202 protein-coding genes, 2 tRNA genes and 16 pseudogenes (2 of these 220 only partly in view) are annotated in these 230,686 nt (G+C 58.8%); 91 read left to right on the top strand and 129 right to left on the bottom strand.

Features of this window, described 5'->3' with window-relative positions; all coding sequences use genetic code 11:
- A pseudogene (gene traA / locus AT6N2_RS17660) lies at positions 1-3,001 on the top strand (Ti-type conjugative transfer relaxase TraA) (it extends 1,634 nt beyond the left edge of the window).
- A gap of 197 nt (positions 3,002-3,198) precedes the next feature.
- Here traA and rctB read toward each other — a convergent pair.
- Both rctB and AT6N2_RS17650 read right to left on the bottom strand, forming a co-directional pair.
- Positions 3,199-3,546: an SMa0974 family conjugal transfer regulator gene (gene rctB, locus AT6N2_RS17655; RefSeq protein WP_209090466.1), complete on the bottom strand. Its 348-nt coding sequence runs from the start codon at positions 3,544-3,546 to the stop codon at positions 3,199-3,201.
- A gap of 449 nt (positions 3,547-3,995) precedes the next feature.
- Positions 3,996-4,916, bottom strand: a complete 921-nt coding sequence (locus AT6N2_RS17650; RefSeq protein ID WP_209090464.1) for a LysR family transcriptional regulator — start codon at positions 4,914-4,916, stop codon at positions 3,996-3,998.
- Positions 4,917-5,161: 245 nt separating this feature from the next.
- Between AT6N2_RS17650 and AT6N2_RS17645 the strand changes: the two are divergent.
- Positions 5,162-6,075 (top strand): annotated as a pseudogene (locus AT6N2_RS17645) (nucleotidyltransferase and HEPN domain-containing protein).
- 110 nt (positions 6,076-6,185) lie between these two features.
- Here AT6N2_RS17645 and AT6N2_RS17640 read toward each other — a convergent pair.
- Both AT6N2_RS17640 and AT6N2_RS17635 read right to left on the bottom strand, forming a co-directional pair.
- Positions 6,186-7,284 (bottom strand): annotated as a pseudogene (locus AT6N2_RS17640) (IS3 family transposase).
- Positions 7,285-7,697: 413 nt separating this feature from the next.
- Positions 7,698-8,408 (bottom strand): autoinducer binding domain-containing protein, encoded by a 711-nt coding sequence (locus AT6N2_RS17635; protein ID WP_209090462.1) that lies wholly within the window; start codon positions 8,406-8,408, stop codon positions 7,698-7,700.
- 460 nt (positions 8,409-8,868) lie between these two features.
- Between AT6N2_RS17635 and repC the strand changes: the two are divergent.
- Positions 8,869-9,087: pseudogene (gene repC / locus AT6N2_RS17625) on the top strand (replication initiation protein RepC); the annotation flags it as partial.
- Between the two features lie 187 nt (positions 9,088-9,274).
- Here the strand turns inward: repC and AT6N2_RS24220 are convergent.
- Positions 9,275-9,449, bottom strand: a pseudogene (locus AT6N2_RS24220) (anti-sigma factor); the annotation flags it as partial.
- Between the two features lie 405 nt (positions 9,450-9,854).
- On the opposite strand from AT6N2_RS24220, the gene AT6N2_RS17620 reads away from it, so the two are divergent.
- Entirely contained in the window at positions 9,855-10,901 is a 1,047-nt protein-coding gene (locus tag AT6N2_RS17620; RefSeq protein WP_209090460.1) for an alpha/beta hydrolase family protein, read from the top strand.
- A gap of 25 nt (positions 10,902-10,926) precedes the next feature.
- Here the strand turns inward: AT6N2_RS17620 and AT6N2_RS24215 are convergent, their stop codons facing one another.
- The 11 genes and pseudogenes from AT6N2_RS24215 to AT6N2_RS17580 form a co-directional block, all read right to left on the bottom strand.
- On the bottom strand, positions 10,927-11,505 hold the full coding sequence (locus AT6N2_RS24215) for a glutamate ligase domain-containing protein (protein WP_233282526.1): 579 nt from the start codon (positions 11,503-11,505) through the stop codon (positions 10,927-10,929).
- On the bottom strand, positions 11,502-14,096 hold the full coding sequence (locus AT6N2_RS17615) for a Mur ligase family protein (RefSeq protein ID WP_233282525.1): 2,595 nt from the start codon (positions 14,094-14,096) through the stop codon (positions 11,502-11,504). The genes AT6N2_RS24215 and AT6N2_RS17615 overlap by 4 nt, the downstream gene beginning before the upstream one ends.
- Positions 14,086-15,288 (bottom strand): HlyD family efflux transporter periplasmic adaptor subunit, encoded by a 1,203-nt coding sequence (locus AT6N2_RS17610; RefSeq protein WP_209090459.1) that lies wholly within the window; start codon positions 15,286-15,288, stop codon positions 14,086-14,088. The genes AT6N2_RS17615 and AT6N2_RS17610 overlap by 11 nt, the downstream gene beginning before the upstream one ends.
- Positions 15,289-17,541, bottom strand: a complete 2,253-nt coding sequence (locus AT6N2_RS17605) for a type I secretion system permease/ATPase (protein ID WP_209090458.1) — start codon at positions 17,539-17,541, stop codon at positions 15,289-15,291.
- Positions 17,542-17,598: 57 nt separating this feature from the next.
- Entirely contained in the window at positions 17,599-19,407 is a 1,809-nt protein-coding gene (locus AT6N2_RS17600; protein WP_337926180.1) for a BapA/Bap/LapF family large adhesin, read from the bottom strand.
- A gap of 26 nt (positions 19,408-19,433) precedes the next feature.
- A complete protein-coding gene (locus AT6N2_RS24210; RefSeq protein ID WP_233282604.1) occupies positions 19,434-21,122 on the bottom strand; it encodes a hypothetical protein in 1,689 nt (562 codons plus the stop codon).
- A gap of 46 nt (positions 21,123-21,168) precedes the next feature.
- Positions 21,169-21,456, bottom strand: a pseudogene (locus AT6N2_RS24430) (BapA/Bap/LapF family prefix-like domain-containing protein); the annotation flags it as partial.
- 589 nt (positions 21,457-22,045) lie between these two features.
- A complete protein-coding gene (locus AT6N2_RS17590; protein WP_233282524.1) occupies positions 22,046-23,482 on the bottom strand; it encodes a TolC family outer membrane protein in 1,437 nt (478 codons plus the stop codon).
- A 293-nt stretch (positions 23,483-23,775) separates the two neighbouring features.
- Positions 23,776-23,910: pseudogene (locus AT6N2_RS24425) on the bottom strand (Fic family protein); the annotation flags it as partial.
- Between the two features lie 1,394 nt (positions 23,911-25,304).
- Complete coding sequence (locus AT6N2_RS17585) at positions 25,305-26,741, bottom strand: sensor histidine kinase (RefSeq protein WP_209090457.1); 1,437 nt, start codon at positions 26,739-26,741, stop codon at positions 25,305-25,307.
- Entirely contained in the window at positions 26,742-27,434 is a 693-nt protein-coding gene (locus tag AT6N2_RS17580; RefSeq protein WP_337926171.1) for a response regulator, read from the bottom strand. It abuts the gene before it with no gap.
- Between the two features lie 233 nt (positions 27,435-27,667).
- On the opposite strand from AT6N2_RS17580, the gene AT6N2_RS17575 reads away from it, so the two are divergent.
- A complete protein-coding gene (locus AT6N2_RS17575) occupies positions 27,668-28,966 on the top strand; it encodes an MFS transporter (protein ID WP_209090456.1) in 1,299 nt (432 codons plus the stop codon).
- Positions 28,967-29,065: 99 nt separating this feature from the next.
- Here the strand turns inward: AT6N2_RS17575 and AT6N2_RS17570 are convergent.
- A pseudogene (locus AT6N2_RS17570) lies at positions 29,066-30,215 on the bottom strand (site-specific integrase).
- Between the two features lie 144 nt (positions 30,216-30,359).
- The gene (locus AT6N2_RS17565; protein ID WP_209090454.1) at positions 30,360-30,881 is read right to left on the bottom strand and encodes a DUF6428 family protein; all 522 of its coding nucleotides are present in this window, start codon (positions 30,879-30,881) and stop codon (positions 30,360-30,362) included.
- Positions 30,882-30,922: 41 nt separating this feature from the next.
- Here AT6N2_RS17565 and AT6N2_RS17560 point away from each other — a divergent pair, with 41 nt between their 5' ends.
- The 6 genes from AT6N2_RS17560 to arsK are packed head-to-tail and all read left to right on the top strand — an operon-like array spanning position 30,923 to position 35,085.
- Positions 30,923-31,273, top strand: a complete 351-nt coding sequence (locus tag AT6N2_RS17560) for an ArsR/SmtB family transcription factor (protein ID WP_209090452.1) — start codon at positions 30,923-30,925, stop codon at positions 31,271-31,273.
- Complete coding sequence (gene arsN2 / locus AT6N2_RS17555) at positions 31,270-31,710, top strand: arsenic resistance N-acetyltransferase ArsN2 (RefSeq protein ID WP_209090450.1); 441 nt, start codon at positions 31,270-31,272, stop codon at positions 31,708-31,710. The genes AT6N2_RS17560 and arsN2 overlap by 4 nt, the downstream gene beginning before the upstream one ends.
- Before the next feature lie 3 nt (positions 31,711-31,713).
- The gene (gene arsB, locus AT6N2_RS17550; protein ID WP_209090448.1) at positions 31,714-32,748 is read left to right on the top strand and encodes an ACR3 family arsenite efflux transporter; all 1,035 of its coding nucleotides are present in this window, start codon (positions 31,714-31,716) and stop codon (positions 32,746-32,748) included.
- A 3-nt stretch (positions 32,749-32,751) separates the two neighbouring features.
- Entirely contained in the window at positions 32,752-33,174 is a 423-nt protein-coding gene (gene arsC / locus AT6N2_RS17545) for an arsenate reductase (glutaredoxin) (RefSeq protein WP_209090446.1), read from the top strand.
- Positions 33,149-33,874, top strand: coding sequence for an arsenical resistance protein ArsH (arsH, locus tag AT6N2_RS17540; protein ID WP_209090444.1), 726 nt, complete (start codon positions 33,149-33,151; stop codon positions 33,872-33,874). Before arsC ends, arsH begins: the two co-directional genes overlap by 26 nt.
- Entirely contained in the window at positions 33,871-35,085 is a 1,215-nt protein-coding gene (arsK, locus tag AT6N2_RS17535) for an arsenite efflux MFS transporter ArsK (protein ID WP_209090442.1), read from the top strand. Before arsH ends, arsK begins: the two co-directional genes overlap by 4 nt.
- Here the strand turns inward: arsK and AT6N2_RS17530 are convergent.
- The 8 genes and pseudogenes from AT6N2_RS17530 to AT6N2_RS17505 form a co-directional block, all read right to left on the bottom strand.
- A complete protein-coding gene (locus AT6N2_RS17530; RefSeq protein WP_209090440.1) occupies positions 35,082-36,236 on the bottom strand; it encodes a site-specific integrase in 1,155 nt (384 codons plus the stop codon). The two genes, arsK and AT6N2_RS17530, sit on opposite strands and share 4 nt — an antisense overlap.
- Positions 36,236-36,412, bottom strand: coding sequence for a DUF7673 family protein (locus AT6N2_RS24420; RefSeq protein WP_425292747.1), 177 nt, complete (start codon positions 36,410-36,412; stop codon positions 36,236-36,238). Before AT6N2_RS24420 ends, AT6N2_RS17530 begins: the two co-directional genes overlap by 1 nt.
- 14 nt (positions 36,413-36,426) lie before the next feature.
- A pseudogene (locus tag AT6N2_RS24200) lies at positions 36,427-37,560 on the bottom strand (hypothetical protein); the annotation flags it as partial.
- Positions 37,561-37,709: 149 nt separating this feature from the next.
- Positions 37,710-38,288 carry a PIN domain-containing protein gene (locus tag AT6N2_RS17520; protein WP_209090438.1) on the bottom strand — a complete coding sequence of 193 codons (579 nt, stop codon included), beginning with the start codon at positions 38,286-38,288 and terminating at the stop codon, positions 37,710-37,712.
- Entirely contained in the window at positions 38,278-38,724 is a 447-nt protein-coding gene (locus AT6N2_RS17515) for an excisionase (RefSeq protein ID WP_080830429.1), read from the bottom strand. The genes AT6N2_RS17520 and AT6N2_RS17515 overlap by 11 nt, the downstream gene beginning before the upstream one ends.
- 145 nt (positions 38,725-38,869) lie before the next feature.
- Positions 38,870-39,301 (bottom strand): type II toxin-antitoxin system VapC family toxin, encoded by a 432-nt coding sequence (locus AT6N2_RS17510; protein ID WP_209090436.1) that lies wholly within the window; start codon positions 39,299-39,301, stop codon positions 38,870-38,872.
- Complete coding sequence (locus AT6N2_RS24195; RefSeq protein WP_082055481.1) at positions 39,301-39,600, bottom strand: hypothetical protein; 300 nt, start codon at positions 39,598-39,600, stop codon at positions 39,301-39,303. Before AT6N2_RS24195 ends, AT6N2_RS17510 begins: the two co-directional genes overlap by 1 nt.
- Positions 39,601-39,745: 145 nt before the next feature.
- Positions 39,746-40,759: a LacI family DNA-binding transcriptional regulator gene (locus AT6N2_RS17505; RefSeq protein WP_209090434.1), complete on the bottom strand. Its 1,014-nt coding sequence runs from the start codon at positions 40,757-40,759 to the stop codon at positions 39,746-39,748.
- Between the two features lie 199 nt (positions 40,760-40,958).
- On the opposite strand from AT6N2_RS17505, the gene AT6N2_RS17500 reads away from it, so the two are divergent.
- From AT6N2_RS17500 to AT6N2_RS17445, 12 genes are all read left to right on the top strand, one after another.
- On the top strand, positions 40,959-42,887 hold the full coding sequence (locus tag AT6N2_RS17500; RefSeq protein WP_209090432.1) for an ABC transporter substrate-binding protein: 1,929 nt from the start codon (positions 40,959-40,961) through the stop codon (positions 42,885-42,887).
- Positions 42,888-42,991: 104 nt separating this feature from the next.
- Positions 42,992-45,106: a family 10 glycosylhydrolase gene (locus AT6N2_RS17495; RefSeq protein ID WP_209090430.1), complete on the top strand. Its 2,115-nt coding sequence runs from the start codon at positions 42,992-42,994 to the stop codon at positions 45,104-45,106.
- Between the two features lie 28 nt (positions 45,107-45,134).
- Entirely contained in the window at positions 45,135-46,121 is a 987-nt protein-coding gene (locus tag AT6N2_RS17490) for an ABC transporter permease (RefSeq protein WP_173616190.1), read from the top strand.
- Between the two features lie 10 nt (positions 46,122-46,131).
- Positions 46,132-47,307 (top strand): ABC transporter permease, encoded by a 1,176-nt coding sequence (locus AT6N2_RS17485; RefSeq protein WP_209090428.1) that lies wholly within the window; start codon positions 46,132-46,134, stop codon positions 47,305-47,307.
- 11 nt (positions 47,308-47,318) lie between these two features.
- Entirely contained in the window at positions 47,319-49,031 is a 1,713-nt protein-coding gene (locus tag AT6N2_RS17480; RefSeq protein WP_209090426.1) for an ABC transporter ATP-binding protein, read from the top strand.
- Positions 49,032-49,042: 11 nt separating this feature from the next.
- Positions 49,043-49,828: a 2-oxo-tetronate isomerase gene (otnI, locus tag AT6N2_RS17475; protein ID WP_209090424.1), complete on the top strand. Its 786-nt coding sequence runs from the start codon at positions 49,043-49,045 to the stop codon at positions 49,826-49,828.
- Positions 49,829-49,831: 3 nt separating this feature from the next.
- Positions 49,832-50,683, top strand: coding sequence for a 2-hydroxy-3-oxopropionate reductase (locus AT6N2_RS17470; protein WP_209090422.1), 852 nt, complete (start codon positions 49,832-49,834; stop codon positions 50,681-50,683).
- Positions 50,684-51,032: 349 nt separating this feature from the next.
- Positions 51,033-51,317 carry a YMGG-like glycine zipper-containing protein gene (locus AT6N2_RS17465; RefSeq protein WP_209090420.1) on the top strand — a complete coding sequence of 95 codons (285 nt, stop codon included), beginning with the start codon at positions 51,033-51,035 and terminating at the stop codon, positions 51,315-51,317.
- A gap of 204 nt (positions 51,318-51,521) precedes the next feature.
- Positions 51,522-52,196 (top strand): response regulator, encoded by a 675-nt coding sequence (locus AT6N2_RS17460; RefSeq protein ID WP_209090418.1) that lies wholly within the window; start codon positions 51,522-51,524, stop codon positions 52,194-52,196.
- Position 52,197: 1 nt separating this feature from the next.
- A complete protein-coding gene (locus AT6N2_RS17455) occupies positions 52,198-53,547 on the top strand; it encodes a sensor histidine kinase (RefSeq protein ID WP_209090416.1) in 1,350 nt (449 codons plus the stop codon).
- 247 nt (positions 53,548-53,794) lie between these two features.
- Positions 53,795-54,988 carry an efflux RND transporter periplasmic adaptor subunit gene (locus AT6N2_RS17450; RefSeq protein WP_209090415.1) on the top strand — a complete coding sequence of 398 codons (1,194 nt, stop codon included), beginning with the start codon at positions 53,795-53,797 and terminating at the stop codon, positions 54,986-54,988.
- An 8-nt stretch (positions 54,989-54,996) separates the two neighbouring features.
- Complete coding sequence (locus AT6N2_RS17445; protein ID WP_209090414.1) at positions 54,997-56,946, top strand: MacB family efflux pump subunit; 1,950 nt, start codon at positions 54,997-54,999, stop codon at positions 56,944-56,946.
- A gap of 84 nt (positions 56,947-57,030) precedes the next feature.
- On the opposite strand, the pseudogene AT6N2_RS17440 reads toward AT6N2_RS17445, so the two are convergent.
- Both AT6N2_RS17440 and AT6N2_RS17435 read right to left on the bottom strand, forming a co-directional pair.
- Positions 57,031-57,651, bottom strand: a pseudogene (locus tag AT6N2_RS17440) (extracellular solute-binding protein); the annotation flags it as partial.
- 43 nt (positions 57,652-57,694) lie between these two features.
- Positions 57,695-58,693 (bottom strand): LacI family DNA-binding transcriptional regulator, encoded by a 999-nt coding sequence (locus AT6N2_RS17435; protein ID WP_209090413.1) that lies wholly within the window; start codon positions 58,691-58,693, stop codon positions 57,695-57,697.
- A 177-nt stretch (positions 58,694-58,870) separates the two neighbouring features.
- On the opposite strand from AT6N2_RS17435, the gene AT6N2_RS17430 reads away from it, so the two are divergent.
- Together AT6N2_RS17430 and AT6N2_RS17425 are read left to right on the top strand one after the other, a co-directional pair.
- Entirely contained in the window at positions 58,871-59,233 is a 363-nt protein-coding gene (locus tag AT6N2_RS17430; protein ID WP_209090412.1) for a transposase, read from the top strand.
- Positions 59,230-60,027 carry an IS3 family transposase gene (locus AT6N2_RS17425; RefSeq protein WP_233282523.1) on the top strand — a complete coding sequence of 266 codons (798 nt, stop codon included), beginning with the start codon at positions 59,230-59,232 and terminating at the stop codon, positions 60,025-60,027. The genes AT6N2_RS17430 and AT6N2_RS17425 overlap by 4 nt, the downstream gene beginning before the upstream one ends.
- A gap of 544 nt (positions 60,028-60,571) precedes the next feature.
- Here AT6N2_RS17425 and AT6N2_RS17420 read toward each other — a convergent pair.
- Both AT6N2_RS17420 and dinB read right to left on the bottom strand, forming a co-directional pair.
- Positions 60,572-61,297, bottom strand: a complete 726-nt coding sequence (locus AT6N2_RS17420; protein ID WP_337926179.1) for a DNA polymerase III subunit epsilon — start codon at positions 61,295-61,297, stop codon at positions 60,572-60,574.
- Positions 61,298-61,357: 60 nt separating this feature from the next.
- Complete coding sequence (dinB, locus tag AT6N2_RS17415; RefSeq protein WP_425292746.1) at positions 61,358-62,446, bottom strand: DNA polymerase IV; 1,089 nt, start codon at positions 62,444-62,446, stop codon at positions 61,358-61,360.
- 161 nt (positions 62,447-62,607) lie between these two features.
- Here dinB and AT6N2_RS17410 point away from each other — a divergent pair, with 161 nt between their 5' ends.
- The gene (locus AT6N2_RS17410; protein ID WP_063947527.1) at positions 62,608-62,916 is read left to right on the top strand and encodes a hypothetical protein; all 309 of its coding nucleotides are present in this window, start codon (positions 62,608-62,610) and stop codon (positions 62,914-62,916) included.
- Positions 62,917-63,581: 665 nt separating this feature from the next.
- Here the strand turns inward: AT6N2_RS17410 and AT6N2_RS17405 are convergent.
- Positions 63,582-64,481: an AraC family transcriptional regulator gene (locus AT6N2_RS17405; RefSeq protein WP_209090410.1), complete on the bottom strand. Its 900-nt coding sequence runs from the start codon at positions 64,479-64,481 to the stop codon at positions 63,582-63,584.
- A gap of 98 nt (positions 64,482-64,579) precedes the next feature.
- Here AT6N2_RS17405 and AT6N2_RS17400 point away from each other — a divergent pair, with 98 nt between their 5' ends.
- The 3 genes from AT6N2_RS17400 (at position 64,580) to AT6N2_RS17390 (ending at position 67,309) form a co-directional block, all read left to right on the top strand.
- Positions 64,580-65,338, top strand: coding sequence for an SDR family oxidoreductase (locus tag AT6N2_RS17400; protein ID WP_209090409.1), 759 nt, complete (start codon positions 64,580-64,582; stop codon positions 65,336-65,338).
- Positions 65,339-65,376: 38 nt separating this feature from the next.
- Positions 65,377-66,321: an alpha/beta hydrolase family protein gene (locus AT6N2_RS17395; protein WP_209090407.1), complete on the top strand. Its 945-nt coding sequence runs from the start codon at positions 65,377-65,379 to the stop codon at positions 66,319-66,321.
- 454 nt (positions 66,322-66,775) lie between these two features.
- Positions 66,776-67,309, top strand: coding sequence for a lipocalin family protein (locus tag AT6N2_RS17390; RefSeq protein WP_209090405.1), 534 nt, complete (start codon positions 66,776-66,778; stop codon positions 67,307-67,309).
- 152 nt (positions 67,310-67,461) lie between these two features.
- Here AT6N2_RS17390 and AT6N2_RS17385 read toward each other — a convergent pair whose 3' ends face one another.
- From AT6N2_RS17385 to AT6N2_RS17360, 6 genes and pseudogenes are all read right to left on the bottom strand, one after another.
- A complete protein-coding gene (locus AT6N2_RS17385; RefSeq protein WP_209090404.1) occupies positions 67,462-67,692 on the bottom strand; it encodes a hypothetical protein in 231 nt (76 codons plus the stop codon).
- Between the two features lies 1 nt (position 67,693).
- Entirely contained in the window at positions 67,694-68,329 is a 636-nt protein-coding gene (locus AT6N2_RS17380; protein WP_209090402.1) for an OmpA family protein, read from the bottom strand.
- The gene (locus AT6N2_RS17375) at positions 68,326-68,772 is read right to left on the bottom strand and encodes a hypothetical protein (protein WP_209090401.1); all 447 of its coding nucleotides are present in this window, start codon (positions 68,770-68,772) and stop codon (positions 68,326-68,328) included. The genes AT6N2_RS17380 and AT6N2_RS17375 overlap by 4 nt, the downstream gene beginning before the upstream one ends.
- Positions 68,773-68,943: 171 nt before the next feature.
- A complete protein-coding gene (locus tag AT6N2_RS17370) occupies positions 68,944-69,177 on the bottom strand; it encodes a transposase (RefSeq protein WP_337926170.1) in 234 nt (77 codons plus the stop codon).
- Between the two features lie 130 nt (positions 69,178-69,307).
- A pseudogene (locus AT6N2_RS17365) lies at positions 69,308-69,871 on the bottom strand (DDE-type integrase/transposase/recombinase); the annotation flags it as partial.
- Between the two features lie 28 nt (positions 69,872-69,899).
- Positions 69,900-71,234, bottom strand: a pseudogene (locus AT6N2_RS17360) ((Fe-S)-binding protein); the annotation flags it as partial.
- Between AT6N2_RS17360 and AT6N2_RS17355 the strand changes: the two are divergent.
- A pseudogene (locus AT6N2_RS17355) lies at positions 71,231-71,584 on the top strand (ABC transporter permease subunit); the annotation flags it as partial. The pseudogenes AT6N2_RS17360 and AT6N2_RS17355 sit on opposite strands and share 4 nt — an antisense overlap.
- Before the next feature lie 9 nt (positions 71,585-71,593).
- Complete coding sequence (locus AT6N2_RS17350; RefSeq protein WP_063947513.1) at positions 71,594-72,592, top strand: 4-hydroxyproline epimerase; 999 nt, start codon at positions 71,594-71,596, stop codon at positions 72,590-72,592.
- A 112-nt stretch (positions 72,593-72,704) separates the two neighbouring features.
- On the opposite strand, the gene AT6N2_RS17345 is transcribed toward AT6N2_RS17350, so the two are convergent.
- Positions 72,705-74,033, bottom strand: coding sequence for an NAD(P)/FAD-dependent oxidoreductase (locus AT6N2_RS17345; RefSeq protein WP_063947511.1), 1,329 nt, complete (start codon positions 74,031-74,033; stop codon positions 72,705-72,707).
- A 306-nt stretch (positions 74,034-74,339) separates the two neighbouring features.
- Between AT6N2_RS17345 and AT6N2_RS17340 the strand changes: the two genes are divergently transcribed.
- Complete coding sequence (locus AT6N2_RS17340) at positions 74,340-75,308, top strand: LysR family transcriptional regulator (RefSeq protein WP_209091884.1); 969 nt, start codon at positions 74,340-74,342, stop codon at positions 75,306-75,308.
- 95 nt (positions 75,309-75,403) lie between these two features.
- Here AT6N2_RS17340 and AT6N2_RS17335 read toward each other — a convergent pair whose 3' ends face one another.
- On the bottom strand, positions 75,404-76,918 hold the full coding sequence (locus AT6N2_RS17335; RefSeq protein WP_209090399.1) for an ABC transporter substrate-binding protein: 1,515 nt from the start codon (positions 76,916-76,918) through the stop codon (positions 75,404-75,406).
- 356 nt (positions 76,919-77,274) lie between these two features.
- Between AT6N2_RS17335 and AT6N2_RS17330 the strand changes: the two genes are divergently transcribed.
- From AT6N2_RS17330 to AT6N2_RS17315, 4 genes are all read left to right on the top strand, one after another.
- Entirely contained in the window at positions 77,275-78,162 is an 888-nt protein-coding gene (locus tag AT6N2_RS17330) for a LysR family transcriptional regulator (RefSeq protein WP_273545425.1), read from the top strand.
- Between the two features lie 118 nt (positions 78,163-78,280).
- Positions 78,281-79,396: an NAD(P)/FAD-dependent oxidoreductase gene (locus AT6N2_RS17325; protein ID WP_209090398.1), complete on the top strand. Its 1,116-nt coding sequence runs from the start codon at positions 78,281-78,283 to the stop codon at positions 79,394-79,396.
- Positions 79,377-79,685, top strand: coding sequence for a (2Fe-2S)-binding protein (locus tag AT6N2_RS17320; RefSeq protein WP_063947505.1), 309 nt, complete (start codon positions 79,377-79,379; stop codon positions 79,683-79,685). The genes AT6N2_RS17325 and AT6N2_RS17320 overlap by 20 nt, the downstream gene beginning before the upstream one ends.
- On the top strand, positions 79,682-81,166 hold the full coding sequence (locus tag AT6N2_RS17315) for an NAD(P)/FAD-dependent oxidoreductase (protein ID WP_209090397.1): 1,485 nt from the start codon (positions 79,682-79,684) through the stop codon (positions 81,164-81,166). The genes AT6N2_RS17320 and AT6N2_RS17315 overlap by 4 nt, the downstream gene beginning before the upstream one ends.
- 79 nt (positions 81,167-81,245) lie before the next feature.
- Here AT6N2_RS17315 and AT6N2_RS17310 read toward each other — a convergent pair whose 3' ends face one another.
- From AT6N2_RS17310 to AT6N2_RS17280, 7 genes are all read right to left on the bottom strand, one after another.
- A complete protein-coding gene (locus tag AT6N2_RS17310; RefSeq protein WP_063947501.1) occupies positions 81,246-82,703 on the bottom strand; it encodes an aldehyde dehydrogenase family protein in 1,458 nt (485 codons plus the stop codon).
- Positions 82,700-83,656 carry an ornithine cyclodeaminase family protein gene (locus AT6N2_RS17305; RefSeq protein WP_063947499.1) on the bottom strand — a complete coding sequence of 319 codons (957 nt, stop codon included), beginning with the start codon at positions 83,654-83,656 and terminating at the stop codon, positions 82,700-82,702. The genes AT6N2_RS17310 and AT6N2_RS17305 overlap by 4 nt, the downstream gene beginning before the upstream one ends.
- A gap of 11 nt (positions 83,657-83,667) precedes the next feature.
- Positions 83,668-84,813: a DSD1 family PLP-dependent enzyme gene (locus tag AT6N2_RS17300; protein WP_209090396.1), complete on the bottom strand. Its 1,146-nt coding sequence runs from the start codon at positions 84,811-84,813 to the stop codon at positions 83,668-83,670.
- A gap of 612 nt (positions 84,814-85,425) precedes the next feature.
- Positions 85,426-85,962, bottom strand: a complete 537-nt coding sequence (locus AT6N2_RS17295) for a TetR family transcriptional regulator (protein ID WP_063947495.1) — start codon at positions 85,960-85,962, stop codon at positions 85,426-85,428.
- A gap of 34 nt (positions 85,963-85,996) precedes the next feature.
- Positions 85,997-86,665, bottom strand: a complete 669-nt coding sequence (locus AT6N2_RS17290) for a class I SAM-dependent methyltransferase (protein WP_063947493.1) — start codon at positions 86,663-86,665, stop codon at positions 85,997-85,999.
- Entirely contained in the window at positions 86,662-87,852 is a 1,191-nt protein-coding gene (locus AT6N2_RS17285; RefSeq protein WP_209090394.1) for an MFS transporter, read from the bottom strand. Before AT6N2_RS17285 ends, AT6N2_RS17290 begins: the two co-directional genes overlap by 4 nt.
- Positions 87,852-89,927 (bottom strand): TonB-dependent receptor, encoded by a 2,076-nt coding sequence (locus tag AT6N2_RS17280; protein WP_209090393.1) that lies wholly within the window; start codon positions 89,925-89,927, stop codon positions 87,852-87,854. Before AT6N2_RS17280 ends, AT6N2_RS17285 begins: the two co-directional genes overlap by 1 nt.
- A 245-nt stretch (positions 89,928-90,172) precedes the next feature.
- Here AT6N2_RS17280 and AT6N2_RS24415 point away from each other — a divergent pair, with 245 nt between their 5' ends.
- Positions 90,173-90,388 carry an MGMT family protein gene (locus AT6N2_RS24415; RefSeq protein ID WP_209090391.1) on the top strand — a complete coding sequence of 72 codons (216 nt, stop codon included), beginning with the start codon at positions 90,173-90,175 and terminating at the stop codon, positions 90,386-90,388.
- Positions 90,389-90,394: 6 nt separating this feature from the next.
- Here the strand turns inward: AT6N2_RS24415 and AT6N2_RS17270 are convergent, their stop codons facing one another.
- Positions 90,395-90,868: an RrF2 family transcriptional regulator gene (locus AT6N2_RS17270; protein WP_233282520.1), complete on the bottom strand. Its 474-nt coding sequence runs from the start codon at positions 90,866-90,868 to the stop codon at positions 90,395-90,397.
- Between the two features lie 63 nt (positions 90,869-90,931).
- On the opposite strand from AT6N2_RS17270, the gene AT6N2_RS17265 reads away from it, so the two are divergent.
- On the top strand, positions 90,932-91,462 hold the full coding sequence (locus tag AT6N2_RS17265; RefSeq protein ID WP_233282519.1) for an SDR family oxidoreductase: 531 nt from the start codon (positions 90,932-90,934) through the stop codon (positions 91,460-91,462).
- Between the two features lie 113 nt (positions 91,463-91,575).
- Here the strand turns inward: AT6N2_RS17265 and AT6N2_RS17260 are convergent, their stop codons facing one another.
- Positions 91,576-92,991 carry an aldehyde dehydrogenase family protein gene (locus tag AT6N2_RS17260; protein WP_209090389.1) on the bottom strand — a complete coding sequence of 472 codons (1,416 nt, stop codon included), beginning with the start codon at positions 92,989-92,991 and terminating at the stop codon, positions 91,576-91,578.
- Positions 92,992-93,089: 98 nt separating this feature from the next.
- Here AT6N2_RS17260 and AT6N2_RS17255 point away from each other — a divergent pair, with 98 nt between their 5' ends.
- From AT6N2_RS17255 to AT6N2_RS17215, 9 genes are all read left to right on the top strand, one after another.
- Positions 93,090-94,010: a LysR family transcriptional regulator gene (locus AT6N2_RS17255; RefSeq protein WP_209091880.1), complete on the top strand. Its 921-nt coding sequence runs from the start codon at positions 93,090-93,092 to the stop codon at positions 94,008-94,010.
- 200 nt (positions 94,011-94,210) lie between these two features.
- Positions 94,211-94,822 (top strand): glutathione S-transferase family protein, encoded by a 612-nt coding sequence (locus tag AT6N2_RS17250; protein WP_063947482.1) that lies wholly within the window; start codon positions 94,211-94,213, stop codon positions 94,820-94,822.
- 60 nt (positions 94,823-94,882) lie between these two features.
- Positions 94,883-96,940 carry a pyridoxamine 5'-phosphate oxidase family protein gene (locus AT6N2_RS17245; RefSeq protein WP_209090387.1) on the top strand — a complete coding sequence of 686 codons (2,058 nt, stop codon included), beginning with the start codon at positions 94,883-94,885 and terminating at the stop codon, positions 96,938-96,940.
- A gap of 124 nt (positions 96,941-97,064) precedes the next feature.
- Positions 97,065-97,613 carry a carboxymuconolactone decarboxylase family protein gene (locus AT6N2_RS17240; RefSeq protein ID WP_209090385.1) on the top strand — a complete coding sequence of 183 codons (549 nt, stop codon included), beginning with the start codon at positions 97,065-97,067 and terminating at the stop codon, positions 97,611-97,613.
- Between the two features lie 71 nt (positions 97,614-97,684).
- Positions 97,685-98,149: a DUF1348 family protein gene (locus tag AT6N2_RS17235; protein ID WP_063947477.1), complete on the top strand. Its 465-nt coding sequence runs from the start codon at positions 97,685-97,687 to the stop codon at positions 98,147-98,149.
- Positions 98,150-98,174: 25 nt separating this feature from the next.
- Positions 98,175-98,480, top strand: coding sequence for a hypothetical protein (locus AT6N2_RS17230; RefSeq protein WP_063947474.1), 306 nt, complete (start codon positions 98,175-98,177; stop codon positions 98,478-98,480).
- 72 nt (positions 98,481-98,552) lie between these two features.
- Complete coding sequence (locus tag AT6N2_RS17225) at positions 98,553-99,443, top strand: LysR family transcriptional regulator (RefSeq protein ID WP_063947472.1); 891 nt, start codon at positions 98,553-98,555, stop codon at positions 99,441-99,443.
- Between the two features lie 183 nt (positions 99,444-99,626).
- Positions 99,627-100,598: an alpha/beta fold hydrolase gene (locus tag AT6N2_RS17220; protein WP_209090383.1), complete on the top strand. Its 972-nt coding sequence runs from the start codon at positions 99,627-99,629 to the stop codon at positions 100,596-100,598.
- A 304-nt stretch (positions 100,599-100,902) separates the two neighbouring features.
- A complete protein-coding gene (locus AT6N2_RS17215) occupies positions 100,903-101,397 on the top strand; it encodes a 2'-5' RNA ligase family protein (protein ID WP_077224591.1) in 495 nt (164 codons plus the stop codon).
- Positions 101,398-101,826: 429 nt separating this feature from the next.
- On the opposite strand, the gene AT6N2_RS17210 is transcribed toward AT6N2_RS17215, so the two are convergent.
- On the bottom strand, positions 101,827-102,171 hold the full coding sequence (locus AT6N2_RS17210; protein WP_419188607.1) for a winged helix-turn-helix transcriptional regulator: 345 nt from the start codon (positions 102,169-102,171) through the stop codon (positions 101,827-101,829).
- An 88-nt stretch (positions 102,172-102,259) separates the two neighbouring features.
- Between AT6N2_RS17210 and AT6N2_RS17205 the strand changes: the two genes are divergently transcribed.
- Positions 102,260-103,009 (top strand): SDR family NAD(P)-dependent oxidoreductase, encoded by a 750-nt coding sequence (locus AT6N2_RS17205; protein ID WP_209090381.1) that lies wholly within the window; start codon positions 102,260-102,262, stop codon positions 103,007-103,009.
- Positions 103,010-103,337: 328 nt separating this feature from the next.
- Here AT6N2_RS17205 and AT6N2_RS17200 read toward each other — a convergent pair whose 3' ends face one another.
- From AT6N2_RS17200 to AT6N2_RS17160, 9 genes and pseudogenes are all read right to left on the bottom strand, one after another.
- Complete coding sequence (locus AT6N2_RS17200; RefSeq protein WP_209090379.1) at positions 103,338-105,518, bottom strand: prolyl oligopeptidase family serine peptidase; 2,181 nt, start codon at positions 105,516-105,518, stop codon at positions 103,338-103,340.
- Positions 105,506-105,817, bottom strand: coding sequence for a hypothetical protein (locus AT6N2_RS17195; protein ID WP_144578624.1), 312 nt, complete (start codon positions 105,815-105,817; stop codon positions 105,506-105,508). Before AT6N2_RS17195 ends, AT6N2_RS17200 begins: the two co-directional genes overlap by 13 nt.
- Positions 105,818-106,159: 342 nt before the next feature.
- Positions 106,160-106,489 carry a hypothetical protein gene (locus tag AT6N2_RS17190; protein WP_209090377.1) on the bottom strand — a complete coding sequence of 110 codons (330 nt, stop codon included), beginning with the start codon at positions 106,487-106,489 and terminating at the stop codon, positions 106,160-106,162.
- A 40-nt stretch (positions 106,490-106,529) separates the two neighbouring features.
- Positions 106,530-107,849: a sensor histidine kinase gene (locus AT6N2_RS17185; protein WP_209090375.1), complete on the bottom strand. Its 1,320-nt coding sequence runs from the start codon at positions 107,847-107,849 to the stop codon at positions 106,530-106,532.
- Entirely contained in the window at positions 107,846-108,520 is a 675-nt protein-coding gene (locus tag AT6N2_RS17180) for a response regulator (RefSeq protein ID WP_209090373.1), read from the bottom strand. The genes AT6N2_RS17185 and AT6N2_RS17180 overlap by 4 nt, the downstream gene beginning before the upstream one ends.
- 363 nt (positions 108,521-108,883) lie before the next feature.
- Positions 108,884-109,318, bottom strand: a complete 435-nt coding sequence (locus AT6N2_RS17175) for a hypothetical protein (RefSeq protein WP_063947461.1) — start codon at positions 109,316-109,318, stop codon at positions 108,884-108,886.
- A 10-nt stretch (positions 109,319-109,328) separates the two neighbouring features.
- Positions 109,329-110,045 (bottom strand): annotated as a pseudogene (locus AT6N2_RS17170) (SDR family NAD(P)-dependent oxidoreductase); the annotation flags it as partial.
- An 84-nt stretch (positions 110,046-110,129) separates the two neighbouring features.
- Entirely contained in the window at positions 110,130-110,708 is a 579-nt protein-coding gene (locus AT6N2_RS17165) for a TetR/AcrR family transcriptional regulator (RefSeq protein WP_209090371.1), read from the bottom strand.
- 433 nt (positions 110,709-111,141) lie between these two features.
- Positions 111,142-111,396 (bottom strand): annotated as a pseudogene (locus AT6N2_RS17160) (peroxiredoxin); the annotation flags it as partial.
- On the opposite strand from AT6N2_RS17160, the pseudogene AT6N2_RS24180 reads away from it, so the two are divergent.
- Positions 111,388-111,477 (top strand): annotated as a pseudogene (locus AT6N2_RS24180) (alpha/beta hydrolase); the annotation flags it as partial. The pseudogenes AT6N2_RS17160 and AT6N2_RS24180 sit on opposite strands and share 9 nt — an antisense overlap.
- Positions 111,478-111,901: 424 nt before the next feature.
- On the opposite strand, the gene AT6N2_RS17155 reads toward AT6N2_RS24180, so the two are convergent.
- Together AT6N2_RS17155 and AT6N2_RS17150 are read right to left on the bottom strand one after the other, a co-directional pair.
- A tRNA-Ser gene (locus AT6N2_RS17155) sits at positions 111,902-111,991 on the bottom strand.
- Between the two features lie 573 nt (positions 111,992-112,564).
- Entirely contained in the window at positions 112,565-113,461 is an 897-nt protein-coding gene (locus AT6N2_RS17150) for a LysR family transcriptional regulator (RefSeq protein ID WP_063947056.1), read from the bottom strand.
- A 107-nt stretch (positions 113,462-113,568) separates the two neighbouring features.
- Here AT6N2_RS17150 and AT6N2_RS17145 point away from each other — a divergent pair, with 107 nt between their 5' ends.
- The 5 genes from AT6N2_RS17145 (at position 113,569) to AT6N2_RS17125 (ending at position 118,052) form a co-directional block, all read left to right on the top strand.
- On the top strand, positions 113,569-114,651 hold the full coding sequence (locus tag AT6N2_RS17145) for a 4-oxalomesaconate tautomerase (protein ID WP_063947057.1): 1,083 nt from the start codon (positions 113,569-113,571) through the stop codon (positions 114,649-114,651).
- Positions 114,652-114,696: 45 nt separating this feature from the next.
- Positions 114,697-115,698, top strand: a complete 1,002-nt coding sequence (locus tag AT6N2_RS17140; protein WP_063947058.1) for an ABC transporter substrate-binding protein — start codon at positions 114,697-114,699, stop codon at positions 115,696-115,698.
- A gap of 9 nt (positions 115,699-115,707) precedes the next feature.
- Positions 115,708-116,529: an ABC transporter ATP-binding protein gene (locus AT6N2_RS17135; RefSeq protein WP_209090369.1), complete on the top strand. Its 822-nt coding sequence runs from the start codon at positions 115,708-115,710 to the stop codon at positions 116,527-116,529.
- The gene (locus AT6N2_RS17130) at positions 116,516-117,292 is read left to right on the top strand and encodes an ABC transporter permease (RefSeq protein WP_063947060.1); all 777 of its coding nucleotides are present in this window, start codon (positions 116,516-116,518) and stop codon (positions 117,290-117,292) included. Before AT6N2_RS17135 ends, AT6N2_RS17130 begins: the two co-directional genes overlap by 14 nt.
- A gap of 322 nt (positions 117,293-117,614) precedes the next feature.
- Complete coding sequence (locus AT6N2_RS17125; protein ID WP_209090367.1) at positions 117,615-118,052, top strand: hypothetical protein; 438 nt, start codon at positions 117,615-117,617, stop codon at positions 118,050-118,052.
- 21 nt (positions 118,053-118,073) lie between these two features.
- Here the strand turns inward: AT6N2_RS17125 and AT6N2_RS17120 are convergent, their stop codons facing one another.
- The gene (locus AT6N2_RS17120) at positions 118,074-118,490 is read right to left on the bottom strand and encodes a hypothetical protein (RefSeq protein ID WP_233282518.1); all 417 of its coding nucleotides are present in this window, start codon (positions 118,488-118,490) and stop codon (positions 118,074-118,076) included.
- A 136-nt stretch (positions 118,491-118,626) separates the two neighbouring features.
- Here AT6N2_RS17120 and AT6N2_RS17115 point away from each other — a divergent pair, with 136 nt between their 5' ends.
- Positions 118,627-119,202 (top strand): DUF1349 domain-containing protein, encoded by a 576-nt coding sequence (locus tag AT6N2_RS17115; RefSeq protein WP_063947245.1) that lies wholly within the window; start codon positions 118,627-118,629, stop codon positions 119,200-119,202.
- Positions 119,203-119,217: 15 nt separating this feature from the next.
- Here AT6N2_RS17115 and AT6N2_RS17110 read toward each other — a convergent pair whose 3' ends face one another.
- Complete coding sequence (locus tag AT6N2_RS17110) at positions 119,218-120,042, bottom strand: hypothetical protein (RefSeq protein ID WP_209090365.1); 825 nt, start codon at positions 120,040-120,042, stop codon at positions 119,218-119,220.
- A gap of 514 nt (positions 120,043-120,556) precedes the next feature.
- Entirely contained in the window at positions 120,557-121,456 is a 900-nt protein-coding gene (locus tag AT6N2_RS17105) for a LysR family transcriptional regulator (RefSeq protein WP_063947063.1), read from the bottom strand.
- 119 nt (positions 121,457-121,575) lie between these two features.
- Here AT6N2_RS17105 and AT6N2_RS17100 point away from each other — a divergent pair, with 119 nt between their 5' ends.
- The 6 genes from AT6N2_RS17100 (at position 121,576) to AT6N2_RS17075 (ending at position 127,930) form a co-directional block, all read left to right on the top strand.
- Positions 121,576-122,508, top strand: coding sequence for a ring-cleaving dioxygenase (locus tag AT6N2_RS17100; protein ID WP_063947246.1), 933 nt, complete (start codon positions 121,576-121,578; stop codon positions 122,506-122,508).
- A gap of 140 nt (positions 122,509-122,648) precedes the next feature.
- Positions 122,649-123,341: a hydrolase gene (locus AT6N2_RS17095; RefSeq protein WP_063947064.1), complete on the top strand. Its 693-nt coding sequence runs from the start codon at positions 122,649-122,651 to the stop codon at positions 123,339-123,341.
- A gap of 70 nt (positions 123,342-123,411) precedes the next feature.
- A complete protein-coding gene (locus AT6N2_RS17090) occupies positions 123,412-123,702 on the top strand; it encodes a XapX domain-containing protein (RefSeq protein ID WP_063947065.1) in 291 nt (96 codons plus the stop codon).
- A complete protein-coding gene (locus AT6N2_RS17085; RefSeq protein WP_063947066.1) occupies positions 123,702-125,684 on the top strand; it encodes an amidohydrolase in 1,983 nt (660 codons plus the stop codon). The genes AT6N2_RS17090 and AT6N2_RS17085 overlap by 1 nt, the downstream gene beginning before the upstream one ends.
- Positions 125,685-125,894: 210 nt before the next feature.
- Entirely contained in the window at positions 125,895-126,335 is a 441-nt protein-coding gene (locus tag AT6N2_RS17080; protein WP_209090363.1) for a DoxX family protein, read from the top strand.
- Positions 126,332-127,930, top strand: coding sequence for an MFS transporter (locus tag AT6N2_RS17075; RefSeq protein WP_063947068.1), 1,599 nt, complete (start codon positions 126,332-126,334; stop codon positions 127,928-127,930). The genes AT6N2_RS17080 and AT6N2_RS17075 overlap by 4 nt, the downstream gene beginning before the upstream one ends.
- Before the next feature lie 49 nt (positions 127,931-127,979).
- On the opposite strand, the gene AT6N2_RS17070 is transcribed toward AT6N2_RS17075, so the two are convergent.
- Positions 127,980-128,762, bottom strand: coding sequence for a pyrroline-5-carboxylate reductase (locus AT6N2_RS17070; RefSeq protein ID WP_063947069.1), 783 nt, complete (start codon positions 128,760-128,762; stop codon positions 127,980-127,982).
- Between the two features lie 119 nt (positions 128,763-128,881).
- Positions 128,882-129,733, bottom strand: a complete 852-nt coding sequence (locus tag AT6N2_RS17065; protein WP_063947247.1) for a LysR family transcriptional regulator — start codon at positions 129,731-129,733, stop codon at positions 128,882-128,884.
- A 158-nt stretch (positions 129,734-129,891) separates the two neighbouring features.
- Here AT6N2_RS17065 and AT6N2_RS17060 point away from each other — a divergent pair, with 158 nt between their 5' ends.
- Positions 129,892-131,385, top strand: a complete 1,494-nt coding sequence (locus tag AT6N2_RS17060; protein WP_425292757.1) for an MFS transporter — start codon at positions 129,892-129,894, stop codon at positions 131,383-131,385.
- Between the two features lie 24 nt (positions 131,386-131,409).
- On the opposite strand, the gene AT6N2_RS17055 is transcribed toward AT6N2_RS17060, so the two are convergent.
- The 9 genes from AT6N2_RS17055 to AT6N2_RS17015 all read right to left on the bottom strand — a co-directional run bounded on the left by AT6N2_RS17055 (position 131,410) and on the right by AT6N2_RS17015 (position 141,105).
- Positions 131,410-132,702, bottom strand: coding sequence for a hypothetical protein (locus tag AT6N2_RS17055; protein WP_063947071.1), 1,293 nt, complete (start codon positions 132,700-132,702; stop codon positions 131,410-131,412).
- Between the two features lie 22 nt (positions 132,703-132,724).
- On the bottom strand, positions 132,725-133,456 hold the full coding sequence (gene hutC / locus AT6N2_RS17050; RefSeq protein ID WP_063947072.1) for a histidine utilization repressor: 732 nt from the start codon (positions 133,454-133,456) through the stop codon (positions 132,725-132,727).
- A gap of 58 nt (positions 133,457-133,514) precedes the next feature.
- A complete protein-coding gene (locus AT6N2_RS17045) occupies positions 133,515-134,528 on the bottom strand; it encodes a zinc-dependent alcohol dehydrogenase (protein ID WP_063947073.1) in 1,014 nt (337 codons plus the stop codon).
- A gap of 4 nt (positions 134,529-134,532) precedes the next feature.
- On the bottom strand, positions 134,533-135,861 hold the full coding sequence (gene hisD / locus AT6N2_RS17040; protein ID WP_063947074.1) for a histidinol dehydrogenase: 1,329 nt from the start codon (positions 135,859-135,861) through the stop codon (positions 134,533-134,535).
- A gap of 37 nt (positions 135,862-135,898) precedes the next feature.
- Positions 135,899-136,699, bottom strand: coding sequence for an ABC transporter permease (locus tag AT6N2_RS17035; RefSeq protein WP_063947075.1), 801 nt, complete (start codon positions 136,697-136,699; stop codon positions 135,899-135,901).
- Entirely contained in the window at positions 136,696-137,640 is a 945-nt protein-coding gene (locus AT6N2_RS17030; RefSeq protein WP_063947076.1) for an ABC transporter permease, read from the bottom strand. The genes AT6N2_RS17035 and AT6N2_RS17030 overlap by 4 nt, the downstream gene beginning before the upstream one ends.
- Positions 137,641-137,762: 122 nt before the next feature.
- Positions 137,763-138,878, bottom strand: a complete 1,116-nt coding sequence (locus AT6N2_RS17025) for an ABC transporter substrate-binding protein (RefSeq protein WP_063947077.1) — start codon at positions 138,876-138,878, stop codon at positions 137,763-137,765.
- Between the two features lie 33 nt (positions 138,879-138,911).
- A complete protein-coding gene (locus AT6N2_RS17020) occupies positions 138,912-140,042 on the bottom strand; it encodes an ABC transporter ATP-binding protein (protein ID WP_063947078.1) in 1,131 nt (376 codons plus the stop codon).
- A 295-nt stretch (positions 140,043-140,337) separates the two neighbouring features.
- The gene (locus AT6N2_RS17015) at positions 140,338-141,105 is read right to left on the bottom strand and encodes an SDR family NAD(P)-dependent oxidoreductase (RefSeq protein ID WP_209090359.1); all 768 of its coding nucleotides are present in this window, start codon (positions 141,103-141,105) and stop codon (positions 140,338-140,340) included.
- Positions 141,106-141,227: 122 nt separating this feature from the next.
- On the opposite strand from AT6N2_RS17015, the gene AT6N2_RS17010 reads away from it, so the two are divergent.
- A complete protein-coding gene (locus tag AT6N2_RS17010) occupies positions 141,228-142,337 on the top strand; it encodes a histidinol-phosphate transaminase (protein ID WP_063947080.1) in 1,110 nt (369 codons plus the stop codon).
- A gap of 103 nt (positions 142,338-142,440) precedes the next feature.
- On the opposite strand, the gene AT6N2_RS17005 is transcribed toward AT6N2_RS17010, so the two are convergent.
- The 6 genes from AT6N2_RS17005 to AT6N2_RS16980 form a co-directional block, all read right to left on the bottom strand.
- Positions 142,441-142,725 carry a copper-binding protein gene (locus AT6N2_RS17005; protein WP_063947081.1) on the bottom strand — a complete coding sequence of 95 codons (285 nt, stop codon included), beginning with the start codon at positions 142,723-142,725 and terminating at the stop codon, positions 142,441-142,443.
- 23 nt (positions 142,726-142,748) lie between these two features.
- A complete protein-coding gene (locus tag AT6N2_RS17000; protein ID WP_063947082.1) occupies positions 142,749-143,225 on the bottom strand; it encodes a cupredoxin domain-containing protein in 477 nt (158 codons plus the stop codon).
- 44 nt (positions 143,226-143,269) lie between these two features.
- A complete protein-coding gene (locus AT6N2_RS16995; RefSeq protein WP_063947083.1) occupies positions 143,270-144,619 on the bottom strand; it encodes a multicopper oxidase family protein in 1,350 nt (449 codons plus the stop codon).
- Between the two features lie 15 nt (positions 144,620-144,634).
- Positions 144,635-146,110, bottom strand: a complete 1,476-nt coding sequence (locus AT6N2_RS16990; protein WP_063947084.1) for a TolC family protein — start codon at positions 146,108-146,110, stop codon at positions 144,635-144,637.
- On the bottom strand, positions 146,107-146,337 hold the full coding sequence (locus AT6N2_RS16985; RefSeq protein ID WP_063947085.1) for a hypothetical protein: 231 nt from the start codon (positions 146,335-146,337) through the stop codon (positions 146,107-146,109). Before AT6N2_RS16985 ends, AT6N2_RS16990 begins: the two co-directional genes overlap by 4 nt.
- 87 nt (positions 146,338-146,424) lie before the next feature.
- Positions 146,425-146,835: a hypothetical protein gene (locus AT6N2_RS16980; RefSeq protein WP_063947086.1), complete on the bottom strand. Its 411-nt coding sequence runs from the start codon at positions 146,833-146,835 to the stop codon at positions 146,425-146,427.
- 277 nt (positions 146,836-147,112) lie between these two features.
- Here AT6N2_RS16980 and bioB point away from each other — a divergent pair, with 277 nt between their 5' ends.
- The 5 genes from bioB (at position 147,113) to AT6N2_RS16955 (ending at position 152,255) form a co-directional block, all read left to right on the top strand.
- Positions 147,113-148,147, top strand: a complete 1,035-nt coding sequence (bioB, locus tag AT6N2_RS16975) for a biotin synthase BioB (protein ID WP_155737423.1) — start codon at positions 147,113-147,115, stop codon at positions 148,145-148,147.
- Positions 148,138-149,289, top strand: coding sequence for an 8-amino-7-oxononanoate synthase (locus AT6N2_RS16970; RefSeq protein WP_425292756.1), 1,152 nt, complete (start codon positions 148,138-148,140; stop codon positions 149,287-149,289). The genes bioB and AT6N2_RS16970 overlap by 10 nt, the downstream gene beginning before the upstream one ends.
- Positions 149,286-149,924: a dethiobiotin synthase gene (bioD, locus tag AT6N2_RS16965; RefSeq protein ID WP_209090355.1), complete on the top strand. Its 639-nt coding sequence runs from the start codon at positions 149,286-149,288 to the stop codon at positions 149,922-149,924. The genes AT6N2_RS16970 and bioD overlap by 4 nt, the downstream gene beginning before the upstream one ends.
- Positions 149,921-151,186, top strand: coding sequence for an adenosylmethionine--8-amino-7-oxononanoate transaminase (locus AT6N2_RS16960; RefSeq protein WP_209090354.1), 1,266 nt, complete (start codon positions 149,921-149,923; stop codon positions 151,184-151,186). The genes bioD and AT6N2_RS16960 overlap by 4 nt, the downstream gene beginning before the upstream one ends.
- Positions 151,187-151,268: 82 nt before the next feature.
- Complete coding sequence (locus AT6N2_RS16955) at positions 151,269-152,255, top strand: beta-ketoacyl-ACP synthase III (RefSeq protein WP_209090353.1); 987 nt, start codon at positions 151,269-151,271, stop codon at positions 152,253-152,255.
- 68 nt (positions 152,256-152,323) lie between these two features.
- On the opposite strand, the gene AT6N2_RS16950 is transcribed toward AT6N2_RS16955, so the two are convergent.
- A tRNA-Gln gene (locus AT6N2_RS16950) sits at positions 152,324-152,397 on the bottom strand.
- Positions 152,398-152,517: 120 nt separating this feature from the next.
- Positions 152,518-152,955 (bottom strand): Lrp/AsnC family transcriptional regulator, encoded by a 438-nt coding sequence (locus AT6N2_RS16945; protein WP_063947091.1) that lies wholly within the window; start codon positions 152,953-152,955, stop codon positions 152,518-152,520.
- A 128-nt stretch (positions 152,956-153,083) separates the two neighbouring features.
- Here AT6N2_RS16945 and rocF point away from each other — a divergent pair, with 128 nt between their 5' ends.
- On the top strand, positions 153,084-154,004 hold the full coding sequence (gene rocF, locus AT6N2_RS16940; protein WP_063947092.1) for an arginase: 921 nt from the start codon (positions 153,084-153,086) through the stop codon (positions 154,002-154,004).
- Between the two features lie 13 nt (positions 154,005-154,017).
- On the top strand, positions 154,018-155,073 hold the full coding sequence (locus AT6N2_RS16935; protein WP_209090352.1) for an ornithine cyclodeaminase: 1,056 nt from the start codon (positions 154,018-154,020) through the stop codon (positions 155,071-155,073).
- A 29-nt stretch (positions 155,074-155,102) separates the two neighbouring features.
- Here AT6N2_RS16935 and AT6N2_RS16930 read toward each other — a convergent pair whose 3' ends face one another.
- Positions 155,103-155,984, bottom strand: coding sequence for a DMT family transporter (locus AT6N2_RS16930; protein ID WP_209090351.1), 882 nt, complete (start codon positions 155,982-155,984; stop codon positions 155,103-155,105).
- Positions 155,985-156,028: 44 nt separating this feature from the next.
- On the opposite strand from AT6N2_RS16930, the gene AT6N2_RS16925 reads away from it, so the two are divergent.
- Positions 156,029-156,274 carry a hypothetical protein gene (locus AT6N2_RS16925; protein ID WP_209090350.1) on the top strand — a complete coding sequence of 82 codons (246 nt, stop codon included), beginning with the start codon at positions 156,029-156,031 and terminating at the stop codon, positions 156,272-156,274.
- Between the two features lie 14 nt (positions 156,275-156,288).
- Here AT6N2_RS16925 and iolG read toward each other — a convergent pair whose 3' ends face one another.
- The 4 genes from iolG to AT6N2_RS16905 all read right to left on the bottom strand — a co-directional run bounded on the left by iolG (position 156,289) and on the right by AT6N2_RS16905 (position 160,557).
- The gene (gene iolG, locus AT6N2_RS16920) at positions 156,289-157,281 is read right to left on the bottom strand and encodes an inositol 2-dehydrogenase (protein ID WP_209090349.1); all 993 of its coding nucleotides are present in this window, start codon (positions 157,279-157,281) and stop codon (positions 156,289-156,291) included.
- A gap of 240 nt (positions 157,282-157,521) precedes the next feature.
- Positions 157,522-158,766, bottom strand: coding sequence for an adenylate/guanylate cyclase domain-containing protein (locus AT6N2_RS16915; RefSeq protein WP_209090347.1), 1,245 nt, complete (start codon positions 158,764-158,766; stop codon positions 157,522-157,524).
- Between the two features lie 229 nt (positions 158,767-158,995).
- Entirely contained in the window at positions 158,996-159,226 is a 231-nt protein-coding gene (locus AT6N2_RS16910) for a helix-turn-helix domain-containing protein (protein WP_063947097.1), read from the bottom strand.
- Positions 159,227-159,453: 227 nt separating this feature from the next.
- A complete protein-coding gene (locus AT6N2_RS16905; RefSeq protein ID WP_209090346.1) occupies positions 159,454-160,557 on the bottom strand; it encodes an RHE_PE00001 family protein in 1,104 nt (367 codons plus the stop codon).
- 291 nt (positions 160,558-160,848) lie between these two features.
- On the opposite strand from AT6N2_RS16905, the gene AT6N2_RS16900 reads away from it, so the two are divergent.
- Positions 160,849-162,153, top strand: coding sequence for an MFS transporter (locus AT6N2_RS16900; RefSeq protein WP_186376924.1), 1,305 nt, complete (start codon positions 160,849-160,851; stop codon positions 162,151-162,153).
- 54 nt (positions 162,154-162,207) lie between these two features.
- On the opposite strand, the gene AT6N2_RS16895 is transcribed toward AT6N2_RS16900, so the two are convergent.
- From AT6N2_RS16895 to AT6N2_RS16880, 4 genes are all read right to left on the bottom strand, one after another.
- On the bottom strand, positions 162,208-163,545 hold the full coding sequence (locus AT6N2_RS16895) for a sensor histidine kinase (protein ID WP_209090345.1): 1,338 nt from the start codon (positions 163,543-163,545) through the stop codon (positions 162,208-162,210).
- A gap of 20 nt (positions 163,546-163,565) precedes the next feature.
- Complete coding sequence (locus AT6N2_RS16890) at positions 163,566-164,219, bottom strand: response regulator (RefSeq protein WP_209090344.1); 654 nt, start codon at positions 164,217-164,219, stop codon at positions 163,566-163,568.
- A 65-nt stretch (positions 164,220-164,284) separates the two neighbouring features.
- Positions 164,285-165,952, bottom strand: coding sequence for a phosphoethanolamine transferase (locus AT6N2_RS16885; RefSeq protein ID WP_209090343.1), 1,668 nt, complete (start codon positions 165,950-165,952; stop codon positions 164,285-164,287).
- A gap of 237 nt (positions 165,953-166,189) precedes the next feature.
- Entirely contained in the window at positions 166,190-167,161 is a 972-nt protein-coding gene (locus AT6N2_RS16880; RefSeq protein ID WP_209090342.1) for a LysR family transcriptional regulator, read from the bottom strand.
- Between the two features lie 88 nt (positions 167,162-167,249).
- Here AT6N2_RS16880 and AT6N2_RS16875 point away from each other — a divergent pair, with 88 nt between their 5' ends.
- From AT6N2_RS16875 to AT6N2_RS16850, 6 genes are all read left to right on the top strand, one after another.
- The gene (locus tag AT6N2_RS16875) at positions 167,250-169,418 is read left to right on the top strand and encodes a TonB-dependent siderophore receptor (RefSeq protein ID WP_209090341.1); all 2,169 of its coding nucleotides are present in this window, start codon (positions 167,250-167,252) and stop codon (positions 169,416-169,418) included.
- 29 nt (positions 169,419-169,447) lie between these two features.
- Positions 169,448-170,350 (top strand): iron-siderophore ABC transporter substrate-binding protein, encoded by a 903-nt coding sequence (locus tag AT6N2_RS16870; RefSeq protein WP_209090338.1) that lies wholly within the window; start codon positions 169,448-169,450, stop codon positions 170,348-170,350.
- Positions 170,347-172,311 (top strand): Fe(3+)-hydroxamate ABC transporter permease FhuB, encoded by a 1,965-nt coding sequence (gene fhuB, locus AT6N2_RS16865; protein ID WP_209090337.1) that lies wholly within the window; start codon positions 170,347-170,349, stop codon positions 172,309-172,311. The genes AT6N2_RS16870 and fhuB overlap by 4 nt, the downstream gene beginning before the upstream one ends.
- Positions 172,312-172,341: 30 nt before the next feature.
- The gene (locus AT6N2_RS16860) at positions 172,342-173,148 is read left to right on the top strand and encodes an ATP-binding cassette domain-containing protein (RefSeq protein ID WP_063947107.1); all 807 of its coding nucleotides are present in this window, start codon (positions 172,342-172,344) and stop codon (positions 173,146-173,148) included.
- 247 nt (positions 173,149-173,395) lie between these two features.
- Positions 173,396-173,923: a DUF992 domain-containing protein gene (locus AT6N2_RS16855; RefSeq protein WP_063947108.1), complete on the top strand. Its 528-nt coding sequence runs from the start codon at positions 173,396-173,398 to the stop codon at positions 173,921-173,923.
- A gap of 98 nt (positions 173,924-174,021) precedes the next feature.
- Positions 174,022-174,420: a c-type cytochrome gene (locus AT6N2_RS16850; RefSeq protein WP_209090335.1), complete on the top strand. Its 399-nt coding sequence runs from the start codon at positions 174,022-174,024 to the stop codon at positions 174,418-174,420.
- 2 nt (positions 174,421-174,422) lie between these two features.
- Here the strand turns inward: AT6N2_RS16850 and recX are convergent, their stop codons facing one another.
- From recX to AT6N2_RS16820, 6 genes are all read right to left on the bottom strand, one after another.
- Positions 174,423-175,013 (bottom strand): recombination regulator RecX, encoded by a 591-nt coding sequence (recX, locus tag AT6N2_RS16845; protein WP_209090333.1) that lies wholly within the window; start codon positions 175,011-175,013, stop codon positions 174,423-174,425.
- A gap of 62 nt (positions 175,014-175,075) precedes the next feature.
- Complete coding sequence (locus tag AT6N2_RS16840; protein ID WP_209090331.1) at positions 175,076-175,996, bottom strand: SMP-30/gluconolactonase/LRE family protein; 921 nt, start codon at positions 175,994-175,996, stop codon at positions 175,076-175,078.
- Positions 175,997-176,030: 34 nt separating this feature from the next.
- On the bottom strand, positions 176,031-176,978 hold the full coding sequence (locus AT6N2_RS16835; RefSeq protein WP_209090329.1) for an ABC transporter permease: 948 nt from the start codon (positions 176,976-176,978) through the stop codon (positions 176,031-176,033).
- Positions 176,975-177,916 (bottom strand): ABC transporter permease, encoded by a 942-nt coding sequence (locus AT6N2_RS16830; protein ID WP_063947112.1) that lies wholly within the window; start codon positions 177,914-177,916, stop codon positions 176,975-176,977. Before AT6N2_RS16830 ends, AT6N2_RS16835 begins: the two co-directional genes overlap by 4 nt.
- Positions 177,913-179,376, bottom strand: coding sequence for an ATP-binding cassette domain-containing protein (locus AT6N2_RS16825; RefSeq protein ID WP_209090327.1), 1,464 nt, complete (start codon positions 179,374-179,376; stop codon positions 177,913-177,915). The genes AT6N2_RS16830 and AT6N2_RS16825 overlap by 4 nt, the downstream gene beginning before the upstream one ends.
- A 91-nt stretch (positions 179,377-179,467) precedes the next feature.
- The gene (locus tag AT6N2_RS16820; protein ID WP_209090325.1) at positions 179,468-180,484 is read right to left on the bottom strand and encodes an ABC transporter substrate-binding protein; all 1,017 of its coding nucleotides are present in this window, start codon (positions 180,482-180,484) and stop codon (positions 179,468-179,470) included.
- A gap of 308 nt (positions 180,485-180,792) precedes the next feature.
- Between AT6N2_RS16820 and AT6N2_RS16815 the strand changes: the two genes are divergently transcribed.
- Entirely contained in the window at positions 180,793-182,028 is a 1,236-nt protein-coding gene (locus AT6N2_RS16815) for a GAF domain-containing sensor histidine kinase (protein ID WP_209090323.1), read from the top strand.
- Between the two features lies 1 nt (position 182,029).
- Entirely contained in the window at positions 182,030-182,752 is a 723-nt protein-coding gene (locus AT6N2_RS16810) for a response regulator transcription factor (protein WP_144578568.1), read from the top strand.
- 4 nt (positions 182,753-182,756) lie between these two features.
- On the opposite strand, the gene AT6N2_RS16805 is transcribed toward AT6N2_RS16810, so the two are convergent.
- Together AT6N2_RS16805 and AT6N2_RS16800 are read right to left on the bottom strand one after the other, a co-directional pair.
- The gene (locus AT6N2_RS16805; RefSeq protein WP_209090321.1) at positions 182,757-183,773 is read right to left on the bottom strand and encodes a DNA topoisomerase IB; all 1,017 of its coding nucleotides are present in this window, start codon (positions 183,771-183,773) and stop codon (positions 182,757-182,759) included.
- Between the two features lie 86 nt (positions 183,774-183,859).
- The gene (locus AT6N2_RS16800) at positions 183,860-185,089 is read right to left on the bottom strand and encodes a PQQ-dependent sugar dehydrogenase (protein WP_209090320.1); all 1,230 of its coding nucleotides are present in this window, start codon (positions 185,087-185,089) and stop codon (positions 183,860-183,862) included.
- A 183-nt stretch (positions 185,090-185,272) separates the two neighbouring features.
- On the opposite strand from AT6N2_RS16800, the gene AT6N2_RS16795 reads away from it, so the two are divergent.
- Entirely contained in the window at positions 185,273-185,458 is a 186-nt protein-coding gene (locus tag AT6N2_RS16795) for a hypothetical protein (RefSeq protein ID WP_063947119.1), read from the top strand.
- Here the strand turns inward: AT6N2_RS16795 and AT6N2_RS16790 are convergent, their stop codons facing one another.
- From AT6N2_RS16790 to AT6N2_RS16780, 3 genes are read right to left on the bottom strand one after another with little or no spacing between them, the layout of a single operon-like run.
- Entirely contained in the window at positions 185,459-186,085 is a 627-nt protein-coding gene (locus AT6N2_RS16790) for a class I SAM-dependent methyltransferase (RefSeq protein WP_209090319.1), read from the bottom strand.
- An 8-nt stretch (positions 186,086-186,093) separates the two neighbouring features.
- Positions 186,094-186,762 (bottom strand): pseudouridine synthase, encoded by a 669-nt coding sequence (locus AT6N2_RS16785; protein WP_209090318.1) that lies wholly within the window; start codon positions 186,760-186,762, stop codon positions 186,094-186,096.
- A gap of 39 nt (positions 186,763-186,801) precedes the next feature.
- Positions 186,802-187,389 carry an IMPACT family protein gene (locus AT6N2_RS16780; protein ID WP_209090317.1) on the bottom strand — a complete coding sequence of 196 codons (588 nt, stop codon included), beginning with the start codon at positions 187,387-187,389 and terminating at the stop codon, positions 186,802-186,804.
- A 68-nt stretch (positions 187,390-187,457) separates the two neighbouring features.
- On the opposite strand from AT6N2_RS16780, the gene AT6N2_RS16775 reads away from it, so the two are divergent.
- Positions 187,458-188,687: a TIGR03862 family flavoprotein gene (locus AT6N2_RS16775; RefSeq protein ID WP_209090316.1), complete on the top strand. Its 1,230-nt coding sequence runs from the start codon at positions 187,458-187,460 to the stop codon at positions 188,685-188,687.
- Here AT6N2_RS16775 and AT6N2_RS16770 read toward each other — a convergent pair.
- From AT6N2_RS16770 to AT6N2_RS16760, 3 genes are all read right to left on the bottom strand, one after another.
- Complete coding sequence (locus AT6N2_RS16770) at positions 188,679-189,740, bottom strand: quaternary amine ABC transporter ATP-binding protein (RefSeq protein WP_209090315.1); 1,062 nt, start codon at positions 189,738-189,740, stop codon at positions 188,679-188,681. The two genes, AT6N2_RS16775 and AT6N2_RS16770, sit on opposite strands and share 9 nt — an antisense overlap.
- Positions 189,733-190,620 (bottom strand): ABC transporter permease, encoded by an 888-nt coding sequence (locus AT6N2_RS16765; RefSeq protein WP_063947125.1) that lies wholly within the window; start codon positions 190,618-190,620, stop codon positions 189,733-189,735. The genes AT6N2_RS16770 and AT6N2_RS16765 overlap by 8 nt, the downstream gene beginning before the upstream one ends.
- Positions 190,621-190,832: 212 nt before the next feature.
- Positions 190,833-191,831 carry an ABC transporter substrate-binding protein gene (locus AT6N2_RS16760; RefSeq protein WP_063947126.1) on the bottom strand — a complete coding sequence of 333 codons (999 nt, stop codon included), beginning with the start codon at positions 191,829-191,831 and terminating at the stop codon, positions 190,833-190,835.
- Between the two features lie 364 nt (positions 191,832-192,195).
- On the opposite strand from AT6N2_RS16760, the gene AT6N2_RS16755 reads away from it, so the two are divergent.
- On the top strand, positions 192,196-195,171 hold the full coding sequence (locus tag AT6N2_RS16755) for a PAS domain-containing protein (protein ID WP_209090313.1): 2,976 nt from the start codon (positions 192,196-192,198) through the stop codon (positions 195,169-195,171).
- A gap of 66 nt (positions 195,172-195,237) precedes the next feature.
- Here the strand turns inward: AT6N2_RS16755 and AT6N2_RS16750 are convergent, their stop codons facing one another.
- The 10 genes from AT6N2_RS16750 to AT6N2_RS16705 all read right to left on the bottom strand — a co-directional run bounded on the left by AT6N2_RS16750 (position 195,238) and on the right by AT6N2_RS16705 (position 207,894).
- Entirely contained in the window at positions 195,238-196,182 is a 945-nt protein-coding gene (locus tag AT6N2_RS16750; protein WP_209090311.1) for a 2-hydroxyacid dehydrogenase, read from the bottom strand.
- A 289-nt stretch (positions 196,183-196,471) separates the two neighbouring features.
- Positions 196,472-198,820, bottom strand: a complete 2,349-nt coding sequence (locus AT6N2_RS16745; protein WP_209090309.1) for a polysaccharide biosynthesis tyrosine autokinase — start codon at positions 198,818-198,820, stop codon at positions 196,472-196,474.
- A gap of 107 nt (positions 198,821-198,927) precedes the next feature.
- Positions 198,928-199,833 carry a UTP--glucose-1-phosphate uridylyltransferase gene (locus tag AT6N2_RS16740; protein WP_209090307.1) on the bottom strand — a complete coding sequence of 302 codons (906 nt, stop codon included), beginning with the start codon at positions 199,831-199,833 and terminating at the stop codon, positions 198,928-198,930.
- 67 nt (positions 199,834-199,900) lie between these two features.
- Entirely contained in the window at positions 199,901-200,896 is a 996-nt protein-coding gene (locus tag AT6N2_RS16735; RefSeq protein ID WP_209090305.1) for a glycosyltransferase family 2 protein, read from the bottom strand.
- Complete coding sequence (locus tag AT6N2_RS16730; protein WP_209090303.1) at positions 200,896-201,840, bottom strand: glycosyltransferase; 945 nt, start codon at positions 201,838-201,840, stop codon at positions 200,896-200,898. Before AT6N2_RS16730 ends, AT6N2_RS16735 begins: the two co-directional genes overlap by 1 nt.
- On the bottom strand, positions 201,837-202,835 hold the full coding sequence (locus tag AT6N2_RS16725; RefSeq protein ID WP_209090302.1) for a glycosyltransferase family 2 protein: 999 nt from the start codon (positions 202,833-202,835) through the stop codon (positions 201,837-201,839). Before AT6N2_RS16725 ends, AT6N2_RS16730 begins: the two co-directional genes overlap by 4 nt.
- 17 nt (positions 202,836-202,852) lie before the next feature.
- On the bottom strand, positions 202,853-204,034 hold the full coding sequence (locus AT6N2_RS16720; RefSeq protein ID WP_209090300.1) for a glycosyl transferase family 1: 1,182 nt from the start codon (positions 204,032-204,034) through the stop codon (positions 202,853-202,855).
- A 65-nt stretch (positions 204,035-204,099) separates the two neighbouring features.
- Positions 204,100-204,891: a glycoside hydrolase family 16 protein gene (locus tag AT6N2_RS16715; RefSeq protein WP_209090298.1), complete on the bottom strand. Its 792-nt coding sequence runs from the start codon at positions 204,889-204,891 to the stop codon at positions 204,100-204,102.
- Between the two features lie 4 nt (positions 204,892-204,895).
- Entirely contained in the window at positions 204,896-206,044 is a 1,149-nt protein-coding gene (locus AT6N2_RS16710) for an acyltransferase family protein (protein WP_209090297.1), read from the bottom strand.
- 371 nt (positions 206,045-206,415) lie between these two features.
- The gene (locus tag AT6N2_RS16705; protein ID WP_209090295.1) at positions 206,416-207,894 is read right to left on the bottom strand and encodes a lipopolysaccharide biosynthesis protein; all 1,479 of its coding nucleotides are present in this window, start codon (positions 207,892-207,894) and stop codon (positions 206,416-206,418) included.
- A gap of 117 nt (positions 207,895-208,011) precedes the next feature.
- Here AT6N2_RS16705 and AT6N2_RS16700 point away from each other — a divergent pair, with 117 nt between their 5' ends.
- Both AT6N2_RS16700 and AT6N2_RS16695 read left to right on the top strand, forming a co-directional pair.
- Complete coding sequence (locus AT6N2_RS16700) at positions 208,012-208,977, top strand: glycosyltransferase family A protein (RefSeq protein ID WP_063947136.1); 966 nt, start codon at positions 208,012-208,014, stop codon at positions 208,975-208,977.
- A gap of 51 nt (positions 208,978-209,028) precedes the next feature.
- Positions 209,029-209,997, top strand: a complete 969-nt coding sequence (locus tag AT6N2_RS16695; RefSeq protein ID WP_063947137.1) for a polysaccharide pyruvyl transferase family protein — start codon at positions 209,029-209,031, stop codon at positions 209,995-209,997.
- Between the two features lie 128 nt (positions 209,998-210,125).
- On the opposite strand, the gene AT6N2_RS16690 is transcribed toward AT6N2_RS16695, so the two are convergent.
- The 3 genes from AT6N2_RS16690 to AT6N2_RS16680 form a co-directional block, all read right to left on the bottom strand.
- Entirely contained in the window at positions 210,126-211,118 is a 993-nt protein-coding gene (locus tag AT6N2_RS16690; RefSeq protein ID WP_063947138.1) for a WD40 repeat domain-containing protein, read from the bottom strand.
- A gap of 243 nt (positions 211,119-211,361) precedes the next feature.
- Positions 211,362-212,474 (bottom strand): CobW family GTP-binding protein, encoded by a 1,113-nt coding sequence (locus AT6N2_RS16685; protein WP_209090292.1) that lies wholly within the window; start codon positions 212,472-212,474, stop codon positions 211,362-211,364.
- A 113-nt stretch (positions 212,475-212,587) separates the two neighbouring features.
- Positions 212,588-213,388 (bottom strand): creatininase family protein, encoded by an 801-nt coding sequence (locus tag AT6N2_RS16680; protein WP_209090291.1) that lies wholly within the window; start codon positions 213,386-213,388, stop codon positions 212,588-212,590.
- 79 nt (positions 213,389-213,467) lie between these two features.
- On the opposite strand from AT6N2_RS16680, the gene AT6N2_RS16675 reads away from it, so the two are divergent.
- From AT6N2_RS16675 to AT6N2_RS16665, 3 genes are all read left to right on the top strand, one after another.
- Complete coding sequence (locus AT6N2_RS16675) at positions 213,468-213,962, top strand: MarR family winged helix-turn-helix transcriptional regulator (RefSeq protein WP_063947141.1); 495 nt, start codon at positions 213,468-213,470, stop codon at positions 213,960-213,962.
- 131 nt (positions 213,963-214,093) lie between these two features.
- Entirely contained in the window at positions 214,094-215,116 is a 1,023-nt protein-coding gene (locus AT6N2_RS16670) for a LacI family DNA-binding transcriptional regulator (RefSeq protein ID WP_004433466.1), read from the top strand.
- 451 nt (positions 215,117-215,567) lie between these two features.
- Positions 215,568-216,530, top strand: coding sequence for a 2-hydroxyacid dehydrogenase (locus tag AT6N2_RS16665; RefSeq protein ID WP_209090289.1), 963 nt, complete (start codon positions 215,568-215,570; stop codon positions 216,528-216,530).
- A gap of 120 nt (positions 216,531-216,650) precedes the next feature.
- Here AT6N2_RS16665 and AT6N2_RS16660 read toward each other — a convergent pair whose 3' ends face one another.
- The 7 genes from AT6N2_RS16660 to AT6N2_RS16630 all read right to left on the bottom strand — a co-directional run bounded on the left by AT6N2_RS16660 (position 216,651) and on the right by AT6N2_RS16630 (position 225,092).
- Positions 216,651-218,306 (bottom strand): ABC transporter ATP-binding protein, encoded by a 1,656-nt coding sequence (locus tag AT6N2_RS16660; protein WP_209090287.1) that lies wholly within the window; start codon positions 218,304-218,306, stop codon positions 216,651-216,653.
- On the bottom strand, positions 218,303-219,157 hold the full coding sequence (locus tag AT6N2_RS16655) for an ABC transporter permease (RefSeq protein WP_209090285.1): 855 nt from the start codon (positions 219,155-219,157) through the stop codon (positions 218,303-218,305). The genes AT6N2_RS16660 and AT6N2_RS16655 overlap by 4 nt, the downstream gene beginning before the upstream one ends.
- The gene (locus AT6N2_RS16650; RefSeq protein WP_209090283.1) at positions 219,157-220,107 is read right to left on the bottom strand and encodes an ABC transporter permease; all 951 of its coding nucleotides are present in this window, start codon (positions 220,105-220,107) and stop codon (positions 219,157-219,159) included. Before AT6N2_RS16650 ends, AT6N2_RS16655 begins: the two co-directional genes overlap by 1 nt.
- Positions 220,108-220,199: 92 nt before the next feature.
- Entirely contained in the window at positions 220,200-221,810 is a 1,611-nt protein-coding gene (locus tag AT6N2_RS16645) for an ABC transporter substrate-binding protein (RefSeq protein ID WP_209090281.1), read from the bottom strand.
- A gap of 87 nt (positions 221,811-221,897) precedes the next feature.
- Positions 221,898-222,611 carry an HAD-IA family hydrolase gene (locus AT6N2_RS16640; protein WP_209090279.1) on the bottom strand — a complete coding sequence of 238 codons (714 nt, stop codon included), beginning with the start codon at positions 222,609-222,611 and terminating at the stop codon, positions 221,898-221,900.
- Between the two features lie 256 nt (positions 222,612-222,867).
- Positions 222,868-224,241 (bottom strand): aspartate aminotransferase family protein, encoded by a 1,374-nt coding sequence (locus tag AT6N2_RS16635; RefSeq protein ID WP_209090278.1) that lies wholly within the window; start codon positions 224,239-224,241, stop codon positions 222,868-222,870.
- Between the two features lie 14 nt (positions 224,242-224,255).
- Positions 224,256-225,092, bottom strand: coding sequence for a GNAT family N-acetyltransferase (locus tag AT6N2_RS16630; protein ID WP_209090276.1), 837 nt, complete (start codon positions 225,090-225,092; stop codon positions 224,256-224,258).
- A gap of 322 nt (positions 225,093-225,414) precedes the next feature.
- Here AT6N2_RS16630 and AT6N2_RS16625 point away from each other — a divergent pair, with 322 nt between their 5' ends.
- Positions 225,415-226,083: a haloacid dehalogenase type II gene (locus AT6N2_RS16625; protein WP_209090275.1), complete on the top strand. Its 669-nt coding sequence runs from the start codon at positions 225,415-225,417 to the stop codon at positions 226,081-226,083.
- Between the two features lie 15 nt (positions 226,084-226,098).
- Positions 226,099-227,373: an NAD(P)/FAD-dependent oxidoreductase gene (locus tag AT6N2_RS16620; RefSeq protein ID WP_209090274.1), complete on the top strand. Its 1,275-nt coding sequence runs from the start codon at positions 226,099-226,101 to the stop codon at positions 227,371-227,373.
- Between the two features lie 100 nt (positions 227,374-227,473).
- On the opposite strand, the gene AT6N2_RS16615 is transcribed toward AT6N2_RS16620, so the two are convergent.
- Both AT6N2_RS16615 and AT6N2_RS16610 read right to left on the bottom strand, forming a co-directional pair.
- A complete protein-coding gene (locus AT6N2_RS16615; RefSeq protein WP_209090273.1) occupies positions 227,474-228,463 on the bottom strand; it encodes a glycosyltransferase family 2 protein in 990 nt (329 codons plus the stop codon).
- A gap of 108 nt (positions 228,464-228,571) precedes the next feature.
- Positions 228,572-228,850, bottom strand: a complete 279-nt coding sequence (locus AT6N2_RS16610; RefSeq protein WP_209090272.1) for an exopolysaccharide production repressor protein — start codon at positions 228,848-228,850, stop codon at positions 228,572-228,574.
- A gap of 336 nt (positions 228,851-229,186) precedes the next feature.
- Between AT6N2_RS16610 and AT6N2_RS16605 the strand changes: the two genes are divergently transcribed.
- Entirely contained in the window at positions 229,187-229,453 is a 267-nt protein-coding gene (locus tag AT6N2_RS16605) for a DUF6074 family protein (protein ID WP_063947153.1), read from the top strand.
- 72 nt (positions 229,454-229,525) lie between these two features.
- Here AT6N2_RS16605 and AT6N2_RS16600 read toward each other — a convergent pair whose 3' ends face one another.
- Positions 229,526-230,395 (bottom strand): tetratricopeptide repeat protein, encoded by an 870-nt coding sequence (locus AT6N2_RS16600; RefSeq protein ID WP_425292755.1) that lies wholly within the window; start codon positions 230,393-230,395, stop codon positions 229,526-229,528.
- 151 nt (positions 230,396-230,546) lie between these two features.
- Positions 230,547-230,686: the 3' portion of a 30S ribosomal protein S21 gene (rpsU, locus tag AT6N2_RS16595; protein WP_209090271.1), read on the bottom strand. Its footprint extends 88 nt past the window's final position; 140 of the gene's 228 nt are visible here — the last part of the coding sequence; its start codon lies off the right edge, out of view; its stop codon occupies positions 230,547-230,549.

The raw sequence follows: 230,686 nt of genomic DNA, 5'->3' as shown, positions 1-230,686 counted from the left end.
AGGAGTGGGCGCGCGAGGCCTCGCGGCTCTTCGCACGCGGCAATGTCAGGGATGGCCTTGATGCATACGTACAGCAGGGCTGCCTCGCGGTGGCCGAGACACGCGCGGACGTTATCGACCGCATCGTTGCGGACTGGACCCATGCCAGACGCGGTCTGTTGCGCAACACCGTTGGTGAGGAAAGTGTGTCTCGTCTTCGTGGCGATGAATTGCTCGTGCTGGCGCATACCAACCACGATGTGGGCCGCCTCAACGACTGCCTGCGCAGCGTGATGATGGAAGAGGGGGCGCTAACTGACACACGCGCGTTCCAGACGGCTCGCGGATATCGTGAATTTGCGGTTGGCGATCGAACCATCTTTCTGGAAAACGCCCGTTTCATCGAACCGCGCGCACAGCACTTCGGCCCGCAATATGTCAAGAACGGCATGCTCGGCACGGTCGTCTCGACAGGTGACAAACGTGGGGGACCGTTGCTCAGCGTCCGTCTCGACAGTGGTCGCGACGTCGTGATCAGCGAGGACAGCTATCGCAACATTGATCACGGTTACGCCGCGACCATCCATAAATCGCAGGGCGTGACGGTGGATCGGACCTTCGTGCTTGCCACCGGCATGATGGACCAGCATCTGACCTATGTGGCGATGACAAGACATCGTGAGCATGCCGCGTTCTATGCAGCGCGCGAGGATTTTGAGCCAAAACCGGAATTGGGACGAAGGCTGCATGCCGACCATGCTTCCGGCGTTACCGGCGAACTGGTTGAGGCCGGCCAGGCCAAGTTCCGTCCCGAGGACAGGCAGGGCAGGGAGAGCCCTTATGCCGATGTCAAAACCAACGACGGTGCCGTGCATCGTCTCTGGGGTGTCAGGCTACCGGGGACGTTGGAGGCGGCCGGCGTTTCGAAAGGCAATACGATCAACCTGCGCAAGGACGGCGTTGAAAAGGTGAGGGTCGAGGAGACGGTCATCGACGGGCAGACCGGCCAAAGGCGAACCGAGCAGCGCGAGGTCGAGCGAAACGTTTGGTCTGCGGAACTCAAAGAAACCGCCGAAGCCCGGAGACAACGCATCGCGCGGGAGAGCCACCGGCCGGAATTCTTCAATCAGCTTGTCGAGCGTCTTGGCCGGTCTGGCGCCAAGACCACCACGCTCGATTTCGAAAGCGAGGACGGTTATCGGGCGTATGCGGAAGACTTCGCACGGCGGCGCGGCATTGAACTGGTTTCCGGGATCGCGGCAGGACTAGGAGAGCGCGTTTCGGAAAGGCTGGCGTGGATTGCGGAGAAGCGGGCGCACGTGGCGAAGCTCTGGGCGCGGGCAAGTGTTGCGCTCGGGTTTGCGATCAAGAGGGAGCGGCATGTCTCGTATGGCGACGTCAATACCGAAACCCTGGCAACGGACTTCCCGACAGGTGGCAAATACTTGATCCCGCCCGCTACAAGTTTTGCCCGCAGCGTAGATGAGAATGCACGTCACGCACAGATCGCCTCGGACGGTGGAAGGAGCGGGAAGCAATCCTGCAGCCGGTGCTGGAAAAAATCTACCATGATCCGGACGCGGCACTTGCCCGTTTGACCGCGTTGGCGTCGGACGCGATGACCGAGCCACGGAAGCTCGCTGGTGATCTCGCTATTGCACCCGGCATACTTGGCCGCCTTCGCGGCTGCGGTCTTTTGGTCGACGGCCGTGCCGCGCGAGAGGAGCGAAACACCGCCACGTCGGCGCTGCCGGACCTAGTGCCGCTGGCGCGCGCCCATGCAACGGAATTCCGCCGCCAGGCAGGACGTTACCGTATCCGGGAGGAGCAACGACGCGCGCATATGGCGCTGGCGATCCCGATGTTGTCGAAGCCGGCAATGGCCCGTCTCGCCGAAACAGAGAAGATCCGCGAAATGGGCGGGAACGATGCCTGGAGAACCGCGTTCGCCTATGCCGCAGAAGACCGCCAACTTGTCCAGGAGATCAAGGCGGTCAACGACGCCCTGAGCGCGCGCTTCGGCTTGCGTGCCTTCTCCTCGAAGGCCGATGCGGTTGCCGCGCACAAGATTGTCGAGCGTATGCCGGAAGATCTCGCACCAGACCGGCGCGAGAAACTCCTCCGCCTCTTTGAGGCCGTCAGGCGCTTTTCCGAGGAGCAGCATTTGGCTGAAAAACGGGACCGTTCGAAGATCGTCGCCGGAGCTAGCGCCGAAACCAGACCGGAAGCGATAGCGAGATTGCCCATGCTCGCCGCGGTTACCGAATTCAGGATGCCGGTGGACGAAGAGGCGTGCAGCCGGGCCGGCGCGTCTGCACACTACCGTCACCATCGTGCTGCACTGGCCGAGGTCGCGGCGATTGTCTGGCGCGATCCTGCAGGCGCAGTTGGAAAAATCGAGGCACTTGTCCAGGAGGGCTTTGCCGGTGAGCGGATCGCTTCAGCCGTGAGTAACGATCCAGCGGCATATGGTGCATTGCGTGGTTCAGATCGCTTGATTGATAAATTGCTCGCCTCCGGTCGCGAGAGGAAACAAGCGCTCCTGGCCGTGCCTGACACCACGAGCCGCGTGCGTTCGCTTAGCGCCTCGTGGATGACCGCCTTTGAGACGGAAAGGGGAGCCGTCGCGGACGAGCGGTGGCGCATGGCGGTTGCAGTTCCCGGGCTGTCGCAGAAAGCCGAAGCTGCCCTCGGGACACTGGTGGCAGATGTGAACAGGCAGAGAAGGGGCGAGGACGACAGCAACACGCGTAGCGTTGCTCCGGGTTCACTCACGCCAAGTGTCATCCGGGAGTTTGAAGCGGTGAGCCGGGCGCTCGATGAGCGCTTTGGCAGGAATGCAATCCTGCAGGGTGAGAAGGACGCGGTCAATCTTGTCTCGCCTGCGCAACGCCGCGCATTCGAGGCGATGCGAGAGCGCTTGCAGGTGATCCAGCTGGTGGTGCGGTCAGAAAGCACTCAGCACATTATCGCGGAACGTCAGCGCCGCGCGATCGAAATAGGCCGTTCTGTCACCAGGTAGGAACCGGGTGACGGGGACCCGCGCAGGAAATCTGGAAAAGTCGGTCGAGCGGGTGATGGCATTACGATTGGGAGATCCTTGGCAACGCAGCGGGTGTACCACGGAGCGTAAACTGCTCAGCGCTAGCCCCGTGGGTCGTTCGGCAACTACTCGCCTTGCAAATCGTATGTGTTGATCCCTCGAGCCGATTGACGTTATTATCTCATGTCCATTGTCGTGGCTCTTCGGAACTGCGCGGGTCCGGGCTCAAGTGCTGGCCGCCATGTGACTGAGCTTACGGATCCCGGTGCGAGCTGCCACAGGCGTCCCTCGATCAAAGTTTGAATGCCATAGAACGTGAGCAGGTCGCCGGCCGACACCTGCACGATGAGGCCGTCATTGGCGACCCTGATATTCGCACAGCCGTTCTCGAAGTTCAGTTGCCTCGCGTTGTCCATGTCGATGATCGACAAACAGATATCTGTGCTCTGCGTGCAGAATTTCTTCGCGATGGCTGGCGCGGCCTCCAGCTCAATGAATGCCTCTGAGGCATTTTGATACCTCATTCATCCCCCGTTAGAAGTGTCTCCCTTCCGCAATATGTCCAATGCACGACATACGCGATGACCAGCAGTGGTATGAGTGACAGCATGGAGGCGGGCCTTATGATGGGAAATACCCACAACGGCATTCCCACATATGAGGGATCGCCACAAGGTTGACATGTCGGGGTTTTCACGCTCCGCAGGCAGCATAGGATCTACAAGTATTGCCGGAAACAGCAGGGCCTCCGGCCTCTTCTGAGCGCGTCCTGCCGTCGGTCTCGATGCTTCGCATGCCCTCTGTCCAAGGAATGGTCTTGGCAAGGAACGGAGGCAGGGTTGCAGCGTTGCAGCGTGGCGACAGAGACTTGCTGCTTGGTCGTCGCCTACAACAGTGGGACTTGTTTCGGATCAATTACGACTTTACCCCAAACGAGAAACCGTAGGGTCGCCGCCATGCTGTCTCAGAAGATTCAATTGCGGTGCTGTTTACGAGCAGGCCCTTTGGCGATTGTAGATGCGAGCTGACGACCGATCTCGATGATGTCGTCTCGATTGGCAGTCGGGTCCTGATTGCTCCAGGCAAGTCCAAGGCCGATGCGCAGATCGATCTCCTCCACCACCTTTAAACGGAAGTTTCTGTTCGGCAGGTTTGCCGCCCATTCAGGAACGAACCCGACACCAACACCTGCGGAAACAAGCGCTATCAGTGAAAGCGTGTCGTCGCACGTATAGACGATCCGGTCGGAAAGTTCATGCTCGCGAAATGTCTCCAGAAAGTAGCGCTCGGTGTAGGACAGGTTCGAACGCGAAAAGGAAATGATCTTCTGGCGGCGCAGATCTTCTAGTGTGACGCTTTGGGCTTCGGCGAGAGCATTATTCTTGGCAACGGCGAGTAAATACCGCTCCTCCGTTATCGCCTGCCATCGCAATGCGCCGTTGTTGTCCAGAGGTCGGACGAAACCGATATTGACCTGTCCGCGTTCGATGTCCCGTACGATGGAATCGGTAGTGCCATTGCGGATATGAATGCGGATATCCGGATAGCGTCGGCCAATTCGGGCAAGAAAGTCAGGCAGAACACCGAAGGTTGCCGGATGGATCGTGCCGATGGTGATCTTGCTCGCAGCCTTGCCCGCCACCGCTTGTGTGACGGCACAAGTTTCATCAACATCGCGGAGCAGTTGAACGCAGCGCTCATAGAAAACAGAACCCGCGGGTGTAAGCTGAACACGGCGCGTGGAACGGATGAGAAGGGGAACGCCGAGCTCCTTCTCGATCGCCTGGACCTGGGCCGTGACGGCAGGCTGGGCGAGGTTGAGCCGGATGGAGGCGCGTCCGAAATGCAATTCTTCCGCGACGGCAACGAATGTGCTCATTTGGCGCAAATCCATTTCAGTCCCTTCCGCCCGACGGCACAGTTTGGGTCAAAGCAGGCCCCGAATTTGGAGAAGGATAAAGGGGTAGGTCGCCTAGGTCCATATGCGATATTGATAGGACATCGCGATTAATGCTTGCTGACCGCAGTCGAGCCTCGCATAGTGTCGATACAGGCGGAACGGCATTACAACAATGTGGAGTAGTAATAGCCAGCCGGTAGCGGCTAGCATAAATACCGAGAAGAATCGATGGTGAGGCTATGAAAACGGATATAGGACATCTTCCGCAGACAAAGCAGCGTGAACTGGAAAGGGTCGTTCGGATCATCCATGAAGAGTTCGCCGAAATTGTCGAGCGCTCGAAGTCCGACGCCAAGAAGGACGGGCGGATCTATAAACTCATTTTGTTCGGCTCATATGCGCGTGGCACGTGGGTGGACGACCGCATACATCGAAAGGCTATCGATCGGATTTCGATATTCTCGTCATCGTCAGCAATAAGGAACTGGCTGAACCCAAGTACTGGGACAAGGCGACCGACCGGCTGATGTGGGACAAGGAGATCGAGACGCCGGTCGGCCTTATCGCGCACGGGGCCCGCGAGATCAGCAATTTTCTGCATGATGGCCAAGCCTTCTTCGTCGATATCGCTCGCGAAGGTATCGTCCTCTACGAGTACGACGACCGGCCGCTCGCCGAGGCGAAACCGCTCGGTCCTGGAGATGCGCTCAGAGTGGCAGGGGAGCATTTTCGTCGCGAAATGCTGAGCGCAAGCGAGTTTCTAGAACTCGCCCAAATCGCTTCCGCCAAGGGTATGGATAAGAAAGCGGTTTTCCTGCTCCATCAGGCGGTCGAGACGGCCTACAACTGCTTTCTTCTGACAGTGACAAACTATTCACCAGCGTCACACAACCTTAAGTTCCTGCGCGGGCTTTCGGAGGATCGCGATCGCCGGCTGGTCGATATTTGGCCGCGCGAACATCAGCGTTTCACCGCATGGTACAACATTCTCAACGAGGCCTATGTCAAAGCGCGCTATTCGAAGCATTTTCAAATGTCGGATGAAGCGCTTGAATGGCTTAAGGAGCGCACGGTGAAACTTCACGCCCTGATCAAGGTGCTTTGCGAAGAGCATATCAACATCCTGAAGAAGGCGGCAATAAGTGGTAGCTGAAGCTAAGGGCTGGTTTGATCTTCAGATCGTGGGTGAGCTAGGCATTACAAATGCCTGAGGTGCTCCCCGAATTTGGGCCAGCGGGAGCTGGAATTTTCCGGGGTTAAGACTCAGTGCGACGGTTGTGCCGATGAGCCGTTCATGAGCGAAATCGGCACTTTGTTGCCTATCGCGCTGTGTGGCCGGAACTCGTTATAGTCTCTACGCCAATCCTCCATCTTTGCCCGCGCGTCGTCAAGGGTCATGAACCAGTGAGCGTTCAGGCACTCGGCGCGGAACTTGCCATTGAAACTCTCGATGTAGCTGTTGTCAGTCGGCTTGCCTGGCCGGGAGAAGTCGAGCACGATACCCTTGTGATAGGCCCAAAGATCAAGGTCTCAAGAGATGAACTCGCTGCCGTTATCGACGCGAATGGTCGTCGGATATCCGATCTGCCGGCAGACCCGCTCCAGTTTCTGAACGACATCCTCCCCCTTGTAACTGAAGCGGGCATCGACTGCCGGCGAGAAGCGCGAGTAAGTGTCGACGACCGTCAGAACCCTGATCTTGCGACCAGTGGCCAGTTGGTCATGAACGAAATCCATCGCCCAAACATGGTTGGAATGGGTCGGCTCTGTGCGGTCAGCCCGCAGCTTCGCCTTGACCCGGCGCTTGGGAACCTTGTTGCGGAGCTGGAGGTCCATCTCTTTGTAAAGCGATAGATTCGCTTCGGGTTCACGGCCCAGCCTTCACGCTTGATAAGGATATGCACACGCCTGTAGCCGTAGCGTACCCGCGTCTGGCAGATGTCCTTGATCTTCAGCTTCAACTCGGCCTGCTCGCCACGCCTGGACTTGTAGACATAGAGCGACCGGTCGACTTTCAATACCGAGCATGCACGCCGGATCGAAACCTTCCAGTCCGCCTTGATCGTGTCGACAAGCTTGCGCTTGCGGGCAGGCCTCAAAGCTTTTTTGAAAGCACATCCTGCAGCATGGCCTTGTCCAGTGACAGGTCGGCAACAATCCGCTTCAGCTTGGCATTCTCTTCCTCAAGCTGTCGCAGCCGCTTCATCTCAGAGGGCATCAAGCCCGCATATTTTTTGCGCCAATTGTAAAACGTCGCGTCCGAAATTCCTGCCTTGCGGCAGACCTCGCCGATCGGCGTGCCATCCTCTGCCTGCTTCAACACGAATGCAATTTGCGCTTCCGAAAACTTCGAGGCCTTCATCGAATTCTCATCTTCTTCCCACCAGGGATCATAAGTGGAAAATTCCAGTTCTAAATGGCCCAATTTAACGGGGGCACGTCAGGGACGGTTGTACAGTGCTTGCAGGGGCTGGTGCCGCCGCGATGGTATGATTGCCGGAACGACCAATTCGCAAATCTGCGTCGGTGGCCATTTTCCTGCTTGCAATCAACTGCCATCTGTAATCGACGTTATTGTAATTGACGAAGGTATGCTCGATACAAAATGCAGCGTCTTCGAGTCCGCTATGCGCCCGCCAATGTCTTCATCATGGAAGATGCACGAATTCCTGTCACCCGGCGAATCAGTGAGCAAAAGCTCGCTTTTGACCAACGTTGGCTTCGCGTCCCAACGCTGGTCGTTCCGACGAACGAAATTTCCACGGATTCGTGATTTTAGATCAGTTTCAACTTTGTGGCTAATGCGGTCGTCTGGGGAAGGGTGACGGTCTTAAGTTTCCGCCGAATGTTCTTCATATGAAAATTGACAGTGTGGTGCGTCATGTTCTCAAGCAGCGCTATCTCCTGGGTCGTTTTTCCCTCAGCAGCCCATTTGAGCACCATGGACTGCCGCGCCGTCAATTCGACGGCGGGTGCTCTTGTAGATGCCGCCTCGGTTGCTTCGACGCACTTATGGAGTAAGGCCGCAGCGTTTGCACTCAAGACGGGCTGCAGTAGGTGTTTGCGTGGCAACGTGACATCGCCGGTGAACAGTGAGAGGGCGAACAAATCGCTGAATGGCGCTAGCACCGGCATGCATATGCCAGCTCTGATGCCCGCCTCGCCGGCACTGGAAAAGAATGCCTGAAGCTGTCCGCGTGCGCCTTTTCCCTCATTCTCAATATCAACGACAAATGGCGCCATTATTTCTCGGGCACGGATGAGGATCGGATCGATCCTGTCAAAACGCTCCTGCGCATATCTGTCCAGCCACTCCTCCGGGGCATTGGACAAAATGGCGTTTCCCAATCCGGGGTGACGGACAGTCACCACGTGATAATAGTCAAACCGAAGCTCACGCGTGAGATGATCCAGCAGTTCGGCCGTCGCCTGGCTGGTTTTCATCATGGAGGTCGTATCGATTAATTTGCGCAGCCAGATTTTCATCCCAGGTCTTTTCGCCCCGCCCTTGAGAGACACGACTGGCCGCGAGCTGCATTGCAGGTCCAGTAGTGCCTCGTTCTTCTGAGCGGCTTGACAGGATCCGAGCTTCGAGGCGTTTGCCAGTCCGTCGCTTCCGTCCGGTCGGGCAGAGTGTGCCCGTACAGAGGTTGCGCAACGCGAAGGACTTTTCGCATTTGTTGAAGCGTTTCGGCTGAAACAGTGAATACGCCGCAACACACCGGGAGCCGGCCGTAACCGTCGGCACGGCCAATCTCCTTCACTCTCAATCCCGCTCGCCGGTATACCCTCTCCATTGGTGGCTCGTAATTCGACACGAGTGTTTTGATGCCGTGGGCGAAGGCACATTCGAATAACGCCAGCAAAAGGAGGCCAAACGCCCTTGATGGGCTGAGCGCCGGTTGTGACTTTTTCAGGACGTCGACATCGAGACACATTCGCGTGCCTTAGCCCCTCCGCATATCAGGAGGCCTGCGAGGCAATGGGCCCAGAGAACGCAGCGGTCACGGTTGCATGCATTTTGGAGCGCGGGGGTCACATCAATTCGCCGGGCGGATATCTGAGGGATCTCACCAATCGGGCAAAGCGCGGGGAGTTTTCTCTGGGGCCGGTGCTTATGGCGCTTTTGCGGGCCGCCGGCCATTCGGTGAAGGCAACGGGCTGAGGCGAGGATTGTACTTCTCGCGCAAAAGCCTCGTGGTTGAGGCATGGGAAGGCCATTTCATAGCAAACGAAATGTCTGCAACAGAGCCCTCCCCTGCCAAATTTTCGTCTCAACCATCCACGCTCATCGCTCTGCGGCAATGCAAACGACTTAAATATGCACCACACAGAGATATCTGGCGCGATTGTTATCGCAGCAGCTTCGCCAAGCCCTTAGCCAGTATTGGCCCGGTCGGCGGCGCGGTTGGAGATCCGCCGGCGTCTTCCAAGGTATTCACGTAGAGCTGTCCACCCCCTGGTGGTCGGCAGTTGCGGAACAGCCAAGTGCGTCGATCGTACACCATCGATCAAGCCAAGCGATACTTGCGCTCACAGAAGTCGGCCCGATTACTTGACTAGACAACGAAGTTCGCGATGTTGCCATTCTGCCGGCGATGTAATGCGCTATAGCTGGCGGCACACTCCACATTATGTTTAAAGAAAATGGCCGACACCCTAGGTTCGCCGGCCTTTCTCATGATTTATGGCTTTAGATTACATCTTCGGCACAAAACGGCACATGGCGTCATATCGACAGACTGGCGAAACCATCCAGTCCGGCGAATGCCAAAACCATCTCGAAACTGCCAGATATGGTTCCGTTACATCGCGAAACGCTCTAACATAATTTTTTAATTGTAAACGGCTTCAATAGGAAATCCTTCCTGCCCGTCGCCTACAGGCAAATATCTTCATCGGAGGGACGGACAAGCCGGCGGAGGAGCATCCATGACCAAGGAAGAACCGAGGCTTGCCTGGTGGATCGTGCGCTGGGCGCTGCTCGCGCTGGCAATCCCCGGGGCATCGCAATCGGCGCTGGCCGATGCACCGCGGCTGGGCCCTTTCGAATTGCCGAAGCCGCGCCAGCTGACCGTCTTCCTAAAAGACGAGGCCTTCAACCCATATGAGGCATTAAACGGCTCTTTCACGTCACCGGAAGCCTGTGCCGCCGTTCCCGGCGGACTATGGGTCGAGGCGGAAGGCGAGGGAGAGTGCATTCGTTATTATCCGGAGGCGCTGGTCGATGCGGGGAACCCGACAGTCCTCGTTTATTTCGGCGGCGACGTGATGCTGCGCAATGCGAAGGGCGTACGTTTCATCACCGATTCCTACATCCGCCAGTCCCCCGCCACGATCGCGGCCGAGATGGTGGATTGGGCCAGAATGGCCGGACACCCGGTAATCTTCATGGCACGACCCGGCATCTACGGCTCCTCGGGAGATCACAACAATCGCCGCCATATGCGCGAAATTGCCCTTATGGATGGCGCACTCGACCAGATCAGGCAAAAGCACAACATATCGTCCTTCATCTTGACCGGCCATTCCGCCGGCGGACAGATCGTGGCAAGCCTTATGAACAGGCGTAAGGACGTCTCAGCGGCGGTCATCACTTCCGGTCTGGTCTCGGTAAAGCAGGTTTCCGCCTTCTGGGAACGGCGCCGCAAAATTCCCGGCAAACTGCTTTACAACGCCGCTGGGTTTTATGATCCCATCACGGAGATCGAGCGTATTTCGACCAATCCCAGACCAGACATCTACATCATCTCGGATCCGGAGGATCGGGTCGTGCCGTTTTTCAGCCAGCTTTTTTATGTACGAAGACTGCGTTCCGCCGGTTTCGAACCGCATCACATCTATGCTCAGGCGACAGATCGCCAGCGGCATCTGCTGGCCTATCATGGTCGCCTCGCCGCCGCCCTGATTGCCCAAGGCAGGTCTGAGGTCGAAATCCGCCGTGCAGTCCATGAGATGGACCTTGAACAGTTCAAATAGCACCAGGCTTGCTCAGCCAAACGATTCAGGCGGCGCTGCCATCGGCGCTCTTCTTCAGCCACGCTACCAGCTCATGCATTCCGGTGCTGTGCGAGCCCTTGAAAAGGACGACATCGCCGTCCGCCAGCTGGTCGCGGAGGATTTCCTTCAGCGCCTGCCGTGAGTCCGCATGGAAGCCGCGCCTTGCCGGCGAAAGTGCATCCCAGAAATCGGTGTAAAGCTCGCCCGTAACAAAGACCTGATCGATGGAACTTCCCTGAATAATTGTAGCTAGCTCGGTGTGATAGGCCGCGGCACCAGGACCGAGCTCTGCCATTTCGCCCAAAACTGCAATCCGCCGTTTGCCGCCTTCATGACCGTTTAGGCGCTCCAGCGCTGCGCGCATCGAACCCGGATTGGCATTATAGGCGTCGTCGATCACCTTCAGCCGCCGTCCGCCGAGCGACAGATCAATCTCCTCACCACGTCCGGGCAAAGCGGCAAAACTGTCGAGCTGGGCAACCGCGCGCTCCAGAGGATGACCAAGCGCCGATACGGCAGCAAGGATCGCAAGCCCGTTCAGGGCCATGTGCCGTCCGGCCGCGCCGACGCGATATGAAATCACGTGCTCTTTGATCCTGGCACGGGCCTGCCCGCTGGCCACATCGTAATGCAATAATTGAAACAGACATGTATCCGACGTCCCGTAGGTGAGAATATCGAGGCCCCCCCGCGGGCAGCATCATGCACCGTGTCCCATTCCAGCATATCGCGGTTGAGAACCGCCTTGTCGCCCGGCGCCATGCCGAGAAAGATGGCGCTTTTCGTTCTCGCAATGTCAAAAACCGTGCTGGTTTCTCCCAGATGAGCCGGCAGGACATTGGTGAAAATGGCAACCTTCGGGCGCGCCATGCGCGCGCTTACCGCCATCTTGCCAATCGCCAGTTCCAGAACGACATGTGGTATGTCCCACGGAATCGACGCCAGGTTCCAAGCGACTCCGGCCGGCAGGTTTGCATTGTGATGGCTTTTGCCGACGCCACCCCAGGCGGAAAGCACATGCGTGAGCATCGCGACGACAGTCGTCTTGCCGGCGCTGCCGGTTACGGCCAGCACATTGCCCGTCATCCGGCTGCGGGCGTAGTCTCCCATCGCCAGAACGGCCTGCATGCCATTCGCCACCTGAAGTGCCGGAATATCGCGCTCACTCACCAGCCGTGGGTCGGTGGTAACAAGGCAGGCCGGCTTAGGCAGTCCTTCAAGGGCTTGCACCGGCACGCCCGTGTCGCCTTCGCGGGCGCGCAAAACAACCATGCTTTCCGGCTGCATGGCCGGCGCGAAGATACAAAGTCCCTTTGCCGTCCAGCCTTCGGGTGGGTGGCGAAGCCAGGTTCCGCCCGTTGCGGCCTCGACATCGGCCGCCGTCCATTCCCTCTGCTGCGGTAACGCCACGGGCTTCTCCGTCTGGCGACCAAGGCGATTGCGGGGTGCCGCTTGTTGACGGACGAGTTCGCGAAACGCTTTCCGTTCCCTGAGGTAACTACGATAGGCAACGAAACCGGACAGATAATGTTCGACATCATCGATCCGGACGCGAAATGCGTGGTGGCGGATGAAGAAGGAACCCGCGATACGATCGGGCCTACGGCAATACATGGCCATTTCCGGCCAGAAGTGACCATTGAGCAGGTGGTGCGCCCGCCTTTCAAGGGCACGCTCAAAATGCGCAAGATCGATTTCGTCAAGGAGGCGACGAAATTGGGGATCGGCAGCGATACGCGACAGGGTCTGGCGCGCAGCCATCATGAGTTCCAGCAATGTCGGAAAAGTGGTGATGCGATTTTCGACGAAATCGAGATATCCGGCAATGTTGCGGACAGCGAAACGGAAGTAACGTTCTTCCGGCCGGTGCAGGGTCAGTTCGTTGATGCAGTAACCGAGCCAGTGGTCATGGTGTTTCCAATGATCCTTCGCGATGAAATGCTCGAACGCCTTCTCGACGGTCGCGAGCCAAATGGCGTCACCCGTGAGGCCATAAAGGCGCATGAGCCCGAATGCCGCCTCGCCCTCGTAATAGATGGTTCGATACCTTTGTTTGATGACCAGATCAGGGAAATTAAGGACATGTACGAACGCCCCGGTCCTGCTGTCCTGCATGTGCCGGATGCCGCGCGCGAGCCTTTCCGCCAGCGCCCGCCATTCATCCTTGCCACTGACAGTCATGTATTTTACGAGCGCCAGTATCGCGACGGCATTGCCGCCAAGCTTGATTTCATTGTCGGCTTCTACAAGAAACGCGGCCTCCTCGCCATCCGGAAGGGTGGCCGGCTTTACGAGCGTGCCTGCGAGATATTTCAGGGAACGCTCGATTGCGCCTTTCAGCTTCGGGTCGTGCGTAACCTCCCAGGCCTCGATCATGGCATAGGTGGTACTGGCGTGGCGCAGCGCATTATAGGCCTCTATGCGCCGGTCGAAGCAGGGATGATAACCATAAATAAAGGAGCCGTCCTCATTGACCTGCCGGGCAAGATAAGCGGATGAATCCCGCAGAAGCGACAGCACCACGCCGCCATCGAGCCTCTCAATCCTGCGCCTCCCGGCATCGAGACCTTCCCCGTCGAGCGGATGCAACCGACCGGTCTCGTCGCAGAAAACACCCTTGGTGGTAAAAAGGAAAATCGCTTCCTCATCCGAAAACCGCAATGGCGGCATGTCTTCATGACGGGTTGCGGCATAGAGGCTGAAATTCTTCTCGTTGAGCACGGCGTTGTCGATGGTATTGCCGCCGTAAAGCATAGCATTGGCGTTCAGTTCCTGTTCCGTGAAGGCGAAACGAAACGCCGGGTCAAGCGCGATACCGAAGCGGAAATAATTGCGTTTGACCTTTGCGAGCAACGCACGCAGACGCGGCCATGTAGTTGCTTGCGCAACCTCTACCCAGTCCACCCGAATCCAACGTCCCTTGATACCATCCGCTTTCATAGCTGCGAGAAGCAGGGGGACGCCCTTTTGCCATGCCGATTCCAGCGATGGACCGGAAGCATTCACGACACGCGCTCGTCTGTCACCATCCGAAACGGAGAAGAACAGCGTCACGGCCGGAAACGGCATTTCCAAAGGCTGGACTTTTCCGCGCAGGAACGTCCTTATGGCGGAGAGACGTTCCTTCACGTTCTGGGGTTTCGTGGCAAGAACCCGTCCGGTCTCAACGTTCACGTAAAGCCTCCCGGGCCTTGTTGAAGGGCTTGACGAGATATTCCAGCACCGTTTTTTCGCCGGTATGGATATCGACTGTCGCGACCATGCCCGGCACGATCGGGAATTCCCGTCCCGCGGCATTGACCAGCGCATCCTTCTCCGTCTTGATGAAAACACGATAATAAAAGATTTCCCGGTCAACCTCGTCCTGGATCGTATCGGGCGAGATGGTCGTCACCTGACCGTCCAGACTGCCATAGACCGCATAGTCGTAGGCACTGATCTTCACGCTGGCACGCTGGCCGGGATGGATATAGGCGATATCGCGCGGCGAGATACGCGCTTCAATAAGAAGCTCGTCCCCGAGCGGAATGATGTCCATGAGCTTGCCATTGGGCGGCGCAACACCACCGATCGTCGAAACTTCGATATTCTTGACGATGCCACGCACCGGCGAGCGATGGGTGAGGCGGGCGAGACTGTCCGCACGGCCGGTGACCACGGGCGATAGCGAATTGACCTCGGCATTCACCTTGGTGAGCTCTTCGCGGGCGCGCACCACATATTCGGACTTGATCTCGACCTTCTTCAGTTCCAGTTCCACCATCTGCCTGCGCAGGCGGATGACTTCGACGTTGCTTGCCGCTCCGACGGCTCTAAGTTCCTCGTTGAGCTTCAGTTCGCTGCGCACAAGCGCAAGCGACTCTTCCACCCAATGCAGGGATTCCTCCAACGCCCGTCGACGTGCCGTATAAAGCTCGGTTTCGGCGGCTGTGAGTGCAGAATAGGCACTGAGAGCCGCAGGAAAGGTAAGAGGAGTGCCGTTTACTTCCGCTTCGAGGCGGGAAGCCGCTGCCAGCGCCGCGCGATATTTGGCCGCGCTCTCCTCGACATCGGATTCACTTCTGGTCGGATCAAGCTGGGCAAGAATCTGCCCTGGTTCAACCACCTGGTCTTCCCGCACATGCAGCGCGGCGAGAATGCCACCCTCCAGCGACTGGATGACCTGCTCACGGCTGGTGGGAACCACCCGCCCATCGCCGGAGGACACCTCGTCCAGTCTGGCGAAATAGGCCCAGACCAGCAGGGCCGTCAAAAGGGCGACGAAGAGCCGCACCACGCGGGAGGAACGGGTCAGATTTCGCCCGTCGTCATCACCGAAGGCCCATCCGCCCCGGCCGGAGAAATCGCGATCGCCGATGGCCGCCATTCAAACCTCCTCCGTCGAATTGAACGGGAAGCCGGCCACGTTGCCGGCGGCCTTCTTTTCCGGCATCTTCCGGCGAATGCCGTTCGGTGGTGCCATCTTATTTACACCGCGCAGGGTGTTGAGAACCTCCTCCTTGCTTCCGTCAAGCACGACCTGTCCGCTTTCGACCACGATGATGCGCTGAACCAGCTCGAGAACGCGCATACGGTGGGTGGCGACGACAACCGTTCGCTCCGCGCTCCAGGACTGGAAGCGGCCGATGAACTGGCGCTCGGTCGCCTCGTCCATCGCCGCGGTTGGCTCGTCCAGCAACACGATGGCCGGGTCGCGGATTAGCAGTCGCGCGAGCAGCAATGCCTGCTTCTGCCCGCCGGAAAGGCCCCTGCCCCCCTCGAGAATCGGATGATCCAGCCCACGGGGAAGCCTGCGCACGAAGTCGTCGGCACCAGTCATGGCAAGCGCTTCGAGCAGCAACGGTTCCGGTGCATGCAGCCCGCCCAGCATGACGTTTTCCCGGATCGTTCCGTGAAAAAGGCGTGTGTCCTGCGTCAAAAGGCCGACATTGCGGCGGACATCGGCGGGATCGATCTGGGAAAGTGCGAGATCGTCAAGCAGCACTTCGCCGGCCGCCGGCTCCACCATGCCGGCCATCGCCAGGAGCAGGGTGGACTTTCCAGCGCCATTCTTGCCCAGTATCGCAACCTTTTCCCCGGCGGCTACGGTAAGATCGCCGATCGCGAGCGCGGGTTTTCCGGCCCCGCTGCCGTAATGAAAGGCGGCACCCCTGATCCTGTAGGCGCCGCGTAGGGTTGGCGCGCTGACCCGGGTTTCGGTTTCCGGGTGATCGGACGGCATGCGCAGGATAGAGTCGATGCTGTTGAGCCCGACCCGCGCCTGCTGAAATTTGCCGAGGATCTGCGTCAGCTGCGCCATCGGCGCCATCATCCGTGACCCGAGAATGGAGCAGGCGACGAGCGAGCCGGTCGTCATGTCGCCTTCCATCACGATCGGCGCACCGACGAAAACGACGGCGGCGAAAGTTCCGGTCTGGACGGTGTGGCTCCACGCCGCAAGACCGTTGGTGATGGAGCGCAGGCGAAGCTGCCCATCGGCCGATACCGCGTTATAGTGGTTCCAGCGCTGCTGGAAGTGATCTTCGGCCTGCAACGTCTTGATGTCCTCGATGCCTTGCACGGCTTCCACCAGCATGGCGTTCCGCAGGGAAGATTCCCGCATGGCTTCGTTGGCGGCCGCCCGCAGCCTGCGCTGCACCAGCAGGCCCGGCAAGATCAGAAGCGTCAGTGCCGCGACGGGAATAATCACCAGCGGCCCGCCGATCATCCAGAAGATGAAGAGGAACAGGAAGAAGAACGGCAGGTCGGCAATCGCAGCCACCGTGGTGGAAGTCAGGAGTTCGCGCACCTGCTCCAGATCACGCAGCTGGGCGATGAAGGTGCCGGTGGATGTGGGCCGCGCCTGGTTCTTGACCCGCAGGGCATGACCGAACACGAGATCCGAAATGCGCATGTCGGTTCGCTTGCCCACGATGTCGATGATGCGAGCGCGCAGGCGGCGCATGATGAAATCGAACAGGGCAGACAGAAGTACGCCGATGAACAGCACATAAAGCGTATTAAAGGATTTCGCCGGCACGACCCGGTCATAAACCTGCATGGAAAACATGACACCCGCAAGCGCCAGGACATTGGCTACCAATGAGGCCAGCGTGACATGGCCGTAGGAGCCGATGTCACGGAACGCGATGGTGCGAAACCAGTGTTCGCGGTAAGGCGCGATATAGCTGTCCACACGCTCGTCGACGGTCCCGCGCTGCGGCCGTGCCACGATGACAAAATCGGTCTGGGACAGCAGCATGTCCAGCGGTAGCGTTGTGGCGCAGCCACCATCACCGCTGAAAACAACCGAGGCTTCCTTGTTTGCTGCAAGCGCGGTGACGACACCCACCGCCCCGTCTGAAAGCTGCAGAATCACCGGCAGCCGCCAGCTGGTCAGCAGCCGCGGCGCCGGTGTAGCACGCTTGACCCGCAGACCAAGCTTGTCTGCCATGCGGGTGAGGCAATCGTCAGTGTCGGTGGCCCGCAGCGCCTCGACAAGCTGCCGCGCACCGCCGGGAGAAAACGGCACACCATAGTGACGCGCCACATATTGGAATGCTTCGCTCCAGCCCGAGATATCAAGACCGGCAGCATTGGTATCAGGGCAGGATTCCGCCATCATGTCGGAAACAGGCATCGATGCTCCTCGCGACGGCAGGCGGACCATCATGTCCACCTGACGCCCTCAACTCATTCAGACCACATGCGAAGTGCTGGAGTTCCACTCGTCCTCAGTTGCGAGATGCCCGAGCGGATCGACGGGCAGCTCCAGCGGATCGGGCATGCCTGTCATATCCGCACGCTCTTCCACGGCGGTCAGGTCTGCATCCGCATCGTCCGGCTCGGACAGGGAGGAGAGGCCATCAAGAGGGACAGTCAGTTCGCCGCCATCTTCCTCGATAAGCTGCGACAGATCATCATCGCTGACCCGATCGGAAGCCGATGGATCATCCCCTGCCGCAACATCGATGCTATCGAGCCCGGCGATGTCATCCGCAACGAACATCATCGCCTGATCTGGCACACCTGCACCTGAGGGCTCAACGGTAACCACCAGCTCGGATTGCTCCACCGCGCCGGAGGGATGCACCAGTTGATAGGTGAAGGTGTCCGTCTGCGTCTCGGTGAAATGCGCAAGCGTCGTATCCGGTGCATAGCTGTAATTGCCGTCGGCATCGACGGTGAGTGTCCCATACGTGCCCTGTATGCTCATTGCGCCAGTCACCTTGACGAAGCTCGTGCCGTCAAAGATCTGGAACGCTGTGAAGGTAGACCCCAGTTCGTCGTTGGTGAGCAGGTTACCGTCGTCCCCGGCTATACTCCCAACCTCATACTGATCAGTATATGTGACATCGACATTGGTGGTGACGGTAGCTGAGACGTTGACCAACGTTCCGCTCAATGTCGACCGAATGCGATAGGTCCCCGCGGTGAAGTCGATTGTGGCGAGGTCCAACGACGCCACGACGCCGAGACCGCCAAGGACAATGCTAAAGGAATCGCTCGCCACCGTCTGCCAGGTGCCGGGGGTCGTCTCCCGTTCGAGGTAAAGCACGCCGTTGGATAGCGCCGCAAGCAGCACCGACACGCTGACGCTGCCAGAAACTTCCATGCTGTCGGTGATGACGAAACTATTGCTGACATAGTTGCTGGTCTGCCCAAGGCCGCCCGAAAGCAGGTTGGAGCCGCTGGCATTGAAGAATTCGTCATTGGTCACATTGTCCCACACTACGGACGCGTTTGCGGCGTCGCCGGTGGCTGCGAATTCAAATGTCGCGGGCAGGCTTGGATCGGTGTCGCTCCATGTCATGGTGACACTGTCGCTGCCGATCTGGACGTAGAGCGTAGCGGTCCCGGTATTGCCGGCGGCATCGACCACCGTATATTCGAACCGGTCTACCTGACCGATCCCGGTACCGTTCTCGAAGGGCGTATAGGTGTAGGAGCCATCCTGCAGGATCACGAGCTCACCGAAGTCGCCCTGAATAGTGGTTCCGCCCGGATCGATCGTCTGGCCATCCACGCTCTGGACACTTGTCCCGGCTGGCACATTGTCATTGTCGATGACGTTGCCGCTAACCTCGACGGCCTCATATCCTCCAACTTCGGTGAAGTCGTAATCCGTACCTTCCAGAGTTAGTGTACCGCCAACACCCACGCCAAGGAGGCCGGTGAACCCCATGAAGGCTCTATATTCTCCTGAATCCAGCCCCTGAACGGTTCCGCTCGTTCCGCCAAACAGCGACAGGGAGAGGACCGTGGCGGGGCCTGTGCCATTGATACCGGTCCATTGTTGGGTGGAGGCATCCCATTTCTGCACGACCAGGCTGTAGTCACCAAGAACCCCGGCTCCAAGAATTCCGCTGAAATCGAAGCCCAGATCCTGTTTGTGACCCGTCTCGACATCGAATTCGATCGCATCTGCAAATAGCTGCAGATCAAGACCGGCGAGGCTAACGACGGCTAAATAGGTATCACTGCCGAGCGGCACATCTTCCGTCACCGTCGGCAAAACGTTCACCTGAGCCGTTACGACATCATCGGTTGGCTCGAGATCTGCGTCCGCATCCGCATCTGCATCGGCGTCTGCGTCCGCATCGGCATCGGCATCTGCATCTGCATCTGCATCTGCATCAGCATCGGCATCGGCATCTGCATCGGCATCTGCATCTGCATCTGCATCTGCATCTGCATCAGCATCGGCATCTGCATCTGCATCGGCGTCCGCATCTGCGTCTGCGTCTGCGTCTGCATCTGCGTCCGCATCGGCGTCTGCGTCAGCATCGGCATCTGCGTCGGCATCAGCATCGGCATCGGCATCGGCGTCTGCGTCTGCGTCAGCATCGGCATCTGCGTCGGCATCAGCATCGGCATCGGCGTCCGCATCGGCGTCTGCGTCGGCATCCGCATCCGCGTCCGCATCCGCGTCGGCATCCGCGTCGGCATCAGCATCGGCGTCCGCATCGGCATCGGCGTCTGCGTCCGCATCAGCATCAGCATCAGCATCTGCGTCGGCATCCGCGTCCGCATCTGCGTCTGCGTCAGCATCGGCATCTGCGTCTGCGTCGGCGTCGGCATCAGCATCGGCATCTGCGTCCGCATCGGCATCGGCATCTGCGTCGGCATCCGCATCCGCGTCCGCATCCGCGTCGGCATCCGCGTCGGCATCAGCATCGGCGTCCGCATCGGCATCTGCGTCGGCATCTGCGTCGGCATCAGCATCGGCGTCTGCGTCAGCATCGGCATCTGCGTCGGCATCCGCATCGGCATCGGCGTCTGCGTCCGCATCGGCATCGGCATCGGCGTCTGCGTCCGCATCAGCATCGGCATCGGCGTCGGCATCCGCGTCCGCATCCGCATCCGCATCTGCATCTGCATCGGCGTCCGCATCTGCGTCGGCATCGGCATCGGCGTCTGCGTCCGCATCAGCATCAGCATCAGCATCAGCATCAGCATCTGCGTCGGCATCCGCATCTGCATCTGAATCGGCATCTGCATCGGCATCTGCGTCCGCGTCGGCATCGGCGTCCGCATCGGCGTCTGCGTCGGCATCAGCATCGGCGTCCGCATCAGCATCCGCATCGGCATCAGCATCCGCATCCGCATCGGCGTCGGCATCAGCATCCGCATCGGCATCCGCATCCGCATCAGCATCAGCATCCGCATCTGCGTCGGCATCTGCATCTGCGTCTGCATCGGCGTCGGCATCTGCGTCGGCATCCGCATCCGCGTCCGCATCTGCGTCTGCGTCTGCGTCTGCGTCGGCATCTGCATCTGCGTCGGCATCTGCATCTGCGTCGGCATCCGCGTCCGCATCTGCATCGGCGTCGGCATCTGCATCTGCGTCCGCGTCGGCATCGGCGTCTGCGTCCGCATCCGCATCTGCATCTGCATCTGCATCTGCATCTGCGTCCGCGTCGGCATCTGCGTCGGCATCAGCATCGGCGTCCGCGTCCGCATCCGCATCTGCATCTGCATCCGCATCGGCATCTGCATCTGCGTCCGCGTCGGCATCGGCGTCCGCATCAGCATCAGCATCAGCATCAGCATCAGCATCAGCATCCGCATCTGCGTCCGCGTCGGCATCCGCATCCGCATCAGCGTCTGCATCGGCGTCTGCATCGCCATCATCATCAGAAGACCCGCCACCTCCGACTGCGATAGCGCCGCCGGCAGCCAGCAGGCCCAGCGCAGCAAGGCCGAGAATGGAGCCGTCATTCGTTGACGCTCCAACAATTTGGTCTACGCCTTCAATCTGCGAAAAGCGGAAATCCGCCAAACCGTCACTGTGTTCGCCGAGCCAGAGATTGCCGTCCTCGTCTTCCAGCACCAGCTGGCTGTGGTCGCCATTGACCTCGCGATAGAAATTTCCGATCCGGATTGTCTCACCGGATCGCATGCGAAGCAGGAGATCGTCGCCATCGCGTACAAAGTCGGAGACCTCGTTGCGGCTGGCGCGAATCTGCACAATGCTGGGCTTGTCTATGTTCAAGTTGTCTAGCGGCACGGTCCGAGAACTTCCGGCGGCCTTATCGGTTATTATCGCGACCATGAAACTGTCCTCCTGCAACGCGGCAACATCGGCGACAGAAATCCACTGTCGCCTGGAACACCAAGCAACATTCAAGAAAATGAAGTTTTGCGAACGGCTAACCGCTGCGACGTAAAGAGCCTGTATCAAACGGCTCTCATCTCTTGTCTCAGGGGAACTTCCCTCTCAGGGCCCTCTCCCATCCTCATAATTGCATAAAAACGAAACAGCGCAAGGAAAAAACAACCGGGGAGAGCATTAGAAGATTCTGTTTTATCGATCCCTCCCAAATGACAGGGCTAAAATCCCCTCAAAATCCACGGGGGAACTGAAGGGCGTAGCCGTGGCTAGCCGTCGTCAAAATGCCAGGCTGCAGACCCTGTTTGCTCCCGGAAAACAAGCCGGTATTTTTGCGCTGCACAAGGACGTTTCGGCTTCGACCGGTGCCGTTTGGTCCCGCCCGAGGAAGGCTGAAAAAGAGGGAATATGTGGCAAGAAGGCAAGACGATCCAGAGCCCTCTTCAATCGGAAAAGGAACTTCCTCATCCGTAAAAAATGACAAAGATCAAATAGATGGGTCACTGCCGGCGAGAGTCGCAATAAGTTGCGCCTAGAGCGATATGCCTTGAACAGTCTGGCCCTCGAGCGCGAAGGCTTCGCGCATCCGCCCGGCATTGAACGTGCAGTCGATGCTCAACCTGTGCAGGTCATATTGGATGTTGCTGATATCGAACCTCGCGGCGTGAAGCTCCTGGTCGGCGTTGAGCAGATCGAGCAGGCTGCGTGTACCCAGTTCAACATATTGTGTACGGTAGAGATCGCGGGTTTGTCTCATCGTCGATTGACGCATCGAAAGCGAGCGGCGCAGGCTTTCCTTGCTGGAAATCTGACTGCTGGCTTCCGTGAGGTTTCGCAGGATATCTACCCGCGCACGCGCTTCCGCAGCCTGTGATGCGCCGAGCGCCTGCACGGCCATGTTCCGCCGCGCGCTTGTGGCGCCACCATTGTAAAGGCTGCCCGTAACCCGCAATCCGACGCTATAGTCGGGGTCGAAAGAACTCATCTCAGTAACATCGACGCCAATTCCCGCATCGAGAGAAAGAGTCGGCAGACCCTCGGCCTTGGCGAGATCGATCTGCGCGGCCGCGGCTTCGCGATCCGCCGCTGCCTGCATGACCACAGGCACACGCGACCAGTCCATTTCCCTGGCGCCGCAGGCTTTTGACAGCCAGGCCGGTATCGTATCCGATACCTCGATCCGACCCGCAATGCCGCTCAAATTCGCAAGCACCGATTCCCATCGGGACAATTGCCCTTCGATTTCCAGCAATGTGGCCTCTGCCGCCTGAACACGCGCCTCAGCTTGCAGCAGGTCGGAACGCGTGCTTGCGCCCTTGTCCGTCCGTGATTTCACCAGTTCGAGAATGGCCTTTGTATCCTTAATCTGGTCTCGCGCGACACCCCTCAGGGAACGGTTGCGCTGAATTTCAATGACCGAATAAGCCGCCTCACGGGCAAGGTCATCCACAGCCATCAGAACTTGCGATTTCCGCCCCGCAATCCCGGCCGTGGCAATCTTGACCCGGTTGTCGACCTTGCCGAAATCATAGAGCATCTGGGAGACATTGAAGTTCAGATCCGGACTGTAGCGATCCGATCGATCGGTACTATAGGAGGAATCCAGCCCCCAGCTGAGATTTGGAAGATAACCTGCGCGGGCTTCATTGACGGATTCAGTCTGCTGGCGCAACCGGCCAATCGTTTCCGTCACGGCAGGGTGCCAGTCAACTGCCTTTCTGACCGCGGTCTCAAGGGAAAGAGGTCTCTTGTGCTCGGCGCTTTCGGGCGTCTGGGATGTGGCCGGGCCTGCTGTGGAGCCGGTCACACCTGGCAAATCTCCGCTATGCATCCCACTAGGAGTGCCGCTGGACGCCGCCGTGCTTACGGCACCTGCCTGTTTTCGAGCGTTTGAGCCGTTCGCACAGCCTGTCGCCAGGGCGCTGGCGGCAATAGTGCAAAGGAGAGCTGGAAGCCAACGAGACCGCATTCAACGTTCCACCTTCAAACGAGAAGAATGAGCAAGTTGCCAATACGCGGAACAAAAAGTTGGCCTATATTGCGCCGATACGAAGTCGGCTTAAAAGGCAGAACTAGACCAACATAGTTAACGATGGATTAATTTTGTTTAACGAATATTAATCAACGTGAAATAGAAAATTGGGGATGTGGCAGCAGCGAAGTCGTTTTCCAGGTTGTGAAATCAAGTTCCCGACGTTGATGTTCCGTGATAATGCTCGGCGTGCTTTCTACCGATGCCAGATGCTGCAGAACCACAGCACCCGAGCGGCGGAACTTACCTGGATCCTTGGTGCCTCCCTGCCCACTGTGCAGGAGCCTGGCGTGCATCTCACGGATCGGACGCAACGACATGGGCAACATTTCTAGCCGCTCTAAACCATTCATCATGGCGTCAAGCTGAGCCGCTCTAGCAATGAAAGCACATCAATCGCCGGCTCGGCGGCAATGGTGGCGGACGAACGCACTGTTTCACTGGCAGCAACCGTTTCGACGAAACGACCCGGGTGGTTTCTGGATTGGGAATCAGACGACACTCAATATCAGCCTCACCCGTTAATCAAGCAAGGCGCATTTCGGTTAGTTGAGCGACAGGTGTAGCTAAGCCCGCTCAGTTAACACGCCGACATTGGACTCCTGAGCTTTGGTCTAGGCGGTGTAGGTGGCGGGTACGATATTATGCGCCGTTAGACATTAGAAGTGAAACGCCGGATACATCCTATGTTAAAGCTCGCCCACTATTCCCGCTCGCCCTCGGCATTGGTGTCGAGAGAAACGGAATGAGCATTATCAAACACGACACCTTTCATCACGTTATTTCAGCGAAAAATGTCAGAATTCTTCGACCATCGCATCGCTCCAATCGACTCCAGACGGGTGCTGGAGAATATACCGCTTTCTGGCCAGTTCGATCATCTGCCGGGAATCTCCTCCGCTTCTGGATGGCCATATCGACCGGACGATGATCACTCAGGCCTGTGGGATCGAGACGGAGTTGGCGGCAGAACTGAAAAAGCAGTTCCGGCAAGGCTTGGATTCGCTGGCTCGGCGCACCACCAGTGGCCGAAGAACGCTGGCCGCCAAAGCCGACAGTTCGCTCGGGCGAAGTGCCGCCGCCAAGATTGCAGCTTCCGCAAGCTCAGCCCGATAGCCACAACACGCGGAGATCGGCTGCACCTTTTCCCGCTTTGTGCAAACACCACGGGGCACAGCACCAACACCGATAAGCCCTTTCCCGGAAGCATTATTTGAAGCGCGAGAAGATCCGGTGTGCTTCAGGACGCATTTATAGTGCTGCAATTTTTATTGCCTCGTCGCCTCGCAGCCCGATTGCGGAGCGGGGCCGGGCGCCAATCCGTGAAGAGCGGCAGCCAAGTTTTTGTCCATTGTCTTGATCGCACTGATTGATATCAGAACCCGTCGCTGTTCCGGGGCTCCGCTGCCAGCTCGCGCATCCCCTCCCCTGGGTCGTCTGCTAGCTCGCCCTTTTTTCTGTCTACCGTCGCCACAACACAGGCGTCGAAAGCTGTTGGTCAATGGTTCGAGCGCCTGTCCATGACGAAAAGAGCCGCGCGATATGTCTGTGCGCCCAAGAAACCTTGTCAGCTGACAAGGTTTTGTTCTTATCCCCTCCCCGCCCCTGGAACTTGATCTCAAGCCTGCGCACGGAACTCGCATTTGCATTGGCATGAAGCCGCGGCAACTCAGGCTAAAGGGCGCCTGCAAAAACCTTGTCAGCTGACAAGGTTCCGGATCGCGGCCATTTCAAAGAAGAACTCGACCATCCTGAGATTCTAGGTTGTTCTCTCAGCGCTTCCCGCCGCTGGCAACTGGAAGAGCCGCAGACCGAGCCGCGCGCTGAGACCGCTTCCCGACAAGGTGTCGCTCAGACTGATCGAGCCGCCATGAAGATCGGCGATACGTCGGGCGATCGCAAGACCAAGCCCAGAGCCCGGCTTCGCGCCACTGCGCGGTATCTGATAGAAGCGCTGAAAGACGCGACCGCGTTCTTGCTCTGGAATGCCTGGCCCTTCATCCTCTACCGCGATTGTTCCTGCTGTTGCGTCCTGCATCACGCGCACCGTCACGGCGCTCCCTTCTGCACTGTGTGCAAGCGCGTTATCGACAAGATTGGAAACGATTTCCTGCAGAAGAAGCCGATTGCCGGCAACATAGATGGGGCTGTCCGGCGCATCGAGCACGATATCTATCTTGCGGTGCAAAGCCTTCGGCACGTATCCGGCCAAGACATCGGCCGCGAGGTGGCCAAGATCAATGCGCTGATTGAGGTCGACCCCTCCGCTCCTTGTGTCTACGCGTGCCAGCACGATCAGTTGCTCGAGCACGCGTTGCAAGCGCGTCACGCCGTCTTGCGCTTCGCGAAGTGTTGCCAGAAGAGGAGCCTGCCCTGCCGCCTGCCGCTCCAAAAGCTCAAGATGCAGCTTGATACCACCTAGCGGCGACCGCAATTGATGTGAAGCATCCGCGGTGAAATCGCGTACGCCAGCGATAGTTTCATCCAGCCGCTCCATCAATGTATTGATCGCCGAGACAAGGTCGACAGCCTCTTCCGGCACCCTTGCGGTATCGATCCGCGCAAAGGGGATTGCGCCGGGCGGCGCTCGTCCCAAAAGCTCCTGACTGATCTCGGTAAGAGGGAGAAGCCCTCGCAAAATGGCCAAATAGGAAAGAATGGCGGCAGCGGTCAGGAGGACGGCTTCGAACAGCACGAGTACGACGAGCATCCGCGCTTCCATATTAAGCCGGCTGTTGAGCGTTTCTGCTATCCTGAAAGTGAGCGGCTCAGCGAAGCCTTCTATGGCGCGACTGGTCATGGCGATCCGCACCTGGTTGTCATTCAGTTCAGCCGCTACATGCGTGGTGCTGTCTGATGGCGCTGCGGGCGTACTCAGCGCACAGAGTTTTGGATCGCCTCGCTGGAAGCCAACGCCATCAGATATACAAAAGGTGAAGGTATCGTTTGCGTCGTCACGTAGAATCTCGATGGCGCCTTGTGCCACCGTGTCGCCGAGGTGCGCCGGACCATGCGCCGACGCGCGATCGATGATTGAGATCAGCGCCGCATCAAGCAGTCTGTCCTGCGTGAGGCTCACGACGCTATGAATGAGGAATGCGCCGCCAACGCCGAAGACGACTGCCAGCACAGCGACGGGCAAGACCATATTTCGGAGAAGGCGCCGGCGGATGGACGGCGTGCCGCTGCCGCTCATTCACCCGACCTCAAGGATATAGCCAACACCACGAATGGTGCGAATATTGGGGCCGTCTGGCTGGAGTTTCTTACGCAGACGCCCAAGATGCAGTTCCACGGCGTTGGGCGTAAGCGCGTCATCGAAATTCGAAATCGCCGAGGCGAGTCGCTCTTTTTGAACAACCTGGCCTGCTCGAGCCAGAAGAAGAACGAGGACAGAATACTCCCTTGGCCGCAAAAAGAGGGTGCGCCCGGAAAGTGTGGCTATACCAGCGTTGAGATCGATAGAAAGCGCGCCGCTGGTCAGTATCGGGCTCGCCTGTTTCTGCCCGCGCCGAACGAGAGAGCGCACACGGGCCTCAAATTCTTCCAGCGCGAAAGGTTTGGTCAGATAATCGTCGGCCCCCACATCGAGCCCGGCTACCCGGTCGGGAATAGCATCACGCGCAGTCAGGATCATTACGGGAGTTGTCGAACCTGCCTGACGCAGCGCTCTGAGGACCGCGAGCCCATTCATTTCTGGCAAACCGAGGTCGAGCACGATAAGCGCGTAGTCTTCCTCGAGAGCTGCAGAGAGTCCGTCGCGCCCATTGTCGATATGATCAACCGCGTACCCGCCGCTCACGAGCGCCGTCACTATCCCGCGAGCCAACGACGGGTCATCCTCCACAATGAGGACCCGCATGCCTTCCTCCCTGGTCTTATGTTTCATCTGCTAGTTCAAGCACGGTGGATGAGTTTGTGACAAGCAATTTCGAGCTGCTTAAGGGCGTGACAGGATGGTGACAGGATATTCGATGTAAGCGATTGGAAATGAGTTTGGCAAAGGCGCCTGTCGGGGCCTGCCGTCGACACGCGGCGGCACACTCGACTGCCGCACGACCGTTTGCATTGAGACTGGAGGACCCGAAGCTGGGTACGTCTCGTGCCTTTGGAGGAAAAACAATGATAGCAGCTAGACGCTCATCCCGCGTTGGCACCGTACTGCGCGTAACAAGCGGCAATTTCCTTGAGATGTTCGACTTTTTTCTCGTCGGGATCTACGCCAGCAATATTTCGAAAACCTTCTTCCCGTCAAACAATGAAGCCGCATCGCTGATGCTGACCTTCATGACCTTTGGGGCAGGGTTTCTGATGCGACCGCTCGGAGCAATCTTCCTTGGCGCCTACGTCGATAAGATCGGCCGCCGGCAGGGCCTGATCGTCACCCTCAGCATCATGGCGCTCGGTACAGTTCTCATTGCATTTGTGCCCGGCGTCCAGACGATTGGCATCTTTGCGCCGCTACTTGTCCTGATCGGTCGTCTGCTGCAGGGCTTTTCGGCAGGTGTCGAACTCGGCGGTGTCTCGGTCTATCTGGCCGAGATGTCGACGCCAGGAAAAAAAGGCTTTTATGTATCGTGGCAGTCGGCAAGCCAGCAGGTCGCGATCATGGTTGCCGCTGTCCTGGGCTATGCGTTGAATTCGCTGATGCCACCGAGCATGATGACCGAATGGGGCTGGCGTATACCCTTCTTCATTGGCTGCGGCATCGTGCCCTTCCTCTTTTATGTCCGGCGTTCGTTGGAGGAAACCCAGGAGTTCGCCGCCCGTCAACATCGCCCAACAATGACGCAGATCTATCAGACGCTCGCCAGCAACTGGGGCATCGTCCTGCTCGGCATGTTGATGGTCGTCATGACGACAGTCTCGTTTTACGCTATCACCGTCTATACGCCCACCTTCGGCAAGAGCGTTCTGAAGCTTTCGGAAACCGACAGCCTTCTCGTGACATTCTGCGTTGCCTTGTCGAATTTCTTCTGGCTACCGGTCATGGGCACTGTTTCCGACCGTATTGGCCGCAAGCCTGTCCTCGTTGTTTTCTCGGCGCTCGCTCTCGTGACAGCTTACCCGGTGATCGCGTGGCTCGTCTCCGCACCGAGCTTCGAGCGCATGCTTATAGCTGAACTCTGGCTGAGTTTCCTTTATGCCAGCTATAACGGAGCCATGGTTGTCGCCCTAACGGAAATTGTGCCGCCGATCGTGCGGACAGCAGGGTTCTCGCTCGCCTATTCGTTGGCGACGGCGATATTCGGAGGCTTTACGCCAGCGATCGCCACTTGGCTCATCGAAGAGACCGGTGATAAGGCTGCACCCGGCTATTGGCTTGCTCTTGCTGGCGGTTGCGGTCTCGTAGCGACGCTGTTGGTATATCGCAAGGTGACGGACGGCGCACGATCAGGCGCCATACCCGCCAAAGCATGATAAAGGAGCGGAACGGAGCTAAGCCTCGTTCCGCTTTCTTATCTGGCTTTAATTTCAGGATAAAACGCATCGGACAGCATGACTATCGAGATAAGCTCCTCACACAAATAGTCGTGCCGCACGCCCGCTTCGCCGTGTCGCGTTGTTGTAGTAGCTGGACGCCTGTTGCACTGATCGATGGCGGGATTGCTCCATCGCTTCGGGGAGAGGGATGCCGCGATTGGCCGCCTCGGTCAGATACCCTGACCGCAACCCGTGCGCCGAAAACTCCCTTGGCTCCAACCCGGCCATTTTGGCTCGCTGCTTGAGAATGGCATTGACCGACTGCGGGTCGAGCGCCCGCTTCGAAACGGTATTCCACCTGCCAATCCCCCGAAACACGCTGCCTTTCTCAATGCTTGCGACTGCCATCCAGGCATTGAGCGCCTCCACCGGCTGGCCCGTCAGGTAGACGATCTCATCTTGTTCGCCGGTGGTTGTTTTCGTCCGGCCGAGATGGATGGCGAGAGAGGGGAGGGGAGGGGAGGGCTGTCGGGCAATTCGATCGAAGCCTCGACAGTCAGTTGCTCGACGCGCAATGAGGCAATCTCGTTGCTTCGGCGACCACCCGAGGCAAAGGCGACCATCAGTATCGCCCGATCGCGAACGTCGCGCAGGCTGTCACTTGCGCACGTGGCTAGCAGCATTTGCAGGATGTCCCCTGTGCCGCTTTTGCGCTTTTTCGACGGCGCTTTCGGGGAACAGCGCGAACTGCCAACCGGATCGCCTGTTTGAGGGCAGGGGAGGCGAAAGCGCCATTAAGACCGCGCCATTTGGTGAGTGTCGACCAACTAGCCAGCCTGCGGCGCACCGTATCAGGCGCGTGCGGACCGATGGATTTCAGAAAACCCTGGCGCCTGAGATTCTCGTCAACATCGGCGGGCATGCCGTGGTTGGGGTCGCCTGCGCGCTTTTCCGGATCCCACAGATGATGAGCGACGAATTTGAGCAATAGTGATCCAGGTGCTGGCCATGGCAGGGACTGTCCGGTGGCGGCCAGGCCCCAGGCCTCGAGATAAGTGAGATCGGATGTCAGTGCGCGCAGCGTATTGTCGCCCATGCCCTGGTTGACGAGGTGACGCAGCGTCTCGACGTCTTCATCGGTCAACAGTTCGGCGAGTTCGTCGCGGCGTTCCAGCGGCAACACCGATGCGATGGTGTCGAGTTCCTCGGCGCGGCGCTCGACGGCGGTCAGCGATGTTTTTGGCACGGGCGCTCCAAAAGGCGATCTTCAGGAACGGGATTTGCTACGATTTTCGATTGTCGGTGGTCCTAATCGAGCGGATTCTATCTCGCTGATTCTAAATAACAAGACATTCGCCCAATTCGCCGGACTCACCCAAATTGGGCGGACTCAGGAGCAGCACGAGCCGGTCTGTTGTGTTGGGCCACAGCACGCCGAGGCCTTCTGATTTTCTTCGGCGAGCCACCGATCGCGCGGCTTACAGCTCGCTGGCCGCGGTACCAGGTCGACATGTACCGCGCCGCTGTGCAGGGCAGGGGTCGCCGCACAGTAAAGCTGCATCGGCCTGACGCCGTCACTGACTTCGAAAGTCAGCTTGGCCGATCCATCGAGCCGCAGATGCTTCGATACCTTGCGGATGATTCCGGCGAACTTTCCGGCTGGCATATGGGAGCGGTCGTCTTCGTGGATGTCCCACAGTTGTACGAAGATTTCGGACCATTCTTCGTGCTCGGCGCCGCAGTCGAGTGCAGCAAACTGGCCGGCCTTGACTTCGGTTACATGGTAGCCCGGTTTCACCGGGTGGCCGTCATAGGAAAAGATCAGGGGGAGATTTCGTACGCCATCAATGGTGTCGAGCAGGCGGCCCAGGCTGATGTCGGTTTCAAGAAGGGGCTTGTCGAGCGCGTTCATTTCGGCTACTCCTGTTTCAATATTTCAAGGATTGTAGAAATATGGAAGAACGTCAAGCCCTCATGTCATTCGCGGCCCTGTCGCAGGAAACCCGCCTGCACATTGTGCGCATGCTGGTGGTCGCAGGGCCCAACGGCATGGCTGCCGGCGCCATCGCCGAGAAGGCGGAAGTCTCGCCGTCGAACGTCTCCTTTCATCTCAAGGAGCTGGAGCGCGCCGGGCTCATCAACCAGCAACGCGAATCCCGCTCGATCATTTACACCGCCAACTATGACGGTCTCGGCGCCCTGATCCGTTTCCTCATGGAAGATTGCTGCGCGGGTCATCCAGAGATCTGCGCGCCGGCGACCGAGGTCGCCGCGTGCTGTGCGCCAGCGGGAGTCGGGGCATGAGCGACGTTTCCCTTAAGCCGGTCCCTGGCGTGGACGCAGCCCTGCAGTCGGCCCTCAAGGCCGCCCATCTCCCCACGGATGACCTCGCGGAAGCGAGAAGAGCGTTTTACCAGGCGGAGCATCACGGCCAGCTGGTAGGGTTCGGAGGATTGGAGCTGTATGGTGACTGCGCGCTGCTGAGATCCCTTGTCGTGGTGGCTGACCAGCGCGGCCGGGGGTTCGGTCAGACGATCACAAGAAAGCTCCTCGACCAGGCGCACCGCGACGGCGCAAGTGCGGTCTATCTGCTGACCGATACGGCCGCTCCGTTTTTTCAGAACCTCGGATTTACCCCGATCGATCGTGCGGCTGCGCCGCCCACCATTCTGCACACGCGCCAAGCCGCCAGCCTATGCCCCGCCTCGGCCGCTCTTATGGTCGCGCACCTTCCGGAATAAGCCATGTCTACATTTGAACGCTGTCTGACTGTGTGGGTGTTCGCCTGCATCATCGCCGGGGTTGCCCTTGGCCACCTCATGCCCGGCGTCTTCCAGGCCATCGGTGCGGCCGAAGTCGCCAGGGTCAACCTGCCGGTGGCAGTGCTGATCTGGCTGATGATCATCCCGATGCTGCTGAAGATCGACTTTGCCGCCCTCGGCCAGGTCAGCCGCCACTGGCGGGGCATCGGCGTCACCCTGTTCATCAACTGGGCGATCAAGCCGTTTTCCATGGCGCTGCTGGGGTGGCTATTCGTTGGCTACCTGTTCCGACCGTACCTGCCGGCCGGCCAGATCGACAGCTACATCGCCGGCCTGATCCTACTTGCGGCAGCACCCTGCACCGCCATGGTGTTCGTGTGGTCGAACCTCACCAAAGGCGAGCCGCATTTCACGCTGAGCCAAGTCGCGCTGAACGACGTCATCATGGTTATGGCCTTTGCGCCAATCGTCGGCCTGCTGCTCGGCCTTTCCGCCATCACCGTGCCTTGGGACACCCTGATCCTGTCGGTGGTGCTCTACATCGTCTTGCCGGTGATCGCGGCCCAGTTGCTGCGCCGGGCAACCGATGTCACCCGCCTCGGCGCTCGGCTACAGCCGCTCTCGTTGCTCTCTTTGCTCGCCACCCTGGTGCTGCTGTTTGGCTTCCAGGGCGAACAGATCCCGGCGCAGCCGGGCGTCATCGCCCTGCTTGCCGTGCCGATCCTGATCCAGGTCTATTTCAACTCCGGCCTGGCCTATCTGCTCAACCGCGTGAGCGGGGAGGAGCACTGTGTCGCCGGCCCGTCGGCCCTGATCGGCGCCTCCAACTTCTTCGAACTGGCGGTAGCCGCCGCCATCAGCCTGTTCGGCTTCAACTCGGGCGCGGCGCTGGCCACCGTGGTTGGTGTGCTGATCGAGGTGCCGGTGATGCTGTCGGTGGTCTGGATCGTCAACCGCAGCAAGGGCTGGTACGAGCGCGGCGGCGCCGTGCGCAATCTCTCCACCAAAAGGATCTGAGTCATGAACGTCACAATTTATCACAACCCCGCTTGCGGCACCTCGCGCAACACGCTGGAGATGATTCGCAATGCCGGCATTGAGCCCACGGTGATCGAATACCTGACAAATCCGCCCAGCCGCGACCAGCTGGTGCAGATGATTACGGATGCGGGGCTCACCGTGCGCCAGGCCATCCGCGAGAAGGGCGCGCCCTATGCTGAACTCGGCCTCGGCAATCCAGATCTGGCCGATGACCAGCTCCTCGACGCCATGCTCAAGGATCCGATCCTGATCAACCGGCCGTTCGTCGTGACACCAATGGGCACGCGCCTGTCGCGGCCGTCCGAAGTCGTCCTCGAGATCCTGCCCGACACCCATAAGGGCGCCTTCACAAAAGAGGACGGCGAACAGGTCCTCAATGCGGAGGGCAAGCGCATTGGCTGATTTGCCTGCCGCATCCCTGGCGCACCTGCGCCAGCCGGACCTAGACGCGCTGCGTCCGCCGTCCTCGGCTCACAAGCCGAGGATCCTGATCCTGTACGGCTCTTTGCGTCCGGTATCCTACAGCCGCCTGCTGGCGCACGAATCCGCGCGCCTGCTCGAACATTTTGGCTGCGAAGTTCGGATCTTCCATCCGGCTGGCCTGCCGCTTCCCGACGCGGAACCGGTCAGTCATCCGAAGGTGCAGGAGCTGCGTGATCTGTCGGCCTGGTCGGAAGGCCAGGTCTGGATCAGTCCGGAACGCCACGGCTCCATGACCGGCATCATGAAGGCACAGATCGACTGGATCCCGCTTTCGGTCGGTTCCGTGCGGCCGACGCAGGGCAAGACACTCGCCGTTATGCAGGTCTCCGGCGGCTCGCAGTCGTTCAATGCCGTCAACCAGCTTCGTGTGCTCGGCCGCTGGATGCGGCTGATTACCATCCCGAACCAGTCGTCGGTCGCCAAGGCTTTCCAGGAATTCGACACTGACGGCCGCATGAAGCCGTCGTCCTATTATGATCGCGTCGTCGATGTCTGTGAGGAGTTGGTCAAGTTCACGTTCCTGACCCGGGACGCCTCTACCTACCTCACCGATCGCTACAGCGAGCGAAAGGAAGACGCCGAAAAGCTGGAGCGGCGCGTGAGCCTGAAATCCATATGAGCGAGCGCGTCCCGGTCGCCGCGATTGTCGCGTTGGGCGTCACCCAGAACATCGGCTACGGCACTCTCTATTACAGCTTCAGCATCCTGGCGCCCGACATGGCCGCGCATTTTGCCTGGTCGACCGAATGGATCTTCGGCGCGCTTTCGGCCGCGCTGCTGATCGGCGGCCTGACCGCGCCCTGGCTTGGCGGCCTTTTCGACCGCATCGGGGCCGGGCGAGTGATGACGATCGGCTCGGCTGCGGCAGCCGCCGCTCTCGTTGCCTGCGCCTACGCACCCAGTAAGACCTCCTATGCGGCCGCCCTGATTGCGATCCAGGTGGCGGCCAACCTGGTTCAGTACGGCGCCGCATTCGCGCTCCTGGTTCAGATCAGGCCGCACGTGGCGTCGCGCAGCATTACCTATCTGACGTTGCTCGCAGGCTTCGCTTCGACGATGTTCTGGCCGATCACGACGGCTCTGCATGCGCAGACCTCCTGGCAGAATGTTTATCTGCTCTATGCCGGCCTGAACCTGTTTATATGCCTGCCGATCCACGCCTGGCTTTCGCACGACGTTACCGCGCGTCGGTCGGCGGCCAAATCGACGCCGCAACGGGTCGAAGGGATACTGCCGCCCGAGCAACGCCGCCTCGGCTTCGCGTTGATGGTCACGGCGTTTTCGCTGCTGTCGCTCTCCAGTTCGGCCGTGCTGGTGCATATGGTGCCGCTGCTGTCTGGTCTTGGTCTCGGCACCTCCGCGGCATTGATCGGTACCCTGTTTGGTCCGTCGCAGGTTGCGAGCCGTCTGATCAACATGGTGTTCGGGAAGAACCTGCCGGCGCTGCTATTGGCGATCGTTGCGGCCATCCTGATCCCCGGCGGTGTGCTGATCCTGCAATTTACGGAGCCCTCCATCTTGGGCTCGATGGTCTTCGCCGTTGTCTTTGGGATGGGCAACGGTCTGCTGAGTATCGTTGCCGGCACGCTGCCACTCTACCTATTCGGCAGTGACGGCTATGGTAAGCTGCAGGGAAAAACGATGGCCTCCAAATTAGTTCTCTCGGCCTTGGCGCCTTTTGTCATGGCATTCGCGATGGCGCATATCGGGATTTCTCTATCCCTTACAGCTGCGGCAATGCTTGGTGCCGTCGCCATTGTCACGTTCGGGCTCATTGCTACGATCCAGCGCGCGTACCGCCCTTCGCCTATTTGGGGATGGCCACCCTAAAGGAGCCGTGCTGCCCGGCCGGTCCTCCTCGCAGCATTGTTGTAATAGCTGGAGGCTTGTTGAACGGATCGGTGCCTCGATTGCTCCATCGCCTCAGGCAGCGGAATGCCACGATTGGCGGCCTCGGTCAGGTACCCTGACCGCAGCCCATGCGCCGAAAACTCCCCGGGGTCCAACCCCGCCATTTCCGCACGCTGTTTAAGGATCGCGTTGATCGACTGCGGATCGAGCGCCCGGCTCGAGACCGTTCCCCACCTTCCGATTCCCCGAAACACGCTTCCCTTGTCGATCCTGGCGGCGGTCAGCCAGGCATTCAATGCCTCGACAGGCCGGCCTGTGAGATAGACGACGTCGTCGTCCTCTCCGGTCGTCGTTTTGGTCCGCCCAAGATGAATTGCCAAAGAGGGAAGGGGAGGGCTGTCTGGCACCTCGATCGGTGTTTCCTCGGTCAGTTGCTCCAGGCGGAGGCCGGCGATCTCGCTGCGCCGGCGACCACCTGACGCAAAGGCGACCATCAAAATCGCCCGGTCCCTGATGTCACGCAAGCTGTCACTTGCACACGTGGCGACCAGCATTTGCAGGATGTTCCCCGTGACCGCTTTTGCGCTTTTTCGACGACGCTTTCGTGGAACGGCGCGGACCGCGAGCCGGATCGACTGTTTGAGGGCAGGGGAGGAGAAGGCTCCGGACAAGCCGCGCCATTTTGTCATGGTCGACCAGCTCGCAAGCCGGCGCCGCACCGTATCGGGGGCGTGCGGGCCGATGGATTTCAGGAAGCCTTGGCCTCTGAGGTTCTCGTCAACGTCAGCAGGCATGCCGTGTTGGGGGTCGCTGGCGCGCCTTTCGGGATCCCACAGGTGGTGAGCGACGAATCTGAGCAGTAGCGCCTCTGACGCCGGCCAGGGCAGGGACTGCCCGGTGGACGCAAGACCCCAGGCTTCGAAATAGGCGAGATCGGAGGTCAGCGCCCGCAGCGTGTTGTCGCCCATGCCCTGGTTGACGAGATGTTTTAGCGTTTCGACATCCTGGTCAGTGAGAAGTTCGGCAAGTTCGTCCCTGCGCTCGATTGGCAGGACCGATGCGATCGTGTCGAGCTCGACAGCGCGCCGCTCGATGTTAGACAGGGAAGCTGGCCTGCGCGGCTTCGACATTAATCGATCTCGACGTCCGGCCGCCAGCGGCGAATGATTTGAATGATCTCCGGTTTGTAAGCCTCGGGGTAAACGAGATCCTCTTCGCGGGCGAGAAAAGTGAAAACTGTCACCATGTCTTCGCAGACGTCGCGATCGACATCGGCCAGGTCTGTAAGATCAAAACCGCCATGCACGTCTGCATTCCACTGCGGAAGCCGATCTCGGTGAGAGTCGACGTTTTGAAGCGGATGAGATCTGCCATCTCCATCGCAAGCCGAGGGGGTGCGTCAACGACACCGGAGAGCAGGTCTGGATCCTCGAAAGCCTTGGTCAAACGCCCTTTTTCGTCCTCATCTCGCAGCCAGCTAGAAACCGCTAGTCGAGGAGTAAGTGCACTCCCGCCATATGTGATCCCAGGGAACCGGATTGCGTAGCGCTGCTTCGTTGCTGCCGCCTGGAAACGCCTGTAATCCGTCGACCCCGAGATGATAACGCGCCGGACCCATTCCAGGATCTCTGCGCGCTTTGAAAAAGGCAGGCTGCTGAAGTCGTCGGGAAGATGCCAGGCAAGCCGGCGCCGCTCCGCCGGGCTGATGTCTTCCAGATCGTGGCCATATAAGGACCTGGACTGATGTGGCAGTTTGGCTTTGAAATAGCCTCGCTCCAAGCCATATCTGCGCTCGATCCGGCAAAGGATATCAAAGCTTGCCACCGAGCGCGGCACACGCTGGCCCTCAATCCACGACAGCAAGGTCTTCGCATCAAAGGTTTCGTCTATGCAAACGACCGCCCGGTGGAGTTGCCAGTAACTCTCACCAAAGCGGTGCATTTGATAGGCGAGTGCATCGGCGAATGAACTCGGGTCTTCGTTGGCCTCGAACAAGGGTTCTGGTTTGTCAGAAACTGATCTCGGCTTAGGGCCGGGGCGGCCAGGTGAGGGCGAGCTCTCGATCTCTTCGATTTCGTGATGCTGGCTTGTCGGGGAGGGGGTAAACTTTCCCGTGGCACCGGATATCCGCGCAGCTTGCAGTCTTCTGCCTTTCGGAGCATCGTCTTCTACAAGCGGCTCCTTCAGCCAGCGCATGATCGCATCCAGCGCTGGTCGCAGCTGTTTCTTCAACGTTATCGTCAGCGCTTCATCGATCCCACAATCGTGCGCTATCTGCCGCCAATCATAGCGGTTGTTCGCTAGAGCGGGTGTCTTTCGAAATGTGATTAACGCCAGAAGGTAGGCGCGGACGTTGTCAACTACCCGATCCGGCGCGACAGGAACAATGCGGACATCGCAGTAGGTCGAGATCTTTTTCTGGAAATGGCGTTTGGAAAGGTCTTCGTTTGGCATGTGTCATCCCGTATTCTCTCGGGGCCTCAGGCCGAGGGCGTGCGGAATTAGTGGTAGACGGTTAAGAATCCGTAAAGTCTATAAGGACCACCCGACAACCCAAAGAAGTCGTCGGGCGGTCTCGTCAATTTTTCAAGGATTGCGCGGGCTCACTTCAATCCGGTTATGTTGCAGCGAAGCATCCCTGAAAACTTCTTCAACCCGCCTTGATGAAGCGCGTCGACGAACGCCTCAACCGATGGGATCGACTTTCGCAGATTATGCCTCGCACTTTTGACACTGGAGATTAGCGCTTCCGGAAACGCCGCATGGAGATCGGTGAGGAAATCATCTGGTGACTTGCTCGTCACACCATGGGCGAGAAGGTTGCTTGCGGGGAAGTCCTTCAGGTTCCAGGTGACGATGACGGAGGCTTTGCCTGCGATGGCTGCCGCGAGGACGTGTCGATCATCGGGATCCGGTAGCGTGAGTTCGTGAATCAACGGGCGATAGTCAGCCACGACGGCTTCTGGGAGGACCGCGTTCATCCGGTCGCGCGTGGCTCTCAAACGGTCGATGGACAAACCTGGTGTGTTGGCGGCGAGATTGCGCATCCACTCATCATGTATATCGTCGGTCCAGCACGCCTCGACAAGACCGTCGAAGGCGCACTGGATCAGAATGTTGCGGAGGTGGAAGGGGTAGAGGACGCAGGCATCGTAGACCGCGACGGGCGGATTAGAGGCCATAGGTCTCGATCAGGTCCTCTGTGTCCTCGGCAAGTGCTTCCATTGCCATCTGTCGTTTGTCGAGCTTCGACTTCAACGCGAGCACATCCTTCAGGAGGGCGCGGCGGTGTTTGCCGACGTAGCGGAATGGCAGATCGCCACGGTCCATGCGCAAGACGACGAGCGGACGAGAGATGCCGAGAATGGCTGAAGCGTCACTTGGGCTCACTTCCTGGTCCTCGGCCAGCACTGCAACGCGCTCCCCGCGCAGCATATGCGCCAGAAGGGCTTCGACAGCTGCGGCGGCCGAGGGTGGGATCGGGAGCGTGCGCGCCTTGCCACCTGCATCACGAACGTGGAGTTCCAGCCTGTCACCGGCAACCAGCTTTGGCAACGGCATTGCTGTTTTTCGATCGCGATCTGACAGTCTGGCGAAATGAACAATCTGGCTGGCCATGCGATATCTCCTTAGCAGCCAATATAGCGAGAGAGACCTCTATCTGCAATAACTGAAAGTGTGGATGGGTTGCGATGGCGGTGATGGGGCGGTTCTTCGGAACGCTGGTTCGATTCCGATCAAGAGCTTAACTCTAGCAAACGTTTCAGATAGCGCTTGTACGAAGGGGGTTGATGATCTCAATCCCCTGGAAATCTCGCAAATTGTCGGTGACAACAACACAGTTATTCGATTGAGCGATTGCAGCCACGATCGTGTCCAACGCACTACGCGGGCGGCCCGTTGCCCTTCCTTGCGCCATCATCTCTCCCCACACGAGAGCTGCCTTCTCGTCGAATGGAAGAATGCGACCAGCGAAGAGTGACTGGGGGCCCTCTTTGCCTCGAAACCAGGTTTCGAGCGCAGCTCGCTTCTTCCCCGCCGGCTTCTCGAGTATTCCACGGTGTATCTCGGCGATAGTGAGTGATGCGATGAACAAATCATCGTCCACTTGTTCAGCCATCCACGTCAACAAAGACGCTGAAGGCTCTGGTTTCGTAATATTGCTTAGAATGTTGGTGTCGAGCAAATAGCGCATTAAAAATCTATCTCGCGACCTTCTTCGCGTGATCGGGCTGTATCTAGCTCTGCACCAACCAGTGGCGATCGGCGGAGTGCCGCGAGAATCCCCCCCTTTTTCGGCGGCTCTCCGGCGAGAGTTTCACTAACGAAGGCGCGCAGATTGGCCGCCTCTGGGCCATCTTCGGCCAGTCGGCGGGCAAGCGATCTAATTAAGCTGCGATCACTCTCACGCCCGAGAACCTCAAAACGAGCGAGACCGCGGTCGCCTAGGCGGCTTCGATAATTCTGAATTGCGCGTGTCTGCGAGCTAGCCATGGTACCCTCCGGATATTTCCAGTAATATAGCCAGATGCTGAGGTGTCTGCAAGCCGCCCAAGGAACGGTCGTGGGGTAATTGACGATCTTATTTGGTCAGAATAACTGGGTCTTCGGTGCGTGACCCTTCAAGGGTGGGTTGTTTTCATCGCTCGAAGGGAGTCAACCATTTCGAATGTCTAGGGGCAGGCCCCGATGAGCGTCGCTCGATAAAGGTCGAGGCGATAAGGATGCGTTTTGCGACGACCGGCTGCCCTCTTGTTTCAATGCGTTCCAACAATAGCCGCATCGCTGTAGCACCCATCTCCACCCCTTGCACTCTGATGGTCGTCAGGGGAGGAGATATTTGGGTCGCGGCGGAAAAATCACCGAATCCGACAACGGACATGTCGTCTGGTATACGGTAGCCACGTGCTAGTAGCTCGGAAACAGCGGTCAGCGCCAGCCCATCGTGAGCGCAGAACAGGGCTGTGGGTGCGATTCCGGCAGTGTGAAGAGTTTGCAGCGCTGGGATAAAGCCACCATCTTCGTCAAAGCGCAGGACATGCAGTCTTGCATCGGCATGTTGCTCTAAACTTTCGCGCAGACCGTGATATCGCTCCATACGACCGCGATAGCCTTCCTGCCCCTGCACGAAAGCGATGTCGCGATGCCCGAGTCCAAACAAATAATCGCCGACCGCTATCCCTGCCTCGTGGTCCGTGCCGCCGACATGATCGGCCTGTTCAAGTGGAAACACCCACCCCAGTCGAACAGAAGGCAAACCCGACGCTTTTACAATGTCCAGCGTCTTTTGTTCGTGCGGTCCAACAAGAATGACGCCAGCACTATCTTTCACCATCGCCTCGACCCTGTCGGCGTCATGCGTCCACTGCAACCGTACGGCTTGACCCAGTCGATGCGCCTCCTTCTGCATGCCGTCCTGCAGCATCGTCCGCAACTCATAGCTCACGCTATCGACCTGATCGTGAAAGATCAGAGTGATTTCGCGTTGCTCGTCGGCGGGCTTCGGGCGCTGGTAGCCTAGCATCATGGCAGCGTCCTCGACGCGTTTGCGCGTCGCATCACTGACCCCTGCTTTTCCTGAAAGTGAACATGAGACGGCAAATTTTGACAGGCCGGTGTGATTGGCGATGTCCTGCAATGTTACTTTGCGCATAACGCATCCTCCCGCCGTGGAGCTACGTACCGAAATAAACTCAACATAACGCTTTACCTAACAAATTACATAATACAAGCTAAACAAATACGAGCATGCAAGCTATCTTTTTCTGACGTGGCATCCGTCCGAAAAATCGCGGGATCGATCCTGAGGAGGAGAGATAATTCCGCGATGCGTGACTGGAGGAGGAAAACAAATGCAAGGATTAAATCGCCGCGCGTTTCTCGCTGCGAGCACCGCTGCCGTCATACTACCCGCTTTGCCAGCGTTCGCGCAGACCACGGCCGTCAAAGACCCCGCCATGCTGGATGCCTTGGTCGGGGAGGGTAAGCTGCCCGCCGTTGTGGACCGCCTGCCGCTCAATCCGCTTGTCATCACGCCGCTTGACCGCGTCGGAACACATGGTGGTGACTGGAACAGCGCGATCGTCGGTGGTGGGTCCCTGTCGATGTTGTTTCGATATCAGGCTTACGAGCCGCTGTTGCGATATAAGCCCGACTGGTCGGGTGTGGTACCGAATGTCGCAGAGCACTACGAAAGCAATGCCGACGCCACGGAGTTCACCTTCAGATTGCGCAAGGGCATGAAGTGGTCTGACGGTCAGCCGTTCACTACCGAGGACATCATGTTCTGGTACGAGGACATATTCAATTACGAGGGCCTTAACGACATCGGCCAGAACCATCTGCGTGCGGGCGGAAAAAAGGCCCGCTTCGAGGCGTTGGACGATGTGACGTTCAAGGTGATTTTCGCCGCGCCCAACGGTCTCTTCCCTTTGCGGCTGGCATGGGCGAACGACGATCAGACCACCCGTGCACCGAAACACTACCTCAAGCAGTTCCACATCAAGTACAACCCAGATGCTGAACAGGAAGCCAAGGCCAAGGGCGCGTCTGGCTGGATTCAATTGTTTCAGCGCGAAGCGGGCCTCGTCGTGGACAACGAATTCTTCCAGAACTCCCAACGTCCCGTAATCCACGCCTGGAAGATGGCGGTTGCGCCAGGACAGAGCACCGACCGTGCGATCGCCGAGCGCAACCCGTTCTACTGGAAGGTCGACACCGAGGGAAATCAACTGCCCTACATTGATCGCATCGTCTACCAGATGGTCGCCGATGCACAGGTATTGTTGTTGAAGGCGATGCAGGGCGAAATCGATCTGATGGATCAGTATATCGCCACGCCGGCAAACCGGGCAGTGCTTTACGACTCCCAGGACCAGGGCCAGTTTGGCTTATATACGCTGACCTCGACCGAAACCAATGAGATGGTTTTCCAGCTTAATCTCAATCATCCTGACGAAGCCAAACGCAAGCTTTACGGCAACAGAGATTTCAGGGCTGCGCTGTCGATGGCGCTGGACAGGCAGGCGATTATCGACACTGTTTTCATCGGACAGGGAACGATCTCCCAACCGGCCGTGCGGGCGGAGGATCCTCTCTATAACGAACGTCTGGCCACGCAATTCACCCAATACGACCCCGACGCGGCCAACGCCCTGCTCGACAAGATACTTCCCACCAAGGATGGTGAGGGTTTCCGGCAGGATGAAAACGGCAAGCGTGTGACGGTCACATTCGAGATCGACCAGGCTCGAACCACATTCCTTGACATTTTCCAGCTGGCGCTACCGATGTTTCACGCGGTGGGTGTGGACGTGCAGATGCGAAGCATGGACCGTTCGCTTTGGGAGGTGCGCGTGCGTCAGGGCATCGACTATGACGCCACTGCACACCGCTTCGGCGGCAATGGCGGCATCGCGGCCATTCTCGATCCGCGCTATTTCATTCCCAACACGACCGAGGCGCTCTACGCCAAGGGGTGGCAATTGTGGTACCGCGATCCTGCTTCCAAGGGTGCGGTCGAGCCGCCTCAGCCGGTCAAGGACGCGTTGGCGCGGTATGACCGCGTGCTGGGCTCGCCGGACCCGGACGTGCAGCGCAAGCTGATGTCCGAAATACTGGAGATCGCGGCCGAACAGTTTTACGTCTTCGGCGTTTGCCTGCCCAGCGACAGTTACGGCGTGGTGAAGAACAACATGCAGAACGTTCCAAAATCCATGCCGAATTCGTGGGGATATCCCACACCCGGGCCAGCCAACCCGGAAACCTTTTTCAAGGCCTGATTCCACCGTTCCATCCCGGTATCAACCGAACCCGGATGGAAACATTGAACCTTTTCAATCGCCCCTGAAGGGCGTGATGGCATCCTATTGTAATTGGAGAACACATGTTGCATCAACCAAACGCCATTTCCGGAGCTGCCGTTCGTTCTCCAGACTGGTTTAAATCCGCCACTCGTTGGACCCAATTGACCTTTGCAGAAGACGACCCGGCGAAATATGATCCCGAATTCTGGGTCGACGTCTTCAAGCGCACCAAGTCGAATGCAGTCTGCCTTTCTGCTGGCGGCTATATCGCCTACTACCCAAGCGAAATCCCTCTGCACTATGTGTCCAGCTTTATTGGCGATACCGATCCGTTCGGCACGATCGTGGAAGGGGCGCGCAAATTGGGGATGCACGTCATGGCACGAGTCGACCCGCATGCGATCCACGCGGATGCAGCACGGGCCCATCCCGAATGGGTGGCCATCAATCAGGACGGAAGTCCGCGTGAGCACTGGGCATTTCCCGGTATCTACGTCACCGATGCGCTGGGAAGTTATAACCGCGACTTCACAACCGACGTCATTCGCGAAGTCGTAACCAAATATGACGTCGATGCCGTGTTCGCCAACCGCTGGCAGGGTCATGGCGTGTCCTACAGCGACGAGAATCGCATACGATTCAGGCAGGAAACTGGTTTTGATTTGCCGATGAGACCGGATGCGACGGATCCGGCATGGCAGGCGTGGGCGGCGTGGCGCAGACGCATACTCACCGAGCTTGTGGTCTACTGGGACGAGACGGTCAAATCCATCCGTCCCCATGCCAGCTTCATTCCAAATATGAGCGGTTCGTCACTGATGGAATTCGACCTTTCGCTCATCCAGAAACATTGCCCGATCCTGTTCGTGGACCACCAGGCGCGACAAGGTGTGGAGGTTGGCTGGTCTGCTGGACGGAACGGCAAACGCATTCGTGGAACGTTCCGGGACAGACCCGTTGGCCTCATCACCTCCATCGGACCAGAGGAAGAGTACCGATGGAAGGATTCCGTCCAGAGCGGTGAGGAAATCAAGCTCTGGATTCACGACGGCATTGCGCAGGGCCTTTTCCCATGGTTCACCAAATTCAATGCCTGCGTTCCTGACAATCGCTGGGTGCAGCCCGTTGCAGAAGCCTTTAATCTTCATGCGGACATTGAGCCGTATCTGGAGGGCATGCAGCCAACTGCCGAAATCGCGATCATTGATCCATCCACGACGTTGCGGCACTGGGCACCGGAGCAACGTCATATCGCCGAACATAATGATCTCGGCTTTTATCATGCGCTGGTGGAAGCGCGCATTCCGTTTGAATTTCTATCCGATCAGGTCATGACCCCGGATGCGCTTGATCGCTTCAAGCTCATTATTCTGGCCAATGCGACCTATCTTTCCGACGAACAATGCGCGGCCATCGAACAATATGTACAGCGCGGCGGGTCGGTCGTTGCCGCGCATGAAACCTCGCTCTGTAATGAAGTCGGCGAGCGGCGCGATAACTTCGGACTATCAAATGTCTTCGGTGCCTCGTTGGCATCGGTGCCACGTGGCCCGGTCAAGAACACCTATGTTGCACTGTCCGATCCGCACCCCGTGAACGAGGGCTACGAGGGCGCCGCACGCATTATCGGCGGCACACACCTTATTGCCGTCGATGCCAATCCGGACGTTGAAACGCCGTTCCTTTACGTCCCTGATTTTCCGGATCTGCCCATGGAGGAGGTCTACCCACGCGAAGCCCCGAACGGCGCTGCGGTGATTGTGCGTGATACCGGCCATGGAGGTCGTGTGGTCTACATTCCATGGAACATTGGCGAGGTTTTCTGGAAAGTGCTTGCACCCGATCATGGCAAGCTGATCTCGAACGCCGTGAACTGGGCCCTTGGCAAAGACCATCGTGTGACGGTCGAAGGGAAGGGTATCATAGACATCTCCGTTTACGAAAACGAGGACTCGATGGCGATCTTCCTCGTCAACCTTACCAACCCGATGATGATGAAAGGTCCTTTGCGGGAGGTCTATCCTATCGGTGAGCAGACGCTATCGATCAAGCTGCCGAAGGGTCGCTCGTCTGCCACGGTGAAACTGCTTGTGAAAAACGAGGAAACGTTCTGCAAGATCGTTGGCAACCGTGCGGAAATCACCGTGCCCTCCATCCGGGACCTCGAGACGGTTCATCTGACCTGGCATTCATAAGCCGGATAGCGTGTAGTGGGAGGAACCCATGCTGACATATGTGGCGAAGCGCGTTCTTTACATGATACCGACCCTGTTCGGCATGTCCTTGATCGCATTCATGATCATTCAATTGCCACCAGGCGATTATCTGACCTCGCTTCTCTCCACCATGGCCGATGGTGGGCAGAATCTGGACGAGGCGACGATTACGCGCCTGCGCGCGCAATACGGTCTCGATCAACCTGTCTATGTCCAGTATTTCGTGTGGATCAGCGGAATATTGACCCGGGGCGATTTCGGATACTCCTTCGAGTGGAACCAGCCGGTCTCGACCCTGATCTGGGACCGGATGGGATCGACGCTGTTGATCTCGCTGGCGAGTCTTTTACTTGTTTGGGCAATATCCCTCCCGATAGGGATCTATTCCGCGGTCAGACGCCATTCCTTCGGCGACCACGCCTTTACGCTTCTCGGCTTTATCGGGCTGGCCGTTCCGAATTTCATCATGGCGCTGACCTTGATGTATGCGAGCTACCGGTTTTTGGGACAAAGCGTTGGCGGCATATTTTCTCCCGCTTTCGTCGATGCGCCCTGGAGCATCGCAAAATTCAACGACATGCTCAGCCATATGTGGATACCTGTGATCGTCATCGCCATGTCAGGCACTGCCGCCATGATCAGAATTCTGCGGGCAAATCTGTCGGATGAATTGAGCAAGCCCTATGTCGTCACGGCGCGGGCCAAGGGTTTGCCTGAGCGCAAGGTCATTGTGAAATACCCCGTCCGCATCGCGCTCAACCCTTTCGTCAGCTCGATCGGCTGGGTGCTGCCGGATCTCGTTTCCGGCGTTACCATCACCGCCATCGTGCTGAACCTTCCAACGGCGGGACCGCTTCTGCTGCGGGCGCTGGTCGGTCAGGACATGTATCTGGCTGGAAGTTTCATTCTCTTAATGGGCGTGCTGACACTGGTGGGCATGCTGATTTCAGACATATTGCTGGCGGTGCTCGACCCCCGCATCCGGTTCAATTGAAGGGGTGGCCATGTCGATCAACCAGAACCCCACCATCGCGCTGGAAACCGGCCCCGCCATCAGCCCTCTGAAGTCCGGGCGCAAGGTAGTAAGTCTCGAGGCGGCAGGGCAATGGACGCTCATTCGCCAGCGCTTCTTCCGCCACAAGGTCGCAGCATTTGCTGCGGGCATCATTCTTTTGCTCTATTCCATCGGTGCCTTTGCCGAGTTCCTGGCACCGGGCCTGCCGAACACGTCGCGCCCGCAATACACTTTTGCGCCGCCGCAAAGCATCGCTTTATTCGCGCCGGCTGCCGATGGCGGTTCCCGCTTTCTGCCGCATGTGAAGGGCTACAAGATCGAGATCGAGCCCAAAGCCCTCCGCCGCAGCTTCGTTGTCGATGACACGAAAATCATTCCTATCGGATTGTTCGTCAAAGGGGCGCCTTACAAGCTTTGGGGCATCATCCCGATGGAAAGGCATCTGGTCGGGCCGATTGACGCACGCGATCCAATGTACCTGTTGGGTTCGGACCGGCTCGGACGGGACCTCATGAGCCGCCTCATCTATGGAACCCGCGTCTCCATGTCCATCGGCCTTGTCGGCGTTGCCATTTCGCTGACGCTCGGCGTCGTGATGGGTGCGGTCTCCGGGTATTACGGCGGCTGGGTCGATACCCTCATCCAGCGTATCATCGAGATTGTGAGCGCCATGCCGACCATTCCGCTCTGGTTGGGGCTGGCCGCTGCCATTCCCCTAAGCTGGTCACCGCTTTCGGTTTATTTTGTCGTAACTCTGATTGTTTCCCTTCTGAGCTGGACGGGTTTGGCACGCGAGGTGCGGGGACGATTCTTCGCGCTGCGCGGCGATGACTTCGTGACGGCTGCCCGGCTGGACGGTGCAGGGGAAAGGCGGATCATATTCCGCCACATCCTTCCATCACTTACCAGCCACATTCTGGCGGTGGTGACACTTGCCATTCCGACCATGATCGTCGCTGAAACTTCGCTGTCGTTTCTTGGGGTCGGTCTGAAACCACCGGTCGTCAGCTGGGGTGTGCTGTTGCAGGATGCCCAGAACGTGCGGACAGTTGCCACGGCGCCATGGTTGCTGATCTGGCCGAGCCTTGCAGTGGTCCTGGCGGTTCTGTCCTTCAATTTCTTTGGCGATGGCCTGCGCGATGCAGCCGACCCTTACGATAGCTGAAAGGAAGTGAGATGACGAAGCACGAAACCTTGCTGGCGGTCAAAGACCTGTCCATCGATTTCCATCTCAGAACCCATGTGCTCCATGCCGTTCGCAATGTCAGTTTCAACCTTGAACGCGGAAAGACGCTTGCGCTGGTAGGGGAAAGCGGTTCAGGCAAATCAGTGACCGCCCGCGCCCTGATGCGGATCATCGACAAGCCCGGACAGATGACAGGCGGCCAGATCGTTCTCGATGGGCCCAAGGGACCAGTCGATATCGCGAAATTTGCCGTAAGCAGTCGCGAGGTTCTGGCCATTCGCGGTGGACGGATCGGCCTGATTTTTCAGGAACCGATGAGTTCGCTGTCGCCGGTCCACACCATCGGCTCACAGATCATCGAAGCCGTGCGTTTGCATCGCCGCGTGTCGAAGAGACAGGCTCGGGAGCGATGTATCGAACTGCTGCGCCAGGTGGAGATACCGCAGCCGGAAGTGATGGCCGACAGATACACCTTCGAGTTTTCCGGCGGAATGCGCCAGCGAGCGATGATTGCCATGGCGCTGGCCTGCGACCCGGAAGTTCTGATCGCCGATGAGCCGACGACGGCGCTGGATGTGACGACGCAGGCCGAAATCCTCGATCTCATCAAGCGGCTGCAGGTGGAGCGCGGCATGGCGATGCTCCTCATCACCCACGACATGGGCATCGTTGCCGAAGTAGCGGACGAGGTCGCCGTCATGCGTTTTGGCAAGATCGTCGAAAAAGGGCCGGTGGACGAGATTTTCCACGCCAGTCAGCATCCCTACACACGGCAACTTCTGGAAGCGACGGTCAAGCTCGAGAGCGGCGCAGCAACGCGCACGCTGCCGGCGTCGCTGACGGCCAACGTGGCTCCGATCCTGTCAGTGCGCAATCTTTCCAAAGTCTACGGCGCGCCGTCCGGACTGTTTTCGCGCGGCGGTGGTCGTGGGCTGGTGGCGGTGGACGATGCAAGTCTTGACCTATTTGCCGGCGAAAATCTCGGCATTGTCGGCGAAAGCGGATCGGGCAAAACCACACTAGGGCGAATGATACTGCGGATCGTTGAGCCGAGTTCCGGCAAAATTGCGTATCGCGGACGCCCGGATGCTGCCCCGATGGACGTCACCACACTAAGCAAAGTGGATTTGCGCCGCTACCACCAGGATGTGCGTCTTATCTTTCAGGACCCATTTGCGTCGCTCAACCCCCGTATGACGGTAAAGCAGATCATCGGAGATCCTCTTGTCATCGCCGGTGGCATGCCCGGCAAAGCGGTGGAGACCCGCGTTGCCGAACTTTTGCAAAAGGTCGGGCTCGATCCCTTGGCGATGGAAAGATACCCGCATGCCTTTTCCGGTGGCCAACGCCAGCGGATCGGGATTGCAAGAGCGCTCGCCGTCAACCCGAAGGTCATCGTCGCCGATGAGGCGACTTCGGCTCTCGACGTGTCGATCCGAAGCCAGATCCTCGACTTGCTGCTCGACATTCAAAAGCAGCTCAATCTCAGCTTCATCTTCATTTCGCACGATATCTCGGTGGTGCGCTATTTCTGCGACCGCGTCGCCGTCATGCACAAAGGCAAGATCGTCGAGATCGGAGATGCGGAAACCATCTGCACCACGCCCTCGCAGCCCTATACCAAGCGACTGATCTCTTCTGTTCCGAACCCCGACCCCCGCAACAAGCGCATGCTGCACCGCCTGCGCGCAGACCAAGTTTGAGGTCATTCCCGATGCCGAAATTCGCCGCCAATCTGTCCATGCTTTATACCGAACATCCGTTCATGGAACGGTTTGCCGCTGCCGCTGCCGATGGTTTTGCGGCAGTCGAATATGTCAGCCCCTACGAGGAGGCGGCGGAGACGATTGCAGCGGAGCTCAGGAGGTGCAATCTGACGCAGGCCCTGTTCAACCTGCCGCCCGGCAACTGGGCCGCAGGCGAGCGCGGCGTTGCCTGCCTGCCGGACAGGGTCTCCGAATTTGAGACGTCCGTGGAAACGGCGATCCGCTATGCAAAAATTCTGGGATGCCGAAAGATCAATTGTCTGGCCGGTATTCAACCGCCCGGCGTCGATCCGCAGATTCTGGAAGACACGCTCGTCGGCAATCTCGGGCACGCCGCGCGACGTCTGGCGGATGCCGGAATTGCCCTTGTCTTCGAGCCCATCAACACCCGCGACATACCCGGATATTTCGTCACCAACACCGATCAGGCCGAACGGATCATGGACCGTGTCGGGCATTCCAACCTGCTGATACAGTATGACTTCTACCACATGCAGATCATGCAGGGCGATCTCGTCACGACCTTCGAGCGCCTGCAGGACAGAATCGGCCACGTTCAGATCGCCGATAATCCCGGACGTCATGAGCCGGGGACGGGCGAGATCAACCACGATTTCATCTTCAAGCGCCTGGATGAACTTGGTTACGAAGGATGGGTCGGCTGCGAATATCGACCGGCGTCGACCACCAGCGCAGGTCTTGGCTGGTTGAAAGCATATCAACAGGAGGATTGAGCCATGAAAATAGGATTTATCGGACTGGGCGTCATGGGCCGCCCGATGGCGCAGCATCTGATCGATGCCGGACATGAGCTTTATCTTCACCGGGTCAAACCCGTGTCGAACCACCTCCTGGAAAGCGGTGCGAGGGCCTGCGGTTCAGCTACAGAAGTGGCGCGCAGCGCCGAAATCGTGATTTTGATGCTGCCGGACACGCCCGATGTGGAAGCAGTTTTGTTTGGTGATGATGGCGTCGCGCACGGCCTTGATGCGGGAAAGCTCGTCATCGACATGAGCTCGATTTCACCGATTGCGACGAAGGATTTTGCCGCCCGTATCGAGGCGCTGGGATGCGATTATCTCGACGCGCCGGTGTCGGGCGGTGAAGTTGGCGCCAAAGCGGCGTCGCTGACCATCATGGTCGGCGGTAAACCGGATATTTTCGAGCGCGCAAGGCCGCTGTTTGAGAAGATGGGCAAGAACATCACCTTGATCGGAGACGTGGGAAACGGGCAGGTTGCAAAGGTCGCCAACCAGATTGTTGTCGCCCTGAATATTCAGGCCGTTTCGGAAGCCCTTCGCTTTTCGAATAAAGCCGGAGCGGACCCTTCCATCGTGCGCAAGGCGTTGATGGGTGGCTTTGCCGCGTCCCGCGTACTGGAGGTCCACGGCGAAAGGATGATCAACGAAACATTCGAGCCCGGCTTTCGCATAAGTTTGCATCACAAGGACATATCGCTCGCGCTTGAGTCGGCGCGTCTGCTGGAGCTTATGCTGCCCAACACCGCGATGGTTCAACAGTTGATGAATGGCGCGCTGGAAAAAGGCCTGGGCGACAAAGACCACTCGGCGTTGATCAAAGCCTTGTAGTTCGAACGAGACCTCCTGATTGACGGTCGTCAATCCAGGGTAAAGCGCGCAAATCAGTACATTAGTCCCTCGGTCAGGCCGCAAGAACGTTGGCGAGGGACTGCATATCGTCTTTCGGCCCTCGTCCTGAAACATAGTGAAGAACAGTGACAGTCCAGGGCCCATGAATGGGCGGCGGTCACCCCTGAGAGTGGGTGATCGCCAAGACGCGCGGCCGACAGGGATTTGCTCTTTCGAAAGGTGTCGATGGCGCCGGTTCTGCGTAACTTCCCCGTAATTTTCGGCGGTCATACGTCTCTGCCTCAACGGTCGATGGATGGCCGCAGTGGCGGTGAACGAAAGGACAGACATGAGAAAGATCATTTCGGGCGTACTTGTTTGCGTGGCACTGACCGCCTGCAGCCAGACGGAAAAGGGCGCCGGCATTGGGGCGGCAAGCGGCGCCATCATTGGTGGGTTGGCAAGCGGTACTTGGGAAGGCGCCGCAGTGGGAGCCGCCGCAGGCGGCGCGGGTGGCGCTGTGATAGGCAACATCAGCGAACGGAACGACAGGAACCGCCGCGACCGCTGGGAACGTCGGGATCACCGCGACTACAGCTGCAGATACCGGGATTATTACGGTCGCTGCCGCTAAAGATTGCAGCCGGCTGCCGCCCGTTAAAGGCGAGAGTGATGCCGAGGAACTCCGGCTCTTCTCCCTTAGCGTCCACACCAGGTTTTTGACATCCGGTAATCTGACGGTCAGGACGTCACGAACGTGGAGTTTATCTCGACCACCGGCCGTCGTTTTGCTGTAGAAATATCGGAACGATAGTCCGACTTGACTGAGTAGGCGCCTATGAAACTTCTACTTATCGAAGACGATCCAGAAATGACGGATGCCTTGAGGGTGGCCCTCTCGCAGCATGGCATTGTCCTTGATGCCGTTGGGGATCTGGCAACGGCGCGCGAAGCAATCGCCATGGCGGACTACGATATCGTCCTTATCGACCGGCAACTGCCTGATGGTGATGGCAGTACCTTCCTTGCGGATTTGCGTGGCGCAGGTTCAAACACGCGATCGATCATCATCTCGGCTCTGAGGTCCACCGACGAGCGAATATCCGGGCTGAATGACGGCGCTGATGATTATTTACCGAAGCCCTTCGAAATCCCCGAACTGGTCGCGAGAATGAGCGCTGTGCTGAGGAGGGCTCCGACAACGGGATCGTCCCTCCTGGCTGCCGGCAACGTTACCTACAATCGTGTGTCATGCGATGTACATGTCGATGGCGTCCGGCTTGCGCTCACCCGCAGGGAACTGCTGATCATCGAGACGCTTCTGAGAAACCGTGGTCGGACCGTGTTGCGCTCGTCCCTTGAGGGTCAGGTCTATTCCTTTGACGATGAGATCCAGTCGAACTCACTGGAATCCAACATGTCGCGGCTGCGCCGAAAGCTTGGCGAAGCGGAGGCCAACATCGTTATCAAAAACATTCGAGGCATAGGCTATTATCTTCATGAGCAGCAATAGGATGACCAGCACCTCCCTTCGCTGGCGTTTCACTTTCGGTTTTATTGTCCTGCAGCTCTGTGCGGTCATCGCCTCGCTCAGTCTGGTTTTCTATCTCCTTTCCGGCCTCAAGCCCGATGTGGCGATCACGTCCATCTGGCTGTCTCAGGAAATCGCAGATTCAGTCCGTCTCGAGCCGAATGGCCGAGCAAGTCTGATGCCGACGGCTGAACTTAGAGAGATTATGGAAGACTCGCCTAACCTTTGGTTCGTGGCAGACCTGGGCAAAGATATCGTTTTGGCACATGGCGTGCCTCCCGGGAAAATTGCCGATAACATGCCATTCTTGCGGACGTTCAGAAGTGTCGAACTTCATGGCGATCTGGATGATCCGTTGAGTGTGGGCCGCATGGAGCGTTTCGACACCCAGGCCGGTGAGGCGACGATCTTTGCTGGCGGTGTTCCGATGTCTCAATATGGTGTGACCGTGCTGCTGGGGAACCTTGCCATCGGTATTCCGGCGCTGATCCTCGTCGCCATTTCGCTCATTGGCGCTCCGTTTGTCACACGCTGGGCTTTGCGATCCTTCAGCGACCTGACCACGCGTCTCGACAGGATCGATCTCGACACACGTGGCGCCTTGGTGGAAGAGCGGGGTTTGCCCAATGAAGTGCTTCGCCTGGTGCGCGACATCAACAGGGCGCTGCGTCGTCTCGATAGCGGCTTCGAGGCGACGGAGCGCTTCTTCGTCAACGCGGCGCATGAACTTCGAACGCCGATCGCTGTCCTGCAGGTGAGGATTGATACGCTTTCACCAAGTTCTGACAAGACCCACCTGCAGACGGCCATCAAGCGACTGACAGCGATCGCGAACCAGCTTCTCGACACCGAGAAGTACCGACAGAAGCCCCAGCAGAACGCACCTGTCGATCTCAACAGCGTTGTGTCGAAGGTGGTTGCCGATCTTGCTCCCCTGGCGATCTCTGAAGGCTACGAGATTTCGTTCGACAGCGATGCGGAAGATCTGTTCGTTCCGGGTGATGCCGAAGCTTTGGAGCGTGCATTCGTCAATCTGGTCCGTAATGCAGTCCAGTACGGAGGCGGAAGAGGACAGATATCAGTGAGCATTGAGGCTGACGGTAGCGTGATGGTCGCCGATCAGGGTTGCGGAATTTCCGGCGATAAGCAATCGCGCATATTCGAACCGTTTTACCGGGTCAGCCCTCACGGCTCAGGCGCGGGCCTCGGTCTCAGCATGGTCAATGAGATCGTGACCCGTCACGGCGGCTACGTTGAGCTTTCGTCCGCTCCAGGCAAGGGCAGCACATTTGCCGTGCGCTGGCGCGAGAAGCGCATTTTCCAGCGTCGGTAGCGGCCGGTGCCTGCGCTAAGGGGTCAGGGCATCCGTATCCGTCGGCGTTGGCTGGGCACGGCCGCGATCGCCTGATATGTGGCGGGCAATCTCTGGCACGCCACCCATACTGCAAACACGCTTTGCCGATCGGTTGATTTTACGGTGCATGCCAAACGGAGCAGCCGCGACGACGGCTCCCCGTAATTTTCAGGTAACTCTCGTGACAGAGAAAGCCCGCAAATTTCATAGCATGGGCCACGACTAAATGACACGAAACATCACCCGCAAGCGTCTCATCCTGTCGGCGGTAACCCTTGTCGGTTTGCTGGGCGTCTGGCTTCTGTTTCTGCGTTCGCCGGCGAAGCCTGAACTGGTGACGGCGCAGGCGCGAACGGGTGACATTGAAGAGGTGGTGCTGGCGACCGGGGTTCTCGAACCGCTCGAGCTGGTGCGGGTCGGCGCCCAGGCGTCGGGACGCATTGAGCATCTTGCTGTCAAGATCGGTGACATCGTCGAGGCGGGCCAATTGGTGGCCGAGATCGATTCCCAGACCCGGCGCAACACCTTGCGGGACCGCGAGGCCGCTTTGGCCAACATCCGCGCCGTTCACGCCGCGCGCCGCGCCGGTCTGGTGAAAGCCGAGAAGGATTTCGAGCGTGAGCGTGACCTGCTGGCAGGTGGTTCCACGCCGCGCGCCCAGTATGACGCCGCGGTTGCGACGCGAGACAGCGCGCGGGCTGAGGTTCAATCGCTGGACGCCCAGGTCGCCCAAGCGCAGGTCGCGCTGGAGTCTGCGGGTATAGAACTGGACTATACGCGTATCACTGCTCCAATCGCGGGCACTGTGGTCGCGATCGTCACTGACGAGGGTCAAACCGTGAATGCCCTGCAGACTGCGCCGACCATCGTCATGATCGCGCGATTGGACACAATGACGGTACGCGCGGACATTTCCGAGGCTGACGTCGTGCGTGTGCGACGAGGCCTGCCGGTCTGGTTCAGCATTCTTGGCGATCCGAAGCGCCGGTTCGATGGGGAGTTGCGACAGGTGGAACCGGCCCCGGCTTCCATCGCCAACGAGAGCAACGCCGCTGCGAGCCGGATTGGCTCAACCAACGGTGCGGTATATTACACCGGGCTGATCGACGTGGCGAATGCGGACGGGGTCCTGCGGCCCTCCATGACGGCGCAGGTGTCCATCGTCTTGAGCCGCGTCAGCGGCGCCGTGCTGGTTCCGCTCAGTGCAGTGGAAGGGGCGCCCCGGGCCGGCGATACGGCGCGTGTGCGCATACTGGACGCGATGGGCGAGGTCCAGATCCGGCAGGTCCAGGTCGGCATCGATAACGGCGCGAACATCCAAATCCTTGGCGGTCTTCAGGCCGGCGAGACCATCGTCCTGGGAGCATCCACCGACGAACGCACGGATGGCCAGGCTCAACTGGCCGCGGCGAAGCGGTAGGGCGCGCTATGACGGAACCACTGATCCGCGTACGTGGGGTATCCCGCGCTTTCCCCGCAGGCGACGAGATGGTACGGGTGCTGAAAGACGTTGATCTCGACATCGAGGCCGGCGAGATGATGGCCATTATAGGTGCGTCTGGCTCCGGCAAGTCGACGCTGATGAACATCCTTGGCTGCCTCGATCGTCCGACGGACGGCAGCTACTGGATCGAAGGGCGCGAGACCTCGAGGATGTCCGTGGACGAACTGGCCGCGCTACGCCGTGAGCGTTTTGGTTTCATCTTCCAGCGTTATCATCTGCTTGGCGATCTCAGCGCGGCCAGCAACGTCGAGGTGCCGGCCATCTATGCCGGACGCAGCCGATCCGACCGGCACAAGCGAGCGATCTACTTGTTGACCCGGCTGGGGCTCGCCGAGCGGACGGGCAATATCCCGGGCAAGCTTTCGGGCGGCCAGCAGCAGCGGGTGTCGATCGCCCGCGCGCTGATGAATGGCGGCGAGATAATTCTGGCCGACGAACCGACCGGAGCGCTGGATACGCACAGTGGCGCCGAAGTCATGAAGATCCTGCGCGAGCTTCACGCCGAAGGGCACACCATCATTCTCGTCACTCACGACAAGAAGATCGCCGAGCATGCGGATCGGGTTGTCGAGATCAGCGACGGTGTTATCATTTCCGACGAGCGCAATGTATCCAAATCCGCCGCGACGGCGCGTCCCATCCGCGAGCACGCGCCGGGCGCTGGCTGGCGTGGTGCGATTGACCGGATGACTGAGGCCTTTCGTATGGCGGGCGCAGCAATATGGGCGCACAAGATGCGCTCGCTTCTGACCATGCTCGGCATCATCATCGGTATCGCCTCGGTGGCGGCTATCTCGGCACTGGGAGCCGGCTCGCAGCAACAAATCCTCAGCAGTATCAGTTCGCTCGGCACCAACACGATCGAGGTGCGGGCGGGTAAAGGCTTCGGCGATCTGGAAGCGGGCAAGATACGGACGCTGGTTCCCGCCGATGCAGAAGCGCTGGTGAACCAGCCCTATGTCGACAGCGTGACACCAACCGTAACGACGAGCGTAACTGTCAAGCGCGCCGCCGTGGCCGTCAATGCGTCAGTCACCGGCGTTGGCGCCGACTTTTTCCGTGTACGGGGCCTTGAGCTGGCGCATGGACAACTGTTCGACGCCCAGGACGTTACCGCCTACAGCCAGAATGTGGTGATCGATGCAAACGCTGCGCGAGACCTGTTTCCAGACCGGGTAAACCCGGTGGGGCAGGTCATCCTTCTGGGCACAATGCCGGCGAGGGTCACAGGCGTGACGAAACAGGAAAACTCCTCCGGCCCGGCGGTTGATACGTTGACCGTTTATGCGCCCTACACAACCGTCATGGGCCGCATGCTGGGTCGTCCGAACGTCGTCGGCATTACGGTCCGTATCAGGGACGATGTCGACCCGGGCAATGTCGAGGCCGCAGTTTCGCGCCTTATCGAGCGGCGGCATGGCGCCAAAGACTTCTTCCTCACCAACTCGGCGACCATTCGCGAGACTATCGAGACCACCACGCAAACCCTGACATTGCTGATTTCGTCAGTCGCCGTGATCTCGCTGATCGTCGGCGGCATCGGCGTGATGAATATCATGCTGGTGTCCGTGACCGAGCGCACCAAGGAGATCGGCGTTCGTGTGGCCGTTGGCGCGCGCCGCAGCGATATCCTCTCCCAGTTTCTGATCGAGGCCGTCTTGGTCTGCCTTGTCGGCGGCTTCATGGGAGTGATGCTCGCCCTCGGGATCAGCGCTCTATTCAATTTGCTGAGCCCCGACTTCAAAATGATCTTCTCTTCGGGCTCTATCATTGTGGCCTTTGCCTGCTCCACCCTGATCGGAATTGTCTTCGGCTTCCTTCCTGCCCGCAACGCGGCAAAGCTGGACCCAATAGAAGCCTTGGCACGCGAATGATGGCTGGAAAGCATGCGTGATGGCGCCGTGACGAATAGCAGTGGCCATTGCCGTTTGGAATTCCAATTGGGTCCGCCGCTCTGACGGGCCATAGGCATAGGTGATCCACTCGGTCTTGATGCCGTAGCCGCGGAACGTGTCGATCGGCCATTTGACGCCCTCAAGCTTGGAAAGCTTTTCGAGGTAGCCTTCAAACTCCTCGCGGGTCCAGGCGTCATCGACGGATTTGGGAATACGGGCGCCGATAGCCTCGAGATATTTTTTGTTGCCGTAGAGTACGACGGAAGAGTCCGTCAGGCCGACGGCGTAGAGCTGCTTGTCGATCGGGTAGGTACTCTGTGCAATGTTCGATTCCGTCATGTCATCGAGCAGATCCTGATCGATCAGCGGCTTAATCGGCTGCAAATAGCCAGACCATGCGTAATTGGCGAGGAATGGCGCATCCAGCTCCATGATATCGGGTAACTGTTTGGCCATCACGGCGGCGCTGAATTTTTCGTTGTAGGCGTCATGCGGAGCATAGATAAGTTCGATATCGACGTCTGGATTGGCCTGTTCGAAACGTTTTGCAACGTCACCATAGGCTTTGACCCAGCCCGGGTCGCCCTGATGCATCACATGGATCACGGTCTTCGCTTCAGCAAAGGTCGCAATTGCAAAAACGGTCGCGCCGACAAAAAAAGTGGAAAGTAAACGATTACCCAATGTTGTATGCATTATAGTCTCCTCCTTGATATAACTCAGAATTTCAGACAGATGCGCGTTCTACGAGGTGAAAAGGCAACTCACGCAGATGTGGGGGGGCAGGTTGCTCGGCGAGAAGAATTTCGATCGCCAGACGCCCCATCTCACGGTGCGGCAAAGCCATCGTCGTCAATGGCGGATCAAGCCGCGACGCGAGTTCCGCCTGGTTATCGAAACTGGCGACCGCGATGTCATCAGGAATGCGCAGTTGCGCGCGGCCGAGCGCGGCGTAGACCTCCATCGCCACACGATCGTTGCCACAGAGGATCGCATCCGGACGCACGCCGGAGCGTGCAAAATCCTCGATATGCGTGGAAACGAGACTCGGGACATCGTCGCCGTAGATGGCACCACTGACGGCCGGAAAAACGCCGAAAGGGGCAATGCCGGCTTCGTCATGGACGGCGCGAAATCCCTTTTCGCGCAATGCGCCAGCCAGAATTCCGGGAAGATTGATGAAAGCAATGCGCCGACGGCCAGCGGCGAGCAGGTGTCTGACGATCTCCCGCGCGGCACGCGCTTCATCCGGCACCAGCGATGTGACGCGCCCCGCAGCCTCACGGCAGTTGATCATCACTCGAACCGCGCGCGCTAGCTTTGCGGGGAGGGCGATCTGCTTATGGTACATGGCCGCGTAAGCCACCGCACGCGGCCGAAATTGCAGCACCTCATCGAGCACCGATCCCAACATCTGCCCGCTGCTATGATTGATGGTAAAGACGGCCATGCTGGCATTGCGCGCCGCACCATCAAGGCCAACAACGATTTCCGTTGCGAAAGGAGAGGTGATCAGGCCATCGGAGACAACGCCGATCAAAGGAAGCCAGCCCTGCCTCACCCCGCGAGCGGCAAGATTGGTGACATAGCCCAGTTCCTCGGCAATCGATTTTATCTTCTGCCGCGTATCATCCGACATGCGAGCGGAGCCACCATGCAAAGCGCCTGACACCGTCTTCACGGAGACGCCGGCACGCTGCGCAATATCAGAAAGCGAAACTGTCACGAGTTCACCGCCTCCCACGGGTTATCGATTACCCAGTTATGCGAGGTATCGGAGAAAAGTCAAGTGGGGTGTTGGTTTCCACGCAGAACTGAGCCAATTATGGAGTGAACCCCTCGGGCTGGACCACGGCACACGGAAAAACTGATACACTCTGCGGGCCTAAATCGGAGAAGGCTCATGAAGTCCCGAGGTCCATATCGTCGGCATTCCACGCCGTTCAAGTTGCAGCTTTGCCAGGATATCCGCAACGGCGTCATCGGACGCCGTGATGCACAGCGGACATACGGCGTTTCGGCCAACCTCATCCAGTTGTGGCTAACGCAGTTCGATCGCGGCGAACTGAACGATGAGGAGGCTGAGGCGAGCGTTATCGCCGAGTACGAGGCCCACATTGCGGCGCTGGAACGCAAGGTCGGCCAACTCACCATGGAACTGGACCTGGTTAAAAAAACTCCGCGTCAGCCGACCGCCGGCGACAGCGGGAGCTCCTCCATCATCACCGGTCCCCGGCCTGCTCTGTCAGACGGGGGTGCAAAATGATCGATCTTCCAAGAAGCACTTACTATTACCGATCAACGGCAAAAGCTTTAAATCTCGGCGACAGCGAACTCGTTGCAATCATCGAGGACATCCAGGACGAACTGCCTTGTTACGGATATCGACGCATAACACACGAGCTTCAGCGACGAGGCCATCTGGTCAACCACAAGCGTGTCGCTCGGATCATGCGAGCCAATGGCCTCGGGATTAAGCCCCGCAAGCGGTATGTTCGCACGACCGACAGCAACCACGATTCACCGATCTACCCGAACCTATATAGTAATGTGATCCCGGCGCGGCCCGATATGGTCTGGGTGGCCGACTTCACGTATATCCGCATCACCGTTGGCTTCTGCTACCTTGCTGTCATTCTCGACGCCTGCAGTCGCAAGGTTGTGGGTTACGCGCTGTCGAGACGACTGGATACACCGCTGGCATTGGCAGCGTTGCATTCGGCCATTGATAACAGAAAACCTCCTCCTGGCTGCATTCATCACACCGATCGCGGATGCCAATACGCAAGCGAGAGCTATCGCCGCTCACTCAATGCCGCTGGTCTACGGGGCTCCATGAGTGCGGTCGGAAACCCCTATCACAATGCTCAGGCCGAGAGCTTCATGAAGACGCTTAAAGTACAGGATATCTATCCCGCCGGTTACGAGACCTTCGCAGACGTCGCCGAGAGATTGCCCAGGTTCATTGAAGATGTTTACAATGCCAAGCGGCTGCACTCAGCCCTTGGCTATCGATCGCCAGCAGAATTTGAAACCCAACTTGCCCAGCAGGCGGCTTAGTTTGAAGTGCGTCGCTGGTCCAGCCCGAGGGGTTCACTCCCTTAGACGCATAATTTCCATTGGGAATTGAGCCATGTGAACCTTCCCCAAGGCGGAGAGCGACGGGGGCAACGGAGTGATCCACATGAGACTTTTAAACATCACCCGCCGGATGGCAATGCGCGAGAAGCAGTGGAGCCGCGAGATCCAAATTTCAGGTATTAGAGCGATTGCTTTGTCTAACTTATGACCTTTGCGGACAACAGTCGCGGCCCGGTACCGTGCGACTTGTCCTCTCTTCCAATCGTTTTATCGACTCTGGATCGTTGTTGCCAACGATCAGGTGCTTGCGACCCCTAAGGGATCTCAGGAGAGCCGAGCAGTCTCCTGCTTTCGCCCATAGAAGTCTCCCAGGTGCCAGACTTCGTCGTCATCGTTGACAATCGAATTCTAGTTCTGGATAAGCGCTGCACCGTGGGCAGCCACCTCCGGGAAAGGGCGATGATCGATCCGGAGAACGCGCTTGACATGGCGGTCGGTACTGTTGCGCTGACAGATCACCTCGTCACAGGAGCGTCCCCTGGGCAGGCTGGAGCGGCTCCATTTCCTGGCGTTCTCCGCGCCGTGCCAGTTCCGTCTGAGCGCTGAAGCGGATGTCCATGTCCCGATCACGCGCGAAGTCCTCAAGCGCTTGATCAGAGATCCGATCCCACCCTTTGCCGCGGTCGGGGCCGGCGGGAACGCGGGGCAGCAGGCCGGGTTCGCGGCTCCAGACCAGGAGTTGATTCAGAGATGTCGCATTCAACAGGTCACGGAGATGATGGGCAGTGACATAGGCGTCGGGCATGGCGCGGTGGGCCGGGAGGCCGATCTCATGCACAAGACCCTCTGGCATGCGCTGGTAGCGCAGCATCTGGTTGGAAAAACGCGGCAGTTCCGGCCAGACTCGCAAAGCCGATTTCCAGGTGCAGATCCATGGAGTTCCACCGGTGAAGCGCGGAGTGCAGTAGCGCTGTTCGAAGCCTGCCCGGTGCGCCGCCAAGGCATCCAGTCGCCCCGGAGGTCGCAGTATGCTTGCGGCGATCTCCTTCCAGAACGGCGCATCGGCCACCTGGCTGTCCAGGATATGATGAACGGCGATGGTATCCGGTTTCATAGGCCGTCCGGGATTGACCAGTAGTGCTCCACGCTCCTCGATCACCTGCCACAAGCCGTCGTCACCAAGAACGACATCCTGCCAGCCGATCTCGCAGACATCGTTCGGGCCATTGCCGCCCGTCTCGAGATCGATGACGCGAACTCTGGGTAAATGGCTTTCGGAAATCCTGATCGATCCTCTTGTTGAACCCGATCATAAAGCCAGATCGAGCTGCGATTGTTCCTCGTCATGTTCTGTCTGATCGCTAGTCAGCGAGGAGAGCGTCACGCCAAGCAGCCGGACCGGACGCTTGAAAGGATAGACGGTGGCAAGCAGCGTCGATGCCGCCTCCATGATTTCAGCAATGCCAGTGACAGGAGACGTGCCCGTCCTGCTTCGGGTTGCCTGTGTGAAGTCCGAATACTTGATCTTCACGGTCACCGTCTTGCCGCTGATCGATTTTGCCTGACAATGCGACCAGACTTTCTCCGCCAACGGTTTTAGCTCGCTCGTGGCGAGAGCGAGATCGTGGATGTCGTCGACGAACGTATCTTCCGCGCCCACCGATTTCCGAATTCGGTCGGGCCGGACAGGACGCTCGTCTATGCCGCGAGCGATGCCATAAAAGTAGGGGCCGGATTTTCCAAAGTTCTCTGTCAGGAACTGTAGCGATTTCGATTTGAGATCAGCGCCGGTTTCGATGCCAAGGCGGTGCATCTTCTCGGCGGTGGCTGGGCCAACGCCGTGAAATTTCTTGACCGCGAGCCCTTGGACGAAAGACGGCCCGTTCTTCGGCGTGATGACGGCCTGGCCATTCGGCTTGTTGAGGTCCGACGCCATCTTGGCGAGGAACTTGTTGTAGGAAATGCCGGCAGATGCATTGAGCCCGGTGACGGTCTTTATCTTCGCACGGATCTCCAGCGCGATCTCGGTGGCGATCGGCATCTCTCTAAGATTTTCCGTCACGTCGAGATAGGCTTCGTCAAGCGATAACGGTTCGATCAGCGGCGTGTATTCGGCGAAAATCTCGCGGATCTGTTGCGAGACGGAGCGATAGACCTCGAACCGTGGTTTCACGAAAATCAGGTGAGGGCACTTGCGAGTTGCCGTCACCGAAGGCATGGCTGACCGCACACCAAACTCGCGGGCCTCGTAGCTTGCCGCGGCAACCACACCACGAGCAACCGCTCCCCCAACCGCGAGAGGTTTGCCGCGCAGGTCCGGATTGTCTCGTTGTTCGACCGACGCGTAGAAGGCATCCATGTCGACATGGATGATCTTGCGAGCGGATGGTGCGGTCATGACGTTCATGCGGATCGGTCAAGGCAGATGAAAACAAAGAGAGAACATAGCAGCCGCCCGGTACGATTCCAACCCGACCAGATTAAGTTTTCCATTTGGATCGAAACAACCCGACCCCAGCGACGTTTGGTACAGGAGGACCAAAACGCAGGGAGAAACTCATGTCTGACGATAGCACCACGACGATCCGCGCAACCTTCAAGACCCGCGCGGCCGCGGACCTTGCGATTGAACATCTTGTGCAGCAGCATGGAATTTCCCGGCCAGATATTTTCGTGCAGCCGGTCGCGTCCAATAACTCTGCCGGATCTGCTCCATCGGGCGGCGACGTCTTGCGCGATGGCGAGGGGCGAACCGACGCACCGCTAGAGGGCGAAATCGAAGTGTCTGCCGACATCGCAGCTTCGAAGATCGCCGCCGTGCAGCGGAGTTTCGGCGATCTGGACGCAATCCGGGTGTCGGGACGGTGAGCAAGCCGGAGCCGGTCGAACCCGCTCTGGCCGGGAAAGCCCGGGACTAACCAGGAAGAGAGCCCCGCCCGGCTTTATGGCACTCAAGAAGCGTCCAATTGTTGGACCGCCAACGGCATCCATGACCAGTTTGAAATCCTGTCCGACTGTTTCAACGGTCGTCTGTGCGCCGTTTCTCTTGTCGCAGACCGCCACGGGCACGATCGTGACCGGTCTTGCTTTGAAGTATCCGGATGTCTGGCTGAAACCACCACGGAAGATCGGGCCGTCGACAGGATCGAGGAGGGCTATGACCTTGCGATTCGCGTCAACCCGACGCCTGACGAGAGCCTCTCGGGTGTCGAGCTTTTCCGCATGACCGTCTCGTTGACGTGCACGTCCGGATCTCTCCCGCCCCGGTTAGGGTTAGCTCGCTCCGGGCGTCGTCCGGGGAGGAGCAAGTCCGGAGACCTGGAATGTCATGACGTCCGCCGGCCCTGCTAAGATCGGGATCTCGCTGATGGGACCTTCCAGCACTGGGGCGACATCGAAGGGTTCGAGATCGCGCTGTGGAGCGGTGTCTCTTAAGTGCGCGGGCCTCTGCCTTCAGTGATTTCCTGAAGCAGCTTTTCCCTAGACAACACCCGAAGCATTGGCCGCCTATATCGTCGGTGAGGTCGGACGCTTTAAGCCGCAGCAGCAACTGCGCGAGAATAGGCGCCAGGCGGCATTCCCACATGCCGATTGAAGGCGACGCTGAAAGCGCTTGTCGATCCATAGCCGACGCGCTGGGCGATGTCGGCCATGGGCATATCTTTGCGTAGGAATTCCTTCGCAAGCGCCATCCTCCACCCCGTCGCGTACTCCATTGGCGCGACCCCAACTTCCTTGCGGAAGCGATCGAAGAAGGTGGAACGGGACATTGCAGCTTCCCTAGCAAGCGTTTCCACCGTCATGCTTCGACCTGGATCTTGGTGGATCCGGCGCAAGGTCGGCGCCAGCGGATCGGCCATGCCACGCAGGAGACCCGGCGGCGCTTTGGCACTTGCTGCCGAACGTAGTGCATCGATGAAGAGAACCTCCAGCAGCCGGTGAAGGACCATCTCACGCGCGACACGGTCAGCTCGCGTCTCTTCATTGATCATGAGGACCAGAGCCATCAGTCGCTCTTCACCATGAACATGAATGACTTCCGGCAACAGCGATACGAGAAGAGCCTTGTCATCCGAGCCGAAAGCACAATGCCCGACCAGGGCCTTGACCTCCGACCGCGCTTCCGGATCGCCCAGGCGAAAGACGCCGGGGCTGGTCTCCAGACGTTGCGCAAGGGCCCCGCGTGGCGGCGGCTCCATGCTGCTCATCGTAAATGAGAAAATCTTTGGGACCAGGACGAAGTCACCCGCAGTGAGCACCATTGGCTCATGTCCGGCAAACGTCATCAGGCAACGGCCTTCGACGACGGCGCAGTAGAAGGGGCTTCCAAGCTCCGTCCGCTCGACCAGCCACTGGCCACCGCCCGTGACCAGCTTTGAAATGGAAGGGATCGGCTTCAACAGGGACACGACTTCAGCGACAGGATCGGCCATACATTTGGACTTCCGCTAAACACTCTTGGACATGTGCATATAGCAAGTCCGGGAAACCAGGTCCATCTTTAGGCGAGTTAAAAGCCAGGAGACAGAACGTGCCAAAGATACTCATCACCGGTTGCTCGTCCGGTTTCGGCCTCGCCATCGCGCAGAAATTCTTGGACACCGGCTGGGATGTCGTCGCCACCATGCGCAAGCCGCGAAACGACTTGCTTCCTCCTAACGACCGGCTCGAAATCCTGCCGCTCGATGTCACGAGTGCAGACAGCATCGCGAAGGCTATCGAAGCCGCCGGCTCGATCGATGCGCTGGTCAACAATGCCGGCGTCGGCATGCTCAATGTGCTTGAAGGCTCGGAGATGTCTAAGGTCCGCGAACTGTTCGAGACAAACGTCTTCGGCGCAATCGCGATGACCAAAGCGTTGCTTCCGCAGATGCGGGCCCGTTGCTCAGGCGTCATCGTCAACGTCAGTTCCGCCGTCACGCTGAGGCCGCTGCCCGCGCTGTCAGTCTACAGCGCCAGCAAGGCAGCGCTCAACGCATTCACGGAGAGCCTCGCCCTCGAAACGGCGCTGTTCGGCATCCGCGCCAAACTTGTTTTGCCTGGCTCGGCTCCGATGACGGGCTTCGGCAAGAATGCTGTCTCGCGCATGGGCATGGAGATTCCCGAGCCATATACCGCCTTCGTCCATGACTACATGACGAAGCTGCGTTCGGGCAATGAGGTTACGACGGCGGATGCGGTAGCTGAGGCCGTCTGGAGGTCTGTGACCGAGATCGACGCGCCGATGAAGATCCCGGCCGGCGCCGACGCCGAAACCGCGTTCCGCCAAACAGTTCATCTGCTCGCCTGAACATCACAATCCAAACCCACCTTTGAAGGTCCAGACCCATGAACAATCTGATCAATCTCGCCAGACATATTCCGACACCTGAAGCCACTCTCACCGTGGCATACACGCCAATCCGTCTTTCGATGCCGGGCCGCCAGCCGCTGGAACTGCGTCTGACCGCGCCCGCTACAGGAAATAACCTGCCGATCGTGCTGCTGTCGCATGGCTACGGTCCATCCAACTATATCCCGTCAAAGGACGGTTACGCTCCGCTCGTTCAATTCTGGGCGGAAAGGGGATTCGTCGTCATCCAGCCGACACATGCGAGTTCGCGGGTCGGCGGCCTGCCCTCGGATGCAGCTGGCGCACCGTTCTTCTGGCGCGAGCGTGTCGAGGAGATGAAGGCGATACTCGACCAGTTGGCCGAGATTGCACGGCAAGCGCCGGCCGTTGCCGGCCGGATGGATCATTCACGCATCGGCGCGGTCGGTCATTCCTTCGGCGGCCACACCGTAGGGCTCCTGCTCGGCGCGCAGGTGAACGGCGAGAATTTTTTCGATCCTCGTATCTCGACAGGCGTTCTCCTGACAACGCCGGGCCGCGGCGGCAAGGACATGACGCCTGAGAGTGCTGCGCGGTTTCCGTTCTTCGATGTAGACTTCTCGACGCTTTCGACACGCAGCTTGGTCGTTTGCGGTGACATGGACGATCCGCACTTCACAACTCGCGGGCCGCAATGGCACGCGGATGCGTTCCACGACGCGCCGGGTGCTTCTGCAATGGTAATGATGCATGGAGTCGGGCATGGTCTTGGTGGGATCGCAGCGCTCGACGCGAAGGAAACAGAGATCGAAGCACCGGACGTGCTGGAGGCGACACGGCGTCTGACGCTCGCCTGGCTTCACAGTGCGCTCGGCGCGGACGAAGGCGCTTGGCCGAGAGCGCGCCTGGCCCTTGAAAGGGAAGCCGCCCCGCTTGCGACGATCACGGAGAAGCAGCCCTGACCGCTGGGTAGATCTGCCCGATTGAAGCCACGAGATCGATAAATCGTTGAGCGCCTTGCGTCGGCGCTCAATCCAGTCTGCGGCAACCGCATGATGCGCGACACCTTTCTTATTGTTTGGGGCATGCCTAATTCTCGTCCTTCGTCCAGCAGACTTCAGACCTGCGCGCTCTATCCGCAATGACATTTGCTGCCCATAAAGGTTCGCATTGGAGTTTGCTGGCCGCAGCAGACAGAGATCTTTAAGACGCGGGCAAAGCAAATAGTAGGTCGAATGTTCAAACCCCTTCAAGGCGGTGAAAGTCGTTTTCATGCCCCTTGCGAACCTTCGGCGGATGCGGCACTGTTTATTGATCGGCTCCAATAGTACGATTTTACGTCTAGCCGGGGATGGGCGCACCTTTTAAAGCGAGCGAGCGGCCGGAACTTTCGGTCACCCGACGTATTTTGACGGCATGAAACTCAATATCGCAATCATAACGATCTCAGGCGCCGTGTTGGCTGCGTGCAGCCTAGTGGGGCCTTCGGGCAATCCGTCTGTACCTCAGCCAGTCAAATTGGTCGAAATCGACAGATATCTAGGTCACTGGTTCGAGTTGGCGCGCTATGAAAACCAGTTTGAGCGCGATTGCGAGGCGGTTGCTGCTGACTACTCACTTCGCAAAGACGGTATGGTCCGCGTGCTTAACACCTGCCGGGAAGGCGGAATAACGGGTAAGCGCAAAGAATCCGAAGGCAGAGCAAAAACTGTGCCGGGCAGCGGCAACGCCAAGTTAAAGGTGTCTTTCTTCGGCCCGTTCTACGGTGATTACTGGATCCTTGACCACGCCGCGGATTATTCTTGGTCGATAGTTGGCGAACCTTCCGGCCGATACTTGTGGATTTTGACGCGGGCGCCCAAACCCCCCAAAAAAACCCGCAACATGCTCGTCGAGAGGGCCAAGGCGCTCGGGTACGATGTCGACATGTTGCGGTGGACGCAGCATTAGACGCATTATGAATGCTCACCGCTTCGCCGTAGAAACTCCCTGCTGAAACCAGTAATCAGCTCGGCATAATCGGTGACATCCGGAAGTGCCCGATGGTATCTCACGTTCAGTTCAGCCTGTCACAGCACCCAGTCAGCATGGATCTCGCTCGATCAACTGAGTATCGCCGCTATCATGATTGCGGCGAAAGATAAAAACATAAAGCAGCCGACGATGATCGTGATGAGCGCTTGCGCTGAAATATAAGTGCCAGCAACACCTCCGATAACGCCAGGCCACCCGCTTTTGCCACTCTGACTGCGCACTGGATAACCGCATGCAGGGCAGGCAAACGCCTTGTCTGATACCCGGCCCTCGCATTCCGGACAAACAATAAGCGCCATATCAATTCCCTCCGATTACGAATTCAACACGGCGGTTTTTCTGCCGCCCATTAGGATCGTCTGCGCCCGACGCCGTTTGGTTGGGGGCGACGGGGGACCGCTCACCCTTGCCCGCGGTGGTCATCTTCGAGGTGACGCCATTTTTTTCGAGCCAGGTCTTGACCGAATTTGCTCTACGGATTGAAAGCTCGTCGTTGTATTCATCGCTACCTTTTGAATCCGTGTGACCCGTAATTTCGACGCGACTGTCGTGCATTGTGATCAACACCTCCGACAGTTGGGAGAGTGTGGCTTCAGCGTCTGGTCGGATGTTGGATTTGTCAAAGTCGAACAAAACATCGCTCGGCAGGCTCACCAAAATGCGGCCATTCACCTGCTTTGCACCGAGTTCGACAAGCGTGTTCTCCGTCTTCATTCGCGTAGGGTCGTCCATGTCCTTCAAGCCAAAGGATGATGTCTCAGACGAGAAGGAGGCACCGCTTTGCTCGACACGCTCGTTGAAGGTAGAGGCCGCGAAGTCAACCTCGCGGAAAATCGAAAGCTGCTCAGTTGAAGGGGTATTGGTCGCTGTGATGGAATATTGCGATGCGGCAGCCGGACTTGTGAGTAGAATCGACAGGATAATTGCCCGGCTCATTGTCTGAGTTCCAAGGGCACCGTAACGCCAGGTGCACTCGTATCATCACCGGATTTGCCAGGATTGAAGACGAGCGATACCTTCTTCACATCGGGAGGAATAACGCCGGGAAAGACAAGGTCACCTTCCATAGTCTTTCCATTGGAAATGCGCATCCACTTGTTATCGGTAATCTGACGCATATGCAGCCGATCCTGCTCCCCTTCACCCCACGAAAGATAAGCGTTTTCGCCGTCGTTCATGTTGACAGAGAGCGTCTGATGACTGTCGAAACTTGCAAGCAACCGCACCTTCGTTGAGACGTCGCTGACCGTGACGGTTTTGACCTGCACAGTAAGACCAACAGGGACGCTTACCTGTCCACCTGTCACAGTGTAGGTCTGATCTGCGGCGTGGGCGGCCCCTGCAGCAATCAGCGCCGAAACGAAAGCCAGTTTTCTCAACAAAAGTCCCCTCCGAGGTATTAACAGATATCAAAGCGAGCGATGCCTGCGACCATTAAAGGTCGCTGGAAAAGGCATTTCAATCTTTTATCGAAATATTTGTGGCAAAAAGTAAGCGCGCTCGAGAACACCGTTGGCCCAACGGCCGATACGCGGGAGCGATCTCTGAAGCTATCGCCACGACGGCGAGGCCCGTTGTTTGCCACTACTGACGCAACCCTCGCTCAAGAGCCTGCGCCACCGATAAAACAGATTGGTTGCGACGCCCTGCCGGCGAGCGGTTGACGGTACCGTCTCGTCTGGTTCAAAACGCTGCTCAATCATTGCCAGCTGTTGCTCGGTTGAGCAGCGCCTCCGGCGCACATCGCCCATAAGCAAGTTAACGTGTCGATACTCGTTAGACATAAGCCTAAACCCAAGCATTCTGCTTATAACGACTTGCCCGGTCGAAATTGGGGGGCAGTTGAGGTGGAGTCGCCCCGTAAAAAACGGACACGATCAGGTTTCTGTTCGACGGTTTAGAACTCACGAGGCGAGCAATACCGGTGAAGCGTGTTGCAGGGAAGGGCTTAGGGCAAGGCTCCAGGCCGATATCGATGAGCAGCGATCTGGTGTCCTTTGCGATGAAGCAGGAACCGTTGTCCGTCAGCCAATCCATTGGCTTTGGAAGGGTATCAATGAGACCGAAACGGTTCTCGCAGCCGTAATGACAAGGTCTTGGCCGCCCTCCCTCTTGATGCCCTCGGTGGTCGCGACATGGGCGATAGCCTCGCGGTCACAGCAGTCGAGGTAAAGGCAACGCGCACCTTCTCCTTGTTTTCGCAGCCGACTTCAAACCCGTTTGAACACCAACGCAGATTGGATTGCCCGACAGCGACACGGCCGTCGTGGCCACGGATGTCGCTTGTGCCCGTATGGCGCTGAAGAAGCATGCCGCGGACCTTTCTCATCCGGTAGACGCGCTTCGCATTTGGCCATGGACGTTTTTCGCTGCTGGCTTTACGGTGCAGGGCGCGTGGACCCGGCGATATCCGTAGGTAGGTTGGCATGTTTCGATGATCGACTTGATCTCATCCACCAGCGGCGTCGCCTTAAACGGCTGGTCCTTCTGCCAAATGAAGTCGCCGTCATTGACCAAGTAACTCGTTCAGAACTTCAAGTGGATGAGGCGGGCGGATCGCGTCGATCGCCTCGGCTTGCGAGCGGCAAGAATATCCGGTCGCCATGACGACAGTGTCATCCGACGAGGCGGCGATCGGGCCGGCCCAGCTCATCGCATAGAGCTGTTCCGAGACGGCGCGGTTGCGGGTCTCGTGGCCGAAAGTTCCTGCCATGCCGCAGCACCCGGCCTGGATGGTTTCAAGCTTGATTTGGATAGCGTCGAAGACGGTTTTCCATTGCGCTGTCGAGGCCGGAGCGTTGCTGCGTTCCGTGCAATGCGGCAGCAGCTGAAACCGCTTGCCGGAGGGAAGCATGACGCTCTTCGCCAGCCGCTCAAGATTGGAGGCCAGCCATTCCTGCGGCATTAGTACCGGTGCGGATAATGCAGAGCGGGAGAAAGCCTTGTATTCGCTGCGAAAGGCAAGCGTCATGGACGGATCGATGCCGACAAGGGTCACGCCGGTCTCGGTAAGCCGCTGGATAGAGTTCGTCGTTCTGAGGGCAGCCTTCTCGAACCGGCCGATATAGCCGTGAACATGCAACGCCTTGCCGTTGACATGCGATGCGGCAAGCAGCGGCGAAAGCCCCATCTTCTGCGCCAGCTTGATCGCGGCGATCACCACGTCAGGCTCGAAAGACGCCGTGAAGGCATCCGGCACGAAGACGACGATGGCCTGCCGCTCCGCGACGGAGAGCTTGGCAAGGGCCCGGGGATCCGCAGTGGCGATGCCGAGACGGCCTGCCGCCGTCTGCAACGAGGTTTTAGGCAGCAGCGGAAGCGATGTCAGGCCTGCAACCCGCATCAGGCGCTTGCCTAGTGCTGTCCCGGCGACGAGATTGTAGAGCGGCCTTATCCTTCTCATCCACGGCAGAGTGGTCTCGATCGCCGAGACGAGTGGGTCCTTCAGCGGCCGTAGGTAGCGGCCATAGTAGAGCTCAAGGAACTTGGACCGGAACGCCGGGACGCTCACCTTCACGGGACATTGTCCGGCGCAGGCCTTGCAGGCGAGGCAGCTGTCCATCGCCTCGCGCACCTCATGGGAGAAGTCGATGCGGTTTTTAGGATTGAGGCTGTTAAAAAGGCGCGCTGGAAGACGGGCAAACGAGTTGCCGCTCCGCAGACGTTCCGCTTCCTTACGGGGATCAATACGCCGGTCGGCTAGCAGCCGCAGCCATTCCCGCATCAGCATGGCGCGGCCTTTCGGCGAATATCGCCGGTCGCGCGTTGCCTTGTAGGAGGGGCACATCGGGCTCGTCTCGTCGAAATCGAAACAGGCGCCGTTGCCGTTACAATAGGCTGAGGCTGACGACATTGGCCTTCAACCAGGTTCCGAACGAGTTTCGGGAACTTGGAAGCGCAATCGGCGCCGATGCCCGCTCGATTTTGTGGAAAATAGAGATCCCCCTGGCAAAGCAGACGCTTCTCATTGGCCTCAACCAGTGCATCCTTTTGTCGCTTGCCATGGTCGTTCTGGCCGGTCTCGTCGGAGCAGGCGGCCTCGGTGCCGAAGTGACACGCGGTCTCACGCGGATGGAGATGGGGCTCGGCCTCCGCGCCGGCCTCGCCATCGTTGCCGTCGCGGTGCTGCTGGACCGTTTGAGCCGCGGCCTTCTCGACCGCGATGGCCGGCTGACTGGCGTTGCCCACTAGGACAGGCAGATGAGAAACAGCTTCTACTGTATTGACGCACATACTTGTGGCAACCCTGTTCGCCTTGTCGCCAGCGGCGCCCCGCTTCTTCCCCATCTCCTGATCGAAGAAAGGCGGGAAATCTTCGTGCGGGACCATGATTGGGTCCGCCGAGCATTGATGTTCGAGCCGCGTGGCCATGACATCATGTCCGGAGCCATCATCTATCCGGCGTTCCGTGACGATTGCGATTTTGCCGTCCTGTTCATCGAGGTCAGCGGCTGCCTGCCAATGTGCGGCGCTGGGACGATCGGCGTCGTGACATCGGCGGTCGAGGAGGGGCTGATCACGCCGCGCGTCCCTGGCCGGGTTGCGATTGAAACGCCTGCCGGGCGCGTCGATGTTACCTATCAGGAGTGCAACGGCTACGTGGATTCGGTGCGACTGCATAACGTTCCGAGCTATCTCCACGAGGCCGACGTCGTGGTTGACGTCCCCGGTATGGGGAGCCTCAAGGTTGACATCTCCTTTGGCCGAAACTTCTATGCCGTGATCGAGCCACAACAAGGCTGGGCCGGTCTCGACCAGATGAACGCATCCGACATCGTCACCTGCAGTCGGGCCCTGAGGTCGGCACTCGGCAAGGTCTGTGATCCCGTCCACCCAGACAATCCAGGAATTCGCGGCGTCCACCATGCCATCTGGTGCGACCATCCTGTCAACGACCATTCCGATGGCCGCTGCGCCGTCTTTTATGGGGAAAAGGCAATCGACCGCTCGCCGGGAGGGACCGGCACCTCCGCGCGCATGGCTCAACTCTACGGAAAAGGCCGCCTCGCTGCGGGCGCCGCCTACCGGCACGAAAGCCTGATCGGGACGATTTTTGAAGGCCGGGTTGAAGCAGAGGTCGATGTGGGACCTTTCCGAGGCATCCTTCCGAGTATAGGCGGCTGGGCCCGTGTCACCGGTCACAACACTATCCTCGTTGATGATCGCGATCTACTCGCTCACGGATTTCAGCTCGTGTGAAGCCGTGTCTCGTCATAGCCGGTGGCCGCGCATCCATGGGGTGCTACTTTGCCTCGAATAAGAACGTACGATGTCAAAGACTCGGGTCAGCGAAAGCCTAACGGCGTCGACGTCATATCCCTCCGGGAGCCTGAATACGCGATCCGTCGAAAAAGCGCGAATATCGGTAAGGATTGGGATCGGAGATCGGCAAATCGCCCGTGATGATGTCGGCCGCCAAGTGGCCAGCCGCGGGCCCGAGACCGAAACCATGCCCACTCAGACCAGCCGCTATGAAGAAACCAGGCAAGGAGGGCGCTTGAGAAATCACGGGCATCGCATCTGGCATCGTGTCGATCCAGGCTCCCCAAGCCTGCGCGATTTCGACATTCTCAAGAGCTGGATAAATCGACTTTGCTTTTTCAAGGGTCAAACCGACCATCTTTTTGTTGGGGGCAGGGTCCAACACGCGTACACGTTCGAACGGGGAGATTGAATCAAAGCCCCAGCGCATCAGCGCTTCCGGGCCCTCAAAGAATGAACGGCCCAGCCGAACACGAAGGGCTTTCATATGTTTTCGGAACATGGGAACAAACTGCGTTGCATAGCGGAGGCCCTGCGGCGTGATTTCAACCGTTCCGCGTCCGCTGAGCGCCATGGTGTAACTTCCATCCAAGCGGCGTGTCAGGGTGACTTCGGGGTTGTAAAAGCCGCCCTCGACGACGTCCGCGGTGGGTTTGGTTCGAAGCGTCGTCTGGCGGACGCCAGCCTGGGGCAGGTCTATGCCGTGCCGCCGGCAGAACATTGAAGCCCAGGCGCCACCGGCACACAGGACCATGTCGGCGCGGATCAGACCTTTTTCCGTAATAACCCCCGATACCCTCCCGCCGCTGATATCAAGGCCACGTGCGGCGCAGTCTTGAAGGATAACCGCGCCGTTCTTGCGAGCGCCGTGTGCCAGGATCGGGGCGGCGCGGGAGGGCTCCGCTTTGCCATCGGTCGGCGAATAAACGCCGCCAATCCAATCCCTGGTACTGCCGGGGGTCATTTCTTTTGCCTGTTTCGCTGTAAGCATATGGGTTTCGAAGTCGAACTGGCGCGCCACGTTCCTCCATCGCTCCCATTGCTCAACGTCGGCAGATCGGGTTGACGCATAGATCAGCCCGTTGCGCCGAAAGCCCAGATCCTCGCCAATCTCTTCACCAAGACGGTCCCAAAGCTGCATCCCTTTCATCGCAAGCGGAAGCTCACGAGCGTCGCGGTTCTGTTGTCTGCACCAGCCCCAGTTGCGGCCGGACTGTTCACCACCGATCCAGCCTTTTTCGACCAGCGCAACCCTGTAGTTCCGTTTGGACAGGAAGTAGGCGGCTGCACTCCCGACAATACCGCCGCCAATCACGACGATATCGACCTTTTCGGGAAGCTTTTCGTCACTCTGGATCCGATGGACGATGGGGCTCATGGTTGAATTCTCCAACTCATTCTCAGGTCAGGCGACATTGAGGTCTCTAGCCTCGGCACGGGTCTCGGTGGCAGTGGCGCCATTTCATTCTCCGTCTCGCTGTCGCAGCGTCCCCTGACACTCCGTTCCGACAGGACAGGCGAAAGTAGTTCAACAAAGGTGTGAGGCCGGATTGCAGCCACCAGATACTGAAGGAAACAGGGCAGGGATTTGAGCGTCGGTTACGGCTTTCATATGCCTACACTAGCCGGATTGGTGTTCAGATGCTATTTAACGGCTTTGTATATTGCGTTAAGTTGCTACTTCATGATTACATCAACCGACCTCGAATTTTTTAGCATCGTCAGTACCGCACCGTCACTGGCAGCAGCGGCCAGGGCGCTTGACGTGACGCCGTCTGCGGTAACGCAGCGATTACAACAACTCGAACAGCGGCTGGGCGTTCGGCTGCTGGAGCGCACCAGTCGCCGGCTGCACCTCACCGCAGAAGGTCAACTCCTTGCGCGACGCGGCGTTGAAATCCTGACTAACATAGAGATGATGACGGAGGAGCTGCTGGAGCGCCGACAGGTTGTAACGGGGAATTTGCGGGTGGCCGCGCCCTTCGGGTTTGGCAGGCTCTATATTGCACCCGCGATGGCGGCGCTACGGCAGCAGCATCCTGAGGTAAAGCTCACCCTGTCGCTGTTCGAAGATCCGGTAAGCCTGCGCAGCGATGCCTGGAATGTGCTAATTCATGTGGGCCCTCTAACGGACTCCAGCCTTATCGTTCATCGACTTGCCCCGAACCGCCGTATCCTTTGTGCCGCGCCATCCTATCTCGAACGTAATGGAGTGCCCGAGCGGCCTGAAGCATTGAGCAACCATGCATGCGCCGTCATTCGGGAGGACCACGCCGACGTCACCTTGTGGCGCTTCAGCCATCGAGACCAACCGCCCCTGACCCTGCGTATTCAGCCGGCGATGAGCAGTAATGACGGCGCGGTTATCAAGCACTGGGGTCTGGCCGGGCTTGGAATCATCATCCGTTCAGAATGGGACGTCGCCGAAGATTTGCGCGCCGGCCGTCTCGTTCCGCTCCTGACGGACTGGCAGTTGCCCGATGCCGATGTCGTCGCCCTGCTCGATAGCCGTGACGGGCGGGTCGCGCGCACGGCCCGGTTCCTGGAAATTTTGAAGCAGCAGTTTCAACCTGTGCCCTGGCGGACTTCGCATAACGGCGCGCCCGCCAACTTGCCAAGTGAAGAAAAACGACCCGACGCGTCAATGCGCTGAGGCGAAACGTCAGACACCGCGCGGCGGAAGTACCGCGCGGTGTCTGACAGTGATTGACCTGATTTCAAAGGCGTCGGCGCAAATTATGCGGCCAATCAATCAACCGACAGGGTGGGGGTGAGCGTGTAGTAGTTCAGCGGGTGGGTTCTATAGTTTTTAATCTTCGGATTGTAGGCATCGTAGGCGGTCTCGTTGACAAGGAAAACCGTTACGGCCTCGTCTTGAATGGTCTGTGCGACCTCGCGGTAGAGCGCCGCACGCGCAGATGGATCTGCCAATTTGTACATTTCTTTCAATTTGGCATCCGTCGCAGGCGAGCAATAGTGAGACATGTTGTAGCTGCCGTCACAGCTGTAGTCTGCGTTCAGGTAACTCGCCGGTTCCGCTGCATCGACAAGGTAACCGCGGGACAGGAGCATCATATCGTAATTGCCGGAAAGTACATCGCGCTCGACCGCGTTATATTCGGCGGCCTTTATTCTGATCTGAATTCCAAGAGCGCCCAGTTGCTCCTGAATGACTGCCGCGACATCCTTGAACTCGGTACGGCTGGTGTAGGCGATGAGTTCGAGCTTGAGTGTCTCAGGTTTGACGCCGGCCTCTTCAAAAAGCGCCTTGGCTTTTTCCAGGTCGTAAGGAAGACTGGTTTCTTTCAACGCCCAGGGGTCGCTTGGCACGAACGGTCCGATGGCGGGTTTCACAGCACCTTCGTAAATGGCGTCAGCGATGCCCGCCGTATCGATGGCTGCCTGGATTGCCTGACGGACCTTGAGGTTGTCGAAGGGAGCCCTCTTGTTGTTCATCAACATCATGGTAATGCGCGGTGCGTTCAACGCTTCGATCTTGATGCCGGGCGTATCCTTCAGGCTGCCGACAACAAGCGGTGGGACAAGACGGATAAGGTCTGCCTCACCGGTTCTGATTTGTAGTGCGCGACTGTTTGCATCGGGGATGAACTTGATTTCTGCACCATCGAGTTTGGGTTTTCCGCCCCAGTAGTCATCGTTGCGCTTGACGACCATTCCCTGCCTCGGATCGACCTCGGTGATGATAAAGGGACCGGTGCAAGTTCCCATCGGATTTACTTTGCCGTCTTTGTAACCGGCCGGCGAAAGGATCGATGTCGCCGCGCTTGCCATTTGCAAGGGAACCATCACTGACGGTTCGTGCGTTGTCACGCGAACGACATTGTCACTGACCGGTTCTACCGATTTGATCTGCTTGGGCGAAAACGCGCGAGCGGGAACGGAGGCGGTCAAGAGATTGTTGAGAGCGTTGGCCACGTTCGCAGCATTGAGCGGCTGGCCGTCCTGAAATTTCACGTTCGCTCGCAACGTAAAATCCCAGGATGTGGGGGTCGTCTGCGCCCAGGATGTCGAAAGCGATGGCTGCAACTTGTTTTCATAGTCTGTACTGGTCAGCCCCTCAAAGCAACCTGCGCGCGTGCCAAGATTGGAATCGTCGGAGGACATCAGCCAGTCCGTTCGGACATTCCAGTAATCGACGATACGGATTGTATTGGGATCGGCGCTGTTCGCGGTTCCGCCCAATGTTGTCGCTCCAAAAAGGGCGATGGCCAAGATATTGATGTACTTGTTTCGAGTTCTCATTATTTCGTTCCCTTTTTTCATTATGCTGGTGAATTCACGCGTGCGTACGAAAATGGCCGGAGCTGCACTTGCAGATCTCTGATCCGGAATGTCCCTGCGGCAGGGCAGAAAATGGATTGCGTCTGGCAATAATGTCTCGATGAGTAATCGAGAGACTTCAAACTATCTCGTCCGTCATTAAGTCGCTATTTAGCAGGGTTGCACCTTGCATTAAGCCTGATCTGGATGATTGCGCTTCGGTTTGGCTGGAGCTTTTCAATTAAGGTACTTAATGATGGCATCATGAGGCGTGTGCGCGTGCGCGACGGGTTGAAGAGTTGCTGCCGTGACCGAGCGACGGACCGGGAAAATCTGGAATGGCTATACAATCACGACAGGTCGAGGCGTTTCGCGCCGTCATGCTAACGGGCAGCATGACCGCTGCAGCCGAGATGCTCGGCATCACGCAGCCGGCCATAAGCCGCCTGATCCGGGATTTTGAAGTCCAGTTAGCGTTGCGTCTCTTTGAAAGAAAAGGATATCAGTCCGTCCCGACGCCAGATGCCATCACCCTGTTTGAAGAGGTCAAGCGGTCATTTGTCGGTCTAGCGCGCATTTCGGATATGGCCCGGGCCATAAAAGCGAATTTGGCCGGCACTCTACGTATAGCCGCCATGCCCGTGCTGATGAGCGGCGCTCTGCCGCGTTTCGTGGCCGGCTTCATGCGCGACAGGCCAAACCTTCACATTTCGCTTGCAGGTCCGCCGTCACATCTTGTGCTTGAAGCAGTAACTTCCGGACAGGCCGATCTCGGCTATGCAGAGGGTCCGTTTGATCAGCCCGGTTTTGATATCGAAATCATGAAGGTCGGGGCGGTCGTGATTATGCCAGCGCACCACCGGCTGGCCAGCCGGACCGTGGTTGACGCAGTCGATCTTGCCGGCGAGCCCATCGTCGGCACGGGCATGCACACTCTTTATCGGTCATGGGTTGATGCCGCTCTCGCCAATGTCCCGCATCGAATTGTCGTCGAGGCGTCGCTATCCCAGATCGCCTGTCTGCTGGTCAGCGAGGGGGTCGGGCTCAGCGTTGTCAGTCCTTATGCTGCAGAGGAGTTTCTCGGCCGTGGCCTTGTTGCGAAGACGTTTACACCCCGCATTGAGGCCGGCTTCATCTCGGTCCGTTCACGACAACGTCCGATGTCCGCCCTCGCCAGCGCCTTCCATGCGGAGTTTTTAGCACATGCCCGTCGATGGGGCTCCTAAGCCCCGAATTTGGACCGGAGAAATATAATACCTTGTCATAAATGCATGTTGATTCGAGCGTTGACGTTATGACTCTGGAGTGGGAGCTTCCAAGCCTTGTCGTAGCCTGGATCAGAAAATGCGTGAGCCGGATGTCTTAGTCGTTGGGGGCGGTCTTGTGGGGGCATGTATCGCCTGGGGTCTGGCCAGGAAGGGCTTGCGTGTCACGGCTCTGGATGAGGGCGATATTGCCTTTCGCGCAGCACGGGCAAACTTCGGCCACGTCTGGGTTCACGGCAAAGGCATCGGCAAGCCGGAATATTCAAACTGGACCCAAGCCTCAGCTCTACTATGGCCGGAACTCTCTGACGAATTGAAGCGCGAAACGGGCGTGGATCCGGGCTTTACCCGGCCAGGAGGCTTTTACCTTTGCCTGTCGCAAACCGAGTTGCAGCGTCGGGTCGATGCAATGACGATGCTACAGGAACAGCCGGGTATCGAGCTCTATCCCTACGAGATACTGGATCATCGACAAACAGAGGCTCAACTGCCCGGCATCGGGGGCGATGTGGTGGGGTCAAGCTATTGCTCTCTGGACGGCCATACCAATCCACTGCGCCTTTATCGTGCCCTGCACACAGCTTTTCGCAATCTCGGTGGGACGTATCTGCCCAATTGTCACGTTGATCGTATCATCTGCGAGAAAAACGCATTCACAGTCGTCGGGCCCTGGGGATCATTAACCGCAGGGCGCGTCGTTCTTGCTGCCGGCCTTGGCAACACCCGGCTGGCGCCCATGGTCGGCCTTAGCGTCCCGCTTGTACCAAGCCGCGGCCAGATCATTGTGACAGAGAAAACCATTCCTTTTCTCCACTATCCGGTCGCCAATATCCGCCAAACCGATGAAGGCGGTGTGATCATCGGCGAAAGCAAGGAAGCGACGATGGATCATTTACAGCCCCGCACCGCCATCAGCGCCGTGCTGGCGGAAAGAGCGACGAGGATGTTTCCCGTACTCGGCGAACTTGATGTCGTGAGAGTATGGGCAGCATTCAGGGTCATCACGTCCGACGGTTTCCCGATCTATGAACAGTCGAGCCGATATCCCGGCGCCTTTGCGGTGTCATGTCATTCCGGCGTAACACTCGCCGCCGGACACGCCTATACCCTCGCGGGCCACATTGCGCTTGGCGCATTTCCCTCCGCACTCTCCCTTTTTTCCTCGGAGCGCTTCGATGTTTCGGCGACTGCCTGATCAGGAAGGCGAAGCTGTCGCCTTCACCTTCGATGGACGACCGCTGACCGCGCTGCGTGGCGACAGCCTCGCTGCAGCTCTCGTCGCATCCGACATCGCGCACTTTCGGACCACGCCCGTTTCGGGAGTAGAGCGCGGACCGTACTGCATGATGGGCGTTTGCTTCGAATGCCTGGTGAGTATCAATGGCAGAAGCAACCGACAGGCCTGCCTGGTCACGGTTGAGGAAGGCATGCGTGTCGAAACGCAACGGGGAAAAGCTGTGTATCCGGAAAGGAAAGATACATGAGCGTGTGCCATTTGACCCGTGTTGGAAGTTTTGAGGAGGTCTATGATCTCCTGATCGTCGGCGCTGGACCGGCGGGATTGAGCGCAGCAATTACCGCCTCTGAACTCGGTCTCAAAGTGCTGCTATGCGATGAAAATGCCAGCCCTGGCGGTCAGATTTACCGCGGCGTCACGGAAGCAAGTTCGGCACAGAAGGCCCGTCTCGGTCGGGATTATGCTGCAGGCGCAAAACTAGTCGCCCGTTTCCTCGGGTCTTCCTCCTCCTATGCACCGCGGACAGCAGTCTGGAGCGTGCTCCCGCTCGGGGCCGGTGCAAGAGAAGGAAATGGTCTGGAGGTTGGCATATCGCTTGATGGCGCCGCTCGCCTCATCATGGTCCAAAATGTTATTCTGGCGACCGGGGCTCTTGAACGTCCGTTTCCGATTCCGGGCTGGACGCTGCCTGGCGTTATGACAGCGGGCGCGGCTCAGATCGCGCTCAAAACCTCAGGGCTTGTGCCAAACGGACGGACCATCCTCGCCGGAACGGGTCCGCTTCTTTATCTTCTTGCTTCCCAGTTGATCGATGCAGGGGCACCCATTGCCACGTTGATCGATACCACGCCGGCAGGCAATCGCAGACGTGCCCTTTCATATGTCATCGATTTCGCGAGATCACCCTATGGCATGAAGGGCTTGAGGCTTTTCTCAAAGGTTCATCGACATGTTCGTGTCATTCATGGCGCGCATACACTCGCGGCGCGGGGACGCGACCGTCTGGATGAGGTGGTGATCACTCATCCAGGAGGGACGGAACGCCTTGCGGTTGATCTTCTCCTGTTGCACCAAGGCGTTGTTCCCAATCTCAATCTGTCGCTGGCGACAGGCTGCAATTATGGCTGGGATGAAACGCCGGCGACGTTTACCCCGGATATTGACGAATGGCGCATGACATCGATTCCGGGAGTTTTCATTGCCGGGGATGCAGGCGGGATTGTTGGTGCCGTGGCCTCGGCGTCACAGGGTGAAATAGCGGGGCTGTCGGTCGCTACGCGCATGGGCCGCCTCACAGAGGCACAGCGTGATGCACTTGCAGTGCCTGTAAGAGCAAGGCTTAAGAATGCACTTCGCGGCCGTGCGTTCATCGACACGCTTTTCAGGCCCGCCAAAGCTTTTCGCATTCCTGTGCATTCTGACACAATCGTGTGTCGGTGCGAAGAAGTCACGGCCGGCGGTATCCGTGACGCTGCATCTTTGGGCGTGGTAGGCCCCAATCAGATGAAGGCGTTCCTGCGCTGCGGAATGGGACCCTGTCAGGGCCGTCTCTGTGGTTTGACTGTTACGGAAATCCTTGCCGAGGAGCACGGAATTTCTCCGGCCGATGTGGGTTACTACAGGCTGCGGGCTCCTGTTAAGCCTGTAGCTCTGAAGGAACTGGCGGCGCTGCCGAAGACGGACGCCGCGGTGATGGCAGTGACGGGGTTCGTGGAAAAGCAGGGGTGAGCGCCATTGCTGAGTTCAACTGCGCGCACCCGGCGTTCCTGTATGCGATCCCCATCTCTCAGTAAATGACTGAGAGCCTCTACGGATAAAAACCCAGGATCGACTTGATCTCCAGATAATCTTCCATGCCTTCTATGCCATACTCCCGACCGTTCCCGGATTGTTTGTACCCGCCGAACGGCGCGTTGGGATCCCATGCCGGATAGTTGAGGTGCACCTGCCCGGATCGGATTTGGGCCGCCACAGTTCGCACGGTATCGGGATCCGATCCTTGTACATGGGCTCCGAGGCCATAAACGGTGTTGTTCGCAATTTCGATCGCCTCATCAATCGTGTCGTAAGGAATGATGGACAGGACCGGCCCGAAAATTTCCTGTTGGGCTATCTCCATTTCAGGATTCACATCCGAAAAAATCGTGGGTCGGACATAATAGCCGACTTCTAACCCATCGGGCCGCCCAGTCCCTCCTGCCACCAGTTTGGCACCTTCTGCAATGCCGACGGATATCATGTGCTGAACTCGATCAAACTGGGGACGATTGGCGACGGGACCATGTGTGCTCCGTTCCGACATCGGGTCGCCAACAACAACTTCAAGAGCTGCCGTTGATGCTAGTTTTTCGATATGCTCCTGCTGTGACCTCGGCACGATCATGCGTGTGGGCGCGCTGCATGACTGTCCCAGGTTCCTGAAGGCTGCAGCAACTCCAAGTGCGACAGCACGAGGCATCTCGGCGTCCGGGAGGATGATGTTCGGCGATTTCCCACCGAGTTCCTGCGCCACCCGTTTGACTGTCGGCGCAGCCGCCTGCGCAACGAGAACTCCCGCCCGCGTCGATCCCGTGATGGAAATCATGTCGACGTCGCGATGTGCCGACAGACTGGCGCCAACGACGGGGCCAGTGCCGTTGACCAGATTAAAGACGCCAGGCGGGAAACCCGAATCCTCAATCATTTCCGCAAACAGCAGGGCACTCAACGGAGACAGTTCACTTGGCTTCAGAACCACCGTGCATCCCGCTGCCAAGGCCGGGCCGACCTTGGCTGTTATCTGGTACAACGGCCAGTTCCAAGGCGTGATCAGGCCACAGACCCCGATAGGTTCGCGGGCAATCGCCGTGCTTCCCCGCTGAGATGTAAACGGGTAGGTTCTCGCATTTTCGCGGGCCACGCGGATATGTTCAGCGGCAAGCGGCACCTGCGTGTTTCGCGCGTAATTGATCGCGGCGCCCATCTCCATCGTCAACGCATGCGCTATCAAGTCTAATCGCTGATGGATCAGGACGTAGAGGTTGTCCAGAAGCGTCGCCCGGTCTGCCGGGCTGGTCCGCGCCCAACCCGGAAAGGCACGTCTCGCCGCTGACACTGCGTGTTCGACGTCCTCCTCGTTACCAAGTGGGATGTCGGCGAACTCACGTTCTGTCGCGGGATTGACGATGGATGCCCTGTCTCGGCCACGGGGATCGATCCATCTCCCGTCGATGTAGAACTCGTGCAGCCGTCCGGATTGTTTCAGGTGGGCTAGAGGTGAGTTCACGGCGTATTCCTTTCTGGAGACCGGGAGGCATGCGTGTCTCCGCCCCGTTTTGCGAGCAGGTGACGCGCGATGTAGAGGTCCTGCAACGACAAGCCGGAACTGTCGAAAATGGTGATCGCATCTGCCGAAGCGCGCCCTGGGCGTCGGCCGAGGAGGACATCACCCAGCGCCGTGATGTCCAGACCTGGAGCGGCATGCTGAAACTCACCAACGCTCCGAGCCTGTTCCGGCAGATCGCAGAACATGGCGCTACGCGCGAGCAGCGCGGGCGGCAACTCCTGTTTGCCGCGGGCATCCGATCCCATGCTGGAGATATGTGTTCCCGGACGGACCCAATCTGCCTCGAACAGCGGTGTCCGAGACGGGGTCGCGGTGACAATAATATCTGCTGCCTCACAGGCCTTTTGAGGAGAGGCGATCTCGGCGTTCAGGCCCTCTTGACGCAACGTGGTTCGCATATCTTCAGCTTGTTCGTTGTTTCGTGCAGCGATTATGACACGACGGAGCGATCGTACTCGTGCCAATGCCCTGCATTCATAGCGCGCTTGATGGCCCGCGCCGAAGATCGCAAGTGTTTCTGCATTCGGCCGCGCCAGCAAATCGGCAGCAACAGCATCGGCGGCCGCGGTGCGGTAAGCGTTCACTGTGCCTGCCTCCATCGCCACCTCGATCCGTCCGGTGTTCTGGTCGAACAACAGGATGAGCGAATTGTGCCGCGCAAGACCATTGTCTCTGTTGCCGGGCCAGTAAGAGCCGACTTTCAACCCGGCCAATTCGGAGGTTGCCGATGCCTTGACCGAAAATCGGTTCTGGGGCGAAGACCCGTGGCCGAGAACAACCGGAAAAGTCACGGTGCCTTCCTCACAGGCGGCGATAAGGGCTTCTTTTGCGGCATCAAAAGCCAAATCATGTGTGACGAGATTTGCGGATTCCATTTCGGAGACTAGCAGCATGGTTTTCTCCCTCACCATCCGCTGAAGCGCGGCCAATGGGCAAGCGGTGCGGCACTGTCGACCGGCAACACTTCATAGCCCGAGAATTGTGCACCGGTGGCGCAGGCATGATTGGGTAAAATGCGAAGCTGGCTCCCAAGCGCAAGATCGGGCAAACGAGCAAAACTGCCAGGCCTTAAACCCACGATGCCGTGCTCCTGGTTCGCCGCCTTGACGATGAGGTCGTCGAGCACGCGCCCCTGAATATCGCAAACGACACCATATCCCTGATCCACCACTTGGCTCGCAGTGCCCCGGTCACGCGATAGCGCCATCCAGCCGGCATCCACGATGATCCAGCCGCGCTCCTTCTGATGTCCTATCACGGTGGTCAGCACAGAAAGTGCAATGTCGTCCAATGTGCACACCCCGATGCCAGCCATGACGAGATCGAAGAAGGCATAGACACCGGCCCGGACTTCCGTAACGCCCGTCAGGTCACGCGCGAAATGGGCTGTCGGCGTTGACCCAACACTCACCGTTCGGCACGGCAGCCCCGCAGCTCGCAATGCCTCCGCTGCGGTGACGGCAGCCAGTCGTTCAACCTCGGCGAAGGCCGCTAATGCCTCGGCACCCACCGCGCCATAGCTTTCGCCTGCGTGGGTGACGACCCCGCGTAACTCCGCACCACCTTCGTGCAGGATGCGGCCGGTGGTGATCAATGCCGGATCATCGGGCCTTAGGCCAGAGCGATGCCCATCCGCATCGATTTCGATCAGCACTGGGATGACATCGTTGGCCTGTTGGCATGCTTTAACGACGTCCCGTGCCTGTTCGGGCGTATCCAGCACCACGGACAGGTCACAACCACCGGCGCGGATCGCTAGCACCCGATCCATCTTCTGGGCCACAATACCCACGGCGTAGAGAATATCGCTGACGCCTGCAGCCGCGAAGATCTCTGCTTCTTTCAAGGTCGAAACAGTTGCGGGACCGTTTCCCCCCGGCAGAATGCGCCGGGCGGCATCGATGGATTTTACCGTTTTGAGGTGGGGCCGTATCGGGACATCGAGACTGTCAAGATGGCGTCCTAAGCGGGCGACGTTCCGCAACATACGGGCTTCGTCCAGAATAAGGGCCGGGGTGGGAATCGAGCTAATGGGGTCGGTTTTGCTCATGGTCTTCGATCCTTCCAAGTGAAGGCAACGTACCCGATCCACCATTCACTATCTATTTAACGAATTTACATGTTGCATTAAGGCAGATCTTATCATTCGCATCTCAAGCGAGAGCAGGTCGCAGGCTTCGCTCGGAAATCAGGATTTTTGTCTCGAAGCACAGGCCAAGCTGCAAGGGGCGTAAGATGCCTCTCAAAGCAACGTCTTCGAAGCCCACCTCAGTTCACACTCAACGATGGCTTCGCTTCAGAGGTCACCCAGCATGAAGTTCCGCGGCTATGGCCAAAGCATGTTAGCGCAAGCATGCAGTTTAAGGTCACAGGCAGCACGGTCCTCTTTGCTGGCACGTTAAAATCCGTGTTTCTTCGGCCGTGGTTCGGTCAGCAGGTAGACCGGGATCGCGAAGTCGAGCGACATGGCTAGGCCAAGCGAAAACGATGTGTTCTTGATCTGCGTTCTTTTACCCATTCTACAGTCTGAGCGTTGGCGTCTGCGTTGGTACTTTGGGAAAAGTTCGGCGGTCCAGCCGGGTTCAAGGCTCGCACGGGCAAGTGATTCTGCCCACGGTCCGCCGCGTCGTCATCGGAAAAAGCCATACGCGTCTGGCAAGGCCTAATCGAAGGCCAGCGGATCAAGGCCGTGGCGGCGAGCAACATCCGGGATCACGGCCGCCGGCGGCTCGCTTACGCCATGCCCAAGCAAGAAGCGGATGCCCGCGCCGCGCAACTCGTCGATGAAGGCCCCGACGCGTGCGTCGTCTGGAGGCATTCCGAGCCGGGCTGCCACTTCGCGACAGAGGCCGGCTGCATGGGCGGCGACAGCACGCTTCAGGTCACTCTCCTCATCAACCTCCAGCACGATTGATAGGAAGAAGCGCATCCGCTCCGGCGCGAAGAACAGTGAGGACAGCATGGCGCCCAGAGTAGGCTCAGTGCCGCCGTTGCGCTCCGCGGCCCGCGCGTGTGAAGCTTCCAGAAGAGCGACGTAGAGATCAGCCTTTCGCGGGAAATAATAGGTGAGATGCGACTGTCTCAACCCGGCGATCTTTGCGATTCTCGGCTGAGTGAGGGCCTTCATCCCGTCGCTCTCGATGATGTCGAGCGACGTGTTGAGAATGAGTTCTCTTTTGTCTTTGTGAGAAGCGTCCACAATGTCTCTCCGGCCCGGCGGTTCAGCCGTTGTTCTAGTCGTCGCGTCGTCGTTCTGCAACGACACCGGTATAGCTGGCCGCCTGAAAAAACGTTTCGCCACACGTGAAGCCGGTATGGGCAAGTAGGTCGGCCAGCCTCTTGCGAGGAATGCGATGCCATTCCTTGTCCATCCGCTGGCAGATGGCATCCACACCCTCTGAGGCATGTCCGCGGCCCTCCAGCCAGCGGCGCAGTACGCGGTCGTCAGCCTCGGGCGAGGGATCGAGAAGAAGAAGTGGGGCACCGGGGATGAGACGTCGTGCTATTCCGCCAAGAAAGGACGCCTTTGCACCATCATCCGGCAGGAAATGCAGCACCAGAGAGGCCGTGGCTGCGTCATGCCTGACTTGAGGCGCATCCTTAAGGAAGCCATGGATGAATTCGGTACGGTGGTCGATGCCGGCGTGTTGCAGACGCCGGCGTGCCTTCGCCAGCATGGCGGCAGAAGGTTCGACAGCCGTAAAGCAGGCCTGCGGAAAAACGCTTGCCAGCGCCAGGATTTCAGAGCCGGTGCCGCAACCGGGCACAAGGATCGTACCTTGCGGATCGATGCGTCCGAAGAGCGTGCAGCCGAAAAGAGCAAGTGCCAGCGCGTAGCCTGGAACGAGGTTTTCGATGCGTTCGTCGTAGTCGACAGCAGCGTGGTCGGGAAAGACGGTCATGATTTCTCCCTTACTCCGAGGCCGATGATGAGTGCGGCAAGCATAAGGATGACAGACGCTGCACCCGGCGCCAGCGGCGACAATCGATGAAGTGCTGCGCCCGCTACCGGGCCAGCCGCCATGGCGAGTCCCTGCGCGACGGCGTTGACGCCCGCTGCACGACCTTGCGCATTCATACCTGCCTTGATGCTGATGAGGGCTAGATTGCCCGGAAGAAGAATGCCAAGTGCGCCGCCCAGGACGAGCAGCGACGCGAATAGCGCGGCCGGGGTGGTTGCCAACGTTACGCCTGCCAACGACAGAACGCCGGCTGCAGCCCCGATCCGGATCAGATGATGCGGCGGCCGCCTCAACTTGCCAATGCCGAAGGTCTGGGTCAGCGCCATGACGATGGCCGCACCCATAAGGGCTGCGCCGCCACTCGAGATCGCATCTGGCCGCGACAGGTCCATGCTGTCCTCAAGTCTCAGCGCCGTGACGTGCTGCATGATTGCGTAGACGCAAACGCCGATCAAGGTGATGGCAAGGCCAGGAGCGATACGCCGCATATCAAGGTGCGGATACGGCAGTGACTGCGCCATCGCCGACGTGGTTCGGTCGGTAACCTTCGCGAAAACAAGGCCGAACCCGAAGAGAACAAGCGTTGCCAAACTGACGAGCGCCACGAGCGGATGAGTTCCGCCGACAACGAACGCGAGGCCCGCGCCGAGAATGCCACCGATACCGTAGGAAGCGCCGAGCAGGCCCATGCCTTCAGCGCGGTTTTCGGGCGCAGTTCGGTCGGCCATCCACGCCTGCGCCGCGGGTAGCAGGCCGGCCGATAGCATCGACTGGGCTGCCCGCGCAGCAAACAGAAGGATAAGCGCGGGGATGCGGTCAAGCGCTTCGTCTATTCTGAACGAGATAACGATCGCTATAAGGAGCGGGCCGAGCGCCGCACCGGCGAGACCGATCAGCAGAACGGGTTTCCGGCCGGCTCTTTCACTGATCTTTCCCCAGGCTGGGGCGAAGAGGACGAGAAAGAGCGCGGCGCTGCTGAGCAGCAAACCAGTTTCGAGTGCATCGAAGCCGAGATCCCGTCCCAGTGACGGTAGGAGGACGAGCAGAAAGGCTTGCGCCGCGGCATTGGCGGCGAGCGCGGCAAGCAAAGGCAGCACCTCCAGACGGAAACTTTTCTTCGTTCTCATCAAAACTTCACCCGCGCGCTGAGCGAAAGGGTACGCCCTTCGCCCGCGATGCCTGCGAAAACAGGCGAGCCAGTGGTATTTGTGCCGGCCTGAAAGGCGGAGGTCACGTATTTCTCGTCGAAGATGTTTTCGACGGCGGCCGAGATCTGCCAATGCTCGCCCTGCCAGCCGGCGCGCAGATTGGCGATGTCGTAGCTGTCAAGCGCCCGGCTGTTGGCGGGGTCGATCGCGCGGCTGCCCGTGTAGCTCCATTCACTGCGCAGATACACCTCTCCAGACTGCGCGCCCAGGCTCAGCGCACGGCGATACTCCGCGTGCAGCATGGTTGTGAAGGTGGGAGCATAGGGCACATCGTTGCCCCTGATGAGGGCGTTGCCGCCGGTTATCTCGGCATTGAGCAGAGAAACACTTCCGCCGAGACTGACAGCCTCTGTGGGCCGGACTATGGCTTCCAGTTCCGCGCCATAACTGCGCGTGTCGGCGTTCTCCACGGAGAAGCGGCCGAACACGGGGTTGAAGGTGAAGAGCTGTTCGTTCTTCGTGTCGTTATAGAAGACGGAGGTTGATAGATCGAGCCAACCGCCGAGATCGCCAGCCTTGAGGCCCGCTTCATAGGACCATGTTTCGGCACTGTCGAAGGGGCTGAGCGGCAAACCGAGCGACGCGAACTGGTTGTAGAACAGATATCCCCCGGTCTTCTCCCCGCGCGCGATGGTTGCGAAAGCGGTGACTTCGTCCATTACTGCGTAGGTCAGCCCGGTGCGGCCGGTCGGGAAGAGGTAATCCTCTCTGCCGCCTTCGGCGAAACGGGCAAGGGCGCCTTTACGGCCGAGAAAAACTCCGTCAAATGTCTTCTGCTCATAGGTCAGGCGCAGACCGCCGATCCAGTTCATGCGCTCGGTAATGGGTACGGTTACTTCGCCGAAGGCGGCGAGATTGGTTGTGTCGATCTGACTCTGATAGGTGCCATTGTCGATGGCAAGGCTGGTGATGTCCGTGGTGGAATCGAAATGCGAGTAAAGGCCGCTCACTCCGGCGACCCAGCGGGTGCCGCCATCCGTTTCCCCGTCCAGCCGGAATTCTTGGTTGAACTGCCTGCTGCGTTCATCGATACGGCGCACGTTCAGGCCCGGCGTCTGCAGCATGAAGCCCGGAGCACCCGTTTGGGCGCTTCCCAGAAAACCGTCGACGATGTCGGCGTCCAGTTGCGTATCATAATACGAGTACCCTGAGAGAACGGTAAAATGCGCCTCTTCCAGGTCACGCTCATATTTGGCCGAGAAGGTCGCCGTCTGACCTTCCAGTTCGGGAAGCGGGTTGAACGCGTTGCGCGGAAAACCCGGATCATCAAGCCAGACCCCGGTGCTTGGGTTTTGCCGGTCGCGGCTCAAGGTTCCATTAAGCGTGAGTGTTCCCAGATCATCGAAATTGAAGAGAAGCTTACTGGAAAGTGAACCATAGGTTCGGGCGCGCAGGACGTCTTGCGAAGACGACACGATGCCTGGCGCGGACCAGAGGATATTGGCGAGATCTCCGTCGAAATCCCTCAGCCGCCCGGAGAGCCGTCCCGAGATCATGTCGTTGATCGGGCCTTCGACGGTAGCGTCGATTTCCTTACGACCGTTCGATCCGTAAAGGACGCCGGCATTGCCGCCGAAGGTGTCCGCGGGGTCGGCGGTGACGATGTTGACGGCGCCAGCCTGGGAGTTCAGCCCGAAATGAGTGCCTTGTGGTCCGCGCAAAACCTCGATCCGCTCGACGTAGCCGAAAGGCATGTCGAACATGCGAGCAGGCACGGGAACGCCGTCGATGTAGTAATTCACTGAGGGCGAGATCAACGCCGATGATGAGCCAATCCCGCGAATGTTGACGAGATTAGAGAAGGGCAGACCGGTATCAGCATGGTTGAAACCCGGAACGCCGCGCGCCAGCGCCTGCGTGTCGCCGACATCCTGCTCGCGCAGCGCTTCGCCCCGCCGGGCTGACACGGAGAATGGCACGTCCTTGGCCTCTTCTTCGATGTTGCGCGCGGTGACAGTAATAGGTTCCAGAAGAGTTGTGCCTGTTTCCGGCACAGGCTGAGCGTTTGCCCTATCTGCCTGGCTAACGAAGGCGATGCATTGGAGTGCCGCTCCCAGGATGATCCACTGCGCTCGGCTGCGAGATTGATGTTCGTCCCGACTATGCACATTTTTCTCCAAAATTGGTTGGTTACCAGTCAAATCGCATAATCAAGTTCGTTGATATTGGCAATAGGTGAGATCAAGATTCCACTTTATGCCTCGCCATCGAAAAGGCACTCCTTGAGAGACTTAGAGCGGTGAGTCTCCGGATTTCTACCAAGAGTTGGCTTATAGAATTGGGAACAGGAAGGGAGAAAGCGGTCGCCAACGTGTTCGCAAGCAATCCTCTGCCAGTGGCGATCCCCTGCCATCGCGCAACAGAGAGCGACGGCTCCGCCTTCCGCTACACTTGGGGGATTGATCGTGAATATGAGTTCCTAAGGAGGGAACGAGTCGTGGTTGCGGACCGCTAGTCGCTTCTACTGACGGCGGGTCGACAAGCCAGCCGGGGCCGCATCCGTAATAATCGAAAGCAGCGCGGCAAGTTTGGACTTCCTGCGAGCCACGTCGGCCAAAGTGTACCGGTCGAATACGCCTACAAACGCCGCCGTCGCCTCTTTGAGAACGACGGGAAGGCCGCACGCAGGCGCGATGATGCATCCATCGCAGACGAAGAGGTCTGTCAGCTTCTCGGTGTGGCGGAGGATCGATCCGAGGTTGATCTGGTCAGCGGGCCGCGCTAGTCGAATGCCGCCCTTTCGACCTCGGACCGCCTCGATGAAGCCCGCGCTGGCAAGATCCTGGACGACTTTCATCAGGTGATTCTGGGATATGTCGTAGATGGCTGCAACCTGCCTGATTGACGTCAGGTCATCATCTTTGGCCGCAAGATGAATCATCACGCGCATCGCGTAGTCGCTGTAGAGCGAGAGCTTCAAAAAAGATTTCGTCACGGTCGATCCGTGCACCCCATTCGATTAGTGCAGAAGCGCAAGCGGCGCTGTCTCGCCTGTTGGATGACGACGGCAACCCTATTAACGCACGCCCACTTCGGCGGCCGTGATATTATGGTCAATAATGCTGGCGTCCTTTTCGCAAGTGATTTCTCCACGCAGCCACTGGAGGAGATCGATCTGCAGCTGAGGGTCAATGTTCGGGGTTTCTTTCTGATCACCCATGCAGCGCTGAAATATATCCCTAACGGAGGTCGCATCATCAGTAGCGGCAGCAATGCGGGTCTGGTTGTGCCGTTCGCGGGGATCGCGGTCTATGCCGCCACCAAGTTTGCGCTGGAAAGCTTCACGCGCGGTCTCGCACGTGAAATGGGCTCTCGTGAACTTACCGACAATCTGGTTCGACCAGGTCCGCTTGATGCTGACATGAACCCTGCCGGTGGCCCGCTCGCAGCCGCTAGTCTGCCAAACCTGTCGATTGCTCGATATGGTAAAACCGGAGAAGTCGCAGAGGCCGTCGCCTTTCTCGCGGACCCCGGTGCAGCCTACATCACCGGTTCAGGCATTCTCGTCTACGACGGCATCAGTGCCTGAGCATCGATACGGGCGGTGTCTCGCCGCTCAATCCTGTAGGTGATAAAGCGAAATTTGGGCGCGTATGGGCTGCGGAGTTCCCTCCGTGATGCGGTCCGCTCAATCTCAGCTTATCAAACGATAACGGCTTTCGGCTCCAGAAACGCCTCAAGACCGAACACGCCGTATTCTCGACCGATCCCTGACTGCTTGAATCCGCCAAAGGGCGCGAGCGGCTCATGCGGCGCGCCGTTGATGACCACCCGCCCGCTGTCCAGTCGATCCGCAAGCGCCTGCATGTGCCCGAGATCGTTACCATGCAGATAGGCCTGGAGGCCGTACGGGGTGTCATTGGCGATGGACACGGCTTCGTCTTCGTCACGGTAGGCGATGACCGAGAGGACCGGACCAAAGATCTCCTCGCGTGCGATCCTCATGTGGTTGTCCACGTCGAAAAAGATCGTCGGCCTCGCAAACCAGCCACGATCCAGACCGGCGGGTCGCCCAATACCACCGGTCAGGACACGGGCGCCTTCTTGCGTTCCCAGTTCGATGTAGGACTGGACGCGATCGTACTGCTTGCGGCTCACCATCGGCCCGATCATCGCGTCGGGATCATTGGGAGCGCCGACCTTGAGCGTCTCGATCTCCTGCTTCAGCCGGACCAGGACGTCATCGAGCAGCTGGCTCGGAACCAGAATGCGAGTGCCGGCGATGCAGGCCTGACCGCTGTTGATGAAGCCCATCCGCAGTACGGCAGGAATGACAACGTCAAGATCGGCATCGTCGAGGATGATGTTCGGCCCCTTGCCGCCAAGTTCCAACGTGACGCGCTTGAAGCTCTCGGCCGCGTTTCGCATGATTTCCCTACCAACGGCGCTTGAGCCCGTGAAGGTCACCTTTGCTATGTCTGGATGCCGGCTGAGTTCCGCGCCAACGACATTGCCATACCCGTTGACGATGTTGAAGACACCCTTCGGCAGACCCGCTTCATGCAGGCATTCCGTCAGGATCTGCGTCTGGATTGCACTCATCTCGCTCGGCTTGATGACGATGGTCGAACCGGCGGCGATCGCGGTTGCGAGCTTCGAGGCGATGAAACCGATATTACTGTTCCAGGGGGTGATGGCCGCGGCGACACCAGACGGCTGCATGACCACGCGGGCGCGGCCAATCTGGCGCTCGAATTCGTAGTCCTCCAGAACGGACGCCATGGTAAGAAAGCTAGAGGCAGCATGGGGAATGGCGAACCGTGTGAAGGTCTGCGGAGCGCCATATTCGAGCGACATCGCTTCGGTGAGATCGGTAACACGCGCGCCGACCACGGCGTTCAAGCGCTTCAGCATCTCGATGCGCTCGGCCTTCGACGTGCGTGAGAACGAGGGAAAGGCGCGCTTCGCAGCGGCAATGGCTTCTTGTGCATCTTCTACGCCGGCGAGCCGGACCGTGCCGATCTTCTCCTCCGTGGACGGATTATGGAGATCGCTCGTTTCGGTGCCCTTTGGCGTGATGAACCGACCCTCGATGTAGATCTTGTCGATGTTGCGCATTTGAAACTCCTTTCGACTGTCAGGCTTATCTGGCATTTCTCCATTGTCCTGATAAGCTCGCGAAAATCGCTCAGCCTGATAAGGGATTACGGACAATGATGCGTGGCTCCCTCGCCGAACTCGAAGCTGTTCTCGCTGTGTCTTCCAGAGGCGGGTTTCGGGTTGCAGCGCGCGAGCTTGGGATCTCGTCGTCCTCGCTCAGCCAGCAGATCGCTACGCTGGAGGCGCGCATGGGCGTCAGACTGTTCAACCGCTCTACGCGGAGTGTGGTCCTCTCCGCCGCAGGCGAGCAATTCGTGGCGAGCGTCGGTCCTGCGCTGGAGGCAATTCGCAACGCCGTTGAGAATGTCGACGAGCATCGTGCGGAAGCCACCGGTACCCTGCGCATCAACACATCGGTGGGTGCGACCCGGATGATCCTGGCGCCGCTGATCCTGGAATACATGCGGAGAAACCCGCAGATGTCGGTGGAGATAGTAACCGAAGGCGCGCTGGTCGATGTCAATGCCAAAGGTTTCGATGCCGGGATCAGGATTCGGGAAGCCGTTCCGCCCGACATGGTCGTGGTCCCAATCGGCGACAGCGTCCGCCCGGCCATCGTTGGTTCGGTCGAATATTTCCGTCAGCATGGAAAGCCGCAGGTCCCGGCAGATCTTCAGAACCACGAGTGCATTCGGGCGAGAATGGCGAGCGGCACGCTCTATCGCTGGGAGTTCGAAAAGCGAGGAAAGAGCTTCATGCTCGACGTTCCTGGCAAGCTCACGCTCGACGACAGCGACCTGATGCTCCGGGCGGCTCGGGAAGGAGCCGGACTTGCCTATCTGAATGAATGGCAGGTATTGGAGGACGTCGTTGCTGGAAGGCTGGAGCAGGTTCTTGCCGACTGGACCCCACCCTATCCGGGGCTCTGCCTCTATTATCCCGGAAGACGAAATATCCCCGCCAAACTGCGGCGGTTCGTCGATCTCATCAGGGACGTTCGGCGAGGCAGCCACATTGAGACCTTGCCTGAGGGCTGAGGCATCTCTCGCCAACTCTCCGGTAACCAGGAGGCTTTAAGGCCCATCCGTCACGCTCACCACGCGGACCGGCTCCAGACACTGTTGCGTCCAGCGTAACGGTGCACTGTCAAAGATGAGTATTCAGCACGCTGATCGCCCGTTGCATCCTTTGCGCATGGGATCGGGAACGGACCCGACCTTCAATCAGGAGCGATCACATGAAACTTTATCACCATCCGCTGTCAGGCCACGCGCACCGTGCCCGGCTTTTCCTCTCGCTGATCGGGCTCCCCCACGAGCTGGTCGAGGTTGATCTGAAGGCTGGCGCCCACAAGCAGCCCGACTTCCTCAAAATGAATCCCTTCGGGCAAGTACCGGTGCTTGCGGATGGCGATGTCTTCATTTCCGACTCCAACGCGATCCTGGTCTACCTCGCCAAGAAGGCAGGCCGGACGGAATGGCTTCCGGAAGACGCAAAAGGGGCGGCTGAGGTCCAGCGCTGGCTTTCGGTTGCGGCAGGCGAGATCGCTTACGGACCGGCTGCTGCCCGCCTGGTGACTGTCTTCGGCGCCAAGTTTAATCCGGAAGAGGTCATTGGCCGTGCACACACCATCCTTGGCCGGATCGAGAGCCAGCTAGAAGGGCGGAAATGGCTGGTGGGCAATCACCCGACGATCGCCGATGTCGCGATCTACAGCTACGTCGCGCGCGCCCCGGAAGGCAATGTCGACCTCAGCGCCTATCCGTCCGTGAACGCTCTCTTGCGTCGGGTCGAACAACTTCCGGGCTTCGTCGACTTCGTCAAAACGCCGGTCGGCCTTGCCGCCTGAACCTCGACAGGGTGTGCGATACGTCGCGCGCCCTTCGCCTCTTTCCCCTGGAGAACGCAGATGTCCATGACCCTCACAAAACTGCCGACGTGGCATGAAGGCGAGACCTTTATCCAGGAAAAGCTCGGCGTAAAGGAACGCATGGCCTCAGTCGGTCAGCGTGTAATTCGCGATTTCATGCCGGACCAGCACCGGGATTTTTATACGCAACTGCCGTTCATCGTCCTTGGCAGTGTCGACCGGGCCGGAGACGCCTGGGCCACGTTCGTGGAAGGTGAGCCGGGGTTCATGTCGTCACCTTCGCCCGTCGTGCTCGACATTGCTTCCCACCGCGATCCGAGCGACCCGGCAAGCGAAGGATTGGCGGACGGCTTGCCGATCGGTCTCCTCGGCATCGAGATGCACACACGTCGTCGCAACCGCATGAATGGTTTTGTCTCGACGATCGACGGCGGCTTCCGCGTCGATGTCGACCAGAGCTTCGGAAACTGTCCGCGCTACATTCAGCTGCGCGACTTCGCGTTTGAGCGTCAGCCGGGAGCACCGTTCCAGGGTGAGGTGGAAGAACTGGCTGGGCTCGATGATCAAGCACGCGCGATCATCCAGGAAGCCGATGCTTTTTTCGTTGCGTCCTATGTGGATCGCGAAGATCGACGTCAGGTGGATGTTTCCCATCGCGGCGGCAATGCCGGGTTTGTCCGCATCGGCGACGATGGCGTCCTGACGATCCCCGACTTCGATGGAAACCTCTTCTTCGCAACGCTCGGCAACATCCTGCTAAACGGGAAAGCAGGACTTCTGTTCGTGGACTTCAACTCGGGCGACATGTTGCAGATGACCGGGACAGCCGAAGTCATTTTCGACTCGCCGGAGATCGCCGCTTTCCAGGGCGCCGAGCGGTTCTGGACGTTCAAGCCGACGCGCATTGTTCGCCGCCGCAACGCATTGGCTTTGAGATGGGTTTTCCAGAAGGACGGCTGGTCGCCGAGCTCCCTTATGACAGGGAGCTGGAGCCAAGCGGCCGACCGAATTCGTGCCGCGGAGCTTGCCACGAGCTGGCGGCCAATGACCGTTACTGCGATCGTCGATGAAAGCTCGACGATCAAGTCTTTCCATCTGCTGCCTGGCGACGGCGCCGGGCTCCTCCCTCACGTGGCCGGTCAGCATCTGCCAATTCGTATCAACTTGCCCGGCGACGATAAGGCGGTCATCCGCACCTACACGCTTTCTGTTGCGCCTTCCGATGGGATCTACCGCATCAGCGTGAAGCGCGATGGTCGGGTATCTCAGTTCCTCCATGATCGCATCGCCGTTGGCGATGTCTTCGAGGTGCGCGCGCCGGCCGGAGACTTCAGCATCGACGCCCGGTCGACCCGTCCGGCGGTTCTTCTCGCAGGCGGCGTCGGCATCACGCCGCTGCTCGCGATGCTCCGTCATATCGTTTATGAGGGGCTCCGCAAGCAGCGTGTCCGCCCGGTCACCTTGTTCTACGCGGCGCGCTCCAAGGCAGATCGACCTTTCGACAAGGAGATAGCGGACCTTATCGGTGCGACAAAGGGGGGCGTGCGTTTGGTCAGGGTGCTCAGCGACACCACGGATGCTAAAGAGGGCAGGGATTACGACGCTGCGGGGCGGATCGATATGGCGATGCTGACGCGGTTTCTCCCCTTCAACGACTATGATTTCTATCTCTGCGGACCTGCCCAGTTCACGCAGGAGCTCTATGACGGGTTGCGGGCTTTCAACATCGCTGACGATCGTATCCAGGCGGAAGCCTTCGGTCCGTCGTCGCTCATCCGCACGGGGCTTGCTGCACCAGCCATGATATCTCCCGCCGCGCAGCCGTCGGATAAACCGGTGCCGGTCATATTCACCATCTCCCTGAAAGAAGCACGGTGGACACTTGGTTCCGGCACTCTCCTGGAGTTCGCCGAGGCGCGAGGCCTCGAGCCAGAATTCAGTTGCCGCGAGGGCAATTGCGGGACGTGCCGGACGAAGCTCGAAAAGGGTGCCGTCGCTTATGTCAAGCAGCCCACCGCGAAGATCGGCGCCGACGAAGTGCTGCTCTGCTGCGCCGTTCCAGCCGAACAGGAAGGCGGCCTGCAGCTCGCTGTCTAGGGGGGTGATTGCTGCGTTCAGCGTAACAGTCCCTTGTCCCCTTTCGATCTTCAGCGATCAGTTCCGCTGGATCATATTCAATCTGAAGAGAGCAACGTCTCTCTCAACCGAAAAGGAGAATACAATGTCACGCATTCCTACCCCGGTCACCATCGTAGACGCTCCGGAAGCCTCTCGCCCGATCCTCGAGACCATCCAGAAGCAGATCGGATCCGTTCCGAACATTTTTCGGCTGGTTTCCAACAGTCCTGCCGCATTGACGGGCTTGACCTCGCTTCAGGGCGCACTCGGTAAGGGCAAGCTCCAGCCTGCCACGCGCGAACGCATCGCGCTTGCGATGGCTGAAGCCAACGGCTGTGACTACTGCCTGTCCGCCCACACCTTCACCGGCACGAAACTCGCCAAGCTCGACGCAAGCGAGATTGCCGCCAACCGCCGCGGCACCTCGAACGATCCCAAGGCAGCCGCCGCAGTGGAATTTACCCGGGCACTGACGGTGGCTCGTGGTTCCGTCGCGCCAGCGGAAATCGCCAAGGTTCGCGATGCCGGCAACAGCGACGCGGAAATCGTCGAGATCATCGCCCATGTCGCACTCAACACCTTCACGAACTATGTGAATGAGGCCCTCGACACAGAGATCGACTTTCCCCGCATCGATCGCGCAGCTGCGTAATGCTTGGCCTGGAGGCGGTGCTGGACGTACCGCCTCTCGCCCCACGACCATCAACCTCAGAGGAACTTTTCATGTCCCGTCCCCCGCTTCCCCCATTCACCAGAGAGAGCGCCATCGAAAAGGTCCGCCTTGCCGAAGATGGCTGGAATAGTCGCGATGCTGCAAAGGTAGCACTTGCCTACACGCTCGATACGCGCTGGCGCAACCGCGCCGAGTTCGCAAAGAACCGCGCCGAGGCGGAGGCCTTCCTGACCCGCAAGTGGAACAAGGAGCTCGACTATCGCCTCATCAAGGAACTCTGGGCTTTCACCGGCAATCGTATCGCCGTCCGGTATGCCTATGAATATCGCGATGACAGCGGCCAGTGGTTCCGCGCCTATGGCAACGAGAACTGGGAATTTGCCGAGGATGGCCTGATGCGGGAACGTCATGCCAGCATCAACGAACACCCGATTGCCGAAGCAGACCGAAAGTTTCGTTGGCCGCTGGGCCGTCGGCCCGACGACCATCCGGGCCTCAGCGACTTCGGCTTCTAAGACCTTAACCCGAGGAGATGAAACAATGGGTGGGTCGCCAATCGATCCTCGCGTAAGGCTTTCGATAGAGCTGGCCCACACGGGGTACAATGCGAGCAGGCCTCTGCTCGCAAAACAGGAAGAAGCCGGCCGTGCCCTTGGCATGACCGGCGCCGAGATGGACGTGGCAAGGCGCGGTTCAAGCTTCGACTTCCATACGTCGATCGCTGTGTCACTTGCTCTGGATGCCTGTCGCGAAACGCGCCAGCGCGCAATACGCGCTGGCATTTCCGAGGAAACCTGCGAGGAAATAGAATGCCTCGCACTTTCTCTTCGTGCGCAGACCGCCTGAACCTCAGTTGCCTCTTGAGGCTTCGGTCCCGAGCACTTAAGGTGCTGGAAACAAACGTGATTGGGGACGCGGATGGATCGGTGGCAGGCAATGAGGATCTTTGTAAAGGTCGCCGAAACCGAAAGTTTCGCGGATACCGCACGCCAGATGTTCATGAGCGCACCGGCTGTCACACGTGCCGTTGCCTCGCTCGAAGACCTGATTGGCGCGCGCCTCCTGGTGCGAACCACCCGCTCGGTGAAGATGACCGAAGCTGGCGTTCGTTATTTTGAAGACTGCCGCCGGATCCTTGCCGATATCGCCGAAGCAGAGGCGGCTGCTGGCGGTTCCTACGCGACGCCGGCAGGAACTCTATTTATAACCGCGTCAGCGCTCTTCGGACAAATGTTCGTCCTTCCGATCGTGACGGAGTACCTCGACACCTATTCGACGATGAAAGCAAAGACGCTGTTCATCGATCGACCGGTCAACATCGTGGAGGAAGGGATCGATGTCGCTGTGCGTATCGGCCATCTCCCGGATTCAAATCTCTCTGCCGTCAAGGTAGGCAGTGTGCGTCGCGTCATGTGCGGTTCGCCGAAATATTTCGAGCGCTACGGCGTTCCGAAATCGCCAGACGATCTCAAAGACCACCGCATCGCTGCATCAACCGCCGCCTGGGCCTCACCGGAATGGAAGTTTGGCAACGATCTGCGCGTATCCGTGGATGCGGCTCTGCAATGCAATACCAACGAAGCAGCGATACAGTCCGCGCGTGAGGGATGGGGTCTGACCAGGGTTCTCAACTATCAGATCGGTCCAGCCCTCGTCGCTGGAGAACTGCAGATCGTTCTCAGCGAGTTCGAGGAACCCGCTTTGCCAATTCATATACTCCATCCTGAAGGACGGCATGCTCCAGCAAAGGTCCGCGCCTTCGTCGATATGGCTGCAAACAGACTACGCGAGAACCGGCTTTTGAATTGATATTTGGCTTTCAAGGCTCAAATAGTGGGCAATCAAGTCGCTCTTGGCACGATCATTCCGTCACACTCATATCGTCAGATGCAATAATCCCTTGTCTAATATGGACATTCTCCCTCCAGGCAGAAAGAGCGATGGTGGTCGCAGGCAAGAAGCCGCCCGCAACCACTCCTGAGGAGAACCGAAATGTCTCGTACTCTCGCCGTACTGCTTCTCGCATCCGCCAGCATCTTTGCTTCCGCTCCAGCCACGATAGCCTTCGTCGAAACACCCGCCGCCACGCACCAGGCGCCTGCAACGATCCATAATCGCTCCATGAAGATCGATGGCGTCAACGTTTTCTATCGCGAAGCCGGCCCCGCAGACGGCCCCGTCGTCGTTCTGCTTCACGGCTTTCCGACATCGTCCCACATGTTTCGCAACCTGATCCCGTTGCTCGCAGATCGCTACCGCGTAATCGCCCCTGACTATCCGGGCTTCGGCCAGAGCGATGCGCCTGATCACACAAAATTCGAATATTCCTTCGGCCACTATGCCGATATCGTCGATACGCTGCTGACCAAGCTCGGTGCTACCAAATATTCGATGTATGTGATGGATTACGGTGCACCTGTCGGCTACCGGCTGGCGCTCAAGTATCCCGACCGCGTCACCGGCCTGATCGTCCAGAACGGCAATGCCTATGATGAAGGCATTCGTGATTTCTGGAACCCGATCCGCGCCTACTGGACGTCGGGCGCGAAGAAGGATCGCGAAGCGCTCGACGTGCTTGTCGCGCCTGCAACGACCAAGTTCCAGTATACCGATGGCGTCAGGGACCTGACCCGCATCAGCCCCGACAACTGGGTCCACGACCAGGCTTTGCTCGATCGGCCTGGCAACAAGGATATACAGCTCGACCTGTTCTACGACTACCGCACCAACCTGACTCTTTATCCGCAGATTCAGGCCTTCTTCCGCGACCGCAAGCCGCCGACGCTGGTCGTCTGGGGCAAGAACGACCAGATCTTCCCGGAAGAAGGCGCGCATCCCTATCTGCGCGATCTTCCCGAGGCTGAGTTCCATCTGATCGACACGGGACATTTTGCGCTTGAAGACAAACTGGATGAGATGGCGCCATTGATCCGGAGCTTCCTCGACCGCAATATCGCCAAGTGAAACGCCGCTTGCTTCCCGCAACTGCCAAAGTGGTTGCGGGAAGCCTCACCCGTCAGTAGCCTTCGATGTCGCAGTGGCGACGTCACGTTGTTTCATCAACGCCCGGAAAGGGGGGTGTCTGTGAACGCAGGCGGTTGCGCCGAGCGACCGCGACGCGGATATTTGCTTCAGCGTCCAGACGGAGCTTTGCGGAGAGGAGAAACTGAGCAATCCACTACAGCCGTCCCCACCCAGCAGATGCCTTTCTGACAGATTCCGCTTTTCCTGACGAGGCCGGGCCGCCGATATGAAGACATGCCATCCAATGATACTCACAGCCCGGATTGCGGAGCATGACCTTGTTCCATTCGATCTGCTTCGCCAGAAACATTTTCCGCCAGAGAGGAATTTTTTACGGGCGCATCTGACGATGTTTCATCGGCTGCCGGGCGAACATGTCGAGACGATCGTAGAAAGCCTTCAGTCCGTTGCGAAGAAGACGCGCGCGATTTCCGCCCGCATTAGCGGCATCCGTCATCTAGGGGCCGGTGTTGCTTTCGCGATTGACAGTCCTGACCTGAACGCGATTCGCAATGCCCTGCGCGCTGATTTTGTTCATTGGTTGGGGTTGCAGGACATGCGGACCTGGCGGCCGCATATTACGGTTCAAAACAAAGCCCCCGTTGCCCAAGCAAACAGGCTTCATCGTGAACTTACCGACAGTTTTTGTCCGCACGACATCAAGATCGTGGGGCTCGATCTTTGGCGGTATCTTGGCGGCCCTTGGGCAAGCCAAGCTACCGTGCCGCTCGTCGAGTAGGTCACTATAACTGTCAGGGCTCTTAAGCTGCCTTGGATCGAACCGGGAATATTTGGCTTAGAGGAATTCCGGATTGCTGCGCATTCCATTGCGAACAGGAGCCACAAAGAAAAACCTGCCACGGAACCGCTTGCGTGGGAGAAAATTCGGCTGGCAGCTAAGGGATTGTCCGCCTCGATAAAGGCGAAGACGGCCTCTCGATCAATCTGACAACGCAAACGCTGATCAGGTAAGCTTTACGACTTTCGAGTCAACATCTGACGCCGATGGGCACATTGGATTTTCAACGTTGGCGGCAGACGCGTCTCCCAATCCTCTGCCTCTAAGCCTTGAGTTGCCATGTAGATCGATTCCACGTTTGATCTGTTCCACGACCAGATCAACCATTAAGCGCAAACTGCGCCGCATCGGTCGCCGAGCTCCAACACCTCAGGTTCGACGCCACATCAGTGCCTCAACCTCCGTCATGTGCTGCGTTCCCCAGGCACAAAGTGGCTTCAGCGCCTCGGCGAGCGTCTCGCCGAACGGTGTAAGTGAGTATTCCACTTTCGGGGGGATTTCCTTGAAGTTGTGCCGATCAACAATCCCGTCGGCCTCTAGTTCTTTAAGCTGCTGGATGAGCATCTTGTCGCTGACGTTACCGACAGCGCGCCTGAGGTCGCCGTAACGTCGAGCTTCGTGAGCGAGGTGAAACAGGATCAACGGCTTCCATTTTCCGCCGATGACAGCGAGTGAGGCGTCGAGCCCGCAGACGAAATTGGACGTAACCATCATGAAATTCCCTACTTACCAAAAGGTGCATACTCGCAACATTGAAAGCGGATGTCTATCTTGTTTTCATACGACATTATGAAAGGTAACTTTGATGGGCAGACTTCAAGGCAATATTGCCGTCATCACAGGCGGAAACAGTGGGATCGGTCTGGCGACAGCGAAGCGGTTCGTTGCAGAGGGCGCCGAAGTATTCATCACCGGCCGCCGTCAAGAGGAACTCGACAGGGCGGTTGAAGCTATTGGTGGTGGAGTGACGGCTGTACAGGGCGATGTGTCGCGGCTGGACGATCTCGATCGGTTGTTCGAAACGGTGCGGGAGAAGAGCGGGCGAATTGACATCCTCTTCGCGAATGCAGGTTTAGGCACATTCGCCCCGCTCGGAGCGATCGACGAGGCGTCTTTCGATCAGACATTCAACGTCAACGTCAAAGGGACGTTGTTCACCGTGCAGAAAGCACTTCCGCTTATGCAGAGGGGCGGATCGATCATCTTAACCGGATCGACAACCGGCTCTATGGGAACTGCAGCGTTCAGCGTCTACAGCGCCACAAAGGCAGCAATCCGCAACTTTGCCCGCAGCTGGGCCTTAGATCTTAAGGGGTCGGGTATCCGGGTTAATGTGCTATCGCCCGGCGCCACGGAGACACCTGGTCTGAAGGGTCTGGTAACACCTGCAGAGGAGTCTGCGCTGCTTCAAGGTCTAGCGGCACAGATTCCGCTCGGCCGGGTTGCAAATCCCGAAGAGATTGCGGCTGTCGCCCTCTTTCTTGCTTCAGAAGATAGCAGCTTCATGACCGGCGGCGAAGTCTTTGCTGACGGTGGCGCAGCGCAGATTTAGGATCTGGAAGCCCCCAAGCGTGATTGCCTGGGGGCGCTTCGGGGCAAGAATCGGATAGCCAAAATCCCGTCCTTTGAAATTGCATGTCCGCAAGCGGCGGAAGCAGTTGAGGGCACGTAGACTTCGCACTTTTGATGCTAGCCGTATCGGACCCTCAGCGGACATTTGTCAGCCGCCGTGTTCCCGAAGCAAATGTCGAGGGACCGCAGATCTCTGATCAGCTTGCACAGGATGCAGGAAAGAACAACTACCTCGTGCTGCCGTAGCTGATTGCTCTACCCCGGGGCGTGGAAGCGCGGACACATCAATGCTGTCTTAGGGCCAGTCCTTACCTTCTTATTTCGAGACCCGTCCAATGAGCTGCAAACGCCAGCATGTCGGCTGCCTCCTCGATTACCTTGGTCGTCGGCTTGCCCATGCCGTGGCCCGCCCCGGTGTCGACCCGCAGTAGCCGTGGGCGCGGCCCGAGATCAAGGGCCTGCAGCGCGGCGATATATTTGAAGCTATGGGTCGGCACCACGCGATTATCTGCTTCACCCGTCGTTACCAGGATCGCCGGATAGTGCCTGCCCGGCTTGACGTTGTGATACGGCGAGTACGACAGCAGATTGCGGAAGTCCTCCTCGCGGGCAGGATTGCCGTATTCGCCGAGCCATAACGCGCCGCCGGTGAACCTGTCGAAGCGCAGCATATCCATGACGCCGACGCTTGGCAGAGCCGCCCCAAACAGGTCCGGACGCTGGTTGACGACCGCACCGACCATCAAGCCGCCGGCGGAATCGCCGTAGATCGCAATCCCATTTGGCGGCGCAATCTTGCTCGCGTGCAGATATTCGGCTGCGGCGATCATATCATCAAAGCCGTTTTGTTTCTTCAGGCCGCGTCCTGCCTCGTGCCACGTCGTGCCGTATTCGCCGCCGCCACGTATGTTGGGGAAAGCGACCGCGCCGCCCTGCAATATCCATGGCGTCAGCATCGCGGAATAAGCCGGTGGCATCATGAGCCCAAATGCGCCGTAGCCGGTCAGAAGGTTCGGGACCGGGCCGACCGTGTCCTTCCGGCGCGCGATGAACATCGGCACGCGCGTGCCATCCTTTGAATGGAAGAAGCGCTGTTCGACAGTGACCGACGCCAGATCCGCGCCGATCGCGGGCTCTACCCAGGCAACCAGCTGTCCGGTCTCGACGTCGTATTTGTAGACGGTCTCGGCCTGGTTGAAGCTCCCATAGAGGATGAAGGCTTCTCGATTGCCCGGTTCGCCAGAAACAGCGTGCACGCTACCCATGCCGGGCAGTTTCACAACACCGTCGGGACTTCCATCGAGCCGGAGCCGACGCATCTCGAATTTTACATCGACGAAATAGATCGCCAGTATGCGATCTCCAACGATGTATGCGCCGGTCAAGTGCGCGTCCTGCTCGGGCACGACGTCGATGAAGACGGGCTCCGAACTGGCGAGATCAACGCTGACGATCTTCGATCTCTCTGGTCCCTTGGTGGCCTTCAGCAGAAGTTTTGTCCCGACATTGCCGATGACAGACCACCGATCAGGCGAATTTTCAATCAAAGTCCGAGGTGATTGGTCCCTCTGGTCCAGGTCGACCACCGAGACATCTGCATGGACCAGGTCGTCGGTCGAATAGATGATCATGTAACGGCCGTCGGGGGTGAGCCCAGCGGAATTGACCCTCGCGGGTTTCGACGGCGTTGCGAAGAACAGCGTATCGTCCGCCTGGGGCGTACCGATCCGATGGAAGTAGATCGCATGGTTGATAAGGCCGGTGGTGTCCGAAACTTCGGGCTTTGGCTCCGGGTATCGCGAGTAATAAAATCCCGATCCGTCATTTGCCCATGCGATCTGCGTCATGCGAGCCCATTGCACAACGTCGCTCGTCTCCTTGCCGGTTGCCACATCGAGGACGCGGATGGTGCGCCAGTCGCTGCCACCGTCCTGAACGGCATAAGCTACGCGTTTCCCGTCCCGCGATGCTCTCCATTCCGCGAACGCGACGGTGCCATCCGTCGACCATGTCGCGGGATCAAGCAGAATGCGCTCTTGGCCGGCAGCATCACGCATGACCAGCAGGGGCTGGTTCTGGCCCCCGGCTCTCCGCGTAAAGAAATAGCGGCCCCCGCTCCTCTGCGGGATGCCGACGCGTTCATAGTCAAAGGTCGAGACGAGCGAACGGCGGAACACGTCGCGTGCAGGAAGGTGGGAAAGATGCTGCGTCGTGAAGCGCCGCTGCGTGTCGATCCAGGAAGCGACATCCGCGTCGGTGCGAGGCTCGCCCTCGAGCCACCGATAAGGATCAGGCACCGACACACCGAACTGCGTCTCGACGACCGTATCGCGCTTTGTCTGGGGATAAACGATCGGTTTGGCATCAGGATGCGGCGAAGGAACGCTCGCCTTGTCTTCTGCCGCCGAACCAGTTCTCTGCGTGCCCGCCATAACAGCGAGCGCGCAGATTGCTTTGCCGAAGCGTCGCCGGGAGATCAACGGCACCATTGTGGCCGCTCCCCGCGTTGGCGCGCCCGCTCTGCTTCACGGTTGCAGCGCATCCTGCGGACGGTCTCCACATTGTTGCGCGCAGCTTCGGCGTTGTTGCGCTGCTGCTCGGAAGCATTGAGTAAGGCATCGTCGCGGCGGCGCTGCTGTTCAATCATACATCTTGTGTATTCCCTGCCGTGAACCGCGCCGAAACTTTCGCAGGTTCTACTATCCTCCCGGTGCGCTTCGCGTCCCCAATCGATAGCGGATGCGGTGTCCGTGATCCCAGCGCTCAGAAGCGTGGCGAGTGCGATCAAGATAGCTCTATGCCGACTGCTCGGGCTGTGTCTTATCATGTCCTTGGTCTCCTTTCGGCGCCGTCATTGGCGACGGCGGTAGAAAAACAGGGCAAGATTGCGAGAACATGGGACCGGGAAATAAAATGCTTGCTGGAAAGCTTCCCACCGTACGATCCTGCAGCGATCAGCCGCACTGGCGGCCGAGCGTGGCTGTCGCGCGCTAAATGATCCAATTCCGAAACCTCTAAATCCAGGATCGTTGGGGTGGGCAGGAGGAATTAGACGCGCCAGAGAAGCTCATGTCAGCGCAAAGACATGCAAATCTGCCAGTGTTAAAGTGTCCGCAACCGGCTGAGGACTCTAGTCCTTGCCGCTTCGCCAGTAGTGGTCGATGATATGCTGGCCATTGTTGACGATCCGTTGCCCCAGCTCCGGATCACCGCCTTGCATCGTACGCGGATCGCCGCCGCAGAGGCGGATGAAGGCAACTTGCTGAACCGTGAACAGGAAATAGTCTTTGCTGGTTGGCTCGAATTGAAGACCCGACTGTTCGAGTCTTTTCGAAACTTCGGCCGCCGCCTCATCGATTGCTTTGAAAACGGTCTCCAGCATCGTTTGCTCTGCAGCTTCGCGGATTTCGAGAAATTCCCGTTGCTCGGGCGTTGGCAAGGTGCAAGTCTTCTCGTCCATAGGTTCTCCATAACGTCTGGTATGCAGCGTTGAAAATGTGTCACTGCAAGCCGAATTCGGCACGCATAATGGTTCCGCCGCCGGGCGCGCTCAGGATCGAAACTCTGCCATCGTGTCGCTCAATGATTTGCTGCACCAGGTTCAGGCCGAGGCCGCTTCCCGTCGACCGTGGTCTCAGGCGGTGGAAGGGTTCGAAGACGCGATCGCGCTCCTCAGGGGGTATGCCCGGACCGTCGTCCTGAACCTCGAAGCCGGAACCTGTCACGCGCAAAATGACATGGTGCCCGCCGTGCTCGATCGCGTTCTGGACAAGGTTCGTCATTACCCGCTCGATCGCACCCGCGTCACCACGAAGCACTGACGCGCCTTCGATCTGCACCTCTATCGTGCGCACCGAGGCAATAAATAGCGGTGCCAGATCCGCGGCGACGCGACGGGCGAGATCTCCTAGATCGACGCGTTCGTCGGCCCGTTCGGCATCCAAGCGCTGTATGTCAAGCATTTGCTCGGCAAGATTGCTCAGGCGTGCCACATCGGCGCTTAGCTTGCGTGTCGCTGGCTCGGTCGCCGTATCAATTTTCAAGCGCAGGATGGCGATGGGCGTGCGCAATTCGTGCGCGGCGGAGGCGATGAAACGCCGCTGCCGTTCATAGCCCTCGTCAAGCCGTCGAAGGGCGTCATTCACCGCGCGCACCAATGGCGCGATCTCACTCGGCACGTGCTCCTCGCTCAGGCGTCGCCCACGCCGGTTTGCATCGATCTGCTCAGCTTCCCTGGCGATCCTGGATACGCCTGCAAGTGCTTGCCGCACGATCCAGGGCGTCACGTACAGCGAGATCAGCGCGAGTGCGAGGAAGATGGGAATGACAATGACATTCGACGCGAGCAGAACGATAAGACTGACGCCTGTCAGCTTGCCATGTCCCAGGATCGTCAGCGTTCCTGCCGGAGCGATCTCGCGCCGGATGACTGCTGACAATCGATACGGGGGATTGCGATCGCGCAGATGCGCATAGGACAGATCCTTCAATTGGCCCAGAAGCGATGAATATTGCGAAGGGATGTCGCCGAACGTCACGTTCCCGCCGACATCGTCCTCGGCAACGAACCAGAGGTCGGGAGATTTATCACGAAGCTCGGCGAGCTCGGCTGTTTCGCGGATCGAGAGCCCACCACCCTGATCCCGGACGATTGCGCGCGCGATCACCGGGGTGATCGCCTCGTCGGTATAGAGCCCGCCGCTGTCCATGCGAAGCGCCAGAGCCATGAAGAATGTGCAAGCGATGAGCAGTGTCGCAAGCTGGAAGATCAGCGGCTTGACGATCAGGGGGCGCTTTAGCGACGGCTGACCTCGCTTCATGTCAGATCCTTCAACAGGTAGCCGACACCCTTGATCGCATGGATTTCGATCCCCGCGTTCGCTTCAGCGAGCTTGCGGCGGAGACGGGAGATGTGGGAGTCCAGCGTATTCGACTGCACCTCGTCGTCGAAACCGAAAACGGCCTGTTCCAAGGCCTCTCTCAATACCGTTCTACCACGACGTCTTACGAGCGAAGCTAAAACGCGCAACTCCCGGCGGGTAAGATCCAGCCTCACACCCCCGACGCTGGCCTCATCGTTCGTGACGTCGAAAACAAGCGCTCCGACATGGATTTCCTCGCTCGCAAGATCCGCGGGACGCCTTCGAACCGCGCGAATGCGGGCAAACATCTCGTCTACATCGAACGGCTTGATAAGATAATCATCAGCGCCGTTGTCGAGGCCGGCAATGCGGTCTGTCACCTCGCCGCGTGCGCTTAACACGATCACCGGAAGGCCGGGGTGGGTTTCCCGCAGTACTGGCAGGAGCGACAACCCATCCCCGTCCGGGAGAGTACGATCAAGCAAGACAAGATCATAGGATCCGGACATGGCTGCCTCCTGCGCCATCGAGATGCAGTCCGCCTGATCGACAACGAAGCGCTCTCGCTCAAGCGCAACCCGCAAGGCATTTGCGAATTCTGTTTCGTCTTCGACAATTAATACTCTCAACGATCAAACCTCGCATCGCCTTCGGTGAGGGGATTGGATTCTGCCAATTTCTGCCATGAACCGTTTGCCCTACCTTGTTCTTATTGGCGCAACATTGCAAAATCCTGGCGTGACGCAATTGATGATCGTGAACGACATCTTTGCACAGATTCCTCGGTGTTTTAGGTTTACGCCGTTAAGCAGTCCGCCGAGTTAGGTTCTCCTTAGAAGCGTCAATCCTGTGACGCGGTCCCCTGCGAGGATCCCTCTTTCTTAGGTAGGTAAGCCCCGGACCATGAGCGCCACGCCTGACAATTCAGCAAACAGCTTCGGCGATATCAGTGGCCGTGATTTGGATGCTCTGGCAAATTCACGTGTCCAAACTCACGGTCGCGTTGCAGACAGGTTCTTGTCCTGCGGCCACGTTCGCATTGCCTGGACAAGTTCCCGCTTGCGCTCCAGCGGCAGCCAATGTGCTCCAAGCAGGTTTACAATCGTCAGGTCCGTGTAGGCCGCGCACATCGGGTCGCCATAGCGATTGCCATTGATGGTGTTGATCTGGTCGTACTCGCCATTCAACAACATCACGGGCTTCAAGATCTGACCGCCGCTCGGCGCGCGGCGGGCATAGGCGATATTGGCCGCGTCGTTCAAATACCACGCACAGAGTGGGCGAAAGCCATCGGCGTCGAAGTCGGCCGGGGGCCAAAGCGCCGGATCGGGCTTCATCGGGTGCACCGCCGCTTTTGCCGATGGCTTGCCCTGCAACCGCCAAACGATGACGGCTGCGTTAAAAAAATGCGTGTCGAACTCGTCCACATGAGAAGGATTAAAGCACCCATCCTCCATCGATCGTCAGGCTTGACCCGGTCATGTAGGAAGATCCCGGACCGGCGAGATATGACACAAGTTCGGCGATCTCTGCGGGATCGGCGACTCTTTTCAACGGACTGCGGTCGGTGAGAAATTCGATCGACCCGGTGTTCATATCCGTATTCGTCGGTCCGGGCTGAACGTTGTTGACGGTGATCCGTCTCGGAGCGAGATCGAGCGCCAGTCCCTTTACCATGGCCGCGACCGCGGCCTTCGTGAACTGATAGACGCTGCTGCCCTGAAAGCCAGTTCTCTCAGCCGTATTGGAACCGATCGTGACCACTCGGCCGCCATCCTTCATCTGTGCAACCGCGGCTTGGATCGCAAGGAAGACACCGCGGATGTTGACGTCGATCATGAGGTCGAGTTCTTCGAGAGCAGCCGCGTCCACCGTATTGATGCGCAGGATGCCGGCGTTCACAACGACGACATCAAGTGGGCCGAGTTCATCCACCGCGGTGCGGACGGCCTCGCTGATCGCGTCGGGATTAGCACTGTCAGCTTGAATTGCGATGACCTTGCGTCCTGGCGCCTGGATCGACGAAGCCAGCTCGGAGGCACTGTCGGCTCGCGACACGTAGGTGAACGCAACGTCGAAGCCGTCCTTGGCTAACCTACGTACAGACGCCGCGCCAATGCCGCGCGCGCCGCCGAATACAAGTGCGGTCTTTCGTTAATTTATCGTCATGTTTATCTCCATTTTTGACAGATTAGTCCATAATTAGAAAAGCAAAATCCCGCCCTGTGGGGCAGGCTTTTAGTTCTTGAGCCGCTCCGTCGCGAAGCGGGCCATCGCTTTGAGGTGCGTGCTCGATGCTCCGCCGCGTGCTGCAACTTGGAGACCGTTCATCGTCATCAGCACGAATGCTGCGGCCTCGCCTGGATCGAGTTTCGGGGCTATACTTCCCTGTTGCTGCCCTTCCCGAATTCTCGCCGTGATTTCTCGGGAAAGCAGCTCGCCAAAGACATTTCTGCGTTCATTGAGCTCGGCATCCGTCACGCCAAACTCGCCAACCGATCCAACGCCCATGCATCCAAGCGCTCGCTCTTCATCTTCTTCGGCGACAAGACCTGACAGCAAGTTCTTGATTCCTTCTATCGGGTTACCGGCGGACAGCCGCTTGAGATGTGCGGAGGTCGTTCTCTGCTGGTACGCATCCAGCGCCTCAAGATATAGCTTTCGCTTGTCGCCAAACGCGCCGTAGAGACTCTGGCGGCCTATTCCCATCGCTTCTCGCAGATCATCCGTGGACGTCGCCGCGAAACCTTTCGCCCAGAACACCCTCAACGCTTTTTCGAGTGCCGCATCGCGGTCGAATTCTCTCGGTCTTGCCATGCAAGCGATCCATCAATTATGGACAGGTCAGTCAATAAAATTTAGAACCCGCGGTAGAGACGCCGGGGCCTGCGGTTGCAGGAACTTGAGTTCGAAGGCGTCGATAATCATCAAGCGGGTTCGACGGGACACTGCAAATTAACACGGCGATCAATAGCTACGCGGATAGGCGCCAGCGACTCCGATCCTTCAATAATTGAGCGACCAAAACGTCTCTGCCGACAAGCGCTTCCAACCGCTCGCTATAAGAGCCATGCAAGAGTGAGGTGGAACGGCCAGCAGACCGTTCCTTACTATCGTTCAGCCCTTGGTCATCACGCCGACAAGCCCGGCGAGAGCCGAAGATTCACTCGATGTCGGGTCATAAACGCATGGGGCTGCAAATAGCGACGCGCTCGTGAGCAGAACGAAGAGAAACCGCATGTCGATGCTCCTAGATCACGCGGAGTTCGACATTGATATTCCCCCGCGTCGCCTTCGAAAAGGAGCAGATCTGACGTGGGTCATGGATGATAGCTCGCGCGGTTTCCCGGTCCATGCCCGGCAGGCTGACTTCCAGACGGGCCTGAAGGAAGAATTCGCCCTCTGTCGTTCCGAGATCCACTTCTGCATCGACGGTGGTGTCCGCGGGAAGACGCAACTGCCGCTTTGCAGCAGCTCGGGTCATGGCGCCGATAAACAGATTGCTGCAAGCCACGCCGTTTTCGCCTCTCAGCCGGAGAAGGTCGCCAACGTCATAGATGAGGCTGCAAAGTCTCTCTCGCGATAGAGCGTTTCAACCGTTGATTTCACAGACGGCCGCGTTTGAAAAAGCGCGGCCATTCTCATGTCCGGCTTTGTTCGCGCAGATCAAACTGCCGGCTGATACCGACCCCTCCGGAAAGACACGGTCATGGCCGACGGCGATCATTGAGCCGTCGTAGGCTCTCGGGCCGGCCTCTACGATCTCTTGATGATATTCGAACCCAAGAACCCCGGCAGACTAATCCAAATCCAATTGCTTTCCTTCGTCAAATTGGAGATTTATTTTCTTATTAGTCGTTCTTTTTCCGTAATACGACTCGGGACTTTGCTATTTTGTCAGGCAGTTGAATGCCGAACGTGCGATGGACTGAAGGTTGATAATGCCTTTGGACGGCATCAACGCCCGTCGCCCAAAAATTCTAACATTTTAATAATGGATCAGTGCATTATGGCGGAGAGGGTGGGATTCGAACCCACGATACCCTTGCAGGTATGCCGCATTTCGAGTGCGGTGCATTCGACCACTCTGCCACCTCTCCGCATGCGCGAACGCTTGCGTTGCGCGCTCCTCATAAACATCAATGGCGGGGCTGACAAGGGGAATTTCGTCTTTGTGTCACAATTTGTTGCTTATGACTGAGGCGAGGAAATTGAAAGTCATCGTTAGGCATTTTGAGGCGACTAACGCGGTTGAGCTAGCCTTGGGTCATCCCGTTCTTAGCCGTTTCAGAGCTACTGAAGTTGAGGCAAGAGCTTCACATTTGCGTCGTCCAGCGTCTTCCCACCGAATTGCTGCTGTCCATCACCTTGATCGCCAAGCTATAGTTCGTTGAACGAGAGAGCAGCGATGCGTTTACCGCCGGAAGCTGTTCGGCGGTTCATGACGGAATTTTAACGGGAGCGGCGTCGCCCTCTCGGCGATATCAGCGTCCGTGTTTTGCCTGATAGGGACGGGGAGTTAGGGGCTGCCGGCTTTGCCGCCTGCCGATATCGTGTTTTTCTCCAGGGCGGGGACACCGGCACATGCATCGGCGATCAAGGCGTCGGTCGCGGCGGTATCGGGCGTCGGTGCCCAGTCAGATTAGTATGGTTTCCGTCCGGATATCTGCTCATCACTGCGTTTTCCAGGTTTCCAGCAGCATCGTTACGAATTTTTCGGCGGCGGGCGAAAGGGCACCGCTTCGTCTTTGGACGATACCGATCGTGCGCGAGACTACTGGGTTGACGATCGGTCGCGTGATCAAAAAAGGGTGATCGTCCTGTGGCGTTGCCAGTCGCGGCAGGACCGAAATCCCGAGCCCGGCTTCGACGAGCCCGAGCGACGTGTTCAGGTGCGTGACTTCGTAGAACCAGTTCAGCTTTAGATTGTGTCTCGCAAGGGCTCCGTCGAGCAGCGTCCTGTTGCCGCTGGAGCGGTCGACGACGACCAGCGGGTGAGGCTCGAGTTGGCTCCACTCAATGGTCTCAAAAGCCGCCAACGGATGATCTTTCCGCATCGCAAGGACGAAAGGATCATCGATCAGCGGTTCGAATGATAGCTCCGGGTCGGAGTTGCCCATCAGGTTGATGCCAAATTCCACCTCGCCTCTTGCGACCGCCTGAAGGCCCTCATTCGCCGTCAAGTCTCTGATCCGCAGCCTGATATGCGGATATTGCTGGCTGAACGTCTTGATAACCGTTGGCAAAAAATAGAAGGCGGCCGTAGGAACGCAGGCCATGGTGATAAGGCCGCGCCGTTGCGCACCATCCTTCATCGCAAAAAGCGATCCGTCAAATTCCTCGAGCATACGCCGAACGAGCGGCATGACTTCCTGTCCCATGGCAGTGGGGGCTACATGTCGGGTCGTACGTTCCAGAAGCGGTGCCCCGATTGCCTGCTCAAGTTTTTGAATGCGGCGCGTCAGCGCCGGCTGCGAAATATGCAAGGCGTCGGCCGCCCGGTGAAAGCTTTCGAGCTCAACCACCGCTTGAAAAGCCCGTAAATCGAGAATTTCGCAATTAATGCTCATTTTGCAATAATACCTCCGAACATTGCATTTAACAGATTACACTTCTTTCCCCATATTGCAACAACTCGGCGCATTGATCCGCCTAACGCAATACTGAGGCTACCCTTATGAACGATCTGCTCAAGATACCCTGTGTGCTGATGCGCGGCGGAACATCGCGTGGACCGTTCTTTCTCGCTTCCGATCTGCCCCGTGATCAAGCTCAACGGGACGCGGCCCTGCTCTCCATCATGGGTTCAGGCCACCCCCTGCAGATCGACGGCATTGGCGGTGGAAATCCGGTAACGTCGAAAGTGGCCATCATCGGTCCCTCCACGGTCAAAGGCGCCGATATTGATTATCTTTTTGCGCAGGTTCGCACCGATCGGCAATATGTCGATTACTCGCCAAATTGCGGAAACATGCTGGCAGCTGTCGGCCCCTTCGCAATCGAGGCGGGACTTGTCGAGGCCAAGGGCAACGACACGCTGGTGCGCATTCACAACGTGAACACCGGTAAGCTGATCGAGGCGAAAGTCCCGACGCGCGGCCGCGAGGTGATTTATCTCGGTGACGCTTCGATCGATGGCGTACCGGGGCTTGCCGCGCCGATCGCGCTGACCTTCATGGATGCTGCCGGTGCGAAAACCGGTAAGTTGCTGCCGACGGGCAATGCTGTCGACATGATCGACGGCGTGGCGGTGACGGCAATCGATTGCGCCATTCCGATGGTGCTTATGCGCGCCGCCGATCTTGGCGTCACCGGTTATGAGCAACCACAGGCACTTACCGACAACCGCGATCTTATCGAGCGGATGAGCCGCATTCGTGTCGAAGCCGGTAAGCTGATGGGCATGGGCGACGTGACGGACATGGTGATTCCAAAGCCGGTGCTGATCGCGCCTGCGCGCAAAGGCGGCACGCTTTCGGTCCGATATTTCATGCCGAATGATTGCCATCCCGCGCTTGCGACGACAGGCGCTGTCGGCATCGCGACCGCCGCGGTGACGCCAGGGTCTGTTGCCTATGATGTGGCTGGAGGACTGTCCGTGCCCGCACTCGTCCGTATCGAACATCCGGCCGGCCGGCTCGATGTTCAGCTGGAAATGCGCAATGGCACAATAACGGCTGGCCTCGTCAGAACCGCCCGCAGACTTTTTGAAGGCTTTGCCTTTGCCAAACCCATCGCTGCAATTGAAGACGCAGCTTAAATACAGCCATATTGAGACAAAACATGAAACAGGGAGGAGACCCTCATGCGTAAATTTTTGCTTGCAACAGCAGCGCTCTGTGCGCTGGCAGCATCTGCCAATGCCGAATCCGTCAGGATGAGCGTAGGTTCCTATAACCTCAATAACCTGCCTTTCCCGGTGGCGGCGAGCCTCGGCTTCTACAAGGAAGAGGGGCTGGATGTCACCACCGAGAACTTCGCCCAGGGCGGCTCCAAGGTGCTTCAGGCACTCGTGGCCGGCTCCACCGACGTCGCCGTCGGGTTCTATGACCATACGATCCAGATGCAGTCGCAGAACAAGCACGTTGTTGGCTTCGTGCAGCTGGCGCGCAATTCCGGTCTGGTTCTCGCCGGTAAGAACGACACCGATTTCGACCCGGCCAAGCCTGAAACGATCAAGGGCAAGAAAGTGGGCATCACTTCGCCCGGTTCTTCGTCGGACTTCTTCATTCGCTACTACATGAAGCAGCACAATCTCAGCGACAACGATATCTCCATCATCGGTGTCGGCTCGGGCGCTGCGGCCGTGGCGGCACTGCAGCAGGGCAAGATTGATCTGCTCGTCAACTACGACCCTGCCGCGACCATCGTTGTGGAGCGCGGACTTGGCAAGATCCTCATCGATGCCCGCAGCGATCAGGGCGCGAAGGACGTCTATGGCGGCATCTATCCAACGTCGGTCCTCTACGCGACACAAGAATATATCGATGCCAATCCCGAGGTGATCCAAAAGGTCACCAACGCGACGGTTCGCGCGCTGCACTGGATGAAGCAGCATTCGGCGGAAGAAATCGTCGCGAAGCTCCCCGATGATTTCGTGTCCGGCGACAAGCAGACCTACATCAAGGCCGTCGAAGCGGCGAAAGCGATCTTCTCCGAAGACGGAAAGTTCGAGCCTGCCGACCTCGAAACGCCGCTTGCGGTTCTGAAAAGCTTCAACGACGCGGTTGCCAAGGCGACCATCGATCTCAACACCACCTACACCAACAAGTTCGTCGAGGCCGCGGCTTCGAAGGGCGGAAACTGAGGATCTGCGATGTCTTCGCCAGCGAGAAAGCTAGAGCCCGTGCCGGAACTCAAACCCCAGCCAATGGTCGCAATCGATGACGTGACGATGGCATTTGGTGCCTTCGTTGCCGTCCAGAATGTCAATCTCAAGGTTGGCGATGGGGAGTTTCTCTCCATCGTCGGTCCAACGGGTTGCGGAAAATCCACCATCCTCAACGCCATCGCCGGCCTGCTGAAGCCCGCACAGGGCAAGGTTTCTATCGATGGCGCCGCCGTTCAGGGCGTGCAGAATAATATCGGCTACCTGTTCCAGCAGGATGCCCTTCTTCCCTGGAAGACGGCATATCAGAACGTGGAACTGGGGCTGCTATTCCGGGGCGTCGCCGAAGAGGAACGTCGCGCCAAGGTAACGGCCTGGCTCGAAAAGGTTGGACTGAAAGGTTTTGGCGACCGTTTCCCGCACCAGCTCTCAGGCGGCCAGCGCAAACGCGTGCAGATGGCGCAGGCGCTGATCACCGAGCCAAAGGTTATCCTCATGGATGAGCCCTTCTCGGCCCTGGACATTCACACGCGCCACCTGATGCAGAACGAATTGCTGCGGCTCTGGCAGGAAGACCGGCGCGCGGTGGTGATGATCACCCACGATCTGGAAGAGGCAATTGCTCTCGGCGATCGCGTCGTCGTCCTCGCCGCCGGCCCGAAGAGCCGCGTTATCGAGAGTTTCCCCGTCGATCTCGAACGGCCCCGCAACGTCGCCGAAATCAAACTCGATCCTAAATTCATGACGCTCTACCGCGATATCTGGGCGTCCCTGCGTGGCGAAGTGGAGAAAAGCTATGCAAGCCGTTAATGTTCGTATCATCCAGGTTGTTCTCCTGGTCGTTCTCTTGGGCGGATGGCAGCTCGGTGTTTCGTCAGGCGCCATCGATCGCTTCTTCTTCCCGGCGCCCTATGATATCGTCAAACAGGTCATCGCCTGGGTCGCCGACACAGGGTTTTATAAACACGTCGGCATCACGCTCAGCGAGACGGTGCTTGGCTATGTCATCGGCACCGGTCTCGGCGTCGGTGCTGGCGTCTGGCTCGGCCTCAGCCCCTTCGTCGCCCGTGTGCTTGATCCGTTCATCAAGGCCGTGAACGCTATTCCCCGTGTCGTTCTAGCCCCGATCTTCGTGCTCTGGCTCGGGCTTGGCCTTTGGTCGAAAGTTGCCCTTGCCGTCACGCTGGTTTTCTTCGTCACCTTCTTCAACGCCATGCAGGGTGTGCGCGAAGTGAACCCGGTCGTGCTTTCGAATACGCGTATTCTGGGTGCCAAGCGCTCGGATCTGCTGCGCCACGTCTATTTCCCGGCAGCGGCCAGCTGGATCCTGTCATCGCTTCGCACATCCGTCGGCTTTGCGGTGGTTGGCGCGATCATCGGTGAATATCTCGGCGCATCCGCCGGCCTCGGCTACCTGATTGCCCGCTCGGAAGGCAACTTCGATGCCGTCGGCGTCTTCGCCGGCATCATCATCCTCGCGGTCTTCGTTCTCATCATCGACCTCATTCTCGATGTGGCAGAGAAGAAGTTGATTACGTGGAGACCGAATGCGGGGGAGGAGCGGCCCGCCTGATCGGACCGGACCGGACCAGGATAAAGATGCTTCAATTAAGGGGGGGCGGTCTTTGACCGGCTCCTTTTTTATGCGGGTTTCGCCGGCTGATAGGAAGTCTTCGGATCAACCGGATTGAAGATCGGGCGAGTGTTGAACATCTTTTCGGAAAGGCTTCCCTCGGTTTCCGCCTCGCGGTAGAACCAAGTCTTAAGCCAAGGCCGTGCGTCTTTCTTTTCTGTCTCACACCCATTTTCGCCGTAAATCGTCGGGCATCCACCCTCATGGCAAATCGTATAACTTATGAAGCGAGACCAGATTTACCGGATGTCCGGATGTCCGGATGTCCAATGGCCTTGCCGCGGTCTTCATCGACGTCCTTGTTCTCGCGGGGTCGTCTCTGGCTCAGACGGTTCGGGAGCAGGCGCTGACGGCCTGGATAGCCTCGAGAGATCAAACGATTCTCGGTATAGGCGCGGCGGGCTTCGATATCGCTCAAATCCCATGGAGTATCGCTGATTATGCCGCGGATCGGACGTTCTTTTTCCGCATGATCAAGGCGGCGAAATCGAAGACGGGGTGGGAAAAGCTTGACTATCTGCCAAATGAACAATTGCTGATGCCTTGCCTGCACTGCTTTCAGACATTGCTGGCCGCATTCACACCGGAAGATATTCCCGCCAACGAGACGATTTCATCGTTCACCGTCGACTTCGAACGCTGCCAGAAACACGGCATCATCAAGCACGCCAATGGATGCGTTCTCTGCAATCGGCAATGACTGGACGATCTAACCGCGCCATCACCCTTGGCGAAGGTGATGCGGCACGATGACATAACGACCGCCGTGGTCTAGCTGATCCGGATCGACGAGGGCCTTTTCGTTCGTACCCGAGCCACCGGCGAGAACGAATGAATACGGGTCCGCCGTGTCGTCGTCCGGCAACAGCATCGCTGTCTTTGTGAATGCAGCGATCAAGGAGCCGCCTTTCAAAAGGCTGGGTGGCGCCAGACGTTGGTCGAGATAGACCGATATCGTCTGCGAGAAGTCCGACCCGTCACCTTCGTGGATTATGCACAGCACCGCCTTACCCTGTGCCTGCGAAATATCATACACCACTTCGATAGCGTTCGTATCTACATGAAGCACCGCGGCGAGTGCGTCTTTGATGAGGGAAGCGGCGAGAGGTCGTTCGGTCGCTGCATTCATCCAGATCATGCTTGATCTCCAAAAGGGCCTTGTCAAACCGGCAGTTTGATCCGCGCGCTGTAAAATAACGCATATATCTGTCCGCTGGTAAGGACCTTACAGGTCACATATAACGTCCGTCCCTTCGAATGAGAATAGGATGCCCATGTTCAAGAGTTGTGTCTGGCACAATGAACCGCAGCAATGGTCGCTTGACGATCATGCCCTCAACGTTACGACCAACAAGGGCTCTGATTTCTGGCGCGAGACCTATTACGGTTTCACGCGCGACAGCGGCCATTTCTTCGGCATGCAATGTCAGGGCGATTTTACGGCGTCGTTGCGGATAGAGGCGCGTTATGAGGAACTCTATGATCAGGCGGGCATCATGGTTCGCATTGATGAGCGGCACTGGATCAAAGCGGGTATCGAGCTGTCGGACGGTGCCGCCTGCATCGGCAATGTCCTGACGCTTGGTCGTTCCGACTGGTCGACCACGACCTATGCCGGGGACCCATCCGATCTCTATCTCCGCGTCACTGTTGCTGACGGCGTGCTGCGTATCCAGACATCCGCGGACGGGCTCCGGTGGCCGCTTCTGAAACTTTGCCCCTTCCCGAAAGCGCAGTCCTATCAGGTCGGCCCCATGTGTTGCACACCGGAACGCGAGGGGCTTGAGGTCCAATTTTCTGAGTTCCGTGTCGAGCCTCCACTCGGCAAGGCCCTTCATGACCTCACCTGAGCGACGTTGCAACGCTCAGACGTTGAGGTAGGCCAGGATGGTCGCAGCAACGTCTGCCGACGTCTGCCTCTCGCTGGAAGCCATCGGTGATGCGGAAGCACCCGATGTGGTGGGCTGGGCCGCTGATGTCTGCGCCGCCGTCGAGATGAAGGAGGCGATATCCTGCACCGAACTGTTCGTGGTTTTGGCGCTGTTCAGCGCGGAAACCCGCGCGGTCGTCATGCCTCCGACCTGGCCCGGTGTGAAGGCTGACGCTTGAGATGCCTTCAGGGCTGCGAGCGTGCCGGTGCTCAAGCCGGAGACGGCACTCGAACTCAAGCTGATGATCTGCTCTTTGGAAAACGCCATGAGATCGTCTCCGTCAAGCGCCGCTGCGTGCACGGCGTTGAGCGCACTGATCTGAGGCAGCGATAATGCGCCGAGCCCCGCGACCTGTGACGAGGTGAGCGCCTTGATCTGGTCGGTCGACATCGCATCAATCTGGCTGGCATAAAGTGCCATTACCTGAGAAGAGGACAGGTTGCTGACCTGAGTGGTGCTAAGTTTTGCGATCTGGGTGAGTGTCAGTCCCTTGAACGCGCTTGCCGAAATGGCCCGGATGCCTTCGGAGCTGAAAAGAGCAAGATTGTCCGTGCTCAAAGAGGCGATCTGAGACGCTGAAAGGGCTTTGATCTTGGTGCTATCAAGGGCTTGCACGTCTGCTGAGCTCAGGCTCGCAATTGTCGATGTGGATAGCTTTGAAATCTGCGCAGCAGACAAAGATGAGAGAATAGACGTCATGAACGTGTCCTTTACCGGATGGCGACTGGTCACGCCTATCTGCCGCCAGACATTGCCCACGACGGCAATCGTCCGGCACCCGCAAATAAAGCGAAGTTAGGGAGAACATGGCTCATGCGAACCTGTGCTGGAAAGGCATCATGCAATTCGAGCCGGAAATGTGGCCCGGATTTTCCACGCTAGTTTGTGCGAATGCCGCTCAATAATTTTCGCCGCTCATTATTCCCGCGGCAACAGTTTCATATCAGCTTAATATTTAAGTCCCAGTTAATATTTAAATGGAAGCGAGTTATTCTTAAGATAGCGTATATATTGAGTTCGTCTACGCGTATGATATATGTAAGGTTGTGCGGATATAGCAAGAATGTTATTTAATGTTATTTATAAATAATATGAGATAAGAATAATATATTGATGTTGGTGCGAACTAAATTGCGTATCGCCTTTTTAACGCGTCGAACAGTGCTGTGGTTGACAGCTCCGGCTAATGGATGCGCCACCTCAAAGCGCGCCCGGCACGCTTCGAGCGTTCCAGGAGGCGCGTTCCTACGGAAAAGCAGGCTGTTCCTGGGTGTTAACCCAGCGTCACCATGTGGGACGGCAATTGCTCTTCGAAAAATTTCGAGAATGTTGCAATGCGGGGCGGCAGGGCCTGATAGGGCGGATAATAAAGGGTCAGCCAGAGTTCCGGCGGCGTCCAGCCGGGCAGCACATGGACGAGGCGGCCACTGTGGATATGCTGTGCGATGTTGAAGCCCGGCAGCAAGGCGACACCTGCGCCATCCGCGGCCATGTCGGCCAGGACTTCGCCGCTATTGGCGCTGAAGGCACGACCCGCCGTGATCGTAATGCTCGATCCACCGTCCGACAGAACCCAGTTCTCCCGCCGACTCTCCCCACTATAGGCAAGGCAATCGTCCGGCGTCAGTTCGGCCGGATGCCTCATCTGTTCGAACCGGCTTCCCGGGGCCGCCACCAGGATGCGCGGCACCGCCCTGATCTTGCGCCAGATGGTGAATTTGTCCGATGGGGCGGACGAGATACGGATCGCCAGATCGTAGTCATCGTCCACAATGTTGACGAGGCCATCCGACAGCGAGATTTCAAAACACATTTTTGGATAGAGTTCCCGGAAACCCGACAGGATCGGCGGCAGCACCGTCTTGCCGAGCCATGTAGGCGCGCTGATCCGCAGGCGTCCTTCGTCGGCCTTGTGGGCGTTGCGAACATCGCGCCGGGCATTCTCCAAAGCCTCGACCGCGGGCTGGATTTGTGCGGCGAAGATGGCGCCGTCCGTCGTGAGAGATACCTGACGGGTGGTGCGGACGAATAATTGTACGCCAAGATCATCTTCAAGCGCTGCAATCGCGCGTGTGACGGCCGCTGCTGTCATGCCCAGCTCACGGGCGACCTGCGCAAAGTTGCGTTTTTCGGCCGCCATCAGGAAGGTTTTCAGTGCCTTATAATCGTTCATCGCCATTATTTCAAAAATCGCAATTCATTCGACAGAAATATTGCAATTCCGCGATGCAATCAAGTGGGTTACATCTCTCTCCATCGAAACAAACACAGCGACCACGAAAGGCGCCGATGATGATCAAGGATATCAAGGGCCTGCACCACGTTACCTCGATGGCGTCGGATGCGCGGCAGAACAACAGCTTTTTCACCGATACGCTCGGCCTGCGCAGGGTCAAGAAAACCGTCAACTTCGATGAGCCGAGCGTCTATCACCTTTATTACGGTGACGAAACGGGAACCCCCGGCACGGTGATGACCTACTTTCCCTTCGCCAACATGATGGCCGGCCGTCCGGGCGTTGGCGAAGTGGGCGAGACCCAGTTTTCCGTTCCCAAGGGTTCGCTCGGCTTCTGGAAAGATCGACTGATTGCCAAGGGCACTGCCGGCCTCCAGGCTGACACGGTCTTCGGTGCGCAGCGTCTGCGCTTCACTGGTCCGGATGGCGACGGCCTCGCGCTGATCGAGACGGACAATGATGCCCGCGCTCCATGGCTTGCCGAGGGCATCTCTGAAGACCACGCCATACGCGGCTTCACCGGCGCAAGGTTTAATCTCAACGACACGGCCGCAACCGAGGAACTGCTTCGCTTCATGGGATATGAGCGCGCCGATGCAGAAGGCGATGTGACGCGCTTTGTCATTCCCGGCGGCAACGGGGCCGATACGATCGATCTTGCAGCTCTGCCGAAGACGCCGTTTGCGCGGCCCGGTGCCGGTTCAGTCCACCACATCGCTTTTGCGGTCGAAAACCGTGAAAAGCAGCTGGAGGTGCGCAAGGCGCTGATGGATACGGGCTATCACGTAACCCCAGTCATAGACCGCGACTACTTCTGGGCGATCTACTTCCGCACACCGGGCGGCATCCTGTTCGAAATCGCTACGAATGAACCGGGTTTCGACCGCGACGAGGATACCGCGCATCTGGGCGAAGCGCTGAAGCTGCCGACCCAGTACGAGCCTTTCCGCAACCAGATCGAGGCGAACCTCACGCCTCTTGCGGCATAAAGCGGGTCTCTGATCCGCCTCCACTGACCAACTTGGCTCCAAGTTTTTGAAGCGTCTGCCCCTGCCGGGCAGTCGACCGGCGAAGCCCTGTCAATTTCACCGCCGTCGATCGGCAATCACCACCTGAACGGAGAACCACCATGTCCAAACTCGAAGTCCTTACTCCCGCCAACAGCCAGCTCATCTTCATCGACCAGCAGCCACAAATGGCTTTCGGCGTGCAGTCGATCGATCGCCAGACCCTGAAGAACAATGTCGTAGGTCTCGCCAAGGCGGCAAAAATCTTCAACATCCCGACGACAATCACCACGGTGGAAACGGAAAGCTTCTCCGGCAACACGTTCCCTGAACTACTGGCTGTCTACCCGGAGAACGACATCCTTGAGCGCACCTCCATGAACTCCTGGGACGACCAGAACGTCCGCGATGCGCTGGCGAAGAATGCCGCCAATGGCCGCAAGAAGATCGTCGTCTCCGGTCTTTGGACGGAAGTGTGCAACACGACCTTTGCGCTCTCGGCCCTGCATGATGTTCCAGATTATGAGATCTACATGGTCGCCGATGCTTCCGGCGGCACTTCGTCCGACGCCCACAAATATGCGATGGACCGCATGGTTCAGGCCGGTGTCATTCCCGTCACTTGGCAGCAGGTGCTGCTCGAATGGCAGCGCGACTGGGCACACAAGGAAACCTACGACGCCGTGACGTCGCTGGTGAAGGAACATTCCGGCGCGTACGGCATGGGCATCGATTATGCCGTCACCCATGTCCATGGCGGTGCAGAGCGTGTCAAACACGGCAAGCGCATCGGCCCGAACCCGGCCAAGAAATAAGCTTTCAACCGACCGCGCCGGCAGGATCATCATCCAGCCGGTGCGGCTTCAACCTGTCGAGGAGGTTTCCATGAAAGTCTATCTTCTGTCACTTGGCGCCGGCCTGTTGGTCGGCATTGTTTACAGCTTGCTCAACGTGCGCTCCCCCGCGCCGCCCGTCATCGCGCTCGTCGGTCTGCTCGGCATTCTGGTTGGAGAGCAGATCATACCTTTCGCGAAGACGATTGTCGGCAAAGAACCGTCTGCAGTCTCCTGGATCAACCAGATCAAACCGCATATGTTCGGCCATATGCCCAGAGGTGGCGCTGAAGCATCCGACCTTGCCGAAGTCAAACAGACCATCAACCGGGAGAAAAGCTGATGCCGACACGACGCACTTTCCTCGGCGCGGCATCCAGTCTCGCCTTTTCGAATCTGTTTTCACCGGCTAAGGCCGCTGATCCCATCAAGAGCGGAGCTTCGTCCATGCATCCAGATACCATCCTTCACAATGGCCGCGTCACGACACTTGATCGTGGCAATCCGAATGCAACGGCAGTCGCGATCAAGGATGGCCTGTTTCTCGAGGTGGGAAGCGATGCCGAGGTCATGGCCCTTGCCGGGCCGGAAACGCAGATCATCGATCTCAAGGGCAAGCGCGTGCTGCCCGGTCTGATCGACAACCACACTCACGTCGTGCGTGGGGGGCTGAACTTCAATATGGAACTGCGCTGGGACGGCGTGCGCTCGCTTGCAGATGCCATGGACATGCTGAAACGCCAGGTCGCGATAACGCCAGCTCCGCAATGGGTGCGCGTCGTTGGCGGTTTTACCGAGCACCAATTCGTCGAAAAGCGTCTGCCGACCATCGAAGAGATCAATGCGGTGGCGCCGGATACGCCGGTGTTCCTTCTGCATCTCTATGACCGGGCGCTGCTGAACGGTGCCGCCCTTCGCGCTGTTGGCTACACCAGGGATACGCCGAACCCGCCCGGCGGCGAGATCACCCGCGATGCCAACGGCAATCCCACAGGCCTGCTGCTCGCCAAGCCGAATGCCGGCATTCTCTATTCGACGCTTGCCAAAGGGCCGAAGCTGCCGCTCGACTATCAGGTCAATTCCACCCGCCATTTCATGCGCGAGCTGAACCGGCTGGGTGTGACCGGCGTGATCGACGCCGGCGGCGGCTTCCAGAACTATCCTGATGATTACGAGGTAATCCAGAAGCTGTCGGATGAGAACCAGATGACAGTTCGGCTGGCCTACAACCTCTTCACGCAGAAGCCGAAACAGGAAAAGGAAGACTTCCTCAACTGGACGCAGTCGGTCAAATACAAGCAGGGCAACGATTATTTCCGGCATAATGGTGCGGGTGAAATGCTCGTCTTTTCCGCGGCCGATTTCGAGGATTTTCGTCAGCCGCGGCCCGATATGCCGCCGGAGATGGAAGGCGAGCTTGAAGATGTTGTCCGGATACTCGCGGAAAACCGCTGGCCCTGGCGTCTGCATGCCACCTATGACGAGACCATTTCGCGGGCGCTGGATGTCTTTGAAAAGGTCAATCGTGATATCCCGCTCGCAGGGCTTAACTGGTTCTTCGACCATGCTGAAACCATCTCCGATCGCTCCATCGACCGTATTTCTGCGCTTGGCGGCGGCATCGCCACCCAGCACCGCATGGCCTATCAGGGCGAATATTTCGTCGAGCGTTATGGCCAGGGGGTAGCTGAAGCCACACCACCGATCCGGCGCATGCTCGACAAGGGTGTGAACGTTTCGGCCGGAACGGACGCAACGCGGGTCGCCTCCTATAATCCGTGGGTGTCGCTGTTCTGGATGGTAACCGGCAAGACAGTCGGCGGCATGCAGCTTTATCCGCGCGCCAATTGTCTCGACCGCGAAACGGCGCTGCGCATGTGGACGGAAAACGTCACCTGGTTCTCCAACGAAGAAGGCAAGAAGGGGCGCATCGAGAAGGGCCAGTTCGCCGATCTCGTGGTGCCGGACAAGGACTTCTTCTCCTGCGCGGAAGACGAAATCTCCTTCCTCACCTCGGAACTGACCATGGTGGGTGGCAAGATCGTCTATGGCGCCGGCGACTTCAAGGCACTGGACGAAAGCAATATTCCGCCGGCCATGCCCGATTGGTCGCCAGTGCGCAAGTTCGGCGGCTATGCAGCCTGGGGTGAACCGGATGGCGCGGGCGCCCGCTCGCTGCGCCGCACGGCCATCTCCACCTGCGGCTGCGCCAGCGATTGCGGTGTCCATGGTCATGACCATGCCGGTGCCTGGACATCGAAACTGCCGATTGCCGATCTCAAAGGTTTCTTCGGTGCCTTGGGCTGCTCCTGCTGGGCAGTATAAGCCTGATCCACAAAGGAAACCCACTCATGGGCGGCACATGTGCCGCCCATGGGAAAAGACTAATAGCCAAACAAAGAGAATATTTCAGAATACGCAATTATATCGAAACTATTGATGCAATTGTTGTCGATAATCCATTGCGCTAATATCGCTCCATCAGATGAACGCAAACGCCGCTCGAACCGACCGGCCAGATCGCAGGAGCACTTTATGACCGAGCCATCTTCAACCCTTCGCCTTCGGAGCTTCCTTGCGGATATCGTTGCCGCACCCGCCACAATAACCCTTGCGCTTCTTGCGCTTTGCTCGGCCTATATTCAGGGGCCGCTGACGAAGATTTTCGACTTTCCGGGGGCGATTGCCGAGATGAACCATTTTGGGCTCCAGCCGGCATTCGCATTCGCCGTCGTCGTCATCCTGTTCGAACTCACTGCCTCCGCTCTGGTCGTGTCGGGCTTCCTGCGCTGGGCCGGAGCCTTGGCACTCGCAGGCTTCACTCTTCTCGCCACCTTCATCGCTCTCCGCTTCTGGGAAATGGCGCCCGGCATGGATCGCATGATGGCCACCAATGCTTTCTTTGAACATCTTGGCCTTGCTGGCGCCTTCATCATTGTCGCTGCAATCGATCTCACGAAAGGAACCGGCAAATGAGCGCCGCAAAATCCTCGGCGAGCAGTTTTGCTCCGCTTGCGCAACCCGTCTTCGCGGTCCTCTGGGCCGCCACGGTACTCGGCAATACCGGCAGCTTTATGCGCGATGTCGCCAGTTCCTGGCTGATGACCGATCTATCTGCCTCTCCGGCTGCCGTCGCCATGGTGCAGGCAGCCGGAACCCTGCCGATCTTTCTTCTGGCGATCCCGGCCGGCGTGCTGACCGATATTCTCGACCGCCGCAAGTTCCTGATCGCAGTTCAGCTGTTGCTGGCCTCCGTCAGCGTCACCCTTATGGTCCTTGCGCACACCGGCCTGTTATCCGTCAGCGCCCTGATCGGTCTCACCTTCCTCGGCGGTATCGGTGCCGCCCTGATGGGGCCGACCTGGCAGGCCATCGTGCCGGAACTGGTGAAGCGCGAGGATATCAAGAGCGCCGTGGCTCTGAACTCGCTCGGCATCAATATCGCCCGTTCTATCGGTCCGGCTGCCGGCGGCATCCTGCTTGCGGCCTTCGGCGCGGCCTTTACCTATGGCGCCGATGTCGCCAGTTACTTTGTCGTCATCGCCGCCCTTCTGTGGTGGCCGCGGGTAAAGAACGCTGATGATGCCCTGGCCGAAGGTTTCCTCGGCGCATTCCGGGCCGGCCTTCGGTACACCCGTGCCAGCAAGCCATTGCATGTCGTGCTGCTGCGGGCGGCGATCTTCTTTGCTTTTGCCAGCGCCGTCTGGGCGCTGCTTCCCCTTGTTGCCCGGCAATTGCTCGGCGGAGACGCGAGCTTTTATGGCATCCTGCTCGGTGCTGTCGGCGCTGGCGCCATCGGCGGCGCGCTGGTCATGCCGAAGCTGCGCGAACGTTTCGATGCAGATGCCCTGCTTCTCGGTGCTGCCGTCATTACCGCCCTGGTCATGGCCGCGCTTTCACTCGCTCCGCCAAAGTGGCTTGCGATCATCGTCCTGCTGTTCCTCGGCGGCGCATGGATCACGGCCCTGACGACGCTGAATGGGGCAGCCCAGTCAGTTCTGCCGAACTGGGTGCGTGGCCGTGGCCTTGCTGTCTATCTGACCGTCTTCAATGGCGCAATGACAGCCGGTAGCCTTGGCTGGGGTACTGTTGGTGAAGCCACGGGCGTGCCGGGAGCATTGCTGATCGGCGCTGCGGGACTGCTGGTTGCGGGCCTTATCATGCACCGCCTCAAACTGCCTGCGGGCGATGCGGATATGGTGCCTTCCAACCACTGGCCGGAACCGCTCGTCGCCGAGCCGGTGGCCCATGATCGCGGCCCGGTTCTGATCCTGATCGAATATAATGTTGAAAAGCATCACCGCTCCGCTTTCCTGCATGCACTCGACGAACTCTCCCAGGAACGTCGCCGCGATGGCGCCTATGGGTGGGGTGTGACGGAAGACTCCGCCGATCCACAGAAGATCGTCGAATGGTTCATGGTGGAATCCTGGGCGGAACATCTTCGCCAGCACAAGCGGGTCTCCAATGCCGACGCAGATTTGCAGGGCAAGGTGCTGGCTTATCATTCCGGGCTGGAAAAACCTGTCGTGCGCCACTTCCTGACGATCAACCGTCCGGGCAAGGCGTAAGCAGAAGGGGCCGAAAGGCCCCTTCCTGTTCCTGCGGTTGTAACGATTGCTATCGCGTAATCCGCTGGAGCACGCGGCTCAATGCCTCTTTCAAGGCCTTTGAACCGCCTTTCCCGTCGAAGTCGTTGAGCACTTGTTCGTTGAGGCCGCCTTTGGTGGCGAATTCACGGCTGATCTCGTGAAAGTCCGCCTTGCTTCCGGCCAACACCGCAACCTCCGAGAGGCCGGCAAAGAGGGGGGCAAGATAGGCACGCGCCTTTTCTTCCGGCAGTCCGTTTTCGGACAACCATTCCGTTGCTGTCTGCATGATGCCGAAATAAGTAGCCATCAGAGCACTGCCGGCGGCCAGAAGGTCGTATTCGGCCTTGGTTTCACATTCCACAGCACCGCCGAGGACGTTGAAAATTGCGGCCGTATCCCTATCGACGGGATAAATGGCGGTAACGCCTTTACGGCGGGCAACGAAGGGCAGCGGGATCGCCTGGGTTAGATGCACATCCGCATCGATCCAGTCGAGAAGGGCTTCCCTGCTGGTTGCAGCCACGACGCTGATGACTTTCTGTCCGTCCCTGAACCGTAACGGCCGGACGACCTCTTCGGCGATCTGGGGACGGATTGCCAGCATGACGGTGTCGCAGCCATCGACGATAGCCTGATTGTCGCTTGAGACGATTACCTGCGAAAAATCGGCGGCCAATTCAGCCGAAACATCTGCGCTGCGCTGGGAAACCATGACATGTGGTACGGCGGCGGGTCTGGCAAGCAGGCCGCGGACCATCGCGTCGGTGATGGCGCCTGTTCCGATAAAACCGATTTTTTGGGGAAGGGGCATGAATACTCCGCTGTGGCGATTGGAACGTGAGATGATCGGTTTTTCCGGTTTCGCGCGATGCTAGATTTTCCACCGGTAAATGTCGACAGGCGGGTGGGCTATCTGTAACGCCAAGGCAGTCAGGTCGGTCGATGCTCGCGAAAAGCGGCAGCGAGTGTTCGCAACGCCTCACGCGACCTGCTGTCCGTCAGGGTCGAGAACATGATGATTTCGGTGGAAGGCAGGGAAGGCAGCCCAAAACGCTGGCTCACCTCCACGGTGCCGGGTGGGGCAAGGCGGCAGGAGAAGGCGGAAATCGCAAGTCCGGCCGAAACGGCGGCGGTTACCATGGACGATGTGCCGCCCAGGAAAACCTCCGTCCAGGCTATGCCAGCCCCGTCCAGGGCGCGGCTGGCAATATCACGCACGCCACACGCGGGAGACAGTGCCGCAAGACGCAATGGTTCACCTTGGCGATGCACGAATTGTGGAGCGGCGTACCAGCCGAAATGCTCCGGCCCGAGCACTTCGCCATCCCGCCGATCATCCTCCCGCCTGATGATGGCTGCGTCAATTTCTCCCCTGTCAAAGGCATCGAGCAGGGAACGGGAGTTATCCATCCGCACTTCAATCGTCAGGCCGGGATCGTGGTCATTGAGACGCGCAAGCAGGGCCGGAACCTCAGGTCCCGCCACATGTGCTGCAATGCCGAGGCCAAAGCGCCTGCGTGGGGCGGAAAGTCCTGCCAGCGCCCTGTCGTGCGCAGCCAGAAACTCACGGGCGGGCGCTAGAAAGACCGCCCCTTGGGCGGAGAGACGCACAGAACGCGGCGTGCGTTCGAGCAACCGATGGCCGACCCTGTCTTCCAATCGCTTGAGCTTGACGCTGATCGCGCCCTGGGTCGTACCCAGCGCTTCGGCCGCACGGGTGAAACTTTGCATCTCGGCGATCGTGACGAAGGCCTCGACCGCCTCCACATCCAGCGCGATCATATCGATCATTCCTATTTGTTGTCTCTGAAATAGCCAATCATCCAATTCAGTTATGGTCAAGCTTTGTCTAGCCTGTGGCCCTCCGCAGTTGCGGGCCCACCAAGAAAGGCTGACATATGACCATTACTATCAGCGAACGAACGACGAGCCGGAGCGCCATGGCGCTCACTGCCGTTTGTCTTTCCGCTCTGATGTTCGGACTGGAGATCTCCAGCGTTCCGGCCATCCTGCCTACACTTGAAGAGGTGTTAAAGGCGGATTTTCGTCAGCTTCAATGGATCATGAACGCCTATACGATCGGCGTGACCATGGTGCTGATGGCGACGGGCGCACTAGCCGACCGCTTCGGTCGCAAACGAGTCTTTATTTCAAGTATTGCCGCTTTTGCGCTTTCCTCCCTCGCCTGTGGAATGACAAGTAACGTATCAGTTCTGATCGGCGCCCGTTTCCTGCAGGGTTTGAGCGGCGGAGCGATGCTGGTGTGTCAGATCGCCATCCTGTCGCATCAGTTCCGTACCGCGCGGGAGCGCGGCATGGCTTTCGGCTGGTGGGGCATCATCTCAGGCGTGGGGCTGGGTTTCGGCCCAATCATCGGCGGGGCCATGGTTGCCCTTTGGAGCTGGGAATGGGTGTTCCTCGTCCATGTGGCACTCGGCATTCTAACGTGGCTGCTCGCTGCGGGCGGTGTCCGAGAATCGCGCGATCCGGAGGCGGCGCGCCTTGATCTTGCCGGAATGGCCACGCTTTCGCTCGCCGTTTTTTGTCTTGCCTTCTTCATCACGCAGGGGCCCGAGCTCGGTTTTTCGAGCCCGATGGCGCTTCTCATCCTTGGAGTCTCGGTTGCAAGCTTCATTGCCTTCGTGTTTGCTGAAAAGCGCACGCAGAGGCCGATGTTCGATTTCTCCGTGTTCCGCATCCGGTCTTTTTCCGGGGCGATCATTGGTTCTGCGGCGATGAATATCAGCTTTTGGCCGTTCATGATCTATCTGCCGATCTGGTTTCAGGCGGGTCTCGGTTATGACAGCGTCACCGCCGGCCTCGGCCTGCTTGCCTATACGCTGCCGGCGCTGGTGGTGCCACCCTTGGCGGAACGTCTGTCGTTGCGTTATCAGCCGCGCCTCGTCATTCCGGCAGGACTGTTCACCATCGGCCTGGGTTTTATGCTGATGAAATTTGGGAGCGGCATCGAACGTGCGAGCTGGCTTACAATGCTGCCCGGCTGCATCCTCGCCGGCATCGGGCTCGGCCTGACCAATACGCCGGTAACCAACACCACCACAGGCGCGGTTTCTCCCGCCCGCTCCGGCATGGCGTCCGGCATGGACATGAGCGCGCGCATGATCTCGCTTGCAATCAACATCCCCATCATGGGCTTCATTCTGGTGGAAGGCGTCCGTGCCTCGCTGCGGATCAATCTGCCCGCCGGTCTCGATACCAAAACGCTTCAGGCGGTTGCGGAACGGATCGCCGCGGGCACTGCCGGCGCCTCGGCGCAGGGCATTTCGGAGGAAGTCGTCCATCAGGCGCTTGCGGACGGTTTTGGTCTGGTCATGCTTTACGCATGCATCAGCGTCTGGATACTCGCCGCCATCAGTTACATAATCTTTGGTCCAGCGCGGAAGGATACTGCTCGTCTTGCGAGTTGGCGATAGTCGGAGACATTTGCCTGGCTTCATTCAGCCTCGATCCGGATCGATTGCGTCGAAGAAGCGGGTCAGGGCGTCCTCGCCTTCGACCGGTTCGCTCCCTGCCATGACGGCACTCGACAGGCCGATCAGGGATGACACCGGGTTATGGCTCGTTGCGCCCGCGCGAAGGTTCATCACCAATGCCGGGCACAGGAAAAGGCCGAGACGGACAACACGGCGCCAGTCAGCGGGCAGCATGTTACGCGCCTTCAGCTCGGCAAGGAGCGGCCGCCACATCGCCTCGCCCTTCACGGTAAGCAGGTCGCGCCGAACTGCACTGGGCTCGTAGCTGGTGGTGATCCGCAGCATGTTGCCGTCGAGCGTGGCGCTCGCCGAATAGCTTCTGGCTGCAAGGGCTGGATCGTAGAGCCAGAACGGATGGGCGAGGATGTTGTGGAAGGTCGTCTTCACTTCCGCGAGGAGCGTCGGAATATTCTCACCGGCGAAAGCGGGGTCAAAGAAGGACAGGCGGGCGTCGCTGCCATCATCCTCATACCAGACATTGGCATTATGGGCATCGCCATGGGCGGTGACGCCGCCGGCATCGGCGAGCTTCGCTGGCTTCAGCCGTTCATGCGCCTCGTCGAAAAGCGCCGCAAGACTGTCGCGATATGCAATGCCGTTGACGCAGAAGCGAAGCCCGGAGAGGGTTTGCCAATCCAGCGTCATGTCCGGCAGATCGAACGTCTTGTCGACGTAGAAATTTGCCAGCCTGCCACCGGGATAGATGCCTGTGGGGGGATCGATCAGGCGCTCATAGAACAATCGATGAACCGGCTCGGCGGCCACTTGCGTGGGCGTGACGCCGTGCAGCGTTTCCAGATACACTTTCAGAACCGCCTCATTCAGCCTGCACTCGGCTTCCACCGCCTTTGCGCGAGCTGCCGGATCGTCCTTGAGGTCCAGCGTACGCAACACATCGGAAAAACGCGGGTCGCTGCGGCGGCGATAGACGAGGATCTGTTCACCAGGCAGCACGGACATGAGCAAAGGCTGGTCGACCGGCAAACCGGCGCGGGCAAGAATGTCAGCACGGTAATATTCACCGCTCATGGCCTCTTCGCCTTCCTCCTGATGGAACTTGAAGAAGAACTCACCCTCGCCGGTATCGAAGAAGCCATTGAGGGAATTGAGGCTGTACTGATCCTGATTGATCGCCACATTCCTTGCTTCGATGCTGAAAAGGTCACGCAGCAGGTCGGCAAGCATCTTTTCCGCTCTGCCATCGGCGGCCTTGGCGATTTTTCGGATTTCCGCGGTGCGGCTGGCGGGCTGGGTCATGGCAATTGTTCCGGATGTTGTCTTATTTGCCGCCGTGCAGATAGCGGCTTCCAAGCGAGTAGCGGCTGCCGACATAGGTCAGCGTGTTGACGGTCGCGACGATCGGACCCGTCCAGGTCTTGCGGTGCAGAACGAGGCAGCTGTCGCCGACCCGGATCTGCAACAGACGCGCATGGGCCTCGCTGGCCGGCAGGGCGCTGATCAGGTGCTCCACTTCGGTGAGCGGTGTTGCGTTCTGGAGGTAGTCGTAGGTTGCCGCCATGGTGAAGTCCTGCTCGACATAACCCGAAACGAGGCCGGGATTGACATAGCGTTCCTCGAGCTGCACCGGCAGGTCGTTTTCAAAATGAATGACGACCGAATGGTCCACGGGCCGGCTGGTCTCAAACTCGAAGGCAAGCAGGAGTTCGGGTTCTGGCCGGGCGATGCGTTCCAGCACCACAACCTCGGCGCGGTGGCGACCACCACGGGCTCTGATTTCGGTCATGATGTTGCTGATCTCGATCAGCGTCGACTGCGGTTTTGGCGGCGCGACAAAAGTGCCTACGCCCTGGATGCGGCGCAGATGCCCTTCCGACGTGAGCTCCCGAAGCGCCCGGTTGACGGTCATGCGCGAAACGCCGAGCGTCGAAACCAGCTCGTGCTCCGAAGGCAAGCGGCTGTTGCGCGCCCATTTGCCGCTGCCGATGTTGCCGAGAACGAAGTCCTTCACCTTCTCGTAGAGTGGTGAGGCGGAATCTGAAAGTGCAGTCATGGCCACTGTCTCCGCCTCCGCGTCGTCGCGCCGGCATTGTTGAAGTCAGGTGTCAGGTCTATTCCGACACGTCAATTATCGTCTTCAAAACGTTGCTTTCACCCCTCAGCAATCGGTCATAGGCGGCGGGGACATCATCGAGTGAGGGCAGCACCTCGATAAAGCGGTGAAGAGCCGGCGCGAGTTCGGTCAGAAGCGCCGTCGCCTCCGGCAGTTCGTCACAAAAGGCGTGGCAGCCGATCAGCGAAACTTCGCGCTCGACAAGAACATTGGGATCGAAATCAAGCTTGCCGTGGCTGATGCCGACAAGCGCCAGACCGCCACCACCGGAGAGCAATTCGATGGCCCGGCTTATCGCCTGAATGCTGCCGGTGGCGTCAAGCGCATAACGAAGGCGGCCACCCGAAAGCGTGGCGTCTATCGCAGCCGTGTCGAGTGTCACGAGCTTGCCGCCTGTCACGTCACTGACACGTCGGGCTCGTTCCGCATTCAGGTCGGCGAGCAGAAGCGGGCCGTTGTGCAGGCGGGAGAGGATGAGAGCGCAAAGCCCGCCGATTGTGCCGCAGCCGATGACGAGCACCGGCTCCCCTCTAGGAACAGAAAGGCGACGCACCGCATGCAGTGCCACAGCGAGCGGTTCTGCCATGGCAGCGATATGTGGCGAGAGGTGCGGATCATGGCGAACCAGGAGCTTCGCCGGCACCTGCACCTCATCGGCGAAACCGCCATCGCACACCTCGCCGACAAAGCCCAAGCTTTCACACACATTGCTGCGGCCACTCAAGCAGGCAGGGCAGAGGCCGCACCACATGCGGGAGTCCGATGAAACAACATCGCCTATGGCAAAATCAGTCACACCGTCGCCGATTGCCGTAATGCGTCCGCAGAACTCATGACCGGCGGTGGAGGGACGACGGGAGATCCATTGTCCGGTGCGGTAATTGTGCAGGTCGGAACCGCAAATGCCCGCTGCCCTGACTTGCAGATTGACAAAGCCTGCCGGCGGCGAAGATGGGGAGGCCATCTCCTCCACACGCAGGTCGTTCGCATCGTAAAGCCGCACCGCCTTCATGGAATCAGGAACCTTTTTTCAGATAGGCGTCGCGCACCGGAGAAACCGCCAGGGCATGCGAGGAAAAGCCTTCGTAAAGAGCGAGGTTACGGGAATGTCTGGCGAATTCCGGATAGGCTGGCGGCGTGACATAGCCGATCGAACTGCGCTTCACGAAGTCGGTCACCGAAAGCGGCCCGAAGGTGCGTGCCCAGCGGCTGGTCGGCAGAACGGCGTTCGGCCCGAGCGAAAAATTGGCAATGCTGACCGGCGTGTGGGTGCCCATCAGAATTTCGGAGGCTTCGGTGATATGCCCAAGGTGTATGAACGGCTCTTCCGAGAGTAATTCAAGATGTTCCGGCGCATAGGCGTTGACGAAAGCGTAGCTCTCTTCAATCGAGGACGTCAGGACGATGCCGCCGGTCTTGCCGGTGAGAACGGTCTTGGAGAAAGCGACGCGCTGCTCCGACATTTTGGCCCAGTGTTCGGGCAGGGCTGCAATCGCCTCTTCAACGACGCGCCGGCTATGGGTGACGAGATAGGCCGAAGAATCGGGGCCGTGTTCTGCTTCAATCAGCAGGTCAAGCGCGGCAAGGCCGCCATGGACCGTATCATCGGCAAGGATCATGACTTCCGAGGGACCGGCCGGCAGGCCGGTATCGATGACGCCCGACAGCGAACGCTTGGCGGCGACGACCCATGGGCTTCCCGGACCCACGATCTTGAGCGCTGGCTTGACGGTCTGCGTACCGTAGGCGACGGCGGCCACCGCTTGGGCGCCACCGACCTTGTAGACCGTATCGACGCCGGCGAGGCGCGCGGCGACGAGCGTAGCCGCATCGACCGAGCCATCGGGCGCAGGCGGTGTGACGATGGCGAGGTTCGGAACGCCGGCAACCACCGCAGGCACAGAGGTCATCATGGTAACTGACGGAAAGGAGCCCTTGCCGCGCGGAACGTAGAGCGCCACAGACTGGATTGGCGTGAAGCGGTCACCCGCAAAGGCGCCGGGACGAATTTCCTTCAGCCACATGGCTTCCGGCTTCTGCTCCTCATGGAAATGGCGGATATTGTCGATGCCGAACTGGATGGATTCGATGACACTTGCATCGACAAGCTTGAAGGCCGCATCGAATTCGGCTTCGGTAACTTTGAGATTGGCTTCGGTCACGTCGGCCTTGTCGAGTTCGCGACCGAAGCGAGCCAGTGCACTGTCGCCTTCGGTGCGAACGGCTTCGAGGATGGGGGCAACCTTTTCGATGAAGCTCGAGATGTCGCTTTCCGAACGGCGCAGCAGGGCGGCCTTCTCATCGGCATCGAGCTTGGAATAGTCATAGAAAGACACTGATGTCATCGTCTTGTCCTTGATGGCTGGCCAAACGGCCGATTGGTCACTTCGATTTCAGGAAGATGTCGAGGCCGACGAGGCGGTCGAGCAGCGCGATCGCGATCCCGGCGCAGGCGATGAAGACCACGGAAATGGCGGCCAGGTCCGGCGTGATGATCGAGCGGATGGAGTTATAGATCTGCACCGGCAGCGTGACGCTTCGCGCGTCGACCAGAAGCAGACTCACCAGGAATTCGTTCAGCGCCAGAATGAACATTAAGAGCGAACCCGTGATCACGCCCGGCAGGACGGCGGGAAGCGTGATGTAAAGGAAACGCTGCAGGGGTGGCGCGCCGCAATTTGCAGCGGCGAGCTCCAGATCCGGCGACAGGTTACTCGCGCTTGCCGTCACTGCCCAGATCATGAAGGGCAGGTTGATCACCGAGCAGGCGATGCCGACTGGCCATAGTTTGCCGAGCACACCCATCTCTCCAAAGGCGAGCATCATGCCGATGCCAGAACCGATCAGCGGAATCGTGAAGGGAAGCAGCAGATAGATCTGGATGGAGCGGGCAAACCGCACCCGATATTTGGCGAGCGCGATACCGGCGAGCGTGCCGACGGGAATGGATACCAGGGTGCAGATCGCCGCGACGATCAGTGAGCGGAAGAAGGCTTGCCGCAGATCGGTGGCGTGGGCGATCTTGCTGTACCATTGCAAGGAAAACCCATCTGGCGGAAAGGTGATGATGTTGCCTGAGGTGAACGAGGCACCGAGAACCACGATGGTGGGTGCCGACAACATGACCAGCGCGGTCGCGACGAAGGCCCAGATGACGATGGATTTGCTGCGGCTGCCCGTCATTTGCGGTCGCCCCCCATGGCAAGCGTGCCTGCACCGAAGACCATGAAAACCACACCGACGAGAATGGAGCCGACGGCGACGAGCAGCAGCGAGAGCGTCGCGCCGAGGCCTTGGTCGGAGGTGCGGAAAAACTGGTCGTAGATCGCGTTGGCGATGAAATCCTGTGTCCCCCCGCCAAGGATGGCGGGAATGGCAAAGTCCGTGAGGGAGAGCGTGACCACGACGAGACCGGCTCCGACGAGGCCGGGGCGGGAAAGCGGCAGGACGACATGACGGAAGGTGCGAAGCCAGCTGGCGCCGAGGGAGGCGGCGGCGGCCTCGAGTTCCGCCGGAATGGCGGTCAGGGCAGGTGCCAGCATCAAAACAGCGAAGGGCAGCATATATTGAACAAGGCCGAACAGGACGGCCGGGTAGTTATAGAGAAGGCGTATCGGTGGGACACCGACCAAGCCGAGAGCCTCATTCACCATGCCCTGGTTGCCGAGGATTATCAGCCAGCCATAGGCGCGCACCACCTGACCGATGAAGAAAGGCAAGAACAGCGCAACGAGCAGGAATTTGCGCAGTGCCGAGGAGGACGTGCGCACCATGAGATAGGCGTAAGGGAAGGCGAATATCAGCGTGATGACGGTGACGATCAGCGAGCCTATCAGGCTGCGGCCGGCGACGGTGGCAAAGAATTTTTCCGTCAGCGCCCGCTGGTAATTTGCGAGCGTATAGGTCTCGGACATCAGAAACGTATTCGTGTCCAGCGTCCGAAGGCTCGTATCGCCGATCTGGATGAGGCCGAGGACCAGAAGGCCAACCAGCACGATGGCCGGCAGCAGCATCAGATAGGGCAGACCCTTCTTGAAGCTGGAAGGCCAGAAAATGGCCGCAAGTCGTTCGAGCATATCCATGACGCGCCACGCCAGGGGATATGCGACACGGGAAGCGCGCATGAATACCGATCCTCGAGCGGTCCCGGCAAAAGCTAGGGCGCATTTGCCAAAGCGACCGCGTTATCTCTTATCCTCAGGTGGAATGCCCGCCACCTGAACGAAGCGGCGGGCGTGGCAAGGTTTCAACCCTGCATGATCTCCTTGAACTTGGCGAACCACTGGCTCTCGTTTTCGACCTGGATCTTGGACGAAACCCGGATCAGGTGTTTGAACTCTTCTTCCGTCGTCGGATAGGAAGGATCGCCCACGAGGTCGGCCGGCGGTTTGACGCCCGGAATGACGCCGGGAAGGCCAAGGCCATCAAGCCAGACCTGCTGGGCTTCCTGGGTCAGGGCATGGTTGATGTACTGCTTCGCCCAGTAGAGTTCGTTCTCCGGCAGGCCCTTCGGGATCCAGAGGCCATCGGTATCGAATTTCGCGCCTTCCTCCGGAACCACCCATGCGATCTCGATGCCGTTCTTCTTGGCTTCACGCGCATTGGTTGAAATGGTGCAGGCAGCGTCAATCTCGCCTTTCTGAAACCAGGTGGTGAAATCGGGGTCTTCGCCCAGCAGCGGCTGCTGCGCCTTGATCTTCGAAATGAAGTCCCAGGCGGGCTGCATGTTCCCGGGAATGTCCTCGAGCTTGCCGCCACCTGCGACCTGCGCCGGGAAATGGAAGCCAATGCCGTCATTATAGAGCGCGATACGGCCCTTCAGCTTCGGGTCGAGAAGGTCCTTCCAGGACTTCGGCGCTCCGTTCGGGAATGCCGAAGGGCGATAGGCCAGCACATAGACATACCCATAGGTATTGACGATCGGATAGCCATCGAGACCGACGGGCTTGGCAAGATCGGTGGCGTTCTTGAGATTGGGCAGGTCCGAGAGGTCTTCGGTGACGCCACGCAGGGCCGACTTGGTGGCATTCGTCGTCGTGTCCCAGTTGATATGGATCGGCGGAACGCGCTTCTGGGCGACGGCGGCCCAGACCTTCGGCTGGATTTCGTTATCCTCGGTCAGATCGTGGCGCACCGCGATGCCGGTTGCCTTGGTGAAGCTGTCGGAGACGCCCGCTTTCAGCGCATCGACCCAACTGCCACCCCAGGCGCGAACGATGATTTCCGCTGGTTTTTCCGGCTCCTGCGCAAAGGCGCGGCTGACGCCGAGCGTGGACAGGCCGGCATAAGCGCCGGCTGCGGAGAACGACGCCAGCAACGTGCGACGGCGAAGCTGGGCTGTCAGAAATTTATCATGCGACATTGAACATTCTCCTCTGGTCCGACCTTCTGAGGGTCATTTTTGAAAGATATGCATATCCCGTGCATTCCAGCCCAGGCGAACGTCGTCGCCCGGAGCGAATTGCAGGTGTGATTCCGGATCATGATCGAACACGCGCATCACAACGCCGCCGAGAGCCTGGACCCGAATTTCATAAACCACGCGCTCGCCTTCGAAAATGCAGTCTTCGACCTTGCCGTCTACGACGGTTGACAGTCCTTCGAGGCGACCATTGGTAGGGGCGATGCGAATTTGCTCTGCGCGAACCGCCCCGGCACAGGCCGCGCCGACCGCGACATTCTCATCCGAAGCGACACCGACAAGATTGATGCCTGCCGCCGTGATAGTGACATTGGTTGGTGCGACTTCGGCAACGCTTCCTTCGATGAAGTTGGTGACGCCGATGAAGTTTGCAACAAAGGCATTCGACGGCGCGCGATAGGCTTCCACCGGCCGTGCCTTCTGCTGTATTTCGCCGTCGTTCATCACGATAACCTCGTCGGACACAACCAGTGCCTCGCGCTGGTCGTGAGTAACGTTGATAGTGGTGACGCCGAGTTCCTTCTGAATACGGCGGAACTCCAGCTGCATTTCCTCGCGCAGCTTGCGATCAAGTGCCGCGAGCGGCTCGTCGAGCAAAAGCAGATCCGGTTCGAACACCAGGGCGCGGGCAATGGCGACACGCTGTTGCTGGCCGCCCGAGAGTTCGTTGATGCGGCGATCACCGTAACCGCCGAGGCGAACGAGGTCGAGATACCGCTCGACCTTCTCAGGGATGGTGCGGGCATCATGTCGGCGCATTTTCAGGGGAAAGGCGACGTTTTCGGCGGCGGTCATGTGCGGAAAAAGCGCGAGCTTCTGGAACACCATACCGATGGCGCGCTGGTGTGGCGGCACGGCGCTGACCGGCTGTCCATTGATGAAGATTTCGCCGCTGGTCGGGCGATCAAAGCCGGCAATCATCCGCAGCAGCGTCGTCTTGCCTGAACCGGAAGGACCCAGGATGGTCAGGAAGCGGCCCTTGGGAAGATCAAAAGAGGCGTGCTTGACGGCATGAACATTGCCGAAGGACATTCCCACGTCCTTAACGGATACTGCGATGGGGTCAGCGGAAGGATCGACCGGACGAAGTGCTGCTGCCTCCATGACATTTCCCCCTGTCGCGCGTTGATGGCCGCTAATCGCCTCAAAGCTGTCTGTACGCCTTCGGCGATGTGTTGTCGCCGGGTTATATGTACTTGTATATACATATATGTACAACCTGCGTCAATTGGATTTGCGTAATTTTTCGCCTGAAATCGTGTTGCGCAATATTTGTGCAGGTGCGGAAAAGTTTATCGGTCAATTCAGCGACTTTGTTTCTCATCGCGCCGAATGGCAAGCGCCGAAGACCTCTATCCGGTACTATTTCACAGTCGTTCCAACGGGAGGTTTGTCCGCATCAGATCGAGGCCAGATAGCCGCCGTCCACCGGAATGCAATGACCTGTAATGTAGGCGGCCGCATCGCTGCAGAGAAAAACGGCAACGCCGCCAATGTCGCTCTCCTTGCCGAAGCGTCGTTGCGGGATCTTCTCCAGCATCCGCGATTGCCAATCGTCATTTTCGTAGAAAACCTTCGTCATGGCTGTGCGGAAGTAGCCCGGGGCAATCGCGTTTACCCTGATGTCATGCGCCGCCCATTCACTGGCAAGGGCGCGGGTTATGCCCAGCAGCCCGGATTTCGAAGCGCCGTAAGGAGCGGCGGTTGGAATGCCGACATAGGATGTCAGCGAGCAGAGGTTAACGATGGCGCCCCCGCCGCTTTCGGCCATGATGCGGCCGGCTGCCTGCGCGCAGAAAAATGCGCCCTTCAGGTTTGTTGAAAGGATCGACTCCCAAAGTGCTTCGTCAACATCGAACGACGCGCGAACGTTTTCGAAGCCGGCGTTGTTGATGAGGATGTCGAGGCCACCAAGTTTTTCCGCGGCTTCTGTCGTCACGCGGGTGCATGCTTCAACGTCGCGAACGTCCTGCGCGAGCGTCACGCAGTGTCGGCCAAGGTTGCTGATGCGCGCATGCGTTTCCGAGAGCGCCTCGACCGTGCGTGCGGTGATGGCGATATCGGCGCCAGCCTGCGCCAGGGCGACGGCAATGGCCTGGCCGATGCCGCGGCTTGCGCCGGTCACAAGCGCACGGCGGCCGGAGAGATCGAAGTTCGGCTGAGTCATGGCGGCCCCTTTGTTTGTTCACCCAGGATGACATCATTTTCGTCTTAAAATGTCTATACATATTTACGAATGTGATTTGCGGGCTTATGACTGGTTCATCCGCATCTCATGGAGACTGCAAAATGGAAAAGCCTTCAAGCCCCATTCGCGACGAAATCCGCGCCATTGCCCCCTACAATGCAGGTCTGACGATTGAAGAGGTGCGGGCGAAATATGGCGTTGGCACCATCGCGAAGCTGGGCTCCAACGAGAATCCGCTTGGGCCATCGCCTGCGCTACGTCACCTTTTTCCCGATATCGGCGAACTGGCGCGCCTCTATCCCGATCCGCAGGGGCGGGCCTTGTGCGGTCAGCTTGCTGCGCGGTTCGAGGTGGATGACAGCCAGATGATCCTCGGTAACGGCTCGGAGGATCTGATTGCAGTTATCTGCCGATCAATCGTTCGCCAGGGCGATATGGTCGCGACGCTTTATCCCTCTTTCCCGCTGCACGAAGACTACACCACGCTGATGGGCGGCGTGATCGACCGTGTGCCTGTGAAGTCCGATTTGACGATCGACGTCGATGCATTGCTCGCGGCCATCGCACGCAAACCGCGCATGCTGATCTTCTCGAATCCGATGAACCCCGTTGGTTCATGGCTGACGCCGGCTGAACTCGGTACGATCATCGCTGCGCTCGACAAGGACACAATAGTCGTCATCGACGAGGCCTATGCCGAATATGCGGCTGGCGAGAACTATCCATCCGCTGTCGAGATGCTGCGGGATGCGAATGTGAACTGGGTGGTCCTTCGCACTTTCTCCAAAGCCTTCGGCCTTGCGGGTCTCCGCATCGGTTATGGCATCGTCAGTAGCGGGGAGCTCTGCGATTTTCTCAACCGCGCCCGCACGCCCTTTAACACCAACGCCATCGCCCAGACTTCGGCCATTGCCGCTCTCAACGATGAAGCGCACTTGCGGAAATCCGTCGAACTGGCTCTTACGGAGCGCGGGCGTGTCGCAGGCGCACTGAAGGGGCTGGGTTACCGCATGGCGCCGTCGAAATGCAATTTCCTCTTCATCGATGTCGGGGTCAGCGCCGTGCATGTGGCGGAAAATCTGCTCCGCCTTGGCGTCATCGTGAAGCCATGGAAACAACCGGGCTTCGACACCTTCATTCGTGTCAGCATTGGCTCCCGCGAGGAGAATGATCACTTCCTCGACGCTTTCAGGCAAATCGCGGCTGGATAGGGCGCTGGAACCAGACCCTTCTGGAAGCGCATTCACCAAGTAACAAAAGGGGCAGAGATTTCCCGCTGCCCCTTCCGTTCACTCTGCGGCGATGACGACTGTCTTATTTCACCTGTGCGACGACAAGCTTGCCGTCGGCGCGTTCGGCGATGAACTCGATGTTGGCGCCTTCCTTGAGCTTGGCGAAGATGGCATCGTCCTTCACGCGGAACACCATGGTCATACCCGGCATGTCGAGGTTTTTCAGGTCTTCATGGGTGATGGTGACCTTCTTGCCGGCAACATCCACCTTCTTTACCGTACCTTTGGTGAACTCCTGGGCAAAAGCGGCGAGGGGTGCGGTGAGCAGAAGTGCTGCGGCCAGGGTGATGTTAACGATGGTTTTCATAGTCGTTATCCTTTTTGAATGGGTTACTTTGCCGAAACTTTAAGGTCGCCGCGCATGCCGGCTTCGTAATGCCCCGGTTTCAGGCAAGCGAATTCGAACATGCCGTCATTGGTGAATTTCCAGACGAGTTCGCCGCTTTCACCAGGCGCGAGGCTGATGGCGTTTGGGTTGTCGTGCTCCATCTCCGGCGCCTTTGCCATGACGGCCTTATGCTCTAGATTGGCCTTTTGCTCGTCCATGATGAATTCATGGTCCAACTCGCCGACATTTTTCACGGCAAAACGCACTGTCTTGCCCTTCTTGAATTCGAATTTGGCGGGCGTGAACATCATCTTGCCATCAGGCGTTTCCTTCATCGTCACCTGAATGGTCTGGGTCACCTTGGACTTGTCGCCGGGTTCGCCAACCGCCATCGCGTTGTCGCCGCCGGAGTGGGCGCCGCCTGCGAAAACAGGGGTGGCGAGCGCGGCGAGAAGCAGTGCAATTTTCAGTCTGGTCATTTTATGGTTTCCTTGGTTCTGGTGGGGGTGTGTAATCTGGACGATCAGCCGTGTTTCATCGGTTGCGGCGTGATCTGCGTTTTTGGGTCGGTGTTTTTTTGGCTGTCCGGCAGCTCGCCGGTCCATTCCCACGCCTGGGTGCCGGGCGGGTTTTCGTACCAGCCGGGATCGGTGTAATCGCCCGCCGAGATGCCTTCGCGAACCTTCACGACGGAGAACATGCCGCCCATTTCGATGGGGCCGTGCGGCCCCCAGCCGTTCATCATCGGAACGGTGTTCTCAGGGATTTCCATTTCCATCGCGCCCATATCGGCCATGCCGGCGGTGCCCATCGGCATATAGTCCGGCCGGACCTTGCGGATCTTTTCGGTGACGGTTTTCTTGTCGACGCCGATGAAGGTGGGAACGTCATGTCCCATGGCATTCATCGTATGGTGCGACTTGTGGCAATGGATCGCCCAGTCGCCGACATATTTGGCGTCGAATTCATAGGCCCGCATGGCGCCGACGGGGATATCGATGCTGACCTCCGGCCAGCGCGCCTCGGGTCGCACCCATCCGCCATCCGTGCAGGTCACTTCGAAATCGTAACCGTGCATATGGATCGGGTGGTTGGTCATGGTCAGGTTACCGACGCGGACACGCACCCGGTCATCCTTGGAAACCACCAGCGGATCGATGCCCGGAAACACCCGGCTGTTCCATGACCACAGATTGAAGTCCGTCATGGTCATGATCTTCGGCACATAGGAGCCGGGATTGATATCATAGGCGTTGATCAGGAACACGAAATCGCGGTCCACAGGCATGAAGGCCGGGTCTTTCGGATGGATCACGAAGAAGCCCATCATGCCCATCGCCATCTGCACCATCTCGTCCGAATGCGGGTGGTACATGAAGGTGCCCGACTTCACGAGGTCGAACTCATAGACGAAGGTCTTTCCGACGGGGATATGCGGCTGCGACAGTCCACCCACGCCGTCCATGCCCGATGGCAGGATCATGCCATGCCAGTGGATCGTCGTATGTTCCGGCAGCTTGTTGGTGACGAAAATGCGCACTCGGTCGCCTTCGACGGCCTCGATGGTCGGGCCGGGCGACTGGCCGTTGTAACCCCAGAGGCGAGCCGTCATGCCCTCGGCCATTTCGCGCTCCACCGGCTCGGCAACGAGGTGGAATTCCTTGACGCCGTTGTTCATCCGGAAGGGCAGGGTCCAGCCGTTCAAGGTGACGACCGGATTATAATCGGGACCGGTTGTGGGCTTCACCGGCGCCTGCGTTGCCGCGGTTTCCATCACTGCCGCTTCCGGCAGGCTGCTGTTGGAGGTTTTCGCCCAGGCCGCCGTGGAGACCATCGCGGCGCTGACGCCCAGAAGTTGTCTTCTATTGAACATGATGGTTCTCCTTTCTCAATGTCCACCGCCGCCGCCGGAGGCGGCGGCAACCTCGGTCTCTCCGCCAGCTGCACCCGAACCGCCCCCATAAATGGCCGGAACGAGCCCTGCTTCGGCGAGCCAGAAGTCGCGTTTGGCATCGATGGCGAGTAGATTCGAATTGACCTTTTCGCGGCTGTCGGCCAGCAACTCGAAAGTGTTGGTCAGCATGCCATTATAGGTCCGCATCGATTCTTCCTCGATCCGGTTGCGCAGCGGAACCACGCTGTTGCGGTAGTGCCGGGCGATGTCGTAGGTGGACCGATACGCCTGATAAGCGGAGCGGGCTTCCGAGCGGACATTGACCGCCTTTTCCGCCAGCAGGTTGGCGGCGCGCATATAGGCGAGTTCGGATTCCCGCATGCGGGCCTGACCGGAATCGAAGATCGGAATGACGAATTCCAGTTCGGCGCGGCCGGTCGTTTGTTTGTTTATGCGGTCTTCATCTTTTTCACGCTCGGTCTCGAAACCCGATCTGAGTGCGAGATCGCTGACGTACCGGGTCGCTTCGGTGAGCTTGAAGGAGCGGGCGGTCGCCTCCAGGTCGAGCTTGGCCATCTGCAAGTCCACCCGACGCTGCAGCGCCTCGGCCTCGATCATGTCACGCTGGGCGAGTGCCTTGGGAAGTGACGGCAGACGGGTGGGGATGCTGTATTCGATATCTGATCCCCAAAGTCCCATCAGTCGCGTCAGTTCCTCCCGGGCAAGACGGGCTTCCAGTCTTGCCTTGGCGATCTGGCCCGTCAGTTCGGCATAAAACACCTGCTCACGGGCTTGGCCTTCCTTGTTCATCGCGCCGGACTCACCGAGTTTGGTGGCGAGTTCCGAAGCGGCGGCCGCAGCGGTCTGCGCCTGAGCCAATTGGCCGACGTTTTCCGAAGCCGCCACGGCGGAAATCCATGCGCGACGTGTATCCGCAGCCAGTTGCAGCGTTCTCAACGCCGCGCCCAATTGCGCCTTGCGAAAGCCGGTATCGGCGATTTCGACATTCTTTTTGAGCGTGGCGAGTGCCAGAATATTAGTGGTGAGGACGCCTTCGATTGTCTTGTAGGCCCTGAGGCCTGGCGTGCCGATACCCGTCAGCCCCAGGCCGATGCTTGGGTTGACCAACAGAGTCGATTGCCATGCGGTGGCAGCTGATTCGCCCAGATCGGCGTAAGCCGCCTGCAGGCCCTTATTGTTCAGCAGCGCGACCTGCACCGCCGTTTCGACGTCGAGCGTCTTGCTGGCCGCCATCAGCGATTTGACACGGGCCTCTGTTGCCTGTGCCTCGGCCCGGTTCTGAACCCATGCGGTCTGTTTCCCTGTCGCCTCTGTTGTCTTCGCCGAGACAGTCGTGAAACCGGCCTCCCGGGAGGCATATTGTGCGGCAGATACGCAGCCGCTGAGAAAAAGCGGCAACGACAGGATTGCCGCGAGTTTTGATGCGAGTGGGAGTGAGCGTGGCATCATGATGCACCTCCTTTCGGAGCCTGCGCATCGTTCTGGTTACGCCACGGCTTCGGATCCGCCGGCATGCGGGCGGTGTAGCCCGAGACCGGCGTCTGATAACGAAGCGGAGGGGCGCCAAGCGTCGGGTTCGCCGCGTCGTCATAGGAGGCGGCGTCGTTCATCATCGATGTGGCAGTGCAGCCGCCCAGTAACAGGGGCGCTGCAACCACGATATAAATCGGGTTCATAGGTATTGTCCGAACAGGAGATATAACGGCGCGAGGGCGCTAAAGCCGCTCACGCACGGTCATTGCCCAAAGGCGGGCTTTGCCTGTTCAGATATTTGGGGGGCGTTGAAGCAGTGGGGTTTGGCCCAGGGCTTTGTCGTCGTCAGGGAAGGTCCTGATGGTGCTGGCCACTCGCGTACCGATGGCTGAATGGCTCAACAGCACCGCCATGCCGAGGCAGAAATCGCCGCAGCATTGCGGTTTTTCGGTCTTTTTGACGTCGCCATCAGTGTCGGCCATGTTTTGGTGGTCGTGACTGGCCTTCTTCATCTCAGAGCCGCCATGATCCATCAGCTTGCCATGATCCATCATGCCGGATTGATCATGCCGCATTCCCCCTCTGTCGGGACCATGCATGGCAGCATTGACGGTGGAAACGCTGTAGCCGGCCAGTGAAAGGATCATCACCAACCTGAACAATAGAGCCAGCAATTTCGATGCTCGCAACGTTCCACGCATGTGATTAGAAAAGCTGGTGTCTGCTGATTTGTCAATGGATATACATCATAACCATTGTCGAAAGCTTCTGGTGAGCCCGTCGGCACCCTCTTGCTTGCGTGACCGCTGGCGAATGGGTCGTGCGGAATGGGCAGGTCTTCCTGTGCGAAACGCCAGGTCATCGCCCCCCTCTTTCTCTTCCTGACGTACAACTTCCAAAAAAGTGCTTGCAAAAGGGCGCGATAAAAAAATAGATAAAAATAACTTCTATCTATTTTTATTCCGGGAAAGTCATCCGATGCACTCATTCGCCCCGCAAATTTCGGAACCTATAGCGCCAAATGGAATCTCTCCATTGATTTGGTCAGTCGAAGACGCTAAAATTATCTATAATTTATCGTTCAATGATCTCTTGTTCCGCGCGCAGCAAGTTCACCGCTGTCATTTCGACGCCAATGCAATCCAGATAAGTCGTCTGTTGTCGATCAAGACCGGCGGTTGCCCTGAAGATTGCGGCTATTGCAGCCAGTCAGCCCGAAGCCCGACTGGCCTCAAGGCTTCCAAACTGATGGAGGTGGAGCGTGTGCTGGCAGAGGCGCGCAAGGCAAAGGAAGGCGGGGCGACGCGTTATTGCATGGGCGCGGCGTGGCGTAATCCCAAGGAGCGAGATATGGAGGCTGTTGTCGCCATGGTGGAAGGCGTTAAGGCGCTTGGCATGGAAACCTGCATGACACTCGGCATGCTGACCACCGAACAGTCCGAACGGCTGGCGGATGCCGGGCTCGATTATTACAATCACAACATCGACACGTCAGAGCGGTTCTATTCAGAGATCATCACCACCCGCACTTTCGAGGACCGGCTCGAAACGCTCGCCAATGTTCGCGATGCCGGCATCAAGGTCTGCGCCGGCGGCATTCTCGGGATGGGGGAAACGGTGGAAGACCGTATTTCGATGCTGGTGACACTGGCCAATCTGCCGGCCCCGCCGGAGAGCGTGCCGATCAACATGCTGATCCCGATCCCCGGCTCGAAACTGGCCAATGCCGATCCTGTCGATCCCATTGATTTCGTGCGTACCATTGCTCTTGCCCGCATTCTCATGCCGCGTTCGCACGTGCGGCTCTCGGCCGGGCGCTCGGATATGAGCGACGAGACGCAGGCGCTTTGTTTCCTCGCTGGCGCTAATTCCATCTTCATTGGCGAAACCCTGTTGACGGCGGATAATCCGGGTGAAGACCACGATGCGGCGCTTTTCCGCCGGCTGGGCCTGAAGCCAATGGAGTTACCACCCGGGGAATCGAAACCCATGGAGGTGGGAGGCTGCCGGTGAACCTCACAGTGTTTTCCCAGTACGAGGCGAAGCTCGCTGGGTTGGAGCGGAAATCGCGGCTGCGCGCACTCGCTCCCCGGCAAGGGGTCGATTTCACCTCAAACGACTATCTTGGCCTTGCATCCGCACCACGGCTGAAGGCCGCTTTTGCCGACGCGATGGAGATGGGCGTACCGGCGGGGGCCGGTGGCTCGCGGTTGCTGCGCGGAAACCACTGCGAACATGAAGCCCTTGAGCTGGAAGCAGCTGCTTTCTTTGGCGGCGAAAAAGCGATCTATTTCAACAGCGGTTTTGCCGCCAACCTTGCGCTGTTCGCCACATTGCCGCTGCGGCAGGACCTCGTCCTTTACGACGCCCTGATCCATGCCAGCGTCCATGATGGCATTACGGCCGGCAAGGCGCAGGCGATTGCCGTTCCGCATCATCAGGTTGAGGCATTCGAACGGGAAATCATCCGCTGGCGGGGGCAAGGTGGCAGGGGCCGCCCATGGATCGCCGTTGAAAGCCTGTATTCCATGGATGGGGATCGCGCGCCCCTTGTGGCGCTTGCCGATCTTGCCGAAAGACACGATGGTTTTCTCGTTGTCGATGAGGCCCACGCCACCGGCGTCTTCGGACCCGACGGACGTGGTCTGGCCGCGGAACTGGAAGGACGCCGTAATGTGCTGGCGTTGCACACCTGTGGAAAGGCGCTCGGTCTTTCCGGCGCGCTGTTAAGTCTTCCAGCGGTTTTCGCCGATTATCTCATCAATCGCGCCCGCGGTTTCATCTACTCCACCGCGCCTTCGCCTTTGATGGCAGCGGCGGTGCGCGAATCCTTGCGCATGATCGCCGATGAACCCTGGAGACGCCTGCGGCTGGCGGAACTCGTAAGTTTTGCTGGCGAGGAATTGCGGCGGCGGCTCGGCATAACGCCCAGCGGCTCGCAGATACTGCCGGTTATGATCGGCGACAATGCCCGCTCGCTCAGGATCGCCGCATGCCTGCAGCAGGGCGGTTTCGACGTGCGGGCGATCCGCCCGCCCACGGTGCCAGAGGGAACGGCGCGCCTGCGCATTGCCGTCACGCTAAACGTCGATGAAAGTGAGATCGCCGCTATGGCTGAACTGCTTGCTCTGGCGTTACGGGAGGAAGCGGCATGAGCCCTCGCTTTGTTGTTTCCGGCACCGATACTGGTATCGGCAAGACGGTTTTTGCAGCAGCGCTAACCCACGCCCTTCGAGCCCATTACTGGAAGCCCGTGCAATCCGGGCTGGAGGAGGAGACGGACAGCGAGACGGTGCAGCGGCTGGCTGGTGTACCGCAGGCACGCATCCTGCCGGAGGCTTACCGTTTGAAATTACCAGCCTCGCCCCATCTGTCTGCCCGCCTTGAGAACATCATGATCAATCCGGCTCTGCTGTTGCCCCCACAGACGGACCGACCGCTGGTTATCGAAGGGGCGGGCGGGCTTCTGGTACCGCTGACGGAACGGGTGGTCTTTGCCGATATCTTCGCGCGCTGGCAAATTCCGCTTATCCTGTGCGCAAGGACGTCGCTCGGCACCATCAACCACACACTCCTCTCCCTTGATGCGTTGCGGCACCGCGCCATTCCCGTGCACGGCGTGGTTTTTATCGGCGACGAGAACAGGGAAAGCCAGGAAATCATCGTCAGTCTCGGCGCTGTTCGGCAACTCGGTCGGTTGCCGCATCTGGAAAAGATGACTTCTCAGGCGCTGCATCAGGCATTCGCCGACCAGTTCAATCTTTCGGATTTTCGGGAGGTGCCGGCATGAGCCGTTCTCCCGTATGGCACCCTTTCACCCAGCATGGTCTGGAACCGCCGATGAAACGTCTCGTATCAGCGGAAGGGGCCTTCTTGACCGATGAGGACGGCAACCGGCTGTTCGATGCCATCTCGTCCTGGTGGGTCATCACCCACGGTCACCGGCACCCGGCAATCATGGCGGCGATCCGCGCCGCCACCGAAACCTTTGATCAGGTCATTTTTGCCGAATTCTCCCACGAACCCGCCGAAACTCTGGCGCGCGGGCTGATCGAGCTTGCGCCTGCCGGACTGAGCCACGTGTTCTATTCCGATAGCGGCTCGACGGCCGTCGAGGTGGCGCTTAAAATGGCGCTTGGCTACTTCCACAATTGCGGCGAAAAGCGTGACCGTATCGTGGTTATGGAGGACGGCTATCACGGCGACACCATCGGCACCATGTCCACGGGCGAGCGTGGCGTGTTCAATGCTGCTTATGAACCGCTCCTCTTCGGTGTCGACCGGGTGGCTTTTCCGGAAGCGGGCAATAGGCAACATACGCTCGACTTGTTCGAGAGCTTCTGTCGTTCAGGTCGTATTGCCGCGCTGCTGATAGAGCCGCTGGTGCTCGGGGCGGGCGGCATGAAGATGTACAATCCGCATGTTCTCGCGGGGCTGAGAGAGATCGCCAGACGCCACGGCTGCCTCCTCATCGCCGACGAGGTGATGACGGGTTGGGGAAGAACCGGCAGCCTGTTTGCCTGCGAGCAGGCAGGCATTTCGCCGGATATCCTCTGCACCTCCAAGGGCCTGACCGGCGGTTCCCTACCGCTTGCGGCGACACTCTGCAGCGCGGCAATCTTCGATGCGCATTTTTCGACCGATCGGCGCAAGACCTTTTTTCATTCCAGTTCCTATACGGCTAACCCGATCGCCTGCGCTGCCGCGGTCGCTAATCTTGACGTCTGGCGGGATGAGCCGGTGATGCAGCGTATCGGTCAGTTGCAGCAGGCTCTCAGCGTAAATCTCAAGCGATTTGCCCATGACCGGCGTTTCACCGATGTGAGGCAAATGGGGACTATCGCTGTCCTTGACCTCGCGGTTCCTGCGGGGGGGTATCTTGCAGAGGCGGGGCCACGCATGCGGTATTTGTTCCGAGACCACGGGTTCGTCATCCGCCCGCTCGGCAATGTTCTTTATCTGATGCCGCCTTATTGTTCGACGCTGGAAGACATTGCGCACGCTTTTGACGCCATCGATGAGGTGACCGGGATCGTTACCGAAACCGCATGAAATCGCGCTCGCTCGGCACCGCGTGAAAACAGGGTGCGTCGATGTTTAGCCTGTTCCAGAACCGTCTCCGAAAGTCCTGACAATGCAGACCCGCTCTTCCCGCATGGCCGGTTTTGGTCATGCCGTTCCGTCTCGATGTGTCGACAATGCCGAGATAGAGGCGAGTCTCGGGCTGGAAGCCGGCTGGATCGAGCGGCGCACCGGCATCCGTACGCGTTATTGGGCGCAAGAGGGCGACAGTCTTAGCGGCCTTGCGGCGGGAGCCGGCCGCATGGCGCTGGAAGATGCGGAAATCGCCTCCGACGACATCGCATTGACGCTGCTTGCGACTTCCACGCCGGATCATCTTCTGCCACCCTCGGCACCGCTGCTTGCCCACGGGCTGGGCCTTGCCCGATCCGGCGCGATCGATCTCGCCGGGGCCTGTTCCGGCTTTCTTTATGCGCTCACCCTTGCTGATGGCATTGTCCGCACTCACGGCCGCTCTGTCCTCATCGTTGCTGCCAATATATTGAGCCGCCGCATCAATCCGGCGGAAAGGGCGAGCGCCGTCCTGTTCGCCGATGCCGCCGGTGCGGTCGTACTCAAGCCCTCCAGCGAGCCGCAACGCGGGCTTTTGTCGGCCGATCTCGTTGCGGATGGTGGCGGTTACGATCTAATCCAGATAGCGGCGGGAGGAAGCAGCCAGCCCTTTTCTGGCGACACATCCGCAGAAGACGCGTTGATGACGATGCGTGACGGCCGTGAGGTTTTCTCCCGCGCTGTGGCACTGATGACGCAGACCTCGCAAAAGGTGCTGCACGACGCCGCAATGGCCGCAGCCGATATCGACCGGTTTGTGCCACATCAGGCCAATGCCCGCATGTTCGACGCCGTCTGCGGCAATCTCGGCATCGACAGAAAAAAAACGGTCCACACAATCGAAACCTTTGGCAACTCTTCCGCCGCAACCATCCCGCTCTCCCTCTCCGTCACAAATGCGGAACGCGCCTTCGCAGAAGGCGAAACCCTGCTTTTGACGGCGGCTGGTGCGGGCATGACCGGGGGAGCGGCTGTCTATCGTGTTTGATCGAAAGTCATTACGATTTCATGCTGAAAAGCGTCAAATCATAAGAAGCAGATTTTGTTTGAAGAGATTGGCTGGGGAACCTGGATTCGAACCAAGATCGACGGAGTCAGAGTCCGCTGTTCTACCATTGAACTATTCCCCAAAAGCTTGAAGCGCGGGGCGCGTTCGCTTTGGTGGGTCGTCATATAGATGATTTATTCCGGGGCGCAAGCCGAAAAAATTGAAAAATGCGTTTTATCCCGGTTTTGCCTCAATCAAGCGGTTAGAGGCGGGCACGGGTGGAGCGCGGGGTGGAGAGGAGGAGACTGGTTTCGCTGCCGGTGATGCCCGGCACAAGGCGAATGCGGCGGAGGACCGCGTCGAATTCGCTGAGCGTCGCGGCATTGAGTTCCACGATCAGGTCCCAGCGGCCGTTGGTGCTGTGGATCTCGGAAATCTCGGGAAAACCACCGAGCGTCCGGATGACACGGTCTGTCACATGGCCTTCAATCTCGATCATCATGATTCCGCGTATCGCCGCCTCCACCGCGTCGGCGCGCAGGATGACAGTGTACCCGATAATCGTCCCTTCGTTTTCCATCTTTTCGATACGCGAGCGCACCGTCGCACGCGAGGTTTGCGTCTCGATGGCCAGATCGGAAATGCTGCGCCTGCCATTGTGGCGCAAAAGCGTGATGAGCCTTTCGTCGAGATTGTCCATGATAACCAGTTTGGGAAACAGAATTCATCAGATTGGTAGCTTATTTCGATAATGTTGCCAATATTTGATATTCGTTTCGCCAGAACACTGTGGTGAATTTGACCTCAAAGCAAGATAGCGAGGACGGGATGGAAATCAGGTTGGTCGGGGCCCCACTGCAGATCGGGGCAGGGCAATTGGGCTGCGAGATGGGACCGAGCGCCTATCGCGTCGCTGGGCTTGCCAGGGCTCTCGAAGAGCTTGGGCACAAGGTCGTCGATACCGGCAATGTGACGCCCACGCCGCTGCGAGACTTTGCCCATCCAAACCCGGCTGTGCATCATCTGGCCGAAACCGTGGCCTGGACGGAAGCGCTGACGGAGGCTGCCTATCGTGAAAGTGCCGGCGCCGTGCCGATCTTTCTCGGCGGGGATCACGCGATTTCTGCGGGAACGGTCGCCGGCATGGCGCGGCGGGTGGCCGAGAGTGGTCGGCCGTTTTTCGTCCTCTGGCTCGACGCCCATACCGACTATCACACGCTTGAAACGACACGCAGCGGCAATCTGCACGGTACACCCGTGGCTTATTTCAGTGGGCGAGATGGTTTTGCGGGCTATTTTCCGCCGCTCTCCCACGCGGTACCGGAAGGCAATATCGGCATGATCGGTATTCGCAGTGTGGATCCCGCCGAAAGAGCGGCGCTGGAGCAGAGCGGTATTACCGTTCACGACATGCGCTCGATCGATGAACATGGCGTCGCCGTGCTGCTGCGCGCGTTTCTCGCGCAGGTTCAGGCGGCAAACGGGCTTTTGCATGTCAGCCTCGACGTCGATTTTCTTGAGCCGTCCATCGCACCGGCTGTCGGGACGACGGTGCCGGGCGGCGCAACATTTCGCGAAGCGCATCTGGTGATGGAGATGCTGCATGATAGCGGGCTGGTCTGCAGCCTCGATCTGGTGGAACTAAACCCGTTTCTCGACGAGCGCGGCCGGACTGCAACCTTGATGGTGGACCTTGCGGCCAGCCTGATGGGCAAGCGCGTCATGGACCGCCCGACGCGCGCGGGTTGAGAGGGAGAATGGAATGACAGTCATACCGAACCTCAATATTGTGCCCTTCGTCAGCGTTGATCACATGATGAAGCTTGTTCTGCGCGTGGGCATCGACACGTTCCTGCGTGAGCTTGCCGAGGTGGTGGAGGAGGATTTTCAGCGCTGGGAAAGCTTCGACAAGACCCCGCGCATCGCTTCGCATTCGAAGGAAGGCGTCATTGAGTTGATGCCGACCAGCGACGGCACGCTCTATGGTTTCAAATATGTCAACGGCCATCCGAAAAACATGAAAGAAGGTCGCCAGACGGTCACGGCTTTTGGCGTGCTCTCCGATGTCGGAAACGGTTATCCGCTGCTTCTGACCGAGATGACGATCCTGACGGCACTGCGTACTGCGGCAACCTCCGCCGTCGCAGCAAAGTATCTCGCGCGTAAAAACGCCCGCTCCATGGCAATCATCGGCAATGGCGCCCAGAGCGAATTTCAGGCGCGTGCATTCAAGGCAATTCTCGGCATAGATACGTTGCGGCTATACGACATCGACCCGTTCGCCAGCGAAAAATGTGCCCGCAACCTCGCTGGTCAGGGTTTTGTCATCAAAATCTGCGACAGCGCGCAGGAGGCGGTGGAAGGGGCTGATATCATCACGACGGTCACGGCCGATAAGCAATATGCGACGATCCTGACCGACAACATGGTCGGGCCCGGCGTTCACGTCAATGCCGTTGGCGGCGACTGCCCCGGCAAGACGGAGTTGCACCGCGACATTCTGCTGCGATCGGATATCTTTGTTGAGTATCCGCCGCAGACGCGCATTGAAGGAGAAATCCAGCAACTGCCGGCCGACTACCCCGTCACCGAACTCTGGCAGGTTATTGCCGGCACGACGGAAGGACGGACAACGGACCGACAGATTACGCTGTTTGATAGCGTTGGTTTCGCGACGGAGGATTTTTCCGCGCTACGTTACGTGCGCTCCAAACTGCCAAACACTGGGCTCTACACGGAGCTCGATCTTCTGGCCGACCCCGATGAGCCGCGTGATCTCTACGGCATGCTTCTGCGGTGCGAGGCGGCTCTCGTCTGATCAGGACGTGATTGAGAGAGCCGAGACACTCAAGCTTTCCGGCGGGCTTTCCTGCCGGTCACGTGCTCACGCCAGATGGTGAAAAGGCCGGCGGCGATGACGATTGCCGCTCCAATGACCATGTTCGGCGTTACGACCTCTCCATAAACAGCGACTCCGATGATGGAGACTAGCACGAGCTGATAATAAGAAAAGGGCTGCACGGAGGCGGCGTCTGCAAGTTCGAATGCTCTGATGAGGCAATAATGGCCGCTCATGCCGGTGAGGCAGAGCGCCAGCATCCAGATCCAGTCATAGGGCGCGAGATTGACCCAATAAAAGGGTCCAACCAGCGTCAGCGCTGCAGCGCCAGCCACGCCCGTATAGAAGAAACTTGTCATGGCCGTATCGCTGCGGCTGCCGAGGCGCGTCAGAACGCCATAAAGCGCAAGCATGAAGGCCGCGACGAAAGTGATGAGGAGAGTTTTGTCGAAACCTTCGCCATCCGGTTTCAGAATGACGAGAACGCCGATGAAGCCGACAAAAATTGCGCACCATCGCCGCCACCCCACCTTTTCACCGAGCAGCGGCACGGAAAGCGCTGCAACGATGAGCGGTGCTGAAGCAATGATAGAATGGCTGTGAGCAAGGCCCACAATCGCAAATGAAAAGATCGAAAAAACGATCTGGACGGCAAGAAGCACGCCGCGGCTGATCTGAAGCCACGGGCGGTTGGCCATGACAGCTCCGCGGATGCCGCCTGCCGATCTTGCGGCGATCAGAAGAACGAACAGGGCGAAGGCCCAATATCGCAGCATGGCGATAAAAACGGGAGGATAGGCCGTTCCTAGATGTTTCGATATGCCGTCCTGTGCTGCAAATATCGTAAATGCAGCGAGCGCGTAGAGAAAACCGGTCCTGGCTGATGGCATCAGAAAATCGCTATCCGGCGATTGCCGGCAAAAGAGAATAAGGCATGGGTGAGGCTGGCTCCCGCCATATGAAGTGGCTCCAGCTTGTCAGACAACCTTATTTTTCAAATGGCAGCCATGCAAGGGCGGGCGTCGGCTTTTTAGAAGCCGATCTGCGGGCTTGGGCTGATGCTGTACGCGTCATCTGCGCATTTTCGCCTGCTTTAAGAGCGACGACGAATTCGGCGGACGACCTGGGGAAGGATATTGTGTTTGTCCCGCTCAATAATCGCGGGACAAAACCGGGCTGAAGATGAGAACGGTCTCAGCTAATCGTCACGGCTGCCTTCGAGGCCACCGATTTCAGGGCGGCATCGGCGAGTTTCAATGCGGTCAGGCCGTCCCCAATGGAGGGCGAGGGCGCGACGTTGTTTTCGATGCTGTCGATGAAGGCGGTGATTTCGGCGGCATAAGCAGCCGTATAGCGTGTCATAAAGAAATCATGCAGCGGTGGACGGGTGTATCCGTCCGCGTTGGCGATCTCGATGGAAACCGGGCGCTGGTTTTCGGCCGCTGCCGAACCGAGCGAGCCGTGCACTTCGATGCGCTGGTCGTAACCATAGGTCGCGCGACGAGAGTTAGAGATGATTGCCTGTCTGCCGCTTTTCGTCGTCAGAATGATGCTGGCGCTATCGAAATCGCCGAGTGCGCCGATCTCCGGATTAACGAGAACGGAGCCGGTGGCGAACACGCTTTCCACTTCTTCGCCCAGCAGGAAACGGGCCATGTCGAAATCGTGGATCGTCATGTCGCGAAATATACCGCCGGAAACCTTGATATATTCGGCTGGCGGCGGGCCGGGGTCGCGGCTGGTAATGGTGACCATCTCCACCTTGCCGATGCGGCCGTCTTCGATGGCCTTGTGAACGGCCTGAAAATGCGGGTCGAAGCGGCGGTTGAAGCCAAGCATCACTTTCGCGCCGGTTTCTTCGACCACCTTGGCGCAGGCTTCCGCGCGGGCGACATCGAGATCGACGGGCTTTTCGCAGAAGATTGCCTTGCCGGCGCGCGCAAAGCGCTCGATCAGGTCAGCGTGGGTATTGGTGGGCGTGCAGATGATGACCGCGTCGATCGTCTTATCGGCCAGAACCTCATCAATCGTGCTGACCTTGCACTGCGCTTCCTTGGCGATCGCTTCCGCAGCGCCGGGCATGGCGTCAACCACGGCCACCAGTTGCGCCCGGCTATCGGTCGTGATCGCCTTGGCGTGGACCTTGCCTATCCGTCCAGCGCCGAGCAGTGCCAATTTCGTAACCATCTTTCCTCCGGTTTCTCATACCCGTCCCTCACTCCCGGAAAGACAGAATATGAATGCAAGCGACATTTCAATATGGAATATATGTTCTATTTTGCTAGTTCGACATCGCAGATGTGTCAAGCGTTTTGACAGTGGGGCACACCGGACAGACGAGGCACGTTCACGCGCTGATAGCCACGCAGCGTCTTCGCCTCAGATCGGGCGAGCACGGGTTTCCTCAGGTCAATGGCGGGCAAGGGTTCAGTCGGATGTCGCGTCGGCGTGCGGTGAAAGAGCATAGACTTCGACGGGTGTCTCGAGGCCTCGCAGCAGCCACGGGCCAAGGCTTTCAAGCCTTTCCTTATGGCCGGCCATGCGGGCGAATTCCTCGGAAAAGAGCACGTTGCGCCCTGTCTCCTTGGTCAGTGTTTCAAGCCGCGATGCGATATTGACGGCTGGGCCGATGACCGTGAAATCAAGACGTGTCTTGGAGCCGATATTGCCGTACATGACGTCGCCGACATGCACGCCGATGCCATAACCGAGGTGGTCGTGGCCTTTCCGCCGATTGATTTCATTAAGCGCGGCGAGGCTCTTCTGCGCGCTGGCGATGGCTTTCAGGAGGTTCGCGCAGGCATTGGGGTCACTGAGCGGGAAGATGGCAAGCAACCCGTCGCCCATGAATTTCAGGATTTCGCCGCCAAATTCCTCGATAGGGTCGCACATGGCGTCGAAATAGCCGTTCAGCAGTTCGATGACGTCATCGCGTGGCCAGAGGTCAGAAATATGGGTGAAGTTGCGCAGGTCGCAGATCAGGATGGCGGCGCCGACCGTCATGCCGCTGCCGCGTGTCGTTGCGCCATTGAGGATTTTTTCGCCCGCATGCGGACCTACGTAGGTCTCCAGCAGAGTGCGCGTCATGCGGTTTTTCAAGCGTATTTCGCTGACGAGCGCGAGCGCCGGAAGCAGGTTTTTCAAAGCGAGGATTTCGCTGTCCAAAAAACCGCCCGGCCTGTCACTGGAAAATGTTGCAACGTGGCGCTTGCCGAAAGTGTGCTCGATGGGCCAGGCGCAATAATCCGTCAGGCCTTCCGCACGCAGGTCCTCATAGATGGAGTAGCCGGCATCGTCGCCGTGTCCTTCATTCAAGCGGTGGCGTACTTCGGCTGCACCCTGATGAATGTCGTTGATGGGGCTATTGAGATATTCGGGTGTGTTTTCAGCACCGTAACCGTAGGTAACGATCTCGGCGGAAGCCACGCCCGCTTTCCACAGGATGCGCGCACCAAGCCATTGGGGATGACGAATGCGGAAAATCAGCGCGGCCCGCGCCACCGATATGCCATCTGCGCGCAGCCGGTCGCAGAGTTCAACGAAAATTTCATCGATAAAACGCTCGCCCTTGGTTCCGGTGACGAGCCAGTCGAGGATTTCCGTTTTCTCCGCAGGCCACAGTCGATCCAGCGCTGAAGAAACCGGTTCTTCGGTATCGAGAATGAGTGCCATGGCGGGGTTCCGGAGGTTGTTGCTGCTCTCGCACAAGCGCGGGCCATGCAGCCCTTCGGCAGCCACGGTCGCTCGTGGAACCCATGTGGTGGCGGATAACGAAAATGTTAAGAGACGAACGCGGAAAAACTTTCCGGAAAGGTGACACTCATCAGGTCACGTGCGCCGCCCGGATGCTGGAAAGAGCATTTTCCCTGGCGGCGCTGATGGTGAGAAGACCGCGAATGGATTAGATAACGGTTTCGACAGGGATCTGCAAAGCCGCGGCAACGCGGCGGATGCGCAGCGGATCGCTGTCTGTGCCATCTTCAAGCGCATGGATTTCGCTGGTGGTCAGGCCACAGGTGATGGCAAGCTGTTCGACCGTATAGCCGGCAAGATGACGTGCCGCGAGAACTTTCTTTGCAAAAGGAGCGTCGGTTTCTTGATCGGAATCGGGGTGTGAGATTGAAATAGTCATTATTGCATCTCCCTCAGAATGGACACTTAAATGCGGGCGGCGGAAAAAAGTTGCCGGGACCGAATGCGACCGCGTTGCCGGAGAAAAAACAGTGCTGCAACGCAGCGAGGAACATAGCGGCTTCACCCACCTACGCAATAGTTAAATTTTGTTAAGTTTCGTGATCGCCGCATTTTCGCGACGCTGGATTTCGGAAAAAGACTGAAAATAAATGTTTTAGACGCCGCTTATAGCATGCCCCAGGCACGAAATCGTCCGCGCCCGGTTACTTCCCTTAGTTCGAGCTGGTTGGCGAGGCCGATTGCACCCTGCGGCGTGGTACCAAGTTCCTTGACGATCATGGCAGCCGAAACCACGGGCCGTGAAACGACGAGATCGACGAGATCAGGCAACCGTGAGGAGGACCGGCGGCCCGCGAGCTTGCGCATCATCCGTTCGCGAGCGTGGGCCAGCCGGTCGTGCTCCTTCAATCCTACCTGCGCTGCTTCATAGAAGCTATCGAGTAGAGCGACGAGACGCTGCGTCTGGTTTCGGACGTGACGGCGCTCCCGTGGAACCGCGCGCAGTCCGGCGCTGAGGGCAGGGAGGTGATCGGGCGTCACCGCGCTGTCCCGCAGGAAAGCGGCGGCGAGAAGCCGCCCGAGCCAAGGACTGCGTTGCAGAACCTCGATCATGTTCCAGGCGTCGAGCAATATGGCGGTGCGAAGAATAGGCGGGAGTTCTTCCGAGTGGGCATGCACGCCCCACCATTCTTTCAGCCGTTCGTCCTCATCCCAGTCGGGTTCGTTGATGATCGCATGGCTTTCCCCCCTGTGCATCATGGGAGGCCTGTTGGTAGTGGTCATCGCATCGAGTGTCGCCGCGGTGCGGGCGAGCAGCGCGTCGAGCTCTGAGAAGGCGCCCTCCAAGGATGTATCGCGATCTGCATCGGCAGCATCTGCTTGGTCATGTGTCTGCCTGGGAGGTGCCGCCTCTTCAACGATACTTGTTCTGCCGCGCAATTTTGAAAGACCCGCAGCGCTGAAGGCCCACCCGCCTGCATTGGCGAAGATTAGCCGCCGCGCGCGAAGAATCCGGTGCGCTGCCGTCATTTCATGGGTCGGCGCGCGCACATCCATATGCGCGTCATGAAGTACCAGGTCTTCCATATGCACGAGCTCGCCATCCACCCACATGGATGAGACGGCATCCGCGAAATCCTGCCTTTCGATGAAACCGTGTTTCATCGGCGACCGGTCAATCCGCTCATCCAGCCGTGCCAGAGCCTCGCCCGCGCGGGCGGCAACAATGAGCAGCTTTTCGATCTGGATATCCGATATATCGTAAATCATTGATATTTTTTAGTTTAAGCGCGCATGCCTTACAAGGCGGTCCAGAATGGCGCCGTGTGGTTATTTACGCTAACATGACGCGTGCTTCGCCGTAGAAGCCTCGTTCTGAGGGTGGAAAAGGTGGAGACGTGGCGCATCATGACCAGACAAACGTCACGTTGCATTGCACCGTAAACTTGCGCATTGCAGCATGGCGGGTATATACCCCGGCCAAGAGCGACAAATTATCACACCTTCCGTTCGCCCTTCCTTCTCCAGACGAAGATGAATTGGAGTTTACACGTGAATATTATGGCAAATGGTCCCGCCGCCGCGCCGGATCAGAAAACCCGTTTGAAATCGATCATCGGCGGTTCGGCGGGCAACCTTGTCGAATGGTATGACTGGTACGTCTATTCGGCCTTCACCCTTTATTTTGCGCCGGTCTTCTTTCCCTCCGGCAATCAGACGGCAGAATTGCTGAGCGCTGCCGCCGTTTTCGCCGTCGGTTTTCTGATGCGGCCAATCGGTGCCTGGTTCATGGGGACCTATGCGGACCGCAAGGGCCGCAAGGCGGGCCTCACGCTCTCTGTCACGCTGATGTGCCTCGGCTCGCTGCTGATCGCCATCACCCCCGGTCATGATACCATCGGCATCGCGGCACCGGCCATCCTGGTTTTCGCCCGTCTTCTGCAAGGTATCAGCGTCGGCGGTGAATATGGTGCAAGCGCTACCTATCTTAGCGAGATGGCCGGCAAAAATCGCCGTGGTTTCTTCTCCAGTTTCCAATATGTCACGCTTATCTCCGGTCAGCTTCTCGCGCTCGCCGTTCTTCTGGTTTTGCAGCGCGTGTTGACCCCGGAGCAACTCAGCTCCTGGGGGTGGCGCATCCCCTTCTTCATCGGCGGCCTCCTGGCTATCGCGGTATTTTATATCAGACGCGGCCTTGCCGAGACGCAGTCCTTCGAAAATGCCAAGACCGGCGCTGCCGACAAGCCGAAATCCAGCGGATGGGCGCTATTCAAGCATTATCCGAAGGAGGCGCTTATGGTCATGGCGCTAACGTCAGGCGGCACGCTCGCCTTCTACGCCTATACGACCTATCTGCAGAAGTTCCTCGTCAACACCTCAGGCTTCAGCAAGGAAAGCGCCACGGAAATCACCACGGCGGCACTTTTCGTCTTCATGCTGTGCCAGCCGCTTGCCGGCGCACTGTCGGACAAGATCGGCCGCAAGCCGCTGATGGTGGGCTTCGGCATTCTCGGTACCCTGTTTACCTACGTGATCTTCAGCACGCTGGCGGCGACAACCGATCCGATCATGGCCTTCGTTCTTGTTCTGGTCGGGCTTTTGATCGTCACGGGCTACACCTCCATCAATGCTGTCGTGAAGGCCGAAATGTTCCCGGCCCATATACGTGCGCTCGGCGTGGCGCTGCCCTACGCACTGGCAAACACCATCTTTGGCGGAACGGCCGAGTTTGTAGCCCTCAAGTTCAAGCAGATCGGCCATGAAAACTGGTTCTTCTGGTACGTGACGATCATGATCGCGCTGTCGCTCGTCGTTTACGTGAAGATGCGCGATACGCGCGACCACAGCCACATCCACGAGGATTGAGTTGTCGAAATCTCGTCAAAGCCCTGCCTTACCGGCGGGGCTTTTTTTCGACAGTCAGGTGGCCTCGACGGGGATGGCAACCCTCGCCTCAAAACCGTCTTGCTGGCCGGTGGCTGGTGACGACAGCGTCAGCGTCCCGCCGGTCTGTTCGACAAGGCTTTTGACGATGGCAAGGCCAAGCCCGGTGCCGTCTGCCGCGGTCTGGCCTCTGGTGAAACGTGTCGTCAGTTTGGGTAAGAGGACGGGGTCGACGGCCGCTCCGGCATTGACGACTCGGACCGTGCCGTCTGCCTCCGCGAAGACCTGAACGGGGCTTTTCGTCGGGCTGTGGATCAGCGCATTTTCGAGAAGATTGCGGATGATGATGCCGAAGGCGTCCGGGCCGATCCTGCCGCACAGGCCGCCCTCACAGCGATTGACGAAGCGGATGCGCGACACCCCGATCGCCGTTCTGCTCATATCGTCAATGATCAGTTCGAGGACGGGAATGAGATCGCTTGTCTTGTCGGTTAGGCCGATTCTGGCTTCCGCCCGCGACATCTGAAGCAGCTTTTCAGCGAGATGGGCAAGATGCTGAAGGGATTTCTCGATGTTTTCGACACGTGGCGCAAGCGCCGGGGGAATATCGGCACGAAGCCGCTGCGCCTGCGCCAGAGCGCCCGCAATCGGCGTGCGCAGTTCGTGGGCGCTATTGGCAGTGAATTCCCGCTCCGCGTCGATCGTGGAACGCAACCGCCCAAGCAGCAGGTTGACCGAGCGTGCAATCGGATGCAGTTCCGGTGGGAAAGGTTGCGTTGCAAGCGGCGCAAGATTGCCGCCGTCCTTCTTGCCGATCTCATCTCGCAACGTCTGCACCGGCTGCAGGGCGCGCCGCACCACGACGATAACAGCAATAATGCTGGCAGGAATGAGAATGAGCACGGGCAATACCAATGCGCTGCCCGCCTCCACGATCGCTTCGCGGCGATTGGCAAAGGCATCGGCGACCTGAAGGAAATAATTTCCATCAGGCGAAACGACGGTGAAAATGCGCTGCGAGGACGTTTCCGAAAAACCGGCATCAAGGGAGACCTCGAAAGGCTCGGTCGAACTGTCGTGCGAGTGCAGCACGACCTGACCTTCGCGGTCGCGAACCTGATAGGTCAGATATTCGGCGCCTTCCGCCGACTGGTTCAGTTTTTGCGCAGCTGGCGCCGTATTGTTTTCACGCAGGTCGTCGAGCAAAAGCGGCAGCAACCTTTCCGCCGTCTCTTCAAGGCCCGCATCGAAAATCTCGGCAAACTCGTCCTGCATTACCATGATGCCTAGGCCGCAGGCGATCAGCCAGGATATGGCAACAACACTTGTCAGCGCCGTCACAAGTCTGCGCGTCATGCTGGTCGGTCTGGCCATGTGTTTCTGCCTGGGTTCGTCTACTTGATGGTGTAGCCGACGCCGCGCACGGTCTCCACGCGGTCATGGCCGATTTTCTTGCGCAGCCGGCTGATATAGACCTCGACCGTGTTGCTTTCTATTTCCGCGCCAAATTCGTAAAGCGTATCGTGGAGTTGCGCCTTCGAAACAACGGCGCCCGGATGCTCTACCAATTTTTCCAGCACGGCCCATTCGCGGGCGCTGAGCGTCTGAGCCGTTCCATCGACCGTGATATTGCGTGCCACCTGGTTGATCTCAATGCCGGGCAGACGGATGACAGGTGCGGAGCGTCCTTCGTAACGGCGGGACACGGCTAGCATGCGCGCTGAAAGTTCATTGAGATCGAAGGGCTTGACGAGATAGTCGTCCGCCCCGGCATTCAGGCCGGCAATGCGGTCAGACACCTGGTCGTGAGCTGTCAGAATGATCACAGGCGTCGCGTCGTTGCGCTGACGCAGTGTTTGCAAGAGGGTGATCCCTTCGCCATCCGGCAGGCGCATATCGAGCAGGATGAGCCCGTAATCCATCGTCAGCGTCGCAGCCGTGGCATCGCCGAGTGTTTTGAACCAGTCGACAGCGTGGCCCGCCGCCGCGACATGGTCCCGCAGCGCTTCTCCCAGCACATGATCGTCTTCAACCAGCAGAACCCGCAAGACAGCTCCCTCTATCGCTTCGTCTTGCGTATCTCTTTCCCCGGATAAGCGTCAAGCACAGTATTTTAGCTGTTCTGACGCTGGGTGCAGCCGCCGAAGACATCGAGCGAGGCATCGTAGACCGATGTGGAGACGTTCATCATGCCAAGGATGCTGTGGAAGTAATTATCGTGCGAGCGTCCGCCTTCTGCGGCACTCTTTGCCAGACAGGCCTTGTCGAGACCCATCGATTTGGCGAAATCGTCATCGAACCAGACCAGAAACGGCACATGGGTCTGCTGGTCTGGCGCCAGAAGGTAAGGTGCGCCATGCAGGTAAACGCCATTTTCGCCCAGGGATTCGCCGTGGTCGGAGGCGTAAATCATGCCTGTCGCCAGCTTGTCCGACCGGGCCTTCAGCTTGTCGATCACGGTTGACAGGAAGTGGTCGGTGTAAAGAAGGGTGTTGTCGTAAGAGTTCACGATTTCCGTGTCAGAGCAGTTCCCGAGTTCGGCGGTGCGGCAATCGGGTGTGAATTTCCGGAATTCATCGGTGTAGCGCAGGTAATAGGTGGGGCCGTGGCTGCCCATCTGGTGAAGCACGATCACGCTGTCCTTGGTGACGTTGTTGAGCCAGGCATCGAGCTTGTCGAAGAAGATGTCGTCGCGGCACTCGCCACCGGTGCAGAAGCGGCTGTCATTGGTCGAAGGCAGGTCGAAATAAGGGATGCGGTCGGCGACGTTCTTGCTGCCGGTATTGTTGTCAAGCCACGTCGCCCCGATGCCGGCGTGGACGAGAACATCCATGACGTTCTCATTGGCGAGCGCCTTGCTGTGGCTATATTGCGACCTTGGGAATTTTGAGAACATGCAGGGAATGGAAATTGCCGTGGCGGTGCCGCAGCTGGTGGTGTTCGGGAAATAGACCACGTTCCGTTTGGCAAGCTCCGGATTGGTTTCACGCCCGTACCCGTTGAGCGAGAAATTTGCAGCACGCGCCGTCTCACCGGCCACGATGACGGTGACACGCGGTTTATGAATGCCGCCGAGAGCAGGGAGGACCCTGGCGTCTTGGCCCAGCGGGCTCACCTGAATATCGACCTCCTTACCGGCCTGCGTGAAATAATGGACAGTCGACATGATCGGCGACAGGGGATTGACGCTTTTGACGATGTCCTTGTGCTGGCGGATTGCGGTGGTAAAGGTCTTGGAATTGGCGAAGCTGATGATGCCGGCGATGGTGAGACAGACCAGGATACTGATCGTGTTCCACAGAAGCTTTTCGAGGATTGGCCGATGCCTGACGCGGACGATGATCACGACGAGTGACGGCACCAATCCGAAAATCGCCATATGCCAGAGAAAACCGGGCGTGATCAGGTTGCCGGCCTCTGCCTGCGTCGTTTCCATGGCGTTGCGGATCATATCGCTGTCGATAACGATGCCATAACGATCCATGAACCAGGACGCCGCGGCCGAGGCGAAAATCAGGACGATTAGAAAGGGCTTGATGATATATTTTGCCGAAAAAATGATGATCAGCGCGCCAAAAAGCGCGAACATCGCGCCATAAAGCGCGACGATGGCCACCGGATAGGCGGAGAGATAGGTATCGACCTTCGACCAGAACGTCCGGTTCGCAAAAAACAGCAGATAGGCCGCCGTCAGCAGGCTGAGTGATACGCTGCCGATTTCGGGACGATATGTCGTTGTTCCCGTCGCTTTCGCCGTAAAGAGTGCCAATGCAAGATCCACCAGATTTCAGAGTGGGCGGGCGGCGATGGGACATGGCGAAAATGCCATCGTCCATGCATCCGCACCGGCCGATCAATGGCGGATGCATGATTTTGCTGACATCAACCTGAAAGCTTGTCATGAAAGCGTCACAAGGCCAGATCGGCACGAAGCTGCACGTCGCGGATCCGAGCGACTTCTATCGGGTACGATTAAAGTGAGACGCGAATGTCCAGCCGATGGCTGGGCGCTCTCGCCTCAACTGCGGGTATGGAGAATGAACGCCCTGACAGCGGGAGAGGCTTCAGTTTTGCGGTGGGCGATGGCGAGATCCGAAGTGATTGCGCTTGCTGCAAGCGGAACGTAGCGCACACCGGGCAACCGCAGACACTCCAGCGAGCGCGGCACCAGTGCCACGCCAAGGCCGATGGCCACAAGGCTGGCGATGGTCGTGTAGTCCCGTCCTTCTGCGCTGATACGTGGCTGGAAGCCTGCTTCGTGGCAGGCTTCGATCGTGTTGTGATGAAAGCCGACATCTGGTGGCTGTCTGGGAGTTATGAACGTTTCGTTGGCGAGGGACTTGAGATCGAGTTGTCGCGCATGGGCCGCGGGGTGGCTTTCGGGAAGTGCTGCCATCAGCGATTCGCGCAGAATGACATGTGTCGTGACACCTTCCGGAACGGGTGCGGGCGGGCGGATGAAGGCAACGTCCAGATTGCCATCCGCGATATTGGCGAGCTGCAAACGCATTTCCATCTCCGTCAGTTGAAGCTCTACATCGGGATGGGAGGCACGAAAACTGGTAATGGCCTGTATCATCATGCCGGAATAGGCCGCAGAGGCGACATAACCGATGGAAATGCGACCGGTTTCGCCCCGGTCGACACGCTTTAGCGCCGCAAGCGTTGCCTCGGCACTGCTAAGAATTTTACGTGCATCCTCATAGAGAAGCTGACCCGGTGTCGTCAGCTTCACCGAACGGCGTGTACGGTCCAGCAACGGCATCCCGACGATTTGCTCCAGCGCCATGATCTGCTGGCTTAGACCCGGTTGAGCGATACCCAGACGGGCGGCCGCCCGTTCGAAATTCCGCTCATCCACCAGCGTGGTGAAGTAGCGCAGATGTCGCAGCTCAAACGACTCCGTCCTGCTTGCCGGTTTCCTGCCCACGGTGTGGCCTTCCAAGTGCCGTTTGAATAATTCCAGACTATTATCGCGGCCAAATTTCATAATCAATAATGATAAAAAAATCTTGTTTCACTTATTGGATCACGCTCGACAGCTTGCGTAATAAGATGACTGAAATTCTCCAGAAAGGATGCCGCTTGGGCAGCAGCGGATGATGAAGGGTCTTGGCGTGCAAAAAAAAACGAAACACAGCTCCATTTTGATGGGCGGGTGCGCCGCCATTGCCTGCGCGGCATTCGTCAATCAGGCCGCGCTTGCGCAGGAAGCCGCATCGACAGTTTTGCAGACTATAACCGTCGATGGTTCGAGCGTTCAGGATCCCAAGGCGCCGCTCAAAGGTTATGTGGCGAAGTCAAGCGCCAGTGCCACCAAAACGGGACGATCGCTGATCGAAACGCCGCAATCGGTATCCGTCATCACCAGAGACCAGATGGATGCGCAGAATGTCCGTAATCTCAGCGAAGCGCTGAATTATGTGCCGGGTGTCGTCGCGCAGCCGTTTGGCGCTGATCCGCGTTTCGACGCACCTCGCATTCGTGGTTTCCAGGGCAATCAGCTGCAGTTTCTGAATAGCCTGCGGCTGATGCGCACGGCTGGCGCGCCGTCTTACGAAGTCTACGGGCTTGAGCGGGTGGAGGTCATCCGCGGGCCGGCTTCAGTCCTTTATGGCCAGGGCAATCCCGGCGGTCTCATCAATCTCATCAGCAAGCGGCCTACATTCGAGCGCTTTGGCGAAGTTGGCGCGCAGGTCGGCAGCTATGATCAATATCAGTCGATGTTCGACCTCGGCGGTCCGGTTGGGGAGAGTGACACTTTTGCCTATCGCCTGACGGGCGTTGCCCGAAATGCCCATCTTCAGACGGACGGGCTGGAAAACGACCGTTATTTCATCGCCCCGGCGCTGACATGGCAGCCGGACGAGGATACGAAGCTCACAGTGCTCGCCTCCTATCAGCACGATAATCCAAGTTCTCCCTCCGGTCTTCCGGCCGCTCTCACCTACTTCAGGCCCGGCAACATGCTGGATCGCAGCTTTTCCGTTGGCGATCCGTCCTTCGATACGTCAAACCGCAAGTTCGCGACGATTGGTTACGAACTCGAGCACCGTTTCGACGACACCTTCACGTTCCGCCAGAATGTCCGTTACTCGAATTTCGACTGGTCTTACCGGGCGCTCGGCACGTCTTCGACGGGCGGCGGAATGATCGGCAGCCTCATTCGCCGTAACGCGACCTTTCAGGACGAGCTGTTGAACACCTTCAACATCGACAACAGCCTGCAGGCCGATTTTGCCACAGGACCGATCGATCATACGTTGCTCGTCGGTCTGGACTACCGCTATTTCGATAATAACGTCAAAACAGAATTCTGGGCCGCAACGCCGCTCAATCCAGTCAACCCAACCTATGGCGGGCCGATCAGCCTCACCGCGCGCACGCTTTATGCCGATGTGAAAACGGATATTTCCCAGATCGGTCTTTACGCGCAGGATGAGATGGCGATCGAAAACTGGCGGATCACCGCCGGTCTGCGACAGGATTGGGCAAGCACCAGCGGCACGACGTTCAACGGCACCACCTACCGCTCGCTCGACAAGGATGATCACAAACTGACAGGCCGCGTCGGCGTGAGCTACCTCTTCGCTGGCGGCATCGCCCCCTATGTCAGTTACGCGACCTCCTTCGAGCCCGTGCCGCAGCCGGCTGTCGGTGATGCGCCGAAACCGACTACTGGCGAACAATGGGAAGCGGGCATTAAATATCAACCTGATGGGTTTGACGGGTTCTTTTCGGCCGCGATCTACGATTTGAAGCAGAAGAATGTGACCACGACCGTTGGCGGCGTGACGCAGCAGATGGACGAGGCACATGTGAGGGGCCTCGAGCTCGAAGGCGTGGCAAGCCTTACTGACGGGCTCGACCTGCGGGCGGCCTACACCTACATGGACAGCGAGGTTTCAGGCCGTGTGAATGACGGCAAGGAGCTTGATAGCACCCCCCGGCATGCGGCGAGCCTCTGGCTGGATTACACTTTTGCAGAAGATACGGCGCTTGAGGGTTTCGGCATCGGCGGCGGTGTCCGTTATGTCGGGAAGCGCTATGGCGATGCCGCAAACACCTTTGAGATGAAGGGCATCGCTCTTCTCGATCTCGGTGTGCATTATGAGAAGAGTGGTTACCGTGCTTCGCTTCTCGTGCAAAACTTGACTGATAAAGAATATATTTCTAATTGCTCCACTTTCGGATGCTACTACGGTGACGGCAGGACCATCATGGGCAAGCTGACCTATCGTTGGTAACGCCATATCGAAAGTGAAACAGCACGGGCATGGGACGCAGGGATCGATGGATGTCCCCTTTGTGGGGACGGCGGGAGTTTTTAGGTCTGCTCGCCGCGTCGGCTTTTGTGAGGACGGCGGGGGCGGCTGCGACGCCGCGTATCGCGGCCATTGACTGGGCGATGCTCGAGACATCTGTGGCCCTCGGCGTCATGCCCGTCGCGGCGACGGAGCTGATTCAGTTCAGGGCCGGCGCGGTCGAGCCGACACTTCCTCGCAGCGTCGCGGATCTTGGCCTTCGGGGTGCCCCGAACTTCGAGCTTTTGCAACTCTCCAGACCCGACCTCATCCTGATATCGCCCTTCTACACCCGCTATACCAGCAGGCTGGAGACGATTGCGCCCGTCTTCTCCCTGCCGTTTTATGTGAAAGGCGAGCCGCCCTTCGGCAAGGCGCTCGCGGCGGTAACGGCTCTTGGTCAGAGACTCGACCGGAAGGAGGAGGCGCAACGGGTTCTCGCAGAGACGGAAAAGGCGCTGCAAACCATGCGCGCCCGGCTCGCGGCTTTTTCCGGGCGGCCGACCTACGTCATCAATATCGGTGACGCCAGGCATTTTCGTGCTTTTGGTTCGGACAGCATGTTCGGGGACATTCTCGGCCGGCTGGGGCTGGCCAATGCCTGGGTCGATCGTTCGCAGTTTACCTTCGCGGCGCCCGTGCCGATCGAAAATCTCGCAGCGTCGCCGGAAGCGCGCATCGTCATCGTCTCCGACATTCCGGTCGAGGCGCGTGAAAGCCTGCGAAATAGCGCCATCTGGCGGGCCTTGCCAGCCGTGCGGGACGGTCGGGTCGTCGAACTTGCCAATGTCGCGCCTTATGGCGGTATCACTGCCGGCATGCGTTTCGCGCGGCTTTTGACGGAAGCCATGCTTGCCAGGGGAGACAGCCTTTGACGGCGCGGCCACTGCAGATTTTTTTGGGGTTCATCTTCATTCTGGCCTCGGCTCTTTCGCTGCATGCCGGGTTGCAACGGCTGCCTTTCGATGCATGGCCAAGACTGCCCTTCGACGCCGCTTCCATGTCGATGGATCAGGTCATTCTTGCCTTCAGCCTGATGCCACGTATGGCGGTCGCCATTCTGGCGGGCGCGATGCTGGGTCTTTCGGGTGCGCTTTTCCAGCAGTTGCTGCGCAATCCGATCGCCGATCCTTCCACGCTCGGGATCTCGGCTGGGGCCCAGCTCGCCATCGTGATCTCCACCCTGTTCTTTCCTTCTGTTCTCGACGGTAACCGAGTGTGGGTGGCGCTCGCCGGAGCTTCGGTGGCGGCGAGCATCGTATTCCTTCTCGGCTGGCGGCGCTCCTTCGAGCCTGTGACGATGGTGGTCTCTGGCCTGCTGGTCGGCATCACCGCCGCCTCCCTTGCCGCGGCGCTCACACTTGCGCAGGGCGAATATCTCATGTCGTTGGTCGTCTGGAACGGCGGCTCGCTTAGCCAGCAGGACTGGTCCAACGTTATCCTGCTGGGCCTCCAGCTTTTGGCGGGACTTGTGCTGACCGCACTGTTGATCCGACCGTTGACGGTTCTCGGGCTCGGCGATTCCGGCGCGCAGTCCCTTGGTCTATCGCTTTTTTCCGTCAGGCTTGCGGTCGCGGCAGTTGCCGTCATGCTGGCGGCCTTTGTTGCTGCGGCAGTCGGCCTCGTCAGCTTCATAGGCCTTGCAGCGCCCGCACTCACCCGGGCGTTTGGCGTTCGCCGCTCGTCCTCCGTGCTTTTCCTGTCGCCGCTTCTGGGCGGCTTGCTGCTCTGGTTCTGCGATGGTCTCGTTCAGCTCGTGGCGAGCACGACGGCGGAGGTTTTCCCAACGGGTGCAGTCACGGCGCTGATCGGCGGTCCATTGCTTCTCTGGCTGCTTCCAAAAATCCGGCCGACGGATGTCACCAGCGGCGAGGGGGCGGAGCCGGCAAAAAGGCGGCAGCTTGCGGCGCTCTTGCCGGTACTTGTCTTGATGGGTGTGCTGGTTTTCGCAGGGCTTGTTATCGGCAGGGGACCTGAAGGCTGGACAATGCTGACGACGGGGGACCTTGAAAGCCTCTTGCCGTTTCGCTGGCCGCGTTTGGCGGCCGCCATGGCCGCGGGCGGTCTTCTGGCGATGGCAGGTGCACTTCTTCAACGCCTCACCGGCAACCCCATGGCGAGCCCGGAGGTGATCGGCGTTAGTGGGGGCGCGGGCCTCGGCTTCGCTGCCGCCATAACGATTTTTCCGGCAGCCGGATTGTTCGAACTGTTCAGCGGCGCCGGCATAGGCGCCGCACTGGTCATGATCCTTGTGCTGTTCTTCGCCGTGCGCCGCCACCTTGCACCGGAAAAAATCCTGCTCGCCGGCATCGCCGTCAGTTCGCTCTGCTCGGCTGTCCTTTCAGCCTTGCTTGCCATAGGCGACCAGCGTGCCTGGCAAATTCTCGCCTGGCTGAGCGGGTCCGGCTCGACGGCGACCCCGGCATCGGCGGTCTTTCTCGCGATCATGTCCGCCGTACTTCTGGCCGCGTCTCTGTCATTGACGCGATGGCTGACGATCCTTCCCCTCGGCCGTGACGTACCAGTCTCGTTGGGCCTTCCGCTGAGTGGTGCACGCATTGCGGTGATCGCCGTTGCCGGCATTGCCACAGGTGCTGCCTCGCTGCTCGTCGGCCCCCTGAGCTTCGTCGGATTAATGGCGCCGCATATTGCGCTGCGCGCCGGGTTCACGATGCCACGCGGCCACCTGCTTGCTTCCTTCCTGTTCGGCGCGGTGCTCATGGCGCTTTCCGATCTTGGTGCGCGAACGGTGACGTTCCCCTATGAACTGCCGCTTGGGCTTTTTGCAGCGCTCGCCGGTGCCCCCTATCTGATCTGGCTGTCGGGCAGGCGATGAATTTTTGAACGATATATAGAGGTGAGAAACATGGGTCAGGCAGCACTGGCAGTCGATCAAGATACACCGCTTTTTTCTCTTGATGGCGTCACCATGGCGGTGCCGGGCAGGACGTTGTTGCAGCCGTTGACGACATGTTTTTCAACCGGCAAGACTATCGGCCTGATAGGACATAACGGTTCTGGAAAATCGACGCTGCTCAAGATCCTGGCGCGCATCCAGGCGCCAACGGCCGGCCGGGTTTCGTTCGAGGGTATGTCCTTAAATGCCTGGGGCAACCGCGAATTCGCGCGCAAGCTTGCGTATCTGCCGCAATATACACCGGCCGCCTCCGGCATGCTGGCCAAGGAACTGGTAGCGCTTGGCCGTTATCCCTGGCACGGAGCGCTCGGGCAATTCACCCGCGCAGATCAGGACAAGGTGGATGAAGCGATCGAGCTCACCGATACCGTTGCCTTCCGTGACCGGCTGGTGGATACGCTTTCCGGCGGCGAGCGCCAACGTGTGTGGCTCGCCATGCTGGTGGCGCAGAATGCCGAAAGCCTGCTTCTCGACGAGCCCATCTCCGCGCTTGATATGGCGCACCAGATCGAAGTGCTGTCACTTGTTCAGAGGCTATCCCGCGAAAAGGGCCTCGGCATTATCGTTGTGCTGCATGATGTCAACATGGCGGCAAGGTTCTGCGACGAGATCGTTGCGCTCCATTCCGGCAATCTCATCGCCAGGGGAACGCCCAAAGAGATCATGACGCCGGAGACGCTTGAGCTAATCTACGGCGTCCGCATGGATGTCATGATCCACCCAGCCACGGGCTTTCCTGTCGCATTGCCGCTCTGAGTTGTTGCAGCAAAACAACGGGTGATAACGACGGGTGTTAAACGGCAAATCCCCGCTCATTTGCCGCCCTAACAATGTCTTAATGGCCGCCTAGCCCGATCAGACATTGTTAACCGCGCCGCTTTCATCGCCTCCAATTAAGTTGTTTTGGATCGATTTTTCGGAACAAACGTTAACAGTGCGGAATTCAATATCCGGAGAGGGCAAGAAGGGCTGCTGCGGGTAGAATAAAACAGGAGAAGATCAAATGAAAAAGGCTGTTGCCGTAACTTTTGCCGCATTGACCATGGGCCTCGGTGGAGTAGCCTCCGCTGTTGCTGCTGACCTTGCAGGATATGAACCCGCTCCTCGCGAGCAGGACGACCGTAATGGCGTGAAGATCGGCTACCTCACCTGCGATATCGGCGGCGGCGTCGGTTATGTTCTCGGCTCTGCCAAGGAACTGGACTGCACCTTCCAGTCCACGATCGGCGCGCGTCGCACCGACCACTATACCGGCGCCATCCGCAAGATGGGCGTTGACCTCGGTTTCACCACCCAGGGCCGTCTCGTCTGGGCTGTATTCGCTCCCACCGCCGGTTACCATCGCGGCTCGCTCGGCGGCCTCTATCAGGGCGCAACGGCTGAAGTCACCGTCGGTCTTGGCGTCGGCACGAACGTTCTCGTGGGCGGCACTTCCGGCTCCATCCAGCTGCAGACGGTCAGCGTGACCGGCCAGGTTGGTCTGAACCTCGCAGCGACCGGTACGTCTGTGACGCTGACCGCCATGAACTAATCGGCAAATTGCCCGCTACTCTCACCGGGCATTCTGTCGCATGTCAAAAACACGCCCTCTTCGTTGTCAGACGGAGAGGGCGTTGTAGGATCAGGGCCATGATTTCAATGTCCAGACAAGCTGCGGCCGCAGCCGCGTTTTTCCTGTTGCTTGCGGCGAGCGCCTTTGCAGATGGCGATGCCGCGCATGGCGAGAAGGTTTTCAGCCGCTGTTCCACCTGCCATAGCATCGACGCACCGCGCACACGCATGGGGCCGCATCTGATGGGTGTGGTCGGCAGACCGATCGCATCAGTCAATGACTACGGCCATTATTCGCAGGCGCTGAAGGATGCTGGAGCGGCCGGTCGCATCTGGTCTGAGGAAGAGCTTCAGAAGTTTCTCTCCAGTCCAAAGAAGGCGATACCTGGAAATGCAATGCGGTTTTTCGGACTTTGGAGCGACACCGATATCGCCGACCTGATCGCGTATCTGAAGACCCATCCGCTGCCGCAATAATGTCAGAGCGGTGCTTCGGATAAAATGTTTTCTGCTTCTTCCGTCGTCATCGACATAACGTTCGACCCGATTTCGAAGCTGAAACCGTTTCTCGCGAAGGCCGAAAATTCTTTTGCCTTGCGCTTCTCATCAAATTCGACCCGACGAAAGGGACCAAATGCGCGTTTTCTCGCAAAATTGATGGCAGCGATAAGATCGTCAGTCTCCTGGAGTGCGACGGCAGCGGTCTCCCGGTCTACCCCCTTTAACTGGAGTTTTTGCGCCAGCCCCCGTTTCGATTTGCCACTGCGCTGGCCGCTTCTCACCGTGATTTCAGCAAAGGCGGTATCGTCAAGCGCCTTGATGTCGTAAGCGAAACGGACCGCAAAATCGCCGAGCGCCCTTACCTGGGCGGCGCTTATAGTCTCGAATTTCACTCGCGCCTTGCGCATGATGGCGTCGCGTAGTTGCTTCTCCGTCATCATGCGTTGTTCCAGCCGGTAGAGCGCGGAATTGCGTGCCCAGGACAGCATGCGGCTGGTAGGTTCAACGGCGGATTTGTCGCCGTCGAACTCCATGTCATCAGTCAGGAACAGGTCTGAATCGTCGCTCATGGCGCAATTATAGCGCCCTGAAGTGACCTTGCCACGCCCTTCCAGACCGGTCTTTACCGATCTCAGGGCGTTTGTGCACCGGTTGCGGCGACATAGACCGAATACAGTGATTTCGTTGCGGTGATGAACAGGCGGTTCTTCTTCGGGCCGCCGAAGGTGAGGTTCGCCACTGTCTGCGGTACCTTGATCTTGCCGATGAGCGTACCGTCAGGCGCAAAGCAGTGCACGCCATCACCCGCGCTTGTCCACAGATTGCCGGCCGTGTCGAGGCGAAAGCCATCCGGCAGGCCGTTGTCGAGATTGCAGAACTCCCGGCCGTTGGCGAGTTTGATGCCATCCACGACGTCGAAGACGCGGATATGGCGGGGGCGGGAGACATCGTGGCTGTAGGAACTGTCGGCGACATAAAGCTTTGTCTCGTCGGGCGAAAAGGCAAGGCCGTTCGGCTGCGCGAAGTCATCGACGGCGATGTCGATCTTTCCGGTGGCGGGATCGAGCCGGTAGACATTGCGGGTCTTCTGCTCCGGCTCGGCCTTATAGCCCTCGTAGTCGGAAAGAATGCCGTAGGTCGGGTCGGTGAACCAGACGCTGCCATCGGATTTGACCACCACGTCATTGGGGGAGTTCAGCCGCTTGCCGTCGTAGCTGTCGGCGAGAACGGTGATCGAGCCGTCGACCTCGGTGCGGGTGACGCGGCGACCGCCATGTTCGCAGGAGACGAGCCGCCCCTGCCGGTCGCGAGTATTGCCGTTAGTGAAGTTGGAGGGCTGGCGAAAAACCGAAATCCCGCCGTCCGGCACCCAGCGCAGCATGCGCTCATTGGGAATATCGCTGAACAGCAGGCAGTTGAGATCGGCAAACCACACCGGGCCTTCGGCCCAGCGGCAGCCGGAATAAAGCTCTTCCAGCTCTGCATTGCCGACAATCAGATGGCGGAAGCGGTCATCGTGGATTTCGTAAGGGGATGTCTTGTCTGTGGTCATGAGCGTGGTCCGCTTGTGGGCTTGTCGTTTGGGTTCAGCGCATGGCCTTGCGGCCGCTTGCCAGAAGAATGACGGAGATGATGATGAGGCCGGTGAGGATGAGGCGGATCCCGGCGCCGAAACCATAGGTATTCAGCATCGAAACCACCAGGAACATGAAGAGCGAAGCGCCCCAGATGCCTGGAACATTGGAATCGCCGCCCGCGACCGCCGTGCCGCCAATGACAACGACGGCGATGGACATCAGCAGATATTCCGATCCCATGTTAAGCGCCGCACCTCCGGAGAAGCTGGCGAGCAGATAACCGGCAATTGCCGCCAGCACCGCGCAGAGCACATAGGTGACAAAGCGTGCGCCATCCACGGGAATTCCGGTCATGCGGGCAGCAAAGGGGCTTTGGCCGATGGCGGCAATCCAGCGTCCGTAAAATGTGCGGTCGAGCAGGAGCCAGGCGACGACCGAGAGGAACAGTGCGACGAGCGCGACGTTCGGAATACCGAAAGAGCTTGAAATCGCGAATGTCGCCAATGTTTCCGGCGGCTTGATGCGCAGACCACGGTTTGACCAGATGGCGATGGATTGCACGATGAAGCTCATCGACAGCGTCGCGATGATCGGCGGGATGCGCAGGAGTTTGATCAGCGCATAATTACCGATGCCGATGGCGACGCCGATCAGAATGGCGATCAGCAGTCCGGGCAGGATGAGACTGTCCGACACATCCATGAATTTCAGGGCAAGCGTGCCGGATAGCGTCATCGTCGCGGGAACGCAGAGATCGATGTTCCCTGGCCCAAGCGTGATGACGAACATCTGGCCGATGCCGACGATGACGGAGAACGCCGCGAAGGTGAGGGCGGCATGCGACAGGCCGAAGGAGCTTGCGCCGCCGGTGAAGAGCACGGTGACGATCCACACCGCAACGGTTGCGGCAAAAGACCAGATCCATGGTTTTCTGGTGATGGAAGCGAGCCCATTCATTGGTTTTTCTCCCGCTTTTCGAGACGGTTGAGCAGGATGCGCAGTGCAAGCACGATGATAAGGATCGCCCCTTGGGCACCGATCTGCCAGTCCGGCGAAATGCGCATGAAGGACAGGAAGGAGCCTGCGAGCGTCAGCGTCAAAGCGCCGATGACGGCACCGATGGGCGATACTCTTCCGCCGACAAATTCGCCGCCGCCGAGGATGACGCCGGCGATCGACAGCAGCGTGTAGCGCAGGGCGATATTGGCGTCGGCCGATGTCGTCAGGCCCACAAGGGCGATACCGGACAGCACCGCGAATAAACCGGCCAGCGCAAAGGTGGCGGCGCGGATGCCGATGACCGACCAGCCGGAACGCTCGACAGAGCGGAAATTTCCGCCGACGCCGCGCATCAGCACGCCGAACGAGGAGCGCATGACGATATAATGGGCGATGACCGCAATCAGGATGCTGGCGACGATCGCGATCGGCACGAAAGGCGGTTTCGCCGTCATCAGGGTGCGGATGAAGGCTGGCGCCTGGCCGCCCGGCGAAGGCAGAATAAGAACGGCGAGGCCGCCCCAGACGAAGCTCATGCCGAGCGTGACAACGATGGAGGGCAGGGCGCGGATATGGATGACGGCCCCAAGCACAGCATAAACCGCTATCGCTCCGGCAAAGATCGCAATACCGAGCAGGGGCGTCGTTTGCAGGAAGGTGGCGGTGACGCAGGCGCAGAAGCTGACGAAGGTGCCCATCGACAGGTCGAGATCATTGACCGACATGATCAGCATCTGCGCAATGGTGGCGAGCGCGATCGGCACAGCCAGATTGAACAGCAGGTTCATGCCGGTGTAGCTCATGGCACGCGGCTGCATGTAGAAGACCGCGGCGAGCAGGAAAGCGAGCGAGGCGGCGGGAATGACGAGGCGGAGGGCGTTTGCCGAGAGTTTCATGCGTGGTCTTCTCCGGCAAAGGAGGCGGCCAATACATTCTGCTCGGTAATGTCATCGCCGACGAGCTCGGCCTGGATGGCGCCATCGCGGAAGACGTAGACCCGGTCACAAAGGCGGATTTCATCCATTTCGGTGGAGTACCAGATGAAGGTGCGGCCGTGAGAGGCTTCAGTTCTCAAGATATCGTAGACCTCCTGTTTCGTGCCGATATCAACGCCGCGCATCGGGTCGTCCATCAAGACGGTGCTGGCGGTGGTGGCGAGCGCACGGGCGAAAAGCACCTTCTGCTGGTTGCCGCCGGAGAGGGACAGGATCTTGTTGCCCATATCAGGCGTGCGGATTTCGATGCGCTTTTTCCACTGATCGCCGCGTTCGGTCTCCTTCGCCCTGTCCACCACGCCTGCGGATGAAATATCCCTGAGTGACGCGATGGACAGGTTCTTGAGGATGCTCCACAGCGGGAAGGTGCCGTTGAGGCTGCGGTCACCTGCGACAAAGGCGATATCGGTCTTGCGCGCCAGCAGCCAGCTGCTGTTGCGGGCAAGGTAAAGCTCGAGAAGCGCTTCGGTCTGGCCATGGCCGCCAAGACCGGCAAGGCCGATGATCTCACCGCGAAAGGCCTCGAAGGCAAGGCCTTCGCCCCGGCGCGCCGGCATGGACAGCACCTTTTCGCCCGCCTTGCGGTTTTCGAGTTTCTGCCTGTCCTGCGGCTTGACGACGCTGCCCATGGCTTCCACCAGCGTGCGCGTGGTGAATTCGCCGGCCGGCCGGTTGGCCACCACGCGGCCATCCTTCATCACCACGATCCGGGTGGCGGTCGAAAGAATCTCGCCGAGAATATGCGAGATCAGCAGAACGGAACCGCCCGTGCGCACGAAACGACGGACATAGTCCATCAATTGTTCGGCCAAGCCGGCGTCGAGCGAGGAGGTGGGTTCATCGAGGATCACCAGCCTCGGGGCCTCAGGTGTGCGGCAGAAATTGATGGCGATTTCCACCATTTGCCGCTCGGCAATGGAAAGCTCGGCAATCGTCAGTTCGCAATCGATGCTATGCCCGGGAAAAATCTCGTCCAGCGTCTGGCGGATCATGGCAAGAGCGCGCCCGCGCCAGTTTCGTCCGCTGATAGTGGCATGCATGATGCGTACATTTTCGCTGATCGTCAGGTTCGGGCAGAGCGAGAATTCCTGAAACACGCAGCGCACGCCGCTCGCACGCGCGGCGGCGATGCCGTGGCGGTTATGGTCACTGCCGTAGGAAATGGAGCCTTCATGCGGCGTCAGCCCGCCATTGATGACGTTGACGATCGTGGATTTTCCCGCGCCATTATGGCCGACGAGGCCGAGGCATTCCCCGGCACGGATGACGAGATCGGCCCCATCCAGCGCCTTGACCGCGCCAAACGCGACCTTCACGCCGCGTGCGGCGACGACTTCTTCCGCCTCGATGATGTCATTCATGAGCAATTGCGCCAGTGATCTGAAATTGAATATGTGGGGCACTGCGGCGCCTCTTTCGAAAGCGCCGCAGGGTCAGGCATCGAACCGTAGACTACTTCGCCGAGGAAATGACCTTCTGGGCATCCTCAAGCGAGTATTCGACATTCGCAACGCCACCCTTCTGGGTGTTCTTGAGGTTCTCCTCAAGGTTCGCCTGGTCGATGCGCAGGAAAGGAACCGTCAGGTCCTTCTTCACTTCCTTTCCATCGAGAATCTGCTGCGCCACCCAGAATGCGAGCGTCGAAACGCCCGGAGCGATGGAGACGGACATGGTCTCGTAACCGCTGGCATCCTTCTGCTGTTTCCACCATTGCAGCTCGTCTTCGCGGTTGCCCATCACGATCGTCGGTGTCGGGCGCTTGGCAGCGGCGAAAGCCTGTGCCGCACCATAACCGTCACCGCCCTGGGTTACGACGGCCGCGACTTCAGGAAGGCTCGGCAGAATACCGGCGACGGCGCGCTGGGCGACATCCTGTGCCCAGTCGCCATTGACCGAACCGACGATCTTGAACTGCGGGTTCTTGGCAACGGCATCGACGATACCGGCATGGATTTCGTCATCCACGGAAACACCGGCGAGACCGCGGATTTCGAGCAGGTTGCCGCCCTTCGGCATGGCCTTGGCGAGGTAGTCGATCTGGCTTGCACCCATCGCCTTGAAATCCACCGCGATGCGCCAGGCGCAGGGCTCGGTGACGATGCCATCGAAAGACACGACGGTGATGCCGGCATCACAGGCTTCCTTCACCGCGCCGTTAAGCGCGGTCGGCGAAGCGGCGTTGATGACGATGGCGTCATAACCCTGCAGGATGAGGTTCTGGATTTGGGCTGCCTGTTCGGTCGCCTGGTTTTCCGCTGTCGTGAAGGCGTCGGCTGCGGCCACCTGCTTGTCGGCGACGGCTTGCTTGGTGATCTTGTCCCAGCTGGTCAGCATCGCCTGACGCCAGGAATTGCCTGCGTAATTGTTTGAAAGCGCAATTTTTTTGGCCGACGTATCGGCATGTGCGGTGATCGGCAGAGCTGCGCATGCGACAGCGGCCGATGCCAGAAGCATCTTTCTGAAAGCCATTGATTTCCTCCCTGGTGGCTTGCCCTTTCGGGGTCCCGGAATCCTCCTCTGCCACAAATCTCCTCGGCGGCAGACGAAATCCCGTTGCACTGGAGCTCCGTTCCCCAGTACAAGCAAGAATGACCAATAAGATTTGGCTTGTATAGGCGGATCACGGCAATCTTACTGCGGGTTTCCGCAGAAAGCATGCGGGAACCCGCAGGACGAAACGGCATTCCGGGCGCAGAATGGATGATGCGGCGCTCTAGTGTGCTTAAACCTGCGCCGCCCGATGTCGATTCGGCAGGCGCTTGGGAGGGCGTCGGCAAATGTTGGATACGCCGAAAAGCGCGCTTTTTCATCACTACATGGGCATTTCGCGCCTGCTGGCCGGGCAGCTGGAATTCAACGCCATTATTCAGGCGGTTGCGACCGAGATCAGTCATATCATCCCGCATGACCACATGGATGTTTGCATCAAACAGCTGGATGACAAGTACCACATCGCCTATGAGAGCGGGCTTGTCAGCGCCTGGAGCAAACACCCGCCTGCACTTTTGACCGGAAGTCCCATCCGCTCCCTCCTGTCCGGAGAGGTCGAGCATCTTCTGAGCAGCGATGCCTGCGCCGATCCCCGATTTCACTTCAAGGGCGCCTTTTCCAGTCCCATCCATGAACTCGACCTGCATAGCCGTCTGCATGTTCCGATGAAGGTGCACGGCGATATCATTGGTGCGCTCAGCTGCTCATGCCATCGAGCCAATGCCTATACGATGGAGGACGTGGCCAATGCGCGCGCAGTGGCGGATCTGCTGGCACCCTATTTCTATGCCATCCGCGCCGCCGAGCAGGCGAAACGTTCAGCCATCGAGGAGGCGCGTGCCAATGCTCGCGAAGAAGGACTTCGCCTCGGCGCCCTGCAATTGACGGAGGCTCTCGAGGCCGAACGTCAGCGGATCGGCATGGACCTGCATGACCAGACTCTGGCCGATCTGACGAGGCTGGCGCGACGTATCGAGCGCATGAGCCATTCGGCGGATATGTCGGGCGATATGCTGGAACCGGTTGTCCGGAGCCTTCAACATTGCATGCAGGACCTGCGCGAGATCATCGAGGAAGCAAAACCCTCGATCCTGCAGTTGTTCGGGGTCGTTGAGGCAATCGAGACCTATGTCGACCGCTCCGTGCGCGATAGCGGCTCGGTTATAAAGTGGTCTGTCACCGATGAGACCGACGGCCTGGTGGAGAGGCTCGACAAGACGGTGGCGATCTCGCTGTTCCGCATCGTACAGGAGGCGGTCAACAACGCCATCAGGCATGCCCAGCCGGATACGATTGCCGTGACGCTCTCCGCGGTTGATGGCGGGTTGAGGGTGACCGTGAGCGATGACGGCAATGGCGGCGGTGACAATGCTGCCTCCGGCGGTCTCGGCATTGGCAATATGAAGACAAGGGCACGGCTGATTTCGGCCCGTTTTGATATTTCCGGCAATGAAGCCGGAGCGGGCACCCGCATCACTGTTACGCTGCCGCGAGGTGCTTTCGATGCCCGGGAGGATGTTTGACATGGACGTGCTGATCGTTGAGGACGATGTGCTGCACCGCGCCTATCTGAGTGAGGCCGTGAGGGCGGCGCTGCCGGAATGCGACAATGTTCTGGAGGCCGCAAATGGCAGGGCGGGCGAGAAGCTCGCGCGCGAAAATCGGGCGGCTCACATCGTCATGGATTTGCAGATGAACGAGCGCAACGGCATCGAGGCGGCGCGTACCATCTGGAAGGAGCGGCCTGATACGCGCATTCTTTTCTGGTCGAACTATTCGGATGAAGCCTATGTACGCGGCGTTTCCCGCATTGTGCCCGAAGGTGCCGCCTATGGCTATGTGCTGAAATCTGCTTCCGACGATCGCCTGCGGCTAGCGCTCAGGAGCATCTTCATCGAGGCGCAATGCGTGATCGACCGGGAAGTGCGCGGGTTGCAGGAGAAGAGCCTCGGCAAGGCCCACGGTTTCACCGATTCCGAATATGAAATCCTCATCGATGTCGCGCTGGGCCTCACCGACAAGGCGATTGCGCGCCGCCGAAACCTGTCGCTGCGCAGCGTGCAGAACCGGCTGCAAAGCCTCTACGAAAAGCTGAACGTGCATCAGGCGGCCGGTGATGAGGAGGCGGAAGGCCGATTTAATCTTCGAACGCGCGCCGTTACCGTGGCATTCCTGCGCAAGCTTTTGAATTACAGCGCGCTGGAACGGGCTGAGCGAGACCTGTCGGAATGGGCGGGGAGCCGTTGAGTTATCAGGGGAGGAAGGCCAGCAGCCGTCTTTCATCCGCCCTGAGGCCCGAGACGGGTTTTGCCCCGACCTTCAAGATGCGGCTGAGCTTTTTCTGGGCCTTTTCTTCCGTCGCGATGTCGAGGACGGCGGGATGCACATAGCTCTTGCGGCAGATCGCCGGTGTGTTTGAAAGCTCCGCCGCCGCTGCCTGGCACATGCCCTTGATGCTCGGCTTTTCGCCCGCCGCCACATGTTCCATCGCATTGCAGAAGGCAGCGAGTGTTCCACCCCAGGTGCGGAAGGTCTTGGCTGAAATGCCCTGGCCGCCAATGCGCGCGAGGTAGGCGTTGAGGTCGCTGGAATCGACGGAATGCACCCGGTTTTCGCTATCCTGCCAGACGAAAAGCTCCTTGCCGGGAAGATCGGCGATCTCCTCGAGGATTTTCTGAAGGCGCGGATGACGCAGCTGCCGTTTCACCTTCTGCCCGCCCTTGGCAGCAAAGCGCAACTCGATTGTCTCACCAAAGGACACGTGGCGCTTGAGCAGGGTCGTCGCGCCATAGGTGCCGTTGGTTTCGAGATAGGAGCGGTTGCCGACGCGCAAATAGGCGGCGTCGAGCAGCAGTGTGAGCGCGGCAAGCGTCATCTCCTGCCCGTGGTCCTGTTTTCCGACGTCCGCCAGCGCGCGACGGCGGATGGTGGGCAATGCCTTGCCGAAGCTTTTCAGCTGAAAGAATTTGGTTTCTCCGCGTAGCGCATGCCAGTCGGGATGATAACGATATTGCTTGCGTCCCCGGGCGTCGAAACCGGTTGCCTGAAGATGCCCGGCCGGATCAATGCAGATCCAGACATCCCTGTAAGCGGGTGGCACGCCCAGCGACTTGATGCGTTTCAGTTCGACGCTGTCGGAAAGAAGTTCGCCGCCCGGAAGGCGATAGCAGAAGCCACGCCCGCGCTTTTCGCGAGCGATACCCGGTTCCTGATCGTTGACATAGGCAAGGCCGAGTTTGGCAAGAAGACGGGTAGGCGGCTGTGGCATGGTTGTTTCCGGCACGTTTGAGGTTGCGGGAAACGAAAAACAGGCCACCTTCGTTCCGGCAGCCTGTCTTCCTGTTGTGGGTTTAATCAGCCGGCCCTGGCGATCCGCAAAATCTGTGAGTTGCCGCCGCCGCGCTCTTCGGTCACCGCATAGACGGCGCCGTCCGGGCCAACTTTCACATCGCGAATGCGCGCCTCCAGCGGCAGTCGGCTTTCAGTCGCAACCTTGTCGCCATCGATGTGCAGGATGACCAGACCCTGGCTGACCAGGCCGCCAACGATGAAGGCGCCCTTCCATTCGGGTATCTGGTCACCGTCATAAAAGGCCATGCCGGAGGGGCCGATAACGGGGTCCCAATAGTATACGGGCTGCTCCATGCCTTCCTTGGCGGTGATACCTTCACCCACTTCGCCGCCGCTATATTCTATGCCATAGGTGATGACTGGCCAGCCATAGTTCAGCCCTGCCTTTGGAAGGTTCAACTCATCGCCGCCCTTCGGTCCATGCTCGACGGTCCAGAGTCGGCCTTGGCCGTCGAGGGCCGCCGATTGCAGGTTGCGATGGCCATAGCTCCAAATTTCCGGCAGAGCGTCCTGCTGGCCGGCGAAGGGATTGCCCTCAAATGCCTTGCCGTTGGCATCGATGCGGAAAACCTTGCCGAGACCACTCGACAAATCCTGCGCCTGAACGCGGGGCGTTGCGTCCGACCGCTCGCCAACAGTGACGTAAAGCTCGTTGTTGGGGCCGAAGACGAGGCGGGAGCCGAAATGTTTGTCGCCGTCATAGGTCGGCATCTGGCGGAAGATTACCGAGACATCCTCCAGTTTTGCCGCACCGCCCTCTTCACTCAATCTCGCAGAGGCAACGGACGTACCGTTGCCGCCCTCGCGTGGTTCGGAAAAGGAGAAGAAGATCTTACGGGATGTCTCGAAGTCGGGCGCCAGCGCGATATCGAGAAGACCGCCCTGTCCGTCGGACGCAACCTCAGGCACACCTTCCAGCGCCGGGCCCGTCTTGCCATCTGCGACGATATGCATGGCGCCTTCCTTGGCAGCAACGATCATACGACCGTCTGGCAGAAATTCCATGGACCAGAGATGCGGCAGACCCTCTGCAACGACGGTTTTTTCCACGTTTGGCTGGTTTGCGGCTTGGGGAGCGCGTGTCTGTCCCTCAAAGGCCGGTTTCTGATCCGGCGCATTCGGCCGTTTCGTTTCGGCAGCCGGAGCGGTCTGGGCGTGGGCGATCCCGGAAAGCGGCAAGGCAAAGAAGGCACACAGGATCGTTGAGCTCAGAAATCGGGTCTTATGGAACATGGGTCTCCCTTCCTTCGTTAAGGTCTTGCGAAAAACCATCTGGGAAGGGATTCGTTTCGTTCGATAGTTTCAAGAAAACTTGATCATCGCGTGTGCAGCCCTCGCACTTTTTCTAACCCGTAGGAATTCATACGGAACCCTATTCCTTTGGCCGCGTTTGGCATCGGTTAGACGGAGGGTGACATGCAGATCATTGACAACAAGACGATAGATGGGAACCAGACCAAACCGATCCTGAACGTTGCGGAATTCTGCCGCCGTTACAGGCTCGATAAGGCTGAAGAATCGCGGCTGAGGAAGTTATTCGGTGACTTCGCGTCGCGCCATGAATTGCTGATGAATGCTCAGCGTAAGCCGAACTTTCGCTGATCAGCAATCGTCCTCAACGGATTTTCCAAAGATCATGAAGACGTCGTAACGGGTGTTTTTACCCGTTATCTGGTGAGAGGGCTTGCGAATGCCCGGCATCGGATCTGCGCGCAACGGCCATTTCAGGACGACGCGTTTTGTGGCATTCTCCAGCGCAGCCTCCATAAGTTCCACCTGATCCTGATCTGCCCCGACGAGCTCCCTCAACACCCGCATTTCTTTTTTCACCAGCGCCGTATTGTGGCGGGGAGGATGCATGGGGTCGACGATGACCACTTCGGGTGAAAGTTCCTTCAGTAGATACCGCGAATCCCCATGGACCAATGTCATGCGGGCTGCCGCCTCAGCGTAGGCGCCGCCCGCCTCCGTTGCGCGCCGGATACCATCGGTGAGATGCGCATGCATGTCTGGCGAGCGTTCGATAAGGGTGACCTCCGCTCCGAGCGATGCGAGCAGGAAGGCATCCCGCCCCAGCCCGGCCGTGGCATCCACGATCTTTGGGGTGCGGCCTTTGGTGAAACCGGCGGCCTTGGGCAAGGCTTGCCCGCGCCCCTCGCCGGAGCGGAAGCGGTGTCCGACCGCGCCGCCGACGAAATCCACCACGAAGCTTTCGTTCGGTTCTTTCATCTCGGGCCTCAGAACGGACAGGCCACGGTGTAGGTGACGCCACGACCATCGGGATGACGGAAGCCGACTTCCTGTGCATGCAACATGAGGCGCGGCGCGGCAATGCGTGCATCCCCCTCGGCATAGAAGTCGTCGCCGAGAATGGGGTGGCCAAGTGCCTTCATGTGGACCCGCAATTGATGCGTGCGGCCGGTGAGAGGCGTCAGCGCCAGTCGGGTTGCCGGAAGCGGCAAACGCTCGAGCACCCGCCAGAGGCTTTGCGCCGGCTTGCCATTTTCATGGTCGACCCGGTGGCGCGGTTTGTTCTCGGGATCGATGGCAAGTGGCAGGTCCACTTCACCCTCCTCGCCCTTCACCTCGCCCCAGACAATTGCCACGTAGGATTTTCGCGTCTGGCGGTTTTCAAACTGTGACGCAATTGCCGCATGGGCCTTGCGGTTTAGGGACATCAGCACGATTCCAGATGTGTCCTTGTCCAGGCGGTTGATCATCAGCGCTTTCGGGAACTCTTTTTGGACGCGCGTCATCAGGCTGTCGGAAAGCGCAGGATCGCGCCCCGGCACTGAGAGGAGTCCGCTCTGCTTATCCAGCACCAGCAGATCGTTGTCTCGGTGCACGATGGTGAGCCATGGATCGAGCGGCGGGTTGTAAACGGGGTTCGATAGCTCTGAAGACATGCGCTTCCATAACATGAATTTCGGGCTCGGACAGGCGCTCTAATCTGGAATTTGCAGGTTGACGCGGCCGCTCGTAAGGTCGCTGAGAAGCCGGGTGAGCCTTTCAGCGTCCTCGGCTGGAACCGAGAGCAGCATATCCGCGCCCGTGCCGGTAAAGTCTTCTTTTTCCAGCCGCAGGTTCGGCGCCGCGGAAAGCCGCGATTTTACCAGCGCCAGATCGGAAAATGGGCAGGTTAACGTGGCGCTGACATAGGCAATGACAGGGGAGGTTTCGCCAAGCCGCAGGCACGCTGCCGCGGTGCCGCCATAGGCGCGCATCAATCCGCCGCTGCCAAGCAGGATGCCGCCGAACCAGCGGATGACCAAGACTGCGACATTGTCGAGCGCCTGACCGTCGATGGCCTGAAGGATCGGCTTGCCTGCCGTGCCCGACGGCTCGCCGTCGTCGCTGAAGCGATAGGTCTGGCCGCTTCGCCACGCCCAGCAATTATGGTTCGCATCGGGATCGGAATGCGCTGCCAGAAAGGTCTTCGCGTCGTCTTCGCTCGTGACGGGTGCAGCAAAGGCGAGGAAGCGGCTTTTCTTGATATCCTGCGAAAAGGTGACGGGGCGGTCGAGCGTGAACATGCACGTTTCATTATCGCATATATTCGCACGCGGAAATCGGTATAAGGCACGGAACAGTGAAACTAAGCATGGAGAGGGTTTTGGGCGAGGCAAGGCAGGTCGCCATCGTCGGCGGCGGCCCGGCAGGCTTGATGGCGGCGGAAGTGCTTTCAGCCGCCGGCCATGCCGTGACCGTGTTCGAGGCGATGCCGACCGTGGCGCGCAAATTGCTCATGGCCGGGAAATCTGGCCTCAACATTACCCATGCCGAAGGCTATGACAGTTTCCGCCAGCGCTTTGGTGATGCGGAACCACGCCTGCGCGCCGCTCTTAATGATTTTACGCCTGATATGCTGCGCAACTGGGTTGAGCGTCTGGGGCAGGACACCTTTGTCGGCACCTCCGGTCGGGTCTTTCCCAAAGCGATGAAGGCTTCGCCGCTGCTGCGCGCCTGGCTTGCCCGGCTGGAGGCGCAAGGCGTCACCATCAGGACGCGGCACCGCTGGACGGGTTTTTCCCGCGAGCAGCTGGTTTTCGCGACACCGGAGGGCGAGATTGCCGTCAAGGCCGATGTCACTCTTTTGGCACTTGGCGGCGCAAGCTGGCCGCGTCTGGGCTCCGATGCCGCATGGGTTCCGGTGCTTGCGGTCAGGGGTGTAGAGCTCGCTCCATTCCGCCCGGCCAATTGCGGTTTTGACGTTGATTGGAGCGATGTCTTCCGTGAGCGTTTTGCCGGTGAAGCGGTTAAATCCACGGTCACCATTTCGCCGGCGGGGGCCTTTCAGGGCGAATTCGTGATCACGAAGCACGGCATTGAGGGCAGCGTGATCTATGCCCATTCCGCCGCCCTGCGAGACCGGTTGAAAGAAGCAGGCAAAGCGTCGCTGACGATTGATCTTGCGCCCGGACGTACGGTGGAACGACTTAGCCGTGATCTGGGCAGGCTCGTCAGGAAGGAAAGTTTCGCAAACCGCATGCGTAAGGCGGCTGGCCTGTCTGCCGTGAAGGTCGGGCTTCTGCGGGAAATCTTTCCCGACATCGCCGCCATGCCGGACGAGTTTGTCGCCGCGAGAATAAAGCATGCAGAGATACCGCTTTTGGAGACGAGACCGATTGCCGAGGCAATCTCGTCGGCTGGCGGTATCGCATGGAGCGGCCTTGATCAGAACTATATGCTGGAGAAGCTCCCCGGCATTTTTGCTGCCGGGGAAATGCTAGACTGGGAAGCGCCGACAGGGGGGTATCTCTTGACCGCCTGCTTCGCCACCGGCAAGGCCGCTGCAAAGGGCATGGCCGCGTGGCTTGAGGGTTCAGCCTGACAGACGTTCAGCCGTGCCGGCCTCCTCGCCATGTGCGGTTCTGACGAGGCAGCGCATGATGGCGTCGGTGGTGACGGCGCCAAGCGTCTTGCCGTTTTCCCCGACGACCGTGGCGCTGCTGACATTTTCCCGGACGAGGGCGCGCAGGCCTTCTTCCACCGTCATGTCCGCATCGAGCTGAAGGCGGGACTGGCCGGCAAATTCCGGCTGTACGACGGCGCCGAGGCGAATAACGCGGCCGCGATTGACCTCTTCCACGAAGGCTTCGATATAGCTGTCGGCGGGCGACATGACGATTTCGGCCGCGGTGCCCTGCTGGATGATCTCGCCATCGCGCAGGATGGCGATTTTGTCACCGAGCCGCAGCGCTTCGTCGAGATCGTGGGTGATGAAGACGACAGTCTTCTTCAGTTCCTTCTGCAGTTCCAGCAGCACCGTCTGCATATCCACGCGGATAAGTGGATCGAGGGCCGAGTATGCTTCGTCCATGAGAAGGATTTCGGCGTTGTTGGTCAGCGCGCGGGCGAGCCCGACGCGCTGCTGCATGCCGCCGGAGAGCTGGTTGGGATAATGGTTCGAAAAACCTTCGAGGCCCACACGCCTGATCCAGACCTCTGCCCTTTCTTCGCGCTCACGCTTGTCGACGCCCTGCACCTCAAGGCCATAGACAACGTTTTGCAGCACGTTTCGGTGAGGCAGGAGGCCGAATTTCTGGAAGACCATCGCCGTCTTGTGTCGGCGAAACTCCAGAAGATCCGCTTCATTCAGACGGCAGACATCGCTGCCGCCGTAGAGGATTTCACCGGCCGTCGGGTCGATCAGCCGGTTGACGTGGCGGATCAGCGTCGATTTGCCGGAGCCGGAAAGGCCCATGATGACAGTGATCTGCCCGCCCGGCATGGTGATGTTGATATCACGCAGGCCGAGCACATGACCATGTTTGGCGTTGAGATCGGACTTGGACATGCCGGCTTTGACGGGTTCGACATAGTCCCCCGCCTTGGGGCCGAAGATCTTGTAGAGGCTGCGAATTTCGATCGATTGACTAGCCATGCGCCACTTCCCGGTGTTTTTGCAGGCGAAGGCCATAGGCCTGGCTGATGCGGTCGAAGATGATTGCGATGCCGACAATGGCAAGCCCGTTGAAGACGCCGAGCGTGAAATACTGGTTGGCGATGGCTTTCAGCACCGGCTGGCCAAGACCCTGGACGCCGATCATGGAGGCGATGACGACCATGGCGAGCGCCATCATGATGGTCTGGTTGATGCCGGCCATGATCGTAGGGAGAGCGAGCGGCAGCTGCACCTTGAAGAGCTTCTGGCGATTGGAAGAACCAAAGGCGTCGGCCGCTTCCAGGACATCGCGGTCAACCATGCGGATACCGAGATTGGTAAGACGGATCATCGGCGGAATGGCGTAAATGACGACGGCGATAACGCCGGGCACGCGGCCGATGCCAAGCAGCATCACGACGGGGATGAGATAGACGAAACTCGGCATCGTCTGCATGACGTCGAGAACGGGATTGATCACGTTCTGCAGGCGGTTGGAACGCGCCATGGCAATGCCGATCGGCAACCCGACGACGATGGACAGCACCGCGCAGACGAAGATCATCGAGACCGTCTTCATCGTGTCTTCCCACATGCCGAACCAGCCGATGGCGAAGAGAATGCCGCAACAGAGCGAAACAATGGTGGCACTGCGGCTGCCGAACCAGGCAAGAGCGCCGACAATAAGAATAACGACCGGCCAGGGCGCGCCGATCAAAAGCCTTTCCGCCCAGATGAGGAAGCTCTGAAGGGGTGTAAACAGCCCCTCGATTGCGCCGCCATAGGTTCGGGTAAAAGCCCGGAAACCTTCGTCGATGACTTTTTTCAGCGCGCGCAGAGAATCGTCATTCATGGTCGGAAATTTGAAAAGCCATTCCATATCCTGTTCTCCATGACGAACCGGAGGCGGGGACCAACGTCCTCCGCGCTTCGGGAGTAAAATCGCCAGAGCGTCGGGTGCCGGCTAGTCGCGGGCAGAACACTCTGTTGAACCCGCTGTATCGGCGATCCCGCCAGAGCCGGGATAGCCGATACGGCTCGGCGCCGCCGTTGACAGGCGCCGATACCGGGCAGATATGTAAGGACGCGCTCTTAGAGGGCGGCCTTGACCTTTTCAGCGACTTCGGGAGAAACCCAGCCCTTCCAGAGGTCTTCGTTCTCTTTCAGGAAATGCTTTGCGCCGTCCTCGCCGGTTGCCTGATTATCCGTCATCCAGGCGATCAGCTTGTTGACGGTGGCGTTGGTCCAGGCGCGCTTGTTGAGGTAATCCATGGCAGGGCCGGAACGATCGGCAAAGGATTTGCTGACCAGTGTCTGCACGTCGTCGATCGGCCAGGCGTTCGGCTTTGGATCGGCGCAATCGGCAACCGAAGTACAGCGCTTCCATTCGGCCGCGTCATATTCGGTTCCGAACCCGAGCTTTACCATTTCATATTTGCCGAGCAGTGAGGTTGGAGCCCAGTAGTAGCCGACCCACGGCTGCTTTGCTTCATAGGCCTTGGCGACAGAGCCATCGAGGCCGGCGGCAGAGCCGGTGTCGACAAGCGTAAAGCCGGCCTTTTCGCCGCCAAACGCCTTGAAAAGCTGCGCAGTAACCACGGTGCCGCCCCAGCCCTGCGGGCCGTTGAAAACAGCGCCCTTGGATTTGTCTTCCGGCGACGGGAAAAGTTCAGGATGTTTGAAGAGGTCAGGAATGGTTTTCAGATCCGGATTGGCCTCGGCAACATATTTCGGGATCCACCAGCCCTGGACAGCGCCGTCCGAAAGGATTTTAGCGGCCGCGACCACCTTGCCACCTTCGAGACCCTGCTTGACGATTTCCGGCTGCAGGCTGACCCAAGCCTCAGGGGCGATATCAGGCTGGCCTTTCTCGGCCATGGAGGTCAATGTCGGAACGGTGTCGCCGGTGACGATTTCGGCAGAGCAGCCGTAGCCCTTCTCAAGGATGAACTTGTCCAGATTGGCGGCAACTTCAGCCGACTGCCAGTTCATGCTGGCGATTGTAACGCTTCCGCAATCGGCAGCATAAGCTGCGCCGCCTGAAAAGGCGAAGCCTGCGGAAAGAATTGTGGCACCCAAAAGTATTTTCATTGTTGTTCCCTCTGGTCGCGGTGTGGCGAAGACCCGGGCGCTGACGGCACCGCGACCGCCAGCGCCCTTATTGAGGCTTAATAATTCGTTTGTCGCCATTCCGTTTGCGGCAATTTCTGGCGTATTGAGGATGCTCACCCTGAGGAGAAGGCGCCATTGCAGGGGTATTCGAGAAAAAATTCTGGCGTGAAGGCTTTGAAATAAATGGTTGATTAGCAGCAGCGCCAAGAAATTTTCAAACCGATGGAACTTTTTCATTTTTTTGAAAAAGCAGGGAACAAACCAACGAAGTTTCTGTTCTCTTGGACTTTTCTCCTATTCTGTATTACGGGAGATTTCCTCTCGATTTTTGTGGTGATGTTGAATGACCAATCTTCGTGCTGCCCCGGTATGGCCCATCGGCGGCGGTGAAACGGGTGAGCTTGTGCGCCGCTTCGACTGGTCGAAGACCTCGCTCGGTCCGATCTGTGACTGGCCACAAAATCTGAGACAAAAAGCCAACTCCGTCGTCAATTCACCCATTCCGCAGGTGCTGATGTGGGGCCGCGATCATGTGATGATCTACAATGACGGCTATGCGGAGATCGCCGGTAATTATCATCCGCAGGCGCTGGGCGGCACGGTGCCTGGCATCTGGCCGGAAATCTGGGACTGGAACAGCCGTATTCTCGAAGCCGGTTTTCGCGGTGAGGTCATGGCCTACCGCGACCAGCCGATGACGCTGATGCGACATGGCGCACCGGAAGAGGTGATCTTCGATCTGTTCTACACGCCGATCTACAATGAAGGCGGCACAGTCGACGGCGTTCTGTGCACCGTGCTTGAAAACACTGACAAGGTGCGGGCGCTGGAAGCGCTGGAGCAGAGCCGCCTGGAGCTTAGCCGGCTGACCAATGCACTGCCCATTCTGGTCGGGTATGTGGACTGCAATTACGTCTATAAATTCGCCAATGATGGCTATCTGGAGTGGTTTGGCCGTAGCGCCGATGAGGTGATTGGCCACAGTGTTCCCGATATCGTCGGCGAAGAGTTTTTTGCCGCGCGCAAACCCTATCTCGATCGGGCGCTCAACGGTGAGAGCATCGTCTCCGACACGGTCATCCGCCGGCCGGATGGCACAACACGCGCCGCCGAAATCCGCTATATGCCGCGTTACGTCGCCGATGGTTCCGTCAACGGGATCTATGTTCTGATCATCGATATCGAAGACCGCAAGCGGTCCGAGCAGGAAATCCTCATCAGCAATAACCGTTTCCGGGCGGCGGTGGAGGCGGTGCACGGGGTGCTTTGGACCAACAGTGCCGATGGCAGAATGCTGGGGGAACAGCCTGCCTGGGCGGCGTTGACAGGTCAGACGGCTGAAGAATACCAGGGTTTTGGCTGGGCCGATGCCGTGCATCCGGACGACCGGCAGGGGTCGGTGGATAGCTGGAACAAGGCTGTCGCCGAGAAGTCGACCTATATCTGGGAACACCGCGTGCGCCGTCACGATGGCGTCTATCGGACGTTTGCAATCCGTGGGGTTCCGATCTTTGATAAGAATGGTGCGATTGCCGAATGGGTGGGGGTCCACACGGACATCACCGAACAGCGTCAGGCTGAGGATACGCTCAAGGAACATGCCAGCAACCTCGAGCGCGAGATTCGCCACCGAATCAGGGCGGAAGAGCAGCTTCGGCAATTGAATGAAGGTCTTGAGGCCAGGGTCGAGGCGGAAATGGCGGAGCGACGCCAGGCGGAAAAAGCCCTGCTGCAGTCGCAGAAGATGGAATCCATCGGTCAGCTGACCGGCGGTGTGGCGCATGATTTCAACAATCTTCTTCAGGTGATTGCCGGAAATCTGCAACTGCTGTCGAAGGACGTGATCGGCAATGAGCGCGCCGAACGGCGGCTGGAGAACGCGCTGGCGGGCGTCCATCGGGGCGCGAAGCTCGCCAGCCAGCTTTTGGCCTTCGGCCGCCGTCAGGCGCTGGAACCGCGGGTCATCAACATTTCCCGTTTCGTCACGGGCATGGACGATCTGCTGCGCCGGTCGCTCGGCGAGGCGATCGAGGTGGAAGTCATCACCTCTGGTGGTCTCTGGAATACCTATGCCGACCCCAACCAGGTGGAGAACGCCCTTCTCAATCTCGCGATCAATGCGCGCGACGCCATGGAAGGTCACGGAAAACTGACAATCGAAGTCGGAAATGCGGTTCTCGACCGCGATTATGCCCGCAAGCATTCGGACGTTTCGCCGGGACAATATGTGATGCTCGCCGTCACCGATACCGGCTCCGGCATGTCGCCGGAGGTTCTCGAAAAGGTGTTTGAACCGTTCTTTTCGACAAAACCGGAGGGCAAGGGGACGGGCCTTGGCCTTTCGATGGTTTATGGTTTTGCGAAACAGTCCAGCGGCCACGTCAACATCTACAGCGAGGTAGGGCAGGGCACGACGGTGAAGATGTATCTGCCGCGCTCCGCTGCCGATGAGGACAGGGAAGTGGTCATGCCGACCGGTCCCATCGAGGGTGGAACAGAGACCATCCTGGTGGTCGAGGATGACGAGGAGGTGCGCAACACTGTCGTCGAGACGCTTGGCGACCTTGGCTACCGGGTGCTGACGGCGCGCGATGCGCAGGCGGGTTTGACCGTGGTGGAAAGCGGTATTCCGATCGACGTGATTTTCACCGACGTGGTCATGCCGGGGCCTCTGAAAAGCAGGGAAATGGCCCGCCGCGCACAGGAACGGCTGCCCAATCTCGCCGTTCTCTTCACCTCGGGTTACACCGAAAACTCCATCGTCCACGGCGGCAAGCTGGATGCCGGGGTCGAGCTTCTCTCCAAGCCGTATACGCGCGAAGCGCTGGCACGGCGCATTCGCCATGTCATCGCCAACCGCAAGCAGGTTTCCCTGGCAAGAGCGCGGCCGGCCGCCGCGCCGGGTCACGCGAAATCGTCGGGACTCCCCGGCGCAGCGGAGAAGGAAAACCGGTCAGTACGGGTTCTTCTGGTCGAGGATGATGAACTGATCCGGATGAACTCGACGGAGATGCTGTCGGATAGCGGCTTTGCCGTCATCGAAGCCGGAAATGCCGCTGAGGCGCTTCAGGTGATCGAGGCGGACCGCGTTGACGTTCTCGTTACCGATCTTGGCCTGCCCGACATGATGGGGGGTGAGCTGGCAGTGGAGGCCCTGCGCCGCAGACCGGGGCTAGCCGTCGTGTTTGCGACCGGCGACAGCAACCTGCCTGAGGGTGCGCCCGAAAATGCCGTGCTCCTGACAAAGCCCTACGACGAACAACAAATCGTTTCGGCAGTCCGACAGGCACACAGCACAAAAAGCGAGCTGGCGGAGTAAGCCGCCAGCCGTCGCGGCCCGGCTCGGATCGCAGAAGCGGGACGCCCCCTGCGTGCGGGGCGTGCCCTAGTAACCGCGAGCCATATCGACGGTTTCTGGAAGTTTGCCGCTTTCCCGCCAGGCGCGGACATTGCCCGCAACGATCCGTGCCGAACTTTCACGGCTTGTCGGCGCAGAGATATGCGGCAGGGCGGTGACTTTCGGGTGATGCCAGAATGGTGAGTCCACGGGCAGCGGTTCCTGCTCGAATACATCGAGTACCGCGTGGGACAGTCTGCCGGAATCGAGCGCTGCAATCAGGTCATCCGCGACGATCACCGCGCCGCGGGCGAAATTGATCACGGCTGCTCGCGGTTTCATTGCTGCCAGACGGTCGGCGTTGAGAAGGCCGCGCGTTGCGTCCGTAAGCGGGACGAGGCAGACGAGAATATCGCTTTTTTCCAACAATGCCTGAAGGCCATCGTCTCCATTCAGGGTTTCCACACCTGGGATCGCCTTTTCCGATCGGCTCCAGCCGGAAACATTAAAACCGGCATGGATGAGACGGTCCGCAGCCGCCATGCCAAGCGCACCGAGACCGAGGAGCCCAACTGTCGTCTCGGCGGGATGGCGGTAGTCCAGCTCCTGCCACAATGCTTTTTGCTGGTTCTCGCGGTAGGCGGGCATGTCGCGCTGTAGATAATAGGTCCATGCAAGCACTGCTTCGGCCATGACGCGGGAAAGCTCCGGGTCTTTAAGCCGGACGATAGGCGGCGCCTTTTCTCCCAATTCCAGCACCAGCCGCTCGACGCCCGCCCAGAGGCTATGAATCCAGGTCAGGCCGGGAAGGGCCGCGATATCGGCCGGATCTGGATTGGCGACGATGGCAAAATCCACGACCCGCCTTTGCTCGTCCGTTAATTCTGAAAAGGAGAGGATCACCTCCTGCGGCATTGCGGCGCGCAGCGCCTGTTTCCACACGGTTTCCGTTTCCGCATTCATCCGTGAAACAAAGGCGATAGGTGATGGCATGGCATTGGTCCTGCTTGCGATTTTGATGGCACGCCATCAATGCGCAATTTTGGAAGAAATGCATAGGCCACAGGCGGGATTTTACGTTTCTCCCGTCACCCCGGACGCGATCGGCGTCCAGCCGACGCGCGCCTGCCAGACGTACAGGTTCTCCTCAGCCAACGACTTGGATGGCTGTTCCCCGGCTCGAAGGCCGGGGTGACGGCGTGGGATGGTAAGTTTGCTGGATCGCCCAGTTCCCGAGTTGCCTTCGTGTCGACAGCCCGCTCTTCACCGGGCCGTTTCATGATCAGGCATCTTCCTTAACCGGCGGTTTTGCGTCGCCGTAATAGGCCGAGAATTTCTCGTGATAATGCTCCGAACCACCGGGGCCGGCGTAGCGCTGAAGTTCCGTCATGTCCGTCTTGTTGAGCACGATGCCGAGCGTTTTGTTGGCGATCTGCGGCTCGTTGGCCATCAGGTTCTGCACCATCTGGATTGGCGTCTTGCCCCATTCGGTGACGAAGACAAAGCCATCCACCTGCGGCGCAAAGGCCTTGGCATCGATGACGGGAACCACGGGGGCAAGGTCAACGATGATGTAATCGCAGGCCTCGCGGGCGGAGTCGATGAATTTGCGCATGCCGGACGAGGAGAGCAACTCGCTCGAATGGGCGAACTGGTTGCTGGTCGAAACCGGCAGGATGCCCATTTTCGTGCGGGTATCCACCTTTACCGCCTGCGTCCACGGAACTTCATCGAGCACCACTTCCACCAGTCCGGCGGATTGGCGTGTCGTCAGCATGCGGCTAAGGCCGGGGTTGCGGATATCGGCATCCACGACAAGCGTGCGCTTACCGGTCGAGGCGATCAGGCCGGCGAGATTGAGCGCCACGACCGACTTGCCCTCGTTTGGCAGGCAGGAAATGACGCCGATGACCCGGCACTGGCGTTCCTGAATGACGACATCGGCCGTGAGCTTCACGTTGCGCAGCGTCTCCGCGAAGCTGGAGCGCGGGCTGTCGACCGCAAGGCGCAGCATTTTCTGGAACGAGACCTGACCGCTTTCGTCAAGTGTTGCGTTTTCTCCGCCAGGAGTGGCGGCGCTATTGCCTGTTTTGGCATTTTCGACGCCGCGTTCACCAATGAAGGGAAGGTAACCCAGAAAGCGCATGCGCAGATTGTCACGCACGTCGTTGCCAGTGTGGAAGAAGCGGTCCCGGAACTCCAGAAGTGCGGCAATGCCGCCACCGAGCATCAGGCCCAGAACCACTGAAAGCGCCATGGTCATGGTCTTTTTCGGGCTGGAAGGGGATGTCGGCAGGCCGGCTTCGGAGATGATGCGGGCCTTGGCGATCGGTAGCGACTGCTTCTGCGAAGCCTCTTCGAAGCGTCCGAGATAGGACTGATAGAGGGTGCGCAGTGCCGTCGCCCGCTGCTCAAGCTCGCGCAGCTGCACCATGGTGATATTGGCTGCCGAATTTCGGCCAGCCACCTTATCGATGCTGTCGCGCAATGACTGAACGCGCGAATTGGCGACGTCATATTCGTTCTTGAAGCTGCCGGTCAGCTGCTGCAACTCCTGGAAAATCTGCTGCGATACTTCCTTCTTTTCCGCTTCGAGCGCGGTCGCCTGCGGATGATCGGCGCCGAACTGCTGGACGATGCCGCGCTGCCGGTCGGAAATGGTAATGTAACGCTTGCGAAGATCCTGAATGACCGAATTGTCGGTGTCGCGGGCCGAGACAACGGCGTTGTCGACGGCTGTTTCCGGTCCACGGTCGATGATCGATTTATATTGATTGTAACGGGCAGATGCCGTGGCTGCATCCGCCTGCGCAGAAATCAGCTGGCCATTGAGATCGGCAAGCTGGCTTTCCGACATCAGTTCGCCGCGTGACGATACGATATTGTTGTCGGACCGGAATTTCTGAACCGCGAGTTCCGCTGCCTGGGCGCGCTGATTGAGGTCGGTCAGACGTTCCTGCAGCCAGACAGAAGCACGTTCACTGGCGTCGAAATTGGCGTTCAGCTGTTCGGTGAGATAGGCCTGCGCATAGGTCTTGGCGATCTGCGCGGCCAGCTGACGATCTGTCGAACGCGTGGAAATGGCGATGACCGAGCTGCGGCCGACACGTTCCACCGTCAGCGACTGCTGCAGCACGGCGGCGGCTTTTTCCCGCCGTCCGGCGCGGATTGCGGCTTCGGAGACTGGCGGGTCGCCCGGCAGCACGAGGTCGAGGATGCCCCGAACGGAGGATTTGACGAGTTCGACCGGGGACATCGCTGGATTGACGATCGTGTCGTTCTCGTCAAGCTTGGCCTTGTCGACGACGGTCAGCGCCATTTCCTTGGATTTCAGGATTTCCACGGCGCTGGCGATGCGGTTGTCGACGATCTGGGCGGCGGGCACCGGCGATTCCTCTTCGGCGTAACGCGAGAGGCTTTCATCGAGCAGCACCTGCGTCATCGCGGTGTAAACAGGGGTCGCGAATACCAGATAGAGGCCGGCGAGGACCACAGCGGCAATGACGGAGGCGGCAATGACATTGGCGCGGCGCACCACGGCGGCCCACAGGCGGTCGAGGTCGATAAACGTATCGGAATCCTTGCCGGATTCCGGAAAACCAATATTGGATTTAAAGGTCTTGTGGTGCATGGACCTACCTTGTGAATTAAAAATGGTACGCGGGAAGCCGAGCAACACTCGCCTTCCCGCCTCCCGTTATTGGTGCGCCGGCCGCCTCCCCGGCGGCGCGATTAAAGTCAGGCCGCCTGTACGCGGCTTTCGTGGTTCGCCACCAGTTCCTTCACCGAAGCGAGAACCTGTGCTTCCATGTCCGCCCGCATCAGCGAAAAGGCGACGTTGGCGGCAATGAACCCCTGCTTGCTGCCGCAATCAAAGGTGCGGCCCGAATATTTCTGCGCGTGGAACGGCTGTTTTTCCGCAAGATGTTTCATGCCATCGGTCAACTGAATTTCATTGCCCGCGCCACGCTCCTGCTTGGCGAGAATATCGAAGATTTCCGGCTGCAGAATATAGCGGCCATTCAGGTAATAATTCGACGGCGCCTTGGATGGTTCCGGCTTCTCGACCATTTCGGTGACGGCAAAGCCGTGGTTGACCTTCTGGCCGACGCCGACGACGCCATAGGAAGAGACTTCTTCCGGCAGGCATTCCTCCACACCGAGAATATTGCCACCGACTTCGTCATAAAGCTCCATCAGACCGGCAATGCAGCCGCGCGCGCCATAGGAGACCATGTCAGGCAGCAGCAGGGCAAATGGCTCCTTGCCCACCAGTTCGCGCGCGCACCAGACGGCGTGGCCGAGACCGAGCGGAACTTGCTGGCGGGTGTAGCTGACCGTCCCTGCAACGGGCAGCATCTTTTCCAGCTGCAACACCTGCACGGTCTTGCCGGAGCGGGTCAGCGTATTGATGAGTTCCGGCGCGCTGTCGAAATAGTCTTCGATGGCGGTCTTGTTGCGGCTCGTGACGAAAATAATGTGCTCGATGCCGGCCTGCATGGCTTCATCGACAGCATATTGCACGACCGGACGATCCACGATCGTCAGCATTTCCTTCGGCATCGCCTTGGTGGCGGGCAAAAACCGCGTGCCGTTGCCGGCTACCGGAATGACGGCTTTTCTGACAGTTTTGTTCAGGTCCATCGCGTTCTCCTTCATCAAGGTTTCATCTGTCCCCAGTCCCCGCGCAGACATGGTCCGCGCGCAAATTTTATGAAATCTGCCTTTTCACCCCTGTATTCGCCGCGGGCGCAAATATCGCGTCCCGCAGCCTCCTCAGCCGCACTGCAATGGGCATTCGCAAATGCCCCAATACGGCGGGATCTTTGATCGTGGTCTTCAAAGCGCCAAGTACCGAGCGGCGCTTGATGTTTTCCACCAAAGTCAGAAAATTATGCGCAAGCTGAAGGCTGCGGGTCCTCGCTTGCTGCGCGTCCATGGCGGTGGGCAGAAGAGTATAGTGGCTCAGGAAATCCTCATCGGCCCGCATCATCGCCTCAACGTGGTGCAGTTCAAGCACGCGCGAAATCGAGCCCTCGCGGATATTGTAGATATAGCCCGGCTTCGGTTCGATGACGCAGAGGCCGCCGGCGGCGAGCGCCGAGGCGAGCAGGATATAATCCTCGCCGATGCGGATGTCCTCGCGGAAGCGCAGCCCCTCGCTATTGAGGAAATCGCGCCGGAACATCGGTTTCATGTAGCCGAAATTGAAAGTGGAGCGGAACAGGATGTTGGAGGAAATGAAGTCCTCAAGCGTCAGGACCGGCCTTTCCTCAAGAAACTCTTCCGAAAACATCGTCTCCATCGGCCGCCCATCGGTGTAGACAACATCGAGATTATCGACAACGATCGCTGCACCCGCGGCTTGTGCCCTGCACAACATGCAGGCGGAACGCTCCGGGCGGATGACATCGTCGGAATCGAGCACGGCGATCCAGCGGCCGGTCGCGGCTTCGATACCGGCATTGCGTGCACCGCCCGGACCCCGGTTTTCTTCGAGCGCAAGCAGCCGCACGCGCGGATCGATGGCGGCGATCGCTTCAACGAAGGGAATGGTATCGTCGGCGGACCGGTCATCGACGACGATCACTTCCAGAGTCACGCCCTGCTGGTCGAGTGCGCTTTGAATGGCGGCTTCAATCGTATCGGCGGCATTATAGGCGGCGATGACGAAGCTGATATCGGGCGGCGAGGTAAGGTTTTCCATCAGGTCGCCTCCACCGCACCATATTGGCGGATTTCACGCACACCGAAGGCGCCGCTCATTGAACCCATATGCAGTGCGCCACGCAACGCATAACGGTTGCGGCGCACGGCGTTGAAGCTGGTCAGGGCAGCAAAGAGGGCGCAATAAACTACTTTCGAGCCGGCTTTCACCACTTGAACCGCACGGCGAGCACCGGGCTTCTTTTCAGCCAGCACACGGCCGTGGGTCTGGCCGGAGCGGAAGCGGCGTTTGGCAAGCCACATGAAGCTTGCGCGATTTTCCGGCACGGGTTCGGACAGCATGGCATCTTCCGCAAAAACGATGCGGCCGCCGGCGGCGTGAAGGTGCGAGAAGAAATGGGTGTCCTCACCGCCGCTCTGGCCGAGCGCCAGCGCGAAGCGCCGGCCCTTCACCGATGGCGCATCCATCTTGAGCAGCGTGTTGCAGGTATAGCCGGTGATGATTTCGCCATTCACCCAGACCGGAAGCGTTGAATGGAAATCGCCGCGTTTCATCCAGCCCGGCGCGTTGTCCCGATAGACGGCCGTGACGGGGCCGAGGACCGCTTCCGCGCCGGTCTCGTCCGCCTTTTTCAGAAGGGCATTGAGCCATTGCGGCGGGGCGGTTTCGTCATCATCGATGAAGGCAAGATAATCCGCCTTGCATTCCGACAGGCAGGCATTGCGGGCAATCGAAATATTGGATTTCGGGCAATGCACATAGGTGATCTCGAAGGGCGCGGTTTCGCGCAGGCGATCGACGCTTGCCTTGGCGCTGGGCTCCTCGTCATTATCGGCGACAATCAGCCGAACTTTCACGCCTTCCGGCACCTCCAGTTCGAAGAGTGACAGAAGTGTGGCGACAAGCGCCGGGCGTCTGTAGGTGCAGATACCGATATCGACGGTTTTCGAAAAATGCGGGCGGGTGACGGTGTTGTCGGTCATGAGACAGCCTTTCTTCCCCGGAATTTCAGGAGTTCCAGCCAGAAGCCGGTGGACCAGGCCAGATGCATCACCATCGCCGAAAAGGCGGCGAGTGGGCCGTATGGATTTTTCTGACCTATTGCCATCCACAAGCCATAACCCACACATGCGGCAATCCAGAGGCCGAGCGGAATAAGTGCCGCCCAGTGCACAAGCGACAGCAGCGCAAGCACGAAGACCGGCAGCACGGCGAGCGGAATCATCTGGCGGATTTTCGGGATCGAGCGATGTTTCAACAGGTTCTTGGCCCGGCCGCGGCCATAGGCGAGATATTGCTTGAAGAGCGGCATGACGCTGGCCCGCGGATAATAGGTCATGCGGGTCTTGTCGGTCATCCAGATGCGGAACCCGGATTTGCGCAGCCGGAAATCCAGCTCCGCATCCTCATTGTGGCTGAAGCTCTCGTCATAACCGCCGACCGCATCGAAAGCGGCAATCCGCATCAGCGCGTGGTGGCCGTGATCGATCCAATGGCCTTTCGCGCCTTCGCGGTGCTTCGAGCCACCATTGCCGAGCTTGGAATTCTGGGCGATGGCCGTGGCCTTCTGGAACAGGCCGTTGCCGACCGTATCCATGGCGACGACGACGGAGTCCGCACCCGTCCGCTCGGCGTCCTCGATCAGCCGCTGGCAATAATCATCGGGATAATCGCCATGGGCGTCGATGCGGATGAGGTAATCGAAATCCTCGCCGAAGGTGGCGACGGCAAGATTGATGCCTGCGCTCTGGATACGCTTCGGGTTGGCAAGAAGCGTGACGCGTTCGTCCTTTGCCGCAAAGGCGGCAACGATGTCGCGCGTTCCATCCGTGCTGCCGCCATCGGCAACGACGATGCGGAACAGGCGACCCTGCATCGCGCCGGTGAATTTGACAAGCAGCCCCTCGATCGTCTTCGCCTCATTGAGGCAGGGTATGACGATCAGCGTTCTGATGCCGGAATGACCGAAACCTTCCATGATTTGCCCCCTACGCACTACACGGGTGAAAACTGCGCTTTACGGGCGTGGCCGGAAGCGGATTTGGCGGGTGAGGACAATTGCTGCACCAGCAGACGGCAATCGTCGCGGTCGGTCAGCCATTGTTTCCTGTCTGTTGCCGATAGGGTGTGGAAGGCATCCGCATAGGTCTGCGGGGTCATCTGGTTGAAGAGGGCGGCAAGATCGTCAGCGCCCGCCTGTTGCAGGACGAAGCCGATATTGCGTTTTTCGATGAAGCGGGCTGTTTCCGTGCCGGAAAACGCAATCGGCAAGGTGCCATAAAGGCAGCCTTCATATAGCCGGTTGGGCAGCAGCCAGCTGGAATTCTGGCCTTCCTCGAAAAAGTCGATGGCCCAGGTGAATTGCACCTCGTTATAGATGTCGGCGAGATCCTCGGGGTTCTTGTATGGCCCATGGAAATGCACATGCGGGGCTGCGGCCACGAAGCCATCGAAATCAGGAAATTCCGAATAGGCCGGCCGGCCGCGCAGGATGATTTCGACCTTGCCTTCCATTCGATGGGCAAATTCGGCGAGGATTACCAGCGACTTGCGGCAGCGAAGCGCGCCGAACCACCCGATTTTCCACGGCTCTCCTGGCGCAGGCGCGCGTGGTCGTGGCGTGGCGGCAAAGGTGCTATCGAGCGCCAGCACCTTGTTTTCCTGCAAGAGGACAGGAAGATCGAGGCCGGAAACGGGCTTGAAATAATGCTCCACGAAGGCCGGAGAGCTGGTGATCAGCAGTTTGGCGTCGCGTGCAAAATAGCGCTGGGCGGCATTCAGCAGCTGTCCGGGCTTGCCCTTGTTGAGAAGAAGGCGGTGAATATCGAGACATTCGTAAACCAGTGCCGGCTCGCCGCCATAGATCGACATGGCGCGCTTTGCCAGAGCCAGCATCTCCAGATTTCTGGCAAGAATGACCTCGGGTGTCGGGATGCCGCTCAATAGCTTGCCCAGCGAAAGGCTGGCTTTCCCCACCGCGGCTAGGCGTTGCATGAACTTCCCGTCGGCGGTCTCCCCGAGCACGACGGGCACGACGCCCTCGATTTCCGCCAGCCGGTTCTGCCCGCGCCGGAAACCTGCCAGCGTGACCCGCGCCCCGCCTGCAAGCAAGGTCAGCACCCGCCGGCGAATGGCGGGGTCTGAAAGATCATGCGCGAGGTAGAGAATATGGGTCATGCAGGGTTCCGGGTGGTTCGCGTGTCAAAGACGCCGCAGCACGGGATTTGGTTCAAAACATCCGGTCAATTCAGAGCGCAGGCGATGCTTTCCGGGAACTGACATTTGTCGCCCAGCGCGGTGAAGGCGAAGCGGTCAACGACCATCTGCGATGGCCCGGCATAAGCAAACTTGCCCATCCAGTCCTTCAGCGTATCGGTGCCCCACAGGCTGAAGAAGATTTTCTGAGCGTTCTGCGGAATTTTCGTCGCGTCCGTCACCTCATGGACGAGCTTGCCGTTGACGTAATAACGCAGGCGCTGTGGTTCCCAGACGAAGGCGTAGTCGTTGAAACCGGCATCGGCTCCACCTGCCACCGGCACCAGCTTTTCATTGCCGCCCTTGGCGGACACATATTGATTGAGCTGTACCTGATTGGTGTTCTTGCCAAGAACCTCGAAGTCGATTTCGTCATGCGGCTTCTTGTCGGTCGGGCCGATATAGGTGAAAAAGGCGGAGTTCAGGCCTGTCCCTGTTGCGGCCTTCATCCGCGCTTCATAGGTGCCGTAACGGTAACGGCCCTTGGTCTGTATTTCACCGCAGGCAAAGTTGCGTTCGCCGAGTTTTTGCTGATCGAAACCAAGCGTCAGTTGGCCGTTTTCGACCGTCGCCAGTTTCTTCGACCAGGTGCAGTTCTGGTGGGAACCATTGTTCCAGCCGTCGGAAACGTACCAGAAAGACCGGTCCATAGAATCGAAGTTCTCGATGAAGGACGTGCCGTTGCCTTCCTGGGCGTTGACGGGCGCTGTGAAGGCCGTGGCCGAGAGGGCGGCGGCAAGAAGAATGCGTGTCTGAACGCGGGTGACAAATGTTGTCATTGGTTCACCTCTGTCGTTGCGAATAAAGCGTTTCGGATGTGGGCGGGCCGATCATGGAGGCCCGTTTTGTCACGGCGGCGACGGTCGCCTTGCGTTTGCCGCTGCGGCTTCCGGTGAGCACAGAATAGAGGGTGGGCAGATATTTACGCGTCTGCGCGTTGCTGATGATCAGAATGACGAAGGCAGACAACGTCGCAGCGATATAGAAAGCCGGATAAAAGTCCGGCCCGCCTTTGTTCCAGATCATCCACATGATGACCAGCAACGGGTAATGGGCGCAGAATATCCAGAAGCTCAGACTGCCGGTCTCGGCAAGCCGCTGGCCAAGCCGGCTGCGGATCAGGATGGATGAAGACACCCAGAAGCCGAGCGCGCCGAAGACAGCGAGCAGATTGCGCGACATGTTTAGCCAGAACGTGAACTCCGGACCGGTGAAATATAGACCGGTGGCCAGAATGGCAGAGGCGATGAAGGTCAGCACCATGATCGGCAGGGCGTAAGGATCGAGCGCCTTGACGTCGACACGGTGCAACGCAAGCGCAATACCGAGCGAGAAGCTGAAGAGGATCGATTTTTTCTGGACGATGTAGATCGTGAGATCAGGCATGGCCGTCACGACCAGCAAAATGGCAAGGGTCGGCAGCGCGAAGCGGCGCATCAGAAATGCGAGGACAGGAGACAGCAGAATGCAGACGAAAAGGTCGCGCAGAAAATAAAGCGGTACATTGACCGGCAACTGTTCCAGCGCCGCCCCGTGGCTCAGGATTTCACGCGGGCCGGCGTTCCAGAGATCCGGGAAATATCCCACGCCGACTTCGAAAAACTGAATCAGCAACACGGCGGCAAACAGCGCGCCATTCCACAGCAGGAAGGGCAGGAGCACGGTTTTCGATTTGGAGCGGATCGTTGCCGGATAATTGAATTCACTCATGCCGCGACGAAACAGCAGGTAACCGGAAATGGCGCTGAGACAGGGCACACCAATGCGAAACAGGGCGTCGCCCAGAAAAACCCGCAGCCAGTCGAAAAAGCCGTAAAGGCCGAGAAACGGGCTGGTTTCAGCATTGTGCGGAACATGCACGAACACGATTCCTGAAATCAATAATATGCGCATCAAATTGATACGGGAGGATAGGTTCTGATCGACAGTCACATCAGTCACCCCTATTGGGCGGCGTCTCCCCACGCCGCGTTGCAACCAGAGCGAACTTAAGCCCGCACTGGAAAGTCTGGTTTCGACTTTGGGATAAAATGTGGCGACGCGGGAAAAACACAAGATTAGATTTTGCGGGTGAATGTCTGGCTTGAGTTCAAATTCTGTCGCACGAAAAAATTAAATTATTGAAATAAAATAATTTTGTTGGAAATCACGTTTCCTTAAAAATCTTCGAAGCGTGTGAATTTGTCATTTGCCGTGATGTTGCGCTGCAAAAAGAGCGCCCAATCCTCCATGCCACGACGATAAAAATCGCCGTGGCATGGCCGCTTAACGGCAGAAATGAGGCGCATTTTTCTGCGGTATTTCTAACCCTGGGTTGCGGTATTCGGCGCACGCCGTGATTTGACCATGCCCAGGATTTTCCCCAGCAGGGCACGTTCGGTCAGCAGGATCAGTATTGCATAGATGGCGCTGCCCACGGCAGCGCCGATAAGAACCTGAAGGGTGGCGTTGGGAACGCGATCGGCGAGAAGGTGAAGCAAATAGCGCACCGCAACGGCCATTACGAAAGCGGCGATCATCGGCCGGCTACTGACGTAAAGTCCCTGGAAGAATGGCGTGTCGCTCGCTTTGAACACGGCCCAGGAGTAAGCGACGAGCGTGACCGCGTTGACGATACAGAGCCAGATCATGGCGTCTATCAACGTTCCATAAAGCGCCGCGAACCAGACCGCGACCGTGGTGACGACGGCACGGAGTGTCGCCGACCAGAACAGGACACGCCCGTAACCAGCGCCCTTGAGGTAAGGGATGAAGGTGCTGCAGGGCGTGAGAATGGCTTTCGATAGGGCAAGAAGACCAAGGACCGGCCAGGCATAAGCCCAGTTCTGCCCGAAGATGACAAGCATGGCCGGCTCGGCCACGGCCCAGAGACCGAACATCATGGGCGCGAGCAGAACGGTCAGCACCTGCGTGCTAAACATCAACGCATCGCGCCGGCGCTGCGGGTCGTCCATCATGCGGCTGAAAGCGGGAAACAGAACCCCCATGACGGCGGATAAAACCACCTGGTTGGGAATGCTGGCGAAACGGTTGGAAGCGGAATAGGCGCCGGCATCCGCCAGACCCAAGTGCCGGGCAATTACCACCATCGGCGACTGGAAGGTGACAAAATTGGCGATTTCCGAGCCCATCAGCCCCGAACTGAAGCCGAGAAGCGGCACCAGCCGGCGTGGCTTCATGACAAAACGCGGGCAATAACGCGAAACGGCGTAAAGTCCGACGAGGCGGATCAAAGCCGCGGCAAAAAGCTGGATGATAAGCGCCCAGACGCCGAACCCCATGAAGGCGAGCGCGACCGCGGCAATCGCCGCGATGCTCTCCGAGGCCATGCTCCAGAGCGCATCCTTGCTGAAGTTCATCCGCCTCGCCAAGAGCGAATAAGCAACGTCGCCAGCAAGCTGCAACGGAATGAGGAAGGCCATGATGCGCAGCAGGTATGCGCTTTCCACCGCACCCAGCAATCCGCCGAAAAATTCGGCGAAGATGTAGAGGACGGCTGCCATGGTGCAGGAGATCGCCAGATTGGCCCAGAAGACGGTATGGATCGTTTCCATATCCTCATCCTTCTCGACGATGAGGGCGGAGGTGAGCCCCGCCCCGGCGATCATGGTCAGGAACTGTACAACCGTAAGTCCTACTGCCACCACCCCGAATTCTTCCGGCGTGAGGAGACGAGCGAGAATGGGGACCGTGACAAATTTAAGCCCGAATGTCCCTGTTTTTGATAAAACGCTCCAGCCCACATTCGTGGTGATGGTCTTTACATTTGGTGCTGGGGGCATACAAGCATCCTGTTTCTGGAGGCCGGCGGGAGGAAGCCGGTTGGGAGTTGCCGATACCATCGGGGCCGCTTTTAGGATCGGGCCCGACACTTCTTGATCAACGCAAGGGGCGAAACAATGGCAAGATTTACTGTCGTCATTCCCTACTACCAAAAGCAGCACGGCGTCCTGGGACGTGCACTCGCATCGGTTTTTGCGCAGACTTACCAGGACTTCGATCTTGTCATCGTCGATGACGAATCGCCATACCCGATCGATCGGGAACTTGCGGAAATTTCGCAGGAACAGAAAGACCGGATTATTGTCATTAAGCAGGCGAATGCCGGCCCCGGCGGTGCACGCAACACCGGTCTGGACAACGTGCCCGATGGCACCGACTACGTGGCCTTCCTGGATTCCGACGATATCTGGACGCCTGATCATCTCAAGAATGCAGCCTTTGCGCTCACGACCTTCGGTGGCGAGTGCTATTGGGCTTCGATGCAGGCAAGTGACGAATTTTATTACCATTTCGCCATTTCCGAGCTTGAGAAAAACGAGGGCGCGGCCCGCGTTTCCGAGACGCCGCTGGTGATCGAACTGCCGGATCTGGCGAGTGTCATGCTGCGCAACTGGAGCTTCCTGCATCTCTCCTGCATGGTGATCGGCCGTCCGCTTTTTGAAAAAATCCGCTTTGATCCGGCGCTTAGACTGGCGGCGGAAGATGTGCTGTTTTTCTGCGATTCCATCCTCGCTTCGAAGCGGACGCTGCTCTGTGACGACGCCGGTGCGATGCGCGGAATGGGCGTCAATATCTTCCACAGCATCGACAATAGCTCGCCGGAATTCCTGCGCCAGCAGTTCAACACCTGGGTGGCGCTCGATACGCTGGAGGGGCGTTTTTCACGCCGGCCGGCCGATGTCGCCTCCATTGCATCCTATAAAAACACGGCACGCAAACAGGCGCTGTGGAGCCAGGCGGGCAATCTGAAACGGCGCAAGGCGCCCGAATTCGGACTGCTGTTGAAGTGGGTGATGCGTGATCCGGCACTGCTGCGTGCCGCTTTCGAACTCGGCGCCGGCAAAATCGTGCGCTCCAGATGAGCGAATTCTCGCCCGCAAGAATCTATATGTTTTTCACCGAGGAGTGACCTCATGAAACCTTATCACTGGGAATCTCATCACGGAAATTTCGGTGACGATCTCAACCTCTGGCTGTGGGACTTCCTGCTCCCGGGTCTGCGCGACGTGCATGACGATGTCATGCTCGTCGGTGTCGGCACCGTGCTCAACGACGTTCTTTTGCCTGGAAAACAGCGCAAGCTGGTGATCGGTAGCGGTTATGGTTATGGCGCGGTGCCGGATACCAGCACCGAGTTCTGGGATATTCGTTGCGTGCGCGGCGAAAAAACCGCCGCCAAGTTGGGACTCGCGCCTGAAAAGGGCATTGTCGACCCCGCCGTCATGGTCACGGAGATGCCTGACTTCAAAAACCTGCCCAAACTTTACAAGAAGACCTTCGTTCCCCATTGGGAATCGGCGGAGTTCGGCATGTGGGAAACGGTCTGTGAGCCAGCAGGCCTCACCTATCTTGACCCGCGCGGCGAAGCGAAAGCGGTCATCCGCGCCATTGCCCAGTCTGAATTCATCGTGGCTGAATCCATGCATGGTGCAATTCTGGCGGATGCCTTTCGCGTGCCGTGGGTTGCCGTCAGCACCTCGCCTTCGATCAACAGCTTCAAATGGAGCGACTGGGCCGGCAGCGTCGGCGTGGAGTATCAGCCGCGTTATGTGCCCGTTTCGACCCGCGCAGAGGCGGCGAAAAAAGGCTCGCGTTTCTGGGGCATGAGCTTCCCGCCACCACCGCCACCTGTCGTCGCCGAGCCTGGTTCGGTTTCTCCGCATGAGGGCGCCGCGCATGAAGGCGAAGTGCTGGTACGCCCACAGGAAACGCAATCTCGCTCGCTGCGAAAACTCGCCAAGCAGGTGCTGGCGGCCCCTTCCACGCTGGCGCTTTGGCAGGCCAGCCGCGCAGAACCCCGCCTCAGCCCGGACGGCCGACTGGAGGAGCGGAAGGAACGTTTCTCGGCGGTTCTAGACACTGTGAAGCGGGATTATTTTTAAGCATGTATCCGGAAAATGCGGCAGCATTGTTCAGGCCGCATTTGCTGGATATCCGACGCCGGAAAGGCAATCGGCGCCTTCGGCGCCGACGGTGGTTATCAGGCAGCCTTCTTCATTGAAGTTGGCCGTCACGCTGAAATGTCGATGATCCCGCAGTCTCCCGCCTCGGAGGCAAAGGCGAGCAGTTTGCCGGTGGCGCTCCAGTCCATGCTGGTGATCGCGCCTTTCCCGGGGCGGCGCAGCAGGGCTTCCTTGCCGTCGGCGAGGCGCACGCCGAGAATCATGCCGTCGATGAAGCCAATGGCGAGAACGTCTTCCACCGGGTGGAAGGCGACGTTGGTGGCGAGGATGTTGGCGCGGCTGCCGAGTTCTTCCGGGGCCTTACCCATCGGGCCGTCCTTGCCGGAGAAGGGCCAGACGATCGCGGCTGGCGCGCCTGATGAGGCGAGCCATTTGCCCTTTGCCGACCATGATACGGATTTAACCTTGGCGGGATAACCGGTCATGCGCATATGGCGCGCTTCCATGCCGCCTTTCGTGGCTTCCATCTTCCAGCCATGCAGGGCATTTTCCTGCATGGTGGTGACGAGGAACTTGCCGTCTGGCGAAAAGGTGACGCCGGTGTGCGCACCCTTCCATTCGAGATCGACGGGATCGCCCGCGGTTGCCACCCAGTGGAGCGTCACGCCGTTATAACGGGCAACGGCAATCCGTAGGCCCTTGGGTGCGAAGGCGATCGCCTCCACTGTGCGCTCTTCCTTGAATTCCTTGACCGTGCCGTCCGAGAGACGCACGAAGCTGGACTTGCCGACGCCATAAGCGACCGCTTTCTGCGGACCGCCGGCGACGACGCCAACCCATTTGCGCGGCACGTTGGCGATCTCGCTGATGCTGCCATCATGGCCGATGCGCAGCACGCGCCCATCTTCACCGCCAGAAAGCAGCGTGGCGCTGTAAGGGTCACGAATGCAGGTCAGAAGCCCGTCATGTGCCTCCGTTACCTTCTCGCCGCCATCCAGCCGGTGAATGGTGCCGGCGGCGGTGGCAAACAGCGGAATGTCGCCGAGAAAATGGGTCGAGACCACGTGGCCTTCGATATCAAGCGGGGCAACAGTCGGCATGGGGCATTGGTCTTTCGTATCTGTGTTTTCTGCGGTGGGTTCGGTCTCAAACCAAAGTCACGAAGATCCGCTAACGCGGCTCCGCACCCTGGCGTCGAGGTCGGCATTCGGGGCGAACCCCGGAGCCTCCGACCGTCTCCATGCTGTCGGCATCGGGTCCTCGGGTCAAGCCCGAGGACGACGCCGGAGGTCGCTAGGGGTGCCGAGAAACCGGTAAAGCATCTCGGTGCCGCCCTTGAAACCCTATGCCGTGGCGAGGCAGGCGTTAAAGCTTTTCTCCAGCTTCTCGCGGTCCAGTTCACGGCCGATGAAGACGAGGCGGCTTTCGCGCTTTTCATCTTCCTTCCAAGGACGCTGGTGGTCGCCCTCGATGATCATGTGCACGCCCTGCACCACGTAACGCTCCGCGTCGCCTTTGAAAGCAATAATGCCCTTCAGGCGCAGGATGTTGGGCCCATCGACCTGCGTCACCTTTTGAATCCACGGGAAGAAGCGCTCAGGATTCATCTCGCCGCCGCGCAGCGAAACCGACTGCACCGTGACGTCATGGATTGGCGAAACTGCGCCATGGTGGTGATCGTGGCCATGGTCGTGATCATGGTGATGATGCGCGTGGTCGTGGTCATGATCGTAGTGGTGATGGTCATGATCATGGTGGTGGTCGCAATCGGGGCCGCAGACGTGGTCGTCATGGCCATGCTCGAGGAAATGCGGATCGTTCTCGAGCGCGCGCTCGAGATTGAATGCGCCCTGGTCGAGAACGCGGGCAAGATCGACGCCGGAGCGCGTGGTCTTGTAGATGCGGGCGGAAGGATTGATGGCGCGCACGATATCTTCGATGCGGGCGACTTCCTCGGGCGAAACGAGATCGGTCTTGTTGACGATGACGACGTCGGCGAAGGCGATCTGGTCTTCAGCCTCGCGACTGTCCTTCAGCCGCAGCGGCAGGTGCTTGGCGTCAACGAGGGCAACGACGGCATCGAGCTCGGTCTTGGCGCGCACATCGTCATCCATGAAGAAGGTCTGGGCGACGGGCACCGGGTCGGCGAGCCCCGTCGTTTCCACAATGATGCCGTCGAAACGGCCGGGCCGGCGCATCAGGCCTTCCACGACGCGGATGAGGTCACCACGCACCGTGCAGCACACGCAGCCATTGTTCATTTCATAGATTTCTTCATCGGATTCGACGATCAGATCGTTGTCGATGCCGATCTCACCGAATTCATTGACGATGACAGCGTATTTCTTTCCGTGGTTCTCGGAGAGAATGCGGTTGAGAAGCGTCGTCTTGCCTGCACCGAGATATCCCGTCAGGACGGTGACTGGAATGGGCTTGGCTGCTGCTGTTTCGGTCATGGAAAACCCCGTGTGGAGAGAGGCCTGATCGCCTCAGGAAGATGTGTTGACGTCCATATAGGCGCGACGCCGCGGCAGTTCAAAGAGATTTTGGTCGAATTCGGCCGTGCCACTCAAGTTTTGTTATGAAATAACGTTATGTCAAAAGCCTGGATATCTTCAAGCAGTTCGAGAAGGCCGTTGACCGCATGGGAAATGAGCCTCTCGCCCTTTTGCGCGGTCGCGGCGGCGGCATTTCCGGCAACGCCATCCGGGTTGAGGTCGCTCATCAGCCAGCCGAAGGCGTGGGGACCGTAGGCGCGCAGATGCTTGAAACGTTGGGTGAAATCACTCTGCCGCGACGGGAAATTGGCGGCCTTTTTCATCGCCACACGCTCGGGGTGAAGCGCCAGCATGACGGAGGTCTCGATATCGCCGCCATGGATATCGATTGCCTTGTCTTCGGGGGTGATGACATTTGCGGGCACGCCGAAGCGCGTCCAGCTCGTCGCCACGGCGAGCATGCCGAAACGGACGCGGGCCTCGGTGGCGACGATGGTCATCAGTGGTGAATTGCCGCCATGAGCGTTCAGCATCACAAATTTGCGCACGCCCTTTTTATATTCCGCCTCCGCAATGCCGAGCCAGCGTTCGACGGCTTCAGCGTAACCCAGCGTCTTCGTGCCGGGCACATTCATGTGCTCGATGGAATAACCGACGGGCTCTGCCGGCAGGAAAGAAACAGGAAGATGGCGGGGCAGCGCGGCAGCGAGCCGGGTGACGATTCCTTCTGCAATCAGTGTGTCGGTCTCGAAGGGCAGGTGCGGCCCGTGTTGCTCATGGGCGCCGAGCGGCAGCACGGAAATTGCCCCTGTTGCGCGAAGATCGGGCTCTGTTACGTTTTCGTCGTGATAATGCGTGTATGAGTTTGGCATCTGGCAGTCCGCGCATGCATTCGATAAGGATTTCCAGCAGCATATATCGGTTCCGCCACAGGGTAAAAGGCACTCGCATATGAGCAAGGACAAAAGCGCCAAGAAGGACAAGGGCAGCAAGAAGGCCAAGGAAGGGAAGAAAAACAGGGAAGAGAATTTCAACCCGGAGGAACTGGCGCAGTCCATTACCCAGGCTGCCCGCTCCATGCGCACGGCGCTCAGCCATAGCCTTGCCGAAAGCGGCCTTTATGCCGGACAGGACGGCGTCATTCTCGCTCTGGCGCAGGAAGGCAGCCTGACACCGGGACAGATCGCCCAGAAACTGGGCGTCAAGGCACCCACCATGACGCGCACCATCGGTCGCATGGAAGCCCAGGGGTTCGTGGAGCGTAGCGGCGATGAAGAAGACGGCCGCGTTACGCTGGTGAAGCTGACGGAAGCGGGTTTGAAGAGCGTCGACCATATCAACAACTCAATCGCCACTTGCAGCGAGCGCGCGATATCGGGTTTTTCTGCCAAAGACATTCGTAACGTCGTCAGGCTTCTCAAAGCTATCGACGCAAATCTTCAATGAATTTATTTGATTTTTAAATCTGTCCTGAATTTTTGTAAGCGTTCCTTAAACGGGTTGCGGATTTCATTTAAATTGTTTAATTGCAGTTTAAATGGACATGCGCCGTTGACATGCGTTTAGGGAGGAATGCCATGGCACAAAAGGTTAAACTGTCGACGATTGCCGAGAGTCTCGGTCTTTCGACTGCCACCATTTCTCTGGCATTGCGCGACAGTCCACTGGTAGCATCCGATACGCGCGACAAGATCAAGGAACAGGCGCGGGCACTGGGTTATATCTATAACCGTCGCGCCGCCAGCCTGCGCACGTCGCGCTCGGGTATTGTCGGGGTTGTCTTCCATGATGTGATGAACCCCTTTTACGGCGAAATCCTGAAAGCCATCGAAAGCGAACTCGATCGCAGTCGCCAAACCTTCATCCTGTCCAACCATTATGATTCGGTGGAAAAGCAGCGCACCTTCATCGAGACGCTGCTGCAGCTCGGGTCTGACGGCATCATCATGTCCCCGGCGATCGGTACGCCGATCGAGGACATGACGCTCGCCGAAGAGAACGGCATGCCCGCCATTCTCGTGGCCCGCTCCATGGACGGCGTCGATATGCCGACCTATCGTGGTGACGACAGCTACGGCATTTCGCTCGCCACCAATCACCTGATCAGCCTCGGCCACCGCACTATCGCCATGGTTGGCGGCACTGACCAGACCTCGACCGGCCGTGATCGTTACCAGGGTTATGTCAACGCGCTACGCAAGGCGGGCATCGAGGTTGATCCGAACCTGCGCATCCCCGGCCCGCGCTCCAAGCAGGGCGGCTTCGAGGCAGCTGTTCATTTCCTGTCGCTGCCGCAGAAGCCGACGGCTGCCGTTTGCTGGAACGATCTCGTCGCCATCGGGCTGATGAACGGCATCTCCCGCGCCGGTCTGGTGCCAGGTGTCGATATATCGGTCACCGGTTACGACGATCTGGAGGAAGCTGCCATCGCCACCCCGGCGCTGACCACCGTTTCCAACGGCCAGGCCGAGGTTGGGCGCCTGGCAGCTCGGGCGCTGCTGGACCGGCTCGCGGGCAGCCATGAACCTGACGGCATTCATCTCATCAAGCCGGAAATGCGAATCCGGCAATCGACCGGCCCGGTGCGGCCGCGGGTGTGAGCTCGGTATCGCTTTTATCAGTTATTCCGACCCTGAGCCGGCTGACTGCGCGTTGCCCATAGTCGCCGGCGACGTTTCCTTCCTCCGTCATACCGGCCTTGAGCCGGTATCCAGCAAGCCCAAGTCATTGGGCTGAAAAGACTCTTCTCGCCGCGCGGACGCGCTGCGGCTCAATTCCGGCTCAGGGCCGGAATGACGGAAGCTATATGTTTACGTCCTCCCCATAGCTTTTTCGATTTGAACCGGACAGTCGTGGATCCGGTCCGTTTGCCGGTGGCGGACGCCACAAAAAATCGGCATGAAACCTCTGTCTGCCCCATAACATCCCCTAATTGGCCTTTTCACGGCAGCCGTTGTTTGAAAAGATCGCGGCCGGAAGGGGCGGGGTGGCGAGTAGTTTGACTGCAACCCGCTCCGGCTATTGGAATGTTATCAGGAGGAATATCCGCTCATGTCTGACAAAAAGGCCGTCGTTCTCGTTCCCGGCAAGATCAATCCGCGCGTTCTCGAACGCCTCGAAGGCAAGGTCGAGATCGTTGCTGCGCCTGCGGGCGCCGAGCCGGTTCTGCCTGAGGGTGCGGCCGAGCGCGTCAACGCCATTGCTGTTTCCGGCGCCGTCAACGCCAATTGGATCGATGCCCTGCCGAAGCTCGAGATTATCGCCAATTTCGGCGTGGGCTACGACGGTGTCGACGCCAAGCATGCGGCGACGCGCGGCATCGTGGTGACAAATACGCCTGATGTGCTGAATGACGAAGTGGCGGATACGACGATTGCTCTGCTTATCAACACGGTGCGCCGTCTTTATCAGGCCGAAACCTGGCTGCGGGAGGGCAAATGGGCTGGGGAAGGTCCGTTCGCACTGTCGCCGTTCTCGCTGCGCGGCCGCAAGGTGGGGCTGTTCGGAATGGGCCGCATCGGCCAGGAAATCGCCAAGCGCCTGGAGCCGTTCAAGGTGGAGATCAGTTACCACACGCGTAGCAAGCGGGATGAACTCTCCTACACCTATTATGGCTCACTGAAACAAATGGCTGAGGCCGTCGATACGCTGATCTGTATCGTGCCGGGCACGCCGCAAACACACAAGGCGATCAATACCGAAATCCTGACGGCGCTCGGACCTGAAGGTATATTCATCAATGTCGGCCGCGGCTCCAGCGTTGATGAGGACGCGCTTCTTGAGGCGTTGCAGAGTGGCGCCTTGGGAGCTGCCGGGCTCGACGTTTTTTACGCCGAACCGAAGGTGCCGGAAACCTTCCTGTCGCTTCCAAATGTGTCCCTGCTGCCGCATGTTGCCTCCGCCTCGGTTCCGACGCGCAATGCCATGGCCGATCTGGTGGCCGATAATATTCTCGGCTGGTTCAGGGACGGCAAGGTGCTGACGCCGGTGCCGGAAACGCCCGTCAAGGAATGATACTTCCTGCGTCGGCTCCTGGCCCATGAAAAGGCGATCCACGCCCTTGAGGGCCATCTCACTGCCGCCGGGCCAAACCTCGTGGCAGCGAGACTTGCTGGATCACCCGGGGAAACGCGCCTATCTCTTCGAAAAGGCCCTGACCAACTCCGCGTCCTGCTGGAGATTATCGAGCCACGTTGGATCGAGCTTGGGCACCGAGGAGAACAGCAGCTTGGAGTAGGGGTGGGTGGGCGATTTGATCGCTTCCGTCTCCAGATGCTCGACCTTCTGCCCGCCATACATCACAACGATCTCGTCGCAGATGGTTTCGACGACCGAGAGATCGTGGCTGATGAAGATGTAGGAAAGGTTCAGTTCCCGCTGCAACTCGCCGAGAAGATCGATGATGGCAGCTGCAACAACGGTATCCAGTGCCGAGGTGATTTCATCGCAGATGATCAGTGAAGGATCGGCAGCAAGGGCGCGGGCGAAGTTGATGCGCTGCTTTTGCCCACCGGAAAGGCCGGATGGGTGGCGATGGCGCACCGATCGCGGCAGCTTCACCATATCAAGAAGCTGGTCGATCCGCACATCGCGCACCTTGCCTTTCATGCCGTGGTAAAAGGTCAGTGGCCGGCCGAGGATGTCTTCGATCGATTTTGATGGATTGAGTGCCGTATCCGCATATTGAAAGACGATCTGCATGCGACGCAGCTGGTCGCTGGTTCGACGCCGAGCGTCAGGGTGCAGTTCGCGACCTTCGAAGATGACATGGCCGCTCGCCGCCGGCAGAATGCCGGCGATGGCGCGAGCAAGCGTGGATTTTCCGCAGCCAGATTCCCCGATGATGCCGAGGTTGCGGCCGGGATAGACCGCGAGACTGACCGTATCCACCGCCCGGACCAGCGGCATCTTGTCGTCACCCCTATTGCCATAACCGGCGATCAGATTTTCAATATCCAGCAGCGGTTTTGCCCGTTCCTGCGTGGACGGCGCAACCGCGCGAACCTTGTCATGGAATGCCGTCAGCAATTCTCTCGTGTAAGGGTGCTGCGCATTTTCAAGAATTTCCGTCGTGGTGCCCGTTTCCTTGATCTCGCCGCCCTTCAGCACGACGATGCGGTCGGCGATCTGGGCGACGACGGCGAGATCGTGCGACACGTAAACGCCGCTAATGCCACCCTTGCGCATGGCCGATTTGAAGGCGCGCAGCACTTCGATCTGGGTCGTCACGTCAAGGGCGGTCGTCGGTTCGTCAAAAATCACCAGCTTCGGGTTGCCGATCAACGCCATGGCGGCGGAGAGGCGTTGCAACTGACCGCCCGAAACCTGATGCGGGTAACGCTCCCCGATGGTTTCAGGGTTTGGCAAGGACAGTGCCTTGAAAAGGTCGACGGCGCGGATGCGCGCCTCCTGCGGGGGCATCAGATGGTGGATACGGGTGACTTCTATCACCTGTTCGATGATCTTCTGCGCCGGGTTGAAGGCGGCGGCGGCGCTTTGCGGTACGTAGGTCACATTTGTGCCACGCACCTTGGCGCGCTCTGCTTCGGAGAGCTGCACCATGTCCCGCCCGGCAACGGTGACACTGCCGCCTGAAATGCGGCAGCCGGGTCGGGCATAACCCATCAGGGTCAGGGCGATGGTCGTCTTACCAGAACCGCTTTCGCCGATCAGCGCGACGATCTCGCCATCGGCGATGTCGATGTCGACGCCCTTGATGATCTCGATCCGGCGACCGGAATCGGTGGTCGCTTCGACCTTCAGTCCGCGAATTTCAACCAGATTGCTCATGCTTCCCTCCTGTCGCGGATTTTCTGCGGCAAGTTGTCGATCAGAAGGTTGACGCTGATCGTCAGGCTGGCAATGGCGATCGAGGGGAATATGACGGCTGGTGCCGCAAAGGGCAGACCACCGATGTTTTCGCGCACCAGCGCGCCCCAATCCGCATTTGGCGGCTGCAGGCCGAGGCCGAGGAAGGAAAGCCCGGACAAGAGCAGAACGATGAAAACGAACCGCACGCCGAGATCGGCAAGTACGGGACGGATGATGTTCGGCAGTATTTCTGCGCCGATAAGGTAGAGAAGGTTTTCGCCGCGAACGCGAGCAACGGTGACAAAGTCCATGGTGTTGACGTTGACAGCGAGTGCCCGGGCGAAACGATAGGCGCCCGGCGTGTATATGACGGACAGCGTGATGATCAGCACCGGAATGGACGACCCCACCGCGGCGACGACGACGAGGCCGAAAAGCTTGCTCGGAATGGAGTTCACCGCATCCAGAAATCGGCTCAGCGCCGCATCGAACCAGCCGCCGATGACGGCGGCGCACATGCCGAGTACGACGCCGCAGGTGCAGGCGATGGTGACAGCCGCGAGCGAAATGCCGACTGTGAAGCGCGCACCCATCAAGATGCGGGAGAAGACGTCACGGCCGAGATAATCGGAACCGAGCCAGAGATCTGACGTCATCGGCCCGAAGTAATCGAAATCGACGATTTCACCGACCGGATGCGGAATGAGATAGGGGGCGAAAATCGCAACCATCGCCCAGAGGAAAATGACGAGAAAGCCGAAAACGCCGACTGCGTTGATCTTGTAACCCAAACGCGAAGTTCCCTGATATGTCTTGATATGATCGGTCATCAGCGCAGCCTTGGATTGGACATGATGGCGATGATGTCAGCTGTCGTGATGAGGAGGAGATAACCGACGCAGAAGATCATCGCGCAGGTCTGGATCAGCGGCAGGTCACGGGTTGCCACACCATCGACCATCAGTTTGGCGATGCCGGGATAGTTGAAGATCGTCTCGACGATGATAACGCCGCCCACGAGATAGGAGAGCGACAGCGCGACCGCATTGACGATGGGGCCCAGCGCGTTGGGCAGCGCATGACGCAGCACGATGCGCATGCGTGGAGCGCCCTTCAGAAGTGCCATTTCCACATAAGGAGTATCCAGGGTCTCGATCACCGCGGCACGGCTCATCCGGATCATCTGCGCCGAAACGACGAAGGTAAGCGCGATGACCGGCATGGCATAAACGCGCAGCACATCGAATAGCGTATGAACCTCGCTAACCAGTGACAATGCCGGTAGCCATTTCAGATAAACGGCAAACAGGAGGACGGCGAGCGTGGCGATCATGAATTCCGGCACGGAGATGACGCCAATTGTGAGAATTGTGACAACCCGATCATAAAGCGTTCCGCGCAGCATGGCGGAGCTGATGCCGAGCGTGAGCGCCAGCGGCACGGCAATGATGGTGGTGATGCCGGCAAGTTTCATGGAATTGACGAAACGGGGGCCGATGAGATCGGCGATCGCCATGTTGTTGGCGTAGGACGTGCCAAGTTCGCCGTGCAGCAGGCCGACAAGCCAGCGCACGAAACGTAGAAGGGCCGGATCATCAAGATGCATCGCGGTCCGCAGACCCGCCACCGCCTCCGGCGTGGCAGCCTGGCCGAGGAGGATCGTCGCGGTATCGCCGGGCAGCAGGCTGGTGGCGGAAAAGACGATAAACGACACAATCAGCAGCGTCGTCAGCATGACGACCAGCCGCCTGGCGATAAGAGACAATATTCGGCTGTTCATTCAAGATGCTCCTGCGACCGGCCCTTATTGTGGAGGCTTCCCGCATCGGCGGAAAGGTCGCCGGGCACTTGAATGCCCGGCTCCATGGTCTATCAGGCTTCGAGCCAGACGTATTCCGCAAACGCGTACCCCATCATGCCGCCAAGCGGATTTGCTTCCAAACCCTTCAGCTTGGAGGAGATCGCGTCGACATTCGAAATATAGGCCGGAATGATGGTGCCGGCTTCATCGGCAATCATCGCCTGCATTTCGAAATAGATTTGCTTGCGCTTTTCCATGTCGAGCAGGCCGCGGGCCTCTAGCATCATCTTGTCGAACTTTTCCGACTTGTACTGGCTTTCGTTCCAGGGTGCATCGGAGGCGTAGAGCAGGGAGAAGAGGATGTCCGGTGTCGGGCGCGGGTTGATGTTGCCGAAGTGTATCGGTGCCTTCAGCCAGTAATTGCTCCAGTAGCCATCCGATGGCACCCGTTGTACGTCGAGCTTGACGCCGATTTGTGCGGCCGAAGCCTGCATGATCATTGCCATGTCGATGGATGATCCTGCCGCATCCGATGCGATGACCGGAATGGACTGACCGATGACGCCGGCTTTTTCGAAATGAAACTTTGCCTTGTCCAGATCGAAGGCCTTCGGTTTGAGGTCCGGGTTGTGATAGGGGCTCATGGGCGGAACGGGCTGGTCGTTGCCAACTTCACCGAGGCCGCGCAGCGCCGCCTTGACGATCTGCTCGCGATTGATCAGCGATTTCATGCCCGCAACGAAGTCGATTTTGTTGCCGGGTGCCTGATCAAGCCGAATGTTGAGGTTGGTATAATTTCCGGACGTCGTCTTGGACATGACGACGCCGTCCTGTTTGTCGAGCAGGCGAAGCGCACGTGGATTGATGGCGGCAGCAAGCTGGATGTCGCCGGAAAGAAGGGCGTTGACGCGTGCATTGTCGTCGGAAATCGCCATGAACTCAAAACTGTCGAGATGCGGACCGCCGGACTTCCAGTAATTCGCATTCTTTGCCATGACGGAGCGAACGCCGGGCTCGAATTTCTCGAGCTTGAACGCACCGGTGCCATTGCCTTTGGAGAAGTCCGTAGCGCCATCGGCAACGATCATGAAGTGATGCAGCGCAAGGATGGATGGCAGGTCGGCGTTCGGGTTTGCCAGCGTAATTTCGACGGTGTTTTTGTCGACCGCCTTGAAACCGGTCATTTGAGCCGCGATCTTGGCGACCTTGGAGCCGACAGCGGGATCGAGGTGACGCTTAAGCGAATAGACCACGTCATCGGCCGTCAAAGACTTGCCGTCATGGAAGGTGACGCCGGAACGCAATTTGACCGTCCACGTTTTGGCATCTTTCGTTTCGATGGATTCGGCCAGCTCCATCTGCGGTGTGCCGGAAACGTCGAGAAAGGTAAGCCGGCTATAAAGGGCGCAGCAACGGACATAATCCGTCGAAAGCGAGGCCTTTGCGGGGTCGAGCGTATCGGCGGTGGAGGAGGACCATCCGGCCGCCTTTAACGAGCCACCGGAAACCGGTGTTGCCGCCACGGCCTTCGAGGCGCGGCCGAGGATGGCCGAACCGGCCGAAAGGGCCACGCCACCCGCCAGCATCATGTGAAGCAGCTCACGCCGCGTCGCGCCGCGGCGGATCGCCTGTTCAACGGCGGCATCGTCAGAGCGGGTCCAGTTTGTAATCCTGTCACTCATGGTATTCCCCTTTTGTATTTGTTGAAATCCGATTGAAAAATACTCGACACCGCAGGGCGGTTCGCGCTGCGTCTTCTGGAGTATGGCTTAACCGGCTGCTTGTCTCGTCGCTTCGGCAAGGCCAGCCATCGACGTGAAGTGATAGTCCGGCTCCGTAAAATTCTCCGGCTCTATCGTGCCGCCATAGCCCTTCTGGGCGTGGCGACGCTCGATCCAACAATTCGTCATGCCCAGTTTCCGGGAAATGCCGATATCGTGGTACTGGCTTTGCGCGACGTGCAGAATGTCGTCCTTCGATGCGCCCTCGCTTTCGACGAAAGCAAATACCTTTTCGAAGAAGGCCGGATCGGGTTTTTCCGTGCCCGTGTCATCCGCCGTGAAGGCGGCATGAAAGGGATTGCCAAGCTCCTTCGAAAAATAGTCGAAGGCCCAGCGCTGGGCATTGGTCATGGCGATGAGGCGATGTGTCTTTGCCAGTTCTGCCATTGCGGCGCGGCTGTCTTCAAAGCCTTTCCAGTCTTTTGCCGCATCACGCAGGCGCTCGCCGAACGCCCGCTCTGCCGGCAGGCCAAGTTCGGGGGCAATGATCAGGTAGACACGGACGAGATCGTCCGGAAACAGATCGGTCGCATCGGAATACCGGGCAGCGCGGTAGAGCGCGAGCGCTTTTTCGCCACCGACCTCCACGCCGTTTTCCGTACCGATCGCTGCCAGGGTCGATTTCAGGCCACCTTCGAAATCGATGAGGGTGCCCACCACGTCGAAGCTCATATATTTGAAGTCGCTCAGTTTCTTGGGCAATGTGGGTCTCCACTTTGCTGCCTCGGCCTCTTGGGACGGCTGCGGCAGATTATTCTGTTCCCGGACGAGATCCTTGTCCCGTTCCCATTTTGTCGTTACGCCCTTTTTTATGGCGTTTGTTGCGGTCTACAGTGCTAGTTTGGCACCTTCGGCGCGCGGGATACGCCGAATTGGATCAGCTGTTCGGCAGAATATTGCGAATAAGTGGGGCGTTGCGACATTTCCAGAGGGCGCCGCAACGCAGTTTACTTTCGCCTCAGGCCATGGCTGCGCGTACGGCCGGGTCTCCAAGCGTCTGGTCCAGTGTCTTGCGCGTCCGCTCAATGATGGCGTCAATATCGCTATCGGTGCAGCAAAGCGGCGGCGCATAGCCGAGGATGCCATTCGCGAAGGCCCGCACGATGAGGCCGTTTTCCCACGCGCGGTCGAAAACTTTTCGCGCGGGGGCAGCCGCGGCCGGCAAAGGAGTCTTCCTGTCCTTGTCGGTCACGAGTTCGATGGCGGCAAGCATGCCACGGCCGCGCACGTCGCCCACCAGCGGGTGGCTTCTCAAGCCCTCAAGTCCGGCCATCAATCGCGCACCGGCGCGACGGCCATTCTCCAGCAGTCCGCCTTCGTAAAGTTTCAGCACTTCCAGACCGACAGCCGCGCTGACGGGGTGGGCGGAATAAGTATATCCGTGCCCGATGGCAGCCTCGCCAGCAAAGTCGGCTATTGTATCATAAACGTGGTCGGCCATGAAGACGGCGCCCATAGGCACATAGCCTGACGTGAGGCCTTTGGCTGTCGTGATGAAATCAGGCACGATGTCCTCGTCGGCACACGCAAAAAGCGGTCCTGTACGACCGAAGCCGGTGATGACTTCATCGGCGACGAAAAGAATGCCATAGGAGCGGCAGAGTTCGCGCATAGCCTTGATCCATCCCGGCGGTGGCACCAGAACGCCGCCCGAGCCCTGAATGGGTTCTGCGTAAAAGGCGGCGACACGATCCGGGCCGATGGACTCGATCTTTTCTTTCAGGATTTGCAGGGAGGAGGCGATGATGGCCGCCGGATCGCTGCCAACAGGGTTGCGGTAGGCATAGTGCGACGGAATTTTGTGCTGCCAGTCGTATGGCACGCCGAAGCCGGCGTGGAACGCGGGCAGGGCCGTCAAGCCTGAGCCGGCCGTGGCGGAGCCGTGATACCCCTGTTCGATGGAAATGAACTGGTCGCGCTGCGGCTCCCCTTTCGCGTGCCAGTAATAACGGATGAATCTGATGGTGCTGTCCACCGCGTCGGACCCGCCAAGCGTGAAGTAGATGTGGTTGAGATCACCGGGTGCGCGGTCGGCAAGCTCAGAGGCCAGCCGGATTGCGGGTTCGCTTCCGATATCGAAATAGGCCGTCGCATAGGGCAATTCCCGCATCTGCCTTGCCGCCGCCTCAACGATGCTGTCGTGTCCGTAACCGGCATTGACACACCATAGCCCTGCAAAGCCATCGATCAGCTGATGACCTGTCATGTCGGTGACGGTGGCGCCTTTCGCCGATTGGAGCACCCGCACGCCAAGCTTTTCATGGCCGCGGAAGGACGAGACCGGATGCACCAGATGGGCGCGGTCCAGTTCGATCAGTGAATTGCTTAGCATGTGTTTCTCCCGGTTCAGCCCAGCGCCTGGCTGGTCAATGCGAATGTTTTCAATCTCTTTTCAGAAGGTAGTTCGGTCGTTGACCGGCGCATGGCAATGCCGCCGCCGACATGGGCAAGGCCCTGTTCCGCAAGCCACGAACCGAGCCCAGCCTTGACGGTTGTATCCACACGCAGGAATGCGCCAGGGCGTTCCGACATCGCGAATGCAATCAAATCTTTTGCAATTTCAATGTCTTCGGCCACGACCGGACCGATGACTTCGCCGCGACCGAAGGTACGCATTGCCGCAAATCCCTGAATGACGCCTTCGCTCCTCACCGTCGCGAAACGTGCCCTTTGCGCAAGTGCCGCAAAAAGCGGTGTCCGATCTGCGCCGAAAGCCTCTGCATCAAGTGTCGCAAGTTCGGCCGCGTCGATGTTTGGCGCCCAGGCTACATTTTCCGGTTTGGTGGGGGTCTTCGGAATTCCCTGATGCTGAACCACCTGACCCCAGGCGACGAATCCCAGTTTTTCATAAAGCGGCAGCCCATCGGCAGTGGCGACCAGACGGCATTCACGATCGTCGGCGGCGTCGAGCGCCGCATCCATCAATTTGCGTCCAAGGCCCCGGCCGCGCATGCTTTCATCCACGATCACCATGTTGACGGTGGCGCAGCGTTCTCCGAGCAGCGTTGCCATCGCCGTTCCGACGACGCGCCCGTCGTCAACGGCAACGAAACCTTTGCTGATGGAAAGGACCATCGCCCAGTCCTCTTTCCGGTGCGGCCATCCGGCCTGGCGGGAAAGTTCAACGGCCGCATCAAGATGGTCCGCTTGAAAAGGTTGGATATCGATCAGGCTCGCCTGCATGTCGGAACTCCGTTTTTCTGCTCATTCATTGATAGACTGGTGCCGGAAGAAGATTGTCCTGACAAATGGGAAGGTTCGATATGTTTCGCTGTTGCTTTTATCCGCCGCCGCATCTTATGCCGCGTCCACGTCGCGCCGGCCGGGAAGGTAGAAAGTGGAGAAAGCAGCTGGCCCGCCCCCGCGCAACTCTCTGCCAAACCGGCGGCCGCATACGCAACAATCTGCTTCCATGAGCGTCAATTGCGGTGCGCCGATCAGCCAAAGGCCTCTATGATCTGGTTATTGCAGCCACCACCAATCCCCAAGCAAGGATGACGACGAGATGACCACCTTCCGCCCGAAATACATCACATTCGATTGCCACGGCACGCTCATTCATTTCCAGATGGCAGAGGCTGCCCGCGATCTCTATGGTGATCGTCTGGGAGAGGCGGAGATGGAAGAGTTCATCAGGAATTTTTCCGCCTATCGACTGGACGAGGTCATGCATGACTGGAAACCCTATGCAGACGTCGTTCACAACGCCCTGTGGCGCACCTGCAAGCGCAATGGTGTAGCCTTCAAGGATGAAGATGCAGCAATGGTCTATGAGCGGGTTCCGACGTGGGGGCCGCATGCGGACGTTCCGGCGGGTCTTTCCAAGGTCGCCAAGGAAATCCCACTCGTCATTCTGTCCAACGCCATGAACTCGCAGATCATGTCGAATGTCGCCAAACTCGGAGCACCGTTTCATGCGGTCTATACGGCCGAGCAGGCGCAGGCCTATAAGCCGCATTTCAAGGCTTTCGAATATATGTTCGACATGCTCGGTTGCGGTCCGGAGGAAATCCTGCACGTTTCGTCCTCGTTCCGTTACGATCTGATGTCCGCGCATGATCTCGGCATTAAGAACAAGGTCTGGGTCAACCGTGGCCATGAACCTGCAAATCCCTATTACGGTTATACGGAAATTTCAGACATTTCCGGTCTTGCGGCCGTTGTCGGACTGTAAGAGAGGACATTGATCATGAAGCTCGTCTCCTATTGGCACGACACGGCGCCGCTGTTTGCTGGAGCGGCGCAAGGTCCTGTCGAAGGCCATTATGATGTGGCCGTCATTGGCGGCGGCTTCACGGGTCTCGGTGCTGCGCGCCAGCTTGCAAAAGCCGGTGCGCGCGTCGTCGTTCTGGAAGGGCAGCGCGTCGGCTGGGGTGCTTCGGGTCGCAACGGTGGCCATCTGAACAATGGCCTTGCCCATTCCTACCTCTCTGCCAAGGCAGAACTCGGCAAGGAGCGCGCCATCGCGCTCTATCAGGCGCTCGATGCCTCCATCGATACGCTGGAAAGCCTCATCGCCGAGGAAAATATCGACTGCAATTTCCGCCGGGCCGGCAAGCTCAAGATGGCATCGAAGCCCCAGCATTTCGAAGGCCTTGCCCGGAATTTCGAAGCGGTTCACGCCGAGGTGGATCCCGATACGGCGCTGTTGTCAGAGGCGGAACTGAAGGCGGAAATCGGCTCGCCTTTTTATGGCGCCATGCTTTCGAAAAAGAGCGCCATGATGCATATGGGCCGTTATGTCGCTGGCCTTGCGCAAGCCGCCAGCCGTCATGGCGCGGTAATTTTTGAAAACGCAGCCGTGACGAAACATGTCCAGAACGGCGGGATGCATGAACTGGAGACCGCGCGTGGCAAGCTGACGGCAGACAATGTTTTGGTCGCCACCGGCGCCTATACGCCCTCCGGCTTCGGTTACTTCCGCCGGCGCATCATCGCCGTTGGCAGCTTCATCATCGCCACGCGGCCGCTGACGGATGCCGAAATCAAAGCCTCGGTTCCCGGCAACCGCACCTATGTCAACACTATGAATATCGGCAATTATTTCCGTCTTGCGCCGGACAATCGTTTGATTTTCGGCGGCCGCGCCCGTTTTTCCGCGACATCCGATCAGCGTTCCGATGCCAAGAGCGGCGCAATCCTGCAGGACAGCCTGCACCGCATCTTCCCGCAACTCGCCCATGTACCAATCGATTATTGCTGGGGCGGACTGGTGGACATGACCAAGGACCGTTACCCGCGCGCCGGTTTCCATGACGGCGTCTGGTACGCCATGGGCTATTCCGGCCATGGCGCGCAACTCTCGACGCATCTCGGCATGATCATGGCCGACGCCATTCTCGGACGTCCGGACAACAATCCGCTGAAGGGTCTGGACTGGCCAGCGGTGCCCGGGCACTTCGGAAAACCGTGGTTTTTGCCGCTGGTGGGCTTTTATTACAAGATGCTGGACAAGTTTCAGTAAAACCCGGCAATTGGGACCTGAGCCCCATCGGGCCCGCGCTGAATTTGGCGGAGAGTTTGAGCGGAGCAGGTCGGGCCGGCGGCAGTACCTAAATCGTTCTTTAGGAAACCGGCGTGCCTTGCAGCAGGTAACGCACGTCGCGAACCGGCGGCGATTTGCGGAAGCGGGCGGTTTTGTCGCTCCAGATGCCGCGCGCAATGGCGGGCAGGGCTGGTAGTCGTGAAAGGGCGTGGCTCAGCGCGCCGCCCATGCCGCTTTCTTTCTTTGCATCCAGAAAATGACGAAGCTCGAATTTGGCGCGGATATGTTTTTCATGCTCGCGCAGGATCGCCGTTTCCTCTGGAGACAAGCGGCAGCTGCCGAGAATGGCCCTGTCGGCTTCATAGAGAAGGCGAAGATCTTCGGTGCGGTGTTTGCCGCTTAGCGAGTTGCCCCGCACGATTGCGCCGTAACCACAATGGCGGATGACCTTGTATCGCGCACCGGCCGCAAGCGCGCGGACATAAAGTTCGTAATCCTCGCCAAGCCGAAGGGCCTCGTCATAACGCAGCGCATGTTTGTCGAGAAAGGCGCGGCGGATCACGGGTTTCAGAAAGCCGGTCTCCCCGCGCTCCACACCGGGTCTTGAGATATTGCCTTCGACGAATTCAACGAGCGACAGAAATCCGGCCTGCGGCTCGAACCGGGCCGGTTGCATGGAAGATGCGCCTGGAAAGGATTGTTGGATAAAGGCGATGTTATCGGCCACCAGATCCCAGTCGTCATCGGCCAGCATGGCGGCGAAGCGACCTCGGAAAAAGAAGTCATCCGCGTCGAGAATGCTGATCAGCGGTGCAGATGAAATTGAAATCGCGTGATTGCGCGCGGCCGAAGGGCCACGATTGACGTCGAAACGTACGACCCGAAGACGGCCCGTAGCGTCGTCCGCTCTGTGAGCCACATCGCTTGTCTTATCCGTGGAGCCATCGTCGATCACCACGACTTCTCCGACCTCCGGTTCCGCAAGCGCGGAGCGGATGGCGATATCGATCGTGTCAGACGCATTTTTCGCAGCGATGATGACGCAAATGGGCTGTGAACCGCTCACCATGTGTTGTCCTTCTGCCTTGAACACCGTCAGGATATGGCCAGCAGAAAGTGTCAGGCGTATGGATGCAAGCGATTTTTTGCGGCGCAACAAAATAAGCGCCGCATAGGGTCACATATCGGAGAGTTTGGCTCCATGCGGCGGCGCGCTCTTGGCCGTGTCAACCGCAATGATATCGGCATTGCGGTCGCGCAAAAAGGTCTCACGCATTCTGCGCTTTTCGCGGGCAACGAGAACCAGAATCCCGATAAAATAGCCAATCTGGAGGATAACGGCGCAGACGAGGGTCTGAATGAGAGCCGTGTAGAACGACCCGTGGATGAAATATGTCGCGATGGCAAAGGCAAGCAAGGCACCAATCATGCTGAAAAAGACACGAGGTGCATACATGTTGCTCTCCTCCCGAGAACGATTTCTCCGCTCTTGACTGCTCTGCTGCATTTTTCTTCTTTGAAGGAAATATACGATGAGACCGGTGCTGTTTCAACACACATATACTTCTTCTAGGGGTTGCAGCATGAAATTTCGGTAATCTTGATTGGTAAATTCCTTGGTAATCGTGGAATTTTTCGATCAAGCCCGTTTCCACCGGCCGTCCTTGCGTCTGAGACAGCTAAAATACGTCTTAAGCGGCCAATTGCAGGGGGCCTTCGCGTTCTGCAGACTTCGTTAACCATCTCGCCTTTAAAAAGTCGGTATTGATTCCTCGAAGACCAGGGTGACCGCGTGACAACGAGTTCAGAAGTAATCGCTTTCCCGGCAAAAAACCGTATTGCCGACGTCAAACGCTGCGCGACGATGCTCGATCGGCTGCATGGCGCGGAGGCAAACGACTTCTGGCGCACGGAGTGCCGCAGCCTGGCCGCCCGCCTGACTGCCCTTGGCTATGACGATGCTGCTATGCGGCGGGAGGTCATGGAGTTTCAAAATGCCGTTCAGGCAGAATTGTGGTCGAGCGATGCTGCGCCGGAGGCGCGCCGCGACAGCCACTAAAGGCTTTCAATCCGTGATGCATAAAGCCGACGGGTAATGCACCTGCCGGCTTTTTGCTGGTCTCTTAAAAACTCAGGAAGCGCCGGCAGCGCCGCGTGTGCGGGCAACGCCATCAAGTGCGGGTTTGTACTTCGGATCAAGCCTTGCCGCATGCGCGTAGGACTTGGCAGCCTTGGCCATTTCACCACGTCGCTCGTAGACTAGCGCCTGGTTTGCCCAGGATTCCGCAACATTGCCATCAAGCGAGATCGCGTGGTTGAAGTCGGCAAACGCGTTTTCGTCGTCGTTAAGCGCGACGTAGGAAAGTCCGCGGCCGTTATAGGGCTCAGGCGACGTCGATGACAGCGAGATGGCCTTGGAGAAATCTTCAATGGCCTGCGCATGCTGGTTGCGCAGCTGGTAGATCAGGCCCCGATTGTGCCAAGCGCGGCCGTCAGTGGTTTCCAGCTCGATGGCGCGGGAAAAGTCATTGAAAGCTTCGTTCACACGGCCCGACTGACGATAGAGATTACCGCGGCCGATCAGCGCCACATCATAGCTCGGGTTGATCTGCAGCGCGGCATTGTAATCCTGCAGGGCCTGCTGTTGCTGGCCGCTGTTGCGATACACCAGTGCGCGGTTGGCATAGGCCTGGTAAAAGCGAGGGTTCAGCTGCAGCGCCCTGTTGAAATCTTCAATGGCGCGGCGCGAATCGCCAGCCCGGCCATAAGCCGAACCACGCACATTGTAGCCCTCCGGATCCTGCGGATTGGCGTTGATGACCGACGTGAGAGATGCGATATTTTCCTGCGAGCCCTGCGCGCGGTCGATCCGGAACACATCGTCAGTCTGGTTGGATGTCGCGCAGCCGGAAAGACCCGCAAGCACGGTGCAGACCACAAGAGAAGCGCGAAACCCTCTGTTGCTCATTAACGGTATCCGGCGCTTGGAGGCATCGGACATTTTCACAACACAGGCGTCGACAGCGATCATTCGATGTGGGTTCCCTCGCAGGCCGGTCTCATGAACATTCTCCGACCACAAACACAAAGAGCGGTGACGAACTGATCGCCCCCGCCCAACAAGCATTCAAAAACGTCCAAAAGACGGCCTGTTAACGACCTGAGCGGGCGCCAGCGACCAAACCTTCGCGCTGTGCACGCTTGCGCGCAAGCTTACGGACGCGGCGAACGGCTTCGGCCTTTTCGCGGACGCGCTTCTCGGAGGGCTTTTCGAAGAAATCGCGCATCTTCA

It is taken from the genome of Agrobacterium tumefaciens (assembly GCF_017726655.1).
Classification (GTDB): Bacteria; Pseudomonadota; Alphaproteobacteria; order Rhizobiales; family Rhizobiaceae; genus Agrobacterium; species Agrobacterium tumefaciens_B.
Note: the sequence above shows the minus strand (reverse complement) of the source record. Positions and strands in the feature narration are given on the sequence as shown.

Coding starts and splice junctions, on each gene's coding strand:
- rctB (WP_209090466.1), bottom strand. CDS start 3,546: ATGAGGTATCAAAATGCCTCAGAGGCATTCATTGAGCTGGAGGCCGCG.
- AT6N2_RS17650 (WP_209090464.1), bottom strand. CDS start 4,916: ATGGATTTGCGCCAAATGAGCACATTCGTTGCCGTCGCGGAAGAATTG.
- AT6N2_RS17635 (WP_209090462.1), bottom strand. CDS start 8,408: ATGAAAATCTGGCTGCGCAAATTAATCGATACGACCTCCATGATGAAA.
- AT6N2_RS17620 (WP_209090460.1), top strand. CDS start 9,855: ATGACCAAGGAAGAACCGAGGCTTGCCTGGTGGATCGTGCGCTGGGCG.
- AT6N2_RS17610 (WP_209090459.1), bottom strand. CDS start 15,288: ATGGCGGCCATCGGCGATCGCGATTTCTCCGGCCGGGGCGGATGGGCC.
- AT6N2_RS17605 (WP_209090458.1), bottom strand. CDS start 17,541: ATGCCTGTTTCCGACATGATGGCGGAATCCTGCCCTGATACCAATGCT.
- AT6N2_RS24210 (WP_233282604.1), bottom strand. CDS start 21,122: ATGACGGCTCCATTCTCGGCCTTGCTGCGCTGGGCCTGCTGGCTGCCG.
- AT6N2_RS17590 (WP_233282524.1), bottom strand. CDS start 23,482: ATGCGGTCTCGTTGGCTTCCAGCTCTCCTTTGCACTATTGCCGCCAGC.
- AT6N2_RS17585 (WP_209090457.1), bottom strand. CDS start 26,741: ATGAGCGGCAGCGGCACGCCGTCCATCCGCCGGCGCCTTCTCCGAAAT.
- AT6N2_RS17580 (WP_337926171.1), bottom strand. CDS start 27,434: ATGAAACATAAGACCAGGGAGGAAGGCATGCGGGTCCTCATTGTGGAG.
- AT6N2_RS17575 (WP_209090456.1), top strand. CDS start 27,668: ATGATAGCAGCTAGACGCTCATCCCGCGTTGGCACCGTACTGCGCGTA.
- AT6N2_RS17565 (WP_209090454.1), bottom strand. CDS start 30,881: ATGAACGCGCTCGACAAGCCCCTTCTTGAAACCGACATCAGCCTGGGC.
- AT6N2_RS17560 (WP_209090452.1), top strand. CDS start 30,923: ATGGAAGAACGTCAAGCCCTCATGTCATTCGCGGCCCTGTCGCAGGAA.
- arsN2 (WP_209090450.1), top strand. CDS start 31,270: ATGAGCGACGTTTCCCTTAAGCCGGTCCCTGGCGTGGACGCAGCCCTG.
- arsB (WP_209090448.1), top strand. CDS start 31,714: ATGTCTACATTTGAACGCTGTCTGACTGTGTGGGTGTTCGCCTGCATC.
- arsC (WP_209090446.1), top strand. CDS start 32,752: ATGAACGTCACAATTTATCACAACCCCGCTTGCGGCACCTCGCGCAAC.
- arsH (WP_209090444.1), top strand. CDS start 33,149: ATGCGGAGGGCAAGCGCATTGGCTGATTTGCCTGCCGCATCCCTGGCG.
- arsK (WP_209090442.1), top strand. CDS start 33,871: ATGAGCGAGCGCGTCCCGGTCGCCGCGATTGTCGCGTTGGGCGTCACC.
- AT6N2_RS17530 (WP_209090440.1), bottom strand. CDS start 36,236: ATGTCGAAGCCGCGCAGGCCAGCTTCCCTGTCTAACATCGAGCGGCGC.
- AT6N2_RS17520 (WP_209090438.1), bottom strand. CDS start 38,288: ATGGCCTCTAATCCGCCCGTCGCGGTCTACGATGCCTGCGTCCTCTAC.
- AT6N2_RS17515 (WP_080830429.1), bottom strand. CDS start 38,724: ATGGCCAGCCAGATTGTTCATTTCGCCAGACTGTCAGATCGCGATCGA.
- AT6N2_RS17510 (WP_209090436.1), bottom strand. CDS start 39,301: ATGCGCTATTTGCTCGACACCAACATTCTAAGCAATATTACGAAACCA.
- AT6N2_RS24195 (WP_082055481.1), bottom strand. CDS start 39,600: ATGGCTAGCTCGCAGACACGCGCAATTCAGAATTATCGAAGCCGCCTA.
- AT6N2_RS17505 (WP_209090434.1), bottom strand. CDS start 40,759: ATGCGCAAAGTAACATTGCAGGACATCGCCAATCACACCGGCCTGTCA.
- AT6N2_RS17500 (WP_209090432.1), top strand. CDS start 40,959: ATGCAAGGATTAAATCGCCGCGCGTTTCTCGCTGCGAGCACCGCTGCC.
- AT6N2_RS17495 (WP_209090430.1), top strand. CDS start 42,992: ATGTTGCATCAACCAAACGCCATTTCCGGAGCTGCCGTTCGTTCTCCA.
- AT6N2_RS17490 (WP_173616190.1), top strand. CDS start 45,135: ATGCTGACATATGTGGCGAAGCGCGTTCTTTACATGATACCGACCCTG.
- AT6N2_RS17485 (WP_209090428.1), top strand. CDS start 46,132: ATGTCGATCAACCAGAACCCCACCATCGCGCTGGAAACCGGCCCCGCC.
- AT6N2_RS17480 (WP_209090426.1), top strand. CDS start 47,319: ATGACGAAGCACGAAACCTTGCTGGCGGTCAAAGACCTGTCCATCGAT.
- otnI (WP_209090424.1), top strand. CDS start 49,043: ATGCCGAAATTCGCCGCCAATCTGTCCATGCTTTATACCGAACATCCG.
- AT6N2_RS17470 (WP_209090422.1), top strand. CDS start 49,832: ATGAAAATAGGATTTATCGGACTGGGCGTCATGGGCCGCCCGATGGCG.
- AT6N2_RS17465 (WP_209090420.1), top strand. CDS start 51,033: ATGAGAAAGATCATTTCGGGCGTACTTGTTTGCGTGGCACTGACCGCC.
- AT6N2_RS17460 (WP_209090418.1), top strand. CDS start 51,522: ATGAAACTTCTACTTATCGAAGACGATCCAGAAATGACGGATGCCTTG.
- AT6N2_RS17455 (WP_209090416.1), top strand. CDS start 52,198: ATGACCAGCACCTCCCTTCGCTGGCGTTTCACTTTCGGTTTTATTGTC.
- AT6N2_RS17450 (WP_209090415.1), top strand. CDS start 53,795: ATGACACGAAACATCACCCGCAAGCGTCTCATCCTGTCGGCGGTAACC.
- AT6N2_RS17445 (WP_209090414.1), top strand. CDS start 54,997: ATGACGGAACCACTGATCCGCGTACGTGGGGTATCCCGCGCTTTCCCC.
- AT6N2_RS17430 (WP_209090412.1), top strand. CDS start 58,871: ATGAAGTCCCGAGGTCCATATCGTCGGCATTCCACGCCGTTCAAGTTG.
- AT6N2_RS17425 (WP_233282523.1), top strand. CDS start 59,230: ATGATCGATCTTCCAAGAAGCACTTACTATTACCGATCAACGGCAAAA.
- dinB (WP_425292746.1), bottom strand. CDS start 62,446: ATGACCGCACCATCCGCTCGCAAGATCATCCATGTCGACATGGATGCC.
- AT6N2_RS17410 (WP_063947527.1), top strand. CDS start 62,608: ATGTCTGACGATAGCACCACGACGATCCGCGCAACCTTCAAGACCCGC.
- AT6N2_RS17405 (WP_209090410.1), bottom strand. CDS start 64,481: ATGGCCGATCCTGTCGCTGAAGTCGTGTCCCTGTTGAAGCCGATCCCT.
- AT6N2_RS17395 (WP_209090407.1), top strand. CDS start 65,377: ATGAACAATCTGATCAATCTCGCCAGACATATTCCGACACCTGAAGCC.
- AT6N2_RS17390 (WP_209090405.1), top strand. CDS start 66,776: ATGAAACTCAATATCGCAATCATAACGATCTCAGGCGCCGTGTTGGCT.
- AT6N2_RS17385 (WP_209090404.1), bottom strand. CDS start 67,692: ATGGCGCTTATTGTTTGTCCGGAATGCGAGGGCCGGGTATCAGACAAG.
- AT6N2_RS17380 (WP_209090402.1), bottom strand. CDS start 68,329: ATGAGCCGGGCAATTATCCTGTCGATTCTACTCACAAGTCCGGCTGCC.
- AT6N2_RS17370 (WP_337926170.1), bottom strand. CDS start 69,177: ATGTCTAACGAGTATCGACACGTTAACTTGCTTATGGGCGATGTGCGC.
- AT6N2_RS17350 (WP_063947513.1), top strand. CDS start 71,594: ATGAGAAACAGCTTCTACTGTATTGACGCACATACTTGTGGCAACCCT.
- AT6N2_RS17345 (WP_063947511.1), bottom strand. CDS start 74,033: ATGAGCCCCATCGTCCATCGGATCCAGAGTGACGAAAAGCTTCCCGAA.
- AT6N2_RS17340 (WP_209091884.1), top strand. CDS start 74,340: ATGATTACATCAACCGACCTCGAATTTTTTAGCATCGTCAGTACCGCA.
- AT6N2_RS17335 (WP_209090399.1), bottom strand. CDS start 76,918: ATGAGAACTCGAAACAAGTACATCAATATCTTGGCCATCGCCCTTTTT.
- AT6N2_RS17330 (WP_273545425.1), top strand. CDS start 77,275: ATGGCTATACAATCACGACAGGTCGAGGCGTTTCGCGCCGTCATGCTA.
- AT6N2_RS17325 (WP_209090398.1), top strand. CDS start 78,281: ATGCGTGAGCCGGATGTCTTAGTCGTTGGGGGCGGTCTTGTGGGGGCA.
- AT6N2_RS17320 (WP_063947505.1), top strand. CDS start 79,377: ATGTTTCGGCGACTGCCTGATCAGGAAGGCGAAGCTGTCGCCTTCACC.
- AT6N2_RS17315 (WP_209090397.1), top strand. CDS start 79,682: ATGAGCGTGTGCCATTTGACCCGTGTTGGAAGTTTTGAGGAGGTCTAT.
- AT6N2_RS17305 (WP_063947499.1), bottom strand. CDS start 83,656: ATGCTGCTAGTCTCCGAAATGGAATCCGCAAATCTCGTCACACATGAT.
- AT6N2_RS17300 (WP_209090396.1), bottom strand. CDS start 84,813: ATGAGCAAAACCGACCCCATTAGCTCGATTCCCACCCCGGCCCTTATT.
- AT6N2_RS17290 (WP_063947493.1), bottom strand. CDS start 86,665: ATGACCGTCTTTCCCGACCACGCTGCTGTCGACTACGACGAACGCATC.
- AT6N2_RS17285 (WP_209090394.1), bottom strand. CDS start 87,852: ATGAGAACGAAGAAAAGTTTCCGTCTGGAGGTGCTGCCTTTGCTTGCC.
- AT6N2_RS17265 (WP_233282519.1), top strand. CDS start 90,932: ATGACGACGGCAACCCTATTAACGCACGCCCACTTCGGCGGCCGTGAT.
- AT6N2_RS17260 (WP_209090389.1), bottom strand. CDS start 92,991: ATGCGCAACATCGACAAGATCTACATCGAGGGTCGGTTCATCACGCCA.
- AT6N2_RS17255 (WP_209091880.1), top strand. CDS start 93,090: ATGCGTGGCTCCCTCGCCGAACTCGAAGCTGTTCTCGCTGTGTCTTCC.
- AT6N2_RS17250 (WP_063947482.1), top strand. CDS start 94,211: ATGAAACTTTATCACCATCCGCTGTCAGGCCACGCGCACCGTGCCCGG.
- AT6N2_RS17245 (WP_209090387.1), top strand. CDS start 94,883: ATGTCCATGACCCTCACAAAACTGCCGACGTGGCATGAAGGCGAGACC.
- AT6N2_RS17240 (WP_209090385.1), top strand. CDS start 97,065: ATGTCACGCATTCCTACCCCGGTCACCATCGTAGACGCTCCGGAAGCC.
- AT6N2_RS17235 (WP_063947477.1), top strand. CDS start 97,685: ATGTCCCGTCCCCCGCTTCCCCCATTCACCAGAGAGAGCGCCATCGAA.
- AT6N2_RS17230 (WP_063947474.1), top strand. CDS start 98,175: ATGGGTGGGTCGCCAATCGATCCTCGCGTAAGGCTTTCGATAGAGCTG.
- AT6N2_RS17225 (WP_063947472.1), top strand. CDS start 98,553: ATGGATCGGTGGCAGGCAATGAGGATCTTTGTAAAGGTCGCCGAAACC.
- AT6N2_RS17220 (WP_209090383.1), top strand. CDS start 99,627: ATGTCTCGTACTCTCGCCGTACTGCTTCTCGCATCCGCCAGCATCTTT.
- AT6N2_RS17215 (WP_077224591.1), top strand. CDS start 100,903: ATGATACTCACAGCCCGGATTGCGGAGCATGACCTTGTTCCATTCGAT.
- AT6N2_RS17210 (WP_419188607.1), bottom strand. CDS start 102,171: ATGATGGTTACGTCCAATTTCGTCTGCGGGCTCGACGCCTCACTCGCT.
- AT6N2_RS17200 (WP_209090379.1), bottom strand. CDS start 105,518: ATGGTGCCGTTGATCTCCCGGCGACGCTTCGGCAAAGCAATCTGCGCG.
- AT6N2_RS17190 (WP_209090377.1), bottom strand. CDS start 106,489: ATGGACGAGAAGACTTGCACCTTGCCAACGCCCGAGCAACGGGAATTT.
- AT6N2_RS17185 (WP_209090375.1), bottom strand. CDS start 107,849: ATGAAGCGAGGTCAGCCGTCGCTAAAGCGCCCCCTGATCGTCAAGCCG.
- AT6N2_RS17165 (WP_209090371.1), bottom strand. CDS start 110,708: ATGGCAAGACCGAGAGAATTCGACCGCGATGCGGCACTCGAAAAAGCG.
- AT6N2_RS17150 (WP_063947056.1), bottom strand. CDS start 113,461: ATGAGCATTAATTGCGAAATTCTCGATTTACGGGCTTTTCAAGCGGTG.
- AT6N2_RS17145 (WP_063947057.1), top strand. CDS start 113,569: ATGAACGATCTGCTCAAGATACCCTGTGTGCTGATGCGCGGCGGAACA.
- AT6N2_RS17140 (WP_063947058.1), top strand. CDS start 114,697: ATGCGTAAATTTTTGCTTGCAACAGCAGCGCTCTGTGCGCTGGCAGCA.
- AT6N2_RS17135 (WP_209090369.1), top strand. CDS start 115,708: ATGTCTTCGCCAGCGAGAAAGCTAGAGCCCGTGCCGGAACTCAAACCC.
- AT6N2_RS17130 (WP_063947060.1), top strand. CDS start 116,516: ATGCAAGCCGTTAATGTTCGTATCATCCAGGTTGTTCTCCTGGTCGTT.
- AT6N2_RS17125 (WP_209090367.1), top strand. CDS start 117,615: ATGTCCAATGGCCTTGCCGCGGTCTTCATCGACGTCCTTGTTCTCGCG.
- AT6N2_RS17120 (WP_233282518.1), bottom strand. CDS start 118,490: ATGATCTGGATGAATGCAGCGACCGAACGACCTCTCGCCGCTTCCCTC.
- AT6N2_RS17115 (WP_063947245.1), top strand. CDS start 118,627: ATGTTCAAGAGTTGTGTCTGGCACAATGAACCGCAGCAATGGTCGCTT.
- AT6N2_RS17105 (WP_063947063.1), bottom strand. CDS start 121,456: ATGAACGATTATAAGGCACTGAAAACCTTCCTGATGGCGGCCGAAAAA.
- AT6N2_RS17100 (WP_063947246.1), top strand. CDS start 121,576: ATGATCAAGGATATCAAGGGCCTGCACCACGTTACCTCGATGGCGTCG.
- AT6N2_RS17095 (WP_063947064.1), top strand. CDS start 122,649: ATGTCCAAACTCGAAGTCCTTACTCCCGCCAACAGCCAGCTCATCTTC.
- AT6N2_RS17090 (WP_063947065.1), top strand. CDS start 123,412: ATGAAAGTCTATCTTCTGTCACTTGGCGCCGGCCTGTTGGTCGGCATT.
- AT6N2_RS17085 (WP_063947066.1), top strand. CDS start 123,702: ATGCCGACACGACGCACTTTCCTCGGCGCGGCATCCAGTCTCGCCTTT.
- AT6N2_RS17080 (WP_209090363.1), top strand. CDS start 125,895: ATGACCGAGCCATCTTCAACCCTTCGCCTTCGGAGCTTCCTTGCGGAT.
- AT6N2_RS17075 (WP_063947068.1), top strand. CDS start 126,332: ATGAGCGCCGCAAAATCCTCGGCGAGCAGTTTTGCTCCGCTTGCGCAA.
- AT6N2_RS17070 (WP_063947069.1), bottom strand. CDS start 128,762: ATGCCCCTTCCCCAAAAAATCGGTTTTATCGGAACAGGCGCCATCACC.
- AT6N2_RS17065 (WP_063947247.1), bottom strand. CDS start 129,733: ATGATCGCGCTGGATGTGGAGGCGGTCGAGGCCTTCGTCACGATCGCC.
- AT6N2_RS17060 (WP_425292757.1), top strand. CDS start 129,892: ATGGCGCTCACTGCCGTTTGTCTTTCCGCTCTGATGTTCGGACTGGAG.
- AT6N2_RS17055 (WP_063947071.1), bottom strand. CDS start 132,702: ATGACCCAGCCCGCCAGCCGCACCGCGGAAATCCGAAAAATCGCCAAG.
- hutC (WP_063947072.1), bottom strand. CDS start 133,456: ATGACTGCACTTTCAGATTCCGCCTCACCACTCTACGAGAAGGTGAAG.
- AT6N2_RS17045 (WP_063947073.1), bottom strand. CDS start 134,528: ATGAAGGCGGTGCGGCTTTACGATGCGAACGACCTGCGTGTGGAGGAG.
- hisD (WP_063947074.1), bottom strand. CDS start 135,861: ATGACATCAGTGTCTTTCTATGACTATTCCAAGCTCGATGCCGATGAG.
- AT6N2_RS17035 (WP_063947075.1), bottom strand. CDS start 136,699: ATGACGGGCAGCCGCAGCAAATCCATCGTCATCTGGGCCTTCGTCGCG.
- AT6N2_RS17030 (WP_063947076.1), bottom strand. CDS start 137,640: ATGCGCGCTTCCCGTGTCGCATATCCCCTGGCGTGGCGCGTCATGGAT.
- AT6N2_RS17025 (WP_063947077.1), bottom strand. CDS start 138,878: ATGTCGCATGATAAATTTCTGACAGCCCAGCTTCGCCGTCGCACGTTG.
- AT6N2_RS17020 (WP_063947078.1), bottom strand. CDS start 140,042: ATGGAGGCAGCAGCACTTCGTCCGGTCGATCCTTCCGCTGACCCCATC.
- AT6N2_RS17015 (WP_209090359.1), bottom strand. CDS start 141,105: ATGACTCAGCCGAACTTCGATCTCTCCGGCCGCCGTGCGCTTGTGACC.
- AT6N2_RS17010 (WP_063947080.1), top strand. CDS start 141,228: ATGGAAAAGCCTTCAAGCCCCATTCGCGACGAAATCCGCGCCATTGCC.
- AT6N2_RS17005 (WP_063947081.1), bottom strand. CDS start 142,725: ATGAAAACCATCGTTAACATCACCCTGGCCGCAGCACTTCTGCTCACC.
- AT6N2_RS17000 (WP_063947082.1), bottom strand. CDS start 143,225: ATGACCAGACTGAAAATTGCACTGCTTCTCGCCGCGCTCGCCACCCCT.
- AT6N2_RS16995 (WP_063947083.1), bottom strand. CDS start 144,619: ATGTTCAATAGAAGACAACTTCTGGGCGTCAGCGCCGCGATGGTCTCC.
- AT6N2_RS16990 (WP_063947084.1), bottom strand. CDS start 146,110: ATGATGCCACGCTCACTCCCACTCGCATCAAAACTCGCGGCAATCCTG.
- AT6N2_RS16985 (WP_063947085.1), bottom strand. CDS start 146,337: ATGAACCCGATTTATATCGTGGTTGCAGCGCCCCTGTTACTGGGCGGC.
- AT6N2_RS16980 (WP_063947086.1), bottom strand. CDS start 146,835: ATGCGTGGAACGTTGCGAGCATCGAAATTGCTGGCTCTATTGTTCAGG.
- bioB (WP_155737423.1), top strand. CDS start 147,113: ATGCACTCATTCGCCCCGCAAATTTCGGAACCTATAGCGCCAAATGGA.
- bioD (WP_209090355.1), top strand. CDS start 149,286: ATGAGCCCTCGCTTTGTTGTTTCCGGCACCGATACTGGTATCGGCAAG.
- AT6N2_RS16960 (WP_209090354.1), top strand. CDS start 149,921: ATGAGCCGTTCTCCCGTATGGCACCCTTTCACCCAGCATGGTCTGGAA.
- AT6N2_RS16955 (WP_209090353.1), top strand. CDS start 151,269: ATGCAGACCCGCTCTTCCCGCATGGCCGGTTTTGGTCATGCCGTTCCG.
- AT6N2_RS16945 (WP_063947091.1), bottom strand. CDS start 152,955: ATGGACAATCTCGACGAAAGGCTCATCACGCTTTTGCGCCACAATGGC.
- rocF (WP_063947092.1), top strand. CDS start 153,084: ATGGAAATCAGGTTGGTCGGGGCCCCACTGCAGATCGGGGCAGGGCAA.
- AT6N2_RS16935 (WP_209090352.1), top strand. CDS start 154,018: ATGACAGTCATACCGAACCTCAATATTGTGCCCTTCGTCAGCGTTGAT.
- AT6N2_RS16930 (WP_209090351.1), bottom strand. CDS start 155,984: ATGCCATCAGCCAGGACCGGTTTTCTCTACGCGCTCGCTGCATTTACG.
- AT6N2_RS16925 (WP_209090350.1), top strand. CDS start 156,029: ATGGGTGAGGCTGGCTCCCGCCATATGAAGTGGCTCCAGCTTGTCAGA.
- iolG (WP_209090349.1), bottom strand. CDS start 157,281: ATGGTTACGAAATTGGCACTGCTCGGCGCTGGACGGATAGGCAAGGTC.
- AT6N2_RS16915 (WP_209090347.1), bottom strand. CDS start 158,766: ATGGCACTCATTCTCGATACCGAAGAACCGGTTTCTTCAGCGCTGGAT.
- AT6N2_RS16910 (WP_063947097.1), bottom strand. CDS start 159,226: ATGACTATTTCAATCTCACACCCCGATTCCGATCAAGAAACCGACGCT.
- AT6N2_RS16905 (WP_209090346.1), bottom strand. CDS start 160,557: ATGATTTACGATATATCGGATATCCAGATCGAAAAGCTGCTCATTGTT.
- AT6N2_RS16900 (WP_186376924.1), top strand. CDS start 160,849: ATGGCAAATGGTCCCGCCGCCGCGCCGGATCAGAAAACCCGTTTGAAA.
- AT6N2_RS16895 (WP_209090345.1), bottom strand. CDS start 163,545: ATGGCCAGACCGACCAGCATGACGCGCAGACTTGTGACGGCGCTGACA.
- AT6N2_RS16880 (WP_209090342.1), bottom strand. CDS start 167,161: ATGAAATTTGGCCGCGATAATAGTCTGGAATTATTCAAACGGCACTTG.
- AT6N2_RS16875 (WP_209090341.1), top strand. CDS start 167,250: ATGCCGCTTGGGCAGCAGCGGATGATGAAGGGTCTTGGCGTGCAAAAA.
- AT6N2_RS16870 (WP_209090338.1), top strand. CDS start 169,448: ATGGGACGCAGGGATCGATGGATGTCCCCTTTGTGGGGACGGCGGGAG.
- AT6N2_RS16860 (WP_063947107.1), top strand. CDS start 172,342: ATGGGTCAGGCAGCACTGGCAGTCGATCAAGATACACCGCTTTTTTCT.
- AT6N2_RS16855 (WP_063947108.1), top strand. CDS start 173,396: ATGAAAAAGGCTGTTGCCGTAACTTTTGCCGCATTGACCATGGGCCTC.
- AT6N2_RS16850 (WP_209090335.1), top strand. CDS start 174,022: ATGATTTCAATGTCCAGACAAGCTGCGGCCGCAGCCGCGTTTTTCCTG.
- recX (WP_209090333.1), bottom strand. CDS start 175,013: ATGAGCGACGATTCAGACCTGTTCCTGACTGATGACATGGAGTTCGAC.
- AT6N2_RS16840 (WP_209090331.1), bottom strand. CDS start 175,996: ATGACCACAGACAAGACATCCCCTTACGAAATCCACGATGACCGCTTC.
- AT6N2_RS16835 (WP_209090329.1), bottom strand. CDS start 176,978: ATGAATGGGCTCGCTTCCATCACCAGAAAACCATGGATCTGGTCTTTT.
- AT6N2_RS16830 (WP_063947112.1), bottom strand. CDS start 177,916: ATGAAACTCTCGGCAAACGCCCTCCGCCTCGTCATTCCCGCCGCCTCG.
- AT6N2_RS16825 (WP_209090327.1), bottom strand. CDS start 179,376: ATGAATGACATCATCGAGGCGGAAGAAGTCGTCGCCGCACGCGGCGTG.
- AT6N2_RS16820 (WP_209090325.1), bottom strand. CDS start 180,484: ATGGCTTTCAGAAAGATGCTTCTGGCATCGGCCGCTGTCGCATGCGCA.
- AT6N2_RS16815 (WP_209090323.1), top strand. CDS start 180,793: ATGTTGGATACGCCGAAAAGCGCGCTTTTTCATCACTACATGGGCATT.
- AT6N2_RS16810 (WP_144578568.1), top strand. CDS start 182,030: ATGGACGTGCTGATCGTTGAGGACGATGTGCTGCACCGCGCCTATCTG.
- AT6N2_RS16805 (WP_209090321.1), bottom strand. CDS start 183,773: ATGCCACAGCCGCCTACCCGTCTTCTTGCCAAACTCGGCCTTGCCTAT.
- AT6N2_RS16800 (WP_209090320.1), bottom strand. CDS start 185,089: ATGTTCCATAAGACCCGATTTCTGAGCTCAACGATCCTGTGTGCCTTC.
- AT6N2_RS16795 (WP_063947119.1), top strand. CDS start 185,273: ATGCAGATCATTGACAACAAGACGATAGATGGGAACCAGACCAAACCG.
- AT6N2_RS16790 (WP_209090319.1), bottom strand. CDS start 186,085: ATGAAAGAACCGAACGAAAGCTTCGTGGTGGATTTCGTCGGCGGCGCG.
- AT6N2_RS16785 (WP_209090318.1), bottom strand. CDS start 186,762: ATGTCTTCAGAGCTATCGAACCCCGTTTACAACCCGCCGCTCGATCCA.
- AT6N2_RS16780 (WP_209090317.1), bottom strand. CDS start 187,389: ATGTTCACGCTCGACCGCCCCGTCACCTTTTCGCAGGATATCAAGAAA.
- AT6N2_RS16775 (WP_209090316.1), top strand. CDS start 187,458: ATGGAGAGGGTTTTGGGCGAGGCAAGGCAGGTCGCCATCGTCGGCGGC.
- AT6N2_RS16770 (WP_209090315.1), bottom strand. CDS start 189,740: ATGGCTAGTCAATCGATCGAAATTCGCAGCCTCTACAAGATCTTCGGC.
- AT6N2_RS16765 (WP_063947125.1), bottom strand. CDS start 190,620: ATGGAATGGCTTTTCAAATTTCCGACCATGAATGACGATTCTCTGCGC.
- AT6N2_RS16760 (WP_063947126.1), bottom strand. CDS start 191,831: ATGAAAATACTTTTGGGTGCCACAATTCTTTCCGCAGGCTTCGCCTTT.
- AT6N2_RS16755 (WP_209090313.1), top strand. CDS start 192,196: ATGACCAATCTTCGTGCTGCCCCGGTATGGCCCATCGGCGGCGGTGAA.
- AT6N2_RS16750 (WP_209090311.1), bottom strand. CDS start 196,182: ATGCCATCACCTATCGCCTTTGTTTCACGGATGAATGCGGAAACGGAA.
- AT6N2_RS16745 (WP_209090309.1), bottom strand. CDS start 198,820: ATGCACCACAAGACCTTTAAATCCAATATTGGTTTTCCGGAATCCGGC.
- AT6N2_RS16740 (WP_209090307.1), bottom strand. CDS start 199,833: ATGGACCTGAACAAAACTGTCAGAAAAGCCGTCATTCCGGTAGCCGGC.
- AT6N2_RS16735 (WP_209090305.1), bottom strand. CDS start 200,896: ATGGAAAACCTTACCTCGCCGCCCGATATCAGCTTCGTCATCGCCGCC.
- AT6N2_RS16730 (WP_209090303.1), bottom strand. CDS start 201,840: ATGACCGACAACACCGTCACCCGCCCGCATTTTTCGAAAACCGTCGAT.
- AT6N2_RS16725 (WP_209090302.1), bottom strand. CDS start 202,835: ATGGAAGGTTTCGGTCATTCCGGCATCAGAACGCTGATCGTCATACCC.
- AT6N2_RS16720 (WP_209090300.1), bottom strand. CDS start 204,034: ATGACCCATATTCTCTACCTCGCGCATGATCTTTCAGACCCCGCCATT.
- AT6N2_RS16715 (WP_209090298.1), bottom strand. CDS start 204,891: ATGACAACATTTGTCACCCGCGTTCAGACACGCATTCTTCTTGCCGCC.
- AT6N2_RS16705 (WP_209090295.1), bottom strand. CDS start 207,894: ATGCCCCCAGCACCAAATGTAAAGACCATCACCACGAATGTGGGCTGG.
- AT6N2_RS16700 (WP_063947136.1), top strand. CDS start 208,012: ATGGCAAGATTTACTGTCGTCATTCCCTACTACCAAAAGCAGCACGGC.
- AT6N2_RS16695 (WP_063947137.1), top strand. CDS start 209,029: ATGAAACCTTATCACTGGGAATCTCATCACGGAAATTTCGGTGACGAT.
- AT6N2_RS16690 (WP_063947138.1), bottom strand. CDS start 211,118: ATGCCGACTGTTGCCCCGCTTGATATCGAAGGCCACGTGGTCTCGACC.
- AT6N2_RS16685 (WP_209090292.1), bottom strand. CDS start 212,474: ATGACCGAAACAGCAGCAGCCAAGCCCATTCCAGTCACCGTCCTGACG.
- AT6N2_RS16680 (WP_209090291.1), bottom strand. CDS start 213,388: ATGCCAAACTCATACACGCATTATCACGACGAAAACGTAACAGAGCCC.
- AT6N2_RS16675 (WP_063947141.1), top strand. CDS start 213,468: ATGAGCAAGGACAAAAGCGCCAAGAAGGACAAGGGCAGCAAGAAGGCC.
- AT6N2_RS16670 (WP_004433466.1), top strand. CDS start 214,094: ATGGCACAAAAGGTTAAACTGTCGACGATTGCCGAGAGTCTCGGTCTT.
- AT6N2_RS16665 (WP_209090289.1), top strand. CDS start 215,568: ATGTCTGACAAAAAGGCCGTCGTTCTCGTTCCCGGCAAGATCAATCCG.
- AT6N2_RS16660 (WP_209090287.1), bottom strand. CDS start 218,306: ATGAGCAATCTGGTTGAAATTCGCGGACTGAAGGTCGAAGCGACCACC.
- AT6N2_RS16655 (WP_209090285.1), bottom strand. CDS start 219,157: ATGACCGATCATATCAAGACATATCAGGGAACTTCGCGTTTGGGTTAC.
- AT6N2_RS16650 (WP_209090283.1), bottom strand. CDS start 220,107: ATGAACAGCCGAATATTGTCTCTTATCGCCAGGCGGCTGGTCGTCATG.
- AT6N2_RS16645 (WP_209090281.1), bottom strand. CDS start 221,810: ATGAGTGACAGGATTACAAACTGGACCCGCTCTGACGATGCCGCCGTT.
- AT6N2_RS16635 (WP_209090278.1), bottom strand. CDS start 224,241: ATGCTAAGCAATTCACTGATCGAACTGGACCGCGCCCATCTGGTGCAT.
- AT6N2_RS16630 (WP_209090276.1), bottom strand. CDS start 225,092: ATGCAGGCGAGCCTGATCGATATCCAACCTTTTCAAGCGGACCATCTT.
- AT6N2_RS16625 (WP_209090275.1), top strand. CDS start 225,415: ATGACCACCTTCCGCCCGAAATACATCACATTCGATTGCCACGGCACG.
- AT6N2_RS16620 (WP_209090274.1), top strand. CDS start 226,099: ATGAAGCTCGTCTCCTATTGGCACGACACGGCGCCGCTGTTTGCTGGA.
- AT6N2_RS16615 (WP_209090273.1), bottom strand. CDS start 228,463: ATGGTGAGCGGTTCACAGCCCATTTGCGTCATCATCGCTGCGAAAAAT.
- AT6N2_RS16610 (WP_209090272.1), bottom strand. CDS start 228,850: ATGTATGCACCTCGTGTCTTTTTCAGCATGATTGGTGCCTTGCTTGCC.
- AT6N2_RS16600 (WP_425292755.1), bottom strand. CDS start 230,395: ATGTCCGATGCCTCCAAGCGCCGGATACCGTTAATGAGCAACAGAGGG.